Here is a 218,775-nt window from a genome sequence, read left to right as displayed (position 1 = left end):
CCTGATCATGATGCGCACGTTTGAGGAAGACACGCTGCTCGAGATGGCCGAATACGCGACCGTGCCGGTAATCAACGGGCTGACAAACCGCACGCATCCCTGCCAGATCATGGCCGATATCCTAACCTTCGAGGAACATAACGGTCCCATCGCGGGCAAGAAGGTGGTCTGGACCGGCGACGGCAACAACGTATTCGCCAGCTTCGCCCATGCGGCGACGCAGTTTGACTTCGATCTGGTTTTTTCAGGGCCGGAGCCACTGGACCCGGAAGAGGCCCTTGCGGGCCGCTACACGATCGAGCGTGATCCGGCGAAGGCGGTGGACGGGGCCGATCTGGTTGTCACCGACACCTGGGTGTCGATGCATGATCCGCAGTCGGCGCGGGAGCGGCGGCACAACCAGCTGCGCGGCTATCAGGTCAACAAGGCGTTGATGGATCAGGCGAAGCCGGACGCGCTGTTCATGCATTGCCTGCCCGCCCACCGCGATGACGAGGCCACGTCCGAGGTCATGGACGGCCCGAACTCGGTCATTTTCGACGAGGCGGAGAATCGCTTGCACGCGCAGAAGGCGATAATGCGCTGGTGTTTGGAGGGCTAAGCGCCCACTTCTGGAATATAAGTTGCTGATTCGTGGTTATGCGCTATCCTTCCCCAAAGGGAGAGACGTCTGATTCACAAGCGTTTGCGCGCGAGAGCTAGGTCGTCACTATGTTAGCGAATAAACATCCACAGGAGGCCACACGTTTGGAGAGCCTCCGAGGGTATGGCACTCGGGAGACGATCCCGGGTGAGGTTTATAACGAGCTGGTGAACCTTGCAGCGCAGATCTGCGAGACGCCGATTGCGCTTATGAGCCTTGTCGAAGAGCACGAGCAGTGGTTCGCCGCGAAAACTGGCGTTTCGATCTCGTCGACCCCCTTGTCCGAGTCCGTCTGCTCCCATGCCATTCTGGATGAAGGCCTGTGCGAGATACCCGATACGCTCGATGATCCGCGCACATTCGCCAATCGTCTGTGCCACGATGAGACCGAAATGAGGTTCTACGCGGGAGTGCCGCTGATCACCGCCACGGGGATGCCACTGGGCACCCTGTGTGTGATCGATACCAAGCCGCGCGAGTTGAACAGCCTGCAGCGCAAGACGCTGGAGGTGCTCGCGCGTCAGGTGATGGCACAGATGGAGCTGCGAAAGAGCCTCTATCTGGCCGATGTTTTGCGCCGGGAGATGGATCATCGGGTGAAGAACTCGCTGACCATGGTTGCGTCACTGGTGCGGCTGTATCGCCGCACCGCCTCTACGGGAGAGGCGTCCGTGACAGCGTTTGATGCGATCGAGCGGCGGGTGTCGGCCATCGCGAGCCTGCACCGGGAACTTCACAGCACGTCCCAAGAGGAACGCGTGCCGTTCCAGCGCTTCCTTGAGCGGGTCGTGGCGCATTTGCGCGAAGAATGCCAAGCGGGCGTCTACCTGACAGTCGACAGCGACGAAGGCATGGTCGAAAGTGGGCAGGCCGCGGCGGTCGGCTCGGTCGTGTCGGAATTCGTCGCCAACTCGCTCAAACACGGCTTCCCTGAAGGCCGCGGCGGGATCGTGCATGTGATGGCCCGCCTCGACGAGCACGGGCTGCGCCGTCTGGTCTGCATGGACAATGGTGTGGGCTGTGACGGGCGACGCGAACAGCAGACCGATGCGGAAGCCCTGGGCGAGCAGCTGATGGAGGCCGCCGCCGAGCAATCCAATCTGCACCTTGAAAAGTCCCTCACTTCCAGTGGATGCTATCTGCAACTGACCCGGCGCGAACACGCCACGCCTGCGCAGACCGTAGAAATCGCGTAGCGCCGCCGCCGCATCCGCGGGTCTTGCGAAAGGCCCATAAGGAGGAGCGGCGCGATGATCGAAGAACCCAAAAGCCTCAGGATCGGCCCGGATGTGGGCCGCCGCCCGTCGCCCGCGCAGGTCGCGGCCTTCCAAGGCGTGCCGACCGGATTTGTCGTTGACGCGATGAGCGGGGCAGGGGCGATGGCGCACCAGATTGCGCCGCTCACAAGTGAGATGCCTGCGGTCGCTGGCCCTGCCTTGACGGCGGACAACCGACCCTCAGACTTGTTGGCGACCCTGGGTGCCTTGCGGTCCATTCAGGAGGGTGATGTCCTGATCGCCTCCGCCCAAGGATGGCAAGGCTGCGCGGCGGCGGGGGACCGGGTATGCGGCATGGCGCGCAACTCAGGCGCGGCGGCCTTGGTCACGGACGGGCCCGTGCGCGATCTGGCGGGTATTGTCGAAGTCGGTCTGCCGGTCTGGTGTACCGGGCTGAACCCCGGCTCGCCCTTTGCCACGGGGCCGGGCCAGATCGGCGTGCGTGTTGTGGTGGGCGGCCAACCGGTCGAGACCGGCGACATGGTGGTGGCGGACAGCGATGGGGTCGTGGTCGTGCCCTTCGCGCAATTGGATGCGGTGATCGCGCGTCTGCCAGAGATCGCCCGGATGGAGGGCGAGCTGGATACGGAGGTGCGCGATGGGCTCCGCCTGCCTGATCCGATCGCAGAGATACTGGATGGGGAACGAACGGAAGTCTTGTGAGAGTTTGGTCTCGGCGGACGCGTCTCTCGAAGAGAACGCGCCCGCCAGACAGAAACAGGGCCGCCCATGGCTGACCATAAGCGGCCCTGCCTGCCTCCCTGCTGTGCAGTGGAGTACAGCTATATAACTAACGGGTTTGCGGCTTTGTTCCTAGACACATCCGCGCACTTCACTTGCGCATCTGTGCCTGACGTTTTGTTCACGGAAACTGACGGGGGCGTGATCTGGTGATCCCAAATCCCGCCCCTGCGTAACCCTTAGCACATGCCAAGAGCATGGTTGCAAAAGGGAAGTAAGAATCATGAAAACCATCTTCAAGACAATGGCCGTCGTTTCCGCACTGAGCGCGAGCGCCGCCTCTGCCAACACCATCGTGGACATCGCCGCGGGCGACGAGCGGTTCTCGACCCTCGTGGCGGCGGTGGGGGCAGCTGGCCTTGCCGAAACGCTGTCCGGCCCGGGTCCGTTCACCGTCTTTGCGCCGGTCAACGACGCCTTCGCAGCCTTGCCCGACGGCACGGTGGACACGCTGCTGAAGCCGGAAAATAAGGCGCAGCTGACAGACGTGCTGCTGTACCATGTTGACGATCGCAACCTGACGGCTGAGCAGATCCCCGGCGGGTCGAACTACTTCAAGCCGATCCTCGCGTCCCAGCGTCTGTGCATCACCAAAGGCGCAAGCGGCGTGTCGATTGCGGATGGCACCGGTGAGAGCGCCAATGTGGTCATCGCGAACATCAAGGCGGATAACGGCGTGATCCATGTGATCGACAAGGTGCTGCTGCCCGGCACGCGCCCGGCTTGCCACTGATCTGAATACTTGACCAATTCCCGCCGGGGTTACGCCCGGCGGGAGCAGTTTTGGGGGACTAAGCTGTTAGGGCTTGCATGTTCGGCGTGGCTATTTCGGTGTCATGATGATGCAGGTGGTCGAGCCGGTCGCATAGAGCTTGCCATCTTCGACCCCGACGATCTGACCTGTCGCGACACCGGTCGAGCGGCCCGCATGATCGACCGTTCCGATGCAGTCGACCAGTGTGCCGGACGGGATCGCCTTGATGATATTTACCTTATATTCCAGCGTCGTGTAGACCGAGCCCTGCGGCACGCGGGTCATGATCGCGCAGGCCATCGCGCTGTCGAGCAGGGTTCCGTACCAGCCACCGTGGATGGTTCCCACGGGGTTCATGTGATGAAAGCCGGGCGCTCCGCGAAAGACGACGCAGTCACGCTCGACGCTGTGCAATTTGTAGTCGAGACCTTGCGCGATTGGGGCCAGAGGGATTTCGCCGGCAAGGATGGCCTGCATGAACTCCAGCCCTGACATCGACAGGGTTTTCGCCCGATCGGGAAGCTCATTTGGCGAGGTGGCGAAGAATTGCTCTGACATGTGCCGCTCCTTTTCGGGCGACGTTATGAGAGCGACTTCGGCGGTGCAACCACGTCAGGCGACGTCAGGCGACCTGTGCGAGCTCCATTTTCGGGGTGATGCCAAGCGCCGCGCAGATGTCGCGGGTCAGCTCGGGGCGGTTGAGCGTGTAGAAGTGAAGATGGTTAACGCCACCTTCCACCAGATCAGAGCACAGCTCGGTGATCACCGCCTGGGCGAGCAGGTCGTGGCGGTCGTCGCGGATCGCCGCCTCAAACGCCTCGTCCAGCCAGGCAGGCACAGTCGTTCCGCACCGCTTTGCGAAGGAGCGCGCCTTGGACCAGTCCTCGATCGGCAGGATGCCGGGCAGGATGGGCTTGTCGATCCCGGCCTTTTCGCAGGCGTCGCGGAAGCGGAAGAAGGTGTCCGCCTCGAAGAAGAATTGTGTGATGGCGGCATCGGCCCCTGCGTCAAATTTCTCTTTCAGATACTTGATGTTGGCGTCCATCGAAGCGGCTTCGGGATGGCTGTCCGGATAAGCGCCGACGCGGATGGTGGCAGTCGTTTCCGCCTTCAACGCGGCGATCAGATCTATCGAGGAGATGAATCCATCCGGCGCGGCGCGGAGCTCTTGCCCCTTGGGCGCGTCGCCCCGCAAGGCCACGATATCGGTGACGCCCGCGGCGGTGTACTCGCGTGCGATTTGCAGCGTTTCGGCGCGGGTCGCGTTCACGCAGGTCAGGTGAGCCGCAACCTTCAGGTCGGTTGTTTTGGTTAATGCGGCGACGGCCTCATGGGTCAGCTCGCGGGTCGTGCCGCCCGCGCCATAGGTGACCGAGACGAAGTCCGGGCCCAGCGGTGCAAGGGTCTGGATTGTGTCCCAAAGGCGGAAACTGGCCTCCAGGGTTTTGGGCGGGAAGAACTCAAAAGAGACAGCAGGCATGGGGATGATCCTTAGACGGGGCCGGGTGGTTGTCCCACACAGCCGGATGTGAGACAATTTCATAACTCTCACGATGATTATGAGTTCCGCATGCATATTGAATTCCGCCATCTGCGCACGGTCAAAGCCATCCACGAGGCGGGTGGTCTGGCGCGCGCAGCCGATCAGCTCAACATCACGCAGAGCGCGCTGAGCCATCAGATCAAGGGCCTAGAGGATCAAGCCGGGGTAGAGCTGTTCATCCGCCGCTCCAAGCCGATGAAGCTGACGGCGGCGGGTCGGAAGCTGTTGAAACTGGCGGAGAAGATACTGCCGGAGGTGGAGGCGCTTCAGGCCGATTTCGAAGGGCTGCGCATGGGCAAGACCGGGCGGCTGCATATCGCGATCGAATGCCACGCCTGTTTCGAGTGGCTGTTTCCGGTGCTGGAAGGCTTTCGGCAGAATTGGCCCGATGTGGACGTGGATATCCGTCCCGGCCTCAGCTTTGACGGGCTGCCGGCGCTGAAACGCGAAGAGGTCGATCTGGTCGTCTCGAGCGACCCGGAGGATTTGCCCGGCGTGGATTTCACCCCGCTTTTTGATTACGAGCCGGTCTTTGTGGCTTCCAGCGCCAACCCATTGGCACAGAAAGAATATATCGAGGCGGAAGACCTGCGCGACCAGATGCTGATCACCTACCCCGTGGACCGGACGCGGCTTGATGTGTTTACCGAATTGCTGATGCCTGCGGGGGTTGAGCCGCGCGGGATCAGGCAGGTCGAGCTGACGGCGGTGATCTTGCTGTTGGTCGCGTCGAACCGCGGGGTTGCGGTGCTGCCGGACTGGGTGGTGCGAGAGGTGCGGTACAATTCGGATTATGTCACCCGTCCGCTCACCAAGTCGGGACGCACGAAGCGGCTCTATGCCGCCACGCGCAGCGAGGACACGGCAAAACCCTTCATGGCGAATGTGATCCGCTTGGCGCGCACGGAGCCGGTGAAACTGCAGCGCCTAGAGGTCAAGCGAGCGGAGTAGCGTCTCGCGCTGTATACCGGAGCGCGCGGCGGCGGACAGCCCCATCATCGCAATCGAAATTGCCATGACATGGTCCCGGGCATCCTGCTCGGTTAACCCTAATTCAAGTAAACGTTCAGCCATGGCCCGCCGCCGTTCCTCGATCTTCGCGGCCATCTCGGCGCGCAGATCCGTGTCCTCGGTCGAGGTCAGGTTGCTGAGGATCAGGCAGCCGTGGCCGGTGCTGTCATACAGCTCGATCGCCGCTTCTAGGATCTTTTTGCGCAGGTCCGACGGGCTTGTCGCCGCGGCAATAAGCGGGGCAAAAACCTCTGCGGACGCAGCGCTGTAGCGGGCGACGACCTGATCGAACAAGGCGCGCTTCGAGCCGTAGGCGGCATAAAGGCTGGGCGGCTTGACCCCAAGCTCTGAGCACAGCTCCGCGACGCCCACGCCGTCATAGCCATGTGCGGCGAAGAGGGCCTGCGCCGTCTCGACCCCCGCCTCTTTATCAAAGCCGCGCGGGCGGCCCCTAGGTTTTTGTGTAGCGATCACTAATTAATTCCTTGACGGTCGCTCTGCCACCTGAATATGTAGCAGCTACTACATAAATGCAACTCCGTCCCCGAAAGAGGCCCTTCCGATGATCAAATTCTATTTCCACACGACGCCCAATCCGTTCAAGGTCGCCTTGATGCTGGAAGAGCTCGGGGTCGCCTACGAGACCATCCCGGTCGACACGCGCAAGGGCGAGCAGCACCTTCCCGACTTCCTCGCCATTAACCCGAATGCCAAGCTGCCCGCGATGGTGGATGAGGACGGCACGGTCATCTTCGACAGCAATGCAATGGTGCTGCATCTGGCGCAAAAGCACGGCAAGTTCTTGCCCGCAGGACATGCCGCGATGGGGGAGATGCTGAGCTGGTATTTCTTCATCGCGACGGGACTTTCGCCATTCTCCGGTCAGGCGGTGCACTTCACCCGGGCGGCCCCCGACGAGGCTTATGCCAGGAACCGCTACACAAAGGAAATCACGCGCCATTACAAGGTCTTGGATGACCGTTTGGCGCGTTCTGAATGGGTCGGTGGGGCGGATTATTCCATCGCTGACATCATCGCGTGGGGCTGGGTGCGCATGGCCGGCTTCGTGATGGAGGCCGACGGCGGATTGGCCAACTTCCCCAATGTTCAGGCATGGTTTGATAAGGTGGACGCCCGGCCCGCCGCGACCCGTGCCACGGCGCTTCAGGATAAGCACAGCTTCAAGCAGGAGATGGATGAGGTCGCGATGCGGGCCATGTTCCCGCAGAACTTCGATTAACCAACTCTCGCTGGAAAATCAGGCCGGGGGCGCGACCCGCGACAGGGTGCGCTCCCGCGCCAGCACGTAGAGCCCCGCGGCGATGGTGATCATGATCCCGATCAAGGCCAATCCGTTGGGCCAGTCGCCGAAGATCGCAAAGCCCACGACCGTCGCTATCGGAATCTCGAGATACTGGATCGGGGCCACCGTTGCCGAAGGCGCGAAGCGCAGCGACCAGGTCATCAACAAATGCGCGAAGGTGCCGAGCAGACCGATGGCCAATAGCATCGTCAGCTCACGGCCGTCGGGCGAGACGAGGGCAAACGGCTCCAGCTGCGACAGGCCGGGCACGAGGAACAGCAGCCCCAAAAGCACGCTCGCCACCAGCCCGGAGACGGCTTGCAGGCTGATCGGGTCGGCCTCTTTCGCGACCTGTCGGGTGACCAGCATGAACAGCGCGAAGTCCACGGCGACAACCAGCGGCAGCAGCGCGGGCAGGCCGACCTCGGCAAAGCTCGGCTGGATCACAAAAAGCGTGCCGATGAAGCCCACGATGCAGGCGTAGATGCGGCGGGATCCGACCTCTTCGCCCAAGACGTAGCGCCCCAAGAGCAGCATGATGAACGGCATGACGAAGGCGATCGCGACGGCGTCGGCCAAGGGCAGGTAGCGCAGGGACGTGAACATCGCGCCAATGCCGATGATATGCAGAACCGAGCGGATGACCGTCAGGCGAAAGACCCGCGGCGACATGCGTAACGCACGGCCTGTGGCCAGGGCCAGCGGGATCAGCACGATGGTCTGCACGCCGAACCGGGTAAAAAGCAGCTGGATCAAGGGGATCGTCGCGCCCAGTAATTTTGCCAGCGCATCGCCCAGAGGCGCCAACAGGCAAAAGCCGATCATCAAAAGGATGCCGAGGAAGGGGCGATCTGACATGGCAGTCACGCTGACCTATCGCCCCGACCCACGCAAGCCCTTTCCAAGCCGGGGCTGCGGGTCTATACGGCGCGCTTGAGCGAAAAGGACGAGTGACATGCAAGGCAGCGCCAACCTCAACATCATGATCAAGGCCGCCCGGATCGCGGGCCGCTCCTTGGTGAAGGACTTCCGTGAGGTGGAGAACCTGCAGGTCTCGATGAAGGGCGCGGGCGACTTCGTGTCCAAGGCCGATATCGCCGCCGAGGCGATCCTGAAGGAAGAGCTGATGGGCGCCCGCAAGACCTATGGCTGGGTCGGAGAGGAAAGCGACCCGATCGAGGGCGAGGACCCCACCCGCCGCTGGATCGTGGACCCGCTGGACGGCACGACGAACTTCCTGCACGGCATGCCCCATTGGGCGGTGTCCATCGCGCTGGAGCACAAAGGCGAGATCGTCAGCGCGGTTGTCTACGACCCCGCCAAGGACGAGATGTTCATCGCCGAGAAGGGCGAGGGCGCGTTTATGAACGACCAGCGCCTGCGGGTCTCGGCGCGGGGCAAGATGATCGAAAGCGTGTTTGCCACGGGCGTGCCGTTTGGCGGGGGAAAGTACCTGCCTGCGACTCTGAAGGACCTCGCAAACCTGATGCCGCAATGCGCGGGCGTGCGCCGTTGGGGGGCCGCCGCGCTGGACCTCGCCTATGTCGCCGCTGGCCGCTACGAGGGCTACTGGGAACGCGGGCTCAACATCTGGGACATCGCGGGGGGTGTGTTGCTGGTCAAGGAAGCCGGCGGCTTTATCGAGCCGATCCGCGAGGGTCAGAACCTGCTTGAAGACGGGCATATGATCGCGGCCAACCCGGACATTTTCCCCGCCTTCGCCAAGACGATCCGCAACACCGATCCTTAAGTCGCGGCCTCTTCTTCCGCGTCGTCGGTCTGGGGCAGGGCAATCGTGATGTCGCCTGCGACCATTTTGGGCGTGGTCCGGTCGAACCGCAGATATGCGATGCCGCGCCCACCCGACTGCGTGTAGAGCGTACCGGCCGCCCGGCCATCGGCGTCGATCCGGGTGCCAACCGGGGCCTCGCCTTGCACGTCGACCAGCGTAAGGCCCTTGCGTAGTTCGGTCTTGTGCTTCATCCGGGCGGTCACCTCTTGGCCGACATAGCAGCCCTTCTTGAAGTCGACGCCATTGAGCCGCTCGAAACCCACCTCGAGGATAAAGCTTTCATCGGGCAATAGCTCGACGCCCAGCTCGGGGATGCAGTGCTGAACGCGCAGCGCGTCCCAATTCACATCCGGCTGCGCCTCGAACGCGAAGCCCGGCCCGTAGCCGCGCCAGCCAAGGGCCGGATGCCGGGGGTCGACGAAAGCACCCTGCGGTGCGTCGCCGAGGCCACGCACGACCCCGATATCGCTCTCGCGCAGTTTCACATCCGCGCGCAGCTTGTAGAAGGTCAGCCGCCGCATCAGGGCCTCGCCATAAGACGCGTCGACGTCGATCAGGATGGCGTCCTTCCAGGGTACGAGGAGGAAATCGACCTGGAACTTGCCCTGTGGCGTCAGCAAGGCGGCATAGACCAGCCCGTCGGACAGCTTGGCGACATCGTTGGTCACCAGTCCTTGCAAGAAGTCCTCCCGGTCGCCGCCGGTCACTTCGATCAACATTCGGGCCTGCTCTGCCATCACTCTTTCCCTCCACTACATGAGCGTCATATATGAGTCGCACCGCCCTAGACCAGAGGCCCCGATGTCCGCGCCCTTTTCCGTCATCATCCCAACGCTGAATGCCGCCGACACGCTGCGCGCGACGCTTGATGCGCTGTTGCCGGGGGTGGAGCAGGGGATGCTGCGCGAGGTGGTGATCAGTGACGGCGGCAGTGCTGACGCCACGCTGCAGATCGCCGATGATGCGGGTGCGGTGATCGTGGAGGGTGCCAAGGGGCGCGGTGGGCAGCTTGCCCGTGGGGCCGCGCGTGCTCAGGGCGAGTGGCTGCTATTCCTGCACGCGGACACGCAGCTTGCGTCGGACTGGGTGGGGGCGGCGGCTTTGCACCGCGCCGAGCATCCCAATCTGGCCGCGGCCTATGCGCTGCGGTTTCGCGCCAAGGGTGTTGCGCCGAAGCTGGTGGCGGGCTGGGCGAACCTGCGCACCCGTGCGATGAACCTGCCTTATGGCGATCAGGGCCTGCTGATTTCCCGCGCGCTTTATGACTATGTCGGCGGCTACCCCAATCAGCCGTTGATGGAGGACGTGGCCATCGCCAAGGCTCTGCGGGGCCGTATCCGACTGCTCGACACCTATGCTGTGACCGGGGCGGAGCGGTATCAGCGCGCGGGCTGGCTGCGCCAAGGGGCGCGCAATCTCGACACGCTGATCCGCTATAGCTTCGGGGCCGACCCCGAGGCCCTGGCGCGGCGCTATCAGCAACGGTGATATCACGCCGCACGGCTGGTTGATTGACGCCCCCACGGGGGCGCTCTACCTCTGGGCGCGGGATACGAAAGAAAGCATTTCCATGTTGAACACGCCGAACCTGTCGCACGGTCGCCATACGCTGGCGATCCCGGGTCCCTCTGTCATGCCGGAGCGCGTCTTGCAGGCGATGCACCGGCCCGCGCCAAACATCTACACCGGCGAACTGATCGACATCACCTACAGCTGCATCCCCGACCTCAAGGCGGTCGCCAAGACCCAAGGCGAGGTCGCCATGTATATCGGCAACGGCCATGCAGCCTGGGAGGCCTCGCTCGCCAACACGCTGGCACCGGGCGACCGGGTGCTGGTGCCGGGCGGCGCGCAATTCTCCAAGGGTTGGGCCGAGACGGCGCGCAAGCGAGGGCTGATCGTCGATGAGTTGGACTTCGGTCGCCGCGCGCCGATTGACTCCGATGCCGTGGAGCAAGCCCTGCGCGATGACAAAGCCCACGAGATCAAGGCGGTTCTGGTGGTGCAGGTCGACACGGCCTCGTCGGCCAAGTCGGATCTGGCCGCGATCCGCCGTGCGATGGATGCAGCCGTCCATCCCGCACTTTTGATGTCCGACAGCATCGCCTGTCTGGGCTGCGACGACATGCAGATGGATAATTGGGGCGTCGACGTGGTGATGACCGGCTCGCAAAAGGGGCTGATGGTCCCGCCGGGCATGTGCTTCGTGTTCTTCAATGAAAAAGCCCAGGCCGCGCGCGCCAGGCTGGAGCGCGTGTCCGGCTACTGGGATTGGGAGCCGCGGGTGAACCCGCAAGGCTACTACCAGATTTCGTGCGGCACGGCACCGACCCATCACTTCTACGGACTTCGGGTCGCGCTCGACATTTTGGTCCATGAAGAGGGCATCGACAATGTGCTCGCCCGCCATGCGACCCTGGCGCGCGCCGTCTGGGCGGCCTGCGACGCGTGGGCGTCAGGAGGTCCGCTGGAGATCAACATCCCAGACATCGCCGCGCGCAGCAACGCGGTCACGTCCATGCGGATCGGCGCGCCTTATGGCACCCAGTTGCGCGACTGGGTCACGGCAGAGGCCGGGATGACGCTGGGCATCGGGCTTGGTATGGCGACAGAAGATGATCCGAACTCCGACGGCTTCTTCCGCATCGGGCATATGGGGCATCTCAACAGCCACATGTTGCTGGGAACGCTGGGCTCGATTGATGCGGGCCTGAAGTCACTTGGCATTCCCCATGGGTCGGGCGCGCTGGAGGCGGCGGCGCAGGTCTGCGCCGGAAAATAAGGGCTGGGCGCTAATCCCGGCGCGGCAGCCAGCCGATGGCGCGGTGCACAACGACACTGGTGATCAGCGAAATGACGTAGCCAAAGGCCGCCCAAAGCGCGACGAGGCCCATGAACAGGAGCAGGCCGGCAAACACCAGAAACGCTCCGGTGAAATCCTCGACCCGTCCGGGCGGCTTTGGATTGGTATAGGGCATGCACGCTCCGTCGCTGGTGGTATTTAGCCTAGCGGAGCTTTTGCCAAAGGAAAGTCTCGTTTTCGTTAACCGGCCGCGCGCAGCGCGTCGGGCAGGTGTTGGGCCAGCAGGTCCATATCCTCCGCACGTCCACAGCTGACGCGGATCGCCCGGTCCTGCGGGGCGACGAAGGGCATGCGCACGAAGATGCCGCGCGCGATTAACTCGCGCAGCACCGCGCGGGCATACTCGCCATCACGGCCGCAATCAATCGTCACGAAATTCGTGGCCGATGGCAGCGTCACAAGACCGTTCTCTCTTGCGATCTCGGCAATCCGGCTGCGCGAGCTGGCAATCTGCGCCTTGACCTGCGCGAGATAGGCTTGATCTTTCAGCGCGGCCAGGGCGCCCGCCTGGCTGATCCGCGACATGCCGAAATGGTTGCGGATCTTGTGGAAGGCTTCGATGTTTTCCGCTTCGCCAATGGCGTAGCCGACCCGCGCCCCCGCCAATCCGTGCCCCTTGGAGAAGGTCCGCATCCGCAACACCTGCGGATTGGTGATGTCGATTTCGGGCGCGGTGCCGTCCGGGGCCAGTTCGACATAAGCCTCGTCCAGCACCAGCAGGCAGCCGTCGGGCAACGCGTCGATCATTGCCTGCACCGTTGCCGCGTCATGCCACGTGCCCATCGGATTATCGGGGTTGGACAGGTAGATCAGCCGCGCGTTGGTTTCGCGCGCGCGGGCCAGCAGCGCGTCCGGGTCCTCGCGGTCGTCGCGGTAGGGGACCTTGTGCAGCGTGCCGCCAAAGCCCGCGACATGGTAGTTGAAGGTCGGATAGGCCCCGTCAGAGGTCACAACGCTGACGCCGGGCTCCACAAAAAGCCGCACGAGGTAGCCCAGCAGCCCGTCGATGCCTTCGCCCACCATGATATTCTCGGGCGCGGCCCCGTGATGGGCCGCAATCGCGTAGCGTAGGTCATGGCTCTCCGGGTCGCCATACATCCAGGCCTCCGCCGCAGCCTCCCGCATCGCGGCGATAGCTTTGGGCGACGGCCCGAAGACGCTTTCATTGGCGCCAAGCCGGGCTGCGAAGTTTGCGCCACGGGCGCGTTCCTGCGCTTCAGGGCCGACGAAAGGGACAGAGGCGGGCAGGCTCTGTGCGAGCGGGGTCAGGGGCGGTCTGGTCATGGCGGGCATATGGCCGCAAGCCCGTCGCGCTTGCAAGACCCCGCCGTGATGCCCATCTCTACCCCACGAGGAGGGCCACTTCATGCCACAACTCAGCCGCCGCGGCTTCATCGCGGCCACACTCGCCACCGGCGCACTGCGCGCGGTCCCGGTCGCCCTGAAAGCCCGTAAGCCAAGGGTCATTCTGGAACTGGTCTACGACAGGGGCCTTGGCATGATGCGCGCGGTCGAGCGGGTCGTAAGGTAACGCTGGTCCGGGTGGCATCGCCCGCCTAGGCTGGTGCGCATGAGCAATGTCACAACCGAAATTACCGATGGCATAGCGCAGGTCACCCTGACGCGGCCGGACAAGATGAATGCCATCTCGATGGAGATGCTGGACGAGGTGATCGCCGCCGCCCACGCGCTGCGCGACACCGACATCCGTTGCGTCGTGCTGGCGGGCGAGGGGCGGGCCTTTTGCGCAGGCATCGACATCATGTCGCTATCCAGCCTTCTGGGCCAGGACATGAACGAGGTGCTGGTCGCGCGCACCCATGGCGATGCGAACCGGTTTCAGGAGTTCTCGCTGGCGTGGCGCGCTTTGCCGGTCCCGGTGATCGCGGCGCTCCATGGGGTGTGTTTTGGGGCGGGTCTCCAGCTTGCGCTGGGTGCCGATATCCGCGTCTGCGCGCCCGACGCGAAACTGTCGATCATGGAGATGAAATGGGGCCTCGTGCCGGATATGGGCGGCATGGTGGAGCTGCCCCGGCTGATGCGTGGCGACGTGCTGCGGCGCATGACCTACACGGCGGAGATCGTGTCGGGCGAGGCGGCGCTGGGCCACGGTTTGGTGACCGAATTGGCGGAGGACCCGCAGGCCCGCGCGTTGGAGCTGGCACGTGAGATAGCGGGTCAAAGCCCAAGTGCGATCCGAGCTGCCAAGCGCTTGATCGCAAAGGCCGAAACCGCCTCGAGCGCCGAGGTGTTGATGGCGGAGTCCCAAGAGCAAGCCGCTCTGATTGGCACCCCGGACCAAATGGCCGCGATTCAGCGTGGGATGCATAGGAAGGCATAAAGAAAGCGGTCAGAGGCACCCCTGACCGCTTTCTCGAAGAGCGCGCATGGCGGTCTCCATCCGGTCCGGTCATCGGCTCTCCAGCCTGTACCGGACCTTGAGCTTCGGGCGATTCCTGTTTCCATTTGGTTAAAAATACTCACATTCCGACGCCTGTTGTGGGCGGAGCGTTTGAGTATTTGGGACCAAATGGAGACTTGCGCCGCTATCCCAGCTCTGACAGACGCGCCAAGGCGGCCTTGAGTTTGGCGTCCTCATCCTCGCGGGCGGCGAGGTTCGCTTGGGCTTCTTCGACGACCTCCGGCGGGGCGCTTTGGGCGAATTTCGGGTTGTTCAGTCGGCCTTTCAGGCCCCCGATTTCCTTGGCTAGTTTACCCAAGCTCTTCTCCAGTCGCGCCTTTTCCTCGGCCACGTCGATGATGCCATCCAACGGCAGGGCAAAGCTGCCGCCCGCGACCGGCAGGGTGACGGAGCCTTTGGGCGCGGACCCTTGGGACACTGACTCGATCCGGCCGAGTTTCAGGATCAGCGCCTCGTTATTGGCGAAGGCGGTTTTGCCGGCGGCGTCCAGCTCGACCTCAACCAGCGGCACTTTTAGCCCTGCGGGCACGTGCATTTCGCCCCGGGCGGAGCGCACGGCGTCGATAAGGGCGATCACCCAGTTCATCTCGGCATCGGCGTTTTCGTCAATTAATTCAGCGCCGTAGTCAGGCCAATCCTCATGCACCAGCATGTTCGCGCGCTTGGCGGTGACGCCCCACAGCTCCTCGGTGATGAACGGCATGATCGGGTGCAGCAGGATCATGCATTGGTCCAGAACCCACGCCATGGTCGCGCGGGTCTCGGCCTTCTGGGCGTCGGTTCCGTCGAGCAGAAGCGGCTTGGAGAACTCCACATACCAGTCGCAGACCTTGCCCCAGACGAACTTGTACAAAGCGTCGGCGGCGTCGTTGAAGCGGTAGGCCTCGAGCGCCGCGTCGACCTCTGCGCGGACCTTGGCGGTCTCGCCCACGATCCACTTATTCACTGTAAATTCGAGGTCGGATAGCTGTCGGCTTTGCGTCGGACTTGTGTCGGACCCACCGTACGCCTCGTTCATCTCTGCGAAACGGACAGCGTTCCAGAGTTTTGTGCCGAAGTTGCGGTAGCCCGCAATGCGCCCTGTGTCGAGTTTGAGTGTGCCGCCAAGGCTCGCCATGGCCGCGTTTGTAAACCGCAGCGCGTCGGCGCCGTACTCGTCGATCAGCTCCAGTGGGTCGACCACGTTACCGGTGGATTTCGACATCTTTTTGCCCTTGGCGTCCCGCACGAGGCCATGCAGATAGACCGTGTCGAAAGGGATCTGATCCACGACCGCCAGCTGCATCATCATCATCCGCGCAACCCAGAAGAACAGGATGTCCTGTCCGGTTACCAGCGTGGAGGTGGGGAAGTATTTTTGCAGCTCGGGTGTGTTCTCTGGCCATCCCAGGGTGCCGATCGGCCAGAGGCCCGAGGAGAACCATGTGTCGAGGACGTCGGGGTCGCGGGTCAGCATTTCCTTCGTCAAATGGGACTTCACTTCTATGCTGATCCCTTCTTCGAACACTCCCGCAGCTTCGTATCTACTTAGCGCTGCCATGACCGCACCATTTTCATTGGCGGCACAGTATATGTCGCTGGGATCGTTGTGGTGATCGGGCCCATACCAAACCGGAATCTGATGACCCCACCAGAGCTGGCGCGAGATGCACCAGGGCTCGATATTCTCGAGCCAGTGGTAATACACCTTCTCGCCGCTCTCGGGCATGATTTTGACCGTGCCATCGCGGACAGCGTCCAGTGCGGGGCCGACGATCTGGGCGGTGTCGACGAACCATTGGTCGGTCAGCAGCGGCTCGATGACAACTTTGGAGCGGTCGCCGAAGGGCTGCATGATCGGCTTGTCCTCGACCAGCGGCACCAGCTCGGCGCTTTCCTGCCCGTCCTCCTCGTCAATCACGGGGACGGAGATCATGACGGCGTTGCCCTCGGCGGTGACGTCCTCGACCACCTTCTTGCGAGCCTCGAACCGGTCGAGGCCGCGATAGGCGTCGGGCACCAGATTGATCTGGCTGACATCGGGAACCGGATGCTCGGACGGCGAGTGGAAGCGGCCCTCGGTCCCGGTCAACATCTCGGCGGTGGCCGTGGCGAACTCGGACGCTTTCGCGGTGCTCTCGGCATAGCTCAGACCATCGCTGCGCATCGCGCCCTTGGTGTCCATCAGGTTGTAGAGCGGGATGCCCGCGCGCTTGGCGACCTCGTAGTCGTTGAAGTCGTGCGCGCCGGTGATCTTCACCGCGCCGGAGCCGAAGGTGGGGTCCGGGTACTCGTCGGTGATGATCGGGATCAGGCGGCGATGCTCTTTCGGCCCGACCGGAATTTCGCAGAGCTTGCCGACGATGGGGGCGTAGCGCTCATCCGATGGGTGGACCGCGACCGCGCCGTCGCCGAGCATAGTCTCGGGCCGGGTGGTGGCGATGGAGATGTAGTCGCGGGTCTCGCGCAGGGTGACGTTGCCGTCCTCGTCCTTCTCGACATACTCATAGGTCGCGCCGCCCGCGAGCGGATATTTGAAGTGCCACATGTGGCCGGGGGTCTCGATATTCTCGACCTCGAGGTCCGAGATCGCGGTCTCGAAATGCGGGTCCCAATTGACCAGCCGCTTGCCGCGGTAGATCAGGCCCTTGTTGTACATCTCCACGAAGACCTTGATGACGGCGTCGTGGAAATTTCCTTGGGCATCCTCGGGCGCGCCGGGGGCACCGGACATTGTGAAGGCTTCGCGCGACCAGTCGCAGGAGGCACCGAGGCGCTTGAGCTGCTCGCGGATCGTGCCGCCACTCTCGCCTTTCCACTCCCACACTTTTTCGAGGAATTTCTCGCGCCCCATCTCGGCGCGCTTCGGCTGCTGGGTCTCGGCCAGACGGCGCTCTACCACCATCTGGGTGGCGATGCCGGCGTGGTCGGTGCCGGGCTGCCAGAGCGTGTCGTAGCCCTGCATGCGCTTCCAGCGGATCAGTATATCCTGGAGCGTGTTGTTGAAGGCGTGGCCCATGTGCAGGACGCCGGTCACATTGGGCGGCGGGATCATGATGCAGAAGGTTTCCGTGCGCTTGGCGTTGGCGCCTGCGGTGAAGCAGCCGGCCTGCTCCCAGGCTGCGTAGAGGCGGCTTTCGGCCTCGGCGGCGTCGAATGTCTTTTCCATCGGCATGGTGGGTATCCCGTTTGTTCGCGCGTGGTTTACCCAATGCCCCGGGGAAGGGGAAGGCGGGCGGAGGCGGGATTGTGAGTATTTGTGCCAAAACGAAGCCAGTAACGCCGTATTAACCCGAATCGCCGTTTCCTTCGGATGCGGTACAGGCTGGAGAGCCGATGGCCGTCCAAGACGAAGCCGCCCCGCCTGTTTGACGGATGTCGCCAGGTTGGGGCGTCTTCACTGCGATTTTGGCTTCGTTTTGGCGAAAATACTCAAATGCCATTCCTGGCAATCGGCGCGGCGTCAGGCAGTGAGCGGCACCCGGATCCCGGGGCGGATCACCTCCGGGTCGTAAGGATCACGGGCGAACACCTCGTGCACGCGGGCGCGGAAGTGGTCCAGAGGCAGGGTGTCGTAGGCGGGATCGAAGCTCGACTGATCCCACCGCTCGCAGAAGGTCGCGCAATCGTCGAAATACATGTGGCCCGCATAGGCCTGCCGCTTCTCCGGGTCGGCGCCGACATGGCTGCCGTAGTAGAGCATCTGGAAATCGCCGTGCTTTTCGACCACCCAGGTGCATTGCTCGCGCACGAAGGGTTTCAGGATCGCAGCCGCATATTCGTCGTGGTTATACGGCGCGAAGATATCGCCGATGTCGTGCAGCAGTGCCGCGACGATCCAGTCGGTGTCGGCTCCGTCGCGCTCTGCCCGGGTGGCCGATTGCAGCGAATGGCCGAGCCGGGTGACCTGATAGCCCGACAGGCTTTCGTCCAGCGAAGCCAGCGCGGTCAACAGGCGGTCGTCGGTGCCCTTGGTGTATTCGATCTCGTGATGGGTCAGGAAGTCGTAGTCTTCCTTGTCGCCATCTTTCATGGCGGTGAATTTCACGTGGTCCATCGGGCTCTCCTTGCCGCGTTTGCGGGGCGTCTCAGGTCGCGGTCAAGCATAGATGCCGCTGCTGCCCTTGGCACCCTTCATCATCACCTTGGCCTGGGCCTGCCGGATCGCCTCGTAGCGGGCCAGCGCGCCCGCTTCGAAATTGGACCGGGGCGGGGTCAGGACCCGCGCGCGCCCGGAAGTGTCAGAGCCGCGCGCGCGCATCGCGTCGCAGCCCTCAGACGGGACCACATCGGGGCGCATGTAGCGGATCACGGCGGCGATGCGGCGGTCATCGGATGTGTTCGGGCCGGAGCCGTGGATCGTCAGCCCGTGATGCAGGCTCATCTGGCCGGGATAGATTTCGATGGCGACCCTGTCCTCGGGCGCGACATCGACCTGCACCTCCTGGCCGCGCGACAGCAGGTTGTTGGCGTCAAAACTGTCCGCATGGGGCAGGATCGCGTTCTTGTGAGAGCCGCGCACGAAGTCCATGCAGCCGGATGCGGGCGTGGCGGGCGACAGCGGCACCCAGGCGGTGACCAGCCCGTCAATGGCGCCAAGGCCCCAATAAGTCAGATCTTGGTGCATCGTCACGATCTGGGTCGTACGCGCCTCCTTGATGAAGAACTCCGCGGCGAAGACCAGAATGTCGGGGCCCAGCACGCCTTCGACCACATCTAGCACGCCCGGATGGGTGGCGATGCGATGGGCGAGGGGCAGCACGATGTGGGCGTTGATACGCTTGTAGGTATTGAGCGGCAGGGGTAGCCCTGCGTCGAGCCAGTCCCGCTCGATCTGCTCCAGCTCCGCGCGCATCTCATGGGCCTCGGCGGGTGTCATGCAAGGCAGGGGGAACAGGAAGCCGTCGCGCCAGTATTGCGCGATCTGGTCTTCGGTCAAATGACCTTCCGCGAGCGTGAGACTGTCGAGCATGTTGATCCCTCCTTCGCCTTCAGGCTGGGCGCGGAGGGCGCGCGGGGTCTGTCGCGTTTTCGCCGTGACAAGGGTCGTTTTCAGCCGCGTTGGGCCGCCTTGATTTGCGCCTTGGAGGCCGGAACGAAGCCACGCTCGCCTTCGCGCACCGTGTCGTGCAACCGCTCGGACGGGTCGCGGCCGACCACTCGGCGGCGCCGTTGCCAGAAGAGCTTGCCGAAATTGCGCCATGTGCCGACAGAGGGCGCGTCGGCATCACGTGGGAAGCGCGAGCGCCAGTCTTTGGGCAAAGGCAATCCGCACTCGGAGGCCTTATCGAGCATCCAGACGAGCGAGATATTGGCCAAAGGCCGCGCCTTGTCATAGCCCAACAGATGCCCGCCGACATCGCCATGGGTGCCCTTGAACCAGACCTGCTCCAGCTTGCCGGTGTAGCCCTCGCGGGTCTCCCACAGGACCGGCTCGAAAATGCGGCGGGTCTCGTCGAGCGCCAGGGCGTGATAGCCATGACGCACGGTGCAGCCGAGGGAATGGTTGTGGAATTCGTGCTCGACCGGCGAGAAACGCCACAAGAGCGGCGCCCGGAAGCCGAGCGCGCGGACCGTGTCCCAGACGCCGATCATCTCGATCGGTGCATCGTCATGGCAGTGTTTCTTGCGAAACGCCTTGGCGGCGGCAGAGCCGGTGGTGAGGCGGTAATGGCGGTAGGCCTGCCGCACATTGCGCTCTGTCGCGCAGTCGGCGCGCAGCAAGCCGACCTCGTCGATCACGCCCGCAAGCGAGCGGACCGCGTAGGCCCCGCGGGAATAGCCGAACAGGAATATCTCGTCGCCGGGCCGGTAGCGCGATGCGATGAAGCCGTAGGCGCGGCGGATCTGGCTGTTTATGCCGACGCCCGCCATCACGTCGATGGCGCGCCGCAGCCCCTTCCACTGGATGCCCGCCTCGTATTTCAGGGAGACGGCCTTGTTGGGCGCCATTTCCTGCAGCATTCGGAAGGTCATGCCCGCATGGGTCTCAAGCCCCGGCTCGAGCGAGGACATGGTGCCGTCGAGAATGACGACATGGATCACCGGGCCGCGCGTGCCCTTCGGGTGGACCATACGCGGGGCAGGTCCGAAGCCTACGAAGGATTTGAGCCGGTCTGACATGGGTCGGACATAGCCGCCCAGTCTTTCCAATCCCTTAGTCCAGCGCACGGTGGTAACTCCAATTTTAACCAGTTCTTGAAACCTAGCCCGCGGCAGGGGGCGCACGCCAGTCAAGCTTGCTCACGGGACAGCTAGATGTGTTACAGCGCACGAAACACCGCAATATACCCCTTGTCATGTGCGTGATTGCTATCGGCGGAGGCGCCATAAATGTCTACCGTCCTGACCTCGAACCCGGTGATCCGGGGCGCGAGCGCGTCGAATTTGGCGGCGAAGCCCCGTGCCGCGAAATGCTCGGCATTGACGGACAGCACGCAAAGCGCGCCGGGCAGGGCCGCATCCAGCAAGCCGTCGAGCACGTCTGGCCCGACATGGCCGTGGGTGAAAGTGCCGGAGCTGATCAGGCCATTATATCGAGGCTCGAGCGGCAGAGTTTTGGTCAGGTCGGCCTCGATATACCCTTGGTAGAGGCCTTTGCGTCGCGCCACGGCGAGCATCTCGGCGGACAGGTCCAGTGCGTCGACCTCGTAGTCCCCCAGAGCCCGCAAAGCATCCGCAGCCAGCCCCGTGCCCGCGCCGATATCAAGCACCGGTCCAGTCCCGCCCTCGGCGTGGAACGCGGTCGCCACCATCTGGGGCAATTGATAATCCATGCTTTGCGCGAAGCTTGCATCGTAAGTCTCTGCCCAGTCGCGATAAAGCGCCCGATTGTCGTCGGGGCTCTGAAGCGCGTAGGCGGCGTCAAGACTGGGGCTGCGGGTCATGATCCCAGCATGACGCGCGTTTTTCACTGTGGCAAGTGACCGAACGGAGCGCCTGCGGCGCACGCCATCTTTAGCCGCCCGGCCCCGATGTTGCAAAAAGACAAGAGCCGCGCGATCTGCATAGGGCGCGGCTCCTGAAAAAGTTGCAGAATTGAACGCCTATTCGGCAGCCATTTTGCTCGTCTCAAGCCAATTCCAGACCCTTTGCGGGGTGAAGGGCATGTCCACGTGGTGAACGCCCGCCTCCCAGACCGCATCCAGCGCCGCGTTCGCTACAGCGGCCAGAGCGCCGACCGTTCCAGCCTCGCCGCAGCCTTTCATGCCAAGCGCGTTGGCGGTGGATGGCACAGGCTCCGAATAGAAGGCGATCATCGGCACGTCGCCCGCCCGGGGCATGCCGTAATCCATGAAGGTCGCCGTCAGCAGCTGGCCGTCGGCGTCATAGACCACGTGCTCGCTGATCGCCTGACCGATGCCTTGGACAACGCCGCCATGGACCTGACCTTCGGCCAACATGGGGTTCATCAGCACGCCGAAATCATCAACCACAGTGTATTTCACCACCTCTGTGACGCCGGTATCCGGATCGATCTCGATCTCCGCGATGTGGCAGCCATTGGGGAAAGACCGGCCGGGCAGGGTGGTCGTGCCAGACGTCGCCAGCAGCTCCGTCTCGCCCTTCTCGCGGGCGGCCTGGGCGGCCTCGATCAAGGTCATGACCACATTGGAGCCATCGGCACGGAATGCGCCTTCCTCGAACGCCACATCCTCGACCCCCATTTCGGAGGCCACGAAGGGTTTGAACTTGTCGATCATGCTCTCGCCGGTGTGCTTGATGGCCGAGCCTTGCGTCGTCACCGAGCGCGAGCCGCCCGTGCCGCCGCCTTTCTCGATCCGGTCGCTGTCGCCTTGCACGATGTCAATCAGGTCGGGGTCGATGCCGGAATATTCGTGCAGCAGTTGCGCATAGACCGTCTCGTGGCCCTGACCGTTGCTTTGCGTGCCGACATAAAGCGTCACGCGGCCCTCCTCGGTGAACTCGACCTTGGCGGTCTCTTCGGGGTTCCCGAGGATGCTTTCGATGTAATAGCAGGTGCCAAGCCCGCGCAGCTTGCCTTGCGCGGCAGACGCCGCCTTGCGCGCGGCGAACCCTGCGGTGTCGGCTTCTTCCTCCGCCCGGGCCAGAACCTTGTGGAAATCGCCCACATCATAAAGCTCGCCCGTCACGGTCTTGTAGGGGAACTTGGCGGCGGGGATAAAGTTCTTGCGGCGCAGCTCCATCGCATCGACGCCGAGCGTGCGGGCGGCGTGGTCGATGGCGCGCTCCAGCGTGTAGATCGCCTCCGGCCGGCCCGCTCCGCGATAGGCGTCGACCTGCGTGGTGTTCGTGTAGATGCCCTGGTTGGAATAATAGGCCGCCTGCACGTCATAGACGCCCATCAGCACCTTGGAGGCCAAATCGGACTGGATGAACTGCGCAAAACCGGAGTTGTAGGCGCCCAGATTGCAGACCGCGTTGCAACGGTAGCCGATGATCTTGTGATTGGCGTCAAAGGCCAGCTCCGCGGTCGAGATCAGGTCGCGCCCGCCATTGTCCGACAGCATCGATTCCGTGCGCTCGGCCTGCCAGCGCACGGGCTGGCCAAGGCGGCGGCACGCTTGGGCCACCACGAAATACTCAGGGTAATCAAAGGCTTTCATGCCAAAGCCGCCGCCCACATCGGGGGTCATGACGACGATATCTTCCTTGTCCATGCCGAGCGTCGAGGCGAGCGAGCCTTTGAGGCCCCACACGCCCTGACCGGAATAGGTCATCTTCAGGCGGCCCCCGACCAGTTCGGCCACGCAGCCGCGCGGCTCCATCGAGTTGGCAATGACGCGGTTATCGGCGATCTCAAGCTTGGTGGTGAAGGCTGCGGCTTCGAAGGCCGCATTGGTCGCGTCCTCGTCGCCGATGCCCCAGTCATAGCCCACATTGTCAGGCGCTTCGGGGTGGATCGCCGGGCCGCCTTCGGCCACGTCCATGTGCACGGGAAGGTCGTCATAGTCGAACATGATCAGCTCGGCCGCGTCCTTGGCCTGCTCCAGGCTGTCGGCGATCACGACGGCAATCGGCTCGCCCACGAAGCGCACGCGCCCGGTGGCCAGGATCGGGCGCAGCGGGTCCGCGCCCTTCGATCCGTCGCGGTTTGTAATGATCGACGCGCCCATCTTGTTGAAGCCGCCTTTGGCCACGAAATCGTCGGCGGTGATGACCAGATGCACCCCGTCCGCCTCGCGCGCGTCTGCAACGTCCAGCGCGGTGATCTCCGCATGGGCGACCGAGGAGCGGAAGACATAGGCGTAAAGCGCGCCGTCGGGGGCGGCATCGTCCAGATAGCGGCCATGGCCGGTCAAAAACCGCGTATCCTCGCGGCGGCGGATGGATTGGGAAGTGCCAAACTTGCTGCTGGTCATGGTCATGAGTGAAGGCCTCCGGCTGGCGTTTTGAGGGACACTAGCGGGGCGGGCGGCACTGTCCAGCCCCGATGCGACACCCTATGGCGCGCTGAGGTCATGTGCCGCGGGGTTTGGCGCGCAGCGTCGGGTCGGCGACGGTCGGGTCCTCGGGCCACGGATGACGCGGGTAGCGCGCGCGCATGTCCTTGCGCACATCGGCATAGGACCCGGCCCAGAAGCCCGGCAGATCGGTCGTCACTTGAACCGGGCGCTGGGCGGGGGACAGCAGCGTGATCTTGAGCGGCAGCCTGTCCGGGCCTGTGACCGGATGGCGGGTGACGCCGAACATTTCCTGCAAGCGGACCTCCAGCGCGGGCGTGCCTTCGGCGTAATCCAGCGCCAGATCGCGGCCCAGCGGCGTGGTGAACTTGGCGGGCGCACCCGCGTCGAGCGCCTGCAGCTGGTCCCAAGTGAGCGCCGCGCGCAGGGCCTCGGCCAGATCGACGCGTTTCAGGTCTTCGGCGGATTTGACGCCAGAGAGGTAGGGCAGCAGCCAGTCTTCCAGGCTGTCCAGCAGGCCCTCCTCCGTCCAATTTGGCATCCCGTCGCGCATATAGTGCACCCGGGCGCGCAGGAAGCGGGCGGCCTTCGTCCAGTTCAGTGCCCCAAGGCCCAGCTGCCGCACGCCTTCCAGCATGGCCACCGCGATGGCGTCGCCCGGGGCCTCCTTCCAGACGCGATCATCGAGCACCAAGGCCCCGAACCGTTCCTGCCTGCGCGCCAACACGCGCCGGTCACGCTTGGACCATTCGCAGAGTTCGATCCATTCGATCCGGTCGCCATAAAGCCCGCGCAGCTCTGCCTCCGACAAGGTGCAGGCCAGCCGCACCCAGGCTTCCCGCGCGTCGCCATCCAGATCGAGCGCCACGATCAGGCGTTGGCCCGCCAGCGTATCGCCCGGCTCGATCACGGCGCCCTTGCCGCCGGACAGCACGTAGCGCGCGTCCTTGCCGGGGCGGATCAGCCCGACGCGGTCGGGATAGGCCAGCGCGGCCATCTCGCCCAAGCTGCGCCGCGTCCTGCCCGCAAAGCGCTTCAGGCGTTTGGCCTCCTGCTTGATCCTCGCCACCACGCCCTTGTTCGCGCGGGGATCGGGCTTCATCCGCAAGCCAAGGTCCACGCCGACCCCGCGCGGCAGCGGGTCGCGTTCGCCCAGAAGTGCGGCCAGCTCCGCCGCCTCCGGCCCGCTAGAGACCAGCATATGCGCGAGCCTCGGGTGCACCGGCACTCGGGCCAAGGCGCGGCCATGCTCGGTTAATCCGCCATTAAGCGCGCCGAGTTGGGTCAACAACGCCTGCGCCTCGGCAAAGGCACCTTCGGGTGGCGGGGTGAGGAAGCTCAAGTCCTCAGGCGCGGTCCCCCACGCGGCCAGCTCCAGTGCCAGGCCGGTCAGGTCGGCGGCCTCGATCTCGGCGGGGGGGAAGGCGGGCAGGGCGCCTTCCTCGGCGCGCGTCCACATGCGGTAGCAGATGCCCGGCGCGACGCGGCCCGCGCGGCCTTGTCGCTGGGTGGCTTCCGCACGGCTGACCTTCTCGGTCACCAGCCGCGACATGCCCGATCCGGGATCAAACCGCGCCCGCCGCGCGCGGCCGGCATCGACAACGACCCGCACCCCTTCGATGGTCAGCGACGTCTCGGCGATCGAGGTCGCCAGCACGATCTTGCGCACGCCATTCTCAGGCCGGATCGCCGCGCGCTGCTCGGCAAAGGGCAACGCGCCAAAGAGCGGGCGCAGGACGCAGCCATCGGGCACGATTAAACTGGACATCACCCGTCGAATCTCGCCCTCGCCGGGAAGGAAGACCAGCATCCCGCCCTCCGTCTCGGCCAGCGCGCGGGGCACCAGATCGACCACGGCGCTTTCGAACCGCACATCCTTATGCATCGGGCGGTCGAGCCAGCGTGTCTCTACCGGGTGCGCCCGCCCGTCAGAGGTCACGACCTCCGAGCCCAGCATGTCCGCCACCGGGCCCGCGTCCAGCGTGGCGGACATGACGAGCAGCTTCAGGTCGGGCCGCAACGCCTCGCGCGCCTCGGACACCAGTGCCAGCCCCAGATCGGCGTTGAGGGAGCGTTCGTGGAATTCGTCAAAGACCACGCAGCCCACGCCCGCCAATTCCGGGTCCGATTGGATCATACGGGTCAAGATGCCTTCGGTGACCACTTCGATGCGGGTCGCGGGGCCGACCTTGGCCTCGCCGCGCATCCGGTAGCCAACCGTCTCGCCCACGGGCTCGCCCAGCGTTTCTGCCATGCGCTCGGCCGCGGCGCGGGTGGCGAGGCGGCGGGGCTCCAGCATCACCAGTCGGCCCTCGAAGCCGCCGCGTTCCAGCAGGGCCAGCGGCACGCGGGTCGTCTTGCCCGCCCCGGGCGGGGCCTGCAGAACGCATACGCCCGCGCGCGCCAAAGTGGCGGCGAGGGTGTCGACAACGTCTTCAATGGGCAGGTTCATGGGCGCGACATGTAGCGCGCCCAAATCACCCCGTCTATTTCCGCTTCATCACCGCGTTGCCATAGAGCGTCTGGGTGACGACCTTCTCGACCCGGTAGCGCCCGTCGCCGGTCTTGGCGTAGAACAGGTTGAACGGGAAGCGGCTTTTCTCGGCCATGTCCTCGGCGGAGAATCCGGCAAGCCGGCGGTACTCGCCGTCGCATTTGATCATGTCGCCCTCGGGCCGGGGCGACTTCAGCACCACCTGGCTGCGGCGCTTTCCGTCAAACATCGGCACGCTCAACTTGCACACATCCGCTTCGTCCACGTCGCGGAAGGCGGCGTAAAGCGCGGTCATCGGGTCCACCGTTCCGCCCTGGGTCTTGGGGTCCACCGCGTCGGGGCTGGGGGTGTAATCCGACACCTGCGGCACGCCGCCCGTATAGGTCATCGATTCCTTGGATTTGCGTTTGCCGGTGTCGGCATTCTCGTCGTAGCGGGTGGGGCGGAAGCTGTTGCCCTTGACCGATCCTTTGGACGAGGCGGTGTACTTCACCTTGGCCACTAGCCCTACCAGCCCGCCACTTTGCAGCACGCCGGACGCTTGATACTGCCCGCCGCTCTCATTGCCTTTGACCGTCAACGTGCCTGCGTTGATACCACGGATCGCGACCGAGAACTTGGCATCCGTGCTGCCTTCGGCCAGCGCAAACCCCGGCCACGCGGCGGCGCACAGCGCCATAACCTTAACAAACTGCTTCATAACCTTGCCTCTTCACATCACTTTGGGCTCTAAGGACATATTGGCCCGCGGGGCGGGTGAGAACACCCCCGAAAACGGGGAAAACAAGCGAAAGATCGCCACCGATTGAAACATATTGAAGAGATGAGCGCCCAGGTGGCGGCGGGGGATCGACGGGCCTTGGCGCGGGCGATCACACTTGTGGAAAGCGCGCGGCCTGATCATCGCGAAGACGCGCTGGCGCTGATTGCGGCCTTGAAAAGCAGCGGGAAACAAGCGCTGCGCATCGGGCTGTCGGGCACGCCCGGCGTCGGCAAATCGACCTTCATCGAAGGCTTCGGGATGCATCTGATCGCGCAAGGATTGCGCGTCGCAGTGCTGGCAGTTGACCCAAGCTCGACCCGCTCGGGCGGATCAATTCTCGGTGACAAGACCCGGATGGACCTGCTCAGCCGCGAGAAAGACGCCTTTATCCGGCCCTCTCCCTCGCAATCGCATTTGGGCGGCGTCGCCCGCCGAACCCGCGAGGCGGTGACCCTGTGCGAGGCCGCGGGCTTCGATGTCGTCCTGATCGAAACCGTCGGCGTCGGCCAGTCGGAAACCATGGTCGCCGAGATGTCGGACCTGTTCATCCTGCTCCTCGCACCCGCAGGCGGGGACGAGCTGCAAGGGGTCAAGCGCGGCATCATGGAGATTGCCGATCTGATCCTGGTCAACAAGGCCGATGGCGACCTCAAAGCCGCCGCGACCCGCACCCAGGCCGACTATGCCGGTGCCCTGCGCCTGCTGCGCAAGCGGGCGCAAGATCCCGACGGCTTCCCGAAGGCGCGCATCGTCTCGGCGCTGACCGGACTGGGGCTGGAGGAGGCATGGGCCGACATGCAAGACCTCGCAGGCTGGCGCAAGGATCATGGTCATTGGGACCGCCGCCGCGCGGCCCAGGCGGTGCACTGGTTCGAAGAGGCCGTGCGCATGGGCCTGCTTGCCCGCCTGACCTCGGACCCCGAAACAGCCCGCGCGATGGAGGCCTTGTCGCAGCAGGTCTCTGACGGCGCGGTCTCCCCCGATGTGGCGGCGGCGCAGCTGCTGGACACATTGCGCTAAGACGCGCCGGGCAGGTTGCGGGCAGGCATGGTGGAAAACACCGCGTTTCCTCGCGAAACAGCGCCCATTCCCCCTTGACCCCCCGGGAATCTCCCCCTATTCCGACCCAACCGAATTCAGGGCATCGCAGGGGCGGTGCCTTCATCTGTTTTGAGACCCGGAAGGAACCGCACATGTCGCGCGTCTGCGAACTCACTGGCAAGGGCCCGATGACGGGCAACAATGTCAGCCACGCCAATAACAAGACCAAGCGTCGCTTTCTGCCGAACCTGAACGACGTCACGCTGGTCTCCGACACGCTGGGCCGCGGCTTCAAGTTCCGCATCTCGGCCGCTGCCCTGCGCACCGTGGATCACCGCGGCGGCCTGGACGGCTTCATGGCCAAGGCGAAAGAGGGCGAGCTGTCCTCCAAAGCCCTGAAGGTCAAAAAGGACATCGAAAAGGCGCAGGCCGAGGCCTAAGCGACCCTTCGCACCCAATAGCTTGACGGCCTCGCAGCATCTGCGGGGCCGTTTTGCGTTTGGCGCTGGCGGTATTGTGACGCAGACCCCGGCGCGGTGGCTTGGCGCGTCGGGCGCAACACGGTATCGAGATGCCATGGCGCATCTGAGACGCATTTTCACGTGGCTTTTGACGCTGGTGCTGGTCGCCACGTCCGGCACGGCCGCGGCCATGCGCGACCACGAGGCGGGCGCGCAGCGCATCGTCATCTGCACGGGGCACGGGCCGCAGCTGATCCTGCTGGGGGCGGGTGGCGAGGAAATCACGCCCGCGCCGATCTGCCCCGACTGCACCATGGTTCTGGCGGCGCTGCCTGTGGCACCAAGTGCGCCGCCGCGACAGATGGGCTTTTCCGTCGCAGCGCCTTTGGGTGTTGCTGCACGTTCGGAGATATGCGCACCCGCAGATCAGAACCAAGCCCGCGCACCGCCCGTCCCCGTCTGATCTCCAAACATTTTCAGACCATTCCAGACGGACTAAAGGACGACACCCATGTCTTTCAAACTTCTCTCCGCTGCGCTTTTCGCCGCGGTCCTTCCGCTCGCCGCTTTCGCGGGAGAGGCGATCAAGATCACAGACAGTTACGCCCGCAGCGCGAGCCCTGCCGCCAAGACCGGCGCGGCCTTCATTACGCTTATGAACATGTCGGGTGAGGATGACCGGCTCATTGACGCGGCCTCTCCGGCGGCCAAGCGCGTCGAGCTGCACACCCACGAAATGCAGGACGGCATCGCCCGCATGATCCATGTCGAGGACGGCTTCCCCGTCGCCGCCGGCGAGATGATCATGATGGAGCGCGGCGGCCAGCACGTGATGATGATGGGCCTGACCGGCGCGCTCGAGCAGGGCGCCATGGTGCCCGTTACCCTGACCTTCGAGAAGGCCGGAGAGATTGAGGTGATGGTCCCCGTCGACCTCGAGCGCAAGCCTGCCGCCGGGCATATGGGGCACGGCGACAGCTAAAATCCATCTGGCCTCGCCTCTGAGACCGTGCCTCATGGGCGGGGCCAAAATCGCGGTGGATGCGTTCCTCTGCGTCGAGAATTCACAAAAACTTTATTCAGGCTCTTGCCTTGTTGGTCCGGATGTCGCAGCGTCAGGTCAGCTGGGGAGCTACTGAATTGAAGACCAAAATACTGGTTGTCTGTGCAGGCAACATTTGCCGTTCGCCGTTGGCGGAGGGCATTTTAAGAGAGCGGGTCGCAGCCGATGGGCTGGACCTGGAAGTGGATAGCGCGGCGTCCAACGCGTGGCATACCGGGGCGCCCCCGGATGCCCGGGCTACCGTCGCCGCCCGATTGAAGGGGTTCGATATCTCGGACCTGCGGGCGCGGCCATTTCGGCCCAGCGATTTCGAGGATTTCGATCTGGTTCTCGTGATGGATCACCAAAACCGCCGCGATCTCGAAGCGATGCGCCCGAACGGCAACGCGACGCCGCTCAAGCTGATCACATCCTATTCCGACAGTCCCGGGGTGCAGGACGCGGAAGTGCCTGATCCCTATTTCTCGGGGCAGTTCAATCCGGTGATCGATATGCTCAGTGACAGTATCGAAGGCTTGTTGGCCGCCCTCAAGCCGTCCTAGCTGCGCAGCGCGCGGCAGTAGCTTTCGGCGTTGGCGCCAAACTGTTTGTAGCGCTTCCAGAAGGCTTCGTGGCTGATGCGGTCGCTTTGGCGGATTTCCTGTGCCCGATGCGGGTCCTTGAAGAAGGTGGCGGCGAGACGTTGATCGGAGCCATCAAGCGTCAGGTCCGCGACTTGCTGCACGCAATTGCACAGCGGGCGCGAGGCCGCCTTTCGGTCCGCTTTCAGGCAGGCCCGTTCAATAGGTCCCGCCACTGCCGCGACAGGTGCCGCGGCCCCTGCCATGATTGCTGCAATCAGAAGTAGTCGTAGGCCCATGATACCGCTCCTCACCCGCTGCGCTGCGCGATTTGTCCCGCGTCTTGTGCTGGGCGATATATACGACAAACGCCGTGGCGAATTCAATCGCCACGGCGTTCACAATTCTGCACGGCCCCACCCGGCAGAAGAGCTGCAGGGTGTGAGGTCTTAGTTGCCGCGCAGGGCGGGCAAGTTCTCCACGAAGATCTCGGTCACGGGGCCGTCGGCGGCGATCGAGCCCGCGCCGGTCCGGGTTGTGGACAGGAACTTGGTGGCGCTCGGGACAAAACCGGGCGAGCGCAGGATTTCGCCTTCCACGAAACCTCGGCCCTGATTGTCGCCCGCGGCATTGTGAGGGCGGTAGTTGATCGGGCTGGTGAAGCTTCCGACGATGGGCGTGTCGGTGTGCACATGCGGATAGAGCGACTGGTCACCGGCGAAGGCGGCCGGGGTCGCGGAGGTGAGGACGAGGCTGATAATAGCAGTACGGATCATTGGAAACATCCTTTTGGAGGGGCAGCAGAACAGAGGCATTAACGATCCATTAATGCCTCGTTCTCGTCAAGTTTTCGCCACTTTTCAGGGGGTTAGGGGGCATATTGCCTGCGCAAGCCGCATCAAAAGGCGCTGATCATAGTGACTGTTTCCAGATTTTGTGGGCTGCCACAGTTTGGCCACAATTGGCCAAAGAGGCTGATTCTTCTCCGGTCGCAGCTATGGGGATGCCCCTCGTCTGAAACGCGAGCCCCGCGTCTGATCACGCCCGCGGCCCCTCTTATCAGTATCGCGCCAAGGCCAACTCCGACTTTCTAGGCACCGCCAAGGGGCCGATATCTGGCCCATGCCCGACTGCGACGCGGCGGGCCGTCCAAACGGTTGCGATGCGTCTGCGCGGCAGATGTTGATTGCGGCTGATAATGGAAATGGGTGTGCTTGAAACGCTCTTGTCAACTCGCTCAAACCCCTACATATCAACACAATGACAGAGCTCTCGAAAATCCGCAATTTCTCCATCGTGGCCCATATCGATCACGGCAAGTCGACCTTGGCCGACCGCCTGATCCAAGAGACGAACACCGTCTCCGCGCGCGACATGAAGGAACAGATGCTCGACAGCATGGATATCGAGCGCGAGCGTGGCATCACCATCAAGGCGCAGACCGTGCGCATCGACTACACCGCCGATGATGGCGAGAATTACGTGCTCAACCTGATCGACACGCCCGGCCACGTCGACTTCGCCTACGAGGTCTCCCGCTCCATGCGCGCGGTCGAAGGCTCGCTGCTGGTGGTCGACAGCTCCCAAGGGGTCGAGGCGCAGACACTTGCCAATGTCTACCACGCCATCGACGCCGACCACGAGATCGTGCCGGTGCTCAACAAGATCGACCTGCCCGCCTCCGACTGCGACCGCGTGGCCGAGCAGATCGAGGACGTGATCGGCATCGACGCCTCCGGCGCGATCCAGGTCTCCGCCAAGACGGGGCAGGGCATCCACGAGACGCTCGAGGCCATCGTCACCCAGCTGCCCGCCCCCAAGGGCGACCCGGATGCGCCGCTCAAGGCCATGCTGGTGGACAGTTGGTACGACAGCTACCTCGGCGTGATCGTGCTGGTGCGCATCATCGACGGGCGGCTCAAGAAGGGCGAGCGCATCAAGATGCTCTCCAACGGCTCCACCCACCATGTCGACCGCATCGGGGTCTTCAAGCCCGCGCTGACCGAGATCGACGTGCTCGGCCCGGGCGAGATCGGCTTCCTCACCGCCTCGATCAAGCAGGTGCGCGACACCCGGGTCGGCGACACGATCACCCACGAGAAGAAGGGCACAGAGGACGCGCTGCCCGGCTTCAAGCCCTCCCAGCCGGTGGTGTTCTGCGGGCTCTTCCCCGTCGACAGCGCCCAGTTCGAGGACCTGCGCGACGCCATCGAGAAGCTGGCCCTCAACGACGCGTCTTTCTCCTTCGAGATGGAGACCTCCGCCGCCCTCGGCTTCGGCTTCCGCTGCGGCTTCCTCGGGCTGCTGCATCTCGAGGTGATCCGCGACCGCATCGAGCGCGAGTATGACATCGACCTGATCACCACCGCGCCGTCGGTGATCTACCACGTCTACATGCGCGACGGCGAAATGATCGAGCTGCACAACCCCGCAGACATGCCCGACCTGACCCATGTCGACCACCTCGAGGAGCCGCGCATCAAGGCCACGATCCTCGTGCCCGACGAGTATCTCGGTGATGTGCTCAAGCTCTGTCAGGACCGCCGCGGGGTGCAGGAGGACCTGACCTATGCCGGCTCCCGCGCCATGGTGGTCTACGATCTGCCGCTCAACGAGGTGGTGTTTGACTTCTACGATCGGCTCAAATCGGTCACCAAGGGCTACGCGTCCTTCGATTACCAGATGACCGGCTACCGGCAGGACCGGCTGGTGAAGATGCAAATCCTGGTTAATGACGAGCCCGTCGACGCGCTGTCGATCATGGTCCACCACGACCGGGCCGAGCAGCGCGGCCGCGCCATGGTCGAGAAACTCAAGGACCTGATCCCGCGCCACATGTTCAAGATCCCGATCCAGGCCGCCATCGGAGGCCGCATCATCGCCCGCGAGACCCTCGCCGCCATGCGCAAGGACGTGACCGCCAAATGCTACGGCGGCGACGCGTCGCGCAAGAAGAAGCTGCTGGAGAAGCAGAAGGCTGGTAAGAAGCGGATGCGCCAGTTCGGGAAGGTGGATATCCCGCAAGAAGCGTTTATTTCGGCGTTGAAGATGGACAGCTAAAGCTGTCCATTTCTGGAGCGAGTGAGAGGCTGCTTCCGCTCCTGGCTGGAGCGGTCACACACCCCGAGAATCCGAAAGTTTCCGGTGCAAGTCCTCTAGAGTGGGTTTCCAATCCACAATCGCTCTTCGCAACTCACAACAGCGTTCGGACTACGTCAGCCTGTGGGCGGTTGCGATGCAAGCGCCTTTCGGCAATACTTCGCCAAGCGAAAGATAAAAGACTCCGAGGGTCGCTCTCCACCAACTCCCCAAGGCTCACTTACTGCTCCGCTTCGCCCTGGGCTACCCCGGTAACGGATTTTACTAGCCACTCCGCTCGAAGAATTTTGGTGCCCGAAAGCAATAAGAGTGCTAAAATCTAGGACCACTGATTTTAAGGTGATTTTACAATGCGTTACTTTCTTTCAATGCTGGTGCTATTTTTTTTAATATCTGGCCCTTCGATCTCCCAGTCCTTGGATGTTAGAGGAGATTTCGAAATACTTGAACTTGCGAAGCGAAAATCCGTTGAAGAGGTCGATCCAAATCTTGCATCAATCCAGTTGCAAGAATTACGCAATCTTGAACTTGAAATTGTGGCTAGAATTTCATCAGAGAGAAGGTTTGGTCAGCGGCTTAGCGCTGCAGTTAGCGAGCAGGAAGATGAAAGGTTTAGCGCTAGATTAAGTGAATTTCACGCGTCGCTGTGCGATGCCAAGAATCCTGCACGAGTGCTCCCCGGTCAGTTGCGCAATTTCAGATTGGTTGTGTCAGAGCTTGACAATAAATACAGTGATGAACGCAACTTTTTCCCTGTGCAGAGTTTGTTGTCGGAACTCAGGAACTTTATTTTTCCACGAAAGTCATTGTTTACAAGAGATTCTGATGGAAAAAAAATAGTTGCAAAACGTGGGATCAGTGAATTTGGATCTGTCGAAGAATTTGACTGCCAGAAAGTAAAGCCAGAGCTTTTAACCTTAATCGAAAGGGTCACAGATTTCGAAAGAAAGCTGCAGGCAGTTACGACCAGCCGGATTCAAGAAACCGAACAAACTACGAAGGCGTTAGAGGAAGCGCTGCCGCCACTTCGAGAAAAGATCGAAGCGTCAAAAGAGGCGTTGACCAAGGCACGTACAAGACAAGACTTAAGTTCAAATCTGTATTTGTTGATCCTAGTCATCGGCGCGTTTGGTGTCCTTAGCATAATGGTGATCCGACTTTTTCCAACAGTTGTTGCTTTGGAATGGGTCAGTTCTGGACAGGTAATCCAATTCGTAACTGTTACAATTTTGCTGAGTGTAATTATGAGCCTCGGACTGTCTGGCATTTTAGAACAGAATACTCTGGGGACGCTGCTAGGAGGAATCGGAGGTTACGTCTTGTCCCAAGGAGTAGGCAGGGCCGCAGCACACAGAGCTCAACAAGAGGCTCGGCAGGAAGTGTCACATGTAGAAACTGAGTATCAGCAAATCTACGACGCAATAAGCGCAGCCTTACCAACCTCGACAATTTCTGATGAAGATAGCCAAAAGGTTGCGGCGTTTTTAGCCCAAGCTGCGCAGCACAAAGATGCTGGAAACTTCGGGATGGCAATGTCTGCACTAAAGCAGGCACAGGCTCTGCTAGAGCGTTAAGCCGAGAGTTCGAGAATCGGGCCTTTGCACTAATCGAAGCACTTTCCCCCTGCTAGTCACCTTAACCTCTCGTTCACTTCAATCAAATTCCCCGGCGGGTACTCCACATACAAATGCCGCATCCCCGAGATCGCGAACTCGCTCTAGTTAAACGCCCTCTGCACCGCGTTCGCGGTGTTACTCACATCGCGGCCAAAGCCTTCGATTGTCTCGCACCCGGTAAGCAAAGCGATTAGGGCGGTGGCGATTAGGCTCATGCGAAGTGTCATTTGCTCAATCCTTCTGAGTTTTTTGCGCTTTATACCACCAGAGCGTGCACCGCGCTACTGCGGCGTCAGATGACCTCGTTCACCTCAATCAGGTTCCCCGACGGGTCCTCCACATAGAGATGCCGCATCCCCGGGATCGCGAACTCGCCCGTCAGCGAATACCGGATCCCCGCCGCCTGCAGCCGCGCCACCACCGCGTCCAGATCAGGAACCTGGATCGCCACGTGACCGCCCATCGACGGGTTGTGGCTTAGCCCATTTTTTGCCGCGAACTCCGGGTCGGGGGCGATCAGGTGCAATCCGCTATGGCTGTCCCGCCCATCTGCCATCAGCGCCAGCTTGTCCGGGTCCCCCGGCAGATACCCGCGCTGCGCCGGGAACACCCAGTCGCGCTGCGCCATCCCCAGCATCGCCGCATAAAACCGCGCCGTCGCCTGCACGTCGCGCGCTTCAAGGTTAACGTGATGTATCGACCAGCTCATTGCATCCTCCCCATGGGCCATATCCGGCCAGCATGGGGCAGGCGGGGCGGTTTGTTAAGGATTTCAATGGGGTCCGACACTTTGCCCGACAGAAGTCCGACGCAAAGCCGACAGCTATCCGACACCTCGGATTATGGTTAATGGTCGAGGAACACCCGCACCGCCGCCTCGAACTCCCGCGGCTTCTCCGCATGCAACCAATGCCCCGCCCCGGGGATCTTGGCGAATTTTGCGGACGGAAATAACTCTTTGATTTCGCGACGATATTCCGATCTCACATAATCGGAATTGCCCCCCGACAGAAACAGCGCAGGCCCCTCATACGTGCCGGAGACGTCGGGAAAACCGATGATCCCGTCCATCTCCGCGGCCAACACATCCAGATTCAACCGCCACTTTTTCTCTTTGATATCAAGCGATTGGGCAATAAATTCCGGCACCCCGGCCTCCAACCCGTTGAGCTGCGCCAGCACATCCGACCGCCGCTCCACCCGCGACAGGTCAACTTTGCGCATGTATTCAATGGGTTGCATCTGGCTATGGGCATACCCAACCGGCGCGATATCGGCGACAACCAGCTTCGACACCAGCGCCGGTCGCCTCAAAGCCAACACCATCCCCGCCTTCCCCCCCATCGAATGCCCCAGCACATCCGCGCTGGATACGCCAATGGTTTCAATGACTTCCGCCAGGTCCGCCGCCATCGCCTCGTAGGAGTGGTCGTCGCTCCAGAAGCTGCCGGCATGGTTGCGCATATCCACAGTGACGACTCGTCCCCGGTCCGACAGTCGTTTCGCGATCACCCCCCAGTTGCGCCCAGAGCCAAAAAGCCCATGCGCAATTATCAGCGGCGTCCCGCCGTCTCCAAAGGTCTGAACATTCAGCATAATTGCGCGTTTAGCATCTTTCCGACTCGGCGGGTAGTGCGCTAAGAGGCGCCATGGAGCAGGGTGTGGTTGACGCATACGTGGCGCGGATTTTTGCGCTGTTGGGGGAAAAGCTCGGGGTGCGGGGGCGCACGCTGGAGCGCCGGGTCAGCCGCGCCGGGCGCATGTTGCCCCGCCAGATACGCCGCGCCGCCGCCGAGCTGGTCCAAGCCGATGAAATGGCGCAGGACCCGCGCATGTGCCTGAGGCTGGACCCGGAGGTCGTCCATGCTGCCTACTCGACGTGCTGCGATTATCTCGAGGCCATCGATGTCGGCGCGCGCAAATCCAAGGCGCGGTTCGATTTTGCGGCCGGTCTGATTGTCCGGGTCGGGGTCGTCTGCGCTGCGACGCTCGGCATTCTGACCTGGCGCGGATTTCTTTAGACCTCAGGTCGGTATCAGGACAGACCTGACGCAGGCGACCACGGCAGTTTTCCCGAAAACGAGGGGAGGGCGATCATGCGCGTTGGGTTTATCGGTTTGGGCAATGTGGGCGGCAAGCTGTCTGGCAGCTTGCTGCGCAATGGATTTGAATTGATGGTGCGGGACCTTGACCCGGACCTCGTGGACCAAGCGGTCGCCAAGGGGGCGACCGCAGCCAACTCTCCGCGTGAGATGATGGCGGCCTGCGACACCGTCATCACCTGCCTGCCCCATCCCAGCATTTCGGCCGCCGTGGTTGAGGGCGAAGAGGGGCTGCTTGACGCGATAGGCCCCGGAAAGACCTGGCTGGAAATGTCGACCACCGATGAGGCAGAGGTGAAACGCCTCGGCGACAAGGTGCGCGCAAAGGGCGGCGCGGCGGTCGATTGCCCGGTCTCGGGCGGGTGTCATCGCGCCGATACGGGCAATATCTCGATTTTCGCGGGCTGCGATCGGGAGACGTTCGAGCGCATCCTGCCGTTGTTGACGACCATGGGACGGCGGGTCTTGCACACGGGCGAGCTGGGGTCGGCCTCGGTTCTGAAAGTGCTTACAAACTACCTTGCCACCGCGAACCTGATCAGCTGCGCAGAGGCCCTGACCGTCGCGAAGGGGGCAGGCATGGATCTTGCGACGGCCTATGAGGCGATGAAAATTTCGTCCGGGACGTCCTTCGTGCATGAGACCGAGAGCCAGGTGATCCTCAACGGCTCGCGCGATATCTCCTTCACCATGGACCTGGTGCTGAAGGACATCGGGCTGTTTCAAGAGGTGGCTGACCGGGCAGGGGTGCCGTTGGAGCTGAACCCCTTGATGATCGATATCTTCAAGGACGGGATTGACCGGTTCGGCGCGCGGGAGCTCTCGCCAAACATTATCAAGCGCCTCGAAGAGGCAACCGGCTTGGATGTCACCGCGCCGGGCTTCCCGTCGGAAATGGTCGATGACGAGCCGGAAGAGCCGGGATATGAGGTTGTGCCGACCCGCGGCTAGCCATTCCGGCGTGACTGCGCTACCGGTGGCGCGTCAGATCGGAGCCAGCCCATGAGCGAGACACAATCGGAGGTGATCACCGGCCTCATCCCATCTGCGCCGCGGCGTATGTTTGGCACGGGCGTGCTCTGTGCCCTTGGCTGGCTGCTGATCTATCTCGCCCTCGTAGAGCCGCCGCAGGGTCTGCACCTTGTGTTCCTGTTGCTCGTGATGGGCGCGCTGTCGATTTATGGCGGCTACAAGATGTGGCAGGTGACGGGGCGCATGATTGAGTTGACCGAGGAGGAGCTGCGCCTGTCGGACGGGACGCTGATCTTCCGGATCGAGGATGTCGCCAAGGTCGATCGCAGCTTTTTCGCATTCAAGCCGTCAAACGGATTTCTGGTGACCCTGAACAGCAGCTACCCGGCGGCCTGGGCGCCGGGGCTGTGGTGGCGAGTTGGCAAACGCGTGGGTGTGGGCGGCCTGACCCAAGGCGCGGCCAGCAAGGTCATGGCCGACACGCTGGCGGCCATGATTGCGGCCCGCGACGGGCTGATCGATCTGGATTAAAGCCCTTTCGCGCGGTAGCTGCCGACGATCCGTTCGATCGAGACAAGGTAGGCCGCGATCCGCAGATCCTCGACATCGTCGCGTTCGTGCCAGACCTTGCGCATCGCCTGATAAGCGGTGCGCATCGTGTCATCGAGACCCGAGCGCACCAGCTCTAGCTCGCCCGCGCCCTTCATGAACTTGTCCTTGAAGTCACTCGACAGCTCCCAGCCGAGGCCCTTGTCGGCGGACAGCCGTTCCAGCTCTTCGACCAGTAGCCGGTGTTGCGCCTCTTCTTGCCGTTTTTCCATTCGCCCGAAGCGGATATGGCTGAGGTTCTTGACCCATTCAAAATAGGATACCGTCACGCCGCCGGCATTTGCATATAGATCGGGGATGATGACCGTGCCCTTGGCGCGCAGAATTTCGTCGGCCCCGGCGGTCACAGGGCCGTTGGCGGCCTCGATGATCAGCGGCGCCTTGATATTGCGGGCGTTCGACAGGTTGATGACGCCTTCCAGCGCCGCCGGGATCAGGATGTCGCACTCATATTCCAGCGCGCTTGCGCCGTTCTTCACGTAGACGCCCTTCGGGTAGCCTTCGACGCCGCCGTGATCGGCAATCCACTGGCGCAGCTCTTCGACATTGATGCCATCCTCGTCGTGGATCGCACCGTCGCGTTCGATCACGACAGTGATCAGGCTGCCGTCTTCTTCGGACAGGAATTTGGCGGCGTGGTAGCCCACGTTGCCCAGACCCTGGACGATAATGCGCTTGCCCCTGAGCGTACCTTCCATCCCGGCCTTGGCGACATCTTCGGGATAGCGGAAAAATTCCTGCAGGGCGTATTCGACGCCGCGTCCGGTTGCTTCGGTGCGGCCCTGAATGCCGCCCGCATTGATCGGCTTGCCCGTCACGCAGGCGCGCGAGTTGATATCCGTGGTGTTCATGCGCGCATATTGGTCCGCGATCCAGGCCATCTCACGCTCACCGGTGCCCATGTCGGGGGCGGGGACGTTCTGCGACGGGTGGATCAGGTCGCGCTTGGCCAGCTCGTAGGCGAAGCGGCGGGTAATTTGTTCCAGCTCGTGCTCGTCCCATTCGCGCGGATCGATGCACAGCCCGCCTTTGGAGCCGCCAAAGGGCGTTTCAACCAAGGCGCATTTGAACGTCATCAGCGCCGCGAGCGCCTCGACCTCGTCTTGGTGGACGTTGGAGGCGTAGCGGATACCGCCTTTTACGGGCTCCATATGCTCAGAGTGAACTGCGCGGTATCCGGTGAACGTGTGGATTTGGCCGCGCAATCTGACACCGAAGCGCACCGTGTAGGTCGCGTTGCAGACGCGGATTTTCTCTTCAAGTCCCGGGGGGATGTCCATCAGCGCCACGGCGCGGTTGAACATCATGTTCACGGATTCGCGGAAGGAGGGTTCATTATCAGTGCTCATGCGTCTCTCCTGACATGGCATGTGTTAATAAATCGCTTAAAAAATATGCGACCCTGTATATGGGACCCTAGAGAGCGAATTGACCTTTGGTAAGCGTTTATTAATGGGCTTGGGATTCAATGCGGTGATTCCGGGGATAAAACTGCGGATTGGTCAAGCATCGGGAACAATGACTGCAACGCGCTGAATTTGTTGCGTAAAACCCGGCGCAAATGCCTAATTCCCGCCAAATTTTGCCCAAATCTAGCCATACTGCTCAGGCTTATTTGCCCACGGGCGAATTGCGCCCGTCGAATGTGGTGCGTGCTGGCATCAAGGGAAGGGCAGTCATGAGTGACATGCAATTGAAGAGTGAAAGCGAACAGGCCAAGCTTGGTTTGTTCCAACAGATCAAGGCGCGCCTTGTCGGGCGCAGCCGTGGGTTTGCGCGCGACGAGAACGGAACGATCATCATCTTCGGTCTGACGATCTTCCTGCTGATGCTGGTCGCCACAGGAATGGCGATCGACTTTATGCGCCACGAAAATATGCGCGCACGTTTGCAGACGGCGATGGACCGCGGCCTGCTCGCAGCGGCCGATCTGGATCAGGAAAACGATCCAGAGGCGGTGATGCGCGACTACGTGGCCAAGTTTGCCCAGACCAACGGGCAGTACGAGATGGAAGTGATCGTCGACGAAGGCCTGAACTACCGCGCGGTTTCCGCCAGCGCGACGTCCGCCGTCGACAGCATGTTCCTCAATATGGTCGGGATCGAAAGTCTCGACGCCACGGTAAGCGGTGCGGCCGAGCAGAAGGTCAACAAGGTCGAGGTGTCCCTCGTGCTCGATATCTCCGGCTCGATGGATGACAACGACAAGCTCGAAAACATGCAGACCGCCGCGAATGAGTTCGTGGACGCGCTGATCACGCCGGACACGCGCGATCTGATTTCGATCACGGTCGTGCCCTACACGGGCCAGGTAAACGCCGGCGAGGATCTGTATTCCTTGCTGAATGTGAACCAGCGCCACAGCTATTCCTACTGCCTCGAGTTCACGGCCGATGATTTCAATGAGGTCCCGCTCAATTTCGCGAAGAATTACGAGCAGACCCAGCATTTCGAATATTCCGGCCGCTACTATGGCTATAACGATAATTACAAGATCCAGAACCCGTGGTGCTCGAACAAGTCGCAGGAAACGATCAAGTATTTCCTGAACGACGGTGTCGCTCTGAAGGAAACCATCAACTCCTACGAGCCGCGTACGGCCACGGGTATTCACTACGCCATGAAGTGGGGCGCGGCACTGCTTGACCCATCCCTGCGTGGCTTCGTGAGCAGCATGATTTCCCAGGGCAAGATCCCGGGTGAGTTCGAAGGACGCCCGACAGATTATAACGACCCTGAGACAGCCAAGGTCATCGTATTGATGACCGACGGGATGAATGTGAACCAGTACCGGATCAAGAGCTGGGCGTACAACTCCGCATCCGAGTACACGCACTGGGCGCGCTACACGCTGTGGTACTACCTCAATAACTACGTCTACTGGCAGAACCACAACGACTATTACTTCCGCACGATGACTGCGAACACGGCGGACCAGTACTTGCGTGACATCTGCAATACGACCAACAGCGCCGGTATCTTGATCTTCTCCATCGGGTTCGAGATTTCCGACAACCCGTCGGCGTCCCAGGTGATGCGCGATTGCGCAACCTCAGACAGCCACTTCTACGCCGTGGAAGGGGTGGAGATCAGCGAAGCATTCAACAGCATCGCCGGTACCATTAACCAGCTGAGGTTGACCCGATGACCCGCGAGCACCCGACCACGCCCCCGCGCGGGCTGCGCCGGATGTGGCGGCGTCTCATGCGCCGCGAGGATGGCAACGCGACAATTGAGTTCGCAATCCTCTTTCCGGCCTTCATGCTGATCTTCATGGCGATCTTCGAGACCGGCATGCTGATGACGCGCTACATGATGTTCGACAGGGCGCTTGATATCGCGGTTCGGGAGATGCGGATTTCCAACAACCGCAACTTCACGCAGGCGCAGGTGAAAACCCTGCTCTGTGCCCAGACCGTCATCCTGCGCAACCATTGCATGGAGGACATCACCCTCGAGATGGTGCGCCTTCAGGAGAACTCGAATGATTGGGGCTTCCCGGCGGGCCAGGCGCAGTGTCGTGACCGCGCACAGCAGATCACGCCGGTGACCAAGTTCGATATCGGTGGCAACAACGACATCATCTTCGTCCGGGCCTGCATGGCGATCGAGCCCTTCTTCCCCACCGCGTCGCTCGGGGCCTTCCTGACCCGCGATAGCGGCGGACAGCTGAACATGGTCGCCCTTTCGGCCTTCTCCGTGGAGCCTACGCAATGATGAACAGCTTGCGCAAACTGACCAGACCCGCAGCGGACTTCCTGCGCGACACGACGGCGTCGGCCTCGGTCGAGGCGGTGATGATCGCTCCGCTCCTTTTCGCGTGGTTCGTGGGATCCTTCGTCTTCTTCGACGGGTTCAAGAACCGCAACACCGCGACCAAGGCGACCTACACGGTGGGCGATATCCTGTCCCGCCGCACCGCCGCGGCGACCCCGGAATACATCGACAATCTGCAGGAGCTCTACGAGCAGCTGGCCTACACGACAGGCAGCTCCGCGCTTCGGGTGACCAGCCTGAAGTGGAACGGCACCAAGCACGAGGTCGAGTGGTCGCATTCCGGCAAGGCCGGCCTGCCGAAGCTGACGCCTGGCAAGGTGGATAGCACAGCGTTTCGCAATCGCATCCCGTTGATGTCGACCAACGAGAAGGTGATCCTTGTGGAGACCTTCACCGACTACAACCCGGCGTTCAACGTCGGCTGGAGCCACCATCTGTTCGAGAACTTCATGGTGACCTCGCCGCGCTTCGCCTCCTGCCTGCCTTGGGATGACGGGGCGACCTTCATCTCCTGCTGACGCCCCGCGCGTCGCACAAAGACAAGTCAATGTCGGGCAGGGCCTTTCGCTCTGCCCGTTTTGCTGTTTTTCTCCCCTTGGTGATCACGGGAGAGACCCATGGGCTACAACGCCTTCCAAATCCTCAAAGAGGGGCTGACCGGCAACAAGGGCTGGCGCCCGGCCTGGCGCGACCCGGAGCCAAAATCCGAGTATGACGTGATCATCATCGGCGGCGGCGGCCATGGCCTGTCGACGGCCTACTACCTCGCCAAGAACCACGGCATCACCAATATCGCGGTGATCGAGAAGGGCTATATCGGCGGCGGCAACGTCGGCCGCAACACCACCATCGTGCGCGCCAACTACTTCCTGCCAGGCAATTCCGAGTTCTACTCCCACTCCCTCAAGCTGTGGGAGAACATGGAGCAGGACCTCAACTACAACGCCATGCACTCCGCCCGTGGCCTGATCAACCTGTTCCACTCCGACGGCCAGCGCGACGCCTTCGCGCGGCGCGGCAACATGATGGTTAACCAAGGTGACGACGCGATCCTGCTCGACCGCGAGGGCGTGCGCAAACACCTGCCTTACCTCGATTTCGACAACCACCGCTTCCCCGTCTATGGCGGGCTCTACCACCCGCGCGGCGGCACGGCGCGCCACGATGCGGTCGCGTGGGGCTACGCCCGCGGCGCCGACCAGCTCGGCGTCGACATCATCCAGCAATGCGAAGTCACCGGCATCGACGTGAAGGACGGCAAGGTCCGGGGCGTGCAGACCTCCAAGGGTCCGATCCGCGCCAAGCGCGTCGGCATCGTCGTCGCGGGCCGCTCAAGCCAGGTCGCCGCCATGGCGGGCCTCGAGGTTCCGATTGAAAGCCACGTCCTGCAAGCCTTCGTTTCGGAAGGCTTGAAGCCTGCCATCGACCATGTCGTCAGCTTCGGCATGGGGCATTTCTACATCAGCCAATCCGACAAGGGCGGCTTGGTCTTCGGCGGCGATATCGACTTCTACGCAAGCTACGCCCAACGCGGCAATCTGCCGATGATGGAGCATGTGATGGAGGCTGGCATGTCGCTGATGCCCGCCATCGGCAAGGCCAAGGTGCTGCGCTCCTGGGGCGGGATCATGGACATGACCCCCGACGGCTCCTTCATCATCGACCGCACATCGGTCGAGGGCCTCTACATGGATTGCGGCTGGTGCTATGGCGGCTTCAAAGCCGTGCCCGCGTCCGGCTGGTGCATGGCCCACCTGATGGCCGAAGATAGGCCGCACGAGGTCGCCGCGAAACACACGTTCGACCGCTTCCGCACCGGCGAGGCGATCATGGACGAAGAGGGCACCGGCTCTCAACACAACCTGCATTGAGGGTCTGAGTTATGCGTATCAACTGCCCCCTCTGCGGCGAGCGTGACCGGCGCGAGTTCTACTACATGGGCGCCGCCGACTACTTGGATCGCCCCGCCGAGGGCGATCTCGACGGCATCCACAAATACCTCCACATCCGCGAAAACCCGGCGGGCGTGACCCGTGACCTGTGGCACCACGAGGCAGGCTGCTCCAGCTGGCTTGTAATCGAGCGCAACACGTCGACCCATGAAATCCATAGCGTCACATTGGCCTCCGAGGTGGCGAAATGAGGCTGGATGACAAAGGCCTGATCGACCGCTCCGAGCGGCGCAGCTTCACCTTCGACGGCCACACCTACACGGGCTTCAAGGGCGACACGCTTGCGTCCACGCTGATCGCCAACAACGTCAAACTGGTAGGCCGCTCGTTCAAATACCACCGCCCACGCGGGATTATCTCCGACGGCAGCCAAGAGCCCAACGGGCTGGTCGAGCTGCATCAGGGCAACCAGATCACCCCCAATGTTCGCCTGACGATGCAGGAACTCGTCTCAGGTCTGAACATCCGGTCGCAAAACCATTGGGGCAGCTTGGAATGGGACGTGTTGGAGCTGAACGATCTGCTCTCGCCTTTCCTGAGCGCGGGCTTCTACTACAAGACTTTCATGTGGCCCAAACCCTTCTGGGAAAAGGTCTATGAGCCGATCATCCGCCGCGCGGCGGGGCTTGGTCGGCTGTCGATGGAGAGCAATTCTGACCGATATGAGCAGGCCTTTGCCTTCTGCGATGTGCTGGTCATCGGCTCCGGCCCGGCGGGGATCATGGCCGCGATGACCGCCGCCAAGGCGGGTGCGGATGTGATCTTGTGTGAAGAAGACTTCCGCTTCGGCGGGCGCCTGAACTTCGAGACCTACGAGATCGATGGCCAGCCCGGTCCCGCCTGGGCGTCCGCCCAGATCGCCAAGCTGCGCGAGATGGACAATGTCCGCCTGATGAAGCGCACCACGGTCACAGGCGCCTATGACGGCGGCACCTATGGCGCCGTCGAACGGGTTTCGCACCACGTCGCAGACCGCGGCGACGCGCCGCTCGAGACGTTCTGGCGGATCGCGGCCAAGGGCTGCGTCTATGCCGCAGGCGCGATGGAGCGCCCGATTGCCTTCCAGAACAACGACCGCCCCGGGGTCATGATGGCCTCCGCCCTGCGCGGCTATCTCAACCGCTTCGGCGTGGCCGCGGGCAAGCGCGTGGCGATTTTTGGCAATAACGATGATGCCTTCCGCACCGCGCGAGACCTCTCCGCCGCAGGCGTGCATGTCGCCGCTTACGTCGACAGTCGCGACGACGCCGACATCACCGGCGACTTCCCGATCTACAAAGGCGCGCATGTCACCAACGTCAAAGGCCGCAAGCAGGTTGAGGGCGTGACGATCTCCGGCGGGGTGGGCGATGTGATGGCCGACTGCCTTGGTGTCTCGGGTGGGTGGAACCCGACCGTGCATCTGACCTGCCACATGAACGGCCGTCCGCAATGGAACGAGCAGATCGCAGCCTTCATTCCCGTCCCCGGCATGATCCCGGGGATGGAGGTCGCAGGTGCCGCGGGCGGCAGCTTCTCGACCCACGCTTGCCTGAAATCGGGGGCGTTTCGGGCGCGTGAGGTGCTCAAAACCCTAGATGTAGAGGCCCGACAAATTGCCATACCAAAAGCCGACGACAGTCCGACGCAAATCCGACCGCTCTGGATGGTGCCAGGCAAAGGCCGCGCATGGCTCGATTTTCAAAACGATGTGACCGTCAAGGACGTGAAGCTCGCCGCGCAGGAGAACTTCAAATCCGTCGAGCATATGAAGCGCTACACCACCCAAGGCATGGCGCCCGATCAGGGAAAAAACAGCAATGTCAATGCTTTGGCGGTGCTAGCCGATGCCACGGGCCGGGCTATTCCCGAGACCGGAACCACTACCTTCCGCCCGCCTTACACACCCGTCAGCATCGCCGCGATGGGCGGCAATGGACAAGGCGCAGGCTTCGCCCCGCAGCGCGTCACCACGAGCCACGATTTATCCAATAAATTCAAAGCCCCGATGATCGAGGCAGGCCTGTGGTATCGCCCAAGCTACTTCCCGAAAGAGGGGGAGACGCATTGGCGGCAATCCTGCGACCGCGAGGTGCAGATGGTACGCTCCGCGGTGGGCATTGCGGACGTCTCCACCCTAGGCAAAATCGACATTCAGGGCCCTGGTGCGGGCGAATTCCTCGATTTGCTTTACATAAACACGTTTTCCACGCTCAAGCCCGGCAAGGTCCGATATGGCGTCATGCTGCGCGAAGACGGCTACGTTATGGATGACGGCACCACCGCCTGCATCGCGGAAAACCACTTCATTATGACGACGACCACCGCCGCCGCGGGCCAGGTGATGCGCCACCTCGAATTCGTGTCCCAGTGCCTGCGCCCCGACCTTGATGTGCAGTTCATCTCCGTGACCGAGCAGTGGGCACAATTCGCCGTCGCGGGCCCGAAGTCGAAAGACCTGTTGGCCGAGATGCTAGACGCCGCGCCGAACCTGCCCTTCATGGGCTGCGGCGAGGTTTCCATCGGCGGCATCAAGGGGCGGCTCTTCCGCATCTCGTTTTCGGGCGAGCATGCCTACGAGTTGGCGATCCCGTCGCGCTACGGCGAGAGCCTTTTCAAGGCCTTCTGCGGGAAAGCTGAAGCGATGGAGGGCGGGCCCTACGGCATGGAAGCGCTCAACGTCCTGCGCATCGAAAAGGGCTTCATCACCCATTCCGAAATCCATGGCCGGGTCACCGCGGGCGATATCGGCATGGGCGCGATGATGTCGAAGAAGAAGGATTTCATCGGCAAAACCGCCGCCATGCGCCCCGGTCTGGTCAACGACCGCGAAGAACTGGTCGGCCTGAAACCCACCGGCGCGGTCAAGGAGCTGAACGCGGGCGCGTTCCTCTTTGCGCTCGAAGACGACGCGACGCGAGAGAACCAGCAGGGCTATACCACCTCGGTCGCCTTCTCGCCGGAGCTGGGGATGCTTGGCCTCGGGTTCCTCAGGAACGGGCGCGAACGCCATGGCAAGCGGCTTAAACTCGTCGATCACCTGCGAAACGTCACGACGGAGGTCGAGATCTGCGATCCCGTCTTCCTCGACCCGGAAGGGAGCAAAGCCCGTGATTGAACTTGTCGCCAAATCCCCCGCCGAAGGCTTGCTGCCGAAGACTATCGGCACGCTGACCCTGTCCGAGGTCACGCCCACGATCCACTCCATCGCGCCGCTGAAGGGCGCGCGGCTGAAGGACTTCCCGGACGTGGGAAAATCCGCCCCCTACAAAGGCGGCACGCTGATCTGGTCGGCGCGCGGGCAGTACATGCTGCTCGATGCACCGACACCCAAGATAAAGGCCGCGATCACGGATCAGTCGGATGCCTGGACCAGCGTCACGCTAACCGGCGACCGCGCGCAGGCGCTGCTCGCGCGGCTTTGCCCGCTCGACACCGCGAAGATGGCGCCGGGCGATGTGGCGCGTAGCCTGATCGGCCACATGAGCGCGATCATCATCCGTCAGGACGCGGGCTTCCAGATCATGGTCTTCCGCGCCTTCGCCCGGACGCTCGTCCACGAGATGACCGATGCCATGACCGCGCTCGCCGCGCGGCAAAACATCCCCGACACGTCTGGACTCTAGCCCCGCGCGGCCCGATATTCTGGTCTATGAGCCTGCCACCCGGATTTCTGGACGAATTGCGCAACCGCTCCTCCATCGCGCAGGTGGTGGGGCGCAAGGTCATGTGGGACATGCGTAAGTCCAATCAGGCCAAAGGCGACATGTGGGCGCCATGCCCGTTCCATAAGGAAAAATCCGCGTCCTTCCACGTCGACGACAAGAAGGGCTACTACTATTGCTTCGGCTGCCACGCCAAAGGCGACGCGCTGGGCTTCATCAAAGAGACCGAGAACGTCTCCTTCATGGAGGCGGTCGAGATCCTGGCCCGCGAAGCCGGGATGACCATGCCCGCCCGCGACCCGCAGGCACAAAAGAAGGCCGACCGCCGAAGCCAGCTGGCCGAGGTGATGGAGCAGGCCGCGCAATTCTACCGCCTGCAGCTTAAGACCGGGGCAGGGCAGGCCGCGCGCGACTACCTCACCAGGCGCGAGATGAGCCAACAAACTCAGGACCAGTTCGAGATTGGCTTCGCGCCGGACGGCTGGCAGAACCTCTGGGATCACCTGACCGGCAAGGGCGTCGCCGAAGAGCTGATCCTGGCTGCGGGCCTCGCCAAGGCGTCCCAGAAGGGCGGCAAGCCCTATGACACATTCCGCAACCGCATCATGTTCCCGATCCGCGACCCGCGGAAGCGCTGCATCGCTTTTGGCGGGCGCGCGATGGACCCCAATGACAATGCCAAATACCTGAACTCGCCGGAGACAGAGCTGTTCGATAAAGGCCGCTCGCTCTACAACCATGGCCCCGCGCGGGAGGCCGCTGGCAAGGGCGAGCCGCTGATCGTCGCCGAAGGCTATATGGACGTGATCGCGCTGGCCGCCGCAGGCATCAAGGCGACCGTCGCGCCCTTGGGCACCGCGGTGACCGAGACACAGCTGCAGCTCCTGTGGCGCATCTCGCCCGAGCCGGTGATCGCGCTCGATGGTGACACCGCGGGCCTGCGCGCCGCGATGCGGCTGATCGATCTGGCTCTGCCGATGCTGTCGGCGGGCCAGTCCATGCGCTTTTGTATTCTGCCCGAAGGCCTGGACCCCGACGATCTGGTGCGCACCAAGGGGGCCGATGCGATGCGCGAGCTTGTGGCGAACTCGCAGCCGCTGGTGCATCTGTTGTGGCAGCGCGAGACGGAAGGCAAGAACTTCGACAGCCCGGAGCGTAAGGCCGCGCTCGACCAATCCCTGCGCGCGGCTCTGGCCAAGATCCAGGACGGGAACCTGCGCAATCACTACGGGCTCGAGGTCAAGCGTCTGCGCGCCGAGCTGTTCAATCTCAACCCAACCCCGCGCGCGCGCGGCGAATGGAAGGGCCGCGGCAAGTTCCCCGAGAAGGGAGTCGCGGTCGCCTCCACGAAAAACTCGCTGCTCGCGCAAAGCACCGATGTCGAAGAGCGGCTTCGCGAGGCGGTGATCCTCGCGATCCTGATCGCGCACCCGCATTTGACGGGCGAGTATCTCAGCGACCTCGAGACGCTCGAGCTGCATGGGCAAGACCACCGCATGATCCTCGGCGCGCTGCTGCGCCACACCGACGAGCTCGACCCGGAACGCCTCAAGCACATTTTGGAGGCCGAGGTGGGCGTCGCCCCCCTTGAAAAGCTATGGTCTCTGAGCCATGTGCAAATCGCACCGGCTGTACGGGCTAGCGCGGATCAAACCCTCACCCGGATGACCTTGGCCGAAGAGCTGGCCAAACTGGAAGCCCGCCGCGGCGTGCAGCGCGAGATCGAAGATGCGGTCGAGGACCTCGACGGCGTCGCGGATGAGGCGCTGACATGGCGGGTCGGACAGGCGGCCGAGGCGCGAAATGCGTCCATGCGCACCAAGGGACTGGAAGACGGCGGAGACGGTGAAGATAGCGGCTCGATGAAGGATTATCTGCAGTCGCTGATCGATGGTGAGATTTGGGTAAAGAAATCACGGTAAACCGTGTCCAGAAACCTACGTGCGAATCAGTGTGATTCGCGGTAATGATTCGGGTACTGAGCGTGCGAATCACCTCGCCGACCCGCAAGGAGCAGTAGATGGCCAAAGATACTGACGACCAGACGCAAGAGCGCGAGGACGCCGCAGCCGGGCTCGACATGAGCCAAGCCGCCGTCAAGAAGATGATCGCCGAGGCGCGCGCGCGCGGCTACATCACCTATGATCAACTGAACCAGGTTCTGCCGCCCGAACAGGTGGCCTCCGAGCAGATCGAAGACGTGATGTCGATGCTCTCCGAGATGGGCATCAACATCATCGAGGAAGAAGAAGCCGAAGATGACGGCACCTCCAAAGAGGTTGTCGCGACCGACGGCCCGAAAGAGGTGGTGCTTGCCAGCTCCACGACGGAAACCCTTGACCGCACTGACGACCCGGTCCGGATGTATCTGCGCGAAATGGGCTCTGTCGAGCTGCTGTCCCGCGAAGGCGAGATTGCCATCGCCAAACGGATCGAGGCTGGTCGCAACACGATGATCGCCGGGCTTTGCGAAAGCCCGCTGACATTCCAGGCTATCACGATCTGGCGCGACGAACTGCTGTCCGAAGACATTCTGCTGCGCGACGTGATCGACCTTGAGACGACGTTCGGCAACCAACTCGACGAAGAGGGCGAAGAGACGGAAAGCGTCACCGCCACGCCGACCGCCACCTCCGAGACGAAGGGCGAAGAGACCCAAGAGCTCGATGCCGACGGCAACCCCATTGCCAAGGATGACGATGAGGATGACGAGGACGAGCAGGCCAACATGTCGCTCGCCGCGATGGAGGCCGCGCTGAAGCCGCGCGTGCTCGAAACCCTCGACCTGATTGCCGACGACTACGCCAAGCTCGCTGATATGCAGGACCTGCGGATTTCGGCCGCGATCAACCACGACGACACCTTCTCGAAGAAGGAAGAGGGCGACTATCAGGCGCTCCGCACCGAGATCGTCGAGATGGTTAACTCGCTACACCTGCACAACAACCGGATCGAAGCACTGATCGACCAGCTTTACGGCATCAACCGCCGCATCATGTCGATCGACAGCTCCATGGTGAAGCTGGCCGACCAAGCTCGCATCAACCGCCGCGAGTTCATCGATGAATACCGCGGCTACGAGCTTGATCCCGGCTGGGTCGACCGCATCGCTGAAAAGACTGGCCGCGGGTGGACCGCGCTCATCGACCGCTCCCGTGAAAAGGTAGAAGATCTGCGCGCTGAGATGGCGCAAGTGGGCCAGTATGTCGGCGTCGACATCACCGAATTCCGGCGCATCGTGCAGCAGGTCCAGAAAGGCGAAAAAGAAGCCCGTCAGGCCAAAAAAGAGATGGTCGAGGCCAACCTGCGCCTCGTGATCTCCATCGCCAAGAAATACACGAACCGCGGCTTGCAATTCCTTGATCTCATTCAGGAAGGCAATATCGGCCTGATGAAGGCCGTCGATAAGTTCGAATACCGCCGTGGCTACAAGTTCTCCACCTACGCGACGTGGTGGATCCGTCAGGCGATCACCCGCTCCATCGCCGACCAAGCGCGCACGATCCGCATCCCGGTCCACATGATCGAGACGATCAACAAGCTGGTGCGCACCGGTCGCCAGATGCTGCACGAAATTGGCCGCGAGCCGACGCCGGAAGAGCTGGCCGAGAAGCTGCAGATGCCGCTCGAAAAGGTCCGCAAGGTGATGAAGATCGCCAAGGAGCCGATCAGCCTCGAGACGCCGATTGGCGACGAGGAAGACAGCCAGCTCGGCGATTTCATCGAGGACAAGAATGCGGTGCTGCCGCTCGACAGTGCTATTCAGGAAAACCTGAAAGAGACCACGACCCGCGTGCTGTCCTCGCTGACACCCCGCGAAGAACGCGTGCTTCGCATGCGCTTCGGCATCGGCATGAACACCGATCATACGCTCGAGGAAGTCGGTCAGCAGTTCTCCGTGACACGCGAGCGTATCCGCCAGATTGAGGCGAAGGCGCTGCGCAAGCTCAAGCACCCGTCGCGCTCGCGCAAGCTGCGCAGCTTCCTCGACCAGTAAACGTAGGTCGCGCAGCCTCGCGCTGCGCGTGCCTGTGATGTGAGGCGCCATGTCATTTCTCAAAAAGCTCTTCGGTGGCGGGGAAAGCCGCCCGAACCGGCCTTCGGCCGAGGAATACAGCGGCTTCCGCATCACGCCACAGCCTGTGAAGGATGGCCCAAATTACCGCATCGGCGCCATGATCGAGAAAGAGATCAACGGCGAGACCCGAGTCCACACGTTGATCCGCGCGGATACGCTCCAAAGCCTGGAGGCGGCGCAGGAGGCATCCGTGAGCAAGGCCAAGCAGATCATCGACGCGCAGGGCGACCGCCTGTTCGACTAGGGGCGGATCGAACCGCGATCTATCGCTGCTCTATGTCCCCCGACAATTTATGCTTTGGATGAATAACTCGCAGGAGTATTCTTTCGCGGACAAGCGGGGGGCACTCCATGCGACTTCTCAAATGGATCATCGGTGGCTTGGCGGGTCTTGTCCTCGCGCTCGCCCTGATCGGCATGCTGCTTCCGCGCGAGGTCGAGGTGTCGCGCAGCACGGTCATTGACGCGCCGCCGCGCGCGGTCTTTCCGCATGTGAATAACCTCAAGGCGACCGAGGCCTGGTCGCCCTGGCTTGGCATCGATCCCAATGTTCAGACGACATTCGGCCCCATCGCCGAGGGAGTTGGTGCGCGCATGGAATGGGCGTCCGATCATCCGAATGTGGGCAACGGCGCGATGGAGGTTATCGAAAGCGTCGAGAACGCGACCGTTGTGAGCGCGCTCGACTTCGGCGAAATGGGGCTGGCCACAGCGCGGCATGTCTTGCTCGAACAAGACGGCAAGACCGAGATCACCTGGAGCCTTGAGGTCGACATGGGCGCGGGCCCGGTCGGGCGCTGGATGGGGCTGATGATGGATGGCTGGGTCGGCGCGGATTACGAGCGCGGCTTGGCGAACCTCAAGACGCTGGTCGAAAGCTGACCTGCGACACCTCCCCACATGCTGCGCGTGCCCGGCCCGGCCTACCTTTCGTCCATGGCACGCTTGGCTCCAGACCCTCACGTGACCGCGCTCACGCAAGGGCGCGACGTGGTCGTCTTTGACGGCGTCTGCGTGCTGTGTTCGGGGTTCCTGAAGTTCATGTTGAAGCACGACCGGGCGGAGCGGTTTTCGTTCGTCGTGGCCCAGTCAGAGCTTGGGGAGGCGCTCTACGCCCATCTCGGCCTGAAATCCGCCGATTATGACACCAATGTCGTGATCATGGACGGGGTGATCTACACCAAGCTCGACGCTTTCGCCGCCGCCGTTGGATCGCTTGGCGGGATATGGCGGGCCGCAAGATTGGTGCGCGTCCTGCCGCGACCGCTGGCCGACTGGCTCTACAATCGCATCGCGCGCAATCGCTACAGTGTCTTCGGACGCATGGAAAGCTGCATGGTTCCGACGCCGGATGTAAAGGCACGGTTTCTTGGCTAAGGTCGTCGTTCTCGGCGCGACCGGGTTGTTTGGCGGGCACCTGGCGCGCCAACTCGCCGCGCGGCCGGATATCGAGTTGATCGTCGCGGGTCGCACCGCCGCACCGCTGGAACAGCTGGCCCAGGAATTGGGCGCGACGGCTTTGGTCATGGACCGCGCCACGCCTGAACCCTTGATGGAGCTCGCGCCTTTCGCGGTGGTCGACTGTTCCGGGCCGTTTCAGACCTACGGCGCGGAGCCATACGCCTTCGCCAAAGCCGTGCTCGCGGCAGGCGCGCATTATCTCGACATTGCTGATAGCCCCGATTTCGTCGCGGGGATCACGACCCAGGACGACGTCGCGTGCGATATGGGCGTCACCGCGTGGTCCGGCGCATCGACAACGCCTGCGCTCACGTCCTCGATTGCCGCAGATCTCGTGGACGGGCTAGAGGATATCGCATTGATCGAAACGGCGATCCTGCCCGGCAACCGGACCAAGCGCGGCGTCTCTGTCATGCGCGCGATCCTGGGGCAGGTGGGCCAGCCCTTTCGACTTCGCCGCGGCGGGCGTGACGAGACCGTGCGCGGCTGGAGCCGGACGCGAAAAGTAGCGCTCAAGGTCGGCACGCAATCCGTGTCGCCCCGGCGCGCGGCGATTGTGAACACGGCGGACAGGCTTTTGGCCGACCACTTCGACGCGCAGACCGTCACTCCGCGCGCCGGGCTGGAGTTGGGGCTGTTCCACCGCACACTCTCGATCGCTGGTCTTACCCGGCTGCGGCTCGACCGCTTAGCCCGGCCGCTCCTGCGGCTCGCGGACCTGTTTCGCCAGGCGGGGACCGATGTGGGCGGGATGCGGGTCCGGGTCATTGGCCGCAACGCGGGGCAGATCGAAGAGCGCGTGTGGGACATGATCCTGCCCGATGGCAACGGGCCGAAAACGCCTGTTCAGCCGGTGATGATTTTGCTTGATGATCTGCTCAAGGGGCAGGGCGCGCCCGGCGCGCGTCCGGCCATCGGCGTGATCACCCGCCAATGGGCCGAGGCGCAGCTCGACAAGATCGGCGCGCGGAATGAGCGACGCGACCGCATCATCACGCCGATCTTCGAGCGCGCCTTGGGCGATGACTTCCGCGCGCTCGCCCCGCAGGTGCAGGACCTGCATCGACCCGCCCATATTGCGCGATACGTGGGCGAGGCGGAGGTCGAAACCGCCACATCTCTGCCCGCCAGGATCGCCGCCTATATCGGGGGGTTCCCGCTCGGGGGCGGTATCGTTCCGGCAGAGGTCACGATAGAGGCAGATGGCGACGCAGAGACATGGACCCGCGAAATGGGCCACAAAACATTCCGCTCAACCCTGCGCTATGACGGCACGAAGATGACCGAACGCTTCGGCCCGCTTCTGTTCGATCTCGACCTTCACGTCGAAAACGGCGCACTTCGATTTCCGGTGACGCGCGGCAGAGCCTTCGGCCTCCTCCCTATCCCACGCTGGATGACCCCGGTCTCCACCACGTCCGAGACCGCGGACGCGCAGGGCCGCTTTCGCTTCGACGTGCGCTTGACCCTGCCTTGGGGGCCACTCATCGTGCATTACAAAGGATATCTGGAGCCTACATGCTGACGATCCCGACCCACGGTCCCGGTCTGTACGAATTTACGACGCAGGTGCGATCCTGGCTCGACGCTCAGGCAGCCAGCTCTGGGCTTCTGACGTTGTTTATGCGGCACACGTCATGCTCTTTGCTGATACAGGAAAACGCGGACCCCGAGGTTCAGACCGATCTACAAAACTACTTCACCCGGCTTGTGCCGCCCTCTACCCATCCTAGCATGTCCTACCTGACCCACACCTATGAGGGCCCCGACGATATGCCCGCCCATATCAAGGCGGCGATGCTACCGGTGTCCCTGTCGATCCCGGTGACAGAGGGACGGATGATGCTTGGCACATGGCAGGGCATCTACCTGTTCGAGCATCGCGACCGGCCGCATCACCGGCAGGTCGCGATGCATCTGTCGCCCTAATTCGTCGGCATCAGGAAAATTTCGCGGATGCTGGCGCGCTCTGGCGCGTCGAGCGCATGCATAACGGCGCCCGCGACGTCCTCGGGTTTCAACTTGTCCGGCTTGGCCTCGTCAAAGAATTCGGTGTCGACCATGCCCGGCGCCACAACCATGCAACGCCCGCCCCAGTCCTTCATCTCCTCGGCGAGATTGCCCGCAAAGCCGTGGATGAACCATTTGGTCGCGCCATAGATCGACCCGCTTAGATGCCGGCGCCCGGCGGCGGAGCCGGTCACGACATATTGCCCCTTTGTCTTGCGCAGGTGGGGCAGGGCCGCATGGGCAGTGTAGAGCGCGCCCATGATGTTCAGATCAATCATGCCCTGCCAGTCATCCGGATCGCCCCCTTCGGTGCCCCCTTGCGAGGTGCCGCGCCCGGCATTGGCGAAGACGGCGTCGAGCTGGCCGTGGGCCTTGGCGAAAGCGTCGATGGCCTCGACCTGCGCCTCGCGGGAGGTGGCGTCGCCGACATAGACATCCGCGCCGCCGATCTCGTCGGCCAGCGCGCGCAACTTGTCCTCGGACCGCGCGAACAGACCCACACGCCAGCCCGCCTTTGCGGCGGCTTTGGCCGTGGCGGCGCCGATGCCGCTTGATGCGCCCGTGATAAACAGTGTCTTGGTCATTGCGGTTCTCCTTCAATCCATGATGTCGCCGACTAACGCCGCTCGCGGCCAAAGAGTTCACACGCAAGGGGTGGGGGGTGCGATTTCCCCTCTACCCAAACCCTAGCGGCTCGCCTATAGTGCCTGTGGATAACTGGGGACAAACACCCAGATGGCAGGATAGAGGGAAAAGACGATGCGCTGTCCGTTTTGTGGAAATGTAGACACCCAGGTGAAGGACTCCCGTCCCGCCGAGGATCATGTGGCCATCCGCCGGCGCCGCTTTTGCCCCGCCTGTGGCGGCCGCTTCACCACCTACGAGCGCGTGCAACTGCGCGATCTGGTGGTCATCAAGTCCTCGGGCAAGCGCGAAGATTTCGATCGCGACAAGCTTGAACGCTCGATCCGCATCTCCATGCAGAAACGCCCTGTGGACCCCGAGCGCATCGATCAGATGATCTCCGGCATCGTGCGGCGTCTGGAAAGCATGGGCGAGACCGACATTCAGTCGACCGTGATCGGTGAGATCGTGATGGAGGCCTTGGCCCGGATCGACACCGTCGCCTATGTGCGCTTCGCCTCGGTCTACAAGAACTTCCAGGCCGCCGATGATTTCGAGGATTTCGTCTCCGAGCTGCGGCCGCCGGTCGGCAAAGACGACTAACCCATGGATCACGCCGCGGACCAGCGATGGATGGCGCTTGCGCTGTCGCTGGGTCGGCGTGGGCTGGGGCAGACCTGGCCGAACCCCGCCGTGGGCTGCGTGCTGGTGCGCGACGGACGTTTGCTCGCGCGCGGCTGGACCCAACCCGGCGGACGCCCCCATGCCGAAGCCATGGCGATTGCAGCCGCGGAGGACTGCACAGGCGCCACCGCCTATGTCAGTCTCGAACCCTGCGCCCATACCGGCCAGACCCCGCCCTGTGCCCAGGCGCTGATCGAGGCGGGCGTATCGCGCGTTGTCGTGGCCTTGGGCGACCCTGACCCACGTGTCGCCGGGAAGGGCCTTGCCATGCTGCGGGAGGCGGGCATCGAGGTCACCACGCGCGTATTGGAGGCGGACGCCCGCGACGATCAGCAAGGCTTCCTGTCGCGCGTCACCCAAGGCCGGCCGATGGTGACGTTGAAACTCGCAAGCTCGTTCGATGGGCGCATCGCCACCGCAAGCGGGGAAAGCCAGTGGATCACCGGACCCGCGGCACGACAGGCGGTGCAGGCCCTGCGGGCAAGCCATGACGCGGTGATGGTTGGCGGTAACACTGCGCGCGAGGATTTGCCCGCCTTGACCCTGCGCACCATGTCCGAGCGCCGCCCGCCCGTGCGCATCGTGGTCAGCCGGGAATTGCAGCTGCCACGGATGGGGCCATTGGCCGAAGACGACAGCGGCGCGCCGGTTTGGCTCTTGCACGGGCTAGATGTTGCGGATGATGCGCGCGCTTTCTGGAACGCGCGCGGGTCAGAGCTGATCGAAGTGCCAAAAGACGATACCGGGCTGGATATGGCCTCCGCGCTTCAAGCGCTCGGCGCGCGCGGGATCACCCGGCTGCTGTGTGAAGGCGGCGGTCTTTTGGCGGCGAGCCTGCTTCGTGCGGGACTTGTCGACCGGGTCGTCGGCTTCACGGCCGGTGTAATGCTTGGGGGTGACGGCCTGCCAAGCCTCGCGCCCCTCGGAATTACGGCCCTTTCGGATGCGCCGCGCTTTGCCTTGAAAGAGGTGACGCGCGTCGGTCCGGACATCGCGCATGTGTGGACCCGAACCTGAGCCAACCCCCGATTCCTGCGAAACCCTGACGGGTCTCACGCGATGTGAGCGGATTCTCACGCGCCCGTGACGGTCTTGTCCGAGGGTGAGGGCGTGTGTGCGTGAGTGCGCAGAAATGCGGGTATTTTCGGATTTCAGAGCATTTAGGCAGGGCCGCGCATGGCTCATATTCATCTCATCAAACGGCAACACGCCGCACACACATCGCCCCGCAGAGGGCCTCAAAACTAAAGAGAGTACACCGAAATGAAAACCGTCATCGCAACCATCCTCGCCCTGTCCGCCGCCGCTCCTGCCTTCGCTCAGGTCGACAACGCCGCCGCCCATTTCGCCCTTGGCAATGACAGCGCCGCCGAGCGCGTGATCCGCGACACCTCCACCGGCAACATCTTCGCCGCCCAGCTGAACGGCGCGCTGGCCAATGAGAGCGCCGCCGAGCGGTCGGTCAACAAGACCGCCGACGTGGCCACAAAAGCGTCCTCCGACGTGCTGCGCTTCTTCGCGCTTAGCAACGATAGCGCCGCCGAGCGTATCGTGAAGTAACGTCTCCCCGCGGTCTTCTCCCTGGACCCAGAAGAAGCCCTCGCCTGAACAGGCGGGGGCTTTTTGCATGCGCTATCCGCTCCGCCAGAGATGGGCATAGGACGCAAACGCGCCCTGAGCTTTGGCAAGCAAGCGGTTGCCCAGACCCGCGCGGGGCAAGGTGCCCGTGGCGAGCCGATCTACGGCGATTTCCGGCGGGCAGGGCTGACGCGTCACGGGATCGAAATAGCGCGGGTAGTCGATCAGGCTGGCATGAACCAATTGATCAAGGCTTGCCGTCCCGCGTCGCGCCGGGACCGAGCCACGATCCTCAGTCAGCCCCCATCCCGCGTAAAACGGCGCGCCGTAGCAGGTGACGGGGACCTCGCGCAGCAGGGCCTCGAACCCCAATAGCGACGTCATCGTGCAGACCCGGTCCGCGCGGGCGATCAGGGCCAGCGGATTGGCGCTTTCTGCGATCCAGTCAGCCTCGGGGGCCGGGATGTCGCCATCGCGCAGCCCGGCCTCGACATCGGGGTGCGGTTTGTAGACCACGAAGGCGTCCGGGAAATCGCGTCGCACGGCCGCCAGAAGGGCCGCATTGTCACAGACCTCTTTCGTGCCAAGCCGGATCGAGGCGTCATCTTCGACTTGCCCCGGCACCAGAATTACGTCGCGCCCGCCCGCATCGAACTCTGGCGCGGCACCGTCAAGATTATATTTGCTGACCCCCAGTTTCACGATTTGGCGGCGCAACCTTGATGCGCGCGCCAGCGCGGCGGGGGGCAAGTTTTCGCCGGGCGTCACCAGCGCCTCCAGCTGAGAGGGACGTGTCGGGTCGTAGTAGATACCGCTGTCATCGGTGACCAACGACAGGGGGGCGACAAGATCAGCGCCGAGGCCCCGCGAGCGCAGGAAACCGTCCTCGACCCGCAAGAGCCGCGTGCCTTGGGCCTCCGCCCGGGTGGCGAAGCCGTCTGGCTCCTTGCCCGCCCAGACAAGCAGGGACCCGTCGCGCGCGGCCATCAAGGCGTCGTCGGGATCGCGCGCAAACTGGACCTTGGCGTCGGGCCCGGCGCGGCCTGCGCCGAAGATCGCTTGCATCGGTCCGCGCTTCCACAACCGCATGCCATAGGCCACATGACCCGCCCGATCCTGCATGTGGGCCCGGGTGAGCGCCTCTAAGGTATCGAGCGTGTCTTCAAGGGGGCAAAGCCGGTCGCGATAGGGGTCGTACCAGCGGCAATAATCGAGCATCACACCCGCAAAAAGCTGCGCGCGGGTCAGTGTCCGCTGCCTGCGATCAATCGGTTGCCGGTCATCGGTCAACCCCCAGCCCGCATAGAAGGGCTGCCCGAACACGTGGGGTTTGTGCCCGGCCAGAACCGCTTCGAACCCCATACCGGAGCTAACGGTATAAACCGCAATCGCGCCTTCCATCAGATCGTAGACCGGGGCTGCGTGCTCAAAGAGCGAGATGCGTTCGGTCACGTCGCCCAGACCAAAATGACCCTTGCGGTGGCCTGCGATTGTCTCGGGATGGGTCTTGATGACGATGCGCGCGGTCGGGTGTTCTTCCTGCGCGAAGACCAGCATCTCGCGGAAATGATCCGCCGAGGCACCGCCATGCTTGATCGAGGCATCGCCGCGCGTCTGGTCGATGACCAGCACGTAGCCGGGCTTCGGGATTTGCGCCTTGGGGTCAAAATCGTTGTATTTCGACAGGTTAGCCGCCTTGATCCGGGCCATGGCGTCGCGTGCGCGCTGCAGATGATGCGCGTCGTCAAACGCGGCTGTGGCCAGATGCGCCTCAAGATCAGAAGGGCCGGAGCTGTCGAAATAGGGGCGTTGCCGGTCCAGTGTCAGCCCAAGCGGCGGCTCGCCATCGCGGCCCGGTCGGATGGAGCGTAGAAACGCGTCCTCGACATGCAACAGGCCCGCGCCGATCTTGTCCGACACGGCCTCGCCACGCCCCGAGGTGGGGCTTTTGCCCCAGACCGCGACCAGATCGTCCGGGCCGGGCTTTCCCAACCGCAGATCATAGCCTGCAAGCTCCAGCATGCGGCGGACACGCTTTTGGGTGAAGAAGCCCCCGTTGAAATAAAAAAGCCGCGGACGGTGGGAGGAGCCGTCCGCGGCATCAGTGGCCGAGCCAGATGGCTCCATTTTAGTTAGAGCCACCGATTGAGGAGAGGGCGTTGGCGGACTGCAGCGAGCCGGTCAGCGCCGAAATGGTCTTGTTCCAGGTCACGAAGGGGGCCTCGGTCACGTAGACCGTGTCGCCGTCCCGGATGATGAAATCGCGCGCCTCGAACATGCCCGTGGGCTGGGTGAGGTCCAGCACGTAGGCGAAGCGCTGCGTGCCTTGCAAATCAGACCGGCCCAGCACCGAATTGGCGATCTCTGCGGGCTCGTTGCGGAAGACGAAGACGCCCGTGGGGTCCGCAAGGCTTGAATTCAGGCCACCCACCTGCGCGATGGCCTCGATGGCCGACAGGGTCTGGGTCACGAACTCGATGCGGTTCTGCGCGCCGGTGGCCCCCAGAACGGTAAACGCGCGGCTGTCCTCTTCGACCAGGATGCGGTCGTTGGGGCGCAGGGCGATGTCGAATTTCGGGTTGGAATACAGATCCTCGAACCAGATTTTCGAGCGGTGCTTGCCGCGGATCACGGTGATCTGCGCCACTTCGGGCTCGATCGAGATGCCACCGGCGCGTGCGATCATGGCCGACAGCGTGCGGGTCGGACGCTCAATCGCGAAGAGGCCTTGCTGGCCCACTCCGCCGACGAGCGACACGGTCGCGCCGTCACCTGCCACCCGGCGCACCAGCACCTGCGGATCGGGGGTTTGAGCGTCAAGCTTGCCGGTGATGATGCGGCGCAGCGCCTCGGGCGTGTTGCCCGCAGCCTTGATGCGGCCCGCATAGGGGACGAAAATGAAGCCCGCGCCATCGACCTGAACCTCGCTCAGGTCGGTCGCATTGGCACCTTCGGCGGCCAGGAGCCCGTCATCGACGTTTTCCCAGATCGCAAGACCCAGCGTGTCGCCGGGCCGGATCGTGTCAGAGCCCACGACGCCTGCGTTCACGAACCCGTCCGTGAAACCCAGCACGGGCTGCACCGAGGTGACTTGCGTCACGCGGCTGTTGACCGACACGATGAAAGCGTCGCCTTCGCGCTGAACGGAGCCTGCAAAGATCTGCCGCTTGCCCGGCCCTGATTTCGGCAGGCCGCAAGATGCGAGCATCACGGCTGCAAGCGTAAAGGCCACGACTTTCGTGGCTTTGGGACCCAATTTTTTCACTGGTGTCCTCCTCGATTTATAAAACTGCCTCAGTTTTTTCTTTTAGCTGTAGCGAATTGGCGCAAAAAAGATAGCCCCCCGCGCGCGGCCCAGATGGGGGTGTGGCGCGCGAAGCGCAGTGGGGCGCGCGAGCCCGCCACATCTTGCGCTAACACGCGGTGAGGGCTCCAAATCTGCCGAGATGTGCAGCGAAGCAGCGTCGGGGATTTTTGCGAGCCGCCGGAATTTCCGTATTTTTGGAACAAAGAAGGACAAGCTGGGCTTTGGGGGCGCCGCTGGCGCGCTTATTTGACGACGTGCAACTGCTGGCGCGGGGTGGCGGTGCCTGCGGTCAGAGCGTCATACGGGTCCTCTTGGGCCAGCATCATGTCGACCACCTGCCGCAGCAACTGCCTGCGTCCGCGGGCGGAGTAGAAGCCGCCGGGGATTTGTGACGTCTCGAGCAGGTAGTGCCGATAGTCCCGATACGCGCGGCTGTCGGGCCGCGTTGGGTTGGTGAAGAAGTCAGGCAGGCTCTGGGTCGAGACGAATTCCGGCTTGTTGTAGACCGCGTCGCCGAACACCTTCAGCGGTAGCCCGCGCCACAGCACCTGCTGCGCCGCAGTGGAGTTTACGGTGACCGCCGAGCGGGCCGTGTTGAGCAGGCCCGCCAGCTTGCCGCCACGTACGTAATGCACGCGGGTGCTGACGCCATGCGCCCGGGCAATCCGCTTGATTTCGCGCCGCAGGGGCACCCGGCCATCTTCGAGCGGGTGGGCCTTTAGCACCAGATGGTGATGTGTCGGGGCCCCCGTCGCGAAGCCCTCGATCGTCAACTCCAGAAAGTCCGTCATGGTCTCGAAGGGCGAGTGCTGCTGGAAGCTCGCGTCATGCTCCAGCTGCAACAGCGCCAGATGATAGGGAAAGCCGCCATGCTTGATCCGCCACGTCGCGAGCCTGCGATCCAAAGCTGTGAAGGGCATCGTCACGAGACGTTTGAGGTAAAGCTGGAATTCTTTGGTCACGCCAATGGCGCGATGCGGCTTGAAGTTGCGGTACTTCCAGTTCCGCAGGAAGACAAAGTAATGGTAGACCATGCCGTAGAACACATGCTGGCGCATGTCGCCCCACCGGGCGGGCGCATCGGGCAGGTCAAGGTCCAGCCCCTCAAGCGCCGCTCGCATATCGCCGACCGACATCTGCATCAGCCGTGAGTGCCCGTTCGCGCCGCCGCGCTCATAGCTGACCCAATAGGGGCGCAGGTAGCCTTCCTCGAACACGTGAACCCGCAGGCCCAGCTGTTCCGCCCGCGCGACCGCCTCGGCATGGATGGGGCGGGTGTCGCCATAAAGAACAAGGTCGGTGACGTGCTTTTCCGCAACGATCTCGGCAAACCGCGCGGGCCAGTCCTCATGGGTGCCAAGATAAGGCAGATACGTCTTGTTGGAGAACCAAAACGCGTCGTCGCCCTTGTTGAAGCCCACGCGCCACACCTGCGCCCCGGCCGCCACGAGCATTTTGGCCAAGCGGTAGAAGAAGGGCCCATGGGGTCCTTGCAGGAAGAGAAAGGTCTTGTCCTTGCCGGACAGGGTCATCTCGGTCGGTCCTCGTATACGCAGGCCATCACTACATACCGTCTACCCAATAGTCATCCGCTGCGGCGCGCGTAAGGCGCGATTCCGGCAGCACTGTGGCCCAAATTCCTTGCAAATCCGTCAATGCCCGCGCTAGGTGCCGGGGCAGGAGGGCCCGCCCATGTTCACAGGCATCATCACCGATATCGGCACCGTCACCCGGCTGGAGCAGGAGGGCGATCTGCGCGCGCGCATTGCCTGTGCCTACGACCCCGCCGGCATTGATATCGGGGCCTCCATCGCGTGCAACGGGGTCTGCCTCACGGTGATCGAGCGCGGCACCGACACCGCGCCCTTCTTTGACGTGCAAATCAGCGCCGAGAGCGTGTCCAAGACCAATATCGGCGACTGGCGCGAGGGCACCCGGCTCAATCTGGAGCGTGCGCTGAAGCTCGGCGATGAACTGGGCGGGCATATCGTGTCGGGCCATGTCGACGGCATCGCCAAGGTCACCGACATGAGCGACGAGGGCGACAGCACCCGCGTGACTTTCGAGGTGCCGGAAGATCTGGCGAAGTTCATCGCCCCGAAGGGCTCGGTCGCGCTGAACGGGACCTCCCTGACGGTCAACGAGGTCAGCCGTACCAGCTTCGGGGTCAATTTCATCCCCCACACCAAGATCGCGACCAATTGGGGCGACACGCAAACCGGCGACCGCATCAATCTCGAGATCGACACGCTTGCCCGCTACGTAGCCCGCCTGCAGGAATGGGCTTGATCCGGCCCATCCCGAGCGCGCAGCGACCTCATTGTCCAAGGTTTCAACTGAATCGCCGCTGAGATGAGCGATCTGCCCAGATAGAGCGACGTTTTTCTGGTAATCGCCCGCGCATCCGTGGTTTCCTTGGCCCCGCTGGAGGATGCGATGAGAAAACCGATGCTTGGCCACAATAACGGCCCCACGATGGAGGGCGGTTACGCCTTTCGCAAACACGCCTGGGGGCGGGCTCGCAAGGACCTGCTGCCGACCTTGCCTATCGAGGTGCTACGGGGCCGGGTGCGGCGCGCCAAGGCGCTGGGACTGCCTTACAAGACCTACGCATCCGTGCGGGCATCAACGGGTCGCGATGTGGTGGGATTTCTGTTCTCCAACAATGCGTTGCGCATGATGCGCGATGCGCAGCCTAGCCCACGGGCAGTCGCGTTGCGGCCCATCCGTGCCGAGTTTGCGGCGCTGGTGCACATGCCGCTCGACCCGGACGCGCTCGCGCAGATGTTGGCGTCCCAGGGGATCGATATCACCTCCGCCCGCGCGCCGCATTTCGCGCAAGGGTGGAGCGACACGCGCGCGGCTGTGCAGGCGCCCATACGCGGGGCCAATCTGCCGCTCGACGGCGTCTTGGTCATCGGCGACACGACGCAGGAACGCGACTGGTCGGAAGCGGGCAAGCTGGCGGGATTTGTGCCGTCAGATACCTATTTCACGTCCTAATTTCGCCGCAACCCTATGCCATCAAGGGGGCTCTACCCGAAAGGAGCCCCTGATGATCAAACGTACACTCGCGCTGGCAATCTTCGCCACGACGCCTGCCTATGCAGGCCAGCCGATCTACGTCTCTATGGCCGAATGCGCCGGTATCATGCGGGCGTTGACCGACCAGATGGAAACGCCCGGCCCCCGTCGTGAGCGTTTGGTGCAAGCCGCGCTCAACTGGGACGCCGCCGCCCATGCGGAAGCCGGCCAGGACGTCTCCGCCCTGATCGACCAGAAGGCCACGCAGTGGCGCGACAAGGGCGCGACCGTCGTCTTCACCGAGGATTTCAAAGATTGGGCCAAGTATTGCCGCTCGCTGGCGAAGCACAAAGGGCTCAAGATCGACCCGGGCAAATAGGCGCGCTCAAACAGGCGCGACGCCACGACCCACGGGGCAGGGCCTTTCCAACGGGCCGCAAAGCCTCTATCTGGCAGTCCAACCAAGGACTGCTGCCATGACCGATTATTCCGACGCCATTTCGCCCATCGAGGAAATCCTCGAAGACGCCCGCAACGGGCGTATGTTCATCCTCGTCGATCACGAGGACCGCGAGAACGAAGGCGATCTGGTGATCCCGGCCCAGATGGCCACACCAGAGGCGATCAACTTCATGGCCACCCACGGCCGTGGGCTGATTTGTCTGACCCTGACCTCGGAGCGCTGCGATGCGCTCGATCTGCCGCTGATGGCCTCCTACAACTCGTCGCGCCACGAGACGGCCTTCACCATCTCCATCGAGGCGCGCGAGGGCGTGAGTACCGGCATCTCCGCCCATGACCGCGCGCGCACTGTGGCCGTGGCTATCGACGCGGGTAAAGGCCCGCAGGACATTGCCACGCCGGGTCATGTCTTCCCGCTGCGCGCGCGCGATGGCGGCGTGCTGGTCCGCGCGGGCCATACCGAGGCCGCTATCGATGTCTCCCGGCTCGCTGGGCTGAACCCGTCAGGGGTAATCTGCGAGATCATGAATGATGACGGCACCATGTCGCGCCTGCCTGATCTGGTGAGCTTTGCGCAGAAACATGCGCTGAAGATCGGCACGATTTCCGATTTGATCGCCTACCGCCGCCGCCACGACAATCTTGTGCGCGAGACAAGCGCGAAGTTGGTCACGTCGGAATTTGGTGGCGACTGGACCATGCGCGTCTTCTCTGATGTCACCCAAGGGGCGGAGCATATCGCGCTGTCCAAGGGCGATCTGACCACGGACGCGCCGGTGCTGACCCGGATGCATGCGCTCAACCCGATAGAGGATGTGCTGGGCCTTGGCCCCAGCCCCGCGTCCGAGATGGCGCAGGCGATGAAGACCATCGCAGAAGAAGGGCGCGGCGTCGTCGTGCTGCTGCGCGATACGGCGATGAAGATCGACCCCGAGGGCGGGCAGTCGCCGCAGACCCTGCGCCAATACGGGCTTGGCGCGCAGATCCTTGCCGCCTTGGGACTGTCCCAGCTTGAACTTCTGACCAATTCGCCCGCCCCCAACGTGGTGGGTCTGGATGCCTACGGGCTGTCGATCACCGGCACCCGACCGATCAAAGGAGCCTGAGCCATGGCCACCGCAGAGCAGCACCACATCCTCGAGACGCCCAAATTCGACGAGCCTGTCAAGCTCGCCCTCGTCATCTCGCCCTACTACAAGGACATCGCCGATGATCTGGTCGCGGGCGCACGGGCCGAGGCCGAGAAGGCGGGTGCGAGCGTCGAAGTGATCGAGGTGCCCGGCGCGCTGGAAATCCCGCCCGCGATCCGCATCGCCCACCGCCAAAGCAATTTTGACGGCTATGTGGCGCTCGGCTGCATCATCCGCGGCGAGACCACGCATTACGAGACGGTCTGCAATGACAGCTCCCACGGGCTGATGCTGCTGGGCCTGCAGGGCGCCAATATCGGCAATGGCATCCTGACGGTCGAAACGCGCAAGCAGGCCGAGGACCGCGCCGATCCCGACGGACAAAATAAAGGTGGCGGGGCGGCTGCGGCGGCCTTGCATCTGATCGCGCTGCAGCGCAAATACGGCGCGCAGCGCAAGGGCGTCGGCTTCAAGCCCGGCGGTCGCAACGATGATGATGACGGAAGCTTCCAGATCGCATGACCCGCACATGACACTTTCCGGCAACCAAAAGCGCGCCATGCGCTCCGCCGCGCGGCTTTATGCCGTGCAGGCCCTGTTCCAGATGGAGCATAGCGACCAGTCCATTGACAAGGTGCGCGACCAGTTCGAGTCTCACCGTTTCGGCGAGGTCTTCGACGACTACGAGATGATCGAGGGCGACATGGACACGTTCCGCGCGCTGCTTGAAGGGGCTGTGGCGGGGCAGGCGCGCATCGACCAGATGACCGACCGGGCGCTGGTGGCGAAATGGCCGATCAACCGGATCGATCCGACCCTGCGCGCGCTGTTTCGGGCGGCGGGGGCGGAGCTTGTCGCGGGCAAGACCCCGCCCAAGGTGGTGATCGTGGAGTTCGTCGACGTGGCCCGGGCCTTCTTCCCCGAGGGAAAAGAGCCCAAGTTCGTCAATGCCGTGCTCGATCACATGGCGCGCGAAGCGCAGCCGGACGCCTTCGCCTGATCAGGAAAATTTAACGTTAACAAAGAGCTAACGTTTTTCGGCGCTCCGAGACTTCCAGTAACATCAAGCACTTAAGTATGGGTAACCCATGGGTTACCTCCGCTCTTTAAGACCGGCGCGCGACGACGTAACGGCTGATCGCCGGGTAATTGCCCGTCTCGATGATCTCGAACCCGGCCGCTTCGATGCGCGTCTCGAGGTCAGATTGTTTCAGCAGATGCACGAAGGGCGCCTTGCCCATCAGCTGCATGATCTTGACCAACGGCCCCACGAACCAGCGCTTCTGCCACAGGCACACGGTCTTGCTGATGAACAGCCCGCCGGGCTTGGTCAGCGTGTGGGCGTGGCGCAGCGCGCCGTCCAAATCCTCGACCAGATGATACAGGTTCAACCCCATCACCACGTCGAACGGCGCGCCCTCGATCGCAGCGTCCGCGCTGGCTTGCACGAAGCGCAAGCCGTCTGGCGCGTCGGGCTTGGCACGGGCAATGTCGATCATCGCGCCAGAGATATCCGTGCCCACGTATTCGGCCACGTTGTCTGCCAGCAGAAGCGCGGTCGAGCCGGTGCCGCAGCCCAGCTCCAGCACCCGGTCGGTGGGCTTGAGATAGCTGCGGGTCCGCTCCAGCGAGCGGTGGTAATTGTCGAGATCCTTGATCTTCGATCTGGCGTATTTGGGCGCAACTCTGTCCCAGAATGTCATGGCGGTCATGTCAGCTCTCCTTTTCTGCGGCATGGCGTAGACCCGCGCTGCGGTATTGGGAATTGCATTAATCCTGTGATTGCTTATGCAGATTTGCATGAACTGGGATGAAATCGCCTTTGATTGGAACCACGTCCGGGCCTTTCTGGCAACGGTGGAGGAGGGATCGCTGTCGGCGGCTGCCCGCGCCACTCGGCAGGCGCAGCCGACGCTGGGCCGTCAGGTGGCCGCTTTGGAAGAGGCGCTTGGCGTGACGCTGTTCGAGAGGGTCGGGCGCAAACTCGTTCTGACGCCATCGGGCGCAGAGTTGGTCGCCCATGTGCGCACCATGGGCGAGGCGGCCACCCGCATTTCGCTGGCCGCCTCGGGGCAGTCGCAAAGCGTGGCGGGCCTTGTGCGCATCAGCGCGAGCGACGTGACCGCGGCCTTCATCCTGCCAAACCTGCTCAGGGCGTTGCGTCAGCGCGCCCCAGAGCTGGAGATCGAGCTGATCGCCGATAACAACCTGTCCGACCTGCAGCACCGCGACGCCGATATCGCCATCCGCCATGTCCGGCCCGAACAGCCCGAACTGATCGCGCGCAAACTGCATGATGACACCGCCAGCTTCTATGCGACCCATGCCTACCTGGAGGCGGCCGGACGGCCCGCGCAGCTCAGCGACCTGAACGCGCTGGATTTTATCGCCTTTTTCGACACCGAGGCGTTGATCACCCATTTCAACGCGCTGGGCATGAACCTGACGAAGGAGAATTTTCGCCTGTCGAGCAATAGCGGGGTGGTGGGCTGGCAGATGGTATGTGCGGGGCTTGGGATCGGCATCATGTCCGACCGGGTTGCGGCGCGCGCGCCGGAGGTGGTGCGTGTGCTCCCGAGCATGGAGCCTTTGAGCTTTCCCACATGGCTGGTCAGCCACCGCGAGCTTCTGACCAGCGCGCGGATCCGGCTGGTCTACGACTACCTTGCCAAGGGCCTGCGTTAGCTGCTGCACAGCCCGCGCACGACGGCGCGGTTGGTGTTGTCGAAGCTGCCCAGACCGCTTGCGCCGCCCGCGCTGATGCGCAGTGCGGCTCCGGCAATCTCGCCGCCTGTCACTTGGGTCTGGCCAAGCGCGCCGTGACGCAGCACGTCGTCGACGTCGATGGTGAAGCTCAATTCGCCGCCCGCCGGCCAATCCGGTACCGTCAACGACAGTTGCCCCGCGCCATCGCTGACGGAGACTTCCGCGATTTTGCCTGACACCGCCTCGAACGGTTGAAAGACCTCGACGCCCGCGCCGCCGCCTTCGGTATCAAAGATCAAGCCACCCGCGCTCTCCTGCATATCCAGCTCGACCACCACCGCGCCCAGGGCGCAGCCGGTGTTCACAAAGGAGAACGTGTCTTTCGGGGCGCTCTCGATGAAGCGCGCCTCGATCTGGGCGTGGGCCGCGGCGGGACACAGGGCGAGGGCGATCAGTGCGGGGCGAAGCATGGCGCATCCTTTGAAAACTTGACTGTCTGGAAGGTAACGCGCGGACGCGAAAAGTCCGGCGCAATTTTGGAGAATTGCCGCGCCCGTGCTATATTGGCCTGGACAGGAGGTGCCCCATGCCCACCCATATCAAATTCATGCTCCGCCATGCCGCGCTGGGCTCTCTGGCCGGTCTGGTCTTCTCGGTACTGCTTGTCTGGCTCGACGTCGCGGGGCTTCGGCATCTGGTGCTGGCCACGGCGGATGGGCCACTGGCGTTCACGATCATGGTGGTGTTGTTCGCGTCGACCTTTGGCGGCGTGCAGATCGCAATCGCGGTGATGGCGCAGCAAGAGCCGCCCGCGCCGCCCAAGGGGCCGCGTCCGAACGCGTTGGTGCCAGTGCGGGTGGAAGTGACGGAACCACCACAAACGTAAGGGAACTTATTCCCGCAGACCTGTATATACAGGTGGGCGCCAGGTAACTGGACCAGGATCCAGACAGAGCCAGCTCCCGCGGAATTGCTTAAGGCCACCGGAATGTAGCCCCTATGGCACAGGATGGGCAGAACCGTCACGTTTGCAGATAGGCTCCGGCGCGGGCCATGGCAAGGGAGCGCGACACAATGGCGGGCAACAAGACCGTACCTTTGGATTTGCAGCCGTTGGAGGTCATCGCACGCGTCGATCACCCACAGCGCCGCGCCGATGCCGAGGTTCTGCTGCCCTTTTTCAAGCGCATCACCGGTTGGCCCGCCCAGATGTGGGGCCCGTCCATCATTGGCTTCGGGCGCTACCACTACCGCTACGACAGCGGGCGGGAGGGGGAGTTTTTGATCACGGGCTTCAGTCCGCGAAAGGCCTATACCTCTGTCTACATCTTGCCGGGATATCAGGACATGTCCGACGCTCTCGCGCGGCTGGGCAAGGTCAAGCACGGCAAAAGCTGCATCAATATCAAGGCGCTGTCCGACATCGACATGGGGTTGCTGGAAGAGATGATCCGCGACGGGCTTGCGTATATGCAGGCCAATTACGAGACCTATCCACGCTAGTCGCCATGGGCGTCCGCCCTCATGCGGGCCAGATGGTCGTCCCAGCCTGTGTCGAGCGCGAGGATCAGGCCGAACGCCTCGGCGCTCTGCGGCAAGCCGCTATGTTCCAGCGACAGCATGGTGCCGCCCGGAACAGTGTCGAGCTGCCAGCGCACAAGGCTCGTGGCATCGCCCATGGGCTTGATGGTGAATGTGTATTCAAGCACGTCGTGCGGGTCGAAAATCTGCACCTCTCCCCACATCAGCTTGTCCCCGCTATCGGTGCCGAACATCGCGTAGGGGCCTTCCGCCAACGGCGCGTCGGGCCGGTGAAACCAGATCGCCAGCTTGTCGGGTTCGGTCAGGTAAGCCCAGACCTGCGGCTTGGAAGCTTTCAGGAAGATGCGCTTGCGCAGGATGGAATCAGTCATGGTCTTGGTCCTTTTCAATGGCGGATTTCAGGGCGTCGAGGCGGCTATCCCAGACCTGATCGAAGAAGCCGAGCCAGTCGAACACCGGGGCGAAGCCTTCGGGATTGAGCTGGTTGATCCGCTCGCGGCCCCGTGGCGTCACCGTGATCAGCCCCCCATCCGACAGCACCGTCAGGTGCTTCTTGACCGCCGCGCGGGTCATGTCGAAATCACCAGCGACCTGCGCGATCGTACGCGGCCCGGCGGTCAGGGTCTGCAGGATCTCGCGCCGGGTGGGGTCGGCGAGCGCGCGAAAGGTTGCCTGCACCGCAGGGCTCATCGCGTCACCGGCAGGAAATCAAACGCCCCGTCCTGATAGAGAAATGTGACGCATGGCACCTGCGAGATGCAGGACGAGACATGGGCAAGGCCTGCCGGGATCTTGTAGAACGCGCCCGGGGGCAGGGGCCGGGTCTCGCCGCCCGTGTCGGGCGCATGGGTCATGGTGCCCTCGACCACCAGTCCGTACATATTGGCCGATTTGACATGGGCGGGACTCTTCAATCCGGCGGGCAGGCGCACCATCGCCATGTAGGCGCCGGCGAACCGGTCGCCTTCGATCGGCGCAAAGGCCACGCCTTCGGGTGTTGTGGCCCAGTCCAGCGCCGAGGGCGCGAGCCGGGTGATGGACGGGTCCGCCGCAGCGAGCGGCGTGGCCAGCGACAAAAGGCAAGCAAGCAGGCGCATCATAAGATCTCCAAAATATAACCATAAGGTATCATTTATATATGAAACTATTTGGTATCACGTCAAGAGATTCCCGGTCTTGATTTTTGTTTACCTTTTGTTCACACTCGCCCCATGCCCGATGATCTCACTTCCCCAAGCCTTCAGCCCGGCCAGCTTCTGGCCCGTGGCGTGGCACGGCATCTCAGCTCCCACGGGTTCGCCTGTCTGGAAGAATTCGTGCCCGAGCGCGGCAAACGCGTCGATGTGATGGCCCTTGGTCAGAAGGGCGAAATCTGGGTCGTCGAGTGCAAATCCTCCCGTGCGGACTTCCAGACCGACTGCAAGTGGAAAGGATATCTGGAATGGTGCGACCGCTACTTCTGGGCGGTGGACGAGACTTTCCCGACCGAGCTTTTGCCCGCAGAAACCGGCCTGATTATTGCCGATGCCTACGACGCCGAGATCATCCGCATGGCCCCTGAGGACACGGTTGCGGCCGCACGACGCAAGGTGATCACGCGCAAGTTTGCCCGCACGGCGGCATTGCGCCTGAACGCCCTGCGCGATCCCGAGATTGTGCGTCTTTAGGTCGGATCCTCGGGCGAGCAGCCCGTGCCGAAAACCGATTGCTACGTCGTGACACCGTTGAAGGGGCTGCTGACCCGCGTTCTGCGATCAGAGCTGTCGGGCACCCGGGTGGAGGCCGCGCCGGAAGACATTATTCGCCGTGTCGGCACCTACAATCGTGGCGTTTGCGCAGGCTAGCGCTTCTTCGACATGCCTCGCGCGGCCACGGCGGCTGCGCGGATTTCCTCGGCGATTTCTTCGGCTTCCTCGGGGTCGAAATCGAACGGCAGCTCGACACCGTCGGCCTCGACATAGAGACGCACCATGCCCTCTGTGGTGGGGCCGATCTGCAGATTGCCTGCGACGTCGCTTTCGCTGTTGATGCCCATCGGGGCCTCCTTGCCTTGGATGCGCCTTGAGGTATCCTTGAAGCTGCGGTGAGGCAAGGGGGCAGGGCGATGCAAAACGAGTTGAACTTGCGCGATCTCGCGATTGGGGATGCCGGTTGGATCGCGTCGCGCCACGGCACGCTTTACGCAGAGCATGAAGGGTTCGACGCCAGTTTCGAGGCTTTGGTGATGCGCATCCTGGCCGATTTCATCGAAAATCGCGACCCTGTCACCGACCGGGCCTTCATCGCGGAGGTCGGCGGTGCGCGGGTCGGATCGGTCTTTTGCGTGCGCGATGATCCGGCGACGGCGCGCTTGCGGATGTTCTTCCTGGAACCGGAATGTCGCGGCAAAGGGTATGCGGCACCGATGCTGGAGGCGGTGATTGATCATGCCCGGGCGACGGGGGCGGAAAGACTGGTGCTTTGGACCCACAAAAGCCACCGCGCGGCGTGCGCGCTTTATGCCCGCCGGGGCTTTCGGGTCACGGAGGAACGCGCGACGCGATCCTTCGGCCAAGACGTGGTCGAACAGTCCATGGAGCTTGCGCTTTAGGCCGCAAAATCTGCGCCCATTGGTCTTGCATTCGCGCGGGCGCATAGGTAAATCACCCGACACGTGCCGCCTTAGCTCAGTTGGTTAGAGCGCTTGATTGTGGATCAAGAGGTCCCTGGTTCGAGACCAGGAGGTGGTACCACCCCCCATTTCATTCGCGGATGATACGGTGCTCTTGCATCAGCTCGGATGTAGTCTGGTCGAAGACGAGGATGCGGTCATCGTCAGTTACCACCAGATACCAGTCCGGACCATAGGTCACCGCCATCGGTGTGGTGCCATCGGGCAGGGTGATATTGCCGGGCAGGGACGGGGCTGGACCCGCGTCATTGACCCGGATGACAACCAGCGCGATCAGCACTACAAGGCCCACAATCATCGTGGCGGTCAGGGTCGTGACCAGCCGTCGCAGGAACTTCAGGTTGGCGGGCTCGTCCAACTGCACTTCGGGATCGCTGTCCATGTCGCCTCATATCATCGCGGTCGAGATCACCGACGCCCCGCCCGCGCGCCTTGATAAGGCATTGGCCCTGTTCGCGCCAGTGGAGGCCAAACTGTCCCGCTCGCGCCTTGTCAAACTGATCGAGCAAGGCGCGGTGTCGCTTGACGGCGCGGTCGTGACCGAGCCCAAAACCAAGGCGCAACTGGGCCAGGTCTGGCATGTAGAGATCGGCGAAGCGGTGGATTACGACACGCTGCCGCAAGACATCCCGCTGGACGTGGTATTCGAGGACGCGCATCTGATCGTGGTCAACAAGCCCGCGGGCATGGTGGTGCACCCGGCGCCCGGCTCGCCGTCGGGCACCTTGGTCAACGCGCTGCTGCATCACTGCGCCGACAGCCTGTCAGGGATCGGCGGTGAGAAGCGGCCGGGCATCGTGCACCGCATCGACAAAGACACGTCCGGGCTTCTTGTGGTCGCCAAGACTGATGCGGCCCATCAGGGACTGGCCAAGCAGTTCGAGAAACACACCGTCGAGCGACGTTATCAGGCGCTGGCTTACGGGGTGCCGGATGCGGCGGACCCGCGGCTTTCAGGGATGCCCGGGGTCGCGTTTGAAAGTGCGAATATTCTGCGCATCAATGCCAACCTCGCGCGGCATAAAACCGACCGGCAGCGGCAGGCGGTGGTCAAACATGGCGGGCGGCATGCGATCACGCGGGCGCGTGTGATGGAGCGCTATGGTACGCCTGCGGTGATCTCGATGCTGGAGTGCTGGCTGGAGACCGGGCGCACGCATCAGATCCGGGTGCATCTGGCCCATGTGGGCCACTCCCTGATCGGCGATCCGACCTATGGCGGACGGCGGAAATTGGCCAAAAATGCCCTGTCAGAGGCGGCACAGCAGGCGATTGCCGACTTCCCCCGACAGGCGCTCCATGCCGCTACATTGGGGTTTGAGCATCCCGAGACACACGAAATGTTGCGATTTCAGGCGGATTTGCCGCCTGATTTTCAGGCTTTGATCACGAAAATCGGCTGATCTGGTGACTTTTATGTGAATACCCGTAACATCACTCTTAAAAGCCGCGCTCGGAACCCCTACCTTTAACTCAAAGTTAAGATGCACACGGTATGTGCGCACTTGGCATATTGATGCAGGGGCAACCTGTGCGTAAATTCACAACTCGCAATCGCCAAACCTGAACCAAGGGGGGCACTGAACATGGCTAATTATACATCTTTGCCGGCACCAAGCCCGGAGCAAGGCCTGAACCGCTACATGCAGGAAATTCGCAAGTTTCCGATGCTGGAGCCGGAAGAGGAATACATGCTCGCCAAGCGTTGGGCCGAAGATGGTGACACCGAGGCGGCTCACAAGATGGTCACCTCGCATCTGCGTCTCGCAGCCAAGATCGCCATGGGCTATCGCGGCTACGGGCTTCCCACAGCCGAAGTAATTTCCGAGGCGAATGTGGGCCTGATGCAGGCCGTCAAGAAATTCGACCCCGAGAAAGGCTTTCGCCTCGCGACCTACGCGATGTGGTGGATCCGCGCCTCGATCCAGGAATACGTGTTGCGCTCGTGGTCCATGGTGAAGCTTGGCACCACCTCGGCGCAGAAGAAGCTGTTCTTCAACCTGCGCAAGGCCAAGAACCGCATCGGTGCGTTGGAAGAGGGCGATCTGCGTCCCGAAAACGTGGCCCGCATCGCGGCCGATCTGAACGTGACCGAGGAAGAGGTCATCTCGATGAACCGCCGAATGTCGGGCGGTGACGCGTCGCTGAATGCCGTGGTTTCTGCCGATGGCGAGGGCGCAACCCAGTGGCAGGATTGGTTGGAAGATGAGGATGCCGACCAGGCATCGGATTACGAGGCCAAGGACGAGCTGGAAAGCCGCCGTGAGCTGCTGTCGGAGGCGATGGAGGTCTTGAACGACCGCGAGAAGGACATCCTGATGCAGCGCCGTCTGCAGGACAAGCCAGTGACGCTGGAAGAGCTGTCGGGTCAGTATGACGTCTCGCGCGAGCGTATCCGCCAGATCGAGGTGCGCGCGTTCGAGAAGCTGCAAGAGCGGATGCGGGCGCTGGCTGCCGAGAAGGGCATGCTCGAAAGCGCCTAATTTTCGCCAAAGTGAAATGCCAAACAAGGGCCGTGCAATCGCGCGGCCCTCTGTTTTGTGGCGGCGCGGATAAATGACCGGGTGGCCTCGATGATGTTTTCGCGCGCAGCACCAACCGTGCTGTTCACCGCTTTATGCCTCGCTGTTGCGGGCACATACGTCACCGGCGGTGGCGGTGATCTGACCCGCCCGGGCCAGATGAGCGCGGCCGAGATCGACGCGCTCGACAGCTATTACGCCGAAATGCAGATGGCACTGCAGGCGGGCGATGACGCGCGGTTCGAGGCGCTGATCAACAGCCAGATCGAAATCATGCAGGACGACGGGCGCCCCCAGCTCAACGATCCGGACATCCTGCCCGCGCCCTATCAGGAATTGCGCCGCATCGTGATGAGCGGCACCCCGGTCGATCTGGCCGAAATTCTTGATCGAAATCCCGGCCTCGCATTGAACACACCCTTGGGCCGCTACGGCACAGTGCCGCTTGTTTGGGCCACGAGTAACCACGACCACATGCCCGAGATGATCGAGCTGTTGCTGATCGATGGGGCAGACCCGCGCTTCGTCACTGCGACCGGCCAGACGGTGCTGCATGCGATGGGCTCGCCGTTCCATTTCTACTACGACGAAGGCGATGTGGGGCGTGCAATTGATCTTCTGCCCGCTGAATTGATCGCCCAGCCGCGCCACTCTGGCGAGACGCCACTTCATGTCGCCGTGGCCAACACCGCCACCGCGCAGGCGGTTGCGTTTCTGGAACGCGGGGCCGATGCCACCGCGCCCTATCCCAAGCGGGCTGACCGCCCGGACCTGTCTGAACAACCTCTGCTGATCCTTGCCTTGGGCCAGCCCGATCTGGTTGAGGCGCTGCTGTTTGCCGGCGCGGACCCAGACGTGCGCCATGCATCCGGCAAGCGGCTGATTGACATGTCCGCAGCCCTGCTGCGCAGCGCCGAAGAGGGCTTGCAGGATCGCCTTGCCGCCAGCGCCGCCGAAGAGCATGACCGCACCTACGTCGCCGACATGAAGCGCAGCCATGACATGATCCGCGCGGCGCTCGATGCGCGCCTCGCACGGGGCAACTGAGAGCCACAAGGCCCCGCTGGCGCGGCGCGCGGCACTCCGCTAGGCTGCCCGAAGTTTCGAGGGGGGAGGGCTGCCATGGCACCGGTGAACTGGGGAATTCTGGGCGCTGCGAAATTCGCGCGCGAGCATATGGGCCCGGCGATCCATGCCGCGTCCGGTGCGCGTCTGGCGGCGCTGGCCACGGGCTCTGACGACAAGTTTGCGGCCTTCTCGAAACGGTTTCCCGACCTCCGGAGACATACCAACTATGACGCACTGCTAGCGGATCCCGGCATCGACGCGGTCTATATTCCGCTGCCCAATGCAATGCATGTTGAATGGGGCCTGAAGGCGCTCGACGCGGGCAAGCACGTCTTGATCGAGAAACCGGTGGCGATGAAGGCAGGTGAGATCGATGCGCTGATCGCGGCGCGCGACGCCTCCGGCCTGATGGCGACCGAGGCTTACATGATTGTGCATCACCCGCAATGGCGGCGTACGCGCATGCTTCTCGCGGACGGGGCCATCGGGGCACTGCGCCAGGTCCACTGCGCCTTTTCCTTCGACAACCGCGACCCGGAAAATATCCGCAACAGACCCGAGGTCGGTGGCGGCGCGCTGCCGGATATCGGGGTCTACGCGCTTGGGTCCGCGCGGTTCGCGACGGGGCTGGAGCTGAGCGATCTGCGCGCCGAGATCGAGTGGGAGGGCGGTGTCGATACGACCGCCAGCGTGCAGGGACGGCTGGGTGAGGCGGGCTATAGCGGCTACGTCTCGACGCGCATGCATCTCTACCAAGAGGTCCGGTTCCACGGGGAGGGCGGAGTGATCCGGCTGACGGCCCCGTTCAATCCGAATGTCTATGATGCCGCGCGGATCGAGCTGCATCGGGCAGGGGAGGTGAGCATCGAACGCTTCCCCGCCGCCAATCACTACGTCAACCAGGTGGAGGCCTTCTCGGCCCATCTGCGGGACGGGGCGGACTACCCATGGTCGCTGGAGGATGCGCAGGGCACGCAAGCCACGATTGATGCGGTGTATGCATCCGGTGCTCAGACTTAACGGCCGCGTTAGTGCGAGACCGCTGCCGCGGGGCGGCAAAGCGTGTTCGAACACGCTTTCACCCGCTCAAAGTCCAAGCTCGGCGCGCAGCCTCTTTGTGAGTTTGTCTGTGACCATCTGGTAGGATGCCTCGATATGGCGCTCGAGCTCGTCATCGCTCAGGCCCGGCGCGGCGTAATGCTGGATCCATTTCATCCCGCGTGATGCCAGATAGGGCGCAGGTCGCAGCCCCGGCATATCCGGAAAAATCTCGAAAGCCATGTCCGACACCTTGAAGGTAAACGCAGGCACGTCGTCGGCCCAGCCGCAGATGGCAAAGACCTTGCCGCCCACCTTCCACACGTCGGAATTGCCCCACTGCACCGCGTGGGTGGTTGCCTTCAGGCCCTTGCAAAAAGCATTGTATTCGTCGCGGGTCATCCGGGCAGCATAGCAGTCAGACGCCGCCGCGAACGGGAGCGTGACCCAGATCAAGGTTCGCATGGCGCCGGGGCGCTAGGCTGGAGGCAGGCAACAAGGGAGAGCGTCCATGAAAGTCCTGATCCTTTACGGCTCGATCGAGGGCCAAACCGCCAAGATTGCTCGCGTCGTCGCCGATGAGGTGACTGCCGCAGGTCACGAGGCGATGCTTGTGGATGCCGACACGCCCGAGGGGCTGCAGCTTGACGGGGTGGACGCCGCGATCCTCGCGGCCTCGGTGCACCAGCGCCGCCACCCTCGCCAATTCGAGGCGCTGCTGGCGGGCTACGCATCGCAGCTCAAGGATATCAAGACCTTGATCCTTTCCGTCAGCCTGTCCGCAGCCTTCCCGGAAGGCCAGGAAGAGGCCGACGACTACCTCACCGAGATGAAGATGCGCACCAATTTCGAGCCGGATGACGAGCTGCTCGTCGCGGGCGCGGTTAAGACCGCGAAGTATGACTATTTCGCCATGCAGGTCGTTCGTCACGTGCTCCTGCGCGACCGCGACGACGTCGACCCGAACCAGGGCGAGCACGAATTCACCGACTGGGAAGGCCTGTCTGCCAAGGTCCGCGACTTTCTGGCCTGATACGCCCCGGGGCCGAGTTTTTCGTGGCATGACGGCTGCCCGTCGCGACCCAATCGGCCGGGTATCACGTTAGCCCGCCAAGCGCGACGCAATAACCCGAATTTCAACAAGCGCCCCCTCCCGTCTCAGGCCTGCGACCTCGACGGCGGTCCAGGCGGGGTAGGGCTCGCAGACATGGTCGCCCCTGACCGCGTTGAACGTGTCAAAATGCGCGCGCAGGCTGACATGATAGCTCGTCATTTCGACAATGGACCCGAAAAGCAGCCCGGCCTCCGCCAGCACCGCGCCGATCTTGTCGAAGGCCTGCCGGAACTGGGGTTCCGGCTCTGCAGGCATTGTCCCGTCTGCACCGCTTCCGGTCACGCGGGTCAGAAAGACATGGTCGCCCGAGAGTACGCCGGGAGACAGCTTCAACGCGTCCGCGATGCGCTTGGAGCCCGCCGGATACAGCGCCCGCCGGGTCATTCCGGCCGCGAGAGGATGACTGAGACGGGACCGATCGCAACCGGGAAAAACCGGCACGGCACGTAAAGGCGCCGCATCCCGCTAACCCTCCATCGCCTCCAGCTCGTCGATCATGTCGGAGATCATCGACAGGCCCTTGTCCCAGAATTTCGGGTCCGACGCGTCGAGGCCGAAGGGCGCGAGAAGCTCCTTGTGGTGCTTGGAGCCGCCCGCCTTCAGCATGTCGAAATACTTGTCCTGAAAGTCGTCGCCGCCTTCCTCGTAGACCGCGTAAAGCGCGTTCACCAAGCCGTCGCCGAACGCGTAGGCGTAGACGTAGAAGGGCGAGTGCACGAAGTGCGGCACGTAGGACCAGAAGGTCTCGTAGCCCTCCATGAACTCGAACGCGGGGCCGAGGCTTTCGCCCTGCACCGACATCCACAGCTCGCCGATCTGGTCCGGGGTCAACTCCCCGCCCGCGCGTGCGGCGTGCAGCTTGCACTCGAAATCGTAAAACGCGATCTGGCGGACGACCGTGTTGATCATGTCCTCGACCTTACCCGCTAGCAGCACCTTGCGCTCGGCCTGGGTCTTGGCGCCCGCAAGCATCTTGCGGAAGGTCAGCATCTCGCCGAAGACGCTCGCGGTCTCGGCCAGGGTCAGTGGCGTCGAGGACAGCAGCTCGCCTTGCCCCGCCGCCAGCACCTGGTGCACGCCATGGCCCAGCTCATGGGCCAGCGTCATAACATCGCGCGGTTTGCCGAGGTAGTTGAGCATCACATACGGGTGCACATCGGCCACCGTGGGGTGGGCGAAGGCGCCGGGGGCCTTGCCGGGCTTCACGCCTGCGTCAATCCAGCCGCGCTTGAAGAACGGCTCCGCGATGCCGGCCATCTCTGGCGCGAAGTCGTGATAGGCCTCCATCACGGTGGCCTCGGCCTCCTCCCAGTCCACGAGCCGGGTGTCTTCCATGGGCAGCGGCGCATTGCGGTCCCAGACCTGCATCTTGTCGAGGCCCAGCCATTTGCGCTTCAGCTCATAGTAGCGGTGCGACAGCTTCGGGTAGGCGGCGACAACCGCATTGCGCAGCGCCTCGACCACCTCGGGCTCGACATGGTTGGCCAAGTGGCGGCCGGTTTGCGGCGTGGGCATGCCGCGCCAGCGGTCGCCGATCTCTTTCTCCTTAGCGAGCGTGTTGTGCACGCGGGAGAAGAGTTTGACGTTGTCGCCAAAGACGCGGGCCAGTTCGCGGGCGGCGGCCTCGCGCTTTGCGCGATCCTGCTCGGTCAGAAGGTTCAGCGTGCCTTCGATGCCAAGCTCATCGCCGTCCACTTCGAATTGCAGCCCTGCGATGGTCTCGTCGAACAGCCGGTTCCACGCGGCCGCGCCGACGGTGGATTGGTCGTGCAGGAACTTCTCCAACTCATCGCTCAGCTGGTAGGGGCGCATGGCACGCAGCCGCTCGAAGATCGGCTTGTAGCGGGCAAGGTCCGCGTCGGCCTCGAACAGCGCGTCGAGCTGGTCGTCAGGGATGCGGTTCAGCTCGAGCGTGAAGAAGACCAGCGGTGTGGTGAAGGCGGTGATCTTGTCCTGCGCATTGGCCATAAATTGCGCGCGTTCGGCGTCGGTGGTGTTCTGGTAGTAGCGCAGGCCCGCATAGGACATGATCCGGCCCGAGATCAGGTCGATTTTCTCGTAGCGCAGCACGCAATCGAGCATCCCCTTGGCGTCCAGCTCGCCCAGCTTGCCCTCGTAATCCTTGGCGAACTCTGCGCAGGCAGCCTCCAGCCAATCCATGTCGCGCTTGAACTCTTTGGCCTCCGGCGCGGTGTAGAGATCGCTCAGATCCCATTCCGGCAAATCGCCCAAGGCCCCGCCATCGTGATGGTCAAACAGAGGTTGTTTCGGGCCGAGCGAGAAGGGCATGCGCATGGGGGAGAGGTCCTTTCAGGGTTGCTTGCATCGCAACCTAAGTCCCGCAACCGGGCGCAACAAGGCGCAAGACATGATAATTCGCCTAGGCCGAGTGCCCGTCCACAGTTGCCTCGGCTTTGAGCCCGATATCGACACTGTGCACGACCACCCCGTCGGGCCCGGTCAGCACGATTCCGTACGCGCCGGGCTCGTCCACTGAATGGCTGCTGCCGGGCGCGCCCAGCATCATCGGCATCTGGTGACAGGGGCTTTTGAACACCGCGAAGGGCAGCCCATGGGCCACGCCAGAAATCGTGCGATGCACATGGCCGCAGAGAAGCTGCACGACCTTGCCGCTGTCACGGATGATTTGGATCAGCGCGTCTTCGTTGCGCAGCCGGATGCGGTCCATCCCGTTGAACCCGGTCTTGAAGCAGGGGTGATGTAGCGCCAGGATCACGGGCAGGTCGCTTTCCCCCAGCCGCGCCTGCAGCCAATTGAGCCGCGCGTCGCACAGAACCCCCGAATGCAGCGGCTCAGCCTCTTCGTCGAGGGTGTCGAGGCAGATCAGTCTGTGGGTGCCAAGGTCGACGACTTCCTGCACGAAGCCCGCGCCGCCAAAGACCGCGTGAAAGCCGTTTCGCACGTCATGATTGCCCAGCATCAGGGTCATCGGCCCGGTCACGCGGCCCAATATCCGCTCCAGCTCGCGGTATTGCTCCACTCGTCCGTGATGGGTCAAATCACCCAGGATCACCAAGTGATCCGCATCACCCTGATGGGCCATGGCATGGTCAAGAACCCCGGCCAGCCTGGCAGAGGGATCAAGGTCGATGATCTCTCCCCCCGGCTCCACGATATGGGGATCAGTCACAACCAGAAGTTTCAAGACTCACTCCAGCTCGACCAGAAGGTCCTTGGCATCAATCTGGCCGCCCGGCGTCACATGCACGGCCTTGATCACCGCGTCACGCTCGGCGTGGATGCCGGTCTCCATCTTCATCGCCTCGATGGTCAGCAGCAGATCGCCTTCCTTGACCTCCGCGCCGACGCGGGCCGCCACGGTCGCCACGACGCCCGGCATCGGCGCGCCGATATGGTTGGGGTTGCCAACCTCCGCCTTGGGCATCCGCGCCGCTGCCGCGTTCGCCTTGCGGTTGGGCACACGGATCACGCGGGGCTGGCCGTTGAGCTCGAAGAACACCTTCGCCTCGCCCAGCTCGTTGGTCTCGCCCATCGCCTGACAGCGGATTTCAAGCGTCTTGCCCGGGTCGATCTCGGCGCTGATTTCCTCGCCCGGCTCCATGCCGTAGAAGAACGTCCGCGTGGGCAGAGTGCGCACGGGGCCGTAGGTCTCGTGGCGGGCGGCGTAGTCGGTGAAGACCTTAGGATACATCAGGTAGCCGTTGAGATCCTCGTTATCGATCTCCTGCCCGTCAAGCTTGGCGGAGACTTCGGCCCGCACGGCTTCCAGATCGACCGGCTCCAGCTCTTCGCCGGGGCGCTTGGTCGACGGCTTCTCGCCTTTCAGGATCTTCTTCTGGATCGCCTTGGGCCAGCCGCCCGGGGGCTGGCCGAGCGAGCCGCGCATCATGTCCACGACGCTGTCGGGGAAGGCTACGTCGGTCTTCGGGTCCTCGACCTCGGCCCGCGTCAGGCCTTGGCTGACCATCATCAGCGCCATGTCGCCCACCACTTTGGAGGACGGCGTGACCTTCACGATATCGCCAAACATCTGGTTCACATCGGCATAGGTCTGGGCGACCTCGTGCCAGCGCTCTTCCAAGCCAACGGAGCGGGCCTGCGCCTTGAGATTGGTGAACTGCCCGCCGGGCATCTCGTGCAAATAGACCTCGGAGGCCGGGGCCTGCATGCCGCTTTCAAACGCCGCGTATTGCCCGCGCACGGCTTCCCAATAGTCGCTGATCTGCCGCACGGTCTTGATGTCGAGCCCGGTGTCACGTTCGGTGTTGGCCAGCGCCTCGACAATCGTGCCGAGCGTGGCCTGAGACGTGTTACCTGACAGCGCGTCCATGGCGCAGTCGACCGCATCGACCCCTGCCTCGGAGGCCGCAAGGATCGTGGCACACGCGATGCCTGCCGTGTCATGGGTGTGGAAGTGGATTGGCAGGCCGACCTCTTCTTTCAGCGCCTTGACGAGGATCGTGGCCGAGGCGGGTTTAAGCAGACCCGCCATGTCTTTCAGCCCCAGCACATGGGCGCCTGCATCCTTCAGCTGCTTGCCCATATCGACGTAGTATTTCAGGTCATATTTGCTGCGCTCGGGGTTCAGCAGGTCGCCAGTGTAGCAGATCGAGCCTTCGCAGACCTTGCCGCTCTCAACCACGGCATCCATCGCGACGCGCATGTTTTCGACCCAGTTGAGGCTGTCGAAGACGCGGAAGACATCGACGCCGGTCTCTGCCGCCTGACGCACGAATTCCTGCACGACATTGTCGGGGTAATTGGTGTAGCCCACGCCGTTGGAGGCGCGCAGCAGCATCTGGGTCATCAGGTTCGGCATGGCCGCGCGCAGGTCGCGCAGGCGCTGCCAAGGGCATTCCTGCAGGAAACGGTAGGCCACGTCGAACGTGGCCCCGCCCCAGCATTCCATCGAGAACAGGCCGGGCATGTTCGCCGCATAGGTCGGCGCCACGCGGATCATGTCGATCGAGCGCATCCGGGTCGCCAGCAGTGACTGGTGCCCGTCGCGCATCGTGGTGTCGGTGATCAGCAGCTGCTTCTGCTCGCTCATCCAGTCCGCCACGGCTTGCGGCCCGTGATCTTCCAGAATGTTGCGCGTGCCATAGGCGGGCTCGCCCACGGGGGCGGGGGCCTTGGGGGTGCGGCGCTCGGCGGGCTCTGGCCTGCCTTCCGTCTCGGGGTGGCCGTTCACCGTGATGTCGGCGATGTAGGTCAGGATTTTCGTCGCGCGGTCGCGGCGCGGTTTGAAATCGAACAGCTCCGGCGTCTCGTCGATGAACTTGGTGTGGTACTCGTAGTTCAGGAAGGTCGGGTGCTTCAGCAGGTTCTCGACAAAGGCGATGTTGGTGCTGACGCCCCGGATGCGGAACTCGCGCAGGGCGCGGTCCATGCGGGCAATCGCGGCCTCTGGCGTGGGGGCCCAGGCGGTGACTTTTTCCAGCAGCGAGTCGTAGTAGCGCGTGATCACCGCGCCGGAATAGGCCGTGCCGCCATCAAGGCGGATGCCCATGCCAGTCGCTCCGCGATAGGCGGTGATGCGGCCATAATCGGGGATAAAATTGTTTTGCGGGTCCTCGGTCGTCACCCGGCACTGCAGCGCGTGGCCGTCGAGCTTGACGTCATATTGCGACGCGCAGCCGGTGGCCTCGATCAGGCTCTTGCCCTCGGCGATCAGGATCTGCGCGCGTACGATGTCGATGCCGGTCACTTCCTCGGTGACGGTGTGTTCGACCTGCACGCGGGGGTTCACCTCGATGAAGTAAAACTCGCCCGAGGCCATATCCATCAGGAACTCGACCGTGCCTGCGCATTCGTAGTTCACATGCTCGCAGATTTTCTTGCCGAGCTGGCAGATCTTTTCGCGCTGCGTGCCGGACAGGTACGGCGCGGGGGCGCGTTCGACGACCTTCTGGTTGCGGCGCTGGACCGAGCAGTCGCGCTCGTAGAGGTGGTAGATTTGCCCGTGGCTGTCGCCGAGGATCTGGACTTCCACGTGGCGGGCCTTCTGGATCATCTTCTCCAGATAGCCTTCGCCATTGCCGAAGGCGGCTTCCGCCTCACGGCGGCCTTCGAGCACTTTCTCTTCCAGCTCGTCCTCGGACATGATCGGGCGCATCCCACGTCCGCCGCCGCCCCAGCTGGCCTTCAGCATCAGCGGGTAACCGACTTCGGCCGCCTCTTTCTTGATGGTCGCCATGTCGTCGCCCAGCACGTCCGTGGCGGGAATGACCGGCACGCCCGCCGCGATTGCCACTTGCCGGGCGGAGGCCTTGTCGCCGAGCGCGCGCATGGTCGCGGCCTTGGGGCCGATGAATTTGATGCCCGCTGCATCGCAGGCGTCGACAAATTCCGGGTTCTCGGACAGCAGGCCGTAGCCCGGGTGGATCGCGTCGGCGCCGGACATCTTGGCGACGCGGATGATCTCTTCAATGCTCAGGTAGGCTGCGACCGGGCCCAGACCCTCGCCGATCTTGTAGGCCTCGTCCGCCTTGAAGCGGTGCAGGCCCAGCTTGTCCTCCTCGGCGTAGACGGCGACGGTTTTCTTCCCCATCTCGTTGGCGGCGCGCATGACGCGGATGGCGATTTCGCCGCGGTTCGCAATGAGGATTTTCTTGAAGTCGGCCATAGCAGCGGAGCCCTTCTTTTTGCAGTTGCAGCATGAATAGGCAGAAAGTGCCGTGTCGTAAACTGGTTACAACTGGGTAGCCCGCCCGGCCCGCGTGCTGTGGGGGGGTGCGTAAACCTGTCGCGATTGGCAGAAAGCAGGAACTTTGCCCTCGGCCGACCCGTTTTCCAGGCAGATGCAAACAGCAAAGGAGTTACTTATGCGTACCCTGATTATGAGCACGGCACTGACCCTTGGCACCGCCATTGGCGCGATGGCAGAGACGATCGAAATCGAGATGCTGAACAAGAATGACGAAGGCGAGCGTATGGTCTTCAGCGAGGAGTTGATCCGTGCCGAGATCGGCGATGTGATCCGCTTTGTGCCGACCGACAAATCGCACAATGCCGCGTCGGTGAAGAACGCGGTACCGGAAGGTCAAGAACCCTTCCGCGGCAAGATCAACAAAGCCGTCGAGTATGAGGTGACCGAAGCGGGTCTGACCGCGGTCATCTGTACCCCGCACCAGGCCATGGGTATGGTCGCTTTGATCATGGTGAATGATGACGTCAGCAATGCCGAACAGATCCTTGACGCCCGCATTCCGGGCAAAGGCGGCAAGAAGATCGAAGCCTTGGTCGAAGAAGCCCGCGCAAGCGTGGTGGATGTCGAAGAAGAAGATGAACAGACCAGCTAAATCAGGTTAATTTGACGTGGAAACGGGTCCCCTCGGGGGCCCGTTTTCTTTTGCCTACCGAACCAGCCTGTCGGCCAGCATCGTCAGATCGCGCGCGCCGAGTTGGCCCATATTGGAAGCCATGTCCTTGGCAAGCATATCCGCCAGATGCGCGGGGCCTGCGTCGCCGATCGCGCCGAGCGCGTAGTGCCACGCGCGGCCCAGCATGACGAAATCCGCCCCTAGGGCGAGCGCACGCAAGATATCCAAACCACCTTCGATCCCGCTATCCATAACGAGCGGCAGCTTCGTCGCGGCGCGCACAAGGGGGAGCCGCTCGATGGTCGAGGGGCCTCCATCGAATTGGCGGCCCGCGTGGTTCGACACCCAGATAGCATCGACGCCCGCTTGCTCCAGCCACTCTGCATCCTGCGGATTGGCCACGCCTTTGACCAACAGAGGACCGTCCCATTCATCACGAAGCCTGTGCAGGTAATCCCAGTCGGGTGAGGTGCGCAGAAGGTAGCCGACATGCTCTGTCGAGGACAGCTTCACCGACTGATCAGCATAGCTGTCCATCAGCTTCATGCGCGGCATGCCGGTCTGCCGGATACCGTTCAGCCACGCCGGGCGCATCGCGGCCTGCACCGCGAGCCTGCCGGTGAGCCGCGGCGGCTGAGTCAGCCCGCCCCGGGTCTGGCGCTCCCGCCGCGAGGCGACCGGAACGTCGACCGTCAGGATCAGCGCCGTGAACCCCGCCGCCCGCGCGCGGGCCATCATGTCGGCGCGAATGTCGGGGTCGCGGGGCGGATACATCTGAAACCAGGCCTGCGCGCCGAGATGTGGGGCCACATCCTCCGGTGTTTGGGTGGCGACAGTGGACATGGAATAAGGGATGCCAAGCTGCGCTGCCGCGCGGGCCAGCGTCTTTTCCGCACCGGGCCAGATCAGCCCTGACATGCCCACGGGGGCGATGCCGAAGGGCAGCGGGTAGTCATGACCCAGAAAACGGGTGGTCAGATCGGGTGTGAATTCGCCATGCAGGATCGAGGGCTCGAACAGCACGCGGTCCAGCTCGGTCCGGTTGCGCCGGAGCGTCGCCTCCGTCCCCGTCGCGCTGTCGAGATATTCCCAGACGAAGTGCGGGATGCGTCGGCGCGCGCGGGCTTTCAGATCGCTGATCGCGGGGAACTTGGCGTGGTGGTCCATGGCGGGCCTCAGAATTGGCTCAGAAACCGGTAAAGCCTGCGCTGCGCGGCCCCGGTCCAGACGTTGATATGCCCCGCGCCCTCGACCGGGTAAAGCGTCTTGTCCTGTGAGCCTGCGGCACGAAGGATCGCCTCGCCCATCTCAAGCGGAATCAGGTCGTCCTCGATCCCATGCAGGATCAGGAGTGGCGCGCGTATCTGCGGGGCGTAGTCGATGCTGCGCCACTGGCTCAGCATCAGCCCCGTTGCGAGCGGCAGGCTGGGGTGGAGATGGGCGGCGACATCGCGCAGCGACGTGAACGGCGCCTCAAGGATGATCGCCTTGGGCCGCGTCCAGCCGTGATCCATGGCGTGGGACGCGACAAGGTGGATCGTCACGGCCGCGCCGATGCTCTCGCCGTAGATGATCGGTGCGACCGGGGTGCCGGTGAGCGCACCATCCTGCAGGACCGCGTAGAGCGCGCGGATGTCGGCCTTGATCGCGGCCTCCGTGGGCCAACCCTTGCTGCCCGAGCCACCGCGCAAGCCCGGGGCCACGATGCCGTAGCCGCGGTCCAGCAGGCGCTGGAACCGCGGGATGCGGTTGTTCAGGTGGCCCGCATTGCCGTGGATATAGAGAACCGTTGGCTTGCCCCGCCTCGGTGGCGCGGTCCAGACGATCATAGTGTCGAAGCGCGTTTCGCTCAGGCGGGGGTCGTCGGGCGCAATCAGGCGTGGATCGAGCGGGTAGACCGTCAGACGCTCCAACCCAAAATAGCCTGCGGCGAGCAGGGCAATGATCACGAGCGCACGCAGGAGAGCGCGCATTATTCAACCTTGTAGGGCAGGGTGCCGCGCTGGTTGTGATCAACGCTGAGCTTGCTTTCAAGCGGTGGAACAGAGCGCTGGTGGCAGTCCCGCCGCGGGCAGATGCGGCAGGAAATCCCAATCGGCTCATAGGCTTGCGGGGTCGCGGGCATCAGGTCATCGGCATAAACCAGCGCGCCCGCGTGGGTGATTTCGCAGCCAAGGGCGATAGCGAAGCGGCGGGTCGGGGCGGCGAAGCTTCCTCCGGGCTTGGAGACGTCACGTGCGATGGAGATATAGCGCACGCCGTCGGGCGTCTCGGCCAGTTGGCGCAGGAACCGGCCCGGCGTCTCGAAAGCGCGGTGTACATTCCAAAGCGGGCAGGGCCCACCGAAGCGCGCGAATTGCAGCCGCGTGGCGGAGTGGCGCTTGGTGATCGTGCCCGCCTGATCGACCCGTACGAAAAAGAAGGGCACACCCTTCGCGCCGGGCCGCTGCAAGGTCGACAGGCGGTGGGCGACCTGCTCGATCGAGGCGCCGAACCGGTCTGCGAGCTGCTCGAGATCATGCCGGGTCTCGGTCGCCGCCTCAAGAAAGCGCGCGTAGGGCATCAGGGCCGCGCCCGCGAAGTAATTTGCCAATCCGATCTTGGCGATATGGCGCGCGGCGTCGGTCTGGAAGCGGGCGAGGTCCAGCGTGGCCTCCAGAAGCTCGTTTTGTTCGAGAAGTGCAATCTGGTGCAGAAGTTGGAAACGCTGTGTGGATGGCGCAGCGCTGGCCGACAGGGTCAGGATATTCGCGTCCGGATCGTAAGCGCGCAGCGGCTTTTTCCCAGAGAAATGAAGCGTGAAGTCGAGGTTTCTCGCGCGCAGGACGTCCCCATCGACGCTTGCGGCGAAGCGCTCTGCCGCGCGGTCCACGGGGTCGATGTAATTGTCGCAATAGTGAAAGAAGTCCCGGACCTCTTCCCACGGCGAGGCCTGCAAGTTCGTGGCCTCTTGGCCCAAAACCTCGTCGAGGGAGGCGAGGCGCTCATGGGTCTGGCGATAGGCGCGGTGCAATTCGAGAAAGGCGCGACTGAGCGACGGCGCGTTGGAGGCGGCCAAGCGCAGATCCGCGAGCGGCGTATCGATTTCGGAGAAAACCGGGTCGGACAAGGCCTCGCGCATGTCTGCCACCATGCGCTCCGCGTCGCCGGTGGACAGCTCGGTGACGTCAAAGCCGAACTCGCTCGCCATCGCCAGAACGACCGATGTCGACACAGGGCGGTTGTTGTTTTCCATCTGGTTGAGGTAGGGCAGCGACACGCCAAGCTTTTCGGCAAAAGCCTTTTGGGTCAGGGACATGCGCGTGCGCAATTCGCGCAGTTTACTTCCCGCATAGAGTTTCCGAGGGGCCATGGTCCGCGCGCCTTTGCAAGTTTGCTAAGGTGGGTTTAGCAGCTGCAAACTTGGTGCTCAAGCGGTGGCTATGCGCGCCTCCCGACGCAGCACCAGCATGATCGAGACGAGGCTGAAAATCACGGATATCAGCATCACCCATTGCAGGGGGTAGGAGCCGTTTCCGCGCTCCAACAGCGCGCCTGCGAGAGCCGCCAGTGCAGCCCCGCCGCCGATCATGATCGCACCGCCGACGCCAGAGGCCGTACCCGCGAGGTGCGGGCGCACAGACAACAGGCCGGCAGTGGCATTGGGCAGCACCATGCCATTGCCGAGGCCCACGAAGGTGCAGAAGGCAAAGAAGGTGAAGGCCGATCCATAACCCATTGCGGTCACGATCAAAGAGGCCGCCATGCCGAACACGAGCAAGGCGCATCCGATCAGGATCATGCGGTTCACGCCGACCCGAACGGAGGCACGACCGGAGATCAGATTGCCGATGAAATAGCCGATTGCCGGGATGCCGAACAGGTAGCGCGTGGTCGTCGGTGGCAGGTCATAAACGACGGAGGCAACATAGGGTGAGCCGCCGAGAAACGCGAAGAACGCGCCAGAGGCGAACGCGGCCGACAAGGCGTAGCCCCAGAAGCGCGGAGATGTAAAAAGCTCTGGATAATCAGAGAACTGCGCGGTGAAGCTGACAGATTTTGCCGTGTTCGTTTCCCCCTGATCCGCCCAGCACAGCACAGCGAGGCCCGCGCCGAAGGCCAGGGTGAAAAGGAAGATCGCGCGCCAGCCGAACAGCTCGTCGATGAAGCCGCCAACGGTCGGCGCGAACATCGGCACCAATGACATCCCCATGGTGACGTAGCCGATGGTTGACGCGGCCTCTGCCATGGGCACGACGTCGCGCACGATGGCACGCGAAATCACCATGCCGACGGCAACAGACGCCCCGATCATGCGGAAAGTCAGAAAGGCCTCGATCGTGGTGGCGAAAAAGCAGCCGAGCGAGGCGAGCGCGAAAATCGCCAATGCGCCGAGCACGACAGGCCTGCGTCCATAGCGGTCCGACAGCGGCCCGATGATGATCTGCAACGCAGCCGTGCATGCGAGATAGAGCGAGATCGACAGTTGCATGATCGCGTAATCGGTGTCGAAGGCTTCGGTCATCACCGGCAGCGAAGGCAGAAAAATCGACATGTTCATCGCAGAAACGCCTGCCAGCAGGACGAGCGTGAAGATGTGAGGTGGGGTGGAGCGGTCGAACAGCCGCGCGGATGAATAACTCATTGCCAAAAAGCTAGGGCGGTGGTGGGGGGAAGTGAACCCATTGGTTCAGATGTTCGCAAATTTGCAGTTATGCACACGTGAGCTTCGCAATGTTTGCAAATTTGCCGAAAGCCGCTTTGCCGCACCGCAGCGCCCGTGTAGGTTGGGGCAAATGACTTAGGGGGGCGTCAGGCCATGAAAGATATCCTCGCACAACTCGAGGCGCGTCGCGACCAGGCCCGCCAGGGCGGCGGCCAGCGCCGGATCGATGCGCAGCACGCCAAGGGCAAGCTGACGGCGCGGGAGCGGATTGACCTGCTTCTCGACGAGGGCAGCTTCGAGGAATTCGACATGTTCGTCGCCCATCGCTGCACCGAGTTCGGTATGGAGGCAGACCGCCCTGCTGGGGATGGCGTTGTCACGGGCTGGGGCACGATCAACGGGCGGCTGGTCTATGTGTTCAGCCAGGATTTCACGGTCTTTGGTGGCTCCCTGTCGGAAACCCATGCGCAGAAAATCTGCAAAATTCAGGATATGGCGGTGCAGAACGGCGCGCCGGTGATCGGGATCAACGATTCCGGAGGCGCGCGGATCCAGGAAGGTGTGGCGTCGCTCGCGGGGTACGCCGAGGTCTTCCAGCGCAACATCATGGCCTCGGGCGTGGTGCCGCAGATCAGCGTGATCATGGGGCCGTGCGCGGGGGGCGCGGTGTATTCGCCGGCGATGACCGATTTCATCTTCATGGTGAAAGACAGCTCCTACATGTTCGTCACGGGCCCGGATGTGGTGAAAACAGTGACCAATGAGGTGGTGACGGCGGAGGAGCTGGGGGGGGCCTCGACCCACACCAAGAAATCCTCCGTGGCGGACGGCGCGTTCGAGAATGACGTCGAGGCGTTGGCCGAGGTGCGGCGGCTGGTCGATTTCCTGCCGCTCAACAACCGGGAGAAAGCGCCGGTCCGGCCCTTCTTCGATGATCCGGCGCGGATCGAGACCAGCCTCGACACGCTGATCCCTAACAATCCCAACACGCCCTATGATATGAAAGAGCTGATCGCGAAGGTGGCCGACGAGGGCGATTTCTTCGAGATTCAGGAAGATTTCGCCAAGAACATCCTGACCGGCTTTATCCGGCTCGAAGGGCAGACCGTGGGCGTCGTGGCGAACCAGCCGATGATTTTGGCTGGGTGCCTTGATATCGACAGCTCTCGCAAGGCCGCGCGATTTGTCCGGTTTTGCGATGCATTCGAAATCCCGATCCTGACGCTGGTCGATGTGCCGGGCTTCCTGCCGGGGACTTCCCAGGAATATGGCGGCGTCATCAAGCACGGGGCGAAACTGCTCTTTGCGTATGGCGAGGCCACGGTGCCGAAAGTGACGGTCATTACCCGCAAGGCGTATGGTGGCGCGTATGACGTGATGGCGTCGAAGCACCTGCGGGGCGATTTCAACTACGCCTGGCCCACGGCGGAGATTGCCGTGATGGGGGCGAAGGGCGCGGTGGAGATCCTGTACCGCGCAGAGCTGGGGGATGCCGAGAAGATCGCGGCGCGGACGGCCGATTACGAGGACCGCTTCGCCAACCCGTTTGTGGCCGCCGAAAAAGGCTTCATCGACGAGGTGATCATGCCGCACTCGACCCGCAAACGCGTGGCGCGGGCCTTTGCGTCCCTGCGGGGCAAGCAGCTGCAAAACCCGTGGAAAAAGCACGACAACATTCCGCTTTAGGCGTGGATTGAAAGGGCGGATCGTGAGTATTTTTGCCAAAACGAAGCCGGGAACTCCGAGAGGTGTCGCCGTGTTGTCTTCGAAAGGAGACAGCCATGGCCGACAGACCCAGCATCAAGGACGAAGAGACATACGAGGCGTTGCGCGAGGATGGCGCGTCCAAGGAGAAAGCGGCGCGGATCGCCAATGCGCAGGCTTCGGACGACCAGGAGCCGTCGAAAAAGGGCGGCGCGGCACAGCCTTACGAAGAGTGGACGGTGGACGAGCTCTACGAACGGGCGCAGGAGATCGGGATCGACGGGCGCTCGAATATGGACAAGTCCGAGCTGATCGAGGCGCTGCGCAACCATTGAGCGTCGGCCCGTGAGCGGGCCGCTTTTCCATAACATCGCGGCGGCGCCAACCCATGTGGCGCCCTTCAGCCATGCTGTTGAAAGCGACGGCTGGGTCATCGTCACCGGCCAGATGCCGACGGTGCCCGGCGGCGCGGTCGATGATCCGCTTGCAGACGGGATTGAGGCGCAAACCCGTCAGGTTGTGGAAAATCTGCGAACCGTGCTGAACGGCATTGGTTTGGACTTGAGCCACATCCTGCAGTGTCGCTGCTTCCTGACCGAGTTTGAACGCGACTATGCAGGGTTCAACGAGACCTACAAAAGCTTCTTCTCTATCGACCGCTTGCCCGCTCGAACGACCGTCGGTGTTACGGCGCTTGCCGTTGGCGCCCTTGTGGAAATCGACTGCATCGCGAGGCGGCCGGTATGATGCGGGCGGTGGCAATTCTCGCAGCGTTAAGCGGCGCGGCGTCTGCGCAAGATTTGGGGTCTGAGACCCTTCGCGGCCCATCGGGCGTGACATACGCGTTGCACGAAATGCGATTTGAGCCCGACGGTGCTTATGAAGCCGCGCGGCGTACGGTGAGGCTTCGATTTGTGGCGCCGAAGCTCGAAGACAATATTCGTTATGGATTCGCGGTGATAGAGGCCGATTTTCAAGCTCTCTGCGATGAGGCGGCGGTGCCAGCCGCCCGAAAATTCGCGCCGAATGCGCGTGAAATCGTGATATCGGTCGCCTCCGAGCCGCGGCCTTTCGGCGAAACCGCGCCGAATGTTGTGCAGTATTTCGATCTTTTCCGCTTCTCGGGCGATACTTGCATTTGGGAGGGATTATGACGCAAACACAATATCTTGCGGCGAAATCCTCAAGCTCCGGCGCAGTTGACGGGAAAGCAACACTGGGCACCGATCCCACGCCCGCGGAGTATTTTTTCCCGGCAGGAACCGATAGCTTGCAGAGAGGTTACGTTTCTGTGACCCCTATAGTGTGCGAAAGTGATGCGGGGATTAACCTCGTTTCTGATTCGTGGAACAAAGACAGGAGACTAAGATGTCCAAGAGCATCAAAGCACTCGCAGCCCTCAGCTTCGTGGCAATCGTCGCAGCATGTGGCGGCGCTTCCCAAGACGAGGAAGTTGTTATTGTTGAGCCGGTCGTCGAAGAGCCGACCTACAACAAGTTCTAAAACATTTGCGGGGCGGGCGACCCGCCACGCCCCGCAAAACCTTTCCTTTGTGCCACCTGCCGCCTTCCGAGGTGCGCCATGCTGAAACACAAAGGCTTCCCCTCGCGCCTGCCAGGGACAGATTTCCAGTTCACAATCCGCCGCGACAACAAGAAGGGTGCCACCAAGCTGGTTGCCCGCGAGCGCTATGCGGATCGCCGGCCGCCCGACCGCCGCGCGGATGAAGGGTTTGTCTGGGCGCTGGTTCAGCATTTTGGCGACGACAGCTTCGAGCGCGGCAATCTCGATGCGGGACGCCTGTCCTGGCTGTTCGGCCGCGAAGTGATTCCCGCCGAGGACCCGTTTGATCCCGAGAGCTATGAGGCGCTGCTGCGGCTCGACCTGAACCGCATCCGTGCGAGCTTTCCGAACGCCTTTTCAGAGGAGTTTGAGGGATAAATGGGCGAAATCGCGCTATCACATTCGATGTTTGGGCGGAATTCGGCTCAAAATGACGCTGCGGAATACGGGGCGTTTTCTTGTGATGCGTCGCGTCGCATCGTGGTGGAGCAGGTCGATCCCTCCAGCACAGAGAACTGCCTGCATGTACAAAACCGTTACCCTTCCCCTCTGAAGAGGTCTGCCTTCCCTGGCAGACCTCTTTTTTTCGGCCCCCACCGCGACAGGCGGCTTGGTGCCGACCACGACCGCGCGGGTTGCGCGGAGCACCGCCGGAATTCATCTGTTTTCAACAATTTGGAACCAACCGAGGCGAGAGCGTGTTCAATCCCTGATTACATTCAAGGAGACAAGAAATGCGCAAAGTCATCATTCTCATCGCAGCAGTTGGCGGTCTGGCCGCCTGTGACACGGACGCCGAGCGCGGCCTTGTGGGCGCAGGCGCGGGCGCCGCAGTCTCATCGGCCACGGGCGGCAGCGCCGTTACGGGCGCCGTCATCGGCGGCGCGGCTGGCGTGTTCTGCGACGATCTGGGCGTCTGCAAGTAAACAAATCTTTCAAAATCTGACCGAGAGGGCCGGGGCGCATGGGCGCGTCCCGGCCCTTTTTCGTGTCTCGCACCATCACTTCACGGGGGACGTGACCTAAATGTTCAAGAAAATCCTGATCGCCAACCGGGGCGAGATTGCCTGCCGCGTCATCAAGACAGCCCGCAAGATGGGCATCAAGACCGTGGCGATCTATTCTGACGCCGACGCGCAGGCGCTCCATGTGCGGATGGCGGATGAGGCGGTCCATATTGGCCCGGCACCCGCCAACCAGTCCTATATCGTCATCGACAAGGTGATGGCAGCGATCAAGGAGACCGGTGCAGAGGCCGTGCACCCGGGCTACGGCTTCCTGTCGGAAAACGCGAAATTCGCCGAGGCGCTGGAGAAGGCGGGCGTGGCCTTCATCGGGCCGCCCAAAGGCGCCATTGAGAAGATGGGTGACAAGATCACCTCGAAGAAAATCGCTCAAGACGCGAAAGTCTCCACCGTGCCGGGCCATATGGGCCTGATCGAGGATGCCGAGGAAGCCGTGAAGATCTCGTCCGAGATCGGCTACCCGGTGATGATCAAGGCCTCCGCCGGGGGCGGCGGCAAGGGCATGCGCATCGCATGGAATGATGAGGACGCTCGCGAAGGGTTTCAGTCGTCGAAGAACGAGGCCGCCAACAGCTTTGGCGATGACCGCATCTTCATCGAGAAGTTTGTCACCCAGCCGCGCCACATTGAAATTCAGGTGCTCGCCGACGGGCATGGCAACTGCATCTATCTGGGCGAGCGGGAATGCTCGATCCAGCGCCGCAACCAGAAGGTGATCGAAGAAGCGCCGTCGCCGTTTCTGGATGAAGCGACCCGCAAAGCGATGGGCGAGCAATCCTGCGCCTTGGCTCAAGCGGTGGGCTACACCAGCGCGGGCACGGTGGAGTTCATCGTCGATGGCGAGCGCAACTTCTACTTTCTGGAGATGAACACCCGCCTGCAGGTGGAACACCCGGTGACCGAGCTGATCACCGGCGTCGACCTCGTCGAACAGATGATCCGCGTCGCCTATGGCGAGAAGCTGGCGTTGAAGCAGTCCGATATCAAGCTGAACGGCTGGGCCATGGAATCGCGGCTTTATGCCGAAGATCCATATCGCAACTTCCTGCCCTCCATCGGACGGCTGACCCGCTACCGACCGCCCGCCGAGGTCGCGAAAGAGACGCGCGCGGTGCGCAATGACACCGGCGTCTACGAGGGCGGCGAGATTTCGATGTATTATGACCCGATGATCGCCAAGCTGTGCTCATGGGGGCCGACCCGGGGCGAGGCGATTGAGCATATGCGCACCGCGCTGGACAGTTTCGAGGTCGAAGGCATCGGGCACAACCTGCCGTTCTGCGCTGCCGTGATGGAACACCCGAAATTTGTGTCGGGCAATATCACCACGGCCTTTATCGAGGAAGAATACCCCGAAGGGTTCGAAGGCGTCGCGCTGTCGGGCGATGTGCTGGCGCGCATCGCATCGTCGGCCGCTGCCATGCACCGGGTGGCCGAAATTCGCCGCGCGCGCATCTCGGGCACCATGGACAATCACCGCCGCAAAGTGGGCCGCGACTGGGTCGTGACCCTGCAAGGTGAGCAGTTCGAGGTGAAGATCAAGGCCGACAAGAAAGGTGCTACGGTCAAGCATGCCGATGGCAGCAAGCATCGCGTGACCTCTGACTGGACGCCGGGCGATAGCCTCGCGGTGCTCAAGGTCGATGGCGAGAAGCTGGTGCTGAAGATCGACAAGATCACCGGCGGCTTCCGCGTGCGCCACCGCGGCGCGGACCTGAAAGTCCATGTCCGCACGCCCCGTCAGGCGGAGCTGGCTGCGCTGATGATCGAGAAGCTGCCGCCCGATACCTCCAAGATGCTGCTCTGCCCGATGCCGGGCCTGATCGTGAAGGTCGACGTGGCCGAAGGCGACGAGGTGCAGGAAGGTCAGGCGCTGTGCACGGTCGAGGCAATGAAAATGGAAAACATCCTGCGCGCCGAGCGCAAAGGCCGCGTCTCGAAGATCAACGCAGGCGCCGGCGACAATCTGGCGGTAGACGACGTGATCATGGAGTTCGAATAGCGGCGTGTCATGGCCTGAGTTCATAGATGCGAGGGTGCCGCAGGCCGTCGTGGGCGGGCTCTTCATCGCGCTGGGCTGGGTCTTTAACGGCTGGCAGAATCGCAAGCGGGACCGCCGCCGCCGGTTGGAGCGGGTGCAGGACGTGCAAACCGCGCTGATCGCCGAGATCGACCACTATGTGATGACGCTGAAACTCTTCGATCTGTCCGCCACATGGTCGCGGATCGTAGGCGCGATGGAGGAGGATGCAAAATACATCCCCGTCGTTCCGAGCGAGCGCAATGACACCGTATTCTCGGCTCTGATCGCGGAGGTGCACGTGCTGCCCGAAGAGGTGATCCAGCCCGTCGTTGGCTACTACAATCAGGTGTTCGCGGTGGAGGCGATCATCGACGACCTGCGTTCAGACCTGTTCCGCGAGATGGATCAGGTGCAGCGCATCGGCATGTATACCGACTATATCGCGTTGAAGCAGGAGGCTTTGGCCCGTGGCGAGGTCGCGTTAAGCGCGCTGCGCCAGAGCACCGGTACTAATAACCGGGGCGCGGCCCGGTCTGACCAGTCATAGGGGGCGGAGATTTCGGCGTCTTCGACATATCACTCACCTCTGGGTTGTGCGGGACCGTATGTTCCCACTTCTAATACCAATATAGGCGCTCAGGGGTTAATGCGCAATGAAGCTTGCGCTCAATCGTTCAGCTCGGCGTCTTGGGCCGCCCGTTGGTCGCGCAGCTCTTGCAGCCGCAAGGGCATCTTGTCGATAGAACGCGAAATCTCGCGCACATCCCATGGGAACGGCTTGCGCAGCTTCACGCCGCCATCTTTGCCGATCAGCACCAGCATGAAGCCGCGCGGGCGCAATTTCTTGCGCAGCGGGCTCAGCGAACTTGGGTCCGTGTCGGTCAGAATGACCACATCACGGGCCTCGAGCTCTGGCAGACGTTCGGACAACAGCTCCATCTGGCGCTGGAAGCGCGGGTCAGCATCGGTATCCGCAAAGACGACCACGGGCCGTTTGGTCCACAAAAAGTCGTTCAAATTTACTTCAACTTCGTCCATCGGAACGACTTCCATGGCGGCTTCGACCCCCGCCTCTTCGGTGGTTTGTGCGCCGGCCGCAGCCGCGAAAAAAGCTGTCAAAACAAATGCTGTAGCGTATTTCATTGGGGCTTCCTTTGGGCTGAATATAGGCGCTGTCGCGCGCAATGGAATGGCCGCGCCCCATCACCCACGCCAAATTGTTCAAATTAAGCAGGTTAAGCGGCTGGTGAGCCCTTTGCTCCATAGTCTGTGGCGAAGCCTGCCGCATTCCGCGCCGGGCGATCCCTGGGGGACGATCGTGGAAATCTGCCTGCACCTCGGCGCGCACCGAACCGGAACGACCAGTGCGCAAATCATGCTCAAGCGGCAGGCTGGTGCCCTTTGGGACAAGGGGCTGGCCTATCTGGGGCCGGAGCGCACCCGCACGGGGCTAATGGCGGGCCTGCTGAAAAACCCCAACACCATGCTGCCGAGCGATGTGAAGCTCGGAACGCGCTCCTGCGGGCGGATGCGCATGGAATTTGCCCGCTTCGCCCATGAAGGGTGCAGCCAGGTGCTGATCAGTGAAGAAAACGTGATGGGCACGATGAAGCAGAACATCGCCTTCTCGAAGCCCTATCCGCAGGCCGCGGCGCGTCTGGCGCGTTTCGCGCCCGCCTTCGAGGGGCACGATCTGCGCATCGGCCTGTGCATCCGCTCTTACGAGGCGCATTGGACGTCGCAGTTGGCGTTTCGCATCCAGATGGGCGCTGCGGTCCCGGATGCGAGCGAACTTGATCGCTTTACAACCCAACCCCGGCGCTGGCGAACTGTCATAGGTGACATCCGCCGCGCCTTCCCACAGGCAGAGATCTTCGTCTGGACGTTCGAGGAATGGCTCGGCAATCAGGCGTCGCCGCTCAATGCCTTGATGGGGCGCGAGGTGATTGATGCGCCGCTCGGGTTTGCGCGCAGATTTAATGCCTCCATGGGGCGGCGCGACTTGCACGCGCTCGCACTGGAGCGCGGCGACCGCTCGGGTGCCGCGCGGATCGACCCGACCCGGGGCCGCTACGCGCCATTTGACCGCAATCAGACCGAAAAGATGCAAGGCGACTATCGCGACGACCTGACCTGGCTGACAACCGGCGCAGACGGGCACGTCACCTATATTTCCCCGACCGAAGGCACATTCGGCGGGCTCGACATGACAAAAGGAAGCCACCATGACCGACAAAAAAGAGGCGTGGCGCACGCGCGCTGAGAAAGAACTGCGGGGCCGCCCGCTGGACGCGCTGACATGGGACAGCCCTGAAGGCATCGCCATTCAGCCAGTCTACACCGAGGAGGACGCGGCCGGGCTCGACCACTTGGGCTCGATGCCGGGCGAGGGGCCGTTCACCCGCGGCCCGCGCTCGACCATGTATACCGGCAGGCCCTGGACGATCCGTCAATATGCGGGCTTCTCCACTGCCGAGGAAAGCAACGCCTTCTACCGCAAGGCGCTGGATGCTGGGCAGCAGGGTGTTTCCGTCGCCTTCGATCTGGCCACGCATCGCGGCTATGACAGCGACCACGAGCGTGTGGTTGGCGATGTTGGCAAGGCGGGCGTCGCCATCGACAGCGTCGAGGATATGAAGATCCTGTTCGACGGCATCCCGCTCGATCAGGTTTCCGTCTCGATGACCATGAACGGCGCGGTGATCCCGGTTCTGGCGTCGTTCATCGTCGCAGGCGAAGAGCAGGGCCATGACCGCGCGGTCCTGTCGGGCACGATCCAGAACGACATTCTGAAGGAATTCATGGTCCGCAACACCTACATCTATCCGCCCGAGCCTTCGATGCGGATCGTCTCGGACATCATTGCCTTCACGGCCTCTGACATGCCGAAATTCAACTCGATTTCGATCTCCGGCTACCACATGCAGGAGGCAGGCGCGAACCTGGTCCAGGAACTGGCCTTCACCCTGGCTGACGGGCGCGAATACGTGCGCGCCGCCATTGCCAATGGCATGGATGTGGATGCATTCGCCGGGCGGCTCAGCTTCTTCTTCGCCATCGGCATGAACTTCTTCATGGAGGCCGCCAAGCTGCGCGCCGCCCGCTTCCTGTGGCACAAGATCATGCAGGAATTCGAGCCGAAGAAGGAAAGCTCCTCCATGCTGCGCACCCACTGCCAGACCTCGGGCGTCAGCCTGCAAGAGCAGGATCCGTATAACAACATCGTGCGCACCGCCTACGAGGCAATGTCGGCAGTGTTGGGCGGCACGCAATCGCTGCACACCAACTCGTTTGATGAGGCAATCGCACTGCCCACGGCATTCTCGTCGCGCATCGCGCGCAACACCCAGCTGATCTTGCAGAATGAGACCAAGGTCACCAAGGTCGTCGACCCGCTTGCGGGCTCCTACTATGTCGAGAAGCTGACCGCCGATCTGGCGGATGAGGCGTGGAAACTGATCGAAGAGATCGAAGAGATGGGCGGCATGACCAAGGCCGTGGCCTCTGGCATGCCCAAACTCCGGATCGAAGAGGCCGCGGCCCTGCGTCAGGCGCAGGTGGATCGCGGCGAAGAGGTGATCGTCGGCGTCAACAAGTTCCGGCTGGATAAGGAAGACCCGATCGACATCCTCGATGTCGATAACGTGGCCGTGCGCGAGAGCCAGATCAAACGGCTCGACCAGATCAAGGCGAGCCGCGATCAGGCCGCCTGCGATGCGGCATTGGCCGCGTTGGAAGAGGGGGCAGCATCAGGTGACGGCAACCTGCTGGCGCTGGCCGTCGAGGCCGCGCGGGCGCGGGCAACAGTTGGGGAAATCAGCATGGCGATGGAAAAAGTGTTTGGCCGCCACCGGGCGGAAGTGAAGACGCTCGCGGGCGTCTACGGGGCGGCCTATGAGGGCGATGAAGGCTTCGCCGCGATTCAGAAAGATGTCGAGGCCTTCGCCGTAGAAGAAGGCCGCCGCCCGCGCATGCTGGTGGTCAAGATGGGCCAGGACGGGCATGACCGCGGTGCCAAGGTAATTGCGACGGCCTTTGCCGATATCGGCTTTGATGTGGACGTGGGTCCGTTGTTCCAGACCCCGGAGGAGGCCGCGCAGGACGCGGTGGACAATGATGTGCATGTCATCGGCATCTCAAGTCAGGCGGCCGGCCACAAGACACTGGCCCCGAAACTGGTCGAGGCGCTGAAAGAGGCGGGCGCGGGCGACATCTTGGTGATCTGCGGCGGGGTCATCCCGCAACAGGACTACGATTTCCTCTACGGCGCGGGGGTGAAGGCCATCTTTGGCCCCGGCACCAACATTCCAGAGGCTGCCAAGGACATCCTATCGCTGATCCGCAAAGCGCGCGGGTAATTCCGGGCGCGCCAAACTTTTATAAAAAGTTTGCCCGCAAAGTCTTCATAAGACTTTGCCACTGCCCGGCTTGCAACGCCGGGCGGGATGGGCCACATCTTGGCAACACCGCGAGAGGATCACCATGGCGCTTCCTGCCAGAGAACAGCTGAAATACTGGGGCATCGTCGCGGTAGCATTTTTGGCTGCGCTGTGGGCCTTGGGCGATGTCATGCTGCCCTTTATCGTCGGCGGGGCGATAGCCTACGGGCTTGATCCGGTCGCCGACCGGCTGGAAAGGCTGGGCGCGAGCCGCATTATCGCGACGACAATTATTTCGATCGTGGCCGTGCTGGTTTTTGTTCTGATGGCCGTTTTGATCGTTCCTCTCATCATTGAACAGGCGTTGGGCCTGTTTGAAAGCGTCCCGGGGCTGTTTGACCAGTTGCGGAGCTTCCTGTCCGAGCGTGTCCCGGCTTTGGGCGATGCGGAGAGCACGTTGCGCAAATCTCTGGTCTCCATCGGGGCCACGATTCAGGAGAAGGGCGGGCAGTTCCTGCAAAGTGTCTTCACCTCGGCGCTTGGTGTGATCAATGCGGTCGTGTTCATCGTCGTGGTGCCGGTTGTCGCCTTCTACCTTCTGTTGGACTGGGACAATCTGGTCGCCAAGATAGACGATCTGCTGCCGCGCGATCACGCGCCGCAGATCCGCAAGATCGCCTCCGAAATCGACGAGACGCTCGCAAGTTTCGTGCGCGGCCAGCTGACCGTCTGCTCGATCCTGGGTGTCTTCTACGCGGTGGGGCTCATGCTGGTGGGCCTGCAGTTCGGCTTGGTGGTCGGCGTCGTCGCCGGGCTGATCTCGTTTATCCCCTATGTCGGCGCCCTGATCGGCGGGGCCCTGGCGGGCGGGTTGGCACTGTTCCAGTTCTGGAACGAGCCGGTAATGATCGGCGCAGTGCTGGCGATTTTTGGCGGGGGACAGTTCCTTGAAGGCAACATCCTGACCCCGAAACTGGTGGGCGAAAGCGTGGGCCTGCACCCGGTCTGGCTGATGTTCGCCCTGTCGGTCTTCGGCATGCTGTTTGGCTTCGTGGGGATGTTGGTGGCGGTGCCCGTCGCGGCCTCTCTGGGGGTCGTGGCACGGTTCGCGACGGCGCAGTACCGCCAGAGCCGCCTCTACAAGGGCCTCGACCAGAGCGACGCCGAGTAGGGACATGGCAGAGCAACTGACCTTCACCCTCCCAGCCAAGGTCGCGCTGGGCCGCGAAGATTATTTCGTCTCGGATGCGAACGCTGTGGCCGTTGCGGTTATTGAGGATTGGCCGAATTGGCCGCAGGGCAAGCTGGTGCTGGCCGCGCCGTCGGGCGCGGGCAAGACGCATCTGGCCATGGTCTGGGCGGCGGAAGCGGGGGCGCAGACTGCCGCGGCGCGCATTCTGGCAGATCCCGAAACCTTGGCAACCGGCCCGCGTGTGGTCGAAGATATCGACCAGATTGCGGGCAACCGTGCCGCCGAGACGCAGCTGTTTCATCTGCATAATTTGATGGCCGAGCGGGGTCATCCGCTTTTGATGACGTCGGCCATCGCCCCGGCGCGGCTCGAGCTGGCCTTGCCGGACCTGCGCTCGCGGCTGGAAGCAACGGCGCTTGCAAGCCTTGATGCGCCCGACGACATGCTGCTGACCGCGCTGGTCGTAAAGCTGTTTTCTGATCGTCAGATCGCTCTGAAGCCAGAGGTTTTGAGCTATGCCCTGCCGCGTCTGCCGCGCTCTTTCGCTGCCGCGCGCCGCTTTGTCGAGCGGATGGATGCTCGCGCACTGGCGGAGAAGAAGACCCCCGGGCGCGGCCTCGCGCGCGCGGTTCTGGACGAGATTGCCGACGGTTAAATCTTTACAGACGCGCCCAAACTCCCCACATACGTTCCTGTGACCCTACATTCTCAGATCAAAACCCTGCCCATGTGCGGCGCCGATTTTCTGACGGCCGGATATCCGGAGCCGCTGGAGATCGGCGAGATCGACCCCGAGGGCCCGAGCCGCTTCTTCAACCGCGAGCTAAGCTGGCTCGCGTTCAACTGGCGCGTGCTGGACGAGGCGCAGAACCCGAAAGTGCCGCTGATGGAGCGGGTGCGGTTCCTTGCGATCTCGGCGACCAATCTTGACGAATTCTACACCGTGCGGGTCGCTGGCCTGCGAGAGCTGGCCCATGCGGGAAACACCACGCCGTCCTCGGACGGACGCACCCCGGCAGAGCAGCTGGTCCTGATAGACGAGGACGCGCGTGCACTGATCGCACGCCAGGTCGAGGTCTGGGACGCGCTGAGCGAAGAAATGGACGCCGAAGGGATTGTTCTGCTTGAAGGCGACGAGTTGGACACGCGGGACCGCTCCTTTCTCGACAGCTATTTCATGTCGAACGTGTTTCCGGTGCTCTCGCCCCTGGCCATCGACCCGGCGCACCCGTTCCCTTTCATCCCCAATGCCGGCTTCTCGCTGGCGCTGCAGCTTGAGCGCCCCTCCGACGGGCGCACCCTGCAGGCGCTTTTACCGATCCCCGCGCAGATCGAACGCTTCATCTCGCTGCCCTGTGAGCCCGGACAGTCGCGGTTCCTGCCGATGGAGCAATTGCTGATCCTCAAGATCGGCGAGCTCTTTCCCGGTTATCAGGCGAAGGGCATATGCGCGTTCCGCCTTCTGCGCGACAGCGATCTGGAGGTCGAGGAAGAGGCCGAAGACCTTGTGCGCGAGTTTGAGGTGGCGCTGAAGCGCCGCCGCAGGGGCGAGGTCGTGCGCCTGAAGATGAGCCAAGGCGCCCCGGCGAAGCTGCGCAGCCTCGTGATGAACGCGCTGGAGGTCACCGAAAAGGATGTGGTCGAGATCTCCGGCATGATTGGCCTCGCCGATCTGGGCGAGCTGGTCTCCGCCGCGCCGCCGCAGCTTTTGTGGCCGTCCTTCAGCCCGCGGGTGCCCGAGCGGGTGCAGGACAATGACGGCGACATGTTCGCGGCCATCCGTCAGAAGGACATGCTGCTCCATCACCCCTATGAGAGCTTCGATATGGTGATCCGTTTCCTTGCGCAGGCGGCGCGGGACCCGGATGTGGTGGCAATCAAGCAGACGCTCTACCGGACCTCCAATGAAAGCCCAATTGTCGAGGCTTTGTGCGAGGCCGCCGAGAACGGCAAATCCGTGACGGCATTGGTGGAGCTGAAAGCCCGGTTCGACGAGGCGGCCAACATTCGCCAATCGCGCAAGCTTGAGCGCGCGGGCGCCCATGTCGTCTACGGCTTCATCAACTATAAAACCCATGCGAAGATCTCGACCGTCGTGCGACGGGAGGGCAATCAGCTGGTCACCTACACCCACTACGGCACGGGCAACTACCACCCGATCACGGCGCGTATTTACACGGACCTGAGCCTCTTTACCTGCGACGCCTCGCTGGGGCGGGATGCCACCAAGGTGTTCAACTACATCGGCGGCTACGCGCAGCCCGAAAGCCTTGAGAATCTGCATATCTCGCCTTCGGGCATGAAGGATTATCTGATCTCGATGATCGATGCCGAGGCAGACCATGCGACCGCCGGACGGCCCGCCGAGATCTGGGCGAAGATGAATGCGGTGGTGGAGGCGGACGTCATCGATGCCCTCTACCGTGCGAGCCAGGCGGGGGTGAAGATCAGCCTCGTCGTGCGCGGCATTTGCGCCCTGCGCCCGGGCATCAAGGGTCTGTCGGAGAACATCCGGGTGAAATCCGTGGTGGGCCGCTTCCTGGAGCACTCGCGGATCGTGTGCTTTGGCAACGGCTCGGGCCTGCCGTCGAAAAAGGCCAAGGTGTTCATGTCATCGGCCGACTGGATGGGCCGCAACCTGAACCGCAGGGTCGAGACGCTGGTGGAGATCACCAACAAGACGGTGCAGGCGCAGGTGATGAGCCAGATCATGGCGGCAAACCTTGCCGACACCGCGCAAAGCTGGGTCCTGTCGCCTGATGGAGCCTATGTGCGCGCAGAGGTTTCGGGCGACGACAATCCGTTCAATTGCCACCGCTTCTTCATGGAAAACCCGTCGCTGTCAGGGCGTGGCTCCGCGGGCGCGAGCGATGTGCCGGAACTGACCCACACGAAAGACTGACGGGCGTGGAGGAAGCGCCTTGCAAGGCGCTTTCGAAAGGCGCGTCGACGCGCCTTTGCGGGTGGAGAGACCTGTTTTCAGATTGACCCGGCCCGCGCGCTCCCTAAGGTCTTGGGCCAAGACGCCACCACGGGGACATTTTGGCTTTGGACGGACTTCTCGACGATGACGGCCCCTTCGGCCGTCCGCTTTTCAATGACCCGAAAGCCAAGGCACTCAAGCGGGTCGGGGCGATTGACGTCGGCTCCAACTCCGTGCGGATGGTGGTCTTTGACGGGGCCGCGCGTTCGCCTGCCTATTTCTTCAACGAGAAAGTCATGGCCGGCCTCGGCGCGGGCGTGTCCGAGACGGGCCATCTGAACCCGGAGGGCCGCGTGCGCGCGCTCGCCGCGCTGAAACGTTTCGCCTTGCTCGCGCGCGGCATGGGGGTGGCGCCGATGACCTGCGTCGCCACGGCTGCGGTGCGCGACGCGAGCGATGGCGAGGAGTTCCGCCAAGAGGTTTTGGAGCAGACCGGCCTCAATCTATGGGTCGCGGAAGGTGTCGAGGAAGCGCGGCTCTCGGCCCAAGGGGTGTTTTTGGGATGGCCGGAAGCGCGCGGGCTGATGTGCGATATCGGCGGCTCGTCGATGGAATTGGCGGAGCTGGGCGACGGGATCGTCGGACGCCGCGTCTCCAGCCAGATCGGGCCGCTGAAACTTCTTGAAATCAAGGGCGGAGCCAAGGCCCGCAAGAAGCTGATTGACGAGACCATCGACGGTCTGCGCGCGGAAATTGACGGCGATTACAAGACGTTGTTTCTTGTGGGCGGCTCGTGGCGCGCCATCGCCCGGCTCGACATGGAGCGGCGCGGCTATCCGCTGAAAGTGCTGCATGAGTACCGCATGTCGGCCAAATCGATCCTGCAAACGGTCAAATGGCTGCAGGGAAAAAGCGTCGAGGAGCTGCGGGCCATGACCGGCAACTCGGAAGCGCGGATGCGGCTGGTGCCCACGGCGAGCCAGGTTCTGAAAAGCCTGATCCAGCGCTTCAAACCCAAATCCGTCGCGGTCTCGAGCTACGGAATCCGCGAGGGCCTGCTCTACGAGCAGATGCCCTTTGAGCTGAAGCGCCGTGACCCGCTGATCGAGGCCTGCCGCTTTGACGAGGCGATGAATGCGCGCATCCCGGGCTTCGGCAAGTTCCTGTTCCGCTTTATTGAACCACTGTTCAAAAACGCGGGCGACGAGCGGTTGCGGCTGGTAAAGGCCGCGTGCCTGCTGCATGACGTCAGCTGGCGCGCCCATCCCGACTACCGCGCAGAGGTCGTCTTCGACAACGCCACCCGCGCCAATCTCGGCGGGCTCGACCATCCCGGGCGGATCTTCCTCGGCGTGGCGCTGCTGCACCGCTACAAGAACTCGCGCTCGGGCACGCACCTGCAAGAGCTGTTTGATCTGCTCTCCGAGCGACAGCTGCGCGATGCCGAAGTTCTGGGCAAGGCGATGCGCTTCGGTGCGATGCTGTCGGTGGAAAAGCCGGAGCTGATGGGTCAGCTGGTCTGGAAGCCGAAGAAGAAGGTGCTGCAGCTGAAGCTGCACCCCGACACCCGCGATCTGTTCGGCGAGGTGGCGCAGGCGCGCTTCGCCTCGCTTGCCTCGGCGCTTGAAGCGGAGACCGTGATCACATGACGCGGTGGGTGGCGCTGCTGTGTGCGTGGGCGCTGCCCGCCGTCGCGCAGGACACGCCCGACCCGGGATTTCCGGCGATCTACACGGTGACAGGAGTGGCCTCGGACGATGCGCTCAACGTGCGTGCCGCGCCGAATGTGCGCGCCGAGCTGTTGGGCACGCTTGCCCATGACGACGACTGGGTCGAGGTACTTGCCCTCAGCCGCGAAGGCCGCTGGGCGCAGATCAATATCGGCGAGCGGGCGGGGTGGGTTTCGACTAGATTTCTCGGCGCGCGCGAGGTGCCGACCAACAGTCTTGGGCTGCCCGAGACGCTTGTGTGCCTTGGAAATGAGCCGTTCTGGCAAGTTCGGCTCGCGCCTTCGGCCTTCATTCTGTCCACCCCCGATGAGCGAGGCGCGCAGCCGCTGACTTTTGTGGCCCCAAGCCCCGAGAATGTCGATCTGACCCAGACCGGCCTGCTGTTCGACTGGGGCTTTTCGGACAGCTCTGTGCGGGGCCGCATCCTGCCCGGGTCTTGCTCCGACGGAATGTCCGACCGGCGCTATGGGCTGCACTACGTCGACCCCGTGCTGGGCCATGGCTGCTGCTCCATCGACGAATAGTTGCCCCCTCCGCGCCCATGGCGTAACGAAGACCGAACCGCTGATCCTCAGAGAGCCTCGTAATGCGCCTGTCCCGCTACTTCCTGCCCGTCCTCAAAGAAACGCCCGCCGAGGCGCAGATCGTCTCGCACCGCTACATGCTGCGCGCGGGCATGATCAAGCAGGCCTCCGCAGGTATCTATTCTTGGCTGCCGTTGGGCTACAAGGTGCTGAAAAAGATAGAAAATATCGTGCATGAAGAGCAGCAGCGCGCGGGCCACATGCCCATGCTGATGCCGACGATACAGTCGGCGGATCTGTGGCGCGAAAGCGGGCGCTACGACGATTACGGCGAGGAGATGCTGCGCATCAAGGATCGCCACGACCGCGATATGCTGTTCACGCCCACTGCCGAAGAGCTGATCACCGATATCTTCCGCTCCCATGTGGGCAGCTACAAGGATCTGCCGCTGACCATGTACCAGATCCAGTGGAAATTTCGCGATGAACGCCGCCCGCGCTTCGGGGTCATGCGCGGACGCGAGTTCTACATGAAGGACGGCTACAATTTCGATCTGACAAAGGAAGACGCGCTGCACGCCTACAACCGCCACTTGGTCAGCTACCTGCGCACCTACGAGCGGATGGGCCTGCAAGCGATCCCGATGCGCGCCGATAGCGGACCCATCGGGGGGGACGACACCCACGAATTCCTCGTGCTGGCAGAGACGGGCGAGAGCGAGGTGTTCTATGACAGCGCTGTGACCGATCTGACCTTCGGCGACCGCGAGATCGACTATGACGACCACGCGCAATGCGCGGGTGTCATGGAGGAATTTACGAACCTCTATGCCCGCACCGATGAGACCCATGACGAAGCCCTGTTCAACGAAATCCCCGAAGAGCGCCGCAAGACCGCGCGGGGCATCGAGGTCGGGCAGATCTTCTACTTCGGCACCAAGTATTCCGAGGCGATGAACGCCGTGGTGCAGGGCCCCGATGGCAAGCAGGTGCCGGTGCATATGGGCTCCCACGGGATTGGCGTCAGCCGCCTGCTGGGCGCGATCATCGAGGCATCCCACGACGACAAGGGCATCATCTGGCCCGAGGGTGTGACGCCGTTCCATGTGGGCATCGTCAACCTCAAGCAGGGCGACGCAGAGGCCGATGGCGCCTGCGAGGCGCTTTACAAGTCGCTGACCGCTTTGGGGCTAGAGCCGCTCTATGACGACCGCGACGAGCGGGCAGGCGGCAAGTTTGCCACCATGGATCTGATCGGCCTGCCGTGGCGCATCACGGTCGGCCCGCGGGGGCTGAAGAACGGTGTGGTCGAGCTGACCTCCCGTCGCACCGGCGAGAGCGAGGAACTGCCGCCCGAGCAGGCGGTGGGCCGATTGACGGGCATCTACAACGTCGCCGCTCAAAGGGGATAGGTATGCCAGGTTTGAAACAGTCGCTCTCGCGGTGGAATCACAATCGCAAGCGCAAAGGGCAGACCGCGCGCACCACTAAGCGCGTCATAAATCAATCCGCTCAGCCGAATGCGGTGCCTTGGGATGAGGTTAAGGAATTCCTCGCCCAGTTTGAACCGATGCAGACCGGTCACGAGTTGGTGCGCATCGGCCCGGATTTTGACGGCGGCTACCTCGTGCCTGACGACATTGAGGGGCTCACCGCCGTATTCTCTCCAGGTGTTTCAGATACTTTGGGCTTCGATCGCGAAATGGCGGATCGCGTTGATCACGTCTACCTCGCAGACGCTTCAGTAGACCGCCCATCCGGGATGATGCCCAACATGTCCTTTGAGAAAAAGTTCCTCGGAACCGAAGACTCCGGCGACATCATGACGATGGACGCTTGGGTAGGAGGAAACTCCGGACAGGGCGATGATCTCCTTCTGCAAATGGATATCGAAGGTGCGGAATATGACGTCCTGAATGCGACCTCGGATGAGGTGCTGGGGCGCTTCCGCGTGATCCTGATCGAATATCACGACCTCGACCGGGTTTTCGACCGAGCGCAGTTCGAAAAAATGTCCAAAGCGATAGCACGGCTGGGTGAAACCCATGTCCTGTGTCATCTGCATACAAACAACACGGCGTTAAACTTCAAATTGAAGGGCCGCGACATGTCCCGATACGTGGAGGCCACGTATTTGAGGCGGGATCGCGTGACGGGCCCGCTGACGCCCGCCCAGATTCCCCACACACTGGACCAAAGAAATGTGGAAGAGTTCGACGACGTGCCGACGCCCGCTTTTTGGCGGTGGACATCATAATTCAGCGGATGGAAGCGAGCCTTGCAGCCTCAGCGTGGACAAAACCAGTCACCGTTCTTTTCCATCGTTACGGTGACGTGGAACCTTGTCTCGCTCGGGCGGGTGGATGCGGTGCGGCGCGCTGCGGAAAGTCTTTGGGCGCAGGACTACGTGTCGGTCGAGCACATCATTCAAGATGGCGGCTCGACAGATGGAACCGTTGAAATTCTCCGAGACATTGCCAGTGAGGCCCCGGACCACATTGAGACCAAGGTCGAAAGCGTCGGCGATACGGGGATCTACGATGGGATGAACCGTGCCGTGGCGCGCGCATCCGGGCGATACATCATCTTCTTGAATTCAGACGACCTGATGGGAGGCCCCAAAGCACTGAGCCACCTCGCGGCGCCGTTGGAGGCGCATGATCTGGATTTTGTCTTCGGCCAAACAATATCCGTGGATCACGAGATGGGTGCCGAAAAGCTTCTGGGCCGGCCGTCATTGAAATCTGTTCTGCAACGCGTGCCCTTTGGCCATAACTCGGCGGCCTTCTCGCGCGAGATGTTCAACGCGCTTGGCGGGCACGATCTGCGCTACCGGACCACAAGCGATTATGACTTCATTCTGAGAATGGTGGTCGCCGGGTACCAAGGCGCTTTTGTGAAGCAGGTAACAAGCAAGTTCTTTTCCGGTGGGGCGTCGTCCAACACCGCGGCCGTGCGCGCCGATCACGCAGCCATTTGGGGCGATATCCTGGGAAATCTCGTTGATCTGTCCGATTTCGATCAAGCCGCCCGAGAGCGTTGGTTCGATGCCGGTCACATGCCATTTCGCGTCGCCTTTGCAATCTGGCGCAAGAAAGGCATTCCGCAGACCCTGCGCCGCGCTGCCTGGCACAGCATGGTCAAATCGCTGCGCCGGGCCGCAACCGGTCGTGGGCGGCTGTCATGACAATGATTTCGTCAGGCGCATGGCCCGTTTGGAGAGTGAGTGCTGAATGAAAATCTTCCTGATAAATCTCGACCGGGCGCAGGATCGTCGCGACTACATGCGCGCCGAGCTTTCGCGGCTTCTGCCCGAGGCGCAGGTTCAGCGCGCCATGGCCGTCGACATCAAGGCCCCGGACTGGACGCCGCCTGCGGAGTACCGTCCGGGCCGCTGGCGCAGCGACCGCTGGGCACTTGGGCCCTCCGATATCGAGATTTTTCGCAGCCACAAGGACGCGTGGGAAAAGATCGCGGCGTCAGGTGAGACAGGGTTGGTTCTGGAGGATGACCTTTTGTTCTCCGACCAGTTCGGCAATCGGGTCCAAGCGCTCCTTGATGCGCAGGTACGGGGGTTGATCCGGCTTGATGCCACGGGGGACGCTGTGTTGTGCGCACCGGCCACCCTGCAAATCGAAGGCGCGGCGTTGCATCCGCTGAAATCGCTGGGCGCAAGTGCCGCCGCCTACATGCTGGACGCCGAAACCGCCGGCATTCTGGCCCGCGATGCGCGGATCGAAAGGACGCTCGACGACTACCTTTTCGACCCGACGCCGCAGGAACGCGGCGCGCGGGGCCATGGGCTGGAGATCTTGCAGCTTGAGCCGGTGATCGCCCTTCAGGCGCAATTCGGCGGATTCACCTCGCCCGAGCGGCAGGTGCCGGAGTTTCTGCAGGTGACCAAGCGGGTCGATGTCGCGCGTCGCAGGGACCGCCGCTACACCGGACCTCTGCTCTACCGTGCGCGCAAGGAGCTATTGCGGACGCGCCATCGCAAGGCGCAGGCCAAGCGGATCGAGGCGACCCTCGCCCAAGGGGGCGTCTACGGCCAGATTGCAACCGAGCCGGACCTGAAATGGCATTGAAGTGGCATTGAAAAAGGGCGCCCGTGCAGGCGCCCTTTCGCAGTCTTTTCGGTTGCGCCCTAGTGCTCGAACTTCTTGATCTCGCCGGATTTCAGCCGCGCGCCGTAGGAGGCGAGCTCGGCCCGAACCAGCTTCATCAGGAAGTAGAGAGCCGTGATGTTGACCACCGCCATGGCGAAGATTGCCGCGTCGGAGAAGTCGATCACGGGGCCTAGCGACGCGGCCGCGCCGATCACGATGAAGACGCAGAAGATGATCTTGAAGATCAGCTCCTTCGTGTGGCCCTCGCCGAAGAGATAGGTCCACGCCTTCAGGCCGTAGTAGCTCCACGAGATCATGGTCGAGAAGGCAAACAGCACCACCGCCAGCGCCAGCACATACGGGAACCAGCTGATGCCGGAGCCGAACGCCGCAGACGTCAACGCCACACCGGAGTTTCCGTCGACCGTCGCGATGGCCGTGCCCGCCTCGTTTAGCATGTAGAGACCAGTCGCCTCGTCCACGATAAGCTGCTGAGAGATCACGATGACCAGCGCCGTCATGGTGCAGATCACGACCGTGTCGATCAGCGGCTCCAGTAGCGACACGAAGCCTTCGGTGATGGGCTCCTTGGTGCGCACCGCCGAGTGGGCGATGGCCGCAGAGCCCACGCCCGCCTCGTTGGAGAAGGCCGCCCGCTTGAAGCCCTGGATCAGCGCGCCGACAAAGCCGCCCGCCACGCCAAGCCCGGTGAAGGCACCTGCGAAGATCTGGCCGAAGGCCCAGCCGATCATGTCGAAATTGACCAGCAGGATGATCAGCGCCGCAGCCACATACATGATGCCCATAAAGGGCACGACCTTCTCGGTCACCCGGGCGATGGACTTGATGCCGCCCACGATCACCGCGAAGACCACGGCGGCGAAGATGATGCCGGTGATCCAGCCGGGATATTCCCCGGTGATCTGGGTGATCTGCGCATGGGCTTGGTTGGCCTGGAACATGTTGCCCCCGCCAAGCGCGCCGAGGATACAGAAGATCGAGAACAGCACGGCTAGGATCTTGCCGCCGGGCAGGCCCAGCTCGTCAAAGCCCTTGGACATGTAGTACATCGGTCCGCCCGAGACGGTGCCGTCGGGGTATTCGTTGCGGTACTTCACGCCCAAGGTGCACTCGGTGAACTTCGACGCCATGCCCAGAAGACCCGCAAGGATCATCCAAAACGTGGCTCCCGGCCCACCGATGCCCACGGCGACCGCCACGCCCGCGATGTTGCCAAGGCCCACGGTGCCCGACAGGGCAGTGGCCAGCGCCTGGAAGTGGCTGACCTCGCCCGCGTCGTTGGGGTCGGAATAGTCGCCTTTGACCAGCGAGATCGAGTGGAAGAAGTAGCGAAACTGCACAAAGCCGAAGTAAAGCGTGAAGATCGACGCCGCGACCACCAGCCACATCACGATCCAAGGGAAGGTCGTGCCGGGGAACGGGGCGAAGATCAGGCTCACGAAGGGACCCGTTGCGGCTGCGAAGGCCGCATTGACCCGCGCATCTAGGCTTTCGGCCTCCTGCGCGAGCGCTGGCGCGACCGAGGCCGCGAGGGCGGCCGTGCTGGCCGCGAGGTATTTGAACTGCTGCATGACGTCCCCCTAGTTGACGACCGTGACGGGCACGGTGGCCTCCATCACAAGGTTTGCGGTGGAGCTGCCGAAGATGCGCTTGGACAGGCTCTTGTCGGTGGAGCGGGCCACGATGATCTGCGCCGCGCCTTCCTTCTTGGCGACGCTGTTGAGCGTGTCAGCCACATCACCATGGCGAACGATTGCAGTGGCGTTCAGCCCCTGCGAGGTGAGGTTTTCAATGGCCGGGTCCACGACCCGCTCACGTGCGGTCGACACTTCCTGTTCGCGGCGCTTGTGCCGCTCGGCATTCTCTTCCGCGGTTTGGAAGGAGTAGGGTGACCACTCGATAACGTACACCACCAGCAGCTCGCAGCTGCCGATCTGCTTGGCCAGGTTGGACGCGAACTCCAGCGCGCGTTCGCCTGAGCTGTGACCATCGAGACCGATGACAAGTTTTGCAGACATTTCCTAAGTCCCTTCTTTGCTGTCCCAAGTTCAGGATAGGCCCGCCCGCGCCAAATCGCGCATAGGCTTTTATCGAGCATCCCCCGCCTCAGCTTGCGCGAATTTCCCGAAGAAAGGGCCTGAAAAGCTCCCAAATCCGCCACTTTGCCTTGCATCACGGGAACTTGCCGGGAAAAACGCCCGCTCTTGCGGGAATATGGGCAAGTCTTGCACACCTATCGTGCCGCAGCGGCCCCGGGCTTGACCACGCGGGCGCGACAGCGCACATGTCAGGGCAAAAGAGTGACGAGGAGCTCCGAGAGTGAGCCAGAGCAGCCCCAAAACGCCCGCGCCCTTTGCCGGTTTCGAGTGGATGATCGCGTGGCGCTACCTGCGCGCAAAACGCAGCGAGGGTGGGGTCTCGGTCATGACCTGGATCTCGCTCATCGGCATTACGCTGGCCGTGGCAGCGCTGATCATTACGCTCGCCGTACGCTCGGGCTTTCGCTACGAATTTGTCGACACGATCCTTGGCGCGAACGCCCATGTGACGGTCTACTCCTCTGGGCAAGAAACCGCCAACGGCACCTTTGCGCGGGTGATTTCGGACTACGACGGGCTTGCCGCGAAGCTGGCCGAGGCCCCGGGCGTCGTGCGCACGACGCCTCTGGTGAAGGGCCAGGTCATGGCGTCGATCCCGGGCGGGGGGAATGCTGGGGTCGAGGTTTTCGGCATCCAGACCGCCGATCTGGGCAAAATCCGCCGGGTCGCAAACCCCGAACAAAGCGCGGGCGATATCAACCAGTTCGAGAATGGCATCGCCATCGGCTGGGGCGTGGCGCGCGCGCTTGGGGCCAATGTCGGCGACAAGGTGCGGCTGATCTCACCCAACGGCTCCAGCAGCCCGTTTGGCGGCTCCATCCGGCAAGTCGCCTACGAGGTCGTCTATATTTTCCAAGTCGGGCGCTACGACATCGATCGCACGCGGGTTTATCTGCCGTTTGAGAAGGCGCAGGAATTCTTCAACCGCGAAGGGTTCGCCGACGAGATTGAAGTGATCCTTGAAGACCCGGAAAATGTTGGCAATTCCGAACGCGCGCTGATCTCTGCCGCGGGCGACGGGGCGCTTTTGTGGACGTGGAAAGACAGCTCCGGCGCGTTCCTCAATGCGCTCGAGATGGAAGACAATGTGATGTTCCTGATCCTGTCGATCCTTGTGCTGATCGCCTCGATGAACATCGTCTCGGGCCTGATCATGCTGGTCAAAAACAAGGGCCGCGATATCGGAATTCTGCGCACCATGGGCCTGTCCGAGGGCTCGGTGCTGCGGGTTTTCTTCATCTGCGGCGCGAGTATCGGCGTGATTGGCACGATCTGCGGCATGATCCTTGGCTGCCTGTTTGCGATCTATATCGACGAGATATTCGCAGTGGTGAACTGGGTCGCAGGCGGCGGGGTCTGGGACCCGTCGGTCCGGCTGATCTCGAAACTGCCCGCGCGGCTTGAGACGGGGGACGTGCTGTCGGCGATCTCGCTATCGCTGTTCCTGAGCTTCGTGGTGACGATCTTTCCTGCGCGTCGGGCGGCCCGGATGAACCCGGTGGAGGCGCTGCGCTATGAGTGAGGCATTGCTGCTCGACGGGGTCGAGAAAGTCTACAACCAAGGCCAACCCAACGAGATCAAGGTGCTGCGCGGCGTCGATTTGACCGTCGCCCCGGGGGAGGTCGTGGCAATGGTCGCCCCGTCCGGCGCGGGCAAGTCCACGCTTTTGCATATCGCGGGGCTGCTGGACACGCCCGACGGGGGCCGTGTCGTGATTGGCGGCAACGACTTGACCGGCAAAGGTGACCGCGCCCGCACGGCGGCGCGCCGCTCGGAAATCGGGTTCGTGTACCAGTTCCACCACCTGCTGCCGGAGTTTACCGCCGTCGAGAATATCGTGCTGCCCCAGCTTGCGGCAGGCGTGGCACGTGGTGCGGCGCAGACGCGGGCGCTGGAGCTGCTCGACACGGTCGGGATCAAGCCGCGCGCGGATCATCGCCCCGGTGAGCTGTCGGGTGGCGAGCAGCAACGCGTGGCTTTCTGCCGGGCGTTGGCCAACGGGCCGGGCCTGCTTTTGGCCGATGAGCCCACGGGCAACCTCGATCCAGGCACCTCGGATCAGGTGTTCGAGGCCTTGATGACGCTCGCCCGCGCCACGGGCCTTTCAGCGCTGATCGCGACCCATAACCTGGAGCTGGCCGCCCGGATGGACCGCACTGTCCGGTTGGACGCCGGCGTGCTGGTCTGACGCCGCCGCGAGGCCAACGGTTGCGGCAATAGGACATAGCCCCGGCAGGGCGCGTGGAATTGACCGGGCTTGCGTGGTTTTCTAGACAGAAAGCTCCGAGCAGAGAAAGCCACCCCGACCGAATATGCCAAAGACTTCAACCCACTTGCTTCCTTTCATACGCGAGATCGAGGAAGCCGAGGCGGTGCCGCAGGCGTGGGAGTTGTTCCAGCGCGGATTGCGCTCCCTTGGCTTCGAGTTCTTCATCTACGTGACGGTCGAGCCGGATTTCAGCGGCGCATTCTGCCTGTCGAACCTGCCCGACCTGTTCAGCGCTGCGCCGCCGGACAGGGACCCGTTCCTGCGCTATTGCTGCGATCACTACGATTTCACATATACCGGCGCGGACTACCTTGAGGATTACGACTATCTGCCTGACGACGCGCGATCGTTCATTTCGCAGGCGCGCTCGCTTGGCTTTCGCACCGGCTACGGCGTGCCCGTCCGGCTGCGGGGCGAGGCGCGGTTCGGCGGCTTCAACATCGGGACCGGGCTTCCAAAGGAACGGTTCGAGGCACAGATGGGCGTCCTTCAGCACGAAATCAGGTTCTTCTGCCTGATCACCCATCGTAAGATCGAAGAGCTGGCACGGGCGCTGTCGACCTCCGAGCCTTTGAAATTCCGCGGCCTGATTGCCGCATCGGAGACGGAAGCCTCCAAATTGCTGAGCGCGAGAGAGCGCGAAGTCGTGTACCACATCGGCCAAGGATTGAGCCGAAAGGAATGCGCCAGCATCCTGGGGCTGTCTCCAAACACCGTGTCGGATTACCTCAAAAGCGCATATCGCAAGCTCGGCGTGCGTAATCGCGTGAGCGCAGCCCAAAAATTGCGCGGCTAACCCCCCCTGTTTAGGGGGATTGGAGCTTCGTGGCGTCTCGGCGAAAATGGCAGGCGAATTAAGGGGTAAGACATGATTAACAAGTATTTGTTTGCAGTGCTCGCTATTCTCGCCGCCGGACCCGCGGCGGCCTCGAGCTTCACACTCGACGTGACGGGATCGTGCGGGCTGTCCGCCCCGACAATCAACTCGCCCACAAGCTTGAGTGAGGCAAACGGGCAGCAATGCAACAACCTGTCGTCAGGCTCGACCGGGAACTTGCTCGGCTCGCGCAATGTTCAATTCTCCCATGAAGCGTCCCATGGAAGCATCAGCTCGACCGTGCGCGCCATCACGGAGACCACCGATCTAATCAGCTCGTCCAACACCGGCGCGAGCGTGCGCATCGACACGACAAACGCGATCGATACCTTGTCCTTCAGCGGCGGGCCTTCCGAGTTCGAGTTGATGGTGATGCTGGATTTCGCGACCAACGTGACCTCTACCGTGACAAGCGCAAGCTTCGTGTCCTTCAACCTCGGCATGCAACGTGTGGGCGGCAGCGGCGGGATGGCGTCGGACAGCTTCAAGGTCCTCGATTACGCGACACGGCCCGATCTTGAGGTCTTCGATGTCAGCCCGATCAAAATCCTGATCAACAACGGCGCGCAGGTGAATTTGAACGCCTCTCTGAGCGCGCAGGCGACGTCGGGCTCGATCGCAGGGGAAAACGATAACGATTTGGCCTTGGCGGAAGGGATGTTCTCCTGGGCACTTTTCGTTCCGGAGGGTGTGCAGATTTCGGCCTCGTCCGGGTTCGACTACAACCAATCAGACGATGTCGAGCCGGTGCCGCTGCCCGCGGGTGGGGTGCTGCTGCTGAGCTCATTGGGTCTTCTGGCCATGCGGGCGCGCCGCCGGAAACGGGCCGATGCCTGACGGCGCGCGTTGGGGTTGATCTACGCGCGCTCGATCAGCTCGAGCGCGGCGTCGTAGACTTGATCCTGCACGTCGTCATAATCCATGATGACCTCGTGCTCCGCCCCCTCGACGAGGCGAAGCTCGCCGTTTTGCCAGCGGGACATGCGGTCATGGATCGCGGGGCTGTCGACGATGCGCTCCTTGGTGCCAAGGAACGTAATCGCGGGAACCTGTGGGGTCGGGCGCATGGAAAGCGCGCGACATTCCTTCAGCGCCTCGTGTAGCCAGGCGAAAGACGGGCCGCCCAGCGACAGCTCCGGGTGTGCCGCGATCTGGTCGCGCATGTAGTCGTACATCTCCTGCTCGCGCGTCAGCATATTGTCCTCGAAAGGCTGCACGTTGACATAGCTGGCCTCGACCGTGCCGGGGGCGAGCTTTGTGTCGAATTTCATCGGACGACTCAGCGTCGCCGCCGCCCAGCCCGCGTAGCGCTTCACCGGGTCGAGCATGATATCCCACATCGGACCGGTGAAGAGCGCGGCCTTTACGGGCAGACCCTCCATCAGCGCGCGCAGGCCGATGCAGCCGCCCATGGAATGGCCCATGAGGATCATCGGGTCCGGCAAGCCAAGATCGGGCAGGGCTGCGACAACGGCGGCCACGTCTTTCTGGAAGTCGCGGAAATCGTCGACATGGCCGATCATCGGATTGTCGAGCGCGCGGTCGGCAAGCCCCTGTCCGCGCCAGTCCACCGCGATGGTCGACAGGCCACGGGCGGCGAAGCCACGCGCCGCGCGCCCGTATTTCTCGATATATTCCGTGCGGCCCGGGAAGAGCAGCACGCATCCCTTGTCTCCGCCGCCCCACACGCCCACGCGGATGCGCACCCCGTCAGAGGTCGTCAGCCAATAGGCGGCACCTCCTTCGGGGCCGTCTGCGATCTCGGCGTAGAACGGAGCGGGGGTCAGGCTCACGACAGGACGGCGCCCAGCTTCATCGCGGTGCCCATGTCGCCATCGACGCTAAGCTTGCCGGACATGAAGGCGGCGGTCGGGTTCAGATCACCGTCGAGGATCGCCTCGAACGTGTCGGCATCGGCGGTCATGGTGCACTCGGCCTCTTCGTCGCCTGCGCGCACGCCTGCATTGTCGACCATGATCGCGCCCTCGTCTTCGATGACGAACTTCACGGAGCCGTCAAAGCCCCCGTCCATCTTGGCGGAAAGGGTCTCTACGGCCTTGTTGATAACGTCGCTCATGGGAAGTCTCCTGCAAATGTGATGGGCGCGGGGGTTTGCGCTTTTGCTTTTTGCAAATCGCCCGCTAGAATTAAAGCCGTTATGAAAGCTCGCACGCATATCCTCAATCTTTTCGTTACGTCCTTTCTGGCCTTCACTGCGCCCGCTTTCGCGGATCAGGCCGAGCTGGACGCCCTGTTTGAAGAGCTGGCGCAGCCGGAGCTGGAGAACTGGGAGCTTGTCGAGCGCAAGATCTGGCGCGAATGGTCCCGCTCGGGGTCGCCCGCGATGGATTTGCTGCTGCGTCGCGGACGCAACGCGATGCGGGCGGGGGATCTGGAAAAGGCCATCGACCATTTCACCGCGCTGACCGACCACGCGCCGGAGTTCGCCGAAGGCTGGAACGCCCGCGCGACCGCGTTTTTCAACGCCGAGGAGTATGGCCTTTCGATCGCCGATATCGGCCGTACCCTGTCGCTGAACCCCCGCCACTTTGGCGCTTTGCAGGGTCTTGGGCGCATTCTTGAAGAGCTGGAACAGGAAGATGACGCGCTGAAGGCCTATCAGGCGGCGGCCGCTATACATCCCCACCGCGACGGCATAAAAGAAGCCATCGAGCGGCTGGAGCGCAAAACCTCCGGTCAGGACATCTAAGCCGCGGGCCGGGCGACCGGCCCCCGACAAGCAAGGGCCAGATATGAGCCAAGATACGCGCATCACCGCGGTGCTCGGCCCCACAAATACCGGCAAAACCCATTACGCAATCGAGCGGATGCTGGCGCATCGCACGGGCATCATCGGCCTGCCGCTGCGCCTGCTCGCGCGAGAGGTCTATGACAAGATCGTGGCCCTGCGCGGGCCGTCGGTCGTGGCGCTGGTCACCGGCGAAGAGCGGATCGTGCCGGAACGCACACAATACTGGGTCTGCACGGTCGAGGCGATGCCCGAGGGCATGGGCGCGGATTTTCTGGCTGTGGACGAGATCCAGCTTTGCGCCGATCCCGAGCGGGGGCATGTCTTTACCGACCGGCTGCTGCGGGCGCGCGGGCAGCAGGAGACGCTGCTCATGGGCTCGGACACGATGAAAAACGCCATCGCGGCGCTCGAGCCGCGGGCGCAGTTCCTGCGGCGCGAGCGGTTCAGCGAACTGACCTACACAGGTTCGAAAAAGATAAGTAGGCTTAAAGCCCGCTCGGCCATCGTCGGGTTTTCGGTTGAAAATGTGTATGCCATCGCCGAGCTGATCCGCCGCCAAAAGGGCGGCTGCGCGGTCGTTATGGGCGCGCTCAGCCCGCGCACCCGCAACGCCCAGGTGGAAATGTACCAAAACGGCGATGTGGACTACCTGGTGGCCACAGATGCAATTGGCATGGGGCTGAATCTGGACGTGAACCACGTCGCTTTCTCGGCGCTCAGCAAGTTTGACGGGCGGCGCATGCGCCCCCTGCAGCCCAATGAGCTGGCCCAGATCGCGGGCCGCGCCGGGCGTTACATGCAGCCGGGCACCTTTGGCGTTACGGGCGAGGCGCAGCCGCTGGACGAGCCGGTAGTCGACGCGATCACCGCGGCGCGATTCACGCCCATCAAAAAGCTGCAGTGGCGCAATGCGCGGCTGGAGTTCGGCTCCATCGGGCGGCTGATCGGCTCGCTTGAGATGCGCACCGAGGATGACTGGCTGACACGCGCCCGCGACGCCGATGACGTGACGGCGCTTAAGGCCCTGCGCGACATGGCCGAGGTGGAGGCGCGCGTCTCCACCCCGCAGGACGTCAAACTGCTTTGGGATGTCTGCCGCATCCCCGATTTTCGCGGCATATCGCACGGCGAGCATGCCGCGATGCTGGAGGTCATTTTCGGCTATCTTCACGACAAAGGCCGCGTGCCGCAGGACTACATGGCCCGCCAGATCGCGCGCATCGACCGGGTCGATGGCAATATCGACACGCTGTCCAAGCGGCTGGCCTATATTCGCACCTGGACGTACGTGGCGCAGCGCAAAGACTGGGTCGAGGACGAAATGCATTGGCGCGGGGAAACCCGTGCGGTAGAAGACCGCCTGTCAGATGCGCTTCACGGCGCGCTGGCGCAAAGATTTGTCGACCGGCGCACATCCGTGCTTTTGCGGCGGTTGAAACAGAAGGAGAGCCTCGTGGCTGACGTGAACGAAAAGGGTGAAGTGACGGTTGAGGGCGAGATGATTGGTCGCCTGGATGGGTTCCGCTTCCGGCAGGACCAGACGTCGAGCCCCGACGAGGCCAAGATGCTGCGCCAGGCTGCGGTGGCGGCGCTGACCCCGCATTTCAACCTGCGGGCGGACAAGTTCTACAACGCGCCCGACACCGAGATGGACTTCACCGAGCAGGGCGGCCTGATGTGGGGCGAGATGGCCGTGGGCAAGCTCGTCAAAGGCTCCGAGGCCTTGAAGCCGCAGGTCGAGGCCTTCGTCGATGATGAGGCGGGCGCCGATGTGGCCGAGAAGGTCAAACGCCGCCTGCAGCATTTCATCGACCGCAAGATCGCCGCGGCCTTTGAGCCGATGATCGCGATGTCAAAGGACGAGACGCTCGAAGGCCTTGCCAAGGGCTTTGCGTTCCAGATGTCGGAAGGCCTGGGTGTGCTGCCGCGCGACCAAGTGGCCAACGATGTAAAGGCGCTGGACCAGGACGCGCGTGGCGCGTTGCGCAAGCATGGCATCCGCTTCGGACAGTTCACCATCTTCATGCCGCTGCTGCTAAAGCCCGCGCCGACCCGGCTGCGGCTGGTACTATGGTCGCTGCAGCAGGACCTGTCGGAATTCCCCGAAGCCCCGCCGCCGGGCCTTGTCACCGTGCCGGGCGTCAAGGACGCGCCGGAGGGCTATTATACGCAAGCGGGCTACCGCCTTGCGGGCGAGCGCGCGATCCGCATCGACATGCTCGAACGTCTGGCCGATCAGCTGCGTGCCGAGGACAGCCGCGGCGGGTTCGAGGCGAAGGCCGACATGCTGTCGATCACCGGCATGACGCTGGAGCAATTCGCGGACCTGATGGGCGGCCTCGGCTACAAGGCCGAGAAGGGTGAACGCGTGAAGGTCAAGGCGGTCACCGAGGTGGTGCCGGAGGCGGCCAAGGACGTGCCTGCCGACGCGCCCGTAATGGACACGGCCGCCGATGCCGCACCGGGCGCTGTGGCCGATGAAGCAGCGGCTGCATCGACCGACGTGCCAGAGGCGTCCGAGACCGAGACGCCCGTGGGCGAGGCGGCAGATGCCAAGGTCGAGGCCGACGAGATGGAGGTGTTCTATACCTTCACCTGGGGCGGTTTCGGCAACCGCAAGCCTCGCGAAGGCGGTGGGGCGCGCCCGCAGGGCAAAGGCGGCAAGCCGCAAGGCAAACCGCGTGGCAAGCCGCAAGGCGGCAAGGGCAAAACCGGCCCGCGCCGCGATAAGGCTGCCAGCTTCTCGGCCCGCCCGCCCAAGAAGGAAAAAGCCATCGATCCCGACAATCCGTTCGCCGCGGCCCTGATGGGGCTCAAGAAAGACGGATGATCCCGGGCGGCAAAAAGTTTCCCCGAAACTTTTGCCAAAACTCTCGGGGAGAGTTTTGCGCCCCGCGAGGTTGCGCGTGACGCGCGAGACCATCCGGCTCGACAAATGGCTCTGGCAGGCCCGGTTTTTCAAGACGCGCACGCTGGCCTTCAAGCAGGTCACCGGCGGCCATGTCCGGGTCAATTCCGACAAGGTCGACAAGGCCGCCACCAAGGTGGGGGCAGGCGATACGCTGACCTTTGCTCAAGGTCGTATCATCCGCGTGGTCGAGATCGCCGCCTGCGGCGCCCGCCGCGGCCCGGCGCCCGAGGCGCAGGCGCTCTATATCGACAAGACCCCGGAACAGGCGCCAAAGCCCAAAGGCCCCGGCGCGGACAGGGTCGGCGGACGGCCCACGAAGAAAGATCGCCGCAGTCTCGACCTTTCACGGGATCGTGGTCTTGAATGATCGCGCGCGCATGGCTACCACAGGCCTCGACAGAAAATTCGGACAACGCCCATGACCTATATCGTCAATGACGCCTGCATCGCCTGCAAATACACCGACTGTGTAGAGGTCTGCCCCGTGGACTGCTTCTACGAGGGCGAGAACATGCTGGTGATCCACCCTGACGAGTGCATCGATTGCGGCGTGTGCGAGCCCGAATGCCCCGCCGACGCCATCCGCCCGGACACCGAGCCGGACATGGAGAAGTGGGTCGAGTTCAACCGCAAATACTCCGAGATGTGGCCGGTGATCATCACCAAGAAGGACCCGCTGCCCGAGGCCGACGCGCGCGACGGCGAAGAGGGCAAGCTGGAGAAATACTTCTCCGAGAAGCCCGGCGAAGGTGGCTAATCTGGACAGAGATTCGGCCTGACTTTCGATTCGGGTGATTCTGTGTTATGGTAGCCGAGAGGAAACCAGACACTGCTGCCACTCTAAGTTCGGTGTCCATATCAAAACCAGACGCGAGGATTGACCGGAGGGACTTCTCCGGCCTGTCCTTTTCGGCGTCGCAGAAGGCGCTCTTTGATTGAGAGCGAGTGTATATGAGCAAGAAGAAACAAGACTTTAGCCCCAACGAGTTCGTCGTGTACCCGGCCCATGGCGTTGGCAAGATCGTCAACATCGAGACCCAAGAGGTCGCCGGGATCGAGCTGGAGCTGTTTGTCGTGTCCTTCGAGAAGGACAAGATGACCCTGCGCGTGCCGACGCACAAGGCGCTGGAAGTGGGCATGCGTCCGCTGTCCTCGCCTGATCTCGTGTCGCAGGCGTTCAAGACGCTCAAAGGCAAGGCCCGCGTAAAGCGCGCCATGTGGTCCCGCCGTGCGCAGGAATACGAGCAGAAGATCAACTCCGGCGACCTGATCGCGATCGCCGAAGTTGTGCGCGACCTGCACCGCCACGGCGACCAACGCGAGCAGAGCTATTCCGAGCGCCAGCTCTACGAAGCGGCGCTTGAGCGCCTCACCCGCGAGATTGCGGTCGTGCAAGGCAATGACGAGCCGTCGGCGATGAAAGAGATTGACGACGTGCTGGTGAGCCGCGCCGCCGCCTGATCAAGCACGCGTTTCAGATTTGAAAGGCCATGCCCCGACCGGGCGTGGCCTTTTTTTGCGCATCTTGCGGATTGAGTATTTTTGCCAAAACGAAGCCAACGAGGGCTAGATCAGCAGCGCCGCAAGACATGCGTACATGGTGATTTCCGTCATCTGTTGGATCGCGCCGAGAATGTCGCCCGTTTGCCCGCCAATCTTGGCCCGCGCGATTGCGGCGCAGGCGAGGGCGGTGAGGGCCGCGATTGCAAGGATCGCAAGACCTGGCGCGCCGAGCATCGTGATGGCGGCGACGAACGCTAGCGCGCAGGCGATGCCCAGCGCAGGCAAGCCCGGACGGCCCGTCATATGCGACAAGCCCATCTCGCGGGCATGCGGCAGGGTGTGCATCACCCCGACCATCGCCGCGCGGGAGATCATGGCAACAGCCAAGACGGGCGCCCACAGGGTCCCTGCGGCGATCAAGGCCGTCAGCGCGCTCCAGCGCAGGGCGAAGCCCGCGATCAGCGCGATCACGCCGAAGGCCCCGATATGGCTGTCCTTCATGATCTCGAGACGTCGCGTCACATCATGCCCGCCCCACAGCCCATCCGCCGCGTCAGCCATGCCGTCCTCGTGCATCGCGCCGGTCAGCACACTCAAGCTTGCCAGGATCAGCGCGGCGACGAAGCCTGCAGGCGTGCCCAGCCATAGGGCCGCGGCCCCCAAAGCGCAGGCCACAACGCCCACCACCAGCCCCGCCAGCGGATAGGCCCAGGCGGCCAGCGCCGCAGGCCGCGCCGCGTTCCAGTGCCGCGCGGGCAGGGGCAGGCGCGTCAGCAGGCCGAGCGCCACCCAGATATCCTCGCCCCGAAAGGCCTTTGTGTCGGAATTTTCCATTTGGTGTCGCTGGGTTGGCCTTGTCATCACAGCCTTCAGGGGTAAACAGATGCGAGAGTTTTGACAATTGCGAGCAGGTGCCATGGCTGCGTTCTCCACCCTTTCCGACTTCGCGGCCCTTGTCGCTGCGGGCCCAAATGCAGATGCAAGCGCGCGTGCGGATGCAGAGGCGCGCAACGGGCAGTTGACCAAGCCGCCGGGCGCGCTCGGGCGGCTCGAGGATCTCGCGATCTGGTACGCGTCCTGGCGAGGCACGGACCGTCCCACGCTGGACGCGCCACAGATCGTCATCTTCGCAGGCAATCACGGGGTCTGCGCGCAAAGCGTGTCGGCTTTCCCGCCAGAGGTGACCGCGCAGATGGTGGCCAATTTCGAACATGGCGGGGCGGCGATCAACCAGCTGGCCAAGGCGTTCGGCGCGCGCATGGATGTGCACGCGTTGGCGCTGGACCGGCCCACGGCGGATTTCACCAAGGCCCCCGCGATGTCCGAGGCGGAGTGTGTGGCGGCGCTGGCCAAAGGCTGGGACGCGGTGGACACAAGCGCGGACCTGCTGGTCACCGGCGAGATGGGCATCGGCAACACGACCGCCGCGGCCGCGCTTGGTGCAGCGCTGTTTGGCGGGGCCGGGGCCGACTGGGTCGGGCGCGGCACTGGCGTGGACGATGCCGGGCTCGCTACCAAGGCGCGGGTGGTCGATGCTGGGTTGGCCTTGCACCAGCACCGCGCGCCTTTGGAAGTCCTGCGCTGCCTCGGAGGGCGCGAACTGGCCGCCATGGTCGGCGCCATCGCGCGGGCGCGGGCGGAGCGTATCCCGGTGATCCTCGACGGCTTCATCTGCACGGCCGCCGCGGCAGTGCTGGAAAAGCTGCACACAGGCGCGCTCGATCACTGCGTTGCGGGGCATCTGTCGGCCGAGGGTGCCCATGGCAAGCTGCTCGAGGGCATCGGCAAGGCGCCGCTCCTGTCGCTCGGCCTGCGCCTCGGTGAAGGCTCCGGCGCGGCGACGGCCATCGGCATTTTGAAAGCCGCCGTTGCGTGCCATTCCGGTACGGCGACCTTTACTGAGGCGGGCGTCAGCGACGGCTGATCATTCAGCCGCGTCCTGCTTGGAGGCTTTCGAGAGATTGTCGAGCAGTGCGACTTCGAGGTCGCGGTTCAGTTCCCGCGCGCGCTCGAGGTAGGCCTCGTTCTTGGTCACGGGGATCTTCGGATCCCACAGCATCGCGAGATCCTGCATTGCGGCGCGGTCCATGCGGAAGAAATCGACCTCCTGCGCGTGGGCGTCGTATTCCGTGATCCCCATCGCCTCCAGCACGTAGCGGCCCGCGCGCAGCGAGCTGTCGAACATCTCGCGCACGATCTTGTCGGCCCCGGCCTTGTAGAGCTCGAACACATGCACCCGGTCGCGGGCGCGGGCGATGATCACCAGATCAGGGCGTTCCTTGCGGGCGAAGGCCACGATCTTGGTCGCGGATTTCGGGTCATCCACGGCCACGACAAGCACCTTGGCCTCCGCCAGTCCGGCGGCGTGCAGCAGTTCTGGCCGGGTCGGATCGCCGAAGAAGCCCTTGAAGCCGAAGCGGCGCATCAGCTGGATAAGCGACAGGTCGTGGTCCAGCACGGTGGTGCGAAAGCCGGAGCTTTGCAGCAGCCGGTTGACCACCTGCCCGAAACGCCCGATGCCCGCGATGATGATCGGCTCTTGTTCGTCGATATCGTCATGGGGTGTCGCCTCGCCATGTTCGGCCATGCGTTTGGACAGCGCGTCGTAGGCGATGAAAAGCAGCGGGGTCAGCAGCATCGACAGGGCGACGACCAATAGCAGGATTTCCGACAGCCAGTTTGGCACGACGTTCTGCTGCACCGTGAAGCTGGTCAAAACGAAGCCGAATTCCCCCGCTTGCGCGAGGCCGAGGGTAAACAGCATCCGGTCACGGCCACGGATCTTGAAGATCAGAGCCAAGACGAACAGCACCGCGTATTTGATCAGCATCATCCCAAGCGTCAGCCCGATGATCAGGAAGGGCGCGCCCGCCAGCGTGCCGAAATTGATCCCCGCGCCCACCGTGATGAAAAACAGACCCAACAGGAGGCCCTTGAAGGGCTCGATATCGGCCTCCAGCTCGTGGCGGAACTCGCTGTTGGCCAGCACCACGCCCGCGAGGAACGTGCCAAGGGCCGGGGACAGCCCCACGGCCAGCATGACCACGGCGACGCCCACCACGAACAGAAGCGAGACGGCGGTGTACATCTCGCGCAGCCGCGCCCAGTGGATGTAGCGGAAGACCGGCCGCGTCAGGTAATGGCCGCCGACCACGATCAGCACGATCGCAGCAACCGTGATCAGGGTCACGCCCCAGCCGGGCAGCCCCTCGATGAAGGTCATGATGCCTGCGTCGACGCCGTGACCGTCGCCATGGTCCGTGCCGTGGCCCCCGTTGGGCGAGGCGGCGTGATTGTCGAGCCCGGGCCAGACCAGCAGCGGGATCAGCGCAAGCATCGGTATCACCGCGATATCCTGCGTCAGCAAAACGGAGAAGGCCGAGCGCCCGCCGCCGGTCTGCATCAGCCCCTTTTCATTCAGCGTCTGCAGCACGATCGCCGTAGACGAGAGAGCAAATATCATGCCGATCGCGAGCGAGACATGCCACGGCTGCCCAAGCGCCATCGCGGCGGCGAGGATCAGTCCGGTGGTCAGGGTCACCTGTAAGCCGCCAAGGCCCAAAAGCCGGTGGCGCATGTCCCACAGGGCGCGCGGCTCCAGCTCCAACCCGATCAGGAACAGCATCATCACCACGCCGAATTCCGCGAAGTGCTGCAGGCTTTCGGTCTCGCTGCCCACCAGCCCCGCGATGGGGCCGATGATAATGCCCGCCATCAGGTAGCCCAGCACCGACCCAAGCCCCAGCCGCACGCAGAGCGGCACCGCCACACAGGCGGCGGCCAGGTAAATGGTGGATTGGAGAAGGAAGGATTCCATGGGCGCAGTCCCTGATGAGCTGCGCCCATGAAATACCCCTCACCGGGGAGAGTCTACACCATGGCGAAGATACGGGCCGGGCCGCCGGTGCCGCCGCGATGTTTCGGCGCGCCGATGATTAAAGTCGCGCCAGCGGCGGGCACGCGGTCGAGATTTGCCATGTTCTCGATGCCGAAGCGGCCGGTGGGCAACCAGGCGTAATGCGTGGCGAAATCCGCCGATGGGCCGTGGTCCAGCGACAGGGTGTCGACAGCCATGGAGGCCGCTGGGGTTTCCAGCAACATCTGCGTGGCCTCGATATGGAAGCCCGGGTAGTGCTGCTTGTCGCCGTCAAAGCCGCGATAGGCCTCCGTCGCGGTCTTGGCCCCCCAGCCCGAATGCATCGCCACGCAGGCATGGGCCGGGATGTCGCCATTGGCGTCGGTCCAGGCTTTGATGTCGTCGGGGGTGACTTGATAGTCGGCATTGCCCTCCGCCTTGGCGGCCACGTCGATCACGCAAAGGGGCGCGACGAGGTTCGAGATCTCGATCTCGTCGACGGACGTGCCATCGGCGGAGAAGTGCAGCGGCGCGTCGATATGGGTGCCGGTATGCTCGTTGATCGTCAGGTTGAGAAGGTTGAAGCCGTTATCGGCGAAATTGAACGTCTGTTCCGCGCCATATCCCGGCGCGCCGAAATAGGTGGGGAAATCCTCGCTTAGGGTGTGGGTCATGTCCTCGACCGTGCCGTGACCGGCGGCCAGCGCCGGTGGGGCCGCCATGGTTGAGGCTGCCGCCGCAACGCCGCCCATGGCAGCGGTCTTAAAGAAGGACCGCCGCGACAGCATCTTCTCCTTCACCGAATTCATCACGCAGATATCGCACATCCCTGGACTCCTTTTTGTTGAATACACCGATCCTGCGCGAGCAGATGACGTTAGGGCAAGTCACGATTTCCCGCTCAGGTGGGCAGCGGGCTGTCCGGCTTGATCTCGTCCATCACGATCTGGCTTTGCACCCGGCCCACGGCGGGGTGGGGCAGCAGCACCTCTTGCACCAACCGGTTGAGCGCGGTCAGGTCGGCGCAGATGATGCGCAGCAGGTAGTCGGCCTCGCCTGTCAGGGTCCAGGCGGCGATGATCTCGGGCTGGGTCTCGGTCAGGCGCAGAAAGGCGCGGTGGCTGGTATCCGTATGGGTCGCGGTCTGGATCTGCACGAAGGCTTGCACGCTGAGCCCAACCGCCTTGGGGTCGAGATGCGCGCGGTAGCCGCGGATAACACCATCGGCCTCCAGCCGCTGCTTGCGGCGCGCGACCTGGCTGGGGGACAGGTGCACCTTCTCCGCCAGCGCCTGCGCGGTCATCTGCCCGTCGCGCTGCAGCAGGTCCAGAAGCCTCAGATCGGCGGCATCCAATGCGGGCATTTTGCGACTCCTGCGCGAGACATGCGCGAAATTCGCGCGATAGCGTTCAGTCTAGAGAATATTGCGCATCTTTGGAAGCGCGAAGGCCCCAAAATGCGTGAATATCCGTCGCCTGCGGGCTTATATTCGTGAAAATCACGCATAACGGAGACATCCCATGGGCCCTTTCCCGCACAACGCCCCGAAAGCCACCATCTCGCCCGAGAACCCGGCCGGGACCGACGGGTTCGAGTTTGTCGAGTTCGCCCACGAGGACCGCGACCAGCTGCGCGCGCTCTTTGCCAAGATGGGCTACACCCATACGGCCAACCACAAGACCAAGGCGATCGAGCTGTGGCAGCAGGGCGATATCACCTATGTGATCAATTCCGAACCGGGCAGCCACGCGCTGGAGTTTGTGCAAGAGCACGGGCCCTGCGCGCCGTCGATGGCGTGGCGCGTGGTGGATGCGGATCATGCGTTTCAACATGCGGTGGCCAAGGGGGCGGAGCCCTACTATGGCCCCGGCAAGACCATGGATGTGCCTGCCATTCGCGGCATCGGCGGCTCTCTCATCTACTTCATCGACCAGTATTACGAGACCAACCCCTACAACGCCGAGTTCGACTGGGTCGCCAAGACCCATCCCGAAGGCGTGGGCTTCCACTACCTCGACCACCTCACCCACAATGTCCACAAGGGCAATATGGATGTGTGGTTCAAGTTCTACGGCGACCTGTTCAACTTCCGCGAGATCCGCTTCTTCGATATCCAGGGCAAGCATTCGGGGCTGTTTTCGCGCGCCCTGACATCGCCCTGCGGCCGCATCCGCATCCCGATCAACGAGGATCGCGGCGAGAGCGGGCAGATCGTCGAATACCTCAAGCGCTACAAGGGCGAGGGTATCCAGCACATCGCCGTGGGGGCAAAAGACATCTACGAGGCGGTCGACGAGATCGCCGCCCGCGGGCTGACCTTCATGCCGAAGCCGCCCGCGACCTATTATCCGCTGTCCAAGACCCGCGTTGCGGGCCATGAAGAGCCCATCGAGCGGATGGAAAAACACGGCATCCTCATTGATGGTGAAGGCGTGGTCGACGGGGGCGAGACGCGCATCCTGCTGCAAATCTTCTCCAAGACCTGCATCGGGCCGATCTTTTTCGAGTTCATCCAGCGCAAGGGCGATGACGGTTTCGGTGAGGGCAACTTCAAGGCACTGTTCGAGGCCATCGAACAGGATCAGATCGACCGGGGCGTCTTGGCGGCGGAGTAAACTTTGCAGAGCTGGGCAAGCCCGTTCGAACGGGCTTGGGCATGCGATTTCGAAATCGCATGGAAACCGCCTTGCAAGGCGGTTTGATGAAAGTCGCTTCGAAGCGACTTTGACCCCGCGCTACAACGTCTTGTGCATTCTGAAATTTTCGATATCGCGCCCGTTGGCCTTTATGGTCTGGGCTGCGACGACCTCCCACCCATGGCGGGCGAAGAACCTCCGCGCGAGGTGGCTGGCATCGGTGGTAAGCTCGGCCAATCCGGACGCCCGCGCGTCGGCCTCAAGTCGCCCGTAAAGCTGGTCGGCCACGCCAGCCCCCATCACCTGCGGGGCCACGAAGGCCATGTCGATATGCCCCGTCTCGGTCAGGCTCATGAACCCCACAATCCGCCGCTCCATCTCCGCCACCTGGCAATTCTGCGCCAGCAGCTTGTCGTCCCAGCCGTCGGGCGGAGTGTCTACCGGCGCCCAGGCCTCGCGCTCGTAGGGGGAGTAGTGCGCGGCCGCGCCCCGGTGGACGGCGTCGTAGAAGACCCTGTGCGTCGCCGGACCGTCGCCACGGCGATAGGGCCTAAGCGAGACATGGACGTGGCGAGTGGGACGGTCTGACATGGTCGCGCTCCCTTCCGGACGCGAGACTATGCTGACGCACGCGCGCTGTGGCGGCAAGGCAATTGCGCGTGATCTAGACCTGACCTCCGGCAATCTGGATCGTTTGCCCATTTACCGAGCTTGAGCCCGCGCCGCACAGCCACAGCGCCGCCGCGCCAATCTCGGAGGCCGCGATAAGCCGCTTGTGGCGGTTGGCGCGCACCATGGTGTTGAGCGCATCGGCCTCGCTCATCCCGGATTTCTGCGAGATCGCCGCGGTGTTGCGCGTGACGATTTCGGTGTCGACATAGCCGGGGCAAAGCGCGTTGAACGTGTAGGGCTTGCCCATGAAATCCTCGCTCAGGCCGCGGATCAGCCCGATCAGCCCGTGTTTGGAGGCGGTATACGCTGGCGCGCCGCGCAGGCCGCGCACCCCCGCGATCGAGGAGACGGCCACGACCCGGCCCCAATCCGTCTCCATCATCGATGGCAGGCAGGCCTGGATCGTCAGCATCGCGCCATCGAGGTTCGTGGCCATCATGCCGCGCCAGAATGCCAGGTCCATCTTATGGATGTTGCGCCCTTCGGCGATGCCTGCATTGGGCACGCAGATCTGCACCGGGCCGCGGGCTGCCACCGCCTGGGCCACACCGTGGAAAATCTGGTCCGGCTCGGTCACATCCATGACAAGGGGATGCATCCGTGCGCCCGCGACCTCTTCCAGCACCTCCATCCGGCGGCCGCAGATCGTGACCTCCGCGCCGGCGCCCGCCAGTGCCTCGGCAATCGCCAAGCCGATGCCCGTGCCGCCCCCGGTGATCAGCGCGTGTTTTCCCGTCAGTTCCATGATGTCCTCCGCTAGAGCGGCCAGAGTTGCGCCATCGTGACGCAACGTCCAGTGGGTAATTTTCGGAATGTTAGCGTTAGCGTTCACGCAGTATACGTTCGCATACCTGAAAGCCGACTTGTGAATCCCCAAAAGCGACGATAAGCACCCGCATCTGCGGGAGGCTACTCGCAACCTAAAAGGGGACGCTGATATGAAAGTCGGGGCACCGAAAGAGACCTTCGCGGGAGAGAACCGCGTAGCCATGACGCCGGAATCGGCGCTGCAAATCCAGAAACTGGGCCACACCTGCCTGATCCAATCGGGCGCAGGCGAGAATGCCGGCTTCTCGGACGCTGCCTATAAAGAGGCTGGCGTCGAGGTCGTGAAGACTGCCAAGGCGCTGTGGGACGAGGCCGATATCGTCGCCAAGGTGCGCCAGCCCGACGCAAGCGAGATGAAGCGCCTGCGTGATGGTCAGACCCTGATCTCCTTCTTCAACCCCGCCGCCAACGAGAAGATGATGGAAAGCGCCGCCAAGTCCGGTGCCAATGTCATCGCAATGGAAATGGTGCCGCGCATCAGCCGCGCGCAGAAGATGGACGCCCTGTCCTCCATGGCCAATATCGCGGGCTACCGTGCCGTGATCGAAGCCGGCAACAACTTCGGCCGCTTCTTTACCGGTCAGGTGACCGCCGCCGGTAAGGTGCCGCCCGCCAAGGTGCTTGTCATTGGTGCGGGTGTGGCCGGTCTTGCCGCCATCGGCACCTCGACCTCGCTGGGTGCAATCACCTACGCCTTCGACGTGCGCCCCGAAGTGGCCGAGCAGATCGAGAGCATGGGCGCAGAGTTCGTCTTCCTCGAGTTCGAGGAAAGCAGCCAGGACAGCGCCGCAACGGGGGGCTATGCCGCCCCGTCCAGCCCGGAATTCCGCGAGAAGCAGTTGGAAAAATTCCGCGAGATGGCGCCCGATATCGACATCGTCATCTGTACCGCGCTGATCCCCAACCGCGAGGCGCCCGAGCTGTGGACCGAAGACATGGTCCAGGCGATGAAGCCCGGTTCGGTCATCGTGGACTTGGCGGCAGAGAAGGGCGGCAACTGCAAGCTGACCGTGATGGACGAGAAGATCGTCACCGACAATGGTGTGACGATCATCGGCTACACCGACTTCCCGTCGCGCATGGCCACGCAGGCTTCCACGCTCTACGGCAACAATATCCGTCACATGCTGACCGACCTGACGCCTGAAAAAGACGGCGTTCTGAACCACAACATGGAAGACGACGTGATCCGCGGCGCGACCGTGACCTTCGACAAGGAGATCACCTACCCGCCGCCGCCGCCCAAAGTGGCAGCCATTGCGGCCGCCCCGAAAAAGGAAAAGCCCAAAGAGCTGACCCCGGAAGAGAAGCGTGCGGAAGAAGCCGCGGCCTTCGCCAAGGAGACCAAGACCCAAGTTGGCCTGATCGCCATTGGCGCGGCATTGGTTCTGGGCGTGGGGTTGATCCCGGGCATGCCCGCAAGCTTCATGCAGCACTTCATCGTCTTCGTGCTGTCGGTCTTCATCGGCTTCCAGGTGATCTGGGGCGTGGCGCATTCGCTGCACACCCCGCTGATGGCGGTCACCAACGCCATCTCGTCGATCATCATCCTGGGCGCGCTGATCCAGATCGGGTCCACCTCGCTGCTGATCACGCTCTTGGCGGCGCTCGGTGTATTCATGGCCTCCGTCAACATCTTCGGCGGCTTCCTCGTGACACGGCGCATGCTCGCCATGTTCCAGAAATCCTAAGGGGCAGGGGCAATGGAAAACGCATTCACCATCGCGGCCTATGTGGTCGCAGCCATCCTTTTCATCCTGTCGCTGGGCGGCCTGTCGGGCCAGGAAAGCGCGAAACGCGCGGTCTGGTACGGGATCGTCGGCATGGCGATCGCCGTGGTCGCGACGCTGTTCGGGCCGGGCTCGGGCCTGTGGTTCGTCTCGCTCGTGTTGATCGCGGGCGGCGCCGCAGTGGGCTACAATCTGGCCACCAAGGTACAGATGACGCAGATGCCAGAGCTGGTCGCGATCATGCACTCGCTCGTGGGTCTTGCGGCGGTCTTCGTGGGCTTCAATGCCGATCTGATGATCAACTACGTCAGCGGCCTCTATGGCGCGAACGGGGGCACCATCGGCACCGGCGCGCTGCCGAAAGAGATCTACAACGAGCTGTCCGCCTTCGGGCAGCTGATCGCCAAGAAAACCACCGTCGAGATCGGCATCCTGCGGGTCGAGCTGGTGCTGGGCATCTGGATCGGTGCGGTGACCTTCACCGGCTCCGTCATAGCCTATGCCAAGCTCGCAGGCGGCTCGTCGCTGCTGCCGTTCCAGGTTGATACATCGGCCAAGAAACTGCCCGGCGGTCACCTGCTGAACGCGGGCGCCGCGGCGCTGTCGCTGGTCCTGCTGGTGGTCTATCTCAGCGGCGGCGGCTCCTGGGCGCTGGTCGTGCTGACCCTGGCCGGTCTGTTCATCGGCTACCACCTGATCATGGGCATCGGCGGCGCCGACATGCCCGTGGTGGTCTCGATGCTGAACAGCTACTCGGGCTGGGCGGCGGCGGCCATCGGCTTCTCCCTGGGCAATGATTTGCTGATCGTTGTCGGCGCGTTGGTGGGCTCATCGGGTGCGATCCTGTCCTACATCATGTGTAAGGCCATGAACCGCTCGTTCGTGTCGGTCATCCTCGGCGGCTTCGGCGGCCCGGCGGGCGAGCAGATGGCGGTCGAGGGCGAGCAGGTGGCCATCGACGCCGATGGCGTCGCCACTGCGCTCAACGAGGCCGACAGCATCGTCATCATCCCCGGCTACGGCATGGCCGTGGCGCAGGCGCAGTCCGCGGTCGCGGAGCTGACCCGCAAGCTGCGCGCCAAGGGCAAGACCGTGCGCTTCGCGATCCACCCCGTCGCAGGCCGTCTGCCCGGCCACATGAACGTGCTCTTGGCCGAGGCGAAGGTGCCCTACGACATCGTGCTGGAGATGGATGAGATCAATGACGATTTCCCGGACACGGATGTGGCGATTGTCATTGGCTCCAATGACATCGTGAACCCGGCGGCTCAGGACGATCCGAACTCGCCCATCGCTGGCATGCCGGTGCTGGAGTGCTGGAAGGCCAAGCAGGTCTTCGTGTCCAAGCGCGGGCAGGGCACCGGTTATTCGGGCATTGAGAACCCGCTGTTCTTCAAGGACAACACGCGGATGTTCTACGGTGACGCGAAGGCGTCGCTGGATAGCCTGCTGCCGAAGATCGACTAGGCGAGCAGCGCACACCATCCAAGGCAAGGGCGTCCCATAGCGGGGCGCCCTTTCCATTTTGCGCGACGAAAACCGGGCGGCCACGCGTTAAAGCCGGACACACAATTCCGGAGGACCCCATGACCAGACTGAGCTTATTCGTGATTGCCGCGGCTTTGACGACCGCACCTATCCCGCTTTACGCCGCGGACCGGGCGCAGATAGCCGACCGCGTCGAGGACCGCATCGACCGCCGTGAGGACCGCATCGACCGCGTCGAAAGCCGCCGCGACCGCCGCGGGATCGAGGGCGCGCGCGTGGTCGACCGCCACGAGCGCCGCTCCTGGCGTCGCATCTGGCGGCCCGGCCGCCAGGATTAACGCCGGTGCTGTTTGAAGCTTGCCGCGTTGCGCCCGGCGATGTGGCCGCCCGCAGTAACGGGCGCATGTTTCGGCTCCATCGCGCCGAGATCGCGGGGATCAATCACCGTGTCAGTATGCGGATCGAAGAAGATCGGGATCGAGTAGCGCGCTTCGGCGGAGCGGTTGATCACCCGATGCACCGTGGAGACGAAGCGATCGTTGCTCCACCGTTGCAGCAGGTCGCCGATGTTGCAGACGAGCGTGCCGGGGAGAGGCGGTGCCTCTACCCAGTCGCCGGTGGGCAGGCGCACCTGTAGCCCGCCGCTGTCGTCCTGCAGCAGAAAGGTCAGCACGCCGAAATCGGTATGGGGTGCCACGCCGAAGCGTTCCTCGACCTCGTCGGCCTCAGACGAGGGCGGGTAGTAGACCAATTGCCCGCGCGCCATGGGGCGGACGTAGTGCGGGCGGAAGACATCGGCGTCCACCTCAAGGCTCACCGCGACCGCCGACAGCACCTCCGCCGCGACGGCGCAGAGCGCATCGTAATAGGGAAAAAGCTCCGCGCGCAGTCGCGGGAAGTCCGCGGGCCACTTGTTCAGCGCCACCAGCGGCTTGGCCGCCGCGAGGTCGGGATCGTCCGGTGCAATCTCGCTGCCCCAGAAGAACACCTCTTTCAAATCATGGGTCTTGGAGCCCGCCAGCCGCGACATGCCCGTGGCCATCCAGCCGCGTTGATCGGTGCCGACGGCAACGCGGGTTTTCATCGCCTCGGGCAGGGCGAAGAAGTCCCGCGCTACGGCGAAGGCTTGGGCCATCAGCTCCGGCGCGATGCCATGGCCCTTGATATAGAAGAAGCCCACATCGGTTGCGGCGGCGCGGATTTGCGCGGCAACCCCCGGCAGGTCAGACCCATCCAGCGCACCCGCGATGTCGATCACCGGGATCGCGCCCGTGTCGAGCTGCCGGGCCTGTGCGAATTCGGTCTCTGCCATGGAACTTTCCCGCCATTGAGGCGTCAACTCTAGCCGCCAACGGGGGTGGCGCAAGGCCGCACTCGACGCGTGCGGCTGCCGCGATAGCTCAACCCACATGGAAAGAGACACCGATGACATGGGATGATCCAAGACTGGCCCGCCTGCGCCGCCTGATCAGCGCGGCGCTGACCCCGCCCCCGGGCGCGGGGCGGATCACGCTGGCCTTGCTGGCGGGCGTCGTCTGTCAGGGGCTCTTCGCGCTGGCGGTTCTGTCGATGGTCGTGGCGATGTTCTTCGGTATGAGCAAGAGCTTCGGCGCCGTGCCGTATCCGTGGGCGATCCTCGCAAACGTTGTCCTCATCCTGCAATTCCCGCTGCTGCATTCGTTCCTGCTGTCCAAGCGGGGCATGGGCCTGCTCGCCAAAATTGTGCCCGGCCCCCATGGCGGCACGCTGGCGACGACGACCTACGCCACTATCGCCTCGATCCAGCTCTTCGCGCTGTTCACGCTGTGGACGCCCTCGGGCATCGTCTGGTGGCGGGCAGAGGGCGCCGCATTCTACGCGATCTGCACGGCCTACGCGGCCTCTTGGCTGCTGCTGCTAAAGGCCAGTTTCGATGCGGGGGCGGAGGTGCAGTCCGGCGCGCTTGGCTGGATGTCGCTCCTGGGCAAGATCAAGGTCAAGTTCCCCGACATGCCGACCCAGGGCCTGTTTCGCGTGATCCGCCAGCCGATCTACGTGGCCTTTGCGTTGACGCTCTGGACCGTGCCGGTCTGGACGCCCGACCAGCTGGCGCTTGCCGTCAGCTACACCGCCTACTGCCTGCTGGCCCCGCGCCTCAAGGAAAAGCGGTTCGAGGCGCGCTACGGCGACGAGTTCCGTAGATACCGCGACCGAACGCCCTACGTTCTGCCGGGAACGAAAACCGGGAGCCGCACATGAGCGCCGTCCAGCGCAACAATCTGGGTATCTATGATGACGTCGCCGCTCAGTGGTGGTCGGACGAGATCCGCTGGGTGCGCACGCTCAAGAACATGGTGCCGGGGCGGCTGAGCTGGTTCGACACCAAGATCGACTGGGCGGACAAGGCGGTGCTCGATCTGGGCTGCGCCGGGGGCTTCATGGCAGAGGCGCTGGCCGAGCGCGGCGCGCAGGTCACAGGCATTGATCCGGCCCGCGACGCGATTGAGGCTGCCCGCGTGCATGCCGCGCAGGAAGGCCATGCCATTCGCTATGACACGGGCGTGGGAGAGGCGCTGCCTTACGAGGACGCCAGTTTCGATGCCGTGGTCTGTGTCGACGTGCTGGAGCATGTGCAAGACCTGCATCAGGTCTGCCGCGAGGTCGCGCGCGTTTTGCGGCCCGGCGGCACCTTTCTGTTCGACACGATCAATCGCAACCCGCTGGCGCGCCTCGCCGTGATCACCGTGGCCGAGGATATCCTCAAGCTGCTGCCCAAAGGCACCCATGACCCCGACTTGTTCATCAAACCGGCAGAGCTTCGCGGGGCCTTGGGGCAAGCCGGGCTCGAAGCTGGCAAATTCACCGGGCTGGGCCCGCGCGGCATCAACCTCAAGGGCGACATTACCTTCGGTCGTCTGCCGCTGACCCAGATCATCTACATGGGCACCGCCACGAAGGCAGGCGCATGACGACCCTCGCGCTGCTGGCAACCGCGCTGCTCTTTGGTGGCATGACGCTATATTCCTTCGGCTTCGCGGGCTTTTTGTTCCGCGCACTCCCGGCGGAGACAGCGGGCCCCACGATCCGCCGCGCCTTCCCGGGCTTCTATCTCTTTGTGATCGCAACGGCCGGTTTCGGCGCCGCAATCATGTGGCACGTGGACGAGCTGAGCGCGCTGATCCTGGCCGCGATTGCGGTCACCACGATCCCCACCCGGCAGCTGCTGATGCCCGCGATCAACGACGCCACAGACGCAGGCGCCAAGAAGCGGTTCATCGTGCTTCACAGCCTGTCCGTGGTGATCACCCTATCGCATATCGTCGGCAGCGCCGTGGTGCTGTCGCGCTTTGCGTCGATCTGACATCCGACAAAAGAACAGGAGGCACCAAATGGCAGAGAAGAAATCCCGCTACGATATCCCCGCCGAGGGGCTCGCATCCATCGACACGGCACCGGACCCGGAACTGGCCGCAGCGGAGCGCGGCAAGCTGAAGCTGCACCGCGACGGGGCGCAGCATCGCCGCTACCATTCGCTTTTTGAGGATCTGCAGAATTGAGCGCGCCCATTCTGATCATGGGTGCCACCTCCGGCATTGGCAAATGCGCCGTGAAGGAGGGGCTGTCACGCGGGCTGCACATTCGCGCCTTCGCGCGCAGCGCGGACGAGATGGAACCGCGGGACGGGCTGGAGCCTTGCCCCGGTGATGCTTTGGAGGCCGATGACGTGGCCCGCGCGCTCGACGGGGTCAGCGCGGTGATCTACGCGCTCGGCATCAAGGAGCGGATCGCGATGCTGTGGGAGAAGGAGACGCTGTTCTCCGAGACCACGAAGGTTCTGCTCGATCAGATGCCCAAAGCGGGCGTGACGCGGCTGATCGCGGTCACGGGCTTTGGGGCGGGGCGCTCCATAGAGGCGATGAGCACGATAGAGCGCATGGGCCACCGCGCCATTCTCGGCCGCCCCTACGAGGACAAGGACCGACAGGAGACGCTGATCATGGACAGCGATCTGGATTGGACGATCGCGCGCCCGGTGATCCTGACCAACAACGCCAAGGCCAAGGGGTACTCCGTCCTGACCGAGCCGTCGCAATGGAAGAATGGCCTGATCTCGCGCGCGACGGTGGCCGATTACCTGATCGACGCGGCGCAGAAGGGGCTCAACGTCCGCCAAGATGTCGTGCTGCGCGCCTGAATTACCTGTTTGCACCCCGCCGCGAGGCGGGGTTCATTGTTGTGATCTAAGACATATGGAGGCCCGTTGAGATGAGCGAAGACTACACCCCCCCGAAGGTCTGGACCTGGGACCAGGAAAACGGGGGCGATTGGGCCTCGATCAACCGCCCCATCGCGGGGCCGACCCATGACAAGGACCTGCCCTCGGGCAAGCACCCGCTTCAGCTTCATTCGCTCGCCACGCCCAACGGCCAGAAGGTCACGATCATGCTCGAAGAGCTGCTGGCCAAGGGTCATGCCGGCGCCGAGTATGACGCGTGGCTGATAAAGATCGGCGAGGGCGAGCAGTTCTCCAGCGGCTTCGTCGACGTGAACCCCAACTCCAAAATCCCCGCGCTGTTCGACAAGGACACCGGCGTGCGGGTGTTCGAGAGCGGCGCAATCCTGTTGTACCTCGCCGAGAAGTTCGGGGAGTTCCTGCCCACCGATCTGGAACGCCGGACCGAATGTCTCAATTGGCTGTTCTGGCTGCAGGGCTCCGCGCCTTACCTGGGCGGTGGTTTCGGGCATTTCTACGCCTACGCGCCGTTCAAGCAGGAATACCCGATCAACCGCTTCGCGATGGAGGCCAAGCGCCAGCTCAGCGTGCTCGACCAGCATCTGGAGGATAACGAGTATCTCGCGGGTGACGCCTACACCATCGCGGACATGGCGACCTGGCCCTGGTACGGGCGCACGGTGCGCGGCGAAAGCTATGATGCGGGCGAATTTTTGTCAGTGCATGAATACGAGCATGTCGCCCGATGGGAAAAGCAGATCCGCGCGCGGCAAGCCGTGCAACGCGGCGTCATGGTCAACCGCACCAGCGGGCCGCTCGAGGGCCAGCTGCATGAGCGCCATGACGCATCGGATTTCGATACGAATACCGAGGACAAGCGTCAGGCGTAGCGCGTCAGCGGGGTCTTGATGCCGGGCAGGTCCAGCCGGATCAGGCCGGTCGCCCGGGTCGCCGCCAGCGCGGCCCACGCGCCCAGCACATTCGCCAATACGGCGGCGGCGAGGATGCCGGTATAGCCGAACAGCATCACGCCCGCCCACGCAAGCGGCAGGTAGATGATGAAGATGCGCGACAGGCTCAGGGTCATCGACCACACCGCCTTGTCACGCGCATTCATCGCGGCGTTCGCCACGACCACCACGCCGTAGCCAAACATCGAAAGCCCGACGATCTGAAGATACTGCGTGGCGTAGTCCGCGGCCTCGCCGCCATTTGCAAGCCGTCCGGCGAAGGTCTCGCCGAAAAGCACCAAGATGACGCCAAGCCCCAGCCCGTAGAGCAGGCAGAAGGTAAACGCCTGCTGCGTGGCGGTCTGAGCCCGGTCCTGCGCCTCTGCGCCCCAGTTCTGACCCACGACCGGGCCAATGCCCGACGACAACGCCATCAATGGCACTAGCGCCAGCGACTGTACCCGGGTTGCGGCCCCGAAGCCTGCAACGGCGGCCTCGCCCACGGTCGCGACGGCGGCGGTGACAAGCGCCATGCCCGCCGGGTTGATCGCGTTGGAGAACGCCGCCGGAACGCCCACGTTCAGGATGCGCTTGATCGAGTTCATGAGATCCTGCAGGACGTCGCCGCATACGCCCAGAAGCCCGCGCCGCCACGCGATCCACAGAGCGACGACCATGGCCACAATGCGTCCGACGGTGGTCGAGACCGCAGCGCCCATTGTGCCCAGCTCCGGGATCGGTCCCCAGCCGAAGATCAGGACCGGGTTTAATCCGACGCCGAACAGCGCGGCCAGCACCATGATCGCGGCCGACGTGGCCCCGTCGCCATGGGCGCGGAAAACCGCGTTGGCGATCATCATCACGACAAGAAACGGGAAGGAGAGCGCCCAGATGGGCACGTATTGCGAAATCTCTTTCATGACCTCCTCGGACGCGCCCATCGCGCCGAACAGGTACGGGTAGGACACAAAGACGAGCACCGCAGTCAGCGACGACAAGGCCAGCCCCAGCCCGATCGCATGGATCCCAAGGCGGCGGGTGTCGTCGTCGGCATCGCCGCGGCCGACGCTCTGCGACAACGTGGCGTTGGCGCCTGCGGACAGGCCAATGGAGAGCGACGTCACCGCCGTCGTCACCGGATAGATGAAGCCCACAGCCGCCAGGGCCGTCGCGCTGAGCTGGCCCAGGAAATACGCATCCGCCAGACCCACGCTGAGCACCGCGAAGATGCCAAGGCTCATCGGGGCGGACATGGCCGCGAGCGCACGCCAAACAGGCCCCTCGGTGAGGTCGCGTTTCTTTGCAGTCGCCATGGGGGGTCTCCTTGTCCTAACTGGGATAACGCCGCGCTGACAGGGTTGGTTCCCGATATCTGCCCGGCAAGAGGCGAGGTTTCTCATAGGCGGCACGGTATGCGGCGGCACACTGATAAACCCATGAATTTATGTGGATTTTACGTTTCCTTAGCGCTTTTGGGGCCCTATGTGATAGGACATGGCCGCAAGGCGCCTTTGAAGAGTTGTTCGTCATGGAAGATCACCCGCTGCGATATACGCTGGCCAACGAGCTGCACGCGCGCCCTTTCCCCACGCTGGAAGCCCCCTGTGGCGCGATCTACCTCGCGATCAAGCGGGCCGAGGACGCCGCGGGCCGCGACCGGGAGGCCGACCGGCTTCACCTGACCCAACTGCTCGACCGCCACGGCGCGCCCCATCCGCAGCCGGGCGCGACCCATTGGTTCGGCGAGCTTGGCAAATATAAGCTCAAATGGGAGCAGCATACCGAGTTCGTGACCTACACGCTGTTCAAACCCTTCGTCGAGGATCGCCCGTTTGACGCCAAGGCCTTTGATGCCTTCCCGCCGGGCTGGCTTGCGGATGCGCCGGGCGCAAGGATCACCTCCGCGCTGATCCGGGTCGAGAACGAGACCCCCAAGCCGCGCATCAAGGAGCTGATCGAAGAGTGGTTCGTGCCGGAAAGCCTTGCCGTGTCCACGGTGCTTGATGGGGCTGCGACCATCGCGGGCGACTTCCGCATCGATGCGGGCGGGCATATGCGGTTCGCGGTCTTCGCGCAGGATACAACCGGCGAGCGGCGGGTGGGCCGCATCGTGCAGCGGCTCTGCGAGATCGAGACCTACAAAAGCATGTCGATGTTGGGCCTCGCGCGGGCACGCGAGATGGGGCCGCGTATGGGTGAGCTGGATCAGACCCTGACGGGGCTGATGTCGAACATGACGGGCAAGGGGGCCGCCGCCGAAGATACGCTGGCAGCGCTGCTTGCGACCTCCGCGGAGCTGGAGAACCTGCTGGCGCAGTCCTCGTTCCGCTTTGGCGCCACGGGGGCCTATGAGGCCATCGTCAACCAGCGCATCGACGTGCTGCGCGAGGAGCGGTTCAACGGCCGCCAGACCTTCGGCGAGTTCATGATGCGCCGGTTCGATCCCGCGATGCGCACCGTCAAGGCGTCCGAGCGGCGGCTGCAGACCATGGCCGAGCGGGCGATCCGCGCGGGCGATCTATTGCGGACACGGGTCGATGTGGAACGCTCCGCCCAGAACCAGACCCTGCTGGAAAGCATGGATCAACGCGCGGCCCTGCAGCTGCGTCTTCAAAAGACGGTCGAGGGATTGTCGGTCGTCGCAATCAGCTACTACGCGGTCAATCTGGTGCTCTATATGGTCGGCCCGTTCGGCGACACGATGGGGCTGACCAAGCTGGTGACGACGGCCCTCGTGACCCCACTGGTCATTCTGCTTGTGTGGTGGATGGTGCGCCGTATCCGCAAGAAGATGGAGTAATCGCGGGCGCCTAGCGCCGCGCAATCGTGTCGTAGTGCAGCCCGTAGGGCGAGCCGTAGCCGCTCAGCCGCAGGTTCTGGCCTGGGCGCAGAGTCTCCCACAGGCCTTCCGGCACGTTGCAGATCATGTGCACTTCGCCCGATCCGGCTTGCGTGACATGGGCCTGCCGGTCGCAACCATGGGCGCTGAGCCGCGTGCCGCGCTCCGCAACCTCGACGGTGATCGTGCGCTCGGGGCCTTGCACTGCCAGCGCGTGCAATGCCGGCGCGGCGCTCATCAGGAAGGCGGGCAACAGCAGGCTGACCGCGGTCGTGGCGCAGACCATGACGCCCGTGCGCGTGACCCAGCTGCGGCGCGGCATGAACCGCAGGGGCGGGCCGGCGATCACGGCCAACACGCCAGCACCCACGGCGCCCGCAATGATCAGGTTCACCGATTGCGCGCTGACAAGCGCCACATACGCCGGGTCGGGAACGAACCGCGCGAAACTCATCACATAGCCGATGCCCGCCAGCAGTGTGATCGCGTAAAGCCAAAGCAGCGGGCGGATCAGGCGACCCATGGGGCCGTCAGGGATCTGCTCCTTGCCGACGTCGATGGCGCGGACCTTCTCGATGTAATCGGTCGTCTCGGAAGGGGCATAGGACGCCGCGCGGAACGGCCGAAACGCCATCCCCGGCACCAAAAACGCCAGTGCGAACAGCGCCGCAACCGCGGTAAGCCCCCACATCATCTGCTCGGGCGGCACGCTGCTCAGGATCGGCACCATCCGGTAGGATTCGAACAAGATGAACATCATTGCGGCCAGCGCCAGCCAGGCGGCGGCCAAGAGCATGAACAGCACACGGCGGCCCAGCGGCGCAAAGAATTGCAGCGCGCGATCATGGGTGCGCGGCATCAGGAAAATCATCGTCATCAGGAACGAGAACGCCGCCGCGCCGCCGACGATGGCAAGCTTCTCCATCTCGCCAATCGTGAACCAGGTCACCGCCAGAACCGCCAGCGCATAAGTCAGCACAAGGCCAACCAGCCCGGTCACGAAAGCCGCGACATCACTGAGCAAAAGATCAATCTTCATAGCCCGTCCTCACACATACCGATGCGAAGATAGGGCCAAAATTTGGCATTATTGTGGCGTATCTACCGCCCGCGGATCCGGGGATCGAGCGCGTCGCGCAGCCCGTCGCCCATGTAATTGACCGCGAGGACCGTCAGCGAGATCAGCGTGCCCGGCCAGACGACCCGCTCGGGGTAGCTCACCATGCGGTCAACGCTGTCGTTCAGGAGCCGCCCCCAAGTGGGGAAGTCGGGCGGGAAGCCGAAGCCCAGGAAGCTCAGCGCACTTTCCGTGATGATCGCGGTGGCGATGCCCAGCGTGGCCGAGACCATGATGGGCGAGAGCACGTTGGGCAGGATATGCCGCGTGACCATGCGCCGGTTCGGTGTCCCGATGGAGCGGGCGGCGAGCACGAACTCGCGTTCCTTCAGCCCCAGCACATCGCCGCGCACGATCCGTGCGGTCTGCATCCAGGACGTCACGCCGATCAGCACCACGATCAGCACGAAAATGCCGCCCTCGACGCCGAAGGCCGCCGACAGGGGCTCGCGGAACAAAAGCGAGGCCACCAGGATCAGCGGCAGCAGGGGCAGGGCCAGGAACAGGTCCGTGGCGATCATCAGCGGGCGGTCGAGCTTCTTGAAGTAGCCCGCCAGCACGCCCACCAGCGTGCCGATCAGAATGGAGAGGATCATCGCCGTGAGGCCCACCGCGATGGAGACGCGCCCGCCATACATCAGCCGCGCCAGATTATCGCGCGCCAGATTGTCGGTGCCAAGCGGGTTGGCCCAGCTGACCCGGGCGCCGCTGTCCCACAGCGCGGTGTAGATTGGGCGCGCGTCGCGGGTCTTGATCATTTCGACCACTGGCGGGATGTCGGTGGGGCTCGCCGTCCAGATCAGCGGGCCGATATAGACGCCCAGCACGATGAAGACGAAGACCACCAGCCCGACCATCGCGCCCGTGTGGGTCTTGAACTGGTCCCAGACGTCCCACCACTGATTGCGGGCGCTCTCTGCGTGGGTCACATCAGTCATAGCGAATCCTCGGGTCCAGCACGCCGTAAAGTACGTCGGCGATCAGGTTGAACAGCACGATCAGCACCGCGAATATGAAGGTCAGCGTCTGCACCATCGGCAGGTCATTGGCCTGAATGGCGGTGATCAGCAGTTGCCCGATGCCGTTCACCTTGAACACCTGCTCGGTGATGATCGCGCCGCCGAAGATCGACGGGATGCCAAGGGCAATCACCGTGACGACCGGGATCATCGAGTTGCGCAGTACATGGACCAGCACCACGCCGCGCTCTCGGATGCCCTTGGCCCGCGCGGTGCGCACATAGTCCTGATTGAGATTGTCGAGCATCGAGGCCCGCATGAAGCGCGAGATCTGGCTGGTGATCTGCAGCGCCAGCACCATGACTGGCAGGAACATCTGGTTAATCTGTTTCTTCAAGCTGGCCCAGTCATCGACCACCAGCGTCGTGTCATAGATGGATGGGAACCAGCCAAGGCCCACCGAGAAGATCACGATCACCAACACGCCAGAGAAGAAGGGCGGCACCGAGAAGCCGATCATCGTGACCAGCGTGCCCGCGTTGTCGAACCACGAATACTGCTTGTAGGCCGAGATGATGCCAATGGGCAGCGCGATCAGGATGCCCACCAGATATGCCACGCCCACGACCCACAGGGTCTGGGGGATCCGCTGGGCCACGATGTCCATCACCGGCGAGCGGGTCTGCCAGGAGATCACCCGCAGCTCGCCTTCGGCAAATGTGGTGCCGAACCAGATATCCATCAGGTTCAACGGCTCGATCCAGAAGAACTGCCGCAGCCATTTGAGGTATTGTACGTGGATCGGCTCGCCAAGGCCCAGGGCCTGGCGCATCTGCTCTTTCACCGCGGGCGGCACCGTCAGCGGCACCTGCGCCATCGGATCGCCCGGCGCGAGCTGGAGCAGCATGAAGATCACCAAGGAGATGAACAAAAGCGTCGGGACCGCGAGGATCAACCGTCTGATGGTGAAGGTGAACATGTGGATGGACGCCTTGGTTCAGCTCGTTGCCGGGAAGGGGGTAGGATGGGTGAAATCACCCATCCTACGGGGTTTCTTACTCGCCGATGCGGTACCAGTCGGCGACATTCCAAAGCTCGGAATCCCACACGTTCAGGATCACGCCGCCCAGGCTGTTGGCATGGGCCGACAGACGACCGCGGTGCACCAGCGGGATCATGCCGCCGTTCTGCACATACATGTCGTTGAGCTTCTTGCCGATCTCGGCGCGGGCTTCCAGACCGGCGGTCTGGGTCAGCTCGGCATGCAGAGCGTCATACTCTTCCATGCAGAAACGCGAGATGTTCTCACCCTGCCACTGCGAGGCGGGCGAGGGGGCCTTGTCGCACAGACCGTTGGCCAGATAGGACTGCGGGTCGGTGCCGTTGAAGGTGTTGGCGTACATCTCCACGTCGGCGTAGAACTTCTGGAACGTGTCCGGGCTGCCCGGGTCACCGCCGAAGAAGACCGAGGCGGAGAGGTTGCGAAGCTCGGCCTCAATGCCGATCTCCGACCACCACTGCTTGATCAGCGCCTGGAAGTCCTGACGCACCGCGTTGGTGGAGGTCTGGTAGAGGATCTTCATCGGCACGCCGTTCACCTCGCGGATGCCGTCACCATCGGTGTCGGTGAAGCCAGCCTCGTCCAGCAGCGCGTTCGCGCCAGCGATGTCCTGCGTGTCGCAGGTCATGGAGGTCGAGTTGAACGCCTCGGGCGCAGGCACCCAGTTGCAGGTGACCTTACCGGCCTGGCCGTAGCCCACTTCGACCAGCAGCGGGCGGTCGATGGCCATGGACATGGCTTTGTAGACCGCGGGCTCACCCAGGAACGGGTGCGGGCGGATGACGGAGCGCTCATCGGGGCCAAGCGCCGGGTCAGGGTTGGTCTGGTTGAGCATGATGCGCTCGACCAGCGGGCCGAAGCCTGCGACCGGGGTGCCTTTGCCGCCCTGTTCCATCTGCGCGATGACATCGGGGGCCAGCTGCAGGTTCCAGGCGTAGTCGAACTCGCCCGTCTCCATCACGGCGCGGCCTGCGGCCGTCGCGTCGCCGCCACCCTTGAAGGTCACGGAGGCGAAGGCGGGCTTGCCTTCGTGGCGGAAGTTCTCGTTGGCTTCCATCGTGATCACGTCATTTGGCTTGAACTCAACGACTTTGAACGGGCCGGTGCCGATCGGATTGAAGTTCTCTTCCGTGCACTCGGGCGCGCGGGCGCCGGTGCAATCCGCGAACTGCGCGGCCTGGATGATCGGGCTCTCGCCGCCCACAAACGGGCCGTAGGGGTTCGGCGTCGGCTTGTCGAAGGTCACCACCACGGTGGTCGCATCCGGCGTCTCGACATTGGTGACGCCTTCGAACTTGGTCACCTGACCGCAGCCGCCCTCGGGGTCCATGCAGTACTCGGCGGTGAACTTGACGTCAGCCGAGGTGAAGTCCGTGCCATCCGACCACTTGATGCCGGGGGTGATCTTCCAGGTGATCTGGGTCAGGTCCTCGGACACGCCACCATTGTCGACGGTGGGGATTTCTTCCACGAGCCAGGGCACCAGCTCGCCTTTTTCGTTGTAGCGAGCCAGTGGCTCGATGATCATCGAGGCGCTCTCGACGTCCTTGGTGCCGCCCGACAGGAACGGGTTCAGGATCGACGGCGCTTGCCAATAGATGATCGAGACATTGCCGTCGCGGCCGCGCTCGCCCTCGTGGCCGTCGGCATAGGCCATCGGCACGAACGCCAGCGACGCGGCAGCGCCCAGCAGAACTGTTTTGAGTTGCATTGATTTCTCTCCTTGTTGGATGCTCATGTGGCCTCGCTCGGCGCCTTGGCAGCGCTCTCGGGCTTTTGGTCCAGCAGGTGGCAGGCGGCAAAGCGACCTGGGGTAACCTCCTGAAATTCTGGCTCTATCTGGCGGCAGATGTCGATCACCTGCGGGCAGCGGGTGCAGAAGTTGCACCCTTGGGGCGGGTTGGACGGCGACGGCACGTCGCCTGTCAGGATCACCCGCTCGGTGGTGCTTTCCCGGCTCGGGTCCGGCTCCGGCACGGCGCTGAGCAGCGCTTGGGTATAGGGGTGCAGCGGGCGATCATAGAGATCGTCGCGCGGGGCGATCTCGACGATGCGGCCCAGATACATCACCGCCACGCGGTCGGCGATATGGCGCACCATCGACAGGTCGTGGGAGATGAAGAGGTATGTCAGACCCATCGTCTCCTGCAGCTCTTCGAGCAGGTTGACCACCTGGGCCTGAATGGACACGTCCAGCGCCGCAATCGGCTCGTCACAGACGATGAATTTGGGGCTCAAGGCCAGCGCGCGGGCGATCCCGATGCGCTGCCGCTGCCCGCCGGAGAATTCGTGCGGGTAGCGCTTGGCGAAGTTGCGGTTCAGCCCGACACGGTCCATCAGCCCGCCCACCGCGTCGTCAAGCTCGCGGCTCGACATCTTGCGGTGCTCCAGCAGGGGCTCGGCGATGATGTCGCCCACGGTCATGCGCGGGTTCAGCGACGCCTGCGGGTCTTGGAAGATCATCTGCATCTGCGTGCGCATCTGGCGCAGCTCTTCGGGGGGCGCATGGGCGATGTCGCGCCCGCCGATGGTCACCGTGCCATCAGTCACCTCGTAGAGCCGCAGGACCGAGCGGCCCACGGTGGACTTGCCACAGCCGCTTTCGCCCACCAACCCAAGCGTCTCGCCCTCGAACACATCAAAGGAGATGCCATCGACCGCCTTCACCTCGCCCACCCGGCGGCGCATCAGCCCGCCGAAGATGGGGAAATGCATCTTCAGGTTCTCGACCCGGACCAGCGGCTGTTTTTGCTCATCAAGCGCCACGGGGCCCTCCGGTCTGGAAATCATAAAAGCAGGCGGCGTCGTGGTCGGGGCCCGCGGGAAGCCGCTTGGGGTTCTCACGGTCGCAGCGATCAAACCGGAAGGCGCAGCGGTCGCGGAACGGGCAGGCGGTGGGCACCGCGCCGAGGATCGGCGGCTGGCCCTGGATCACGTTCAGCTTGTCGGGCCGCGCGCCGCGCACGGTCGGGATCGTCTCGAGCAAGGCGCGGGTATAGGGGTGCTGCGGGTTGCCGAACAGCTCGCGCACCGGGGCCTGTTCGACCACCTGTCCGCCATACATCACCATCACCCGGTCCGCGATGCCCGCGATGACGCCCAGATCGTGCGTGATCCAAATGATCGCCATGCCAAGCTTCTCGCGCAGGTCTTTGACCAGCTCCAGGATCTGCGCCTGAATGGTCACATCCAGCGCTGTGGTCGGCTCGTCCGCGATCAGCACTTTGGGGTCGCAGGCCAGCGCAATGGCGATCATCACCCGCTGCCGCATCCCGCCTGAGAACTGGTGCGGATAGTCCTTCAGCCGTCGCGCGGCGTCGGGGATGCCGACAAGCTCCAGCAGCTCAATCGCGCGGGCGCGGGCCGCCGATTTGCTCATTCCCATATGCTTGCGCAGGGGCTCCATGATCTGGAAGCCCACGTTGAAGACCGGGTTGAGCGAGGTCATAGGGTCTTGAAAGACAAAGCCAATCCGCCCGCCGCGCACCTTGCGCAAGGTCTCGGTGTCGGTCTTCAGCAGGTCATTGCCCTCGAACATCACGGTGCCGCCGCGCACATCCGCAGGGGGCGAGGGCAGAAGGCCGATCAGCGACATCATCGTCACCGATTTGCCGGAGCCGCTTTCGCCCACGACGCCTAAAAGCTCGCCCGGTTTGACATGGAAGGTGACGTCGTTGACGGCGTGAACTTCGCCGCCGCGCGTCTTGAATACCGTCTGAAGGCCCTGCACATCAAGCACAGGCTCTTGGACTGGCGCGGGCCCGTCAGGCATTCAGTTCCCCCTGTTGGCCGCCGCACTCCCCGGTGGGCCGCTTCGTCGTTAAGCCCTGAGGTTAACACCAGTTTCCCGTCTGGCAACGGTTTTTCTGGGCCGTTTACGTTACGGATTGATCAATTGGTCAATTCTTGTGCATGGCCCTTGACGCCCGCCCCGCGCCCCCTCACGGTTCCGCGTGTAATCAGCCGGAGAACCGCCCATGGACGCCCGCGCCATCCTCGACAAACTGGTCTCCTTTCCGACCGTCAGCTCGTCCAGCAACCTCGACCTGATCGACTGGGTCGAGGACTATCTCGACGGCCATGGCGTGCGCGCCACCCGGGTTTATAATGACGACGGCACCAAGGCCTCGCTCTATGCCAATGTCGGGCCAGAGGTTGACGGGGGCGTCGTGCTGTCCGGCCATACGGATGTAGTCCCTATCGAGGGCCAGGCGTGGGACACCGACCCGTTCACCGTGGTCGAGAGGGATGGCAAGCTTTTCGGGCGCGGCACCTGCGACATGAAAGGCTTTGATGCGCTGGCGCTCGCCGCCGTGCCGCGCGCGCTGGAGCGCGGGGTGAAACGCCCGCTCCAGATCGCGCTCAGCTACGACGAGGAAGTGGGCTGCCTTGGCGCTCCGCCAATGATCGCCCAGATGCGCCAGCACCTGCCCGCCGCCGCGGCGGTCGTCGTGGGCGAGCCGTCGATGATGAAGGCCGTCTCCGGCCACAAGGGCGGCTTTGGCTGGATGATCCACATCCACGGGTTCGAGGTGCACTCGTCCCTTATGCACACCGGCGTCAACGCCATCATGGAAGGCGCGCGGCTGATCCAGTGGGCCAATGACCTCAATGACGAGATTCGCGCCCGCACCCCGACCGAGATCGCAGCACAGTTCGACCCGCCCTTCACCACCGCTCATACCGGCGTGATCGCCGGTGGCACGGCCCATAATATCACGGCCAAGGATTGCACATTCGGCATCGACTTCCGGCTGGTGCCCGGCGACGACATTGCCCAGTATCGCGACCGCCTGATGGCCAAGGTGGCCGAGGTCGAGGCCGCCATGCAGGCGGTCGTGTCAGAGACCCGCATCGAGATCGCGCAACGCTTCCACGTTCCGCCGCTCCAGCCCGAGCAAGACGGCGCAGCCGAGCGCCTCGTGCGCCAGATCACCGGCGATAACGGCACTCATGTGGTCAGCTACGGCACCGAGGCCGGGCAGTTCCAAGAGAAGGACTACTCCGCCATCATCTGCGGCCCCGGCGACATCGCCCAAGCGCATCAGCCCAACGAGTTCTTGGCGGTCAGCCAGCTCAAAGCGGGCGAGGATTTCATCGAGAAGCTCGTGGATCATCTCGCCACCTGACCACTGCCCCGCCTTGGCGCACCTTCGCAACCAATTCCGCGCGACCGGCGTTAGGCCGGTAATCAGATCGGAAAAGGATGCGCCAGCGTGGGACAAGACACTGCCCGAGACGAGGACTTGCAGACGGAAACCGACCGCCCGTTCCTGTTGATGTTTCTCGCCACCGTTGGCGCCTTGGGCTGCGTGGCCCTGTTCGTCTCCACCGCGATCGGGCCGTATTTCGTCCCCAATTACGACTGGGTGTCCGACACGATTTCCGATCTCGCCGCGGGTGAGGGCAAGCTGATCATGGATTACGGGCTCTACGGCTTTGCGGCAGGCTTGCTGGCCGTCGCTCTCGCCGCCTCTCATGGGCATATGGGCGGTGCGGGATGGTCCGTCGGCCTGATCAGCATCGCGATCCTCGCCGCACTCGTGACCGTTATCGGCGCGCGCAACGAATATGGCGATGGCGACAACGAGGGCACGGTGATCCATATCTATCTGGTCTACGGGCTGGGCGTCTTTTTCCTCGTGGCGCCCTTGGCCATGGCGGGCGGCGCGGGGCGGCACGGCACATGGGCCAAATACGCCTGCTACGTCCTGGCGGGGCTGTGGGCGCTCTCGTCGCCCGTGTTCTTCTTTCTGCCGACCTCGATTGACGGGCTGTACGAACGCCTGCTCGGGGTGATCTCGTGCCTGTTCATTTTGCTGATGTCCTACATCCTGTTCTGCCGCGGCTGGGCCTCCTACAAGAAGACCAGCCAGTGATCGTGCTGGATCTTCTCGCCCGGGTGGCGATTTCCATCGTCGTGATCGTGGCGTTGGTGCGACTCAACGGGCTACGGTCGTTCTCCAAGATGGCCGGGTTCGACTTTGCCCTGACCGTGGCGATCGGCTCGATCCTGGCCTTCATCATGACGTCGACCTCGACCCCGATCTGGCTTGGCCCTGTGGCGTTGGTCTTTCTCTTTTCTCTGCGCCACGCCCTCGCCCGGATGCGCCTGTGGCTGCCTTTCGGCGAAAGCCTGGACAATGCGCCGGTGTTTCTGATGTACGAGGGCAAGGTGCTGGAGGAGAACCTTGCCTCCGAGCGCGTCACCCGGGCGGAACTGACGGCCAAGCTGCGCGAGGCCAACGCGCTGGAGCTGTCGCGGGTGCGCGCGGTGGTGCTTGAGACAACGGGCGATGTGTCGGTTCTGCACGGCGACGCCATAGATGAAGCGATCCTCGACGGGGTGTCCTGGGGCAAGGCCAAGCAACCCGCTTGAGCCCCGCGCCCGATGCGCTACTGTCTGAACGAACGTTCAGAAAAGGACCGCCCCCATGCCCGTCAAGAACCGCTTTGCCGAACTGCTGCCCGAGATCACCGCCTGGCGCCGTGATATCCATGAGAACCCCGAGATCCTGTTCGACACCCACCGCACCTCCGCCCTTGTGGCCGACAAGCTGCGCGCCTTTGGCTGCGATGAGGTGGTCGAGGGGATTGGCCGCACCGGCGTCGTCGGCGTGATCCGCGGCAAGACGAACACCTCCGGCAAGACCATCGGTCTGCGCGCGGACATGGACGCGCTGCCGATCCTGGAGGCGACGGGGCTCGACTACGCCTCCAAGACCCCCGGCGCGATGCATGCCTGCGGCCATGACGGCCACACGGCGATGCTGCTGGGGGCGGCGAAATACCTATCCGAGACGCGTAATTTCGACGGCGTCGTGGTGGTGATTTTTCAGCCGGCGGAAGAGGGCGGCGGCGGCGGGCGCGAGATGTGCGAAGACGGCATGATGGACCGCTGGTCCATCGACGAGGTCTACGGCATGCACAACTGGCCCGGCAAACCTGTGGGCAGTTTCGCGATCCGCCCCGGAGCGTTCTTTGCGGCCACCGACACGTTCGAGATCACCGTCAAAGGCAAGGGTGGCCACGCCGCCAAGCCGCAGGAGACCATTGATACGACTGTCATGGCCTCCCATCTGGTGCTGGCGCTGCAGACGATCGCGTCGCGCAACGCGGACCCGGTGCAGCAGATCGTGGTCTCCGTGACCTCGTTTGAGACGGAAAGCAAAGCCTTCAATGTCATCCCCGAGACGGTCACCGTCAAAGGCACCGTGCGCACCATGTCCACCGAGATGCGCGAGCTGGCCGCCAAGCGCCTGCCCGAGATCGCGCAGGGCGTCGCCGCCATTTTCGGCGGAACGATGGATGTGAACTACATGAAGGGCTACCCGGTCATGGTGAACCACGAGGCGCAGACCGAGTTTGCAGCCGAGGTCGCGCGCAGCGTCTCCGGCGATTGCGAGGACGCGCCGCTGGTGATGGGCGGCGAGGATTTCGCCTTCATGCTCGAAGAACGCCCCGGCGCTTACATTCTGGTCGGCAATGGCGACACCGCCGCCGTGCACCACCCGGAATACAACTTCAACGACGAAGCGATCCCCGCGGGCTGCTCCTGGTGGGCCGAGATCGTCGAGCAGCGCCTGAAAGCGGCGTGATCTAAAGGAGCGCCTTCGGCGCGCATGATTTATGTGCGAGATTTGAGGGGGATGCCCCCCTCAGCCTCGCGGGCCAACACCCCCAGAAGTTCAAGGGTACAGCTGGGCGAGCGACCGCAGGCGCAATGCCGCCGCGCGACCTCGTGCGACCGCGCGCGCATTTTCTGCGCGGACCTTAAGGGAAACTTCACAGCTACTCCCTATGCCTGCCGGGCGAAGAGATGCAGTTGAGGAGACGCCGCGTGCATATTTCCCCCAAGGCCCGCACCGTGATGGTGGTCGATGACGAACGTGTGGATCAGGTGCTCTACGAGCGCGTGTTGCGGAAGGCGGGTCTGTGCAAGAACGTGATCGGGTTCCTGTCGCCCAATGACGCGCTGGACTACCTTTGCGAGGAGGCGCGCCCGAAGATCGATGTGATCTTGCTGGATGTGAACATGCCGGAACGGTCCGGCTTCGACTTCCTCGAACAGGCGATGGCCGAACACGGCGAAGAGCTTGCTGATACGGTGGTGCTCATGGTGTCTTCGGTGCAATGCCCGCAAAACAAGAAGCGCGCGGAAGAGATCGGCGCGGTCAAGAAGTTCCTGCCCAAGCCGCTGACTGCAAACCAGGTGCAGGGCTTGAATATGCTTCTGATGGCGAAGGATCAAGGCCAGAGGCCGATCTCAGGCCAGATGCTGCATTAGTCTGTAATGAAAGCAGGCGGAGGGACTGATCACACACCGTCCATCCCGAGCGGAGAGCCCTTACCGTTCGGTGATGGCTACCGCGCTTGGGTTCAACCGCCGGTGTGGCTCATGTGGCGTGACATCTGCCCGCCAAGTTCCTGCCGGGAATAGTCGAAATCATGGCCCTTCGGCTTCAGCCCGATGGCCGCCCGGATCGCCTCTTCCAAAGGCGCGTCGCCCTCGGACGCGCGCAGCGGCGCGCGCAGGTCTGATTTGCCCTCCTGCCCAAGGCAGGTGTAGATCTCGCCCGTGCACGTGATCCGCACCCGGTTGCAGCTTTCACAGAAATTGTGGGTCAGGGGGGTGATCAGCCCGATCTTCTGCCCGGTCTCCTCCAGCCGCATGTAGCGCGCGGGCCCGCCCGTGCGCTCCGACAGGTCGGTCAGGGTGAACTGTTCGGCGAGCGTCGCGCGCAGGTCCTTCAGCGACCAGTACTGCCCGATGCGGTTTTCGTTGCCGATATCACCCATCGGCATGACCTCGATAAAGGTCAGATCCATACCCAGCTCGGCGCACCAGGCGGCGAGATCGAACAGCTCGTCCTCGTTGAAGCCTTTCAGCGCCACGGCATTGATCTTCACCCGCAGCCCTGCGCGCAGGGCGGCGTCCACCCCGCGCAGCACCTGGGGCAGGCGGCCCCAGCGGGTCACCTCGGCGAATTTCGCTTCGTCGAGCGTATCGAGCGAGATATTCACCCGCCGCACCCCCGCCGCATAAAGCGCATCGGCGTATTTCTCCAGCTGCGAGCCGTTGGTGGTCAATGTCAGCTCGCGCAGCGCACCGCTTTCCAGATGTCGCGCCATGCCTTCGAAAAACGTCATGATTCCGCGCCGCACCAAAGGCTCGCCGCCGGTGATGCGCAGCTTTTCGACCCCCATCCGGATGAAGGCCGAACACATCCGGTCAAGCTCCTCGAGCGTCAGCAATTCCTTCTTCGGAAGAAATTGCATGTTCTCGGACATGCAATAGACGCAGCGAAAATCGCACCGGTCGGTGACGGAAAGGCGCAAATAGGTGATCGCGCGCTGGAACGGGTCAATCAAAGGAGCAGACATAGCGAAACGTTAATGCGGGCGAGAGGTTGCCACAACCCTTGTAAGGCCGTTGCTGACGGGAGTTTTACCAATTAATCTTTTTGCCATGAGACCGATCCTGATACCGCTCGCCCTGACCCTGTCGCTCGCCGCCTGCGGGGGACAGTTTCCCAACCCGTTCAAAAAGCCCGACGCTCCGGCGGAGGCGGCGCCCGACACAGGCGCCCCGCTTGACGCGATCGGCACGACCGACGTGGCCGCAACCCCTGCGCCGCGCCCGGTTGAAATCGGGTCAGAGGGCCAAAGTGCAGCCTCGCTCGACACCACGACGGCGGCCGAAAAGGCACAAGCGACCGCAGCCCCGGCCGGGGCGGCCACGCTCGGCACGACTGTCGCGAGCCTCGGCGACGTGACCCAGCCGGGCTTCTGGCTGCGCACGCCACTGGTCGATGCAGAGGTCGAAGGCACGATCGAGACCGAAGGCGGCGCGGTTGTCGCGGTTACGCTGATCCCGCTCGACGGCCCGCCCACCGCGGGCAGCCAAATCTCGCTGTCTGCAATGCGGGCACTTGATCTGGGCCTGACGGACCTGCCGACCCTGACGGTCGCGCGCAGCTAGAGTTTGCGCGCGGCCTCGCGCCGTGCGAAGGGCTTCATCCGCGCGCCATGGGCGTCCAGAAACGCCACGACCCGCGGCGCGTCATGCTTGGACAGCTCCCGCAGCCACCACGCGATGGCCTTTTGGATGAACCATTCGTGATCGTTGACATAGCCCGCCGCCCAGCCCAGAACCCGGTCCCGGATCGCCTCGTCCGCGGGTTTCGGGTTGTTTTGCTTCGTCCAGGGCAGGGTGATCACCAACGCCGCACGGCGGGTCCACATGTGATCGGACTGCGTCCACGCCTCGACCTCGTCCACGCGGTCGGGCACCCAGACCAGCCGTTTTTGCCCCGCCATGCAGGCGTGATCCGCGATGGCCCAGGCGTCGAATTCCGGCACCCAGGTCTTGATCAGCTCCCACGCGGGTCCGTCATCGGGCCGCAGCCGCGCCTGCGTCAACAGCTTCGCCGCGCAGACCCGTGCCTCGTGAGTGTCACTGCGCCACAGCCCGTCGGCCAGCGCAACGCGCGCCGCCAGATCATCGCCGCGCCACGCCTTGGCCAAGGCGTCGAGCACCGGGTTTGCAATGCCGAGATAGCGCCGCTCGACCTTGTGATAGGCGGCCATGTCCGCCGCCTTGGCCGGATCGCCCAGCCCTTCGAGATGAGCAAGCGCCGCCTCCGGCGTCATTCCACCGTGACCGATTTCGCCAGATTGCGCGGCTGATCGACATCGGTGCCCTTGGCCACCGCCGTATGGTAGGCCAGCAATTGCGCGGGCACGGCGTAGAGGATCGGGGCCAGGAACGGGTCGATATCGGGCATGATGATCGTCTGCCAGACGCCATCGCCGGCCTCCGCGGCGCCGGCTGCGTCGGTGATCAGCACCACCTTGCCGCCGCGCGCCATGACCTCCTGCATGTTGGAGACGGTCTTGTCGAACAGCTCGTCCGTGGGCGCCATGACGACCACGGGGACCTCTTTGTCGATCAGTGCGATGGGCCCGTGTTTCAGCTCTCCCGAGGCGTAGCCTTCGGCGTGTATGTAGCTGATTTCCTTGAGTTTCAGCGCACCTTCCATGGCCAGCGGATACATCGGTCCGCGCCCCAGGAACAGCACGTCCTGGGCAGGCGCGATCAGCTGCGCGACCCGCTCGATCGCGCCTTCGAGGGCGAGCGACTGGTTCACGATGCCTGGCAGCAAGGACAGCTTCTGTAGCCGCGCGACCATTTCAGCGTCGTCCAGGTGACCCCTTTGATGCCCCGCCTTCAACGCCAGTGCGGCCAGGGCCAAAAGCTGGCAGGTGAACGCCTTGGTGGACGCCACGCCCACCTCGACCCCCGCCATGATCGGCAAGGCCAGATCGCTTTCCCGCGCGATCGAGCTTTCCGGCACGTTCACCACCGACAAGATCTTCGCGGCCCGTTCCTTGGCATAGCGCAGGGCCGCGAGCGTGTCCGCCGTCTCGCCCGATTGCGAGACGAACAGCGCGTAGGATTTGTCCGAGATCACCGGCTTGCGGTAGCGATATTCGGAGGCGATATCGACCTCGACCGGCAGCTGCGCCAGCTGCTCGAACCAGTATTTGGCGACTTGGCAGGCGATGAAGGCCGTGCCGCAGGCGACCATGGTGATCCGGTCGCAGGCGGTGAAATCCAGCTCGCCGGAGGGCAGGGTGATGCTCTTGCCGTCGGCTCCGCGATAGGCCTTGAACGCGTCGGCCAGCACCACGGGCTGCTCGGCGATTTCCTTGGCCATGAAGTGCTTGTGCCCGGCCTTCTCGATCCGGGTGTCATCCATCGACAGGACCTTCATCGGGCGGCTGACCTGCCGCCCGGTCTCGTCGAAGATCTCCAGCGAATTGCGGGTCAGGACCGCGCGGTCGCCTTCATCGAGATAGGTGATCCGGTTGGTCATCGGCGCCAACGCAATCGCGTCAGAGCCCACATACATCTCGCCATCGCCATGGCCGACCGCGAGGGGAGACCCCTTGCGCGCCGCGACCATCAGATCGTCCTCACCCTTGAACAGGAACGCCAGCGCAAAGGCCCCATCAAGCCGCGCCAGCGTCTTCTCCGCCGCCTCGCGCGGGCTTGCGCCATTATCAAGGAAGCGCTGCGCGAGCATCGCCACCGTTTCCGTGTCGGTTTCCGTTTCGGCGGTGTAGCCATCTACATCAAGTTCGGTGCGCAACTCTTTGAAATTTTCTATAATTCCGTTGTGCACCACCGCAACCGCGTCACGCTGGTGCGGGTGCGCGTTGGTCACGCTGGGCGCGCCATGGGTGGCCCAACGGGTGTGGCCGATGCCGGATTTGCCAGCCAGCGGCTCATGTACCAGAAGGTCGCTCAGGTTCACCAGCTTGCCGACCGCCCGTCGACGGTCCAACGCGCCCTCGTTGACGGTCGCGATCCCGGCGCTGTCATAGCCGCGATACTCCAGCCGCTTCAGCGCCTCGACGATGATGGGCGACACCTCATGGGTACCCAGAACTCCAACAATTCCACACATTTACGCGTCCTTTTTCATCTTCTTGGCGCGCAGCATCGCCATCAGTTTGCGCGCGAATCCCGCCTTGTTGATTTGCCGCGGTCGGGACAGGGCCAGATCACCGTCCGGCACGTCGTCGGTCACCACGGTGCCCGAGCCGGTCATCGCCTCCGCGCCGACCTCAACCGGGGCGACCAGCAGGGTGTTTGAGCCGATGAAGGCGCCCGCGCCGATCTTTGTGCGGTGCTTGAACACGCCGTCATAGTTGCAGGTGATCGTGCCCGCGCCCACATTCGCACCCGCGCCGACCGACGCGTCGCCCACGTAAGACAAGTGGTTGACCTTGGCGCCTTCGGCCAAGGTCGCATTCTTGATTTCCACGAAATTGCCGACCTTCGCGCCTTCTTCCAGCTCCGCGCCGGGGCGCAAGCGCGCGTAAGGGCCGACCACTGCGCCTTGGGCGACATGGCAGCCTTCAAGGTGGCAGAACGCCTTGATCTCGGCCCCGCTTTCCACCGTGACGCCGGGCCCGAACACGACCTGCGGGCCGATCACGGCGTCGCGGCCCAGCACGGTGTCGAGCGCAAAATACGTGGTCTCTGGCTGCGCCAGCGTCACGCCATTCTCCAGTGCTTCCGCCCGTTTGCGCGCCTGAAAGGCGGCCTCCGCCGCGGCGAGCTCTGCGCGGGTGTTGATGCCCAGCGTCTCCGCCTCGTCGCAGGCAACGACCGTCGCGCGCATCCCGTCCGCGCGGGCGATCTCGACGATGTCGGTCAGGTAGTACTCGCCGCTCGCATTCTCGTTGCCGACCTTGGCGATCAACCCGAAGAGGGTCGCGGCGTCGCACATGACCACGCCGGAATTGCACAATGTCACCGCCAGCTCGTCGTCCGTGGCATCCTTCGCCTCGACGATCTTCACCAGCTCGGCCCCGTCCGTGATCAGCCGTCCGTAGCGCCCGGGCACGGCGGCCTCGAACCCTAACACGACAACATCTGCCTCCGCGCGCGCTTCGGCCATCCGTTCAAGCGTCTCGCCGGATACGAACGGCGTGTCGCCATAGAGCACCACCGCATCGCCCTCGAACCCCTCCAAAGCCGCGCGGGCCTGATCGACCGCATGGGCGGTGCCGTTCTGCTCGACCTGCCGCGCGAAGCTCAAAGTGTCGTCATGCTTCGACAACGCGGCCTCGACCTGATCGGCCCCATGTCCGGTGACAACCACCACATGGGCGGGCTCTAATGCGGCCCCGGCGCTCAGCGCGTGCACCGCCAGCGGCGCGCCCCCGATCTGGTGCAGCACCTTCGGCAGCTCGGAGTTCATCCGGCTGCCCTGGCCCGCGGCCAGAAGGATCAAAGCGGTAGGTCTGCTCATCTCAGGGTCTTTCCTTCTTTAGACGCCCGTTCTATCGGTATCGCGCGGCGGCGCAAGACGTGGGCCGTCACATCTGATTTCGCCGCGTTACAATCCCGAGGGCCCATGCGCACAGTCATTTTCGATCTCGACGGGACGCTGGCCGACACCAGCGGTGACCTTCTGGCCGCGGCCAATCACTGCTTTCGGGGGCTCGGCCACGGCGATGTGCTGACCCGCGAGACCGATGCGGGCACCGCCCTGCGGGGCGGCCGCGCGATGTTGACCCTGGGGTTCGAGCGGCTGGGCGTGGACTACACCGAGGCCGATATCGACGCGCAATACCCGATCCTGCTGCAGGCCTATGGCGACGACATCTCGACCCACACCACGATCTATCCCGGCGCGCGGGACGCTATCGCGCAGCTGCGTGACGCGGGCTACCGGGTGGGCATCTGCACCAACAAACCCGAAGGTCTGGCCGAACAACTGATGGCGGCGCTCGACTTCCGCGACGCCTTCCACAGCCTCGTTGGAGCCGACACGCTGCCCGTGCGCAAGCCTGATCCGGCCCCTTTCACCGCCGCCGTCACCCGCGCGGGCGGCGACCCGGCCCGCGCGCTGCTGGTGGGCGACACTCAGACTGACCGCGACACCTCGACCAATGCGGGTGTGCCCTCGGTGATGGTGACGTTTGGCCCGGGTGATTTCGACGTGGCCAGCCTGAAGCCCGAGGCGCTGATGGATCATTTCGATGATTTGGGCGGCATAGTTGCGCGTTTGATCGGCTAAATCGAAGCCGCGCTTCACAAGATCAAAAGTCGCAGGCCACGCCGTTGACGCCCGCGCGGCGCTCCCGCAAGCTGCGCGCGCAAAGGGAGCCCGACGCGATGCAAGAAATCTTCAAAGGCAGTTTTACGCAGCAGGAACCGATCCCGGACGAGGGCATCGCCGCCGCGATGCAGGTCCTGCAACATGGCCGCCTGCACCGCTACAACGTGGCCTCCGGCGAGTTGGGCGAAACCGCGCTGCTGGAGCAGGAATTCGCCGCTTTCACCGGCTCGAAATACGCGCTCGCCGTGGCCTCTGGCGGCTACGCGATGGGGGCCGCCTTGCGCGCCGTTGGCGTGCAGCCGGGCGACACGGTGTTGTCCAATGGCTTCACCTTGGCCCCGGTCCCCGGCGCGATCGCGTCGGTGAATGCCGAGCCGCATTTTGTCGAATGCACCGATGCGCTGACCATCGATCTGGACGATCTGCAGACGCAGATCGACGCCACCGGCGCCAAGGTGCTGCTGCTGTCGCATATGCGGGGGCATCTGTGCGACATGGACCGGCTGATGGCGATCTGCGACGCCGCAGGTGTCACGGTGATCGAGGATTGCGCCCATACGATGGGCGCCACGTGGCAGGGCAAGCCGTCCGGCACCCACGGGCTGATCGGCTGCTATTCCTGCCAGACCTACAAGCATATTAACTCGGGCGAGGGGGGCTTTCTGGTCTCCGACGACGCCGAGGTGATGGCTCGCGCCATCATGCTGTCCGGCAGCTACATGCTCTACGCGCGCCACAAGGCGGCCCCGCCCCCCGAGGTGTTCGAGCGGGTCAAATACGTCACGCCCAACGTCTCGGGCCGCATGGACAACCTGCGCGCGGCGATCCTGCGCCCGCAGCTCGCGCGCCTGCCGTCGCAGGTCGACGCGTGGAACGCACGCTACCGCGTGATCGAGACGGGCCTGCGCAACACCCCCGGCCTGCGGGTGATCGAGCGCGACCCGCGCGGCACTTATGTCGGCTCATCCATCCAGTTCTGCCTGCCCGATGCCGGTGCGGCGGAAATCCAGAACTTCGCCGCCCGCTGCGCCGCCCGCGGCGTGGAGCTGAAATGGTTCGGTGCGCCCGAGCCCGTGGCCTTTACCTCGCGCTACGACAGCTGGCGCTACGCGCGGCCGCAATCCCTGGCGCGGACGGATGCAATTCTGGCGGGCCTGCTGGACATGCGCCTGCCGCTGACCTTCTCGCTCGACGATTGCGCGCTGATCGCTCGTATCGTGGCCGACGAGGCCCGCGCGCTGCACGGCGCCGAGGCTCTGGCGGGCGAGTGAGCTCAGACCCGCGACGCTCGTCTCGGGCAGACCCGGCAGGTTCGCGGGGGCAGGGGCGGTGACGGCCCCCTCGGCGACCACGCCTTGACGCGCGGCCATATGCGCCAGACGGAAGTGGCGGTTGTGCTCTTCCACGATGCGCTTCAAATCCCCCGGCCCGTAGGTCTGCGCCTCGTCCAGCCCCAGGGCCTCGGCGCAGAGTTTCGAGCAGAAATACCGCGTCTCCACGTGGCGGCGCAGGTTGATGAACTGGGTCATCAAAAGCCCCCAGTAGTCATAGCCTTGCCCCAGCCGCTTGGCCGCGCGCGCAAACGTGTCATGGGGCGCCCAGGGCACCTGCACGAACTCGTAGGCCCCGGGGCGGAAATGCACCTCGCGCAGGGTCACACCCCCGCTCTTGCCCTGCGCTGTGATGCACATATGGGTCTCGCCGTCGCGCGGTGGGCGCGGGCTCTCCAGAAGCTCGCAATGGGAGAACTCGGAACGCGTCACATATTGCACAAGGGTATCGGAGAGCAGGCGTCCCTCCCCCCGGTAGAAGGCCAGATAGATCATTTTCGACAACTCGATCAGAGGATAAGTGAATGAGACGAAAATGCGGCAAAGGCCTGTAGCGGCGCAAGGTTAATGCAACGTTGACAAAGGGTTAATAGCGCTAGTTTCCACCAAAAGGTAAGGAATACCTTACCGTTACGCGGCGTTCGTTAACCAATCGATAGCGCAGTTTCGCATTCCGTTAACGTCACCCGGGCAGTCCGGGCACGCTTTGAGTTGACCGAGTCACCTTCGGCGGCGTAGGATTTGAACAAGTGTTCAATAACCTATTCGCTGCGAGGCCACCCCCCAATGTTCACCGCATCCATGACTTTCGATCTTGGTGAAGACGTCAACGCCCTGCGCGACATGGTACACCGCTGGGCGCAAGAGCGGGTCAAGCCGATGGCCGCCGAGATCGACGCGACCAATGCCTTCCCGCCCGCGCTGTGGAAAGAGATGGGCGAGCTTGGCCTGCTGGGCATCACCGTGCCCGAAGACGATGGCGGCGCGGGCATGGGCTACCTCGCCCATGTGATCGCCGTGGAAGAGATCGCGCGGGCCTCTGCCTCCGTCTCGCTCAGCTACGGCGCGCACTCCAATCTTTGCGTGAACCAGATCGCGCTCAACGGCAGCCCGGAGCAAAAGGTGCATTTCCTGCCCGGCCTGATCTCCGGCGCCCATGTCGGCGCGCTCGCCATGTCAGAGGCGGGCAGCGGCTCTGACGTCGTCTCTATGTCGCTCAAGGCCGAGAAGCGCAACGACCACTTCCGCCTCACCGGCAACAAGTACTGGATCACCAACGGCCCCGACGCGACGACCCTCGTGGTCTACGCCAAGACCGATCCGGAGGCGGGGAGCAAGGGCATCACCGCCTTCCTGATCGACAAATCCATGAAAGGTTTCTCTACCTCGCCCCATTTCGACAAGCTCGGCATGCGCGGCTCGAACACCGCAGAGCTGGTTTTCGAAGATGTCGAGGTCCCGTTCGAGAACATCTTGGGCGAGGAGGGCCGCGGCGTGCAGGTCCTGATGTCCGGCCTCGATTACGAACGCGTCGTGCTGGCGGGCATCGGTACCGGCATCATGGCCGCCTGCCTCGACGAGATCATGCCCTACATGGCCGAGCGTAAGCAGTTCGGCAAACCCATCGGAAGCTTCCAGCTGATGCAGGGCAAGATCGCCGACATGTACACCGCGATGAACACCGCGCGGGCCTATGTCTACGAGGTCGCCAAAGCCTGCGACCGCGGCCAGGTCACCCGTCAGGACGCCGCCGCCTGCGTGCTCTATTCGTCCGAGGAGGCCATGAAGCAGGCCCACCAGGCCGTCCAAGCCATGGGCGGCGCAGGCTTCCTCGCCGACGCCCCCGTCGCGCGGCTGTTCCGTGACGCCAAACTGATGGAAATCGGCGCCGGCACCTCCGAGATCCGCCGCATGCTCATCGGCCGGGAGCTGATGGGGGCGATGGGGTAATGAGGTTTGCTTCGTGGATATTGGGACTGGCGTGCCCTCGTTGCGAAGCCCCTGCGCCGAAACAGATAATTACTGATCTTTTTAGTCCCGGTATTCCGAGGGTTTCCGGTCTGGACCGAAGCTGCCCCAACTGCGCGGAATCGCTTCGAGTTCAACCTCCTCACCGTCAACGTCTCTTTTTTTTCCTGTTTTTTCTCGGACTACACCTTCCAGTCTTCCTGTTCAGACTTGATGCGTGGGTTATTCAAGCGTGGATATTTGTCTGGGCTGGTGCAGTCGGTTTCTGGCTAAGAAAGAATTCGGAACTTGAGGTCGTCCAATGACCCTCCGCCCCCTCCACTTCGCAAGCCTCGCGCTGCTCACCCTGCTGCTGCTCGCGGGCGCAGCCTATTACCGCTCGCAAACCCTCAAACTCACCGAGACCGAGATCATCGAGACCTACGCGGCCCGCTACCTCGACACACACCCGCAGGCGGACATGACCCATTGCCGTGCGCGGCCCGGGCAGGGGGCGACCCGCATGGTTGTCATTTGCGGCCCGGAGCCCTTTGATGCGGCGAGGCATTACGAATATCACGTCGGCCCCCTCGGCGGGCTGATCGAAGAAAACGGCCCCGGCGACTGGGCCACGAAACAGCCCGTTGCCCCGCGCGACGCGGCCTGAAGGACACGGACATGAAATACCTCACCCTGATCGCAGCACTGATGGCAGCGCCCACTGTGGCGCAGGCCAATACGACCATCGCCGAGGATAAGGTCCTCGTGCTCGCCTGCCTCGAGAACATGGGCACCACGACCCAATGGCCGCAATGCGTCGAGCTGATGTTCCAGCCCTGCGTCAGCCACGAGGTCGGCACCGACGCCCACGCCGCCTGCCTGGGCGAGGTGCGCAAGGGCTGGGTCACCACGGTCGAGATCCTGCAAAAGGATCTCACCGACGCCATCACGCTCGACGCTTCCGCCGAAGTGCTCGACATCATGGGGCAATGGACGGGTTACGTGGTGCAGAAGTGCCAGGCGCAGGCCGCATCCCGCGAGACCGGCGCGGAAAGCGCCCGATTGGGGTGCGAGATCTCCGAGATGGCCGGGCTGTCCGGCGAGTTTGCTGCCTGCATCGAAGGCCGCTCGACGGCGCAATATTGCGAATACAAAGACCAATGATCCGCGCGCTCGCCCTTATCGCGGCGCTCGGCGCCACGCCCGTCGCGGCGCAGGACCTCTCCGCTGATCCGCAGCGGGTCTTCGCCTGCCACGCAGCCACGGCGGAGGGCGAGCGATATCCCGACTGCCTTGGCGCGGCCTCCAACGACTGCCAGCTCAAGCCCGGCGGCAGCACCACGCCCGGCATCGCCGCCTGCATCGCGTCCGAGACCCAAGCCTGGGACACGCTGCTCAATCAGGAATACCAGGCCACCCGCAGTACGTTGCCCCAGCATGCCGAGGCGTTGAGGACCGCGCAGCGCGCGTGGATCGCCTTTCGCGATGCCGAATGCCGGCTGACCTACGACCGCTGGAGCGGCGGCACGATCCGCTCGGTCGCCTATGCCAACTGCCTGCTGGTGATGACCGCCGAACGCGCGCTTGCGCTGCGCGATATGCGGCCGAGGTAACACTATGAAACTGACCTCCAATATCGCCACAGGTTCCGACGAGTTCCGCACCAACGAGGCCGCCAATCTCGAAGCCCTGCGCGTCGTGACCGAGGCCGCAGAGGCCGCACAGCGGGGCGGGGGCGACGCCGCGCGCGACCGCCATACCTCCCGCGGCAAGATGCTGCCGCGCGACCGGGTGGCCAATCTGCTCGACCCCGGATCACCATTCCTGGAGGTCGGCGCGACGGCGGCCCATGGGCTCTATGAGGGTGCCGCGCCCTGTGCGGGCGTTGTGGCCGGGATCGGCTACGTCTCGGGCAAGATGGCCATGATCGTGTGCAATGATGCCACCGTGAAGGGCGGCACCTATTACCCGATGACGGTCAAAAAGCACCTGCGCGCTCAGGAGATCGCGGAGGAAAACCATCTGCCCTGCATCTATCTGGTCGATAGCGGCGGCGCGAACCTGCCCAACCAGGACGAGGTCTTCCCCGACCGCGATCATTTCGGGCGCATCTTCTACAATCAGGCCCGAATGTCGGCCAAAGGCATCGCCCAGATCGCGGTTGTCATGGGCTCCTGCACGGCGGGCGGCGCGTACGTCCCGGCCATGTCGGACGTCACGATCATCGTAAAAGAGCAGGGCACGATTTTCCTCGCAGGTCCCCCCTTGGTGAAGGCCGCGACGGGGGAGGTGGTGACGGCCGAAGACCTCGGCGGCGGCGATGTGCACACGCGGCTGTCTGGGGTCGCGGATTACCTCGCCGAAGACGACGCGCACGCGCTGGCGCTCGCACGCCGGGCCATGGAAAGTGTTGTACAAGTTGGGGATGGGGTTTCGATTTCTTACCCCAACCTGGGAAGCTTCGAGCCCCCGGCCTACGATCCGGACGAATTGCTCGGCGTCGTGCCCGCCTCGCTGACGACGCCCTACGACATCCGCGAGGTCATCGCCCGCATCGTCGACGGCTCCCGCTTCGACGAGTTCAAGGCGCGGTTTGGCGAGACGCTGGTCTGCGGATTTACGGAAATCTGCGGCCTGCAGGTGGGCATCATCGCGAACAATGGCGTGCTGTTTTCCGAGGCCGCGAGCAAGGGCGCGCATTTCGTCGAGCTCTGCTCGCAGCGGCGTATCCCGTTGGTATTCCTGCAAAACATCACGGGCTTCATGGTGGGTCGCCAATACGAAAACGAAGGCATCGCGCGCCACGGGGCCAAGATGGTCACTGCTGTCGCGACGACGTCGGTGCCCAAGATCACCATGGTCGTGGGGGGCTCCTTCGGGGCGGGCAATTACGGCATGGCAGGCCGCGCCTACCAGCCGCGCTTCATGTGGTCCTGGCCCAATTCACGCATCTCGGTGATGGGTGGCCCGCAAGCCGCAGGCGTGCTCGCCACCGTCCGCCGCGACGGGATCGAGCGCAAGGGCGGCGCATGGTCCGAGGCGGAAGAAGCTGAATTCAAACAACCGGTTATCGACCAGTTCGAAGAGCAGTCTCATCCACTTTATGCCTCCGCCCGGCTGTGGGATGACGGCATCGTCGACCCGCGCAAGGCCCGCAATGTGCTTGCCCTGTCGCTCCGCGCCGCGCTGAACGCACCCATCGCGGAGACACGCTTCGGCGTGTTCCGGATGTGAGGCCTGCGATCCCAAAACGGGGGGCGGGCCAATGGGGCATCGAGCCCCCTTGGCCCGCGGGACCCTACGGCTGCGCCGCGTGGGTCCGGCCCGTGGCCGATTTTCATTCCCGGGAGACGTCATGTTTCGCAAAATCCTGATCGCCAATCGCGGCGAGATTGCCTGCCGTGTCATCGAGACCTGCCGCCGCCTCGGCGTGGCGACAGTGGCGGTGCATTCCGACATCGACCGAGCTGCGCGCCATGTGGCGATGGCGGACGAGGCGGTGAGCCTTGGCGGGGCGAGCCCGGCGGAGAGTTACTTGCGCGGTGATGCGATCATCGAGGCGGCCATCAAAACAGGCGCGCAGGCGATCCACCCGGGCTATGGCTTCCTGTCGGAGAACCCTGATTTCGTTGATGCGGTTGAGGCCGCGGGGCTGGTGTTCATCGGCCCTTCGGCGGACGCGATCCGCGCGATGGGGCTGAAAGACGCGGCCAAGAGCTTGATGGAAAAGGCAGGTGTGCCGGTCGTGCCGGGCTATCACGGTGCCGCGCAGGACAATTTGGCGGCCGAGGCTGACAAGATCGGCTACCCGGTCCTGATCAAGGCGGTCGCGGGCGGCGGCGGCAAGGGCATGCGCCGCGTCGAGCGCGCGCAGGACTTCGCGCAAGAGCTGGAAGCGGCGCAGACCGAGGCCCAGAAGGCGTTCGGGAATGCTGATGTTTTGGTCGAGAAATACGTCTCGACCCCGCGCCATATCGAGGTGCAGGTTTTCGGCGATGGCAACGACGCGGTGCATCTGTTCGAGCGGGATTGCTCGCTGCAGCGCCGCCACCAGAAGGTCATCGAAGAGGCCCCTGCGCCCGGCATGACCGACGAGATGCGCGCCGCCATGGGCGAGGCCGCCGTGCGCGCGGCCAAGGCGGTGGGCTATGCGGGCGCCGGGACGGTGGAGTTCATCGTCGATGCCTCTGACGGGCTACGCGCGGACCGCTTCTACTTCATGGAAATGAACACGCGGCTGCAGGTCGAGCATCCCGTGACCGAGGAGATCACCGGTGTCGATCTGGTCGAATGGCAGTTACGGGTCGCGAGCGGTGAAGCACTGCCGCTGCTTCAGGATCAGCTGTCGATCACCGGTCACGCCTTCGAGGCGCGCATCTATGCCGAGGATGTCGCAGCGGGCTTCCTGCCCGCCATTGGCACACTAGGGCATCTGCGGTTCGCGGACGGCGCGCGGATCGACACAGGCGTGCGGCCGGGCGACGAGATCAGCCCGCATTACGACCCGATGATCGCCAAGCTGACGGTGCATGGTCCGGACCGCGCCGCGGCGTTGGCGCAGCTGACCCGCGCCCTGCAGGCCACCGAGATTGGTGGCACGGTCACCAATATTGGCTTCCTCGCGGCCTTGTCCCAGCACGAGGGCTTCTCTGTAGGCGAGGTCGACACCGGCCTGATCGCGCGCGATCTGGACACGCTGGTCGAGACGCCTGCCCCCTGTACCCGGACGCAAGCTTTGGCCGGGATTGCCGCTTTGGGTCTTGATGGGGACGCGCCTGAGTTTGCAGGGTTTTCGCTCTGGGGTGCCGAGGGGCAAAGCGTCGATTTGCAGTTCGGGGAAGCCGAGGTCACCGCCAGCATCACGACGCTTGGGCCCGGGCAATTCCGTGTCGAGGTTGGCGGCGAAACGCATCAAATCACCCGCACGCAAAATGCCTGGACCATCGGGGACGACACCATCGCTGCGCGGGTCTGGTGCGATGGGCGGCAAGGGGCGGTCTTCTGGGGCAACACATACGCCTTCACGGTGCCCGATCCGTTGGACCGCCACAGCGATGCGGCCAGCGACGGGCTGACCCGCGCGCCGATGCCGGGGCTGGTGCGGGTCGTCGACGTCACCGCGGGCCAGCAGGTGGCGAAAGGCGACCGCCTTTTGGTGCTGGAAGCCATGAAGATGGAGCATGCCTTGCGCGCCGATGCCGACGGCATCGTGGCCGACGTCATGGTCGAGGGCGGCGCGCAGGTGGTGGCTGGCGCCCCCCTCGTGCGGATCGAGGCCAAGGATGGCTGAGCTGCCTATCACCTTGCACCATGCGCATCAGACCCGTTCGATGCGCGCGTTGTGGCTTTTGCACGAGCTGGATGTTCCGTTCGAACTGGTCGTGCATCCGTTCGGCAAGAACCTGCGCGACCCCGCCTATCTGGCGAAAAGCCCCGTCGGGCGGGTGCCAGCACTCGAGATCGGCGGGCAGACCCTGTTCGAAAGCGGCGCGATCACCGAATACCTGTGCGAGACGTTTCCAGAGGCCGGTTTGGGCCGTGCGCCCGGCGATCCCGAGCGCGCCGATTGGCTGGTCTGGGTGCATTTCGCCGAGACGATGGCCCAGCATTGCGCGGCGCTGACCCAGCAGCACATCGCGCTCTACGAGGATCACATGCGCAGCCCGATTGTGATGAAGCTGGAGTCCGCGCGGCTCGCCAAATGCTACGCGGCATTGGACCAAAGGCTGCAATCGCGGGATCACTTGCTGGATAGCGGCTTTTCTGCTGCCGACATTTCTTGCGGGTATTCGGTCTATTCAGGCCGACACTTTGCACATATCGAACCTTTTGCGGCGCTCAGCGCCTGGTACGCCAGGATCACGGCACGGCCTGCCTTTCAGAAGTCCCTGCCACCCGAGGGCGCCCCGCTTTACGGCGACAAATTCTATGAGGCCCCGGCATGAGCCGGGTCGAGCTGTTCGAAGTTGGCCCGCGCGACGGCTTGCAGAATGAAGTGCGGCTGATCCCGACTTCGGAGAAGATCGCGCTGATCGACTTGCTGTCTCAAGCGGGCTTCAGGCGGATTGAGGTGGCAAGCTTCGTGTCGCCCAAATGGGTGCCGCAGATGGCTGATGGCGCCGACGTGCTGGCGGGGATCACCCGCGCGCCGGGCGTCTCCTACGCGGCGCTGACGCCGAATATCCGTGGCTTTGAGGCCGCAAAGGCCGCGCGGGTGGACGAGATCGCGGTATTTGCCAGCGCGTCCGAAGGGTTCTCGCGCGCCAATGTGAACGCCTCGATCGAAGACAGTTTGGCGCGGTTCGTGCCCATCATGGAGGCGGCCGAGATGCCTGTGCGGGGCTATGTCTCATGCGTCGTGGAATGCCCCTATGACGGTCCGACACCTCCGGCAAAGGTGGCGGACGTGGCCTCGAAACTATTCGAGATGGGCTGCTATGAGGTTTCACTGGGCGACACTGTGGGCCGGGCGACGCCAGAGGGCACAGAGGCGATGTTGAAAGCGGTGACCCGGGCCTGCGATCCATCAAAGCTGGCAGGGCATTTCCACGACACATCGGGCCGGGCCTTGGCCAATATCGACGTCGCGCTGGATCATGGCCTGCGGGTCTTTGACACGGCTGTCGGCGGTCTGGGCGGCTGCCCCTATGCGCCCGGGGCGGCGGGCAATGTGGCGACGGAGCGGGTCATGGATCACATGAAAAACAAAGGGCTGGAGACCGGCCTGGATGCCGGGATCATAGCCGAGGCCGCGACGATGGCCCGCGCGATGCGCAAGGAGAGTGACGATGTATGAGACCCTGTTGCTGAAATCCGACCCACGCGGCGTGACCACTGTCACCCTGAACCGCCCGGAGAAACGCAATGCCCTGTCCGGCGAGATGATCGCGGAGCTCTCCGATTGCGCCGCACAATTGGCCGCCGAACCGCCCCGCGTGGTGGTCCTGCAGGGCGCGGGCGGGCAGTTTTGCGCGGGCGGGGATTTGAACTGGATGAAGGCGCAGATCAATGCCGACAGCGCGACCCGTGCGGCGGAGGCGGGCAAGCTCGCGGCGATGCTGGGCGCATGGAACACGCTGCCCGCGCCAGTGATCGCGCGGATCGAGGGCAGTGCCTTTGGCGGCGGTGTGGGGCTCGCCTGCATCGCGGATGTGGCGGTTGCCGACACGGCCACAAAGTTCGGCCTGACCGAGACGAAGCTGGGTCTGATCCCGGCGACGATTGGGCCCTATGTGATCGCCCGGATGGGCGAAGGGCGCGCGCGGCGGGTCTTCATGTCGAGCCGGGTGTTCGACGCGCAAGAGGCGCAAGAGCTTGGGATCATTGCGACAGTCACAGATGACCTCGACGCGGTGGTCGAGGCCGAGGTCGCCCCTTACCTCGCCTGCGCGCCGGGTGCCGTGGCAGAGGCCAAGGCGCTCGCCCTGCGCTTGGGTCAAGCCCCCGGACCGGCGGAAATCGACGCCTCAATCGAGGCGCTCGTTACCCGTTGGGACAGCGCGGAAAGCGGCGAAGGGATTGATGCCTTCTTCGGCAAGCGCAAAGCCGCTTGGGTGGTTTCCTAAGCCGGACGTCTCGCGTAAACTCCCTTGAAACCACCTTGCAAAGAGGGGAGCAGTCTCATGATCAATCGCCGCCATTTCCTGGCCCTGTCCGGGGCCTCTGCGCTGGCCGCTTGTGGCGCGCCAGTCCCCGTCGCAGCAACCCGGTCCGCCACGCTTCAGGCCGCAGCGAACCCGGCCTTTGACGCGTGGATCGCCGCCTTCAGGCCGCGCGCCCGGGCCGCGGGCGTCTCGGACGCGACGCTCAATGCAGGGCTGCGCGGCGTGGGCTTCCTGCCCGGCGTAATCGAGCGGGACCGCAACCAGACCGAGTTCAAGCGCAGCTTCGAAGATTACCTCGCCATCGTCGCCAATGACGACAAGGTGGCCCAGGGCCGCGCGGCGTTTGCGCGCCAGCGCAGCAGGCTGAACGCGATCGAGGCGAAATACGGCGTCCCCGCCGAGGTGGTCTGCGCCATCTGGGGCGTGGAGAGCAATTTCGGCACCCGGCGCGGCGACATCCCCGTGACCTCGGCCACCGCGACGCTCGCCTTTGATGGCAGGCGCGGCGCGTTCTTCGAGAAGCAACTGATTGCGGCACTCAAGATCCTGCAGACCGGCGACACGACACCGGACAAGCTGGTGGGCAGCTGGGCTGGTGCTATGGGGCACACGCAGTTTATTCCCACGTCCTATCAACTGTTTGCGGTGGATTTCACCGGCGACGGTCGCCGAGATATCTGGTCAGAGGACCCGTCGGATGCACTGGCCTCCACCGCGGCCTACCTGTCGCGCTTGGGCTGGCAGCGGGGTGCGAAGTGGGGCCGCGAGGAAACCTCTGGCGGCTTGCAGCCTGACCCGGGCGGGCCGCGCTTTGACGTGGGTCAGAACTTCCGCGCGATCAAGCGCTACAACAACTCCGACAATTACGCGCTGGGCGTGGGCTTCCTGTCCGACCGCATCGCGGGCGGCGGGCCGTTGAAGACCCCGTTCGGCCCCGACAAGTACGGGCTGACGATTGACCAGCGCAAGCGGCTGCAAGAGCGGCTGACCGCACGCGGGTTCGACACGGGCGGCGCGGACGGCGTGCTTGGGCCGAAATCGCAGGCGGCGATCCGGGCCTATCAGTCGAGCGTGGGCCTGCCTGCCACGGGCACGCCATCACTGGCCTTGCTGGCGCAGTTGGGGTAGGCGGGCCAGACTTTCACGGAAAGTCTGGGGCCAAATCCTTATGAAGGATTTGCGCGCAATCTTTTTTCAAAAGATTGCTGCCGTCCCGGACACCACCGCCGCGCCCTTTAAATTAACCAATCCTTAACGACTCACCGCGTAGCACTGACATACCGCGTGGCCATGGCGAGGCCTCCTACATCCCCTCGGCCCAAGACCCATGTCCCGCGGTGCGAACCCCCATGCCGGATTGCCTCAAATTGCCGCCCCCCCCGCGCTGTTTTTTCGCGGCCCTCAGGGGGCTTGCGTCGGTTGACCCTCAGGCGGGGCAGGCGTAAGTATCATGCAGCCAACAAAGCCTGTGTGCGATGATATGCAGGCGAGAAGGAGACATACGTGGACGAGCTTCTACGGGAATACCTGCCCATCCTGATTTTCCTGGGGCTGGCCATCGTGCTGGGCCTCATCCTGATTCTGGCCGCCGCAATCGTCGCGGTGCGCAATCCTGACCCCGAAAAGGTGTCCGCATACGAGTGCGGGTTCAACGCGTTTGACGACGCCCGCATGAAGTTCGACGTGCGCTTCTATCTGGTGTCGATCCTGTTCATCATCTTCGATCTCGAAGTGGCGTTCCTGTTCCCTTGGGCCGTGGCATTCAAAGACGTGGGGCTTTTGGGCTTCTGGTCGATGATGGTCTTCCTCGCGGTGCTGACGATCGGCTTCGCCTATGAATGGAAGAAAGGGGCGCTCGAATGGGAGTAGCGGCTGGACTGAACACCGCCGGGTGGGACAAGGATGTCGCGACCGAGCAGCTGAATTCTGAGCTGCAGGACAAGGGCTTCCTCGTCACCTCGACCGAGGACATCATCAACTGGGCCCGCACGGGCTCGCTGCACTGGATGACCTTCGGGCTCGCCTGCTGCGCCGTTGAGATGATGCACACCGCCATGCCACGCTACGATATGGAGCGGTTCGGCACCGCGCCGCGCGCCTCCCCCCGCCAGTCGGACCTGATGATCGTGGCCGGAACGCTGACCAACAAGATGGCGCCCGCCCTGCGCAAGGTTTACGACCAAATGCCAGAGCCGCGCTACGTGATCTCCATGGGGTCCTGCGCCAATGGCGGCGGCTACTACCACTACAGCTATTCGGTGGTGCGCGGCTGCGATCGCATCGTGCCGGTGGACCTCTACGTGCCGGGCTGCCCGCCCACGGCCGAGGCGCTGCTTTACGGCATCCTGCAGCTGCAACGTAAAATTCGCCGCACGGGGAATATCGTGCGATGAGCGCGTGTAGAAAGGTGTTTCGATGAGCTCTGCCCTTGAAGAACTCGCAGCCCATATCGAGCTGAAGCGCCCCGACTGCGTGCTGTCGACCGAGATCGCCCATGGCGAGCTGACGGTGCATATCGCGCCCTCGTCGCTGGTGGCCTTCACCGAGTTCCTGAAGACCGACCGGGCCTGCCGCTTCTCGACGATGATCGACATCACGGCCGTAGACTATCCGACCCGCGACAAGCGCTTCGACGTGGTCTACCACTACCTGTCGATGTACCAGAACCACCGCATCCGCGTGAAGCTGGCCATCCGCGAGGACGACATCGTGCCGTCGGTGCACGAGGTTTTCCCGTCCGCCAACTGGTTCGAGCGGGAGGTGTTCGACATGTTCGGCATCCTCTTCTCCGGCCACCCGGACCTGCGCCGGATCCTCACCGATTACGGCTTCCGCGGCTACCCGCTGCGAAAGGACTTCCCGACCACCGGCTATGTCGAGGTTCGCTACGACGAGGCCGAAAAACGCGTGGTCTACGAGCCTGTGAAGCTGGTTCAGGAATACCGCCAATTCGACTTCATGTCGCCTTGGGAAGGGGCCGAGTACATCATGCCCGGCGATGAGAAAGCAGAGGAGAAGACCTGATGATGGACGGCTCCAAATTCGACGACGGCAGCGTGGACGCACTGTCCGGCGAGCAGAAAATCCGCAACTTCAACATCAACTTCGGGCCCCAGCACCCGGCGGCCCACGGAGTGCTGCGCTTGGTGCTGGAGCTGGACGGTGAGATCGTGGAGCGCTGCGATCCCCATATCGGGCTGCTTCACCGCGGCACTGAGAAGCTGATGGAAAGCCGTACCTACCTGCAGAACCTGCCGTATTTCGACCGGCTCGACTACGTGTCGCCGATGAACCAGGAACACGCCTGGTGCCTCGCCATCGAGAAGCTGACCAAGACCGACGTGCCGCGCCGCGCCTCGCTGATCCGGGTGCTTTATTCCGAGATCGGGCGCGTGCTGAACCACCTGCTTAACGTCACCACGCAGGCCATGGATGTGGGCGCGCTGACGCCGCCGCTCTGGGGTTTCGAGGAGCGCGAGAAGCTCATGGTCTTCTACGAGCGGGCCTGCGGCGCGCGGCTTCACGCCGCCTATTTCCGCCCCGGCGGAGTGCATCAGGACCTGCCCGACGCCCTGCTCGACGATATCGAGGAATGGACCACGACTTTCCCGGCCGTCTTGGAGGACATCGACGGGCTGCTCAGCGACAACCGCATCTTCAAGCAGCGCAATGCCGATATCGGCATTGTGACCGAGGAGGATATCCTCGACTACGGCTTCTCCGGCGTGATGGTGCGCGGCTCCGGCCTTGCATGGGACCTGCGCCGCGCGCAGCCCTACGAGTGCTACAACGAGTTCGAATTCGACATCCCCGTGGGCAAGAATGGCGACTGCTTTGACCGCTACCTCGTGCGCATGGAAGAGATGCGCCAGTCGGTCTCGATCATCCGGCAGGCCATCGAAAAGCTGCGCGCCCCGGAAGGCCAGGGCGATGTGATGGCGCGGGGCAAGATGACCCCGCCCACGCGCGGCGAGATGAAGACCTCGATGGAGGCGCTCATTCACCATTTCAAACTCTACACCGAGGGCTTCCACGTGCCCGAGGGTGAGGTCTACGCGGCGGTCGAAGCCCCAAAGGGCGAGTTCGGCGTGTATCTGGTGGCGGACGGGACCAACAAGCCCTACCGCGCCAAGTTGAAGGCACCGGGTTTCCTGCACCTGCAGGCGATGGATTACATGTGCAAAGGCCACCAGCTTGCTGATGTGGCCGCGATTATTGGAACTATGGATGTTGTTTTTGGGGAGATTGACCGATGACTAGATTTACGATGACCTGTGCTGCTGCTGGCGCGCTGACCTTGGCCGCCTGTGTGCCGACGCCGGAGCTGTCGGTCGATGATATCGACCTGGCGCGCTACGCCTCGGCCATGGCGCAGGTGGGCTGTATCGATTTTGACGGCATCACCCATGCCGAAATCCGCGACATCACTGGCTGGAAAGACAGCAAGCTCGACAAGGTCGAGGAAGAAGCCATCGCGCAGCTGCAGGCCATCGAGCAGCCCGGCGGCGGCATCCGCTCCACCGTGGGGGCCTGCGCGTAAGCGCGGCCTCGCCCACAGCCACAAGATAAAGGCCACACTCAGACATGCTTCGCAGACTTCACGCAGAACAGCCTGACAGCTTCGCTTTCACCCAAGCCAATCAGGCCTGGGCGGAGGCGCAGATCACGAAGTACCCCGAGGGGCGTCAGGCCTCGGCGATCATTCCGCTGCTGTGGCGCGCGCAAGAGCAGGAGGGGTGGCTGACCCGCCCCGCGATCGAGCACGTCGCCGACATGCTGGGCATGGCCTATATCCGGGCGCTGGAAGTGGCGTCCTTCTACTTCATGTTCCAGCTGCAGCCCGTGGGCTCTGTGGCCCATATTCAGGTCTGCGGCACCACGTCCTGCATGATCTGCGGGGCCGAGGATCTGGTCGCGGTCTGCAAGGAAAAGATCGCGCCGAAAGCCCATCAGCTGTCCGAGGACGGCAAGTTCTCGTGGGAAGAGGTCGAGTGCCTCGGCGCCTGCGCCAACGCGCCAATGGCCCAGATCGGCAAGGACTACTACGAGGACCTGACCGCCAAGAGCATGGGCGACATCATCGACATGCTGGCGCGCGGCGACGTGCCGACACCGGGCTCCCAGCAGGGTCGGTTCGCGGCGGAACCGCTCAAGGGCCTGACGTCGCTGACGGAATACGAGAGCGGCAAGACGAAATACAACGCCTCCGTCCAGCTGGCAGCCGACATCGGCGACACGGTCAAACGGATCGACGGCACCGAAGTGCCGCTGCTGGCGCCTTGGGGCCACGGCCAAAACGCGGTGGATGCCGCCGCCAACAGCCCGCTCGAGCCCCATGCCGACAAGCCCAAGGGCGACGGCAAGCCGGTGACCACCAAAGGGAAGGCCAAGGCCAAAACCGTCGCCACGCCCAAGACCGGCACGGTGGCCCCGAAACCCAAAAAAGACCCGGAGTTGAAGGCCCCCGCCGTCAAACCCGACGGCAGCAAGCCAGAGACCCTGACCGGGCCGCGCGAGGGGCAAACAGCGGACGATCTGAAGCTGCTCAAGGGCGTCGGCCCGGGGCTGGAGAAGACGCTCAACGAGCTGGGCTTCTACCATTTTGATCAGGTCGCCGCGTGGGGCAAGGACGAGATCGCATGGGTGGACAGCCGTCTGAAATTCAAAGGGCGCATTGAGCGCGACGAGTGGGTGAAACAAGCAAAGATCCTCGCCGAAGGGGGCAGCACGGAATTTTCAAGCCGCAGCAAAAAAGGCGGCGCAAAATAGATGTCTAAAAACGGACAGGGAGACTTCCAATGACACAACCCAATCCCGGCTCGTTCGGCTGCGTGATCGCCTCTTGGGGCATCGCGGCACTCGGCGGCGCATTGCTTGCGGTCCTTTTGATGGCCGTTGCGGGCTTCAGCTTCGTCGCGGCCGCGTTCCTCGGAGCGGTTGCCTTCGTGGTCGCCGCGCTGATCTTCATGTGGGCCTTCTGCCGCAGCTTGCCTGCGCCGGGCGAGGTCACGATCGAGACGCCCGAGGTTGGGCCGAAGGACGCCAAGGCCGAAGCCATGGCGGAGATGAGCGCGAAGAGCTCCGGCGGCGCGGCCGCCAAATCGAGCGGATCGTCCGCTGCTGCGTCTTCCGCATCTGCGAGCGCAGGATCAGCCTCCACGACGAAGTCATCGCTGCTGGCCGGTGAAAGCGAGCTTGCCACCCGCAAGGGCGAGTGGAAATACGACGGCGACGCCGACGGCAAGGCGGGCAAAGCCAAGGAAAAAGCGGCCAAGGCCGCCAAGCCCAAGGGCGCCGATCAGGCGACGCCAGCCCCGGCCCCTGCACAGGTCGAAGCCAAGGCGAAGCCGAAGAAGGCACCCGCCAAGAAGAAAGCCGATGCAGCAACCGCCGCGGCAGAAAGCGCGCCCGAGACCCTGTCCGGACCACGCGCGGGCCAGACCGCCGACGACCTGAAGCTGCTCAAAGGTGTGGGGCCGGGTCTGGAAGGCACGCTTAACGAGCTGGGCTTCTACCACTTTGACCAGATCGCCAAATGGGGCGCGGGCGAGATCGCCTGGGTCGACAGCCGCCTGAAGTTCAAAGGCCGGATCGAGCGGGACGACTGGGTCTCCCAGGCGAAAATCCTGGCCGAAGGCGGCGAGACGGAGTTTTCCAAGCGCAGCAAGAAGGGCAAGTAACATGCGCCCGCGCTTGGCGAAATGAGGGGCGATGCGGGCGATGACGCCGCCCGCGCCGCCAAAGGCCGCAAACTGGCCATCATGATGATCGCCGCCGCCGCGGCGTTCATGGCGGTGGAGTTCGCGGGGGCCACCTTCGGGTGGTCGAACCAAATAATGGGCCTGCTCGAGCTCGGCATTGCCGCCGTGTTCGTGTGGGTCATGATAGAAGCCTACCGCCTGTGGCGCTCGCGCGATCAGGCCTAGGGCAGAGCAATTGAGGACATCGCGCCATGCTGGCAGATAAAGACCGCATCTTCACCAATCTCTACGGGATGCATGACCGCTCCCTGAAAGGCGCGAAAGCGCGCGGGCATTGGGACGGAACCGCCAAGCTGATTAAGCAGGGCCGGGACAAGATCATCGACGAGATGAAGGCCTCTGGCCTGCGGGGACGCGGCGGCGCGGGCTTCCCCACGGGTCTGAAGTGGTCCTTCATGCCCAAGGAAAGCGACGGTCGTCCGGCCTATCTGGTGATCAACGCAGACGAGTCGGAGCCGGGCACCTGCAAGGACCGCGAGATCATGCGGCACGACCCGCATACCCTGATCGAAGGCGCGCTGATCGCGTCCTTCGCGATGAACGCCCATGCCTGCTACATCTACATCCGCGGCGAATACATCCGCGAGAAAGAGGCGCTACAGGCCGCCATCGACGAATGCTACGAGGCAGGCCTTCTTGGCCCCAACGCCGCGAAGTCTGGCTGGGATTTCGATCTGTACCTGCATCACGGGGCAGGGGCCTATATCTGCGGCGAGGAGACAGCGCTTCTGGAAAGCCTCGAGGGCAAGAAGGGCATGCCGCGCATGAAGCCGCCCTTCCCGGCGGGGGCGGGCCTCTATGGCTGCCCCACCACAGTGAACAACGTGGAAAGCATCGCGGTGGTGCCCACGATCCTGCGGCGCGGCGGCGACTGGTTCTCCAGCTTCGGGCGGCCCAACAATGCGGGCACCAAGCTGTTCGCGATTTCGGGCCACGTCAACAACCCCTGCGTCGTGGAAGAGGCGATGTCGATCCCCTTCAAGGAGCTGATCGACCGTCACTGCGGCGGCATCCGGGGCGGCTGGGCCAACCTGAAAGCGGTGATCCCGGGCGGCTCGTCAGTGCCCTGCCTGCCGGCGGAGATCATGGAAAAAGACGCCATCATGGATTTTGACTGGCTGCGCGAGCAGCGCTCAGGGCTAGGCACCGCGGCCGTGATCGTGATGGACGAGAGCACCGATATCATCAAGGCGATCTGGCGGCTGTCGAAGTTCTACAAGCACGAGTCGTGCGGGCAATGCACGCCCTGCCGCGAAGGCACCGGCTGGATGATGCGCGTGATGGACCGGCTGGTGACCGGCGAGGCGGAGGTCGAAGAGATCGACATGCTGCTCGACGTGACCAAGCAGGTCGAGGGCCACACGATCTGCGCCCTGGGTGACGCGGCGGCCTGGCCGATCCAGGGCCTTGTGCGGCACTTCCGCAACGAGATCGAAGACCGCATCAAGCACAAGAAAACCGGCCGCGTGTCGGCGGTGGCGGCCGAGTGATGCGCGCTGCCCTGATCCCTGCCGCGCTGGTCCTGTCGGCCTGCGTGCCCGAAGGCCCCGAGGCGCCCAAAGGTCCACCCATCGAGATTGTCGAAGCCGCACGCGCGCTCGATACCACCCGCGTCGTGATGCGCTACAAGGATGGCGGCGCGATCCCGGCGGCGGATGAGAACCGCGCGGTGCTGCGGGCCATGGAAATCGCCTGCCGCGAGGGGGAGAACCCGATCTCCGACACCCGTACGCGCGCGGATGGCCTGCTGACGGTCAATGTGTTCTGCGTGGGCGTGGTCGAGACGGACCTCGTCGTTGACGGCTCAAGGCTCAAGACATGATCCGCGCGCTGCTCATCGCCTCGCTTCTGGCGGGCACGGTCGGGTGCAGCCTCGTCAGCCGCGACAAGTCCCGCGGGGCAGAGGGCGAGCGCGAGCTGCCCTTCAAGGCCAAGCTGCGGTCTTCGAGCGATGACCGGCGCGCTTTTGACGTCAGCGTCCGTAACAAGGGCGCGGGTCTGGAAGAGGTGCGCGAAAGCGTGCGGTTTGAAGCCACGAAATACTGCCTGCTGAACTTCGGCGGATCCGAGACGGAGTGGCGCGTCAGCGGTGGCCCCGACGATTGGGCCTTCACCCAAGACGGCGACGCGCTTGTTTTCTCGGGCCGATGTACCAACCGATAGGGGCCAAACGCACCATGCCGGGAGACATGAAAATCTGGACAATGATCGCGGTGCTCGCGGCGACACCCGCCATGGCGGAGAAGCGCGAGATGCCCGACTACCTCGTTGATGCAATCGTGGCGAGCACAACCGCGCGCACGATCGCCATGTCCTGCCCTGACCTGAGTGTGAACCCGATCGCGGCCAACCGCGCCTCTACCGAGCTGATCACCAAGCTCGAGGCCGATGGCATCAGCACCGACGACCCGATCAGCGACGTGCTGGACGACCCCGAACGCTTCGCCGCCCGGCAGCAGGCGTTCATGGACAAACACGATCTGGACGGCGCGCCGACCACGCTGGTCTGCGACGCAGGCCGTGCCGAGATGGCCGAAGGCACGGGCATCGGCGCGCTCTTGATCGAGGAGGGCAAGTGATGGACGGCCACCACCTTGCAGAGCTGAACATCGGACGGCTTGTGGCCCCCGTGGACGACCCGCGCGTGGCCGAGTTCATCGATAATATCGACCGGATCAACGGGCTCGGGCAGCGGATGCCGGGATTTGTGTGGATGCTGGAAGGCTCCGGCGGGCCGGGGGCCACGGACCATGCCATCGGCGGCGACGACCTGCTCGTGCCGAACCTGACGGTGTGGGAAGATGCCGCGTCGCTCGAGACCTTCGTCTGGGGTACGGTGCACAAGAAATTCTACGAAAAACGCCAAGAGTGGTTCGAGGTGCTGGGCTCCATGCATTTTGTCATGTGGTGGGTGCCCATCGGTCACCGCCCGAGCCTTGAAGAAGCTCTTGAACGCCTCGCCTTGCGGGAGCAAAAGGGCGACACGCCCGATGCCTTCGGCTGGGACCATCTCAAAGACGCAACCATGTGGAAAACCCATGGTTGCCAACATGTTGCAGCGGAGTGACGCCATGTCTGAGCTGAAGAAAATCATCATCGACGGCCAAGAGATCGAGTGCGATCCGGCCATGACCCTGATCCAGGCCTGTGAGCAGGCCGGCATCGAGGTGCCTCGCTTTTGCTACCACGAGCGGCTGACCATCGCGGGCAACTGCCGGATGTGTCTGGTCGAGGTTGTGGGCGGCCCGCCAAAGCCCGCCGCGTCCTGTGCGATGCAGGTGCGCGACCTGCGGCCCGGCCCCGAAGGCCAGCCGCCGGTGGTCAAGACGAACTCGCCCATGGTCAAGAAGGCCCGAGAAGGGGTGATGGAGTTTCTGCTGATCAACCATCCGCTGGACTGCCCGATCTGCGATCAGGGCGGCGAGTGTGATTTGCAAGACCAAGCAATGGCTTACGGCGTGGACTTCTCGCGCTACCGCGAGCCCAAGCGCGCTGTCACCGATCTGGACCTTGGCCCGCTGGTCGAGACCCATATGACCCGCTGCATCTCCTGCACCCGCTGCGTGCGCTTCACCACCGAAGTGGCGGGCATCACCCAGATGGGCCAAACGGGTCGGGGCGAGGATGCAGAGATCACGTCCTATCTGGGCGAGACTTTGGACAGCAACCTGCAGGGCAACATCATCGACCTGTGCCCCGTGGGCGCGCTGGTCTCGAAGCCCTATGCGTTCACCGCGCGGCCTTGGGAGCTGACGAAAACCGAAAGCGTCGATGTGATGGACGCGCTCGGCTCCAATATCCGCGTGGACACCAAGGGGCGCGAAGTGATGCGCTTCCTGCCGCGCAACCATGACGGCGTGAACGAGGAGTGGATTTCCGACAAGACCCGCTTCGTGTGGGACGGTCTGCGCCGCCAACGCCTTGATACGCCTTACATTCGCGAGAATGGCAAGCTGCGCAAAGCGGGCTGGGGCGAGGCGCTGGAAGCCGCGAGCGCCGCCATGAAAGGCAAGAAAGTCGCGGGCCTAGTGGGCGATTTGGCCCCGGTCGAGGCCGCGTTTGCGCTCAAGCAGCTGATCGAGGGTCAGGGCGGCGTCGTGGAGTGCCGTACCGATGGCGCGAAGCTGCCCGCGGGCAACCGCTCGGGCTATGTGGGCACCGCGACGATCGAAGAGATCGACACCGCCAAGTCCATCCTGATCATCGGCAGTGACCCGTCCAAGGAAGCGCCCGTGCTGAACGCGCGCATCCGCAAGGCGTGGCTGGCAGGCGCCAAGGTCGCGCGCATCGGCGCCCCGGCGGAGCTGAGCTATGATCCGGTCAACCTCGGCACCGACCGCGCGGCGCTCGAAAAGCTCGCCGCGATGGACCATTCCGACAAGCAGGGCACGGCAGGGGTGATCATCCTCGGCCAAGGTGCCTTGTCCGACCCTGACGGCGAAGCGGTGCTGGGCACCGTGATGCAGATGGCCGAAGCCGCTGGATCTAAGCTGTTGATTTTGCACACGGCTGCGGGCCGAGTGGGCGCGATGGATGTGGGCTGCACCAACGAGGCTGGCATGGACGGCATCAAGGATGCGGAGGTGATCTACAACCTTGGCGCCGACGAGGTCGAGATCGAGGCGGGCCCGTTCGTGATCTACCAGGGCTCCCATGGCGACCGCGGCGCGCACCGCGCCGACATCATCCTGCCGGGCGCGGCCTACACGGAAGAGCAGGGGCTGTTCGTCAACACCGAAGGCCGACCCCAGCTGGCGCTGCGGGCCAACCACGCCCCGGGCGAGGCGAAGGACAACTGGGCGATCCTGCGCGCGCTGTCGGGCGAGCTGGGGGCGGTGCTGCCCTTCGACAATCTCGCACAGCTGCGCAAGGCGCTGGTGGCCGAGGCCCCGCATCTGGCGGCCATTGACGAGGTGCCGGAGAACGAATGGCAGCCGCTCAAGGCCAAGAAGATGGGCAAGGCCGACTTCCGCCCCGCCATCACCGAGTTCTACCTGACCAACCCCATCGCCCGCGCAAGCCAGCTGATGGGCGAGCTTCAAGCCGGCGCAAAAGCCCGCGCCGAAGCCCCGATGGCTGCGGAGTAGCGTGCGATGCGCGCCCTCATACCAATGCTGGGCGTGGCCATGATGGCCGCCGCTTGCGCGCCTGCGCCCGTGGACCCGTCGCAAAGCTACTTTGCGCCGAATTACCGCGGGATCGAGACGCGCAGGCTCGATGACGAGCTGGTCTCGTTTCTGGTGCGGATGGAAGGGGCGCGGACCAACGCAGATGTCGCGGATTACGCCAAATGCGCCGCCGCGCAATACGCGCTGATCCGGGGCTTCGGCTTTGCGCGCCATGTGCGCACCAGTGTGCAAGAGGAGGGTGGCCTTTGGGTCGGGGATGCGGTTTACACCATCTCGGCTGCGCTGCCCAAAGGATTACAAACGATCGACGCCGAAGTGGTGGTGTCGGAGTGTGCCGAGACCGGCATACCAACCGTATAAGAGAGACCGAGGATCATGGCTGACTTTCTTCTGACAGGACCGGGCATCGCCCTGACCATCGTGGCCCAATGCCTCGCGGTGCTGGCTTTTGTGCTGATCTCGGTGGTGTTTCTGGTCTATGGCGACCGCAAAATCTGGGCCGCCGTGCAGATGCGCCGCGGGCCGAACGTGGTGGGGGCATTTGGCCTGCTGCAAATCCCGGCGGACGCGCTGAAATACATCGTCAAGGAGATCGTGATCCCGGCGGGCGCGGACAAGACCGTTTTCCTGCTGGCACCCATGCTGGCCTTCGTGCTGGCGACGATATCTTGGGCGGTGATCCCGTTCTATGACACCTGGGTTCTGGCCGATCTGAACGTGGCCATTCTGTACGTCTTCGCCATCGGCTCGCTTGAGGTTTACGGCGTGATCATGGGCGGCTGGGCGTCGAACTCGAAATATCCGTTCTTGGGCAGCTTGCGCTCTGCGGCGCAGATGATCTCGTACGAGGTGTCCATCGGCCTGATCATCGTGGGTGTGATCATCTCCACCGGCAGCCTGAACTTTGGCGATATCGTGCGGGCGCAGGATGGCGATTACGGCTTCTTCAGCTGGTATTGGCTGCCGCATCTGCCGATGGTCTTCCTGTTCTTCATTTCGGCGCTGGCCGAGACCAACCGCCCGCCGTTCGATCTGCCCGAAGCGGAGTCCGAGCTGGTGGCGGGGTATCAGGTCGAATACTCCTCCACGCCGTTCCTGCTGTTCATGGCCGGCGAATACATCGCCATCTTCCTGATGTGCGCCCTGATCACCTTGCTGTTCTTCGGCGGCTGGCTCAGCCCGTTCCCCTTCATCCCCGACAGCCCGCTGTGGATGGTCGCGAAGATGTCGTTCTTCTTCTTCATGTTCGCCATGGTGAAGGCCGTGGTGCCGCGCTACCGCTACGACCAGCTGATGCGGATCGGCTGGAAGGTCTTCCTGCCGCTGTCGCTGGCGTGGGTCGTGATCGTGGCCTTCTTCGCCCAATACGGCGCATTCGGCGGGGCCTATGCCCGCTGGACGGTGGGGGGCTAATTCGCGATGGGCGTCGACTGCACCCTGTTTCAGCAATTGGTGGACCTTTCCACCCGCTTCCGGCCCCAGGGCCGGTCGCTGATGCTGGGCCGTCAGGGGTTCAAGATCGAGCCACCCTTTGCCAAGTCTTATGAGAGCGCCCTGCGCCGCGCGGGGATCGCCAAGAAGCGGTTCCACTACCTGCAGGATGACGAGTATTCCGAGACCCTGTTCCGCGAGCTGGGATTGGGCGAGATCGAGACGATGGATTACGCCTCCTACGAGGGGCCGTCGATCGAGCAGGACCTGAACCAGCCGGTGCCCAAAAGCCTGCATGGCAAGTTCGGCTTCATCTTCGATGGCGGCACCATCGAGCATGTGTTCAACGTCCCGCAAGCGCTCGAGAACGTCTACAACATGCTGATGCCCGGCGGGCGCTTCGTGTCGGCCAATGGCATGAACGGCTGGGTCGGCCACGGCATGTACCAGTTCAACCCAGAGCTGGTCTGGACCTACTGGAAGCGCAAATGCCAGTGCCTGGTGCATATCTGCGCGGGGCTCACCAAGATCCCCGGGGCCGCCAAACCGCTGAACTTCCCCGACGCCGCCGAAACGGGGCGCCGGCTGCGGCTCAAGGGGATGATCCCCGAGGGCCGGGTGTATCTGTACTACGAAATCGAGAAAACCGACGCCGGACCCGCCAAGGGCTCGGCGCTGCAAAGTGACTATGAAGTGAAATGGGCGGGCGCCTGACCGCGCGCCGCCTCACGGGAGAGACAAAATGAGCGTAAGCCTCGGCCGCCGTGCCAAGTACTTCCTGCTGCTGGACATCTTCAAAGGGTTCCAGCTGGGCTTCAAATACTTCTTCGCCCCGAAGATGACGGTGAACTACCCCCACGAGAAGGGGCCGCTGTCGCCACGTTTCCGCGGCGAACATGCCCTGCGCCGCTACCCCAACGGGGAAGAGCGCTGCATCGCGTGCAAATTGTGCGAGGCGGTCTGCCCCGCGCAGGCGATCACCATTGACGCTGAGCCCCGCGATGACGGCTCGCGCCGCACAACGCGCTACGACATCGACATGACCAAGTGCATCTATTGCGGCTTCTGCCAGGAAGCCTGCCCGGTGGATGCCATCGTCGAGGGGCCGAATTTCGAATTCGCCACCGAGACCCGCGAAGAGCTGTTCTACGACAAGGACAAGCTGCTGGCCAATGGCGAGCGCTGGGAAGCCGAGATTGCGCGCAATCTCGAAATGGACGCCCCCTACAGATAAGGACCGGACACGATGGGAGCTTGGGGCTCAGGCATATTCGACAATGACGGCGCGGGCGACTGGCTGGCGGCGTATGAGGAAGAGGGCGCGTCGATGATCGACAGCGCGTTGTCGGACGTGTCGGAAGCGGTCTCCGAGGGCTATATAGAGATCGACGTTGCCAATGCGGGGCTCGCCGCCGCCGAAGGGGTCGCGACCTGCTTCGGCGCGCCCTCCAAGCGCGTCGACGGCGACGTGCGCGACAACTTGATCGAGCACGAAGACGAGGTGCAGGCCATGGACGACATCGTCGCCCGCGCCATCACCGCCGTCGAGGCGATCATCGATGACGCCGACAAGTCCGAGTTCACCGACCTGTGGCAGGATGCGGGCGCCTGGGACGAGGTCACGCCGATCATCGACGACCTTCTGGCCCGGCTGGGGCGCGTGAAGTGAGCGCTATGAGCACATATGAGCGCGGCCAAGCGCTGTCCGAGAAGGTGAACCCCGGCATGGAGGACGCCCTGCGCGCCCGCTATGACGCGCTGGTCCCCGGCTTGTCGCGCACCGTGGTCGATGTGGCCTACGGGCAGTTCTACGCACGCGGCGGTGTGGACGAGAAGACCCGGCTGCTGGCCACGATTGCGGCGCTGACCGCACTTGGCGCGCAGACCCGCCCGCAGCTGAAGGTCAATATCGGCTCTGCCCGCGCGGTGGGGGCCACCCGCGAAGAGATTTGCGAGATCATCTTCCAGATGACGCTCTACGGCGGCTTCCCCGCCATGATCAACGCCATGAATGCCGCCATCGAAGTGTTCGAGGCGGAAGAGAAGGAGACACCCGATGAGTGATCCCGCCAACCCGTTCGAGGCGATGATGAAGATGGGCCAGGACTGGGCCAAGACCATGAACCCCGCACTCGAAGCGTTCACGCCCAAGGGGTTCGAGGCCCTGATGCCCACCATGTCGGCCGATATGATGGAGCAATTCATGGGCAAGGGGTTGAGCCCCGAGGGGCTTGATGCCAAGACGCGCCTGCTGCTGACGCTCACCGGGCTGACGATTCAGGGCGCGCAGGCCGAGAGCCAAATCCGCCTCACCGTCCGCCATCTGGTGGAGGCCGGGGCCACGAAACAGGAAATTGCCGAGACCATCGCCCAGGCGGCGATGTTCGGCGGCGTTCCGGCAATGTCGAAGGCCATGGAACTGGCCACCGAAGTGCTGGACGGAGAAGGGACAAGCTGATGGGTTTTGCCGATTTCGCATTCTACATGTTCGCCGTGACCGTGGTGACCTCCGGTCTCTTCGTGGTCGTGGCGCGCAACCCGGTGCACTCGGTGCTGTGGCTGATCCTGGCCTTCCTGAGCTCCGCTGGCCTTTTCGTGCTGCTGGGCGCCGAGTTCGTCGCGATGCTGCTGATCATCGTCTATGTGGGCGCGGTGGCCGTGCTGTTCCTGTTCGTCGTCATGATGCTCGACGTGGACTTCGCGGAGCTTAAGGGCGAGTTGGCCAAGTTCGTGCCCCTTGCGGGGCTCATTGGCGTGATCTTGTTGATGGAGCTGGCGCTGGTCTTTGGCGTCTGGACCGGTGCCGAGAACGCATCCGGCCTGCGCGACGCAGTCACCCCCGCAGTGGAGGACACGCAGAACACCGCCGCCCTGGGCCAGCTGATCTACACCAAGTATATCTACCTGTTCCAGGCCGCGGGCCTGATCCTGCTGGTCGCCATGATCGGCGCTATCGTGCTGACCCTGCGCCACCGCTCCGACATTAAGCGCCAGAACGTGCTCAGCCAGATCTACCGCGACCCGGCCGAGCAGATGGAACTCAAGGACGTCAAACCAGGGCAGGGTCTGTGACCCAGAATATTCTAAATATTCTGGTGCGTTTTCTTCATAAGAAAACGCCGCCCCGCGGGCTTCGCAACGGGGCGGTTTTGACCGTTGCGACCCTTGCCGCCGGTCCTGCGCTGGGCGCGATCGAGGCCTGCGACCGGGTCACGCATATCTCCCACGGCGGCGTGGCCGATCATGTGGACATGGGCGCGGGCAAGGTGATGTGGACCGAATGGTGGAGCCCGGAGGGCGTCTACAAGACTGTCTGGCTGGCCGATTGCCGCACCGGCATCGCGCTGGACCTGCGCACCCATGAAGAGCGGATCACCGAGCGCTATGTGCGCGACAAGACCGAGCTTGTGCGCGCCAAGATCACCCGGCAGGCCGAGGCCTCGCCCGCCTTCTTCACCATTGACCGCGTGGCCGGGCTGATCCGCCGCGATGGGCGCGATCTGCATATCCAGCAATACGCGGAAGAATTCTGCGCCTGTGACGCGGCCTACCCGAACCTGCAGGGCGACAAGACACCCTACGAGGTGCCGTCATGATGCAGCCCGCCGTCCGCCGCGCCGTGATCTTTGGCCTGCTCGCGTTGTTTCTCGCGCCGATTGTGATACTTGGCGTTTCTCCCGCCGACCGGGTCCACGGGTTGGCCGGGCCGTTCGCCGGGGCAGGCGGGGCGGCACCTGCCGGGGGGATGCAGCCATGATGCGCGCGCTGACCCTTGCCACCTTGGGGCTGGCCGCAGGGCCCGCCGCGGCGTTGACGCCCCTGCCGCCGGCCTGCGCTTATTCGGGGGACACGGCCGAGGGCCGGGGGATCGTCTTCGTGGCGACCCATGCCAACCGCTTTGTCAGCTACATCACCACTGATGATACCGACCGCGAGTGGTTTTATCTGGAGCATTGCCCGACGGGCCAGACCTTGCGCGCCCGTTCAGCCCCACGCACCGCCAGCCTTGGCAACACACGCCACCCGGAAAATGTCCGGCAGGTGATGTTCAACGCGCTCGACGCGCGCGAGGGCTACACGATGGGCGACATCCAGGGCCTGCTGCGCGCCGAGGGCGTCGCCACCAAACGCACCACCGCCCGCGCCGAAAGCTGCGCGTGCCACGAGAACTTCCCCGACGCCGTCGGGGCCAAGACACCCTACAAGAAAGATACGAAATGATCGGACTTGAACATTATCTCACAGTCGCGGCGGCTTTGTTCGTCATTGGCATTTTCGGCATCTTCGTGAACCGCAAGAACGTGATCGTCATCTTGATGTCGATCGAGCTGATGCTCCTGGCGGTCAACATCAATCTGGTGGCCTTCTCGAGCTTCCTGGGTGATCTGGTGGGGCAGGTGTTCACGCTCTTTGTGCTGACCGTCGCCGCCGCCGAGGCCGCCATCGGGCTGGCCATTCTGGTGTGCTTCTTCCGCAACCGCGGCACGATTGCCGTGGAAGACGTCAACGTGATGAAGGGCTGATGAAAGTGCTGCGCTTCCATATTTTGTTGGCCATCGCCTGTGTATTATTAACTGCCAAGGCTGCCGTCGCATGCAGTCTCGACGCGACGATACATTACGTCGATCAACCAATTGACGTTTCCGAAGACGGCAGCTTTGTCGAGGCCGGTGACCGCCCAAATCATGTGGTGTCGGGCTTGAAAATCAAAGCGATCGGTCGCGGCCTCACGGCTCAAACGATCCTGAGTGGCACTCCATGCCCGCCAATGAGTGAGTATCTCATCCTTGCCGACTGCAACGATGGCGACCTGCTTCGTCTCTATGGTACGTATAATCGCAAAGACCGTTTGGCTATAGAGAAGAGCATCGCTGCTTACCGTGAGCAGCATGGTCGCGATCCGTTCATTGCACCCTACTTCCCCAGATCGGGTCTGAAGGTGGCGCATCTCGTCTCACCTAACGGTCCGATGGAATTCACCAAAAACGTGTCAATCGCTTCGATTGAGGCTATGGCGCGGACGCACGATCTTGAATACACCCGCCAAGTGTCTGTGCAGCTCGATGCAATGGCGGAGCGTAACCGTTTCAATCCGTTTGCTGGGTGCAGCATCCACTATCCAGAAAGCCAAATGGCCCAACGAGCGCCATTCACGAGGTAAACCGAGCTATGGAAACGACCCTCCTCTTTGCGCCCATCATCGGCAGCCTGATCTGCGGCTTCGGCTGGAAGTTCATCGGCGAGCAGGCGGCTTGCGTGATCGCCACGGCGCTCTTGTTCCTGTCGGCGATCCTGAGCTGGATTGCCTTCCTGACCTTCGACGGCACGACCGAGACCATCGAGCTCCTGCGCTGGATCCAGTCCGGCACGCTGGACACGAGCTGGGCCATCCGTATGGACCGCCTGACGACGATCATGCTGATCGTGATCACCACCGTCTCTGCGCTCGTGCACCTTTATTCCTTTGGCTACATGGCCCATGACGACCATTTCGACGAGGGCGTCAGCTACAAGCCGCGTTTCTTTGCCTACCTGTCCTTCTTCACCTTCGCGATGCTGATGCTGGTGACCTCGGACAATCTGGTGCAGATGTTCTTTGGCTGGGAAGGGGTCGGCGTCGCCTCGTATCTGCTAATCGGGTTCTACTACAAGAAGCCGTCGGCCAATGCCGCCGCCATCAAGGCCTTCGTGGTCAACCGGGTGGGGGATTTCGGCTTCGCCCTGGGCATCTTCGGGCTGTTCTATCTGGCCGACAGCATCAACTTCTCGGACGTGTTCGAGGCGGTGCCAGAGATTGCCGAGACCCAGATCACCTTCCTATGGACAGAGTGGAACGCGGCGAACCTGCTGGCCTTCCTGCTGTTCGTGGGCGCCATGGGCAAATCGGCGCAGTTGTTCCTGCACACCTGGCTGCCCGACGCGATGGAGGGCCCGACCCCGGTGTCGGCCCTGATCCACGCTGCCACCATGGTGACCGCGGGCGTATTCCTCGTCTGCCGCATGTCGCCGCTGATCGAATACGCCCCGGCCGCGCAGACCTTCATCATCGCCATCGGCGCCGCCACCGCATTTTTCGCGGCCACGGTGGGTCTGGTACAAAACGACATCAAGCGGGTGATCGCCTATTCGACCTGCTCGCAGCTGGGCTACATGTTCGTGGCGGCGGGCGTCGGGGTCTACTCGGTGGCGATGTTCCACCTGCTGACCCACGCCTTCTTCAAGGCGATGCTGTTCCTTGGCGCGGGCTCGGTCATCCACGCGATGCATCACGAGCAGGACATGCGCAACTATGGCGGGCTGCGCCACAAGATCCCCAAGACCTTCTGGGCGATGATGATCGGCACGCTGGCGATCACCGGCGTGGGCATTCCGCTGCTCTATGTGGGCTTCCCCGTGGGCTTTGCGGGCTTTGTGTCGAAGGACGCGATCATCGAGAGCGCCTATGCGCACACGCCGATGGGCTACGCCTTCTGGATCCTCGTGATCGCCGCGCTGTTCACCAGCTTCTACAGCTGGCGGCTGATGTTCATGACCTTCTATGGCAAGCCGCGGGGCGACAAGCACACCCACGAGCATGCCCATGAAAGCCCCGCCACGATGCTGACGCCGCTGGCGGTGCTGGCGGTGGGTGCGATCTTCTCGGGCATGGTGTTCTACAAGCCGTTCTTTGGCTCGGACGAGAGCGTGGCAAAGTTCTTCGGCATCTCCGGCGAGAAGCACGCGTTGATGGAGCCGTTGCAGCCCGTGGGCGCAGCCTTTGCCGCGACCGAGGACAAAGAAGGCGACGATCACGCCGACAAGCCCGCCGCCAAGCCGGGGCAGGGCGCGATCCATATGGCGCCGGACAACCACGTGCTGCATGATGCGCATTACGTGCCGAACTGGGTTAAGGTGTCGCCCTTCGTGGTCATGCTGCTGGGCTTCTTCACGGCGTGGATGTTCTACATCAAGAATCCGTCCCTGCCGGGGCGCTTGGCGGCCAACCAGAAGCATCTCTACCAGTTCCTGCTCAACAAGTGGTACTTCGACGAGATCTACGACTTCCTGTTCATCCGGCCCGCCAAGTGGCTGGGCAATTTCCTGTGGACGCGGGGCGACGGGGCGGTCATTGACGGCTCGATCAACGGGGTGGCGATGGGGGCAGTACCGTTCCTGACGCGGCTCGCGGGCCGGGCGCAGTCGGGCTTCATGTTCCACTATGCCTTCGCCATGGTCATCGGCGTTGTGATCATCATCACGTGGTTCGCCATCGGCGGGCCCAGCGTCACCGGGGGGGCGGAATAATGGACAACCTTCTGTCACTCATCACCTTCGCGCCGCTGGTCGGTGCGCTGATCCTGGCGCTGTTCCTGCGCGGCGATGACGAGGCCGCGCAGCGCAACGCCAAGTGGCTGGCGCTGATCACCACCTCCGTGGTTTTCCTGCTGTCGATCTTCGTCTATACCGGGTTCGACCCTGCCAACACGGGCTTCCAGTTCGTTGAAGAGCGCGAGTGGATCCTGGGCCTGAACTACAAGATGGGCGTGGATGGCATCTCGGTCACCTTCGTGCTGCTGACCACCTTCCTGATGCCGCTGGTGATCGCGTCCTGCTGGGACGTGAAGACCCGGGTGAAGGACTACATGATCGCCTTCCTCGTGCTCGAGACCCTGATGCTGGGCGTCTTCTGCGCGCTGGACCTGATCCTGTTCTACCTGTTCTTCGAAGCAGGGCTGATCCCGATGTTCCTGATCATCGGCATCTGGGGCGGGGCGAACCGCATCTATGCGAGCTTCAAGTTCTTCCTCTACACGCTGCTGGGGTCCGTGCTGATGCTGATCGCGATGATCGCGATGTATCTGGACGCGGGCACCACCGACATCCCGACACTGCTGACCCACACCTTCGCGTCCGAGAGCTTCCCGGTCGCGGGCATCACCGTCGTGGGCGGGATGCAGACGTTGATGTGGCTGGCGTTTTTCGCGAGCTTCGCGGTGAAGATGCCGATGTGGCCGGTGCATACCTGGCTGCCGGATGCGCACGTGCAGGCGCCCACGGCGGGCTCGGTCGTGCTGGCGGCGATCTTGCTGAAAATGGGCGGCTACGGCTTCCTGCGCTTCTCGCTGCCGATGTTCCCCGTCGGCTCCGACATTCTGGGCATTTACGTGCTGTGGATGAGCGTCATTGCCATCATCTACACATCGCTGGTCGCACTGGCGCAGCATGACATGAAGAAACTCATCGCCTACTCCTCCGTGGCCCACATGGGCTACGTGACCATGGGCATTTTTGCGGCCAACCAGCAGGGCATCGACGGGGCGATCTTTCAGATGATCAGCCACGGCTTTATCTCCGGCGCGCTGTTTCTGTGTGTGGGCGTGATCTACGACCGGATGCACACCCGCGAGATTGACGCTTATGGCGGGCTGGTCAACCGCATGCCGGCCTACGCGCTGATCTTCATGCTGTTCACCATGGCCAATGTTGGCCTGCCGGGCACCTCGGGCTTTGTGGGGGAGTTCCTGACGCTGATGGGCATCTTCCAGGTGAACACCTGGATCGCGGTCTTCGCGACCACCGGCGTGATCCTGAGCGCGGCCTATGCGCTGTGGCTCTACCGCCGGGTTGTCATGGGCGATCTGATCAAGGAGAGCCTGAAGTCGATCACCGACATGACCACGCGCGAGCGCGCGATCTTCGCGCCGCTGGTGGTGATGACGATCCTCTTGGGCGTCTACCCCGCGCTGGTGCTGGACCTGATCGGGCCCAGCGTCGAGGCGCTGGTAAGCAACTATGACAGCGCGCTGCTTGACAGCGGCGTGCGCACGGCTGTGGCCGGGAATTAAGGACGATTTGAGATGATCCAAGCTGACCTGAATGTCGTTCTTCCGGAGATCCTGCTGGCGGTCTTCGCGATGGCCGCCCTGATGGGCGGGGTCTACACGACCAAGGACCGCGCGGCGCCGGTGATCCTGTGGGCCACGTCGCTCGCCTTCGTGCTGCTGGCCGCGTGGATCGGCTTCAATGGCGAGGGCACGCAGACCGCCTTTGGCGGGGCCTTCATCGATGACGGCTTCTCGCGCTTTGCCAAGGTGATGATCCTGCTGTCCGCGGCGGCGATCCTGCTGTTGAGCCAGGATTTCATGGCCAAGCACGGCCTGTTCCGGTTCGAGTATCCGATCCTTGTCGCGCTCGCCGTGGTGGGCATGATGATGATGGTCTCCGCGGGCGATCTTATGGCGCTTTACATGGGGCTCGAGCTGCAGTCGTTGTCGCTCTACGTCGTGGCGTCGCTGCACCGAGACTCGCTTAAATCGACCGAGGCCGGACTGAAATACTTTGTCCTCGGCGCGCTGAGCTCGGGGATGCTGCTCTATGGTGCCTCGCTGGTCTACGGCTACGCCGGTACCACCCTGTTCGAGGGCATCCTGTCGACCATGGCCGAGGGCGAGAGCATCTCGCTGGGCCTGCTCTTCGGTCTGGTCTTCGTCTCTGCCGGCTTGGCCTTCAAGGTGTCCGCCGCGCCATTCCACATGTGGACGCCCGACGTCTACGAGGGCTCGCCGACGCCGATCACCGCCTTCTTTGCCACCGCCCCCAAGGTGGCGGCCATGGGGCTGTTCGCCCGGGTGGTGCATGACGCGTTTGGCGGTGCGGTCGCGGACTGGTCGCAGATCGTGGCCTTCCTGTCGGTCGTGTCGATGTTCCTGGGCGCAATCGCGGCCATCGGGCAGCGCGATATCAAACGCCTGATGGCCTATTCGTCCATCGCCCATATGGGCTTTGCGCTGATGGGGCTTGCCGCGGGGACCGCGGGCGGTGTGCAGGCGATGTTGGTCTATATGGCAATCTACGTGACGATGAACGTAGGCACCTTCGCCTTCATCCTGTCGATGGAAAAGGACGGCCAGCCCGTCACCGACATCGACGCGTTACAGAACTATTCCAAGCAGGAGCCGGGCCGCGCGCTGGCGATGCTGGTCTTGATGTTCTCTCTGGCAGGTATCCCGCCGCTCGTGGGCTTCTTCGGCAAGTTCTATGTGCTGCAGGCCGCCGTGGATGCGGGCATGGCGTGGCTTGCCATCGCGGGCGTGATCGCGTCGGTGATCGGCGCGTTCTACTACCTGCGCATTGTCTACTTCATGTATTTCGGCGAGGAGCGCGAGGCGCTCAACGGCTCCATGCCGATGGTTGGATGGGCGCTGCTCATGGGATCGGCGGCGGCGATGCTTCTGGGCGTCATCAACCTTTTCGGGATCGAGGGGGCGGCGATGGCGGCGGCGGGGGCTCTTGTCAACTGAGCCGCACGCCTCGCTTTGGCCCGAAGGGGTCGACCGCATCATCCGCGATGAGGTCGACAGCACCATGGCAGAGGCCGCGCGGCTGGCCCCGGACCTAAGACGCCCGACCTGGGTGATGGCCCACCGCCAGACGGCCGCGCGCGGCCGGCAGGGCCGGGCGTGGGTGAACCCGGAAGGCAATCTGTCTGCCACCTTGCTGATGCGCCCCGAAGGCGGGCCCGCTGATGCGGCGCTGCGGTCTTTCATGGCGGCCAATGCGCTTTTCGAGGCGCTGGCGCTGCATGTGGACCGCACCAAGCTGGCGGTGAAATGGCCCAATGACGTGCTGCTGTCGGGCGGCAAGGTCGCGGGCATTTTGCTGGAAAGCATGGGCACGTCGCAGGGGGTGGAATGGCTGGCCATCGGCGTGGGCGTGAACCTGAAGGCGGTGCCCGACGGCGTGCAGGATGCAGCCTTTCCGCCGACCGCGTTGGCCGAGCATGGCGATCTGGTCGGCCCCGAGGATTTTCTTGAGAAGCTGGCGGTGAATTTTGCGACCGAAGAGGCGATCTTCGCAGAGCTGGGTTTCGGAAAAATCCGCGAGGACTGGCTGAAGCGCGCCGCGCGGCTGGGGGAGGTGATCACAGCCCGCACCTCGCGCGCGGAGATCACGGGCACCTTCGAGAGCATCGACGAGGCGGGCAACCTGATCCTGCGCACGCCAAAAGGCGCAGAGGTGATTGCCGCGGCGGATGTCTATTTCTCTTGAGAGGGCGATGGGTGAGATCACCCATCCTACGGGACCTATGAAAGGCGGCGCCGCCCGAGGGTTTGCCCCGAGCCTGCACATGAAGTCAGCCATTGGTCTCACCGGTGATTGCGGCTTGCGTGCAATCGGTCGGGGTGCGAGCGGGGTGGAAAGTCCCGCGCGCGGTTTGCTAGCGGGCCACGGGATAGCGCGCCGCGCGTTAAGACCCGGTTTACGCTGCGCACGCCGCGCGGTAGAGACGCGCAACGGAAGGGTTTTTGATGCTGCTGGCGATTGACTGCGGGAACACCAACACGGTCTTTTCCATCTGGGATGGGGAGCGGTTTATCGCGACGTGGCGCACCTCGACCGAGTGGCAGCGCACGGCGGACCAGTACTACGTCTGGCTGTCCTCGCTGATGGCGTTTCAGAAGATCGACGTGGAGATCACCGAGGTGATCGTGTCCTCGACCGTGCCGCGCGTCGTGTTCAACCTGCGGGTCTTCGCGGACCGCTACTTCAACACCCGTCCCATCGTGGTGGGCAAGGAGGGCTGCGTGCTGCCCGTAGATGTGCGGGTCGACGAAGGCACCGCTGTGGGGCCCGACAGGCTTGTAAATACGGTGGCGGGGTACGATCTGTATGGGGGCGACCTAATTGTGGTCGACTTCGGCACCGCGACGACCTTCGACGTGGTGGACCGGGACGGCGCCTATATCGGCGGCGTCATCGCGCCGGGTGTGAACCTGTCGCTGGAGGCGCTGCATCAGGCCGCCGCCGCACTGCCCCACGTGGACATCACCAAACCGCAGATGGTGATCGGCACAAACACGGTTGCATGTATGCAATCGGGTGTGTTCTGGGGCTATATCGGGCTGATCAAGGAGATTTGCGCCCGCATCAAGGCCGAGCATGGCCGCGAGATGAAAGTCATCTCCACCGGGGGGCTGGCACCATTGTTCCAGCAATCCGAAGACCTATTTGACGAATTCAACGATGACCTGACAAGCCACGGGCTGGTGGTCATCAACGCATATAACAGAAAGAACAGCTAATCATGGCAGGCGAACGACTGGTCTATCTGCCCCTCGGCGGGGCGGGCGAAGTAGGCATGAACATGTACCTTTACGGGTACGGAAAACCGAACAAGGAGCGCTTCATCCTCGTGGATATGGGCGTGACCTTCCCCGATATGGACGGCACGCCGGGAGTGGATCTGATCTTCCCCGATATCGAATGGATCGCCGCGCGGGCCGACCGGCTGGACGCGATCTTCATCACCCATGCGCATGAGGATCACGTGGGCGCGGTTGGGCATCTCTATGACCGTCTGCGCGCGCCGATCTATGCGCGCAAGTTCACCTCGCATATCGCGCGGCTGAAGATGGAAGAGCATGGCTATAGCGGGGAAGAGATTGAGGTGGTCGGCCCGATGCCCCATCAGGTGCAGGTGGGCGCGTTCAAGGTGGGCTTGATGCCGATCTCGCACTCGATCCCGGAATCGAGCGCGCTGGTCATCGACACCCCAGAGGGGCGCGTGGTGCATTCCGGCGACTTCAAGATCGACGAGACGCCCGGTCTGGGCGAGCCGTTCGACCGCGAGGCGTTCGGCTCCCTTGGGCCGGTGAAAGCGCTGATCTGCGACTCGACGAATGTCTTTTCGCGTCACGAAGGCCGCTCGGAATCGACGGTCGGCCCCAACATCGTGCCCATCGTGCGCGAGGCCGAAGGGCTGGTCGTGGCGACCACCTTTGCCTCCAACATCGCGCGGGTGCGCACCTTGGCGCAGGCGGGCGTGGATGCGGGGCGCTCGGTCGTGCTGCTGGGGCGCTCGATGCAGAAGATGGTCCGCGCGGGGCTCGAGACCGGCGTGGTCACGGACTTTCCGCCCTATCTGGCCCCGGAGGAGGCCGGCGATATCCCGCGCCAGAACCTAATGATCCTGGCGACCGGCTCACAAGGTGAGCGGCGCGCCGCGACCGCGCAGCTGTCGCGCGGCAAGTTCCTTGGGTTCTCTCTGAAAGAGGGTGACACGGTGATTTTCTCGTCGAAGACGATCCCGGGCAACGAGACGTCCGTGGGGCAGATCGTCAACAATTTCAGCGAGATGGGCGTCGATGTGATCGACGACAAGATGGCCGATATCCATGTGTCGGGCCATGCCAACCGCCCCGATCTGGAAGAAATGCACCGGCTGGTGAAGCCGCAGATTCTTGTGCCGAACCATGGCGAGCACCGGATGCTGCGCGAGCATGCGACGATTGGCGAGGCGGGCGGCATCGCCTCTGTCGTGGCACCCAATGGCACGATGGTGTCGCTGTCGGGCAACCGCCCCGAGGTGGTCGAGTTCATCGAGACGGGGCGTTTGTACCTTGATGGCGCGGTGCAGATCGGCGCGCTGGACGGCATCGTGCGCGACCGCATCCGCATGGCGCTGAACGGCCAGGTGGTTGTGGGCGTGCTGATCGACGAGGATGACGAGGCGCTCGAGCCTTGGGTCGAGCTGCGCGGGCTGGCCGAGATGGGCCGCTCCAAGGCGCCGCTGGCCGATGTGCTGGAGGAAGAGCTGGGGCAGTTCCTGGGGCGTGCCAATGGCGCGACGATCAGCGACGACGACAAGCTCGAAGAGCAGCTGCGCCGCATCGTGCGCAACACGTCGCAATCGGAGATCGGCAAGAAGCCGGAAGTCGTGGTGCTGATCTCTAGGCTGACCGCTTGAGCAGGAAGTGATGGGTTAACCCAATCGCCACCAGCGCGTAGAGGATGTGGCCCCAAAGCGCCGCCCATGTGATCCCGGTGAAGCCCAGAAACGGGGCTTGGCCGGCGATCAGATGCGCCATGACGTAGAGCGCGAAAACCCATTGCACGATGCCGAACGCGACGGCGACAAGCGCCCATCTGAGGCCCGGCATGAACTTTTGCCACAGTGGCCGCGCGACCAGCGCGAAGCCCAGCGGGTAGCCAATGCAGCCTGCGAAATAGTGCAGGAAGTTAGCCGCCTCGCGAGACTGAAATCCGCTGAGCGCCTTGAAGACGGAGCCCGCCAGCGGCACGGGCGCCAGCCGGGAGCCGCCAAGAAGCGGGCTGATCACCTCGCCATAAAGCTCGAACGCGATGGTCGCGGCGGAGCCTGCAAGCACCAGCATCAAAAACCCCCGCAGCGACAGGGGATGGGGCGTCGTGTCGGTCATCATGTGGTCTCCAGCAACAGGGTGGGACAAGGTTAACGGGGCGGGAGGTGTTGCGTCGAGCGCGGCGCGCTCACGGCGCCATCACTTGCGCGCCACTTCCATTGAAACATTTTCGCTGCAGTGCCGCATTTTTCACGGCCCGAAGCAGTGAAATCCGCGTGTGGCATGGCTATATTCAAGTGGGTCAGCCGATGGCCCGCCACATAGGAGGTCGCCCCATGGCAGACCGTCTTCGCGTCGTGATTGTGGGTGCGGGCTTTGGCGGATTATCCGCCGCGAAAGAGCTCAGCCGCGCCCCGGTCGACATCACGCTGATTGACCAGCAAAACCACCATCTGTTCCAGCCGCTGCTTTACCAGGTTGCCACCGCCGCGCTGACCCCTGCGGAGATCGCCGTGCCGATCCGACAGGTGCTGCGCAAGCAGGACAACGTGCGTGTGGTGATGGACCGGGTCGAGGCTGTTTCGACCGCCGAGAAAACCGTGCGCTGCGAAAGCGGGCAGGACATCCCCTATGACGCGCTGGTGCTGGCGACCGGCGCGCGGCATTCGTATTTCGGCAATGACGATTGGGCGGAGCATGCGCCGGGGCTGAAGACCCTCGATGATGCCTTTGCGCTGCGCGAGAAGATCCTGCGCGCGTTCGAACATGCTGAAATCGTGGCGGAAAGTGATCCGGCCGCCGCGCGGCGGCTGCAAAGCTTTGTTGTGATTGGGGCCGGTCCGACCGGGGTCGAGATGGCGGGCGCGATTGCCGAATTGGCCGCATCGCTGATGCGCGACTTCCGGCATCTGGACGCCGCGAACACACGGGTGATCCTTGTCGAAGGCGGCCCGCGCGTGCTGCCGAGCTTTGCCGAGAGCCTGTCCGCGCGGGCGCAATCTGATCTGGAAAGTCTGGGCGTCGAGGTGCGGGTGAACACGATGGTCAGTGACATCTCCAGCGACCGTGTGACGACCGGCAACGGCGTGATCGAGGCCGGTACGGTGATCTGGGCGGCGGGCGTCAAAGCCTCGCCGGCCGCGCGCTGGTTGGGCCTGCGCCCGGGCCATGTGGAGGTCGACGAGACGTTGCGCCCGGAAGGTTTGGAAGACGTCTATGTCATCGGCGATACCGCCCGGTTGGAGGTTGACGGCGCGCCCTTGCCGGGCATCGCGCCGGTTGCAAAACAGATGGGGCAGTATGTTGGCCGAAGGCTCGCTGCAGCTGCGAAAGGCGCCGCATTCACCGAACACTTCCGCTACCGCGATGCGGGGGCGCTGGCGACAATTGGGCGCAACCGCGCGGTGGCGGATATCTTTGGATTGAAGTTAACGGGCTTCATCGGCTGGCTGCTCTGGGGCGCCGCCCATGTCTACTTCCTGATCGGCTTCAAGAACCGGCTGTTCGTCGTGTTGCACTGGCTGTGGTCATACGTGACTTGGCAGCGGGGCGTGCGGCTGATCATGCATGACGCACCCAAACTCTCGAAGAGAGTTTGAGCTGGAAGTCACATGAAGACGTAAACGCCGCTTAGCTGGCTTCGCGGCGCTCATCGAAGCTGTGAGCGATGAAGTCGGGCAGGTGATCGCCTAGGCCTACGACCTTGGGGCCGCGGTCATTGTTGCCCCGCCCACCGCGAGAGCGGGAGCGTTTGGGCTTATCGTCTGACTTCGCCTCCGCACGCGGCTCTGGCTTCGGTGCCTCTTCGGGCTTAACCTCTGGTGCGGCCTCTTCAACTTTCGCCTCGACCGGTGCGTCTTCGGCCTTCTTCGAGCGGGACCGCGACCGCGAACGGGATTTCTTCGGCTTGTCCTCTGCCTCGCCTGCGGCTTCCGCCTCGGACGGTTTGGAGGCGGGGGCCGCCTGCTCGCCCACGTCGCCGCGGGGGATCGTCGTTTTGATCAGGTCTTCAATGGCGGCCAGCAGTTTCTCGTCGCGCGGCGTCGAGATCATCATCGCGGCGCCTTCGCGGCCCGCGCGACCGGTGCGCCCGATACGGTGCACATAGTCTTCCGCGTGGGAGGGGACGTCGAAGTTGAACACGTGGCTCACATTCGGGATGTCGAGCCCGCGCGCGGCCACGTCGGAGGCCACGAGGAAGCGGATCTTGCCATCGCGGAAGCCGTCGAGCGTGCGCGTGCGGTGGGACTGGTCGAGATCACCATGGATCGGTTCGGCATCGTGGCCGTATTTCTTCAACGACTTGGCGACGATATCGACATCCACCTTGCGGTTGCAGAAGATGATGCCGTTGGTGACCTTCTCGCCCTCCTGGTCGATCAGCTTGCGCAGGAAGTCGCGCTTTTGCTTGGCCTGGGCGTCGCGGCGGGTGCCGGGCAGCTCGAACACCTGTTGAGTGATCGTCTCGGACGCCGTGGCCTGTCGGGCCACTTCGATCCGCTCGGGGTTCGACAGGAACGTGTTGGTGATCCGCTCGATCTCTGGCGCCATGGTGGCGGAGAAGAACAGGGTTTGGCGGGTGAAGGGCGTCAGGCCGAAGATGCGCTCGATATCGGGGATGAAGCCCATGTCGAGCATCCGGTCGGCCTCGTCGACCACCATCACCTTGACGTCGGTCAGGATCAGCTTGCCGCGCTCGAAATGATCAAGCAGGCGGCCGGGCGTGGCGATCAGCACGTCGACGCCCTTGTCGATCAGCTGGTCTTGCTCTTTGAAGGACACGCCGCCGATCAGCAGGGCCTTCGTGAGCTTGGTGTATTTCGCATACAGGTCGAAGTTTTCGGCCACTTGGGCTGCCAGCTCCCGCGTGGGGGCCAGCACAAGCGAGCGGGGCATCCGGGCGCGGGCGCGCCCCCGGTTCAGCAGCGTGATCATCGGCAGCGTGAAACTGGCGGTCTTGCCGGTGCCGGTCTGGGCGATGCCAAGCACGTCGCGGCCTTCGAGCGCGGGCGGGATCGCGCCGGCCTGAATGGGCGTCGGATCAGTGTAGCCGACCTCGTCGATCGCTTTGAGAACTTTGGTGTGGAGCTTCAGGTCAGAGAATTTTGTCATGTGTTTCCAAATTACGCCGCGCCCGGTTCATCATTCATCAGGGCAGTGCGGCAGGTCTTTGGGACGCAAGGCTTCCAACGCGTCCCTGCGTCGGCCTGCGGACGTTTTCCACAGGTAGGGTGGATGTAGGGCATTTGCGCCCAGTGGTCAATCTGACAAGGGCGCGGGGAACCGGCTGCGCGCTTATGTCGTTGGCCTCGCATCACATCACAGGAGAACGACATGTCAGTGAACACCGGATCGGCCCGCTGGAGCGGCGGCTTGAAGGACGGCAAGGGCCAGGTTTCGACCGGGTCGGGCGCGCTCAGCGACCAGCCCTATGGCTTCAACACCCGTTTCGAGGACGAGCCGGGCACGAACCCCGAAGAGCTGATCGGGGCGGCGCACGCGTCGTGCTTTTCAATGGCGCTGTCGATGATCCTAGGCGAGCATGAGCTGACCGCCGACGAGATCAAGACCGTGGCGGAGGTGACGCTGGAACAAAAAGATGGCGGGTTCGCGGTCACCAAATCGCATCTGTTCGTCGCCGCGAAAGTGCCCGGCGCCAGCGAAGCGGCCTTCATGGACGCCGCAACGACGGCGAAAGAGAACTGTCCGATCTCGAAATTGCTCGACTGCGAGATCACGATGGATGCGGAACTGGTGAGCTAAGTTTTGGACTGCCGCGCTTAGCTGCGCGGCAGTCGCCGTGTGGCCACCAGCACACCGACCACGACCAACGCGGTCGCAACCCAGTTGATGCCCAGCCCGTTCTCTGCCCCCAGCCCGTTCATCGCCATCACCACGAGCCCCGCGCAGGTCATCACCGCGCCGAGCATGGCCCGTTTCGGGCCGGGGCGCGCCTCCGCCTTGGTGCGGCTGCCCGCCTCGAACCGGATGAAGAGCAGCACGAACGGGATCAGGACGAGCGTGAAGAGCGCCAGCCAGATCGGGCGCATGGCCCACCACAGGCCGGTTCCCGGGCTTTCGGTCAGGCCAACCCCGCCCAGCACATAGGCGGCAATGCCGACCACGATCAGCAGGGCAGTCATGTGCCACAGGTAGATCGACATGATCATCTGGTTGAGCACGATGACCATCGCCCAAGGCCGCGTGTTCAACAGCCATCGCTGCGCCAGCCCCGTCAGCAGCAGGATGATCCCGATCTGCACGCTGCCGACCGCCAGCATCGCCGTCGTGGGCGGGCGGGTGTTGGACATCTCTGCGCCCGGCACGCTGACCATGGCGACGGGGAAGCCGAATTGCACGATCAGCAGGTAAAGCCAGACAACGCCGATGGCGATGAAGGCCATGGCCCAGGTGCGCGAGCGCTGCGTCTCGCCCCACCAGTAGCCCAGCTGGTGCACGGCGAGCCAGACGAAGGCGTAGTTCGCCCAACGCAGCCATTGCTGATCTGCCCCAAAGGCGATGGCATCAACGGCGATGGCGCCAAGCACCAGAATGAGCACGGAATACAGCCCGAGCCTGTCCCAGAACGCGACCGTCAAAGGCACCGCCATGGTCATCACTATATAGACGGCGAGGAACCAGACCGGCACGAGTGCGGCCTGCGAGGCTGTAGAGATCAGCTCCACCGACATTCCCATCGCATGGGCGATCGCGCCCGCGACAGCCCAGGTCAGGACCACCGGCACAGTCGGTTTCAAGAGCCGCGACAGGCGCGCGGCGGCCCAGCTGCGCTTCTTTTCGGGGTCCTTGCGGGCGGAGGTCCATGATAGACCGTTTGAAAAGCCGCCCACAAAGAAGAAAACGGGCATCACCTGAAACAGCCAGGTGGCGTAATGGGTCCAGCGCTGCTCTTCCAGCAGGATTACGAAGTCGAGCGCGCCGTCCCTCATGACGCCTGCGACCAGCAGCCAGTGACCGAGGATCACGAACATGATCGCGATGGCACGGTAAAGATCGACGGCCCGGTTGCGGCTGTCGGGCGTACGTTCGGCCGCCCATGTGGCGGCGGCGAAGAGCCCCTTGGGCATCTTCTTTTCTGGCTGGGATGTGGTCACTGTCTCTGCTCTATCGGTTATTCTTAATTGGTTTCGGCCTCTTGCGGGCCAGTATTGCCGTGAAGGTAGCAGAATTGAGGCGTTGAAGCGACCATTGCGCGCAGCTCCCGCGATCTACCTGCTTTTGACCCTGCGCTGGCGCCGCCCGCATTCCGGGGCCGCCCCTTCAACAAAAAATGCGCCCCCTGGGGGACGCATCTAGGTCTCTCTTTGATCGAGGTGCTCAGGCTTTGCGCTTGCGCATCGCGCCAAGGCCGCCAAGACCTGCCAGCAGCAGCCAACCGGCCGCCGGAAGCGGAACCGGCTCTGGCTCATCGTCGCCCACGACAGCCTCACCCGCTCCGAAGGCTGCGGATCCGTTCTCGTTCGACAGGATGCCGATGATGCCAGAGGCCGGAACAGAGTTCGCAAAGCCGAAGAAGCCCGGCGCGCTTGTGAAGCCTGGCAGCAGCTCGCCGTCGGACGCTGTGAACCAGTTGAACACCGAGTCTTGGGTGTTGCCAGCTGCGGTCTCGAAAGAACCGAACAGGTCCTCGAAGGTCAAATCGCCGGTCGGCCCAGAGGCTGCGATCGCGGTGTCCCACTCAAACACGCTGATCTCAGTCGCATCGTAGCAGTAATTCGTCAGATTATCGGAGTAGCAGCCGAAAGTATCGCCGACGTCCTCGACGAAGGCTTCACTCAGCAAGCTGTTTGACACACCAAACGCGATCAGGTTTCCGTTCGTGTCGTTCTCAACCGAATAGTTGAATACGTTCGGATTATCGGTCGCCGTTTCGGTGACGTTCACGCTGCCTGTAAGGCCCGGCATGCCGTCGATCACCGCCGTTATGTTGATCGGACCAGCGTGAGCCGCTCCAACCGTCAACGCCAGTGCGGCTGTGGTCACAATAGATTTCATTTACATTTATCCCCTTACCCCTTTTACAACACAATCGCGCCCGGCGGGATTTCGACGGGCACGACTGACGTAAAGTAAGTCGAAAACGGTTGATCTGAAAAGAAATTAGTTAATGAAAGATCGTTTTTTCACGTTTCCGCGTGGGAAAACCGGGCGATCTCGCGCGATTGTTTCGAGATTGGAAACGCTAGACCATCATTTCCTTCGTCGCCGACAAAGTCACGTCGGGATAGTCCCGTGCCACGCGGTCGATGTCCCATTGCAGGCGCGTTAGGAAGACGACGTCGCCGTCATTGTCATGGCTGATATGCTGCTTGTTGGCGGCGATGAAGGCGTCGACTTTGTCCTTGGGGCCGGTGACCCAGCGGGCGGAGGTGAATTGCGAGGCCTCGAAGCGGACGGGCAGGCCGTATTCCAGCTCGATCCGGCTGGCTAGCACCTCGAACTGCAGCGCGCCGACGACGCCCACGATGAAGCCCGACCCGAAGGCGGGTTTGAAGACCTTGGCGGCCCCTTCCTCGGCAAACTGCATCAGCGCCTTTTCGAGGTGTTTTGCCTTCAGCGGGTCGCCCGCGCGGCAGGTCTGCAAGAGCTCCGGCGCGAAGGAGGGGATGCCCGTGGCGCGCACCATCTCGCCCTCGGTCAGCGTGTCGCCGATGCGCAACTGGCCGTGGTTGGGGATGCCCATGATGTCGCCCGCCCAAGCCTCCTCCGCCAGCTCGCGGTCGGAGGCGAGGAACAACACCGGGTTGGAAATCGCCATCGGCTTCTTCGAGCGCACATGGGTCAGCTTCATGCCGCGCTTGAAGTGGCCCGAGGCGAGGCGGACGAAGGCCACGCGGTCGCGGTGCTTGGGGTCCATGTTGGCTTGCACTTTGAAGACAAAGCCGCAGACCTTTGATTCCTCTGGCGAAATCTGGCGCGGCTCGGCTTTCTGGGGCTGCGGCTGGGGGCCGTATTCGGCGATGCCTTGCATCAGCTCTTGTACGCCGAAGGAATTGATGGCGGAGCCGAACCAGATCGGGGTCATTGTGCCGTCGAGCAGCGCCTGCTGATCGAAGGTGGGCAGCAATTCGCGCGCCATTTCAACCTCTTCGAGCAGCTTGTTCAACTCGGCCTCTGGCACGTGCTTGGCCAGCTCAGGGTCGTCCAGCCCGTTGATCTGAATGCTTTCGGCCACCTTGTTGCGGTCGGCGCGGTCCATCAGCTCCAGCCGGTCGTGGATCAGGTCGTAGCAGCCGAGGAAATCGCGGCCCATTCCGATGGGCCAGCTTGCGGGCGTCACGTCGATCGCCAGGTTTTCCTGAATTTCGTCAATGATCTCGAACGTGTCGCGGCTTTCGCGGTCCATTTTGTTGCAAAAGGTCAAGATCGGAAGGTCGCGCAGGCGGCAGACCTCGAAGAGTTTCTGCGTCTGGCTCTCCACGCCCTTGGCGCCGTCGATCACCATCACGGCTGCATCGACCGCCGTCAGGGTGCGGTAGGTGTCTTCCGAAAAATCCGAGTGGCCGGGCGTGTCCACTAGGTTGAAGCGGTAGTCCGTGCCCTGGTTCGAGAAATCAAACGACATGGCCGACGCCGAGACCGAGATGCCCCGGTCCTTCTCCATCTGCATGAAATCCGAGCGCGTGCGCCGCGCCTCGCCCTTGGCGCGCACCTGACCGGCCATCTGGATCGCACCGCCGTAGAGCAGGAACTTCTCCGTCAGGGTCGTCTTGCCCGCATCGGGGTGCGAGATGATGGCGAAGGTCCGGCGCCGGGCAATCTCGGGCGGCAATTCGGGCTGGTTGGAGGCGCGGTCTAACATGTGGCCCGATATAGGCCGGGTAGGCGGCTTCCGCAATCGGTCAGGTCTGCTGTCTTGATCGGGTGGGGCGACTCGGGACATGATGGGAACATTAATGGAACATGTGTGGGTGGATGCTATGGAACTGATGGAAATTGCAAACGAGCTTGTCGCTGGCTGCCGCGAGGGGCGCGAAGAGGCCAATCTCGACAAGCTCTACGCCCCCGATGCCGTCTCGGTCGAGGCGATGGACATGGGCAATGGCCGCGAGACGGTCGGGGTCGAAGGGATCAAGGGCAAACATGCGTGGTTCGGGTCGATGTACGAGATCCTCGACGGCACCGTGGGCGACCCTTTCCCCCATGGCCCGGATCGCTTCGCTGTGACATTCAACATGAAGGCGAAGAACAAGGAGACCGGGGTCGTCGAAGACATGGAAGAGGTCGCGCTCTATCACGTGGCCGACGGCAAGATCGTGCGGGAGGAATTCTTTTACACCGAGTAGCGCCCGCACGTGGCCCGGCCGCTTGGGCCAGCGGACCTATGCGTATTGCGGTATGGATTGGAGGTCAGGCGGGACGAACTCTTGCCGCGCTTGGTCAGAGAACAGCGTGTTGCGGTCGTAGTGCGTCAGCATGACATTCGGGTCGAGAAGTCGATCGTCGATTGCAATGAACGCGTCGAAGGACGTCGGCGCGACCGCCTTCACCATGAAGTGCTTGACCGCCTGCGTCCACGATAGGGTGAGGGTCTCGTGGTAGTGCGAGGCTGGCACCCCGTTGTCTTTCAGAAACTGGGAGAGCGATGACCGCATGCGCTTGCTCGCAGTTTCGGTGTCGCTTTCGCAGAGGTAGACGTAAACCAGTTTGAGGTGGTCGCGGTGGCTGAAATCGCTGGGTTTCACATCACCCGCCTCGAAGCGGTCCTTGAAATCCACGTCCTCGATTGACGGTCTGGCGGTCATAGCTGCTGCCCTGTTAGATTTCCGGCTTTGCCTAAGTTTATCGTATTTGGCCGATCATGGCGAGGCGCTGTTGGCCCTCCAGCTACGGGCGTTCTTGGTGTCGGGTGCCCATTGATCGACCATGGCGTCTGCTCGATCCGTGAATGGCATACCGCTGCCGGGTCCGCTCAGGCTTCGACACAGCTCGCAATATCCACGGTTTTCGCCTGCTCCGCAGCGTCATAGGCCGCCAACGCCAAGGTCATGGTCTTCAGGTTGTCTTCGCCCGACGGGTGCGGCTCTGCGCGGCCATTCATCACGTCGATCGCGTGTCGTTGGAAGTTCATGACGCTGTCCTGCACGCAATGCCATGGCTTCGCGCCCCAGTCGGGCACCTCGGCGTCTGCGTTGCGGGTCACTGCACCCGAGGTCGAGTGAACCGTCAGCTGATTGTAGCGGTCCAGATGAAGCGTGCCTTCGCTGCCTTCGATTACGGCGGCGGTGTTTGGGAACGGCTCCGGGCTGAATTTGCTGTAGAACGAGCAATCGCAGATGCAGGTGGCGCCGGTTTCCATTTTCATCAACGCAGTGAAGGCATCCTCGCCGCGCACTGCCGGGTTCAGGCTTTGCGTCGAACAGGACAGGCTCGCGGCCTCGCCCATGAAGTGGCGCGCAACATCGAACAGGTGAAGGCCCACATCCATGATCGCGAACCGCTCGATCTCGGCCAGATAGGGCTGATTGACGTAATTGTCGTACCCGTGTCGAAAGCTGAAATGCGCGAAATGCGGGGGTCCGATGACGCCCTCCTCAATCAGCGCTTTCATGTCGAGGAACGGTTTTTGCCAGCGAAAATTCTCGTGGACGATGAGATGGGCGCCTGCGTCTTTTGCCGCATCGACCATCGCTTGGGCATCGGCCATCGTTTCGGCAAAGGGCTTTTGGCAAATGACCGTCTTCGCATGGCTGCTGGCCAGTTTCACCAGGGGCAAATGGGAGTCGACCGTGGTCACCACATCGACGAAGTCGAGCGTTTCGTTCCGGAATAGCTCCTCTGGACTGTCGTAGACCCGGGCAATCCCAAAACGCGCGGCCATCGCCTTAGCCTTGGCAAGGTCCAGATCGCAGACCGCAACGATTTCAGCGCCGTCAAGCGCGCCCCAGGCATTCATGTGGTTCTGCGCGAAAAAGCCACAACCGATGAGTGCGCCCTGCATGTTTTGCGTCATATGCGCGTCCCTTATCTTCCTGTCCCGCCGTGTCACTGTGCAAAGTTTGAGGCGTCAACGCCACATGCGCAAGCCAAGCATAGACCGAAAATAGCGTGGATAAATCAAGGTCAGCCCGCCGGCTGAAGGGCGCTGAAATCCGATTGTCCGACGATTTAAGATGCGCGCTAGAGCCGGCCGGTCTGCTTCAGCAGGTTCGCGGCGTCCTTGCTTTCCAACGGCACGCGGCTGAACTTCGGCTCAGTGATGCCGAGGTCGGGGAAGAGGTCGAGCACCTCGTTTGCCACGTCCTCCGGCAGACCGTTCAGGATCTGCTGGGACATGTGCAGGCTCTCGGTCGGGACGCCCTCGGCGTAGAGGATCTGGTGCTGGTCGAAGACAAGCTGGGTGTATTCTACAAAGCCGCCCTTGCGGATGAAGATCGTGTCGTCATTGACCAGATCGGCGGCGCGGATGAGCACGTCGCGCGAGCCGACCATGACTTCGGCCCGCCAGTCGGAGACGAGCATGCGATGCTGCTGGCTGACGGTGATGTTCTCGGCATTGCCCATGGCGCCGTGGCTGATCACGACGGGGGCAAAATCGCCCGCGCCCTGCACGGTGCGGGTGCCGATCCAGCGGATCGGCTGCATACCGTTGTCGCGGGTCAGAACGCGGTCACCGACCTGCAGCTGCTCGACCGGGCGCTGGGAGCCGTCGGACATGGTGATCCGCGTGCCGCGCCCGAAGCTCATGCCGGTGAGATCCGCGAGCGGGATCTCGCGGGGCGCGTCGAACGCCTCGATCAGGGTGTATTCCACGCCCGGCTCAATCGGCCCGAGCGGGTAGACATAGTGGCGGGCAATTGGCGCATCGCAGGCAATGATCAGCACATCCACCGAGGCCCCGATCTGGGTCATGAAGGTCAGGCGCGCCGCGATATGGGTGCGGGTGCCGGGCACCTCGATTTGGCTGCCGGGGCTTACCGAGAACAGCGGGCGGGTTCCGGTCTTGCCCTCGACCTCGGACAGGTCCATCGCGAAAATCTGGGCGGTGCGTCTCAGGGCATAGCCATCGCCAAGGCAGATCGTGTCCAGCCCGCCCACAGGGTCGCCATGGTTCACGCCATTGGTCACGCGGAACTGGTCCGCGGGATAGACCGCAAAGGCGTGATTGGCGACGAAGTCGGCCGGCAGGTGATGAGACATGTGGCAGCTCACTGATTAACAACGGTCGGGTGGCTTCGCCCTGAGTGTTGCCGATACGCCCCCACGCACCTTGCTCTACCCAAGACAGTCCCCACCGCCATAGTTACGACACGATTAAAGAATGCCGGACAATTTGCAACGTTTTCAGGGGAAACAGGGTAAATGTGACGCAGAATCGGGAGCTTTGAGAAACAATGACGGGGTCGGAAGGGTGTTTGACCGGCATGATCCCGAAACCGGTTCCAATATTAACCAAATCCCGCGAATCGAGATGAAATTGTCCGAGCCCTTCCGGCGCGCGCGGCGGAGTGCTACGCAGAGCGGGATTTTTCGACCCATAGACCACAGGAAGAAGGAGAGCGACATGGATCTCGGCATCAAAGGCAAGCGCGCATTGGTCTGCGCGTCCAGCAAGGGCCTGGGGCTTGGCTGCGCGGAAGCGCTGGCGGAGGCGGGCGTGCACCTGACGATGAACGCGCGCAGCGCCGGGCCTCTCGAAGAGGCAGCCCAGGACATCCGCGACCGCTTCGGGGTCGAGGTCACCGCGGTCGCGGCTGACATCACCACGCCGGACGGGCGCGAGGATGTGCTGGCCGCCGCGGGCCAGATCGACATTCTGGTGACCAATGCGGGCGGCCCGCCGCCGGGCCTGTGGTCCGACTGGTCGCGCGAGGATTTCATCGCGGCGCTGGATGCGAACATGCTGACGCCGATCGCGCTGATGACCGAAATCCTGCCCCACATGATGCAGCGTGGCTGGGGCCGGGTGGTCAACATCACCTCGCAATCCGTAAAAGCACCGATCGGCGTGCTTGGTCTGTCGAATGCGGCGCGCACCGGACTGACGGGATATGTCGCGGGCACCGCGCGGCAGGTCGCGCCTCATGGCGTGACGATCAACAACCTGCTGCCGGGCATCCATGCGACTGACCGGGCCGTGTCGCTCGACAGCGGTGTGAGCCAGCAGCAAAACATCTCGATGGAGGAGGCGCGCGCGCAGCGCGAGGCCACGATCCCCGCGCGCCGCTACGGCACGCGGGAAGAGTTCGGCGCGATGTGTGCCTTCATATGCTCGCAGCATGCGGGCTTCATGGTGGCGCAGAACGTACTGCTCGATGGTGGGGCCACGAACTTCACCATCTGACTTAATCGTGACAAGCGAAGGGGTTACGGGGCCTCGCCTTATGGGCGGGGCCTTGCTATGAGCCGCGTCGAGTTACCCAGAAGGACCCCCGCACATGATCAGCCTCTACGTCATTGGCGCCTTCGCGGCGGTCGTTATCCTGTCTTTCCTGATGGCCCCGCGCCGCGCGTCGGTGGAAGGGTTTTTCGAGGGGCAGTTGGCAGGCCGTGCGCCGGGGCTGTGGACGCTGGTGCTGAGCCAGGTGACCACGTGGATCTTCGCACGCTCGCTGATGAATTCGGCCATCCTCGGCTACTACTACGGCGCGCCGGGCACGCTGGCCTACGCGGCCTATTACTTGTCCTTCCTGACCGGCGGCTACATCATCGGCGAGCTGCGCGCGCGCGATGCGACATCGGTGCAGGACTGGCTTGGGGCGCGGTTCGGAGCGGCGGGCATGGGGACCTATAACGTGGTCATCGCGCTGCGCCTCCTGTCAGAGGTCTTCGCGAACCTGCTGGTCGTGGGGCTGGTCTTTTCGGCCGTGATGCCGGATGCCCCGTGGTCGGGGACGGCCGCGATTGTGGTCGTGGCGGTGCTCGGGCTGGGCTATTCCGCATGGGGCGGGTTGAGCGCCGCCCTGCGCACGGATGTCGTGCAAATGGTCGTGTTTCTGGCCGTGTTCGGGGTGGCGTTTGTCTACCTTGTGGCCTCGCCCGGGTTCTCTCTCGCCGCGATTGTCACGTCTGAGGGCGCGTCCGGCACGCGGCAGGGCTGGGTTCTGCTGGCGGTGGCGCTGCTGCAGGTGTTCTCTTACCCGGCCCATGATCCGGTGATGATGGATCGCGGCTTTATCGCGGACCGCAAGACCACGCGGGCGTCTTTCCTGCATGCGTTCTGGCTGTCGGCGCTTTGCATTCTGGCCTTCGGGGTCTTCGGCATCCATGCGGCCAATCTGGGCGCGGCTTACGAGGGGCAGTTGCTGAACACATGGGCGGGCATGTTCCCGACCTGGGTCTATGTCGCGCTGCTGGTGTCGCTGCTGGTCTCGGCCCTGTCGACGCTGGACTCGGCGCTGTCATCTGCGGCGCGCTTGTCGGTGGAAGAGCTGCGCTTGGCCCCGCGCACCTTGGGCGGCGGGCGCGTGGCGATGCTGGTCTTCATGGTTGCGGGCGGCGCGTTGACGCTTTGGGGCAATGCGACGCTGTTTGACGCAGTGGCGGTCAGCGGCACGGCGTCGATGTTCCTGACGCCGGTGATGGTCGCTGTCTTCGGGCTGGGCTGGTCGGTGCCGCTGTGGTCGTACCTCGTCAGCTTCGCCGCGGCCATTCTGGGAGCTGCGGCTTACTTTTTGCGCGGGGCGGAGTGGATGGCGGCTTTGCTGCCCGACGCGCCGAAATACGAGCAGCTTTTCGTGATCTGCGTCGTCGTTCTGGTGGTGGGCTTTGGCGCTGTGACCCTTGGCAGGGTTGCGGGGCGCGCGGGGGGCTGATAGCAGGTTTCCGATTGTTTTGATCGGGAAAGCGCTGTGACGCCGCGGCTGGAGCTTCGACATATCTGCAAGAGTTTCGCGGGACGGCAGGTCGTGGACGACCTGTCGCTGAGCGTCGCGCCGGGGCAGGTGACTTGTCTGCTGGGGCCGTCGGGCTGCGGCAAATCCACGACACTACGCATTCTGGCGGGGGTCGAGCGGCAGGACTCGGGCGAGATTTACGTCGATGGCGAGATCATCTGCGGGCCGCTGACCGAGACCGCGCCGGAGCACCGCTCGATCGGGTTGATGTTTCAGGATTTCGCGCTGTTCCCGCATCTGGATGTAGCGGGAAATGTGGGCTTTGGCCTGCCCAAGAATGAGATGAGCCGCGTCGGAGAGCTACTTGAAAAGGTTGGGCTTTCCGGGTTTGAGGGTAAATATCCGCACGAGCTGTCGGGCGGCGAGCAACAACGTGTGGCGCTGGCCCGCGCGCTGGCGCCGCGCCCAAAGATCATGCTGATGGACGAGCCGTTTTCTGGCCTTGATGACCGGCTCCGCGACGGCATCCGGGACGAGACATTGTCCGTGCTGAAGGACGAAGGCACGGCCGTGCTGCTGGTCACCCACGAGCCCCACGAGGCGATGCGCATGGCCGATGAGATCGCGCTGATGCGCGCCGGTCGGATCGTGCAGCAGGGCAACCCGTACAACATCTACAACGCGCCGGTGGACAAGCAGGCGGCGGCGTTTTTCAGCGATATCAACGTGATCCGTGGCCAGAGCAATGGGGCGCTGACAGAGACCCCGTTCGGGCAGTTCCTGACGCCGGGCCATGCGGATGGGGCCGCGGTGGAGATCGTGATCCGCCCGCAGCATCTCAAGATCGACTTCGACCGCTCCGGTCAGGGGCCGAACCCCACGCCGTCTGACGGCACGCCCGCCCGCGCGTTGGTGGAGCGCGCGCGGTTCATGGGGCGTGAGAGCCTTGTGGAGCTGCGGATGGATTTCGACGGCTCGGTGCTGAAAGCCACGGTCCCGGCGGTGTTCCTGCCCAAGCCCGGCACAGTCTTGTGGCTGACGATGCGCCGCGACCGCTGCTTCGTCTTCGGCACACCGCCTGCACAGGCCGCGGCGGAGTAGCGCCTAGCGCGTGACGCGCAGGGCGTCGAGCCCGTGGAAATGGTAGGCATTCGAATAGTTTGGTCGGCTTTCGAGGCGCAGGTTTGGGCATCGCTCAAACAACACACGCATCCCGATCTCCAGCTCCAGCCGTGCGAGCGGCGCGCCCACGCAGAAATGCAGGCCCGCGCCGAAGCTGGTATGCGCGGGGCCGCTGCGCGTGGGATCAAAGCGGCCGGGGTCTGGGTAGACATCCGGGTCTCGATTGGCAGCGCCAAGGAGCAGGCCCACCTGATCGCCACGGGCGAAGCGGTGGCCATGCAGCTCGATCTCATCCAGCGCGTAGCGGGTGAACATGTGCAGGGGCGGGTCGTGGCGCAGAACTTCCTCTGTGTAGCCGTCGCTGCCATCGGGGATGCAGCCCGTCTCGAGCGCGGTTTTCACCCCGTTGCCGAGCGTGTGCACCGTGGCCTCGTGGCCCGCGTTCAAAAGCAGGATGCAGGTGGTGATCAGCTCCGGGGTCGAGAGTTTTTCGCCATCTTCCTCCGCCGCGATCAGGTGCGTGATCAGGTCATCTGCGAGGTCGGCGCGGCGGGCGTCGATATAGGTTGCGAGGTAGGTGGAGAACTCCCCAGCGACGCGGGCGGCGGCGTCTTCGTCCGCGCGGCTACGCCCGGCCATGTACATGCGCACCATGGCGTTGGACCACGTGAGCAGCTGGGGGGCTTTGTCCTCCGGCACGCCCAGGAGCCGCGCGATGATGATTACCGGCAAGTGGCGCGCGTAGTGGTCGAGCAAGTTGAAAGGCCCGTCTGGGAAGGCGTCGATCAGCCGGTGGCTGAGCGCCTCGATCTCGGGCGCAAGCTCCTTGATCCTGCGTGAGGTGAACGCGCGCAGCACGAGGCCGCGCAGGCGGGTGTGGCGGGGCGGCTCGAGCTCGAGCATCGAGTGATCCTCGACCGCATAGAACGGTTTGAGATGGTCCGGCACGGGGGCGGGGTTTGGGTTTTCGCGCCCGAAGCGGCGGTCGCGCAGAAGCTGCGAGACGACGGCGTGCGAGGCCGCCACGGGCATGGCATAGTCATCCCACCAGATGAGTGGCCCTAGCGGGCGGATTTGGTCGTAGAACGGGTAGGGGTTCTGGTTGAGGCCCCGGTCAGTGGGTGACTGTTGGACCTGTGGCAAGCCATTGGGATGTTTGAGTATTTTTGCCAAAACGAAGCCAGAGACGCTTCAGGCGTTCTCGAGCGCCGTGATGATGCCCGAGAAGTCTGCGGCCTTCAGTGATGCACCGCCCACCAGCGCGCCGTCCACGTTGGAGACGGCGAAAATGTCGTCGGCATTGCTGGGCTTCACGGAGCCTCCGTAAAGGATACGAATGCCGCGGCCCACGCCCGCGCCGTAGCGGGCTTCGAGTTTGGAGCGGATATAATCATGCACCTCGCCGATCTGGTCGAGTGTCGGGATCTTGCCCGTGCCGATGGCCCAGATCGGCTCGTAGGCGATGACGGTATTCTCGGCGGTCAGGATGTCGGGCAGGGAGCCTGCGAGCTGGCCCGCGATGATCTCGAGCGTATTGGCGGCCTCGCGCTCTTCAAGGCTCTCGCCGATGCAGATAATGACCTTGAGGTCAGCGGCGAGCGCCGCGCGGGCCTTGGCGCGCACATCCTCGTCATCCTCCCCGTGATCGGTGCGCCGCTCGGAATGGCCGAGGATCACATGGGAGGCGCCCGCATCCTTCAACATCGGGGCGGAGATGTCGCCGGTATGCGGGCCGCTCTCAGACGCGTGGCAATCCTGGCCCGCCACCTGCAGCGGATGATCGGCGGCGCTGACGACCATGGCCGAGATCAGCGTGGCCGGGGGGGCGATGACCAGATCGACGGACGGATCGGGGTGCGCGGTGCGCAGGGCGTCGATCTCTGCCAATTGGGCGCTGAGCCCGTTCATCTTCCAGTTTCCGGCGGCCAGTTTTCTGCGCATGACATCTCCCTTCGGTTGGCTTGCAACGTCGCAAAGGGTAGAGCGAAGGGCAAGGGAGTAATGGGGAGAGAGCGATGATCCCGAGAATTGATGCGCAGGCGCTGGCGGCGGGGGACCCAGGCGCGGTGGCGGCCACGAAGGCGGGCGCGCAGGAGATCGGGTTTCTGACGGTCTACAACACCGCCCTGACCGCGGCGGAGGTCGAGGCGGCGCTTGATGCCTATCGCGGCTTTTTCAAATTGCCGGTGGCGCTGAAAGAAGCGGTGAACATGGACCGCACCAAGTCGAACCGGGGCTGGGGCGCGCAGGGGTCAGAGCAGGTCGATCCGGACGCCAACCCCGACTACAAGCAGGTCTTCGATTGCGGCTTTGAGCTGCCCGCAGGCCACCCGCTGGCCGCGCGCGATCTGAAGGTTTACGCGGCGAACCAATGGCCGGATGGGATGCCTGCGTTTCAGCGGCGGATCAGTGATTATTACGCGAAATCGCTGGTGGTGGCGAAGGCGCTGCTGGGCGACATTATCGCCGCGGTGGGCGGGGATGCGCGCTATTTCGAGGACGCGTTCAGCGCGCCGATGGCGCTGTTGCGCGGGAACTACTATCCCGAGCGCCCGGCCTGGGCGGGGGAGAAGGATTTCGGTATCGCGACCCATACCGATTACGGTTGCCTGACGCTGCTGGCGACCGATGGCTCGCCGGGGCTGGAGGTGCGCAAGCGCGGGGGCGGGTGGATTCCGGTTTCGGCCCCGCCGGGGGAGTTCGTGATCAATTTCGGCGAGATGATCGAGATGTGGACGAACGGGGCCGTGCGTGCGACGCCGCACAGAGTCGTGGGGGGCGATGCGGAGCGGCTGTCGATCCCGCTGTTTTTCAACCCGAATTACGACGTGAATGTCGCGCCGATTGGCTCAGGCGAGGTGATCGAGGCGGGTGTGCATCTGACCAAGCGCTTCAACGAGACCTATGTGCATCTCAAAGGTGACTGAGCGCGCGGCGGGCGAGCGCTTGCGCCTCGGCGGGGTCATCGAGGAACTGGTCGGGGATTGACCAGTAGGGCATGGACGTCACCTTGCCGTTGTCGCGGGTGTAGGTCCAACGCACCCCGCCAAGCTCTTCAATTTCCTGCTGAAATTCGCCTGCGCCTTTGATGAACAGCGTGCCGTCGGAGTAGAGCAGGGCGAAGATCGTGCCCTCGGAATACAGGCACAGCCCGCCCATCATCTTGCGGGTTGTGATGGCGGGCAGGCCGTCGAAGAGCTCGAGTGCGAAGGCGATATCCGCCTCCGACACGCTCATTTCTTGGCGAAGAGGGCGTCGTCGAACTTGATCGACTCGCCGCAGCCGCAGGCCTCGGAGACGTTGGGGTTGATGAACTTGAACCCGCTCTCCAGCAGTGAGGTTTCGTAGTCGATCTGGGTGCCGAAGAGGAACATCTGCGCCATCGGGGCGATCACCACGCGGGCGCCGTCCTGCTCAACCACTTCGTCGTGCTCGCCGAGCTCGTCGATGTAGTCCATCGTGTATTCCATGCCCGCGCAGCCGCCCTTTTTGACGCCGATTTTCAGCGCCGTGTGGCCGTCCTTCTCCATCAGTCGGGCGATATGTGCCGCGGCTTTTGGGGTTAGGGTAACTGCTTGTTTTCCGGGGATAAACATCACATGAATCCCAATTCCAGGCGGGCCTCGTCGGACATCATTTCCATGCCCCAGGGCGGGTCCCAGGTGATCTCGACATCGACCTGTTTGATGCCGTCGAGCGGCTCCACGGCCTCTGCCAGCCAACCGGGCATTTCACCTGCCACGGGGCAGCCGGGGGCTGTCAGGGTCATCACGATGGACACCTCGTTCTGATCCGAGATATCGATCGTGTAGACCAGTCCCAGATCATAGATATTCACTGGAATTTCAGGGTCATAGACGGAGCGACAGGCCTCGACCACGTTGTCGTAGAGCGGGTGATCCGTCGAGGAGGGCTTGATCAGCGGCGTGCCCTCGAGGTTTTCGGTCGGCTGGTTCATCTGGGTCATCCATCGGGGATTGTTGAGTAAAGATATAAGGATTGCGCGAAGGTTCGTCCAGAGGCGCACCAAGGGCTTTTTGACGCCCCGAAAGGGCGGTCGGATACCTGTCGGCTTTGCGTCGGCTTTCTGTCGGACCCTGCGTGCGCTACTCTGGCGAAAGTGCAACGCAGGAGCGGCGGATGCTGATC

The 218,775-nt window shown here is 63.4% G+C and carries 232 protein-coding genes and 1 tRNA gene (2 of these 233 cut by a window edge); 156 read left to right on the top strand and 77 right to left on the bottom strand.

Annotation, left to right across the window (positions count from 1 at the left end):
* From argF to C8N43_RS06980, 4 genes are all read left to right on the top strand, one after another.
* Nucleotides 1-601, top strand: partial view of an ornithine carbamoyltransferase gene (argF, locus tag C8N43_RS06995; RefSeq protein ID WP_107844913.1) — the 3' portion only. It extends 305 nt beyond the left edge of the window; only the last 601 of its 906 coding nucleotides appear in the window; its start codon lies beyond the left edge, outside the window; the stop codon is at nucleotides 599-601.
* Nucleotides 602-747: 146 nt separating this feature from the next.
* A complete protein-coding gene (locus C8N43_RS06990) occupies nucleotides 748-1,839 on the top strand; it encodes a histidine kinase dimerization/phosphoacceptor domain -containing protein (protein WP_158269935.1) in 1,092 nt (363 codons plus the stop codon).
* A gap of 54 nt (nucleotides 1,840-1,893) precedes the next feature.
* Nucleotides 1,894-2,583 (top strand): RraA family protein, encoded by a 690-nt coding sequence (locus C8N43_RS06985; protein ID WP_107844911.1) that lies wholly within the window; start codon nucleotides 1,894-1,896, stop codon nucleotides 2,581-2,583.
* Between the two features lie 301 nt (nucleotides 2,584-2,884).
* Nucleotides 2,885-3,394 (top strand): fasciclin domain-containing protein, encoded by a 510-nt coding sequence (locus C8N43_RS06980; RefSeq protein ID WP_107844910.1) that lies wholly within the window; start codon nucleotides 2,885-2,887, stop codon nucleotides 3,392-3,394.
* A 90-nt stretch (nucleotides 3,395-3,484) separates the two neighbouring features.
* Here the strand turns inward: C8N43_RS06980 and C8N43_RS06975 are convergent, their stop codons facing one another.
* Complete coding sequence (locus C8N43_RS06975; RefSeq protein ID WP_107844909.1) at nucleotides 3,485-3,973, bottom strand: PaaI family thioesterase; 489 nt, start codon at nucleotides 3,971-3,973, stop codon at nucleotides 3,485-3,487.
* Nucleotides 3,974-4,037: 64 nt separating this feature from the next.
* A complete protein-coding gene (gene metF / locus C8N43_RS06970; protein WP_107846276.1) occupies nucleotides 4,038-4,901 on the bottom strand; it encodes a methylenetetrahydrofolate reductase [NAD(P)H] in 864 nt (287 codons plus the stop codon).
* A gap of 84 nt (nucleotides 4,902-4,985) precedes the next feature.
* Between metF and C8N43_RS06965 the strand changes: the two genes are divergently transcribed.
* On the top strand, nucleotides 4,986-5,909 hold the full coding sequence (locus C8N43_RS06965; RefSeq protein WP_107844908.1) for a LysR family transcriptional regulator: 924 nt from the start codon (nucleotides 4,986-4,988) through the stop codon (nucleotides 5,907-5,909).
* Here the strand turns inward: C8N43_RS06965 and C8N43_RS06960 are convergent.
* Nucleotides 5,886-6,443, bottom strand: coding sequence for a TetR/AcrR family transcriptional regulator (locus C8N43_RS06960; RefSeq protein ID WP_107844907.1), 558 nt, complete (start codon nucleotides 6,441-6,443; stop codon nucleotides 5,886-5,888). The two genes, C8N43_RS06965 and C8N43_RS06960, sit on opposite strands and share 24 nt — an antisense overlap.
* Before the next feature lie 88 nt (nucleotides 6,444-6,531).
* On the opposite strand from C8N43_RS06960, the gene C8N43_RS06955 reads away from it, so the two are divergent.
* The gene (locus C8N43_RS06955; protein ID WP_211308565.1) at nucleotides 6,532-7,209 is read left to right on the top strand and encodes a glutathione S-transferase family protein; all 678 of its coding nucleotides are present in this window, start codon (nucleotides 6,532-6,534) and stop codon (nucleotides 7,207-7,209) included.
* Nucleotides 7,210-7,227: 18 nt separating this feature from the next.
* On the opposite strand, the gene C8N43_RS06950 is transcribed toward C8N43_RS06955, so the two are convergent.
* Nucleotides 7,228-8,130 carry a DMT family transporter gene (locus C8N43_RS06950; protein WP_107844906.1) on the bottom strand — a complete coding sequence of 301 codons (903 nt, stop codon included), beginning with the start codon at nucleotides 8,128-8,130 and terminating at the stop codon, nucleotides 7,228-7,230.
* A 97-nt stretch (nucleotides 8,131-8,227) separates the two neighbouring features.
* On the opposite strand from C8N43_RS06950, the gene C8N43_RS06945 reads away from it, so the two are divergent.
* Nucleotides 8,228-9,022, top strand: a complete 795-nt coding sequence (locus tag C8N43_RS06945; RefSeq protein ID WP_107844905.1) for an inositol monophosphatase family protein — start codon at nucleotides 8,228-8,230, stop codon at nucleotides 9,020-9,022.
* On the opposite strand, the gene ygfZ is transcribed toward C8N43_RS06945, so the two are convergent.
* Nucleotides 9,019-9,801, bottom strand: a complete 783-nt coding sequence (ygfZ, locus tag C8N43_RS06940; protein WP_107844904.1) for a CAF17-like 4Fe-4S cluster assembly/insertion protein YgfZ — start codon at nucleotides 9,799-9,801, stop codon at nucleotides 9,019-9,021. The genes C8N43_RS06945 and ygfZ overlap by 4 nt on opposite strands.
* Nucleotides 9,802-9,865: 64 nt before the next feature.
* Between ygfZ and C8N43_RS06935 the strand changes: the two genes are divergently transcribed.
* Together C8N43_RS06935 and C8N43_RS06930 are read left to right on the top strand one after the other, a co-directional pair.
* A complete protein-coding gene (locus C8N43_RS06935; protein ID WP_107844903.1) occupies nucleotides 9,866-10,552 on the top strand; it encodes a TIGR04283 family arsenosugar biosynthesis glycosyltransferase in 687 nt (228 codons plus the stop codon).
* Between the two features lie 82 nt (nucleotides 10,553-10,634).
* Entirely contained in the window at nucleotides 10,635-11,846 is a 1,212-nt protein-coding gene (locus C8N43_RS06930) for a pyridoxal-phosphate-dependent aminotransferase family protein (RefSeq protein WP_107844902.1), read from the top strand.
* Between the two features lie 10 nt (nucleotides 11,847-11,856).
* Here the strand turns inward: C8N43_RS06930 and C8N43_RS06925 are convergent, their stop codons facing one another.
* Entirely contained in the window at nucleotides 11,857-12,042 is a 186-nt protein-coding gene (locus C8N43_RS06925; RefSeq protein ID WP_107844901.1) for a hypothetical protein, read from the bottom strand.
* 65 nt (nucleotides 12,043-12,107) lie between these two features.
* The gene (locus C8N43_RS06920; RefSeq protein ID WP_107846274.1) at nucleotides 12,108-13,211 is read right to left on the bottom strand and encodes a pyridoxal phosphate-dependent aminotransferase; all 1,104 of its coding nucleotides are present in this window, start codon (nucleotides 13,209-13,211) and stop codon (nucleotides 12,108-12,110) included.
* A gap of 82 nt (nucleotides 13,212-13,293) precedes the next feature.
* On the opposite strand from C8N43_RS06920, the gene C8N43_RS06915 reads away from it, so the two are divergent.
* Together C8N43_RS06915 and C8N43_RS06910 are read left to right on the top strand one after the other, a co-directional pair.
* Nucleotides 13,294-13,458 carry a Tat pathway signal protein gene (locus C8N43_RS06915; protein WP_107844900.1) on the top strand — a complete coding sequence of 55 codons (165 nt, stop codon included), beginning with the start codon at nucleotides 13,294-13,296 and terminating at the stop codon, nucleotides 13,456-13,458.
* 39 nt (nucleotides 13,459-13,497) lie between these two features.
* A complete protein-coding gene (locus tag C8N43_RS06910) occupies nucleotides 13,498-14,268 on the top strand; it encodes a crotonase/enoyl-CoA hydratase family protein (protein ID WP_107844899.1) in 771 nt (256 codons plus the stop codon).
* A gap of 205 nt (nucleotides 14,269-14,473) precedes the next feature.
* Here the strand turns inward: C8N43_RS06910 and C8N43_RS06905 are convergent, their stop codons facing one another.
* The 8 genes from C8N43_RS06905 to C8N43_RS06870 all read right to left on the bottom strand — a co-directional run bounded on the left by C8N43_RS06905 (nucleotide 14,474) and on the right by C8N43_RS06870 (nucleotide 26,908).
* A complete protein-coding gene (locus C8N43_RS06905; protein WP_107844898.1) occupies nucleotides 14,474-17,503 on the bottom strand; it encodes a valine--tRNA ligase in 3,030 nt (1,009 codons plus the stop codon).
* A gap of 288 nt (nucleotides 17,504-17,791) precedes the next feature.
* A complete protein-coding gene (locus C8N43_RS06900; RefSeq protein WP_107844897.1) occupies nucleotides 17,792-18,385 on the bottom strand; it encodes an HD domain-containing protein in 594 nt (197 codons plus the stop codon).
* Nucleotides 18,386-18,427: 42 nt separating this feature from the next.
* Entirely contained in the window at nucleotides 18,428-19,300 is an 873-nt protein-coding gene (locus tag C8N43_RS06895) for a phytanoyl-CoA dioxygenase family protein (protein WP_107844896.1), read from the bottom strand.
* An 80-nt stretch (nucleotides 19,301-19,380) separates the two neighbouring features.
* Nucleotides 19,381-20,403 (bottom strand): DUF2235 domain-containing protein, encoded by a 1,023-nt coding sequence (locus C8N43_RS06890; RefSeq protein WP_245913013.1) that lies wholly within the window; start codon nucleotides 20,401-20,403, stop codon nucleotides 19,381-19,383.
* A 188-nt stretch (nucleotides 20,404-20,591) separates the two neighbouring features.
* Nucleotides 20,592-21,215 (bottom strand): class I SAM-dependent DNA methyltransferase, encoded by a 624-nt coding sequence (locus C8N43_RS06885; RefSeq protein ID WP_107846273.1) that lies wholly within the window; start codon nucleotides 21,213-21,215, stop codon nucleotides 20,592-20,594.
* Between the two features lie 159 nt (nucleotides 21,216-21,374).
* Nucleotides 21,375-23,678 carry a xanthine dehydrogenase family protein molybdopterin-binding subunit gene (locus C8N43_RS06880; RefSeq protein WP_245912930.1) on the bottom strand — a complete coding sequence of 768 codons (2,304 nt, stop codon included), beginning with the start codon at nucleotides 23,676-23,678 and terminating at the stop codon, nucleotides 21,375-21,377.
* Nucleotides 23,679-23,769: 91 nt separating this feature from the next.
* Complete coding sequence (hrpB, locus tag C8N43_RS06875; RefSeq protein WP_107844894.1) at nucleotides 23,770-26,166, bottom strand: ATP-dependent helicase HrpB; 2,397 nt, start codon at nucleotides 26,164-26,166, stop codon at nucleotides 23,770-23,772.
* Between the two features lie 34 nt (nucleotides 26,167-26,200).
* Nucleotides 26,201-26,908, bottom strand: coding sequence for a DUF3108 domain-containing protein (locus C8N43_RS06870; RefSeq protein ID WP_107844893.1), 708 nt, complete (start codon nucleotides 26,906-26,908; stop codon nucleotides 26,201-26,203).
* A 123-nt stretch (nucleotides 26,909-27,031) separates the two neighbouring features.
* On the opposite strand from C8N43_RS06870, the gene meaB reads away from it, so the two are divergent.
* The 5 genes from meaB (at nucleotide 27,032) to C8N43_RS06845 (ending at nucleotide 30,078) form a co-directional block, all read left to right on the top strand.
* Nucleotides 27,032-27,991 (top strand): methylmalonyl Co-A mutase-associated GTPase MeaB, encoded by a 960-nt coding sequence (gene meaB / locus C8N43_RS06865; RefSeq protein WP_107846271.1) that lies wholly within the window; start codon nucleotides 27,032-27,034, stop codon nucleotides 27,989-27,991.
* A 173-nt stretch (nucleotides 27,992-28,164) separates the two neighbouring features.
* Nucleotides 28,165-28,452 (top strand): 50S ribosomal protein L28, encoded by a 288-nt coding sequence (gene rpmB, locus C8N43_RS06860; protein ID WP_107844892.1) that lies wholly within the window; start codon nucleotides 28,165-28,167, stop codon nucleotides 28,450-28,452.
* A gap of 136 nt (nucleotides 28,453-28,588) precedes the next feature.
* Nucleotides 28,589-28,936 carry a hypothetical protein gene (locus C8N43_RS06855; protein ID WP_146174176.1) on the top strand — a complete coding sequence of 116 codons (348 nt, stop codon included), beginning with the start codon at nucleotides 28,589-28,591 and terminating at the stop codon, nucleotides 28,934-28,936.
* 48 nt (nucleotides 28,937-28,984) lie between these two features.
* Entirely contained in the window at nucleotides 28,985-29,455 is a 471-nt protein-coding gene (locus tag C8N43_RS06850; protein WP_107844890.1) for a copper chaperone PCu(A)C, read from the top strand.
* A gap of 158 nt (nucleotides 29,456-29,613) precedes the next feature.
* Nucleotides 29,614-30,078 (top strand): low molecular weight protein-tyrosine-phosphatase, encoded by a 465-nt coding sequence (locus tag C8N43_RS06845; protein ID WP_107844889.1) that lies wholly within the window; start codon nucleotides 29,614-29,616, stop codon nucleotides 30,076-30,078.
* On the opposite strand, the gene C8N43_RS06840 is transcribed toward C8N43_RS06845, so the two are convergent.
* Both C8N43_RS06840 and C8N43_RS06835 read right to left on the bottom strand, forming a co-directional pair.
* A complete protein-coding gene (locus tag C8N43_RS06840) occupies nucleotides 30,075-30,395 on the bottom strand; it encodes a hypothetical protein (protein WP_107844888.1) in 321 nt (106 codons plus the stop codon). The genes C8N43_RS06845 and C8N43_RS06840 overlap by 4 nt on opposite strands.
* Before the next feature lie 150 nt (nucleotides 30,396-30,545).
* Nucleotides 30,546-30,872, bottom strand: a complete 327-nt coding sequence (locus C8N43_RS06835) for a hypothetical protein (RefSeq protein ID WP_107844887.1) — start codon at nucleotides 30,870-30,872, stop codon at nucleotides 30,546-30,548.
* A gap of 484 nt (nucleotides 30,873-31,356) precedes the next feature.
* On the opposite strand from C8N43_RS06835, the gene lepA reads away from it, so the two are divergent.
* Complete coding sequence (gene lepA / locus C8N43_RS06830) at nucleotides 31,357-33,156, top strand: translation elongation factor 4 (RefSeq protein WP_107844886.1); 1,800 nt, start codon at nucleotides 31,357-31,359, stop codon at nucleotides 33,154-33,156.
* Between the two features lie 389 nt (nucleotides 33,157-33,545).
* Nucleotides 33,546-34,769, top strand: coding sequence for a hypothetical protein (locus tag C8N43_RS06825; RefSeq protein ID WP_146174175.1), 1,224 nt, complete (start codon nucleotides 33,546-33,548; stop codon nucleotides 34,767-34,769).
* 143 nt (nucleotides 34,770-34,912) lie between these two features.
* On the opposite strand, the gene C8N43_RS19720 is transcribed toward C8N43_RS06825, so the two are convergent.
* The 3 genes from C8N43_RS19720 to C8N43_RS06810 form a co-directional block, all read right to left on the bottom strand.
* Nucleotides 34,913-35,026 carry an entericidin EcnA/B family protein gene (locus C8N43_RS19720; RefSeq protein WP_245912928.1) on the bottom strand — a complete coding sequence of 38 codons (114 nt, stop codon included), beginning with the start codon at nucleotides 35,024-35,026 and terminating at the stop codon, nucleotides 34,913-34,915.
* 77 nt (nucleotides 35,027-35,103) lie between these two features.
* The gene (locus C8N43_RS06815; RefSeq protein WP_158269934.1) at nucleotides 35,104-35,520 is read right to left on the bottom strand and encodes a VOC family protein; all 417 of its coding nucleotides are present in this window, start codon (nucleotides 35,518-35,520) and stop codon (nucleotides 35,104-35,106) included.
* Nucleotides 35,521-35,657: 137 nt separating this feature from the next.
* Nucleotides 35,658-36,407, bottom strand: a complete 750-nt coding sequence (locus C8N43_RS06810; RefSeq protein WP_107844882.1) for an alpha/beta fold hydrolase — start codon at nucleotides 36,405-36,407, stop codon at nucleotides 35,658-35,660.
* A gap of 65 nt (nucleotides 36,408-36,472) precedes the next feature.
* On the opposite strand from C8N43_RS06810, the gene C8N43_RS06805 reads away from it, so the two are divergent.
* The 3 genes from C8N43_RS06805 (at nucleotide 36,473) to C8N43_RS06795 (ending at nucleotide 38,416) form a co-directional block, all read left to right on the top strand.
* Nucleotides 36,473-36,832 (top strand): hypothetical protein, encoded by a 360-nt coding sequence (locus C8N43_RS06805; RefSeq protein ID WP_146174174.1) that lies wholly within the window; start codon nucleotides 36,473-36,475, stop codon nucleotides 36,830-36,832.
* Between the two features lie 75 nt (nucleotides 36,833-36,907).
* The gene (locus C8N43_RS06800; RefSeq protein ID WP_107844880.1) at nucleotides 36,908-37,864 is read left to right on the top strand and encodes an NAD(P)-dependent oxidoreductase; all 957 of its coding nucleotides are present in this window, start codon (nucleotides 36,908-36,910) and stop codon (nucleotides 37,862-37,864) included.
* A 51-nt stretch (nucleotides 37,865-37,915) separates the two neighbouring features.
* Complete coding sequence (locus C8N43_RS06795; RefSeq protein WP_107844879.1) at nucleotides 37,916-38,416, top strand: hypothetical protein; 501 nt, start codon at nucleotides 37,916-37,918, stop codon at nucleotides 38,414-38,416.
* On the opposite strand, the gene C8N43_RS06790 is transcribed toward C8N43_RS06795, so the two are convergent.
* Entirely contained in the window at nucleotides 38,413-39,843 is a 1,431-nt protein-coding gene (locus C8N43_RS06790; protein ID WP_107844878.1) for a Glu/Leu/Phe/Val family dehydrogenase, read from the bottom strand. The two genes, C8N43_RS06795 and C8N43_RS06790, sit on opposite strands and share 4 nt — an antisense overlap.
* Nucleotides 39,844-40,172: 329 nt before the next feature.
* Between C8N43_RS06790 and C8N43_RS06785 the strand changes: the two genes are divergently transcribed.
* The 14 genes from C8N43_RS06785 (at nucleotide 40,173) to C8N43_RS06720 (ending at nucleotide 55,335) form a co-directional block, all read left to right on the top strand.
* Nucleotides 40,173-41,642: a TadE/TadG family type IV pilus assembly protein gene (locus C8N43_RS06785; protein ID WP_158269933.1), complete on the top strand. Its 1,470-nt coding sequence runs from the start codon at nucleotides 40,173-40,175 to the stop codon at nucleotides 41,640-41,642.
* A complete protein-coding gene (locus tag C8N43_RS06780; protein WP_107844876.1) occupies nucleotides 41,639-42,211 on the top strand; it encodes a TadE/TadG family type IV pilus assembly protein in 573 nt (190 codons plus the stop codon). Before C8N43_RS06785 ends, C8N43_RS06780 begins: the two co-directional genes overlap by 4 nt.
* On the top strand, nucleotides 42,208-42,789 hold the full coding sequence (locus C8N43_RS06775) for a TadE/TadG family type IV pilus assembly protein (RefSeq protein WP_107844875.1): 582 nt from the start codon (nucleotides 42,208-42,210) through the stop codon (nucleotides 42,787-42,789). The genes C8N43_RS06780 and C8N43_RS06775 overlap by 4 nt, the downstream gene beginning before the upstream one ends.
* 99 nt (nucleotides 42,790-42,888) lie before the next feature.
* Nucleotides 42,889-44,142 (top strand): sarcosine oxidase subunit beta family protein, encoded by a 1,254-nt coding sequence (locus C8N43_RS06770; RefSeq protein ID WP_107844874.1) that lies wholly within the window; start codon nucleotides 42,889-42,891, stop codon nucleotides 44,140-44,142.
* An 11-nt stretch (nucleotides 44,143-44,153) separates the two neighbouring features.
* Nucleotides 44,154-44,414, top strand: coding sequence for a sarcosine oxidase subunit delta (locus tag C8N43_RS06765; protein ID WP_107844873.1), 261 nt, complete (start codon nucleotides 44,154-44,156; stop codon nucleotides 44,412-44,414).
* Nucleotides 44,411-47,320 carry a sarcosine oxidase subunit alpha family protein gene (locus C8N43_RS06760; protein ID WP_107844872.1) on the top strand — a complete coding sequence of 970 codons (2,910 nt, stop codon included), beginning with the start codon at nucleotides 44,411-44,413 and terminating at the stop codon, nucleotides 47,318-47,320. Before C8N43_RS06765 ends, C8N43_RS06760 begins: the two co-directional genes overlap by 4 nt.
* Nucleotides 47,313-47,828 (top strand): sarcosine oxidase subunit gamma, encoded by a 516-nt coding sequence (locus tag C8N43_RS06755; protein WP_158269932.1) that lies wholly within the window; start codon nucleotides 47,313-47,315, stop codon nucleotides 47,826-47,828. Before C8N43_RS06760 ends, C8N43_RS06755 begins: the two co-directional genes overlap by 8 nt.
* Nucleotides 47,829-47,854: 26 nt before the next feature.
* Nucleotides 47,855-49,789, top strand: a complete 1,935-nt coding sequence (gene dnaG, locus C8N43_RS06750; RefSeq protein ID WP_107844870.1) for a DNA primase — start codon at nucleotides 47,855-47,857, stop codon at nucleotides 49,787-49,789.
* 98 nt (nucleotides 49,790-49,887) lie between these two features.
* Nucleotides 49,888-51,864: an RNA polymerase sigma factor RpoD gene (rpoD, locus tag C8N43_RS06745; protein ID WP_107844869.1), complete on the top strand. Its 1,977-nt coding sequence runs from the start codon at nucleotides 49,888-49,890 to the stop codon at nucleotides 51,862-51,864.
* Between the two features lie 49 nt (nucleotides 51,865-51,913).
* A complete protein-coding gene (locus C8N43_RS06740; protein WP_107844868.1) occupies nucleotides 51,914-52,189 on the top strand; it encodes an HlyU family transcriptional regulator in 276 nt (91 codons plus the stop codon).
* A 107-nt stretch (nucleotides 52,190-52,296) separates the two neighbouring features.
* Nucleotides 52,297-52,827 (top strand): SRPBCC family protein, encoded by a 531-nt coding sequence (locus C8N43_RS06735; protein ID WP_107844867.1) that lies wholly within the window; start codon nucleotides 52,297-52,299, stop codon nucleotides 52,825-52,827.
* Between the two features lie 54 nt (nucleotides 52,828-52,881).
* Entirely contained in the window at nucleotides 52,882-53,322 is a 441-nt protein-coding gene (locus C8N43_RS06730) for a thiol-disulfide oxidoreductase DCC family protein (protein WP_170114414.1), read from the top strand.
* The gene (locus C8N43_RS06725) at nucleotides 53,315-54,931 is read left to right on the top strand and encodes a saccharopine dehydrogenase family protein (protein ID WP_107844865.1); all 1,617 of its coding nucleotides are present in this window, start codon (nucleotides 53,315-53,317) and stop codon (nucleotides 54,929-54,931) included. Before C8N43_RS06730 ends, C8N43_RS06725 begins: the two co-directional genes overlap by 8 nt.
* The gene (locus C8N43_RS06720; protein WP_107844864.1) at nucleotides 54,925-55,335 is read left to right on the top strand and encodes a secondary thiamine-phosphate synthase enzyme YjbQ; all 411 of its coding nucleotides are present in this window, start codon (nucleotides 54,925-54,927) and stop codon (nucleotides 55,333-55,335) included. Before C8N43_RS06725 ends, C8N43_RS06720 begins: the two co-directional genes overlap by 7 nt.
* Here the strand turns inward: C8N43_RS06720 and C8N43_RS06715 are convergent.
* Complete coding sequence (locus C8N43_RS06715; RefSeq protein ID WP_107844863.1) at nucleotides 55,332-56,000, bottom strand: SDR family oxidoreductase; 669 nt, start codon at nucleotides 55,998-56,000, stop codon at nucleotides 55,332-55,334. The two genes, C8N43_RS06720 and C8N43_RS06715, sit on opposite strands and share 4 nt — an antisense overlap.
* A 175-nt stretch (nucleotides 56,001-56,175) precedes the next feature.
* Here C8N43_RS06715 and nrdR point away from each other — a divergent pair, with 175 nt between their 5' ends.
* The 3 genes from nrdR (at nucleotide 56,176) to C8N43_RS06700 (ending at nucleotide 58,284) form a co-directional block, all read left to right on the top strand.
* Nucleotides 56,176-56,643 carry a transcriptional regulator NrdR gene (gene nrdR / locus C8N43_RS06710; RefSeq protein WP_107844862.1) on the top strand — a complete coding sequence of 156 codons (468 nt, stop codon included), beginning with the start codon at nucleotides 56,176-56,178 and terminating at the stop codon, nucleotides 56,641-56,643.
* A gap of 3 nt (nucleotides 56,644-56,646) precedes the next feature.
* Complete coding sequence (ribD, locus tag C8N43_RS06705; RefSeq protein WP_170114413.1) at nucleotides 56,647-57,741, top strand: bifunctional diaminohydroxyphosphoribosylaminopyrimidine deaminase/5-amino-6-(5-phosphoribosylamino)uracil reductase RibD; 1,095 nt, start codon at nucleotides 56,647-56,649, stop codon at nucleotides 57,739-57,741.
* 246 nt (nucleotides 57,742-57,987) lie between these two features.
* Nucleotides 57,988-58,284: a hypothetical protein gene (locus C8N43_RS06700; protein ID WP_107844861.1), complete on the top strand. Its 297-nt coding sequence runs from the start codon at nucleotides 57,988-57,990 to the stop codon at nucleotides 58,282-58,284.
* 72 nt (nucleotides 58,285-58,356) lie between these two features.
* Here the strand turns inward: C8N43_RS06700 and C8N43_RS06695 are convergent, their stop codons facing one another.
* From C8N43_RS06695 to C8N43_RS06685, 3 genes are all read right to left on the bottom strand, one after another.
* Nucleotides 58,357-60,324: a capsular polysaccharide biosynthesis protein gene (locus C8N43_RS06695; RefSeq protein WP_245912927.1), complete on the bottom strand. Its 1,968-nt coding sequence runs from the start codon at nucleotides 60,322-60,324 to the stop codon at nucleotides 58,357-58,359.
* Nucleotides 60,325-60,430: 106 nt separating this feature from the next.
* The gene (locus C8N43_RS06690; protein ID WP_107846269.1) at nucleotides 60,431-61,510 is read right to left on the bottom strand and encodes a polysaccharide biosynthesis/export family protein; all 1,080 of its coding nucleotides are present in this window, start codon (nucleotides 61,508-61,510) and stop codon (nucleotides 60,431-60,433) included.
* Nucleotides 61,511-61,851: 341 nt separating this feature from the next.
* Entirely contained in the window at nucleotides 61,852-63,141 is a 1,290-nt protein-coding gene (locus C8N43_RS06685; protein ID WP_107844859.1) for a capsule biosynthesis protein, read from the bottom strand.
* A 160-nt stretch (nucleotides 63,142-63,301) separates the two neighbouring features.
* On the opposite strand from C8N43_RS06685, the gene C8N43_RS06680 reads away from it, so the two are divergent.
* The 6 genes from C8N43_RS06680 (at nucleotide 63,302) to nusB (ending at nucleotide 67,225) form a co-directional block, all read left to right on the top strand.
* Entirely contained in the window at nucleotides 63,302-63,898 is a 597-nt protein-coding gene (locus C8N43_RS06680) for a riboflavin synthase (protein ID WP_107844858.1), read from the top strand.
* Nucleotides 63,899-64,045: 147 nt separating this feature from the next.
* Nucleotides 64,046-64,612 carry a hypothetical protein gene (locus C8N43_RS06675; RefSeq protein WP_146174173.1) on the top strand — a complete coding sequence of 189 codons (567 nt, stop codon included), beginning with the start codon at nucleotides 64,046-64,048 and terminating at the stop codon, nucleotides 64,610-64,612.
* Between the two features lie 52 nt (nucleotides 64,613-64,664).
* On the top strand, nucleotides 64,665-65,012 hold the full coding sequence (locus C8N43_RS06670) for a hypothetical protein (protein ID WP_107844856.1): 348 nt from the start codon (nucleotides 64,665-64,667) through the stop codon (nucleotides 65,010-65,012).
* Nucleotides 65,013-65,109: 97 nt separating this feature from the next.
* Entirely contained in the window at nucleotides 65,110-66,201 is a 1,092-nt protein-coding gene (gene ribB, locus C8N43_RS06665; protein WP_107844855.1) for a 3,4-dihydroxy-2-butanone-4-phosphate synthase, read from the top strand.
* Between the two features lie 3 nt (nucleotides 66,202-66,204).
* Nucleotides 66,205-66,747, top strand: a complete 543-nt coding sequence (locus C8N43_RS06660; protein ID WP_107844854.1) for a 6,7-dimethyl-8-ribityllumazine synthase — start codon at nucleotides 66,205-66,207, stop codon at nucleotides 66,745-66,747.
* A 7-nt stretch (nucleotides 66,748-66,754) separates the two neighbouring features.
* Complete coding sequence (gene nusB, locus C8N43_RS06655) at nucleotides 66,755-67,225, top strand: transcription antitermination factor NusB (protein ID WP_107844853.1); 471 nt, start codon at nucleotides 66,755-66,757, stop codon at nucleotides 67,223-67,225.
* A gap of 106 nt (nucleotides 67,226-67,331) precedes the next feature.
* Here the strand turns inward: nusB and C8N43_RS06650 are convergent, their stop codons facing one another.
* Entirely contained in the window at nucleotides 67,332-67,937 is a 606-nt protein-coding gene (locus tag C8N43_RS06650) for a class I SAM-dependent methyltransferase (protein WP_107844852.1), read from the bottom strand.
* A gap of 88 nt (nucleotides 67,938-68,025) precedes the next feature.
* Here C8N43_RS06650 and C8N43_RS06645 point away from each other — a divergent pair, with 88 nt between their 5' ends.
* On the top strand, nucleotides 68,026-68,910 hold the full coding sequence (locus tag C8N43_RS06645; RefSeq protein WP_107846268.1) for a LysR family transcriptional regulator: 885 nt from the start codon (nucleotides 68,026-68,028) through the stop codon (nucleotides 68,908-68,910).
* Here C8N43_RS06645 and C8N43_RS06640 read toward each other — a convergent pair.
* On the bottom strand, nucleotides 68,907-69,401 hold the full coding sequence (locus tag C8N43_RS06640) for an aggregation factor core (RefSeq protein WP_107844851.1): 495 nt from the start codon (nucleotides 69,399-69,401) through the stop codon (nucleotides 68,907-68,909). The two genes, C8N43_RS06645 and C8N43_RS06640, sit on opposite strands and share 4 nt — an antisense overlap.
* A gap of 116 nt (nucleotides 69,402-69,517) precedes the next feature.
* Between C8N43_RS06640 and C8N43_RS06635 the strand changes: the two genes are divergently transcribed.
* A complete protein-coding gene (locus C8N43_RS06635; RefSeq protein ID WP_107844850.1) occupies nucleotides 69,518-69,817 on the top strand; it encodes a hypothetical protein in 300 nt (99 codons plus the stop codon).
* A 188-nt stretch (nucleotides 69,818-70,005) separates the two neighbouring features.
* On the top strand, nucleotides 70,006-70,434 hold the full coding sequence (locus C8N43_RS06630) for a DUF1801 domain-containing protein (protein WP_107844849.1): 429 nt from the start codon (nucleotides 70,006-70,008) through the stop codon (nucleotides 70,432-70,434).
* On the opposite strand, the gene C8N43_RS06625 is transcribed toward C8N43_RS06630, so the two are convergent.
* The 3 genes from C8N43_RS06625 to C8N43_RS06615 are packed head-to-tail and all read right to left on the bottom strand — an operon-like array spanning nucleotide 70,431 to nucleotide 71,570.
* A complete protein-coding gene (locus C8N43_RS06625; RefSeq protein WP_107844848.1) occupies nucleotides 70,431-70,844 on the bottom strand; it encodes an SRPBCC family protein in 414 nt (137 codons plus the stop codon). The genes C8N43_RS06630 and C8N43_RS06625 overlap by 4 nt on opposite strands.
* Nucleotides 70,837-71,163, bottom strand: a complete 327-nt coding sequence (locus C8N43_RS06620; protein WP_107844847.1) for an ArsR/SmtB family transcription factor — start codon at nucleotides 71,161-71,163, stop codon at nucleotides 70,837-70,839. Before C8N43_RS06620 ends, C8N43_RS06625 begins: the two co-directional genes overlap by 8 nt.
* Nucleotides 71,160-71,570, bottom strand: a complete 411-nt coding sequence (locus tag C8N43_RS06615) for a cupin domain-containing protein (RefSeq protein ID WP_158269931.1) — start codon at nucleotides 71,568-71,570, stop codon at nucleotides 71,160-71,162. Before C8N43_RS06615 ends, C8N43_RS06620 begins: the two co-directional genes overlap by 4 nt.
* A gap of 114 nt (nucleotides 71,571-71,684) precedes the next feature.
* Here C8N43_RS06615 and C8N43_RS06610 point away from each other — a divergent pair, with 114 nt between their 5' ends.
* The gene (locus C8N43_RS06610; protein ID WP_107844845.1) at nucleotides 71,685-72,140 is read left to right on the top strand and encodes an MmcB family DNA repair protein; all 456 of its coding nucleotides are present in this window, start codon (nucleotides 71,685-71,687) and stop codon (nucleotides 72,138-72,140) included.
* Between the two features lie 24 nt (nucleotides 72,141-72,164).
* A complete protein-coding gene (locus C8N43_RS19575) occupies nucleotides 72,165-72,317 on the top strand; it encodes a hypothetical protein (protein WP_158269930.1) in 153 nt (50 codons plus the stop codon).
* On the opposite strand, the gene C8N43_RS06605 is transcribed toward C8N43_RS19575, so the two are convergent.
* Nucleotides 72,314-72,508 (bottom strand): DUF6324 family protein, encoded by a 195-nt coding sequence (locus C8N43_RS06605; RefSeq protein ID WP_107844844.1) that lies wholly within the window; start codon nucleotides 72,506-72,508, stop codon nucleotides 72,314-72,316. The genes C8N43_RS19575 and C8N43_RS06605 overlap by 4 nt on opposite strands.
* 69 nt (nucleotides 72,509-72,577) lie before the next feature.
* On the opposite strand from C8N43_RS06605, the gene C8N43_RS06600 reads away from it, so the two are divergent.
* Entirely contained in the window at nucleotides 72,578-73,063 is a 486-nt protein-coding gene (locus tag C8N43_RS06600) for a GNAT family N-acetyltransferase (RefSeq protein WP_107844843.1), read from the top strand.
* Nucleotides 73,064-73,128: 65 nt separating this feature from the next.
* Nucleotides 73,129-73,205, top strand: a tRNA-His gene (locus C8N43_RS06595).
* A 9-nt stretch (nucleotides 73,206-73,214) separates the two neighbouring features.
* Here the strand turns inward: C8N43_RS06595 and C8N43_RS06590 are convergent.
* Nucleotides 73,215-73,526: a DUF6476 family protein gene (locus C8N43_RS06590; RefSeq protein WP_107844842.1), complete on the bottom strand. Its 312-nt coding sequence runs from the start codon at nucleotides 73,524-73,526 to the stop codon at nucleotides 73,215-73,217.
* On the opposite strand from C8N43_RS06590, the gene C8N43_RS06585 reads away from it, so the two are divergent.
* The 4 genes from C8N43_RS06585 to C8N43_RS06570 all read left to right on the top strand — a co-directional run bounded on the left by C8N43_RS06585 (nucleotide 73,525) and on the right by C8N43_RS06570 (nucleotide 77,754).
* Nucleotides 73,525-74,547, top strand: coding sequence for an RluA family pseudouridine synthase (locus tag C8N43_RS06585; RefSeq protein WP_107844841.1), 1,023 nt, complete (start codon nucleotides 73,525-73,527; stop codon nucleotides 74,545-74,547). The genes C8N43_RS06590 and C8N43_RS06585 overlap by 2 nt on opposite strands.
* Nucleotides 74,548-74,730: 183 nt before the next feature.
* Entirely contained in the window at nucleotides 74,731-75,627 is an 897-nt protein-coding gene (gene rpoH / locus C8N43_RS06580) for an RNA polymerase sigma factor RpoH (protein ID WP_107844840.1), read from the top strand.
* Nucleotides 75,628-75,717: 90 nt separating this feature from the next.
* Nucleotides 75,718-76,713, top strand: a complete 996-nt coding sequence (locus tag C8N43_RS06575; protein ID WP_107844839.1) for an ankyrin repeat domain-containing protein — start codon at nucleotides 75,718-75,720, stop codon at nucleotides 76,711-76,713.
* Nucleotides 76,714-76,788: 75 nt separating this feature from the next.
* Complete coding sequence (locus C8N43_RS06570; protein WP_107844838.1) at nucleotides 76,789-77,754, top strand: Gfo/Idh/MocA family protein; 966 nt, start codon at nucleotides 76,789-76,791, stop codon at nucleotides 77,752-77,754.
* Between the two features lie 66 nt (nucleotides 77,755-77,820).
* Here the strand turns inward: C8N43_RS06570 and C8N43_RS06565 are convergent, their stop codons facing one another.
* Nucleotides 77,821-78,174, bottom strand: a complete 354-nt coding sequence (locus C8N43_RS06565; RefSeq protein WP_107846267.1) for an MmcQ/YjbR family DNA-binding protein — start codon at nucleotides 78,172-78,174, stop codon at nucleotides 77,821-77,823.
* A 109-nt stretch (nucleotides 78,175-78,283) separates the two neighbouring features.
* Here C8N43_RS06565 and C8N43_RS06560 point away from each other — a divergent pair, with 109 nt between their 5' ends.
* Nucleotides 78,284-78,805, top strand: a complete 522-nt coding sequence (locus tag C8N43_RS06560; RefSeq protein ID WP_107844837.1) for a flavodoxin domain-containing protein — start codon at nucleotides 78,284-78,286, stop codon at nucleotides 78,803-78,805.
* A gap of 69 nt (nucleotides 78,806-78,874) precedes the next feature.
* Here C8N43_RS06560 and C8N43_RS06555 read toward each other — a convergent pair whose 3' ends face one another.
* The 4 genes from C8N43_RS06555 to C8N43_RS06540 all read right to left on the bottom strand — a co-directional run bounded on the left by C8N43_RS06555 (nucleotide 78,875) and on the right by C8N43_RS06540 (nucleotide 85,493).
* Complete coding sequence (locus C8N43_RS06555) at nucleotides 78,875-79,270, bottom strand: RidA family protein (RefSeq protein ID WP_107844836.1); 396 nt, start codon at nucleotides 79,268-79,270, stop codon at nucleotides 78,875-78,877.
* A gap of 81 nt (nucleotides 79,271-79,351) precedes the next feature.
* Nucleotides 79,352-81,175 (bottom strand): M3 family oligoendopeptidase, encoded by a 1,824-nt coding sequence (locus tag C8N43_RS06550; protein ID WP_107846266.1) that lies wholly within the window; start codon nucleotides 81,173-81,175, stop codon nucleotides 79,352-79,354.
* 91 nt (nucleotides 81,176-81,266) lie between these two features.
* Nucleotides 81,267-82,052: a metallophosphoesterase gene (locus C8N43_RS06545; RefSeq protein WP_107844835.1), complete on the bottom strand. Its 786-nt coding sequence runs from the start codon at nucleotides 82,050-82,052 to the stop codon at nucleotides 81,267-81,269.
* Between the two features lie 3 nt (nucleotides 82,053-82,055).
* Entirely contained in the window at nucleotides 82,056-85,493 is a 3,438-nt protein-coding gene (locus C8N43_RS06540; protein ID WP_107844834.1) for a pyruvate carboxylase, read from the bottom strand.
* A gap of 199 nt (nucleotides 85,494-85,692) precedes the next feature.
* On the opposite strand from C8N43_RS06540, the gene C8N43_RS06535 reads away from it, so the two are divergent.
* Nucleotides 85,693-86,169, top strand: coding sequence for a plastocyanin/azurin family copper-binding protein (locus C8N43_RS06535; RefSeq protein ID WP_107844833.1), 477 nt, complete (start codon nucleotides 85,693-85,695; stop codon nucleotides 86,167-86,169).
* 54 nt (nucleotides 86,170-86,223) lie between these two features.
* Here C8N43_RS06535 and C8N43_RS06530 read toward each other — a convergent pair whose 3' ends face one another.
* From C8N43_RS06530 to C8N43_RS06515, 4 genes are read right to left on the bottom strand one after another with little or no spacing between them, the layout of a single operon-like run.
* A complete protein-coding gene (locus tag C8N43_RS06530; protein WP_107844832.1) occupies nucleotides 86,224-87,357 on the bottom strand; it encodes an alpha-hydroxy acid oxidase in 1,134 nt (377 codons plus the stop codon).
* Nucleotides 87,358-87,365: 8 nt separating this feature from the next.
* On the bottom strand, nucleotides 87,366-88,163 hold the full coding sequence (locus C8N43_RS06525) for an alpha/beta hydrolase (RefSeq protein ID WP_107844831.1): 798 nt from the start codon (nucleotides 88,161-88,163) through the stop codon (nucleotides 87,366-87,368).
* Entirely contained in the window at nucleotides 88,163-89,542 is a 1,380-nt protein-coding gene (locus C8N43_RS06520; RefSeq protein WP_107844830.1) for a helix-turn-helix domain-containing protein, read from the bottom strand. Before C8N43_RS06520 ends, C8N43_RS06525 begins: the two co-directional genes overlap by 1 nt.
* A gap of 57 nt (nucleotides 89,543-89,599) precedes the next feature.
* Entirely contained in the window at nucleotides 89,600-90,814 is a 1,215-nt protein-coding gene (locus C8N43_RS06515) for a multidrug effflux MFS transporter (protein ID WP_107844829.1), read from the bottom strand.
* 174 nt (nucleotides 90,815-90,988) lie between these two features.
* Here C8N43_RS06515 and C8N43_RS06510 point away from each other — a divergent pair, with 174 nt between their 5' ends.
* From C8N43_RS06510 to C8N43_RS06475, 9 genes are all read left to right on the top strand, one after another.
* Entirely contained in the window at nucleotides 90,989-92,521 is a 1,533-nt protein-coding gene (locus C8N43_RS06510; protein ID WP_107844828.1) for an acyl-CoA carboxylase subunit beta, read from the top strand.
* A 95-nt stretch (nucleotides 92,522-92,616) separates the two neighbouring features.
* A complete protein-coding gene (locus C8N43_RS06505; RefSeq protein ID WP_107844827.1) occupies nucleotides 92,617-92,874 on the top strand; it encodes a DUF7218 family protein in 258 nt (85 codons plus the stop codon).
* Between the two features lie 10 nt (nucleotides 92,875-92,884).
* Nucleotides 92,885-93,286: a RidA family protein gene (locus tag C8N43_RS06500; RefSeq protein ID WP_107844826.1), complete on the top strand. Its 402-nt coding sequence runs from the start codon at nucleotides 92,885-92,887 to the stop codon at nucleotides 93,284-93,286.
* A complete protein-coding gene (locus C8N43_RS06495; RefSeq protein ID WP_107844825.1) occupies nucleotides 93,283-93,693 on the top strand; it encodes a DUF6497 family protein in 411 nt (136 codons plus the stop codon). Before C8N43_RS06500 ends, C8N43_RS06495 begins: the two co-directional genes overlap by 4 nt.
* A 214-nt stretch (nucleotides 93,694-93,907) precedes the next feature.
* Nucleotides 93,908-94,042: a hypothetical protein gene (locus C8N43_RS19880; protein WP_281257873.1), complete on the top strand. Its 135-nt coding sequence runs from the start codon at nucleotides 93,908-93,910 to the stop codon at nucleotides 94,040-94,042.
* Nucleotides 94,043-94,120: 78 nt separating this feature from the next.
* Nucleotides 94,121-94,480 carry a hypothetical protein gene (locus C8N43_RS06490; protein ID WP_107844824.1) on the top strand — a complete coding sequence of 120 codons (360 nt, stop codon included), beginning with the start codon at nucleotides 94,121-94,123 and terminating at the stop codon, nucleotides 94,478-94,480.
* Between the two features lie 356 nt (nucleotides 94,481-94,836).
* On the top strand, nucleotides 94,837-95,028 hold the full coding sequence (locus C8N43_RS06485; protein WP_107844823.1) for a hypothetical protein: 192 nt from the start codon (nucleotides 94,837-94,839) through the stop codon (nucleotides 95,026-95,028).
* 100 nt (nucleotides 95,029-95,128) lie between these two features.
* Nucleotides 95,129-97,129, top strand: coding sequence for an acetyl-CoA carboxylase biotin carboxylase subunit (locus tag C8N43_RS06480; protein WP_107844822.1), 2,001 nt, complete (start codon nucleotides 95,129-95,131; stop codon nucleotides 97,127-97,129).
* 34 nt (nucleotides 97,130-97,163) lie between these two features.
* Nucleotides 97,164-97,697: a hypothetical protein gene (locus C8N43_RS06475; protein ID WP_107844821.1), complete on the top strand. Its 534-nt coding sequence runs from the start codon at nucleotides 97,164-97,166 to the stop codon at nucleotides 97,695-97,697.
* Nucleotides 97,698-97,816: 119 nt separating this feature from the next.
* On the opposite strand, the gene C8N43_RS06470 is transcribed toward C8N43_RS06475, so the two are convergent.
* Nucleotides 97,817-98,293 carry a DUF4174 domain-containing protein gene (locus C8N43_RS06470; RefSeq protein ID WP_107844820.1) on the bottom strand — a complete coding sequence of 159 codons (477 nt, stop codon included), beginning with the start codon at nucleotides 98,291-98,293 and terminating at the stop codon, nucleotides 97,817-97,819.
* Nucleotides 98,294-98,396: 103 nt separating this feature from the next.
* On the opposite strand from C8N43_RS06470, the gene C8N43_RS06465 reads away from it, so the two are divergent.
* From C8N43_RS06465 to C8N43_RS06415, 11 genes are all read left to right on the top strand, one after another.
* Nucleotides 98,397-99,413 (top strand): hypothetical protein, encoded by a 1,017-nt coding sequence (locus C8N43_RS06465; protein WP_146174171.1) that lies wholly within the window; start codon nucleotides 98,397-98,399, stop codon nucleotides 99,411-99,413.
* Nucleotides 99,376-101,508, top strand: coding sequence for a methylmalonyl-CoA mutase (gene scpA / locus C8N43_RS06460; protein WP_107844818.1), 2,133 nt, complete (start codon nucleotides 99,376-99,378; stop codon nucleotides 101,506-101,508). Before C8N43_RS06465 ends, scpA begins: the two co-directional genes overlap by 38 nt.
* Nucleotides 101,509-101,632: 124 nt before the next feature.
* The gene (locus tag C8N43_RS06455) at nucleotides 101,633-102,700 is read left to right on the top strand and encodes an AI-2E family transporter (protein ID WP_107844817.1); all 1,068 of its coding nucleotides are present in this window, start codon (nucleotides 101,633-101,635) and stop codon (nucleotides 102,698-102,700) included.
* A 4-nt stretch (nucleotides 102,701-102,704) separates the two neighbouring features.
* Nucleotides 102,705-103,376 (top strand): P-loop NTPase family protein, encoded by a 672-nt coding sequence (locus C8N43_RS06450; RefSeq protein WP_107844816.1) that lies wholly within the window; start codon nucleotides 102,705-102,707, stop codon nucleotides 103,374-103,376.
* A gap of 72 nt (nucleotides 103,377-103,448) precedes the next feature.
* Nucleotides 103,449-105,623: an RNA degradosome polyphosphate kinase gene (locus tag C8N43_RS06445; protein ID WP_107844815.1), complete on the top strand. Its 2,175-nt coding sequence runs from the start codon at nucleotides 103,449-103,451 to the stop codon at nucleotides 105,621-105,623.
* Nucleotides 105,624-105,769: 146 nt separating this feature from the next.
* On the top strand, nucleotides 105,770-107,293 hold the full coding sequence (locus C8N43_RS06440; protein ID WP_245912926.1) for a Ppx/GppA family phosphatase: 1,524 nt from the start codon (nucleotides 105,770-105,772) through the stop codon (nucleotides 107,291-107,293).
* On the top strand, nucleotides 107,290-107,898 hold the full coding sequence (locus C8N43_RS06435) for an SH3 domain-containing protein (protein WP_107844813.1): 609 nt from the start codon (nucleotides 107,290-107,292) through the stop codon (nucleotides 107,896-107,898). The genes C8N43_RS06440 and C8N43_RS06435 overlap by 4 nt, the downstream gene beginning before the upstream one ends.
* Nucleotides 107,899-107,960: 62 nt before the next feature.
* Nucleotides 107,961-109,310: a proline--tRNA ligase gene (gene proS, locus C8N43_RS06430; protein ID WP_107844812.1), complete on the top strand. Its 1,350-nt coding sequence runs from the start codon at nucleotides 107,961-107,963 to the stop codon at nucleotides 109,308-109,310.
* Between the two features lie 2 nt (nucleotides 109,311-109,312).
* Nucleotides 109,313-110,155: an FkbM family methyltransferase gene (locus C8N43_RS06425; protein WP_107844811.1), complete on the top strand. Its 843-nt coding sequence runs from the start codon at nucleotides 109,313-109,315 to the stop codon at nucleotides 110,153-110,155.
* Between the two features lie 72 nt (nucleotides 110,156-110,227).
* Entirely contained in the window at nucleotides 110,228-111,085 is an 858-nt protein-coding gene (locus C8N43_RS06420; protein WP_158269929.1) for a glycosyltransferase, read from the top strand.
* 46 nt (nucleotides 111,086-111,131) lie between these two features.
* Nucleotides 111,132-111,983, top strand: a complete 852-nt coding sequence (locus tag C8N43_RS06415; protein WP_107844809.1) for a glycosyltransferase family 25 protein — start codon at nucleotides 111,132-111,134, stop codon at nucleotides 111,981-111,983.
* Between the two features lie 59 nt (nucleotides 111,984-112,042).
* On the opposite strand, the gene C8N43_RS06410 is transcribed toward C8N43_RS06415, so the two are convergent.
* Together C8N43_RS06410 and C8N43_RS06405 are read right to left on the bottom strand one after the other, a co-directional pair.
* A complete protein-coding gene (locus tag C8N43_RS06410; protein ID WP_107844808.1) occupies nucleotides 112,043-113,596 on the bottom strand; it encodes an alanine/glycine:cation symporter family protein in 1,554 nt (517 codons plus the stop codon).
* 9 nt (nucleotides 113,597-113,605) lie between these two features.
* Nucleotides 113,606-114,043: a universal stress protein gene (locus C8N43_RS06405; protein WP_107844807.1), complete on the bottom strand. Its 438-nt coding sequence runs from the start codon at nucleotides 114,041-114,043 to the stop codon at nucleotides 113,606-113,608.
* 352 nt (nucleotides 114,044-114,395) lie between these two features.
* Between C8N43_RS06405 and C8N43_RS06400 the strand changes: the two genes are divergently transcribed.
* The 4 genes from C8N43_RS06400 to C8N43_RS06385 all read left to right on the top strand — a co-directional run bounded on the left by C8N43_RS06400 (nucleotide 114,396) and on the right by C8N43_RS06385 (nucleotide 118,108).
* A complete protein-coding gene (locus C8N43_RS06400) occupies nucleotides 114,396-115,646 on the top strand; it encodes a lipoprotein-releasing ABC transporter permease subunit (protein WP_107846265.1) in 1,251 nt (416 codons plus the stop codon).
* Complete coding sequence (locus C8N43_RS06395; protein WP_107844806.1) at nucleotides 115,639-116,313, top strand: ABC transporter ATP-binding protein; 675 nt, start codon at nucleotides 115,639-115,641, stop codon at nucleotides 116,311-116,313. The genes C8N43_RS06400 and C8N43_RS06395 overlap by 8 nt, the downstream gene beginning before the upstream one ends.
* Before the next feature lie 145 nt (nucleotides 116,314-116,458).
* Nucleotides 116,459-117,190, top strand: a complete 732-nt coding sequence (locus C8N43_RS06390) for a helix-turn-helix transcriptional regulator (protein ID WP_158269928.1) — start codon at nucleotides 116,459-116,461, stop codon at nucleotides 117,188-117,190.
* Nucleotides 117,191-117,262: 72 nt separating this feature from the next.
* Entirely contained in the window at nucleotides 117,263-118,108 is an 846-nt protein-coding gene (locus tag C8N43_RS06385) for a hypothetical protein (RefSeq protein ID WP_107844804.1), read from the top strand.
* Nucleotides 118,109-118,128: 20 nt separating this feature from the next.
* On the opposite strand, the gene C8N43_RS06380 is transcribed toward C8N43_RS06385, so the two are convergent.
* Together C8N43_RS06380 and C8N43_RS06375 are read right to left on the bottom strand one after the other, a co-directional pair.
* Nucleotides 118,129-119,064, bottom strand: a complete 936-nt coding sequence (locus tag C8N43_RS06380) for an alpha/beta hydrolase (RefSeq protein ID WP_107844803.1) — start codon at nucleotides 119,062-119,064, stop codon at nucleotides 118,129-118,131.
* Nucleotides 119,061-119,348: an SCP2 sterol-binding domain-containing protein gene (locus C8N43_RS06375; protein WP_107844802.1), complete on the bottom strand. Its 288-nt coding sequence runs from the start codon at nucleotides 119,346-119,348 to the stop codon at nucleotides 119,061-119,063. Before C8N43_RS06375 ends, C8N43_RS06380 begins: the two co-directional genes overlap by 4 nt.
* Before the next feature lie 81 nt (nucleotides 119,349-119,429).
* Here C8N43_RS06375 and C8N43_RS06370 point away from each other — a divergent pair, with 81 nt between their 5' ends.
* The 5 genes from C8N43_RS06370 to C8N43_RS06350 all read left to right on the top strand — a co-directional run bounded on the left by C8N43_RS06370 (nucleotide 119,430) and on the right by C8N43_RS06350 (nucleotide 124,395).
* Nucleotides 119,430-119,981 carry a tetratricopeptide repeat protein gene (locus tag C8N43_RS06370; protein WP_107844801.1) on the top strand — a complete coding sequence of 184 codons (552 nt, stop codon included), beginning with the start codon at nucleotides 119,430-119,432 and terminating at the stop codon, nucleotides 119,979-119,981.
* Between the two features lie 43 nt (nucleotides 119,982-120,024).
* The gene (locus C8N43_RS06365) at nucleotides 120,025-122,853 is read left to right on the top strand and encodes a helicase-related protein (protein ID WP_107844800.1); all 2,829 of its coding nucleotides are present in this window, start codon (nucleotides 120,025-120,027) and stop codon (nucleotides 122,851-122,853) included.
* 76 nt (nucleotides 122,854-122,929) lie between these two features.
* Nucleotides 122,930-123,301, top strand: a complete 372-nt coding sequence (locus tag C8N43_RS06360; protein WP_425437038.1) for an RNA-binding S4 domain-containing protein — start codon at nucleotides 122,930-122,932, stop codon at nucleotides 123,299-123,301.
* A gap of 51 nt (nucleotides 123,302-123,352) precedes the next feature.
* Nucleotides 123,353-123,691 (top strand): ferredoxin FdxA, encoded by a 339-nt coding sequence (gene fdxA, locus C8N43_RS06355; RefSeq protein WP_107844798.1) that lies wholly within the window; start codon nucleotides 123,353-123,355, stop codon nucleotides 123,689-123,691.
* Nucleotides 123,692-123,885: 194 nt separating this feature from the next.
* A complete protein-coding gene (locus C8N43_RS06350; protein ID WP_107844797.1) occupies nucleotides 123,886-124,395 on the top strand; it encodes a CarD family transcriptional regulator in 510 nt (169 codons plus the stop codon).
* A gap of 105 nt (nucleotides 124,396-124,500) precedes the next feature.
* Here the strand turns inward: C8N43_RS06350 and C8N43_RS06345 are convergent, their stop codons facing one another.
* Nucleotides 124,501-125,271 (bottom strand): adenosylcobinamide-GDP ribazoletransferase, encoded by a 771-nt coding sequence (locus C8N43_RS06345; protein ID WP_245912924.1) that lies wholly within the window; start codon nucleotides 125,269-125,271, stop codon nucleotides 124,501-124,503.
* 82 nt (nucleotides 125,272-125,353) lie between these two features.
* Between C8N43_RS06345 and cobT the strand changes: the two genes are divergently transcribed.
* Nucleotides 125,354-126,361, top strand: a complete 1,008-nt coding sequence (gene cobT / locus C8N43_RS06340) for a nicotinate-nucleotide--dimethylbenzimidazole phosphoribosyltransferase (protein WP_107844795.1) — start codon at nucleotides 125,354-125,356, stop codon at nucleotides 126,359-126,361.
* On the opposite strand, the gene C8N43_RS06335 is transcribed toward cobT, so the two are convergent.
* The 3 genes from C8N43_RS06335 to C8N43_RS06325 all read right to left on the bottom strand — a co-directional run bounded on the left by C8N43_RS06335 (nucleotide 126,362) and on the right by C8N43_RS06325 (nucleotide 129,656).
* Nucleotides 126,362-128,254: a monovalent cation:proton antiporter-2 (CPA2) family protein gene (locus C8N43_RS06335; RefSeq protein WP_107844794.1), complete on the bottom strand. Its 1,893-nt coding sequence runs from the start codon at nucleotides 128,252-128,254 to the stop codon at nucleotides 126,362-126,364. It abuts the gene before it with no gap.
* Nucleotides 128,255-128,307: 53 nt separating this feature from the next.
* Complete coding sequence (locus C8N43_RS06330) at nucleotides 128,308-129,120, bottom strand: cyclase family protein (protein WP_107844793.1); 813 nt, start codon at nucleotides 129,118-129,120, stop codon at nucleotides 128,308-128,310.
* A gap of 74 nt (nucleotides 129,121-129,194) precedes the next feature.
* Complete coding sequence (locus C8N43_RS06325) at nucleotides 129,195-129,656, bottom strand: Lrp/AsnC family transcriptional regulator (RefSeq protein WP_107844792.1); 462 nt, start codon at nucleotides 129,654-129,656, stop codon at nucleotides 129,195-129,197.
* A gap of 157 nt (nucleotides 129,657-129,813) precedes the next feature.
* Here C8N43_RS06325 and hppD point away from each other — a divergent pair, with 157 nt between their 5' ends.
* Entirely contained in the window at nucleotides 129,814-130,908 is a 1,095-nt protein-coding gene (hppD, locus tag C8N43_RS06320; protein ID WP_107844791.1) for a 4-hydroxyphenylpyruvate dioxygenase, read from the top strand.
* Between the two features lie 120 nt (nucleotides 130,909-131,028).
* Here hppD and C8N43_RS06315 read toward each other — a convergent pair whose 3' ends face one another.
* Nucleotides 131,029-131,520 (bottom strand): GNAT family N-acetyltransferase, encoded by a 492-nt coding sequence (locus tag C8N43_RS06315; RefSeq protein WP_158269927.1) that lies wholly within the window; start codon nucleotides 131,518-131,520, stop codon nucleotides 131,029-131,031.
* Between the two features lie 73 nt (nucleotides 131,521-131,593).
* Nucleotides 131,594-132,346 (bottom strand): SDR family NAD(P)-dependent oxidoreductase, encoded by a 753-nt coding sequence (locus C8N43_RS06310; protein ID WP_107844789.1) that lies wholly within the window; start codon nucleotides 132,344-132,346, stop codon nucleotides 131,594-131,596.
* Nucleotides 132,347-132,539: 193 nt separating this feature from the next.
* On the opposite strand from C8N43_RS06310, the gene C8N43_RS06305 reads away from it, so the two are divergent.
* The 3 genes from C8N43_RS06305 (at nucleotide 132,540) to C8N43_RS06295 (ending at nucleotide 135,985) form a co-directional block, all read left to right on the top strand.
* Nucleotides 132,540-134,120, top strand: a complete 1,581-nt coding sequence (locus C8N43_RS06305; protein WP_107844788.1) for a Re/Si-specific NAD(P)(+) transhydrogenase subunit alpha — start codon at nucleotides 132,540-132,542, stop codon at nucleotides 134,118-134,120.
* 12 nt (nucleotides 134,121-134,132) lie between these two features.
* Nucleotides 134,133-135,626 carry an NAD(P)(+) transhydrogenase (Re/Si-specific) subunit beta gene (locus tag C8N43_RS06300; RefSeq protein WP_107844787.1) on the top strand — a complete coding sequence of 498 codons (1,494 nt, stop codon included), beginning with the start codon at nucleotides 134,133-134,135 and terminating at the stop codon, nucleotides 135,624-135,626.
* A 119-nt stretch (nucleotides 135,627-135,745) separates the two neighbouring features.
* The gene (locus C8N43_RS06295; RefSeq protein ID WP_107844786.1) at nucleotides 135,746-135,985 is read left to right on the top strand and encodes a hypothetical protein; all 240 of its coding nucleotides are present in this window, start codon (nucleotides 135,746-135,748) and stop codon (nucleotides 135,983-135,985) included.
* Here the strand turns inward: C8N43_RS06295 and C8N43_RS06290 are convergent.
* Nucleotides 135,982-136,959 (bottom strand): isopenicillin N synthase family dioxygenase, encoded by a 978-nt coding sequence (locus C8N43_RS06290; RefSeq protein ID WP_107844785.1) that lies wholly within the window; start codon nucleotides 136,957-136,959, stop codon nucleotides 135,982-135,984. The genes C8N43_RS06295 and C8N43_RS06290 overlap by 4 nt on opposite strands.
* A 113-nt stretch (nucleotides 136,960-137,072) precedes the next feature.
* Between C8N43_RS06290 and C8N43_RS06285 the strand changes: the two genes are divergently transcribed.
* The 6 genes from C8N43_RS06285 (at nucleotide 137,073) to yghU (ending at nucleotide 140,750) form a co-directional block, all read left to right on the top strand.
* Nucleotides 137,073-137,885, top strand: a complete 813-nt coding sequence (locus tag C8N43_RS06285) for a methyltransferase family protein (protein WP_107844784.1) — start codon at nucleotides 137,073-137,075, stop codon at nucleotides 137,883-137,885.
* Nucleotides 137,882-138,595, top strand: a complete 714-nt coding sequence (gene ubiG / locus C8N43_RS06280; protein ID WP_107844783.1) for a bifunctional 2-polyprenyl-6-hydroxyphenol methylase/3-demethylubiquinol 3-O-methyltransferase UbiG — start codon at nucleotides 137,882-137,884, stop codon at nucleotides 138,593-138,595. Before C8N43_RS06285 ends, ubiG begins: the two co-directional genes overlap by 4 nt.
* Complete coding sequence (locus C8N43_RS06275; protein ID WP_107844782.1) at nucleotides 138,592-138,987, top strand: DUF4149 domain-containing protein; 396 nt, start codon at nucleotides 138,592-138,594, stop codon at nucleotides 138,985-138,987. Before ubiG ends, C8N43_RS06275 begins: the two co-directional genes overlap by 4 nt.
* 28 nt (nucleotides 138,988-139,015) lie before the next feature.
* Nucleotides 139,016-139,183: a hypothetical protein gene (locus tag C8N43_RS19570; RefSeq protein WP_158269926.1), complete on the top strand. Its 168-nt coding sequence runs from the start codon at nucleotides 139,016-139,018 to the stop codon at nucleotides 139,181-139,183.
* Complete coding sequence (locus tag C8N43_RS06270) at nucleotides 139,180-139,821, top strand: NAD(P)-dependent oxidoreductase (RefSeq protein ID WP_245912923.1); 642 nt, start codon at nucleotides 139,180-139,182, stop codon at nucleotides 139,819-139,821. Before C8N43_RS19570 ends, C8N43_RS06270 begins: the two co-directional genes overlap by 4 nt.
* Nucleotides 139,822-139,892: 71 nt before the next feature.
* Nucleotides 139,893-140,750, top strand: coding sequence for a glutathione-dependent disulfide-bond oxidoreductase (yghU, locus tag C8N43_RS06265; protein ID WP_107844781.1), 858 nt, complete (start codon nucleotides 139,893-139,895; stop codon nucleotides 140,748-140,750).
* Here yghU and C8N43_RS06260 read toward each other — a convergent pair.
* Nucleotides 140,741-142,123, bottom strand: coding sequence for an MATE family efflux transporter (locus C8N43_RS06260; RefSeq protein ID WP_107844780.1), 1,383 nt, complete (start codon nucleotides 142,121-142,123; stop codon nucleotides 140,741-140,743). The two genes, yghU and C8N43_RS06260, sit on opposite strands and share 10 nt — an antisense overlap.
* A gap of 215 nt (nucleotides 142,124-142,338) precedes the next feature.
* On the opposite strand from C8N43_RS06260, the gene C8N43_RS06255 reads away from it, so the two are divergent.
* Entirely contained in the window at nucleotides 142,339-143,610 is a 1,272-nt protein-coding gene (locus C8N43_RS06255) for a DUF3422 family protein (protein WP_425437037.1), read from the top strand.
* A 10-nt stretch (nucleotides 143,611-143,620) separates the two neighbouring features.
* Here the strand turns inward: C8N43_RS06255 and C8N43_RS06250 are convergent, their stop codons facing one another.
* From C8N43_RS06250 to C8N43_RS06225, 6 genes are all read right to left on the bottom strand, one after another.
* Nucleotides 143,621-144,688: a hypothetical protein gene (locus C8N43_RS06250; RefSeq protein ID WP_107844778.1), complete on the bottom strand. Its 1,068-nt coding sequence runs from the start codon at nucleotides 144,686-144,688 to the stop codon at nucleotides 143,621-143,623.
* A 62-nt stretch (nucleotides 144,689-144,750) separates the two neighbouring features.
* Nucleotides 144,751-145,704 carry an ABC transporter permease gene (locus tag C8N43_RS06245; protein ID WP_107844777.1) on the bottom strand — a complete coding sequence of 318 codons (954 nt, stop codon included), beginning with the start codon at nucleotides 145,702-145,704 and terminating at the stop codon, nucleotides 144,751-144,753.
* The gene (locus C8N43_RS06240) at nucleotides 145,697-146,704 is read right to left on the bottom strand and encodes an ABC transporter permease (protein ID WP_107844776.1); all 1,008 of its coding nucleotides are present in this window, start codon (nucleotides 146,702-146,704) and stop codon (nucleotides 145,697-145,699) included. The genes C8N43_RS06245 and C8N43_RS06240 overlap by 8 nt, the downstream gene beginning before the upstream one ends.
* Before the next feature lie 76 nt (nucleotides 146,705-146,780).
* Nucleotides 146,781-148,496: a peptide ABC transporter substrate-binding protein gene (locus C8N43_RS06235; RefSeq protein WP_107844775.1), complete on the bottom strand. Its 1,716-nt coding sequence runs from the start codon at nucleotides 148,494-148,496 to the stop codon at nucleotides 146,781-146,783.
* Nucleotides 148,497-148,519: 23 nt separating this feature from the next.
* On the bottom strand, nucleotides 148,520-149,575 hold the full coding sequence (locus tag C8N43_RS06230) for an ABC transporter ATP-binding protein (protein WP_107844774.1): 1,056 nt from the start codon (nucleotides 149,573-149,575) through the stop codon (nucleotides 148,520-148,522).
* Complete coding sequence (locus tag C8N43_RS06225) at nucleotides 149,541-150,557, bottom strand: ABC transporter ATP-binding protein (RefSeq protein ID WP_107844773.1); 1,017 nt, start codon at nucleotides 150,555-150,557, stop codon at nucleotides 149,541-149,543. Before C8N43_RS06225 ends, C8N43_RS06230 begins: the two co-directional genes overlap by 35 nt.
* Before the next feature lie 205 nt (nucleotides 150,558-150,762).
* Between C8N43_RS06225 and argE the strand changes: the two genes are divergently transcribed.
* From argE to C8N43_RS06200, 5 genes are all read left to right on the top strand, one after another.
* Nucleotides 150,763-151,914, top strand: a complete 1,152-nt coding sequence (gene argE / locus C8N43_RS06220; protein WP_107844772.1) for an acetylornithine deacetylase — start codon at nucleotides 150,763-150,765, stop codon at nucleotides 151,912-151,914.
* Nucleotides 151,915-152,001: 87 nt separating this feature from the next.
* Nucleotides 152,002-152,664: a DUF998 domain-containing protein gene (locus C8N43_RS06215; RefSeq protein WP_245912922.1), complete on the top strand. Its 663-nt coding sequence runs from the start codon at nucleotides 152,002-152,004 to the stop codon at nucleotides 152,662-152,664.
* Complete coding sequence (locus C8N43_RS06210) at nucleotides 152,661-153,164, top strand: DUF421 domain-containing protein (RefSeq protein ID WP_245912921.1); 504 nt, start codon at nucleotides 152,661-152,663, stop codon at nucleotides 153,162-153,164. The genes C8N43_RS06215 and C8N43_RS06210 overlap by 4 nt, the downstream gene beginning before the upstream one ends.
* 55 nt (nucleotides 153,165-153,219) lie before the next feature.
* Nucleotides 153,220-154,383, top strand: a complete 1,164-nt coding sequence (locus tag C8N43_RS06205) for a M20 aminoacylase family protein (protein WP_107844771.1) — start codon at nucleotides 153,220-153,222, stop codon at nucleotides 154,381-154,383.
* Between the two features lie 242 nt (nucleotides 154,384-154,625).
* Complete coding sequence (locus C8N43_RS06200) at nucleotides 154,626-155,072, top strand: response regulator (RefSeq protein ID WP_158269925.1); 447 nt, start codon at nucleotides 154,626-154,628, stop codon at nucleotides 155,070-155,072.
* A gap of 92 nt (nucleotides 155,073-155,164) precedes the next feature.
* On the opposite strand, the gene moaA is transcribed toward C8N43_RS06200, so the two are convergent.
* On the bottom strand, nucleotides 155,165-156,169 hold the full coding sequence (moaA, locus tag C8N43_RS06195) for a GTP 3',8-cyclase MoaA (RefSeq protein ID WP_107844769.1): 1,005 nt from the start codon (nucleotides 156,167-156,169) through the stop codon (nucleotides 155,165-155,167).
* Between the two features lie 85 nt (nucleotides 156,170-156,254).
* On the opposite strand from moaA, the gene C8N43_RS06190 reads away from it, so the two are divergent.
* On the top strand, nucleotides 156,255-156,767 hold the full coding sequence (locus C8N43_RS06190; protein ID WP_107844768.1) for a hypothetical protein: 513 nt from the start codon (nucleotides 156,255-156,257) through the stop codon (nucleotides 156,765-156,767).
* Here C8N43_RS06190 and C8N43_RS06185 read toward each other — a convergent pair.
* Genes C8N43_RS06185 through glmU form a run of 3 tightly spaced genes read right to left on the bottom strand, consistent with a single transcriptional unit; the run spans nucleotide 156,764 to nucleotide 160,611 of the window.
* A complete protein-coding gene (locus tag C8N43_RS06185; protein WP_107844767.1) occupies nucleotides 156,764-157,438 on the bottom strand; it encodes a DNA alkylation repair protein in 675 nt (224 codons plus the stop codon). The genes C8N43_RS06190 and C8N43_RS06185 overlap by 4 nt on opposite strands.
* The gene (gene glmS / locus C8N43_RS06180) at nucleotides 157,435-159,258 is read right to left on the bottom strand and encodes a glutamine--fructose-6-phosphate transaminase (isomerizing) (protein WP_107844766.1); all 1,824 of its coding nucleotides are present in this window, start codon (nucleotides 159,256-159,258) and stop codon (nucleotides 157,435-157,437) included. The genes C8N43_RS06185 and glmS overlap by 4 nt, the downstream gene beginning before the upstream one ends.
* A complete protein-coding gene (gene glmU / locus C8N43_RS06175; protein ID WP_107844765.1) occupies nucleotides 159,259-160,611 on the bottom strand; it encodes a bifunctional UDP-N-acetylglucosamine diphosphorylase/glucosamine-1-phosphate N-acetyltransferase GlmU in 1,353 nt (450 codons plus the stop codon).
* A gap of 105 nt (nucleotides 160,612-160,716) precedes the next feature.
* On the opposite strand from glmU, the gene C8N43_RS06170 reads away from it, so the two are divergent.
* The 44 genes from C8N43_RS06170 (at nucleotide 160,717) to C8N43_RS05955 (ending at nucleotide 199,353) form a co-directional block, all read left to right on the top strand.
* Nucleotides 160,717-161,382: an HAD-IA family hydrolase gene (locus tag C8N43_RS06170; protein WP_107844764.1), complete on the top strand. Its 666-nt coding sequence runs from the start codon at nucleotides 160,717-160,719 to the stop codon at nucleotides 161,380-161,382.
* A gap of 98 nt (nucleotides 161,383-161,480) precedes the next feature.
* Entirely contained in the window at nucleotides 161,481-162,695 is a 1,215-nt protein-coding gene (locus C8N43_RS06165; protein ID WP_107846261.1) for a DegT/DnrJ/EryC1/StrS family aminotransferase, read from the top strand.
* Nucleotides 162,696-163,541: 846 nt separating this feature from the next.
* Nucleotides 163,542-164,705 carry an acyl-CoA dehydrogenase family protein gene (locus C8N43_RS06155; protein WP_107844762.1) on the top strand — a complete coding sequence of 388 codons (1,164 nt, stop codon included), beginning with the start codon at nucleotides 163,542-163,544 and terminating at the stop codon, nucleotides 164,703-164,705.
* 319 nt (nucleotides 164,706-165,024) lie between these two features.
* Nucleotides 165,025-165,369, top strand: a complete 345-nt coding sequence (locus tag C8N43_RS06150) for a hypothetical protein (protein WP_107844761.1) — start codon at nucleotides 165,025-165,027, stop codon at nucleotides 165,367-165,369.
* 11 nt (nucleotides 165,370-165,380) lie between these two features.
* Nucleotides 165,381-165,866 carry a hypothetical protein gene (locus C8N43_RS19565; protein WP_158269924.1) on the top strand — a complete coding sequence of 162 codons (486 nt, stop codon included), beginning with the start codon at nucleotides 165,381-165,383 and terminating at the stop codon, nucleotides 165,864-165,866.
* Nucleotides 165,863-166,315 (top strand): lysozyme inhibitor LprI family protein, encoded by a 453-nt coding sequence (locus C8N43_RS19560; protein ID WP_158269923.1) that lies wholly within the window; start codon nucleotides 165,863-165,865, stop codon nucleotides 166,313-166,315. The genes C8N43_RS19565 and C8N43_RS19560 overlap by 4 nt, the downstream gene beginning before the upstream one ends.
* A 4-nt stretch (nucleotides 166,316-166,319) precedes the next feature.
* Nucleotides 166,320-167,936 carry a carboxyl transferase domain-containing protein gene (locus C8N43_RS06140; protein ID WP_107844759.1) on the top strand — a complete coding sequence of 539 codons (1,617 nt, stop codon included), beginning with the start codon at nucleotides 166,320-166,322 and terminating at the stop codon, nucleotides 167,934-167,936.
* Nucleotides 167,937-168,057: 121 nt separating this feature from the next.
* Complete coding sequence (locus C8N43_RS06135) at nucleotides 168,058-169,992, top strand: acetyl-CoA carboxylase biotin carboxylase subunit (RefSeq protein WP_107844758.1); 1,935 nt, start codon at nucleotides 168,058-168,060, stop codon at nucleotides 169,990-169,992.
* On the top strand, nucleotides 169,985-170,647 hold the full coding sequence (locus C8N43_RS06130) for a glutathione S-transferase family protein (RefSeq protein WP_107844757.1): 663 nt from the start codon (nucleotides 169,985-169,987) through the stop codon (nucleotides 170,645-170,647). The genes C8N43_RS06135 and C8N43_RS06130 overlap by 8 nt, the downstream gene beginning before the upstream one ends.
* Nucleotides 170,644-171,498: a hydroxymethylglutaryl-CoA lyase gene (locus C8N43_RS06125; protein ID WP_107844756.1), complete on the top strand. Its 855-nt coding sequence runs from the start codon at nucleotides 170,644-170,646 to the stop codon at nucleotides 171,496-171,498. Before C8N43_RS06130 ends, C8N43_RS06125 begins: the two co-directional genes overlap by 4 nt.
* Nucleotides 171,491-172,267: a crotonase/enoyl-CoA hydratase family protein gene (locus C8N43_RS06120; protein WP_107844755.1), complete on the top strand. Its 777-nt coding sequence runs from the start codon at nucleotides 171,491-171,493 to the stop codon at nucleotides 172,265-172,267. Before C8N43_RS06125 ends, C8N43_RS06120 begins: the two co-directional genes overlap by 8 nt.
* Before the next feature lie 57 nt (nucleotides 172,268-172,324).
* A complete protein-coding gene (locus C8N43_RS06115; protein WP_107844754.1) occupies nucleotides 172,325-173,434 on the top strand; it encodes a lytic murein transglycosylase in 1,110 nt (369 codons plus the stop codon).
* Between the two features lie 375 nt (nucleotides 173,435-173,809).
* Nucleotides 173,810-174,175, top strand: a complete 366-nt coding sequence (locus C8N43_RS06110) for an NADH-quinone oxidoreductase subunit A (protein WP_107844753.1) — start codon at nucleotides 173,810-173,812, stop codon at nucleotides 174,173-174,175.
* Nucleotides 174,166-174,699: a NuoB/complex I 20 kDa subunit family protein gene (locus C8N43_RS06105; protein WP_107844752.1), complete on the top strand. Its 534-nt coding sequence runs from the start codon at nucleotides 174,166-174,168 to the stop codon at nucleotides 174,697-174,699. Before C8N43_RS06110 ends, C8N43_RS06105 begins: the two co-directional genes overlap by 10 nt.
* Nucleotides 174,700-174,721: 22 nt before the next feature.
* Nucleotides 174,722-175,330 carry an NADH-quinone oxidoreductase subunit C gene (locus C8N43_RS06100; protein ID WP_107844751.1) on the top strand — a complete coding sequence of 203 codons (609 nt, stop codon included), beginning with the start codon at nucleotides 174,722-174,724 and terminating at the stop codon, nucleotides 175,328-175,330.
* A gap of 2 nt (nucleotides 175,331-175,332) precedes the next feature.
* Entirely contained in the window at nucleotides 175,333-176,562 is a 1,230-nt protein-coding gene (locus C8N43_RS06095; RefSeq protein WP_211308594.1) for an NADH-quinone oxidoreductase subunit D, read from the top strand.
* Entirely contained in the window at nucleotides 176,559-176,846 is a 288-nt protein-coding gene (locus C8N43_RS06090) for a hypothetical protein (protein ID WP_146174170.1), read from the top strand. The genes C8N43_RS06095 and C8N43_RS06090 overlap by 4 nt, the downstream gene beginning before the upstream one ends.
* A gap of 44 nt (nucleotides 176,847-176,890) precedes the next feature.
* Entirely contained in the window at nucleotides 176,891-178,075 is a 1,185-nt protein-coding gene (locus tag C8N43_RS06085; protein WP_107844748.1) for an NADH-quinone oxidoreductase subunit E, read from the top strand.
* A gap of 29 nt (nucleotides 178,076-178,104) precedes the next feature.
* Nucleotides 178,105-178,986, top strand: coding sequence for an NADH-quinone oxidoreductase subunit E (locus tag C8N43_RS19795; protein WP_245912919.1), 882 nt, complete (start codon nucleotides 178,105-178,107; stop codon nucleotides 178,984-178,986).
* A gap of 21 nt (nucleotides 178,987-179,007) precedes the next feature.
* Nucleotides 179,008-179,232 carry a DUF5337 family protein gene (locus C8N43_RS06075; protein WP_107844747.1) on the top strand — a complete coding sequence of 75 codons (225 nt, stop codon included), beginning with the start codon at nucleotides 179,008-179,010 and terminating at the stop codon, nucleotides 179,230-179,232.
* A gap of 26 nt (nucleotides 179,233-179,258) precedes the next feature.
* Nucleotides 179,259-180,557: an NADH-quinone oxidoreductase subunit NuoF gene (gene nuoF / locus C8N43_RS06070; protein ID WP_107844746.1), complete on the top strand. Its 1,299-nt coding sequence runs from the start codon at nucleotides 179,259-179,261 to the stop codon at nucleotides 180,555-180,557.
* A complete protein-coding gene (locus tag C8N43_RS06065) occupies nucleotides 180,557-180,889 on the top strand; it encodes a hypothetical protein (protein ID WP_107844745.1) in 333 nt (110 codons plus the stop codon). The genes nuoF and C8N43_RS06065 overlap by 1 nt, the downstream gene beginning before the upstream one ends.
* Nucleotides 180,886-181,230, top strand: coding sequence for a hypothetical protein (locus tag C8N43_RS06060; RefSeq protein ID WP_107844744.1), 345 nt, complete (start codon nucleotides 180,886-180,888; stop codon nucleotides 181,228-181,230). Before C8N43_RS06065 ends, C8N43_RS06060 begins: the two co-directional genes overlap by 4 nt.
* Before the next feature lie 26 nt (nucleotides 181,231-181,256).
* Complete coding sequence (locus tag C8N43_RS06055) at nucleotides 181,257-181,646, top strand: DUF5333 family protein (RefSeq protein ID WP_146174169.1); 390 nt, start codon at nucleotides 181,257-181,259, stop codon at nucleotides 181,644-181,646.
* On the top strand, nucleotides 181,646-182,134 hold the full coding sequence (locus tag C8N43_RS06050) for a DUF3291 domain-containing protein (RefSeq protein ID WP_107844742.1): 489 nt from the start codon (nucleotides 181,646-181,648) through the stop codon (nucleotides 182,132-182,134). Before C8N43_RS06055 ends, C8N43_RS06050 begins: the two co-directional genes overlap by 1 nt.
* Before the next feature lie 4 nt (nucleotides 182,135-182,138).
* On the top strand, nucleotides 182,139-184,154 hold the full coding sequence (gene nuoG / locus C8N43_RS06045) for an NADH-quinone oxidoreductase subunit NuoG (protein ID WP_107844741.1): 2,016 nt from the start codon (nucleotides 182,139-182,141) through the stop codon (nucleotides 184,152-184,154).
* Nucleotides 184,155-184,160: 6 nt separating this feature from the next.
* Nucleotides 184,161-184,556 (top strand): hypothetical protein, encoded by a 396-nt coding sequence (locus tag C8N43_RS06040; RefSeq protein WP_107844740.1) that lies wholly within the window; start codon nucleotides 184,161-184,163, stop codon nucleotides 184,554-184,556.
* Between the two features lie 15 nt (nucleotides 184,557-184,571).
* Nucleotides 184,572-185,609, top strand: a complete 1,038-nt coding sequence (gene nuoH, locus C8N43_RS06035; RefSeq protein ID WP_107844739.1) for an NADH-quinone oxidoreductase subunit NuoH — start codon at nucleotides 184,572-184,574, stop codon at nucleotides 185,607-185,609.
* Between the two features lie 6 nt (nucleotides 185,610-185,615).
* A complete protein-coding gene (locus tag C8N43_RS06030) occupies nucleotides 185,616-186,341 on the top strand; it encodes a class I SAM-dependent methyltransferase (RefSeq protein ID WP_107844738.1) in 726 nt (241 codons plus the stop codon).
* A 28-nt stretch (nucleotides 186,342-186,369) separates the two neighbouring features.
* A complete protein-coding gene (gene nuoI, locus C8N43_RS06025) occupies nucleotides 186,370-186,861 on the top strand; it encodes an NADH-quinone oxidoreductase subunit NuoI (RefSeq protein WP_107844737.1) in 492 nt (163 codons plus the stop codon).
* Between the two features lie 12 nt (nucleotides 186,862-186,873).
* The gene (locus C8N43_RS06020) at nucleotides 186,874-187,296 is read left to right on the top strand and encodes a DUF4259 domain-containing protein (protein WP_107844736.1); all 423 of its coding nucleotides are present in this window, start codon (nucleotides 186,874-186,876) and stop codon (nucleotides 187,294-187,296) included.
* A 5-nt stretch (nucleotides 187,297-187,301) separates the two neighbouring features.
* Nucleotides 187,302-187,691 (top strand): carboxymuconolactone decarboxylase family protein, encoded by a 390-nt coding sequence (locus C8N43_RS06015; RefSeq protein WP_107844735.1) that lies wholly within the window; start codon nucleotides 187,302-187,304, stop codon nucleotides 187,689-187,691.
* Entirely contained in the window at nucleotides 187,684-188,085 is a 402-nt protein-coding gene (locus C8N43_RS06010) for a carboxymuconolactone decarboxylase family protein (protein WP_107844734.1), read from the top strand. Before C8N43_RS06015 ends, C8N43_RS06010 begins: the two co-directional genes overlap by 8 nt.
* A complete protein-coding gene (locus C8N43_RS06005; protein ID WP_107844733.1) occupies nucleotides 188,085-188,699 on the top strand; it encodes an NADH-quinone oxidoreductase subunit J in 615 nt (204 codons plus the stop codon). The genes C8N43_RS06010 and C8N43_RS06005 overlap by 1 nt, the downstream gene beginning before the upstream one ends.
* Before the next feature lie 23 nt (nucleotides 188,700-188,722).
* The gene (locus tag C8N43_RS06000; protein ID WP_158269922.1) at nucleotides 188,723-189,223 is read left to right on the top strand and encodes a hypothetical protein; all 501 of its coding nucleotides are present in this window, start codon (nucleotides 188,723-188,725) and stop codon (nucleotides 189,221-189,223) included.
* Nucleotides 189,224-189,383: 160 nt separating this feature from the next.
* On the top strand, nucleotides 189,384-189,848 hold the full coding sequence (locus C8N43_RS05995; protein ID WP_158269921.1) for a hypothetical protein: 465 nt from the start codon (nucleotides 189,384-189,386) through the stop codon (nucleotides 189,846-189,848).
* Nucleotides 189,845-190,150 carry an NADH-quinone oxidoreductase subunit NuoK gene (gene nuoK, locus C8N43_RS05990; protein ID WP_107844730.1) on the top strand — a complete coding sequence of 102 codons (306 nt, stop codon included), beginning with the start codon at nucleotides 189,845-189,847 and terminating at the stop codon, nucleotides 190,148-190,150. The genes C8N43_RS05995 and nuoK overlap by 4 nt, the downstream gene beginning before the upstream one ends.
* Entirely contained in the window at nucleotides 190,150-190,788 is a 639-nt protein-coding gene (locus C8N43_RS05985) for a hypothetical protein (RefSeq protein WP_107844729.1), read from the top strand. Before nuoK ends, C8N43_RS05985 begins: the two co-directional genes overlap by 1 nt.
* An 8-nt stretch (nucleotides 190,789-190,796) precedes the next feature.
* The gene (nuoL, locus tag C8N43_RS05980) at nucleotides 190,797-192,911 is read left to right on the top strand and encodes an NADH-quinone oxidoreductase subunit L (RefSeq protein ID WP_107844728.1); all 2,115 of its coding nucleotides are present in this window, start codon (nucleotides 190,797-190,799) and stop codon (nucleotides 192,909-192,911) included.
* Nucleotides 192,911-194,452 (top strand): NADH-quinone oxidoreductase subunit M, encoded by a 1,542-nt coding sequence (locus tag C8N43_RS05975; RefSeq protein ID WP_107844727.1) that lies wholly within the window; start codon nucleotides 192,911-192,913, stop codon nucleotides 194,450-194,452. Before nuoL ends, C8N43_RS05975 begins: the two co-directional genes overlap by 1 nt.
* A gap of 12 nt (nucleotides 194,453-194,464) precedes the next feature.
* Nucleotides 194,465-195,907: an NADH-quinone oxidoreductase subunit NuoN gene (gene nuoN, locus C8N43_RS05970; protein ID WP_107844726.1), complete on the top strand. Its 1,443-nt coding sequence runs from the start codon at nucleotides 194,465-194,467 to the stop codon at nucleotides 195,905-195,907.
* Nucleotides 195,897-196,655, top strand: coding sequence for a biotin--[acetyl-CoA-carboxylase] ligase (locus C8N43_RS05965; RefSeq protein WP_107844725.1), 759 nt, complete (start codon nucleotides 195,897-195,899; stop codon nucleotides 196,653-196,655). The genes nuoN and C8N43_RS05965 overlap by 11 nt, the downstream gene beginning before the upstream one ends.
* A 260-nt stretch (nucleotides 196,656-196,915) precedes the next feature.
* Nucleotides 196,916-197,689 carry a type III pantothenate kinase gene (locus tag C8N43_RS05960; protein WP_107844724.1) on the top strand — a complete coding sequence of 258 codons (774 nt, stop codon included), beginning with the start codon at nucleotides 196,916-196,918 and terminating at the stop codon, nucleotides 197,687-197,689.
* 2 nt (nucleotides 197,690-197,691) lie between these two features.
* Nucleotides 197,692-199,353, top strand: coding sequence for a ribonuclease J (locus C8N43_RS05955; RefSeq protein ID WP_107844723.1), 1,662 nt, complete (start codon nucleotides 197,692-197,694; stop codon nucleotides 199,351-199,353).
* Here the strand turns inward: C8N43_RS05955 and C8N43_RS05950 are convergent.
* On the bottom strand, nucleotides 199,337-199,825 hold the full coding sequence (locus tag C8N43_RS05950) for a hypothetical protein (RefSeq protein ID WP_107846260.1): 489 nt from the start codon (nucleotides 199,823-199,825) through the stop codon (nucleotides 199,337-199,339). The two genes, C8N43_RS05955 and C8N43_RS05950, sit on opposite strands and share 17 nt — an antisense overlap.
* Before the next feature lie 218 nt (nucleotides 199,826-200,043).
* On the opposite strand from C8N43_RS05950, the gene C8N43_RS05945 reads away from it, so the two are divergent.
* Entirely contained in the window at nucleotides 200,044-201,306 is a 1,263-nt protein-coding gene (locus C8N43_RS05945; protein WP_107844722.1) for an NAD(P)/FAD-dependent oxidoreductase, read from the top strand.
* Between the two features lie 31 nt (nucleotides 201,307-201,337).
* Here the strand turns inward: C8N43_RS05945 and C8N43_RS05940 are convergent, their stop codons facing one another.
* Nucleotides 201,338-202,819 carry a DEAD/DEAH box helicase gene (locus C8N43_RS05940; protein WP_107844721.1) on the bottom strand — a complete coding sequence of 494 codons (1,482 nt, stop codon included), beginning with the start codon at nucleotides 202,817-202,819 and terminating at the stop codon, nucleotides 201,338-201,340.
* A gap of 222 nt (nucleotides 202,820-203,041) precedes the next feature.
* On the opposite strand from C8N43_RS05940, the gene C8N43_RS05935 reads away from it, so the two are divergent.
* Complete coding sequence (locus C8N43_RS05935; RefSeq protein WP_107844720.1) at nucleotides 203,042-203,470, top strand: OsmC family protein; 429 nt, start codon at nucleotides 203,042-203,044, stop codon at nucleotides 203,468-203,470.
* A gap of 17 nt (nucleotides 203,471-203,487) precedes the next feature.
* Here the strand turns inward: C8N43_RS05935 and C8N43_RS05930 are convergent, their stop codons facing one another.
* The 3 genes from C8N43_RS05930 to C8N43_RS05920 all read right to left on the bottom strand — a co-directional run bounded on the left by C8N43_RS05930 (nucleotide 203,488) and on the right by C8N43_RS05920 (nucleotide 207,530).
* Nucleotides 203,488-204,822 (bottom strand): acyltransferase family protein, encoded by a 1,335-nt coding sequence (locus C8N43_RS05930; protein ID WP_146174167.1) that lies wholly within the window; start codon nucleotides 204,820-204,822, stop codon nucleotides 203,488-203,490.
* Nucleotides 204,823-205,045: 223 nt separating this feature from the next.
* Nucleotides 205,046-205,723, bottom strand: coding sequence for a VPLPA-CTERM sorting domain-containing protein (locus C8N43_RS19790; protein ID WP_245912918.1), 678 nt, complete (start codon nucleotides 205,721-205,723; stop codon nucleotides 205,046-205,048).
* Nucleotides 205,724-205,910: 187 nt separating this feature from the next.
* Complete coding sequence (locus C8N43_RS05920; protein ID WP_107844718.1) at nucleotides 205,911-207,530, bottom strand: peptide chain release factor 3; 1,620 nt, start codon at nucleotides 207,528-207,530, stop codon at nucleotides 205,911-205,913.
* 79 nt (nucleotides 207,531-207,609) lie between these two features.
* Here C8N43_RS05920 and C8N43_RS05915 point away from each other — a divergent pair, with 79 nt between their 5' ends.
* Nucleotides 207,610-208,014 carry a SnoaL-like domain-containing protein gene (locus C8N43_RS05915; RefSeq protein WP_342748709.1) on the top strand — a complete coding sequence of 135 codons (405 nt, stop codon included), beginning with the start codon at nucleotides 207,610-207,612 and terminating at the stop codon, nucleotides 208,012-208,014.
* 36 nt (nucleotides 208,015-208,050) lie between these two features.
* On the opposite strand, the gene C8N43_RS05910 is transcribed toward C8N43_RS05915, so the two are convergent.
* The 3 genes from C8N43_RS05910 to C8N43_RS05900 all read right to left on the bottom strand — a co-directional run bounded on the left by C8N43_RS05910 (nucleotide 208,051) and on the right by C8N43_RS05900 (nucleotide 210,868).
* Nucleotides 208,051-208,473 (bottom strand): hypothetical protein, encoded by a 423-nt coding sequence (locus tag C8N43_RS05910; protein WP_107844717.1) that lies wholly within the window; start codon nucleotides 208,471-208,473, stop codon nucleotides 208,051-208,053.
* Between the two features lie 167 nt (nucleotides 208,474-208,640).
* A complete protein-coding gene (locus C8N43_RS05905) occupies nucleotides 208,641-209,681 on the bottom strand; it encodes a Gfo/Idh/MocA family protein (RefSeq protein ID WP_107844716.1) in 1,041 nt (346 codons plus the stop codon).
* Between the two features lie 167 nt (nucleotides 209,682-209,848).
* Complete coding sequence (locus C8N43_RS05900; protein ID WP_107844715.1) at nucleotides 209,849-210,868, bottom strand: Hint domain-containing protein; 1,020 nt, start codon at nucleotides 210,866-210,868, stop codon at nucleotides 209,849-209,851.
* A gap of 364 nt (nucleotides 210,869-211,232) precedes the next feature.
* Here C8N43_RS05900 and C8N43_RS05895 point away from each other — a divergent pair, with 364 nt between their 5' ends.
* The 3 genes from C8N43_RS05895 (at nucleotide 211,233) to C8N43_RS05885 (ending at nucleotide 214,605) form a co-directional block, all read left to right on the top strand.
* Nucleotides 211,233-212,012 (top strand): SDR family oxidoreductase, encoded by a 780-nt coding sequence (locus tag C8N43_RS05895; protein WP_107844714.1) that lies wholly within the window; start codon nucleotides 211,233-211,235, stop codon nucleotides 212,010-212,012.
* 94 nt (nucleotides 212,013-212,106) lie between these two features.
* Nucleotides 212,107-213,483 carry an SLC5/6 family protein gene (locus tag C8N43_RS05890; RefSeq protein ID WP_107844713.1) on the top strand — a complete coding sequence of 459 codons (1,377 nt, stop codon included), beginning with the start codon at nucleotides 212,107-212,109 and terminating at the stop codon, nucleotides 213,481-213,483.
* Between the two features lie 36 nt (nucleotides 213,484-213,519).
* Nucleotides 213,520-214,605 carry an ABC transporter ATP-binding protein gene (locus C8N43_RS05885; RefSeq protein WP_245912916.1) on the top strand — a complete coding sequence of 362 codons (1,086 nt, stop codon included), beginning with the start codon at nucleotides 213,520-213,522 and terminating at the stop codon, nucleotides 214,603-214,605.
* A 3-nt stretch (nucleotides 214,606-214,608) separates the two neighbouring features.
* On the opposite strand, the gene C8N43_RS05880 is transcribed toward C8N43_RS05885, so the two are convergent.
* Together C8N43_RS05880 and tpiA are read right to left on the bottom strand one after the other, a co-directional pair.
* The gene (locus C8N43_RS05880; protein WP_107844712.1) at nucleotides 214,609-215,769 is read right to left on the bottom strand and encodes a cytochrome P450; all 1,161 of its coding nucleotides are present in this window, start codon (nucleotides 215,767-215,769) and stop codon (nucleotides 214,609-214,611) included.
* Between the two features lie 48 nt (nucleotides 215,770-215,817).
* The gene (gene tpiA, locus C8N43_RS05875) at nucleotides 215,818-216,567 is read right to left on the bottom strand and encodes a triose-phosphate isomerase (protein ID WP_107844711.1); all 750 of its coding nucleotides are present in this window, start codon (nucleotides 216,565-216,567) and stop codon (nucleotides 215,818-215,820) included.
* 74 nt (nucleotides 216,568-216,641) lie between these two features.
* On the opposite strand from tpiA, the gene C8N43_RS05870 reads away from it, so the two are divergent.
* On the top strand, nucleotides 216,642-217,553 hold the full coding sequence (locus C8N43_RS05870) for an isopenicillin N synthase family dioxygenase (protein WP_107844710.1): 912 nt from the start codon (nucleotides 216,642-216,644) through the stop codon (nucleotides 217,551-217,553).
* Here the strand turns inward: C8N43_RS05870 and C8N43_RS05865 are convergent.
* Genes C8N43_RS05865 through C8N43_RS05855 form a run of 3 tightly spaced genes read right to left on the bottom strand, consistent with a single transcriptional unit; the run spans nucleotide 217,540 to nucleotide 218,584 of the window.
* A complete protein-coding gene (locus tag C8N43_RS05865) occupies nucleotides 217,540-217,863 on the bottom strand; it encodes a TfoX/Sxy family protein (RefSeq protein ID WP_107844709.1) in 324 nt (107 codons plus the stop codon). The two genes, C8N43_RS05870 and C8N43_RS05865, sit on opposite strands and share 14 nt — an antisense overlap.
* Complete coding sequence (locus tag C8N43_RS05860; protein ID WP_107844708.1) at nucleotides 217,860-218,222, bottom strand: HesB/IscA family protein; 363 nt, start codon at nucleotides 218,220-218,222, stop codon at nucleotides 217,860-217,862. Before C8N43_RS05860 ends, C8N43_RS05865 begins: the two co-directional genes overlap by 4 nt.
* Nucleotides 218,222-218,584 carry an SUF system Fe-S cluster assembly protein gene (locus C8N43_RS05855; RefSeq protein WP_107844707.1) on the bottom strand — a complete coding sequence of 121 codons (363 nt, stop codon included), beginning with the start codon at nucleotides 218,582-218,584 and terminating at the stop codon, nucleotides 218,222-218,224. The genes C8N43_RS05860 and C8N43_RS05855 overlap by 1 nt, the downstream gene beginning before the upstream one ends.
* A 182-nt stretch (nucleotides 218,585-218,766) precedes the next feature.
* Between C8N43_RS05855 and C8N43_RS05850 the strand changes: the two genes are divergently transcribed.
* Nucleotides 218,767-218,775, top strand: the 5' portion of a protein-coding gene (locus tag C8N43_RS05850; protein WP_107844706.1) for a DUF4336 domain-containing protein. The gene runs 672 nt beyond the window's last position; only the first 9 of its 681 coding nucleotides appear in the window; the start codon lies at nucleotides 218,767-218,769; its stop codon lies off the right edge, out of view.

The sequence above is a fragment of the Litoreibacter ponti genome, from assembly GCF_003054285.1.
In the GTDB taxonomy this organism is placed as follows: Bacteria; Pseudomonadota; Alphaproteobacteria; order Rhodobacterales; family Rhodobacteraceae; genus Litoreibacter; species Litoreibacter ponti.
Note: the sequence above shows the minus strand (reverse complement) of the source record. Positions and strands in the feature narration are given on the sequence as shown.

What these genes read in the sequence shown, in the direction of transcription:
- C8N43_RS06985 (WP_107844911.1), top strand. Translation starts at nt 1,894, where the DNA reads ATGATCGAAGAACCCAAAAGCCTCAGGATCGGCCCGGATGTGGGCCGC.
- C8N43_RS06980 (WP_107844910.1), top strand. Translation starts at nt 2,885, where the DNA reads ATGAAAACCATCTTCAAGACAATGGCCGTCGTTTCCGCACTGAGCGCG.
- C8N43_RS06975 (WP_107844909.1), bottom strand. Translation starts at nt 3,973, where the DNA reads ATGTCAGAGCAATTCTTCGCCACCTCGCCAAATGAGCTTCCCGATCGG.
- C8N43_RS06965 (WP_107844908.1), top strand. Translation starts at nt 4,986, where the DNA reads ATGCATATTGAATTCCGCCATCTGCGCACGGTCAAAGCCATCCACGAG.
- C8N43_RS06955 (WP_211308565.1), top strand. Translation starts at nt 6,532, where the DNA reads ATGATCAAATTCTATTTCCACACGACGCCCAATCCGTTCAAGGTCGCC.
- C8N43_RS06950 (WP_107844906.1), bottom strand. Translation starts at nt 8,130, where the DNA reads ATGTCAGATCGCCCCTTCCTCGGCATCCTTTTGATGATCGGCTTTTGC.
- C8N43_RS06945 (WP_107844905.1), top strand. Translation starts at nt 8,228, where the DNA reads ATGCAAGGCAGCGCCAACCTCAACATCATGATCAAGGCCGCCCGGATC.
- ygfZ (WP_107844904.1), bottom strand. Translation starts at nt 9,801, where the DNA reads ATGGCAGAGCAGGCCCGAATGTTGATCGAAGTGACCGGCGGCGACCGG.
- C8N43_RS06935 (WP_107844903.1), top strand. Translation starts at nt 9,866, where the DNA reads ATGTCCGCGCCCTTTTCCGTCATCATCCCAACGCTGAATGCCGCCGAC.
- C8N43_RS06930 (WP_107844902.1), top strand. Translation starts at nt 10,635, where the DNA reads ATGTTGAACACGCCGAACCTGTCGCACGGTCGCCATACGCTGGCGATC.
- C8N43_RS06925 (WP_107844901.1), bottom strand. Translation starts at nt 12,042, where the DNA reads ATGCCCTATACCAATCCAAAGCCGCCCGGACGGGTCGAGGATTTCACC.
- C8N43_RS06920 (WP_107846274.1), bottom strand. Translation starts at nt 13,211, where the DNA reads ATGACCAGACCGCCCCTGACCCCGCTCGCACAGAGCCTGCCCGCCTCT.
- C8N43_RS06915 (WP_107844900.1), top strand. Translation starts at nt 13,294, where the DNA reads ATGCCACAACTCAGCCGCCGCGGCTTCATCGCGGCCACACTCGCCACC.
- C8N43_RS06910 (WP_107844899.1), top strand. Translation starts at nt 13,498, where the DNA reads ATGAGCAATGTCACAACCGAAATTACCGATGGCATAGCGCAGGTCACC.
- C8N43_RS06905 (WP_107844898.1), bottom strand. Translation starts at nt 17,503, where the DNA reads ATGCCGATGGAAAAGACATTCGACGCCGCCGAGGCCGAAAGCCGCCTC.
- C8N43_RS06900 (WP_107844897.1), bottom strand. Translation starts at nt 18,385, where the DNA reads ATGGACCACGTGAAATTCACCGCCATGAAAGATGGCGACAAGGAAGAC.
- C8N43_RS06895 (WP_107844896.1), bottom strand. Translation starts at nt 19,300, where the DNA reads ATGCTCGACAGTCTCACGCTCGCGGAAGGTCATTTGACCGAAGACCAG.
- C8N43_RS06890 (WP_245913013.1), bottom strand. Translation starts at nt 20,403, where the DNA reads ATGGTCCACCCGAAGGGCACGCGCGGCCCGGTGATCCATGTCGTCATT.
- C8N43_RS06885 (WP_107846273.1), bottom strand. Translation starts at nt 21,215, where the DNA reads ATGACCCGCAGCCCCAGTCTTGACGCCGCCTACGCGCTTCAGAGCCCC.
- C8N43_RS06880 (WP_245912930.1), bottom strand. Translation starts at nt 23,678, where the DNA reads ATGACCATGACCAGCAGCAAGTTTGGCACTTCCCAATCCATCCGCCGC.
- hrpB (WP_107844894.1), bottom strand. Translation starts at nt 26,166, where the DNA reads ATGAACCTGCCCATTGAAGACGTTGTCGACACCCTCGCCGCCACTTTG.
- C8N43_RS06870 (WP_107844893.1), bottom strand. Translation starts at nt 26,908, where the DNA reads ATGAAGCAGTTTGTTAAGGTTATGGCGCTGTGCGCCGCCGCGTGGCCG.
- meaB (WP_107846271.1), top strand. Translation starts at nt 27,032, where the DNA reads ATGAGCGCCCAGGTGGCGGCGGGGGATCGACGGGCCTTGGCGCGGGCG.
- rpmB (WP_107844892.1), top strand. Translation starts at nt 28,165, where the DNA reads ATGTCGCGCGTCTGCGAACTCACTGGCAAGGGCCCGATGACGGGCAAC.
- C8N43_RS06855 (WP_146174176.1), top strand. Translation starts at nt 28,589, where the DNA reads ATGGCGCATCTGAGACGCATTTTCACGTGGCTTTTGACGCTGGTGCTG.
- C8N43_RS06850 (WP_107844890.1), top strand. Translation starts at nt 28,985, where the DNA reads ATGTCTTTCAAACTTCTCTCCGCTGCGCTTTTCGCCGCGGTCCTTCCG.
- C8N43_RS06840 (WP_107844888.1), bottom strand. Translation starts at nt 30,395, where the DNA reads ATGGGCCTACGACTACTTCTGATTGCAGCAATCATGGCAGGGGCCGCG.
- C8N43_RS06835 (WP_107844887.1), bottom strand. Translation starts at nt 30,872, where the DNA reads ATGATCCGTACTGCTATTATCAGCCTCGTCCTCACCTCCGCGACCCCG.
- lepA (WP_107844886.1), top strand. Translation starts at nt 31,357, where the DNA reads ATGACAGAGCTCTCGAAAATCCGCAATTTCTCCATCGTGGCCCATATC.
- C8N43_RS06825 (WP_146174175.1), top strand. Translation starts at nt 33,546, where the DNA reads ATGCGTTACTTTCTTTCAATGCTGGTGCTATTTTTTTTAATATCTGGC.
- C8N43_RS19720 (WP_245912928.1), bottom strand. Translation starts at nt 35,026, where the DNA reads ATGAGCCTAATCGCCACCGCCCTAATCGCTTTGCTTACCGGGTGCGAG.
- C8N43_RS06815 (WP_158269934.1), bottom strand. Translation starts at nt 35,520, where the DNA reads ATGAGCTGGTCGATACATCACGTTAACCTTGAAGCGCGCGACGTGCAG.
- C8N43_RS06810 (WP_107844882.1), bottom strand. Translation starts at nt 36,407, where the DNA reads ATGCTGAATGTTCAGACCTTTGGAGACGGCGGGACGCCGCTGATAATT.
- C8N43_RS06800 (WP_107844880.1), top strand. Translation starts at nt 36,908, where the DNA reads ATGCGCGTTGGGTTTATCGGTTTGGGCAATGTGGGCGGCAAGCTGTCT.
- C8N43_RS06795 (WP_107844879.1), top strand. Translation starts at nt 37,916, where the DNA reads ATGAGCGAGACACAATCGGAGGTGATCACCGGCCTCATCCCATCTGCG.
- C8N43_RS06790 (WP_107844878.1), bottom strand. Translation starts at nt 39,843, where the DNA reads ATGAGCACTGATAATGAACCCTCCTTCCGCGAATCCGTGAACATGATG.
- C8N43_RS06785 (WP_158269933.1), top strand. Translation starts at nt 40,173, where the DNA reads ATGAGTGACATGCAATTGAAGAGTGAAAGCGAACAGGCCAAGCTTGGT.
- C8N43_RS06780 (WP_107844876.1), top strand. Translation starts at nt 41,639, where the DNA reads ATGACCCGCGAGCACCCGACCACGCCCCCGCGCGGGCTGCGCCGGATG.
- C8N43_RS06775 (WP_107844875.1), top strand. Translation starts at nt 42,208, where the DNA reads ATGATGAACAGCTTGCGCAAACTGACCAGACCCGCAGCGGACTTCCTG.
- C8N43_RS06770 (WP_107844874.1), top strand. Translation starts at nt 42,889, where the DNA reads ATGGGCTACAACGCCTTCCAAATCCTCAAAGAGGGGCTGACCGGCAAC.
- C8N43_RS06765 (WP_107844873.1), top strand. Translation starts at nt 44,154, where the DNA reads ATGCGTATCAACTGCCCCCTCTGCGGCGAGCGTGACCGGCGCGAGTTC.
- C8N43_RS06760 (WP_107844872.1), top strand. Translation starts at nt 44,411, where the DNA reads ATGAGGCTGGATGACAAAGGCCTGATCGACCGCTCCGAGCGGCGCAGC.
- dnaG (WP_107844870.1), top strand. Translation starts at nt 47,855, where the DNA reads ATGAGCCTGCCACCCGGATTTCTGGACGAATTGCGCAACCGCTCCTCC.
- rpoD (WP_107844869.1), top strand. Translation starts at nt 49,888, where the DNA reads ATGGCCAAAGATACTGACGACCAGACGCAAGAGCGCGAGGACGCCGCA.
- C8N43_RS06740 (WP_107844868.1), top strand. Translation starts at nt 51,914, where the DNA reads ATGTCATTTCTCAAAAAGCTCTTCGGTGGCGGGGAAAGCCGCCCGAAC.
- C8N43_RS06735 (WP_107844867.1), top strand. Translation starts at nt 52,297, where the DNA reads ATGCGACTTCTCAAATGGATCATCGGTGGCTTGGCGGGTCTTGTCCTC.
- C8N43_RS06730 (WP_170114414.1), top strand. Translation starts at nt 52,882, where the DNA reads ATGGCACGCTTGGCTCCAGACCCTCACGTGACCGCGCTCACGCAAGGG.
- C8N43_RS06720 (WP_107844864.1), top strand. Translation starts at nt 54,925, where the DNA reads ATGCTGACGATCCCGACCCACGGTCCCGGTCTGTACGAATTTACGACG.
- C8N43_RS06715 (WP_107844863.1), bottom strand. Translation starts at nt 56,000, where the DNA reads ATGACCAAGACACTGTTTATCACGGGCGCATCAAGCGGCATCGGCGCC.
- nrdR (WP_107844862.1), top strand. Translation starts at nt 56,176, where the DNA reads ATGCGCTGTCCGTTTTGTGGAAATGTAGACACCCAGGTGAAGGACTCC.
- ribD (WP_170114413.1), top strand. Translation starts at nt 56,647, where the DNA reads ATGGATCACGCCGCGGACCAGCGATGGATGGCGCTTGCGCTGTCGCTG.
- C8N43_RS06700 (WP_107844861.1), top strand. Translation starts at nt 57,988, where the DNA reads ATGAAAACCGTCATCGCAACCATCCTCGCCCTGTCCGCCGCCGCTCCT.
- C8N43_RS06695 (WP_245912927.1), bottom strand. Translation starts at nt 60,324, where the DNA reads ATGCTGGAGCTTGCAGGCTATGATCTGCGGTTGGGAAAGCCCGGCCCG.
- C8N43_RS06690 (WP_107846269.1), bottom strand. Translation starts at nt 61,510, where the DNA reads ATGCTCGCATCTTGCGGCCTGCCGAAATCAGGGCCGGGCAAGCGGCAG.
- C8N43_RS06685 (WP_107844859.1), bottom strand. Translation starts at nt 63,141, where the DNA reads ATGACCCTGTCCGGCAAGGACAAGACCTTTCTCTTCCTGCAAGGACCC.
- C8N43_RS06680 (WP_107844858.1), top strand. Translation starts at nt 63,302, where the DNA reads ATGTTCACAGGCATCATCACCGATATCGGCACCGTCACCCGGCTGGAG.
- C8N43_RS06675 (WP_146174173.1), top strand. Translation starts at nt 64,046, where the DNA reads ATGAGAAAACCGATGCTTGGCCACAATAACGGCCCCACGATGGAGGGC.
- C8N43_RS06670 (WP_107844856.1), top strand. Translation starts at nt 64,665, where the DNA reads ATGATCAAACGTACACTCGCGCTGGCAATCTTCGCCACGACGCCTGCC.
- ribB (WP_107844855.1), top strand. Translation starts at nt 65,110, where the DNA reads ATGACCGATTATTCCGACGCCATTTCGCCCATCGAGGAAATCCTCGAA.
- C8N43_RS06660 (WP_107844854.1), top strand. Translation starts at nt 66,205, where the DNA reads ATGGCCACCGCAGAGCAGCACCACATCCTCGAGACGCCCAAATTCGAC.
- nusB (WP_107844853.1), top strand. Translation starts at nt 66,755, where the DNA reads ATGACACTTTCCGGCAACCAAAAGCGCGCCATGCGCTCCGCCGCGCGG.
- C8N43_RS06650 (WP_107844852.1), bottom strand. Translation starts at nt 67,937, where the DNA reads ATGACCGCCATGACATTCTGGGACAGAGTTGCGCCCAAATACGCCAGA.
- C8N43_RS06645 (WP_107846268.1), top strand. Translation starts at nt 68,026, where the DNA reads ATGAACTGGGATGAAATCGCCTTTGATTGGAACCACGTCCGGGCCTTT.
- C8N43_RS06640 (WP_107844851.1), bottom strand. Translation starts at nt 69,401, where the DNA reads ATGCTTCGCCCCGCACTGATCGCCCTCGCCCTGTGTCCCGCCGCGGCC.
- C8N43_RS06635 (WP_107844850.1), top strand. Translation starts at nt 69,518, where the DNA reads ATGCCCACCCATATCAAATTCATGCTCCGCCATGCCGCGCTGGGCTCT.
- C8N43_RS06630 (WP_107844849.1), top strand. Translation starts at nt 70,006, where the DNA reads ATGGCGGGCAACAAGACCGTACCTTTGGATTTGCAGCCGTTGGAGGTC.
- C8N43_RS06625 (WP_107844848.1), bottom strand. Translation starts at nt 70,844, where the DNA reads ATGACTGATTCCATCCTGCGCAAGCGCATCTTCCTGAAAGCTTCCAAG.
- C8N43_RS06620 (WP_107844847.1), bottom strand. Translation starts at nt 71,163, where the DNA reads ATGAGCCCTGCGGTGCAGGCAACCTTTCGCGCGCTCGCCGACCCCACC.
- C8N43_RS06615 (WP_158269931.1), bottom strand. Translation starts at nt 71,570, where the DNA reads ATGCGCCTGCTTGCTTGCCTTTTGTCGCTGGCCACGCCGCTCGCTGCG.
- C8N43_RS06610 (WP_107844845.1), top strand. Translation starts at nt 71,685, where the DNA reads ATGCCCGATGATCTCACTTCCCCAAGCCTTCAGCCCGGCCAGCTTCTG.
- C8N43_RS06605 (WP_107844844.1), bottom strand. Translation starts at nt 72,508, where the DNA reads ATGGGCATCAACAGCGAAAGCGACGTCGCAGGCAATCTGCAGATCGGC.
- C8N43_RS06600 (WP_107844843.1), top strand. Translation starts at nt 72,578, where the DNA reads ATGCAAAACGAGTTGAACTTGCGCGATCTCGCGATTGGGGATGCCGGT.
- C8N43_RS06585 (WP_107844841.1), top strand. Translation starts at nt 73,525, where the DNA reads ATGTCGCCTCATATCATCGCGGTCGAGATCACCGACGCCCCGCCCGCG.
- C8N43_RS06590 (WP_107844842.1), bottom strand. Translation starts at nt 73,526, where the DNA reads ATGGACAGCGATCCCGAAGTGCAGTTGGACGAGCCCGCCAACCTGAAG.
- rpoH (WP_107844840.1), top strand. Translation starts at nt 74,731, where the DNA reads ATGGCTAATTATACATCTTTGCCGGCACCAAGCCCGGAGCAAGGCCTG.
- C8N43_RS06575 (WP_107844839.1), top strand. Translation starts at nt 75,718, where the DNA reads ATGATGTTTTCGCGCGCAGCACCAACCGTGCTGTTCACCGCTTTATGC.
- C8N43_RS06570 (WP_107844838.1), top strand. Translation starts at nt 76,789, where the DNA reads ATGGCACCGGTGAACTGGGGAATTCTGGGCGCTGCGAAATTCGCGCGC.
- C8N43_RS06565 (WP_107846267.1), bottom strand. Translation starts at nt 78,174, where the DNA reads ATGACCCGCGACGAATACAATGCTTTTTGCAAGGGCCTGAAGGCAACC.
- C8N43_RS06560 (WP_107844837.1), top strand. Translation starts at nt 78,284, where the DNA reads ATGAAAGTCCTGATCCTTTACGGCTCGATCGAGGGCCAAACCGCCAAG.
- C8N43_RS06555 (WP_107844836.1), bottom strand. Translation starts at nt 79,270, where the DNA reads ATGACCCGGCGGGCGCTGTATCCGGCGGGCTCCAAGCGCATCGCGGAC.
- C8N43_RS06550 (WP_107846266.1), bottom strand. Translation starts at nt 81,175, where the DNA reads ATGCCCTTCTCGCTCGGCCCGAAACAACCTCTGTTTGACCATCACGAT.
- C8N43_RS06540 (WP_107844834.1), bottom strand. Translation starts at nt 85,493, where the DNA reads ATGGCCGACTTCAAGAAAATCCTCATTGCGAACCGCGGCGAAATCGCC.
- C8N43_RS06535 (WP_107844833.1), top strand. Translation starts at nt 85,693, where the DNA reads ATGCGTACCCTGATTATGAGCACGGCACTGACCCTTGGCACCGCCATT.
- C8N43_RS06530 (WP_107844832.1), bottom strand. Translation starts at nt 87,357, where the DNA reads ATGGACCACCACGCCAAGTTCCCCGCGATCAGCGATCTGAAAGCCCGC.
- C8N43_RS06525 (WP_107844831.1), bottom strand. Translation starts at nt 88,163, where the DNA reads ATGCGCGCTCTCCTGCGTGCGCTCGTGATCATTGCCCTGCTCGCCGCA.
- C8N43_RS06520 (WP_107844830.1), bottom strand. Translation starts at nt 89,542, where the DNA reads ATGGCCCCTCGGAAACTCTATGCGGGAAGTAAACTGCGCGAATTGCGC.
- C8N43_RS06515 (WP_107844829.1), bottom strand. Translation starts at nt 90,814, where the DNA reads ATGAGTTATTCATCCGCGCGGCTGTTCGACCGCTCCACCCCACCTCAC.
- C8N43_RS06510 (WP_107844828.1), top strand. Translation starts at nt 90,989, where the DNA reads ATGAAAGATATCCTCGCACAACTCGAGGCGCGTCGCGACCAGGCCCGC.
- C8N43_RS06505 (WP_107844827.1), top strand. Translation starts at nt 92,617, where the DNA reads ATGGCCGACAGACCCAGCATCAAGGACGAAGAGACATACGAGGCGTTG.
- C8N43_RS06495 (WP_107844825.1), top strand. Translation starts at nt 93,283, where the DNA reads ATGATGCGGGCGGTGGCAATTCTCGCAGCGTTAAGCGGCGCGGCGTCT.
- C8N43_RS19880 (WP_281257873.1), top strand. Translation starts at nt 93,908, where the DNA reads ATGTCCAAGAGCATCAAAGCACTCGCAGCCCTCAGCTTCGTGGCAATC.
- C8N43_RS06490 (WP_107844824.1), top strand. Translation starts at nt 94,121, where the DNA reads ATGCTGAAACACAAAGGCTTCCCCTCGCGCCTGCCAGGGACAGATTTC.
- C8N43_RS06485 (WP_107844823.1), top strand. Translation starts at nt 94,837, where the DNA reads ATGCGCAAAGTCATCATTCTCATCGCAGCAGTTGGCGGTCTGGCCGCC.
- C8N43_RS06480 (WP_107844822.1), top strand. Translation starts at nt 95,129, where the DNA reads ATGTTCAAGAAAATCCTGATCGCCAACCGGGGCGAGATTGCCTGCCGC.
- C8N43_RS06470 (WP_107844820.1), bottom strand. Translation starts at nt 98,293, where the DNA reads ATGAAATACGCTACAGCATTTGTTTTGACAGCTTTTTTCGCGGCTGCG.
- scpA (WP_107844818.1), top strand. Translation starts at nt 99,376, where the DNA reads ATGACCGACAAAAAAGAGGCGTGGCGCACGCGCGCTGAGAAAGAACTG.
- C8N43_RS06455 (WP_107844817.1), top strand. Translation starts at nt 101,633, where the DNA reads ATGGCGCTTCCTGCCAGAGAACAGCTGAAATACTGGGGCATCGTCGCG.
- C8N43_RS06450 (WP_107844816.1), top strand. Translation starts at nt 102,705, where the DNA reads ATGGCAGAGCAACTGACCTTCACCCTCCCAGCCAAGGTCGCGCTGGGC.
- C8N43_RS06445 (WP_107844815.1), top strand. Translation starts at nt 103,449, where the DNA reads ATGTGCGGCGCCGATTTTCTGACGGCCGGATATCCGGAGCCGCTGGAG.
- C8N43_RS06435 (WP_107844813.1), top strand. Translation starts at nt 107,290, where the DNA reads ATGACGCGGTGGGTGGCGCTGCTGTGTGCGTGGGCGCTGCCCGCCGTC.
- proS (WP_107844812.1), top strand. Translation starts at nt 107,961, where the DNA reads ATGCGCCTGTCCCGCTACTTCCTGCCCGTCCTCAAAGAAACGCCCGCC.
- C8N43_RS06425 (WP_107844811.1), top strand. Translation starts at nt 109,313, where the DNA reads ATGCCAGGTTTGAAACAGTCGCTCTCGCGGTGGAATCACAATCGCAAG.
- C8N43_RS06415 (WP_107844809.1), top strand. Translation starts at nt 111,132, where the DNA reads ATGAAAATCTTCCTGATAAATCTCGACCGGGCGCAGGATCGTCGCGAC.
- C8N43_RS06410 (WP_107844808.1), bottom strand. Translation starts at nt 113,596, where the DNA reads ATGCAGCAGTTCAAATACCTCGCGGCCAGCACGGCCGCCCTCGCGGCC.
- C8N43_RS06405 (WP_107844807.1), bottom strand. Translation starts at nt 114,043, where the DNA reads ATGTCTGCAAAACTTGTCATCGGTCTCGATGGTCACAGCTCAGGCGAA.
- C8N43_RS06400 (WP_107846265.1), top strand. Translation starts at nt 114,396, where the DNA reads ATGATCGCGTGGCGCTACCTGCGCGCAAAACGCAGCGAGGGTGGGGTC.
- C8N43_RS06395 (WP_107844806.1), top strand. Translation starts at nt 115,639, where the DNA reads ATGAGTGAGGCATTGCTGCTCGACGGGGTCGAGAAAGTCTACAACCAA.
- C8N43_RS06385 (WP_107844804.1), top strand. Translation starts at nt 117,263, where the DNA reads ATGATTAACAAGTATTTGTTTGCAGTGCTCGCTATTCTCGCCGCCGGA.
- C8N43_RS06375 (WP_107844802.1), bottom strand. Translation starts at nt 119,348, where the DNA reads ATGAGCGACGTTATCAACAAGGCCGTAGAGACCCTTTCCGCCAAGATG.
- C8N43_RS06370 (WP_107844801.1), top strand. Translation starts at nt 119,430, where the DNA reads ATGAAAGCTCGCACGCATATCCTCAATCTTTTCGTTACGTCCTTTCTG.
- C8N43_RS06365 (WP_107844800.1), top strand. Translation starts at nt 120,025, where the DNA reads ATGAGCCAAGATACGCGCATCACCGCGGTGCTCGGCCCCACAAATACC.
- fdxA (WP_107844798.1), top strand. Translation starts at nt 123,353, where the DNA reads ATGACCTATATCGTCAATGACGCCTGCATCGCCTGCAAATACACCGAC.
- C8N43_RS06350 (WP_107844797.1), top strand. Translation starts at nt 123,886, where the DNA reads ATGAGCAAGAAGAAACAAGACTTTAGCCCCAACGAGTTCGTCGTGTAC.
- C8N43_RS06345 (WP_245912924.1), bottom strand. Translation starts at nt 125,271, where the DNA reads ATGGAAAATTCCGACACAAAGGCCTTTCGGGGCGAGGATATCTGGGTG.
- cobT (WP_107844795.1), top strand. Translation starts at nt 125,354, where the DNA reads ATGGCTGCGTTCTCCACCCTTTCCGACTTCGCGGCCCTTGTCGCTGCG.
- C8N43_RS06335 (WP_107844794.1), bottom strand. Translation starts at nt 128,254, where the DNA reads ATGGAATCCTTCCTTCTCCAATCCACCATTTACCTGGCCGCCGCCTGT.
- C8N43_RS06330 (WP_107844793.1), bottom strand. Translation starts at nt 129,120, where the DNA reads ATGTGCGATATCTGCGTGATGAATTCGGTGAAGGAGAAGATGCTGTCG.
- C8N43_RS06325 (WP_107844792.1), bottom strand. Translation starts at nt 129,656, where the DNA reads ATGCCCGCATTGGATGCCGCCGATCTGAGGCTTCTGGACCTGCTGCAG.
- hppD (WP_107844791.1), top strand. Translation starts at nt 129,814, where the DNA reads ATGGGCCCTTTCCCGCACAACGCCCCGAAAGCCACCATCTCGCCCGAG.
- C8N43_RS06315 (WP_158269927.1), bottom strand. Translation starts at nt 131,520, where the DNA reads ATGTCAGACCGTCCCACTCGCCACGTCCATGTCTCGCTTAGGCCCTAT.
- C8N43_RS06310 (WP_107844789.1), bottom strand. Translation starts at nt 132,346, where the DNA reads ATGGAACTGACGGGAAAACACGCGCTGATCACCGGGGGCGGCACGGGC.
- C8N43_RS06305 (WP_107844788.1), top strand. Translation starts at nt 132,540, where the DNA reads ATGAAAGTCGGGGCACCGAAAGAGACCTTCGCGGGAGAGAACCGCGTA.
- C8N43_RS06300 (WP_107844787.1), top strand. Translation starts at nt 134,133, where the DNA reads ATGGAAAACGCATTCACCATCGCGGCCTATGTGGTCGCAGCCATCCTT.
- C8N43_RS06295 (WP_107844786.1), top strand. Translation starts at nt 135,746, where the DNA reads ATGACCAGACTGAGCTTATTCGTGATTGCCGCGGCTTTGACGACCGCA.
- C8N43_RS06290 (WP_107844785.1), bottom strand. Translation starts at nt 136,959, where the DNA reads ATGGCAGAGACCGAATTCGCACAGGCCCGGCAGCTCGACACGGGCGCG.
- C8N43_RS06285 (WP_107844784.1), top strand. Translation starts at nt 137,073, where the DNA reads ATGACATGGGATGATCCAAGACTGGCCCGCCTGCGCCGCCTGATCAGC.
- ubiG (WP_107844783.1), top strand. Translation starts at nt 137,882, where the DNA reads ATGAGCGCCGTCCAGCGCAACAATCTGGGTATCTATGATGACGTCGCC.
- C8N43_RS06275 (WP_107844782.1), top strand. Translation starts at nt 138,592, where the DNA reads ATGACGACCCTCGCGCTGCTGGCAACCGCGCTGCTCTTTGGTGGCATG.
- C8N43_RS19570 (WP_158269926.1), top strand. Translation starts at nt 139,016, where the DNA reads ATGGCAGAGAAGAAATCCCGCTACGATATCCCCGCCGAGGGGCTCGCA.
- yghU (WP_107844781.1), top strand. Translation starts at nt 139,893, where the DNA reads ATGAGCGAAGACTACACCCCCCCGAAGGTCTGGACCTGGGACCAGGAA.
- C8N43_RS06260 (WP_107844780.1), bottom strand. Translation starts at nt 142,123, where the DNA reads ATGGCGACTGCAAAGAAACGCGACCTCACCGAGGGGCCTGTTTGGCGT.
- C8N43_RS06255 (WP_425437037.1), top strand. Translation starts at nt 142,339, where the DNA reads ATGGAAGATCACCCGCTGCGATATACGCTGGCCAACGAGCTGCACGCG.
- C8N43_RS06250 (WP_107844778.1), bottom strand. Translation starts at nt 144,688, where the DNA reads ATGAAGATTGATCTTTTGCTCAGTGATGTCGCGGCTTTCGTGACCGGG.
- C8N43_RS06245 (WP_107844777.1), bottom strand. Translation starts at nt 145,704, where the DNA reads ATGACTGATGTGACCCACGCAGAGAGCGCCCGCAATCAGTGGTGGGAC.
- C8N43_RS06240 (WP_107844776.1), bottom strand. Translation starts at nt 146,704, where the DNA reads ATGTTCACCTTCACCATCAGACGGTTGATCCTCGCGGTCCCGACGCTT.
- C8N43_RS06235 (WP_107844775.1), bottom strand. Translation starts at nt 148,496, where the DNA reads ATGCAACTCAAAACAGTTCTGCTGGGCGCTGCCGCGTCGCTGGCGTTC.
- C8N43_RS06230 (WP_107844774.1), bottom strand. Translation starts at nt 149,575, where the DNA reads ATGATTTCCAGACCGGAGGGCCCCGTGGCGCTTGATGAGCAAAAACAG.
- C8N43_RS06225 (WP_107844773.1), bottom strand. Translation starts at nt 150,557, where the DNA reads ATGCCTGACGGGCCCGCGCCAGTCCAAGAGCCTGTGCTTGATGTGCAG.
- argE (WP_107844772.1), top strand. Translation starts at nt 150,763, where the DNA reads ATGGACGCCCGCGCCATCCTCGACAAACTGGTCTCCTTTCCGACCGTC.
- C8N43_RS06205 (WP_107844771.1), top strand. Translation starts at nt 153,220, where the DNA reads ATGCCCGTCAAGAACCGCTTTGCCGAACTGCTGCCCGAGATCACCGCC.
- moaA (WP_107844769.1), bottom strand. Translation starts at nt 156,169, where the DNA reads ATGTCTGCTCCTTTGATTGACCCGTTCCAGCGCGCGATCACCTATTTG.
- C8N43_RS06190 (WP_107844768.1), top strand. Translation starts at nt 156,255, where the DNA reads ATGAGACCGATCCTGATACCGCTCGCCCTGACCCTGTCGCTCGCCGCC.
- C8N43_RS06185 (WP_107844767.1), bottom strand. Translation starts at nt 157,438, where the DNA reads ATGACGCCGGAGGCGGCGCTTGCTCATCTCGAAGGGCTGGGCGATCCG.
- glmS (WP_107844766.1), bottom strand. Translation starts at nt 159,258, where the DNA reads ATGTGTGGAATTGTTGGAGTTCTGGGTACCCATGAGGTGTCGCCCATC.
- glmU (WP_107844765.1), bottom strand. Translation starts at nt 160,611, where the DNA reads ATGAGCAGACCTACCGCTTTGATCCTTCTGGCCGCGGGCCAGGGCAGC.
- C8N43_RS06170 (WP_107844764.1), top strand. Translation starts at nt 160,717, where the DNA reads ATGCGCACAGTCATTTTCGATCTCGACGGGACGCTGGCCGACACCAGC.
- C8N43_RS06165 (WP_107846261.1), top strand. Translation starts at nt 161,481, where the DNA reads ATGCAAGAAATCTTCAAAGGCAGTTTTACGCAGCAGGAACCGATCCCG.
- C8N43_RS06155 (WP_107844762.1), top strand. Translation starts at nt 163,542, where the DNA reads ATGTTCACCGCATCCATGACTTTCGATCTTGGTGAAGACGTCAACGCC.
- C8N43_RS06150 (WP_107844761.1), top strand. Translation starts at nt 165,025, where the DNA reads ATGACCCTCCGCCCCCTCCACTTCGCAAGCCTCGCGCTGCTCACCCTG.
- C8N43_RS19565 (WP_158269924.1), top strand. Translation starts at nt 165,381, where the DNA reads ATGAAATACCTCACCCTGATCGCAGCACTGATGGCAGCGCCCACTGTG.
- C8N43_RS19560 (WP_158269923.1), top strand. Translation starts at nt 165,863, where the DNA reads ATGATCCGCGCGCTCGCCCTTATCGCGGCGCTCGGCGCCACGCCCGTC.
- C8N43_RS06140 (WP_107844759.1), top strand. Translation starts at nt 166,320, where the DNA reads ATGAAACTGACCTCCAATATCGCCACAGGTTCCGACGAGTTCCGCACC.
- C8N43_RS06135 (WP_107844758.1), top strand. Translation starts at nt 168,058, where the DNA reads ATGTTTCGCAAAATCCTGATCGCCAATCGCGGCGAGATTGCCTGCCGT.
- C8N43_RS06130 (WP_107844757.1), top strand. Translation starts at nt 169,985, where the DNA reads ATGGCTGAGCTGCCTATCACCTTGCACCATGCGCATCAGACCCGTTCG.
- C8N43_RS06125 (WP_107844756.1), top strand. Translation starts at nt 170,644, where the DNA reads ATGAGCCGGGTCGAGCTGTTCGAAGTTGGCCCGCGCGACGGCTTGCAG.
- C8N43_RS06120 (WP_107844755.1), top strand. Translation starts at nt 171,491, where the DNA reads ATGTATGAGACCCTGTTGCTGAAATCCGACCCACGCGGCGTGACCACT.
- C8N43_RS06115 (WP_107844754.1), top strand. Translation starts at nt 172,325, where the DNA reads ATGATCAATCGCCGCCATTTCCTGGCCCTGTCCGGGGCCTCTGCGCTG.
- C8N43_RS06105 (WP_107844752.1), top strand. Translation starts at nt 174,166, where the DNA reads ATGGGAGTAGCGGCTGGACTGAACACCGCCGGGTGGGACAAGGATGTC.
- C8N43_RS06100 (WP_107844751.1), top strand. Translation starts at nt 174,722, where the DNA reads ATGAGCTCTGCCCTTGAAGAACTCGCAGCCCATATCGAGCTGAAGCGC.
- C8N43_RS06095 (WP_211308594.1), top strand. Translation starts at nt 175,333, where the DNA reads ATGGACGGCTCCAAATTCGACGACGGCAGCGTGGACGCACTGTCCGGC.
- C8N43_RS06090 (WP_146174170.1), top strand. Translation starts at nt 176,559, where the DNA reads ATGACTAGATTTACGATGACCTGTGCTGCTGCTGGCGCGCTGACCTTG.
- C8N43_RS06085 (WP_107844748.1), top strand. Translation starts at nt 176,891, where the DNA reads ATGCTTCGCAGACTTCACGCAGAACAGCCTGACAGCTTCGCTTTCACC.
- C8N43_RS19795 (WP_245912919.1), top strand. Translation starts at nt 178,105, where the DNA reads ATGACACAACCCAATCCCGGCTCGTTCGGCTGCGTGATCGCCTCTTGG.
- C8N43_RS06075 (WP_107844747.1), top strand. Translation starts at nt 179,008, where the DNA reads ATGAGGGGCGATGCGGGCGATGACGCCGCCCGCGCCGCCAAAGGCCGC.
- nuoF (WP_107844746.1), top strand. Translation starts at nt 179,259, where the DNA reads ATGCTGGCAGATAAAGACCGCATCTTCACCAATCTCTACGGGATGCAT.
- C8N43_RS06065 (WP_107844745.1), top strand. Translation starts at nt 180,557, where the DNA reads ATGCGCGCTGCCCTGATCCCTGCCGCGCTGGTCCTGTCGGCCTGCGTG.
- C8N43_RS06060 (WP_107844744.1), top strand. Translation starts at nt 180,886, where the DNA reads ATGATCCGCGCGCTGCTCATCGCCTCGCTTCTGGCGGGCACGGTCGGG.
- C8N43_RS06055 (WP_146174169.1), top strand. Translation starts at nt 181,257, where the DNA reads ATGAAAATCTGGACAATGATCGCGGTGCTCGCGGCGACACCCGCCATG.
- C8N43_RS06050 (WP_107844742.1), top strand. Translation starts at nt 181,646, where the DNA reads ATGGACGGCCACCACCTTGCAGAGCTGAACATCGGACGGCTTGTGGCC.
- nuoG (WP_107844741.1), top strand. Translation starts at nt 182,139, where the DNA reads ATGTCTGAGCTGAAGAAAATCATCATCGACGGCCAAGAGATCGAGTGC.
- C8N43_RS06040 (WP_107844740.1), top strand. Translation starts at nt 184,161, where the DNA reads ATGCGCGCCCTCATACCAATGCTGGGCGTGGCCATGATGGCCGCCGCT.
- nuoH (WP_107844739.1), top strand. Translation starts at nt 184,572, where the DNA reads ATGGCTGACTTTCTTCTGACAGGACCGGGCATCGCCCTGACCATCGTG.
- C8N43_RS06030 (WP_107844738.1), top strand. Translation starts at nt 185,616, where the DNA reads ATGGGCGTCGACTGCACCCTGTTTCAGCAATTGGTGGACCTTTCCACC.
- nuoI (WP_107844737.1), top strand. Translation starts at nt 186,370, where the DNA reads ATGAGCGTAAGCCTCGGCCGCCGTGCCAAGTACTTCCTGCTGCTGGAC.
- C8N43_RS06020 (WP_107844736.1), top strand. Translation starts at nt 186,874, where the DNA reads ATGGGAGCTTGGGGCTCAGGCATATTCGACAATGACGGCGCGGGCGAC.
- C8N43_RS06015 (WP_107844735.1), top strand. Translation starts at nt 187,302, where the DNA reads ATGAGCACATATGAGCGCGGCCAAGCGCTGTCCGAGAAGGTGAACCCC.
- C8N43_RS06010 (WP_107844734.1), top strand. Translation starts at nt 187,684, where the DNA reads ATGAGTGATCCCGCCAACCCGTTCGAGGCGATGATGAAGATGGGCCAG.
- C8N43_RS06005 (WP_107844733.1), top strand. Translation starts at nt 188,085, where the DNA reads ATGGGTTTTGCCGATTTCGCATTCTACATGTTCGCCGTGACCGTGGTG.
- C8N43_RS05995 (WP_158269921.1), top strand. Translation starts at nt 189,384, where the DNA reads ATGCGCGCGCTGACCCTTGCCACCTTGGGGCTGGCCGCAGGGCCCGCC.
- nuoK (WP_107844730.1), top strand. Translation starts at nt 189,845, where the DNA reads ATGATCGGACTTGAACATTATCTCACAGTCGCGGCGGCTTTGTTCGTC.
- C8N43_RS05985 (WP_107844729.1), top strand. Translation starts at nt 190,150, where the DNA reads ATGAAAGTGCTGCGCTTCCATATTTTGTTGGCCATCGCCTGTGTATTA.
- nuoL (WP_107844728.1), top strand. Translation starts at nt 190,797, where the DNA reads ATGGAAACGACCCTCCTCTTTGCGCCCATCATCGGCAGCCTGATCTGC.
- C8N43_RS05975 (WP_107844727.1), top strand. Translation starts at nt 192,911, where the DNA reads ATGGACAACCTTCTGTCACTCATCACCTTCGCGCCGCTGGTCGGTGCG.
- nuoN (WP_107844726.1), top strand. Translation starts at nt 194,465, where the DNA reads ATGATCCAAGCTGACCTGAATGTCGTTCTTCCGGAGATCCTGCTGGCG.
- C8N43_RS05960 (WP_107844724.1), top strand. Translation starts at nt 196,916, where the DNA reads ATGCTGCTGGCGATTGACTGCGGGAACACCAACACGGTCTTTTCCATC.
- C8N43_RS05955 (WP_107844723.1), top strand. Translation starts at nt 197,692, where the DNA reads ATGGCAGGCGAACGACTGGTCTATCTGCCCCTCGGCGGGGCGGGCGAA.
- C8N43_RS05950 (WP_107846260.1), bottom strand. Translation starts at nt 199,825, where the DNA reads ATGACCGACACGACGCCCCATCCCCTGTCGCTGCGGGGGTTTTTGATG.
- C8N43_RS05945 (WP_107844722.1), top strand. Translation starts at nt 200,044, where the DNA reads ATGGCAGACCGTCTTCGCGTCGTGATTGTGGGTGCGGGCTTTGGCGGA.
- C8N43_RS05940 (WP_107844721.1), bottom strand. Translation starts at nt 202,819, where the DNA reads ATGACAAAATTCTCTGACCTGAAGCTCCACACCAAAGTTCTCAAAGCG.
- C8N43_RS05935 (WP_107844720.1), top strand. Translation starts at nt 203,042, where the DNA reads ATGTCAGTGAACACCGGATCGGCCCGCTGGAGCGGCGGCTTGAAGGAC.
- C8N43_RS19790 (WP_245912918.1), bottom strand. Translation starts at nt 205,723, where the DNA reads ATGAAATCTATTGTGACCACAGCCGCACTGGCGTTGACGGTTGGAGCG.
- C8N43_RS05920 (WP_107844718.1), bottom strand. Translation starts at nt 207,530, where the DNA reads ATGTTAGACCGCGCCTCCAACCAGCCCGAATTGCCGCCCGAGATTGCC.
- C8N43_RS05915 (WP_342748709.1), top strand. Translation starts at nt 207,610, where the DNA reads ATGATGGGAACATTAATGGAACATGTGTGGGTGGATGCTATGGAACTG.
- C8N43_RS05910 (WP_107844717.1), bottom strand. Translation starts at nt 208,473, where the DNA reads ATGACCGCCAGACCGTCAATCGAGGACGTGGATTTCAAGGACCGCTTC.
- C8N43_RS05905 (WP_107844716.1), bottom strand. Translation starts at nt 209,681, where the DNA reads ATGACGCAAAACATGCAGGGCGCACTCATCGGTTGTGGCTTTTTCGCG.
- C8N43_RS05900 (WP_107844715.1), bottom strand. Translation starts at nt 210,868, where the DNA reads ATGTCTCATCACCTGCCGGCCGACTTCGTCGCCAATCACGCCTTTGCG.
- C8N43_RS05895 (WP_107844714.1), top strand. Translation starts at nt 211,233, where the DNA reads ATGGATCTCGGCATCAAAGGCAAGCGCGCATTGGTCTGCGCGTCCAGC.
- C8N43_RS05890 (WP_107844713.1), top strand. Translation starts at nt 212,107, where the DNA reads ATGATCAGCCTCTACGTCATTGGCGCCTTCGCGGCGGTCGTTATCCTG.
- tpiA (WP_107844711.1), bottom strand. Translation starts at nt 216,567, where the DNA reads ATGCGCAGAAAACTGGCCGCCGGAAACTGGAAGATGAACGGGCTCAGC.
- C8N43_RS05870 (WP_107844710.1), top strand. Translation starts at nt 216,642, where the DNA reads ATGATCCCGAGAATTGATGCGCAGGCGCTGGCGGCGGGGGACCCAGGC.
- C8N43_RS05865 (WP_107844709.1), bottom strand. Translation starts at nt 217,863, where the DNA reads ATGAGCGTGTCGGAGGCGGATATCGCCTTCGCACTCGAGCTCTTCGAC.
- C8N43_RS05860 (WP_107844708.1), bottom strand. Translation starts at nt 218,222, where the DNA reads ATGTTTATCCCCGGAAAACAAGCAGTTACCCTAACCCCAAAAGCCGCG.
- C8N43_RS05855 (WP_107844707.1), bottom strand. Translation starts at nt 218,584, where the DNA reads ATGAACCAGCCGACCGAAAACCTCGAGGGCACGCCGCTGATCAAGCCC.